The following is a 230,686-nucleotide window of genomic DNA, read 5'->3' as shown; positions in this document are numbered from 1 at the left end:
GCCGGGACCCGTCTGCCGCACATCGCGTTTTCCAGTATGTAACTGAGCTCTTGATTGGCTTTGCCCACAAGTTAATTGACCACGGTGCTGCCGTAATTGCCATTGGGGATCCTACGGCGACAGGTGAAATTCTTGGACCTAAGATGTTTGGCGAGTATGCTGTACCCTACATCAATAAGCTTATTGACGCAGTGCACCAAAAGGGTGTTCCCGTTATCCTCCATGTCTGCGGCAATTTAAATAGCGTAAAACCCCTGATTCCCGGTATTAGGGCCAACGCCATCAGCACCGATGCCATGGTCAACTTAAAACACCTTAAAGCTGAGTTTCCTGAACTTACTACAATGGGAAATATCAGCACCTACCTATTGGAATTAAGCACTGTGGACAAGGTGTCCCTGCAAACCAAAAACCTTATCACCCAAGGCATTAATATCATCGCGCCGGCCTGCGGTCTAAGTACCTCCAGCCCCCTGGCCAATATCCAGGCCATGACCCAAACGGTTAAGGCGCATTCCCCTGGCGAAAGGGTGTGATGGCTATGGCCCTGTTACGTTTCCATCAGGAAAACAAACTCCCTTCTGCGCCTGTTTGCTTTGAGGCGACGGAGAATATTACCGTTCTTGCTGCTGCCAGGGCGGCAGGCGCCCTGGTCGAATCACCGTGCAACGGTACCGGAACCTGCGGCAAATGCAAGGTACGCATTCCCGCCGCCGCCCTTACTGCTATCCGTCTTCCGGCAGGCTGTCATCACAGTCTGACGCCTGCGGAAGTAAAGGAAGGCATTTTTCTTGGCTGCATGACGGAAATTCAGGCTAACACTGCTGCCGATACCGTTATCGATATCGTTCTGCTGGAACGCCAGGACAAAACCGCTGTTCAGATACTCAGTCAGGGTCATCATCTGGACGTAGCTCTTGATCCGGTTATCAGGAAACAGTATATGCCGGCTGTGAATCAAACAGCAGTACTGGCCGGTAAGTCGATACTGGGGACAGAGCCGGGAAATTCCGTGCGCGTAGCCCACGGCCTGGTTGTTGACATTGGCACAACTACGCTGGTAGCCGCGCTGTTTGACCTGACTACCGGCCGGGAGCTGGCTACCGCCTCGGCGCTCAATCCCCAAAGCCTGCACGCTCAGGATGTTTTGTCCCGCATTAAAATGGGCGCAACCGCCGAGGGTTTGTCCACCCTGCATCATGACATTATCGCTGCCATCAATGCCATGCTCGACGGCTTATTGCAAGATACAGGCCTTACTCAACATACCCTCTACGAAGTCGTCTTCAGCGGCAATACCTGCATGCTCCATCTGGCGCTGAAGACCGACCCGGCTTCACTCGGCAAATATCCCTATATTCCCGTGCTGTGGGGCGACAGCTGCCACCAGGCGGCAGGTCTCGGCCTGCATACCGCCCCCTTTGCACAGCTTTATTTACCGCCTGTTATGTCAGCCTATGTCGGAGCAGATATAACTGCCGGGATGTTAGCCGCCGATTTGGCTAACCTTAAAGGCACTACTTTGTTTGTTGATATCGGCACCAACGGCGAAATGGCCTTGGCAGATAACGGACGCCTGTCGGTAACTTCAACGGCTGCCGGGCCGGCCTTTGAGGGTATGAACATTGCCTGCGGCATGAGAGCCGCCCCTGGAGCCATTGAAAAATTCAAAATAGAGCACGACGGTTCGGCAGCCATCAAGACCATCGCCGGTCGCCCGGCTGTCGGCATCTGCGGCAGCGGATTACTGGACATTGTCGGTGAACTTGTCAGAGCCAAGCTAATAAATAAGACCGGAAAATTTGCCGGAGCTGAAAATAACCTGGCCCATCCACTGCAGCGGCAATTGAAAAAAGAAAATGGCAAAACCATTTTCGCTATCTACCCGTCGGTTTATCTGTCGCAAAAGGATATTCGCCAGGTACAGCTTGCCAAAGGCGCTATCCGCGCCGGCATTGAATGCCTGCTCGCTGCCAGCGGACTAAGCGCTGCCCGAGTTGACCGCGTATTTATTGCCGGTTCTTTTGGTTTTCACCTTAACGCCGACAGCCTGATTAACATCGGTATGCTGCCTGAAGCATTTAAGGGTAAAATTGATTTTCTGGGTAACACGGCCAAAACAGGCGGTCAGGCACTGCTATTAAACCGGGATTCCCGCAAAAAAGCGGCCGCCCTGGTGAAACAGGCAAAGGTTTTAGAACTGGCCACCTATAGCGACTTTGATAAAACCTTTGTTAACTGCCTAAATTTCTAAGGAGGTACATTTTATGAGCCAGCCTAACGAGCTTGACCGGCTTAGCTGCGCCGACTGCCGCCAGCTCAACTGCTATCGCCGCGATAAGCGGTTTCCCGAATTTTGTTTAAGTGTAACATCACGCGGCGCTGCCGATATTAACGCCGAAATAGAACAGTCAAAAACCGCCTATACCGAAGCAGGACCTGACCGCCGGATGGCTCTGGCGGCAGCTGAAATTGAGGGCTTGTATTACGGCAAACTTACGCGGGTAGAGGAAATCATCGCTTTCGCCAAAAGAATTGGCGCCAAAAAACTTGGTATCGCCACTTGCATCGGCCTCATGGACGAAACCCGGGTATTCAGCCGGGTACTTGCCGCTAAGGGGCTTGAAAGCTACAGTGTCATCTGCAAGGTTGGTTCGCTTGACAAGACAGAAATCGGTGTACCGCCCGAGTATAAAGTACAGCAAGGCTGCCATGAAGCGCTCTGCAATCCTGTGCTTCAGGCCCGCCTGTTAAACCAAGCCGGAACTGACCTTAACGTGGTCGTCGGCCTGTGTGTCGGCCATGATTCCCTGTTCATCAAACACTCTGCCGCCCCGGTTACCACTCTCATAACCAAAGACCGGGTGTTAGGCCATAATCCGGCGGCAGCCCTCTATACCAGCGGGTTCTATTATAAACGGCTTTTACAGGAAGAAAAGGAGTGATTATTTGTGTTTAAACATCGGCTGCTACTAACCGGTCTCATCGTTTCCCTTGTTTTCAGCCTGCTGGCAGCAGGCTGCGGTCAGCAAAAAACGCAGCAGGCAAACGCGCCTGCCAGTGCACAATCAGCAGTGCCGGCTGATAAAATCAAGTTTAACATTGGTTATTTGCCGGCTGTTGGCCATGTATTATATTTTGTGGCCAAGGAAAAAGGATTTTACGAGCAGGAAGGGCTTGACGTCGAACTCTTCCAGTTTACCAATTCCGGGGAAGGCTTAAACGCCATCAAAGCCGGTAAACTGGACGCCGGTTCTTTCGGCACCTCAGCGCCTCAGGTCTTTATTGCCAAAGGAACACCCTTTGTCAATATTGGCGGTATGCAAAGCGAAGGCCATGCCATTGTAACCAAACCGGAAAATGCAGAACAATATGCTTCTGTGCAGAGTTTTGTCGGCAAAAAGGTAGCCACCGTTCGCCTGGCAACCGGTGATGCTGTCTGGCGGTCAGCTATGTCCCAAGCCGGTATTGACTGGAAAAACCAAGTAACCATCCAGGAACTTGATTCGCCGGCAGCCGTACTTGAGGCCGTAAAAAAAGGCGCGGCAGATGCCGGCCTGGTGTGGGTTCCCTTTTCGGAAATGGCTGAAAAACAAGGACTAAAAATTGTTTCCTGGTCGGCACAGCATATGGACGGACATGTCTGCTGCCGGGTAGTCGCCCTCGAAGACAAACTTAAAACCAATCAAGAGGCTTATATCCGCTACTCCCGCGCCAGCATCCGCGCCTATGACTTCTATCTTAACAACCATGCCGAAACCCTGGATATCATCAGTAAATATGTCAAGTTAGATAAAGAGCTGCTCGAAAAAGCCACCTACAGCGGTCACATCCACAGCATTCCTGATCCTGATAAAAAACGCTTCACTGCTTTCTGGGAAGCCATGAAAACCGCCGGCTATATTCAAAGCGATATTGATATCAGCAAACATGTTAACAGCGACATCTACAAAACGGCACTTGATCAGTTAATACAGCGTGAACCGCAAAACGCCACCTACCAGCAGCTTGCCAAAGACTTTGCGGCAAACAATCTGTAACCGGTTCCCCGCCGACGTTTAAACGGAAGGAGAATGCTTGTGGCTTTATTAAAACTAGACTCTGTGTCGCTTACTTATCCAGGCGATGACCGTCCGGCCATTGCCGATTTGTCACTAGCCATTGAACAGGGTGAATTTCTGGCAGTCGTCGGCCCCAGTGGCTGCGGCAAAAGCTCGACAATCGGGCTTTTGGCCGGGCTGACACCGGCTACAAGCGGCCTGCTTACCCTGAATGACAACCCGATTTTGGCTCCCGGCCCCGATAGGGCGGTAGTATTTCAGGACTATTCTCTGTTCCCCTGGATGACAGCCCTTGATAATATTATCTTTGCCCTCAAAGAATCCTGCCAGGCAACAGGCAAAGCAGCGCGGCAGGAAGCAAAAAAACTGCTCGACATGGTCGGATTAAGCAGCTACATCCACAAATACCCGTCAGAGCTCTCCGGCGGCATGCGTCAGCGGGTAGCCATCGCCAGGGCTTTTGCCCTGGATGCTCCCGTCTATCTGCTGGATGAACCCTTTGGCGCCGTAGATGCCAAAAACCGGGTAAGCTTACAAGATTTGCTGCTCCAGCTTTGGGCGGCAAACGGCACCCAAAAAACCATCTTGCTGGTTACCCACGATATCGACGAAGCGCTATACCTTGCCGACCGGATTGCGGTATTCACTCCCGGGCCCGGCAGAGTGCTGAAAACCGTTGCTGTTCCATTCTCCCGGCCCCGGCGGCGTTTTTTCCTGGTGCAAGACCCCCGTTATGTGGAACTGCGCAATGAGATTCTGTCACTGCTGCAAAAAGAAATCCTCGAAGAGCTTCAGCAAGTGGAAGGAGGCGCCGGCATATGAGCCAAACCAGCCGTGACCGCCTGGCGCTGGGTATTGCCATCCTGTTCCTCTGGCAGTTAAGCACTGCCTGGTTAAAACTGCTTGACCCCCAGCTATTTCCCCAGCCCCTGCAGGTCCTTAGCCTGCTGGTCGAAGATCGCCAGGTATTTTTGCAAAGTCTGGGCAGTTCCCTCAAGCTATTATTTTGGGGTTACTTCCTGGCTGTAATCCTGGCCGTCCCACTGGGACTGATTGTCGGCTGGAACCGGCGGCTGCGCCTGGCTATTGAACCGGTTACCAATGTTCTCGGCCCCATTCCGCCCATTGTCTATATTCCTTATGCCATTGCCATCTTGCCGACATTTACGCAATCCTCCGTCTTTATCATATTTATCGGCGCCTTTTGGCCATTATTTATGAATACAATAGCCGGTGTGGAGGCGCTGGAAAAGGGGATTGTCGATTCGGCCAGGACCATCGGTGTCGGCAGGAAATCCATGCTGATTAACATTCTGCTGCCCGGAGCTATGCCACATATTGTCAGCGGCGGCGTCATCAGTATGGTGTTGGCCTTTATCCTGCTTACGGCCGCCGAAATGATTGGCGCCACCAGCGGCCTAGGCTGGTATGTAAAATACTTTTCCGACTTTGCCGACTACCCCCGGGTAGTCGCCGGCATCATTGTCATCGGCACAGTTGTCCTGTCACTAATGACCTTATACCGGCGTTTTACCGGTTATCTGCTGCGCTGGCGAAAATAAGGCAAAATTACAGGCAAGCTAAAATAAGAGTTACTAAAAAACGGCAGCATATACCTTTACAAGGAATACGCTGCCGTTTTACTTACCTTTTTTCTTGCGTTTAATACAGTCGACAAAAGCCTCCAGTCTGGTAAGAACCCCAACATCGCTGGAGTGTTCATCAACACTTAATGACAGTAACGGCACCTCCAGGTCCTGGGCAATATTTTTGAGTGCGTACTGGGCTACCTGTTCAGGCATACAACCAAAGGGATATATGTGGATAATCCCGTCATAACCATGCCGGGCACACCATAACGCGCTGCCTACCGACTTCAGCCCTTCACCGCCAACATGATGGTTAAGATACGGTTTTGCCTGCTGCCGGTATGCCTTTTCCTCACTATATAACCCCAGGAAGCTCAATAACGTATTGGCATAGACCCATTCACCGGTATTAATAAATTTGTTAACTTCCACCCCTTGTTTAACCAGTACATTTTCCACTTGATGGTTGACATACGGTTCCAGCAGCAAATAGAATTCCCCGACTAAGCCAACCTTCGGCGGCTGGCTGCCGGCAGCTTCTCCCAGCAGTTTTATTGATTCAATAACTTGCTCCCGCTTAATCTTAATATCTCTGAAAGTCCGGCAATCCATAAACTTGCCGGCAGAGCCGGCGGCTATGTCAATGATTCGATCAGGCTCATCCGACCGTGAGCCATAGAAATTTTTGGCACTGTTTATGTCATCAAGTGCTTTCAGCATTTTTATCGTTATAGCCAGTTGTTTTAGTATTGCCAAACGGCCGGCCTGAGGGGCCAGCTGTTGTAAACAGTGATATAACCCGGTAAAAAGATGATCGACATCGATGGTGCAAAACTCCACGGGTTTGAGCTTGGAGAGCTGAAGCTGTTGAATGGCATGATAAAAACCCAGACGGCATTTTCCGGCACCACATACAGTCACGAAGGTGTCGGCCCCCTGGTCAATACTCTCCAAAAAATTACCCATAGTGATCTTGTAGGGCAGACATGCCCCTTCCGGCGAATGCAGCGAACCTAAGTCTACCGTTTTTTTGGAGATTGGCGGAGCTGCAACAACCTCAACACCAAGGTTTGTCAGTAAATGATAGACCGGTAGGCTAAGATAGCCCATGTGGGGATAACTTACCTTCAAGCTTTAACATCCTTTCCACTATATCCCAGAACGCTTCCACTCGCGTAATAAGCCCGGCGCTGCCGGTATGTTCATCAATAGTCAGCAGCAGATAAGGTTTATTGCCTGGCTTAAGAATATGATGCTCCAGATATTCGTTAACAAGCGAATCGGGACCGCAGCCAAAACTTGTCACTAAAATGATACCGGCAATATCGGCTTGCCGGCAGAAATGCCGGACAGCACCGGCAAGTTTTAGCGATAATTGCCAATAGATATCCTGCCGGTACTCTTTAGCTTCTTCGTAAAGTATTTTGTTTGGCAAATCAGCCGGGGTGATAATATCCACTGCCTGGGATTTAAGTTTTCTCTTAATATCACTATTGAAAAAAACATCATTGATTATGTAACTATGGCCAATCACCGCAATTTTAGGCCTGGGCGGCTGGCTGAGCCCGGGCGGGATAGCCTTCTGCCAATTTTTAAGAGTCTTATAATACGCCTGCTGCCCGTCAATAGTAGATACCCCTAACGGCTGGCAGATAGTCTGAATTGCCTGTAAGGTTGTAGCAGCAGACCTATCCTCGATATTGGGACTAATTATCTTTTCCTTAACCAGCCTAAAGGTATTTTGCACAATATCCGGTAAACCGGCCAGCTTGGCGCACAGATGATTATCGGGGTAATACTGGGCGATACGAGGTACGAATATATGACTGCAGGTGTCCAGTAAGGACGCCGTATGGCCTAAGTAAACCTTCAAAGGTATACAGGATTCATCAATGGCCAGCGCCATCCCCCGGTCTATTATTTGTTTATTGGTTTCACCGGAGAGAACTGCCGCTACTCCGATATTCTGAAAAAAATCCAGCCACAAGCTGCCGAACTCATGATAGAGCAATGCTTGAGGAATGCCGACCTTAACCGCCATCTGTCTCACCCTATTATATTTTAATTTGCATTAACAAGGAGGTAGGTGAACTACCTCCTTGCTTCATTATTCTTGCTGATTAGCCAATTTAGTTTCTGAGGTAGAGCTTACACGGCTATTGAGTTGGGCAATATGCCGCTCCATATCCTGGGACATTTGTTCAAACATGGTCTGCGCACCGGAATCGTCAGTAGATGTAGCAAAGGTAGCATACGTGCCTTTAGCGGCTTCCGCAGCAGCCAGAGCCTTCTCCAGATCTTTTTTTACCGTCATAATACCAGCCTCCTCATTGATAGTTAAGGTTCCATTTACTATTGTTTTACAGACCACAGGTAATTATAAGTGGAACTATGTGCCATTGCTGTTCAAAACAAGCGTTAGTTGCCGTCTCCGGGCATATACTTTTTAAAACAGCATAATTAGGAGGGTTATTTTGGTATTCTTATATGCCTTTCTGGCCGTTCTCTGCCTGGGTTCAGCGCCATTGTTCGGCAAATCAGCCCTTCACAATATCAATCCTGTCACCACGCTGGTAATCAGGACTTTCATCGCCACCGGTCTTATCAGTATCTGGCTGCTCCTTACCAAAACCCCTGTCGGGTTTACGGCATTATCATTATCCAGCTGGCTCATGGTCGGGATGGAAGCCGTCTTAGCGGCCGTCCTGGGCGAATTGGCGTATTTTTACGCACTCCAAAAAGGCGATGTTTATGAGATTGCTGTACTCATGTCCTGTGCGCCGCTGGTAACGATGGTCTTGGGCAACGTATTTTTGAGTCAGCCGTTGTCTTTGCGCCAGCTTATCGGAGCGCTTATTGTCACCATCGGTCTGATAATATTGTGCAGCGATTAATCCGGAAAATTAATTGTCACTATTTTTTTTACTATAATTTGACGGGGTTTTGCGATTGATAAACAGCTGTCCTTTAGAATCAATGCCGGCATAGGTTACCTCAGAAATATCGGTGATATCTTGCTTGGCTAATTCCTCCTCCAGCCAGGCTTGTGATCGGTGCTTTTTTCGTAAATTATGCTCAATGACTACCCCGTCCATAATGAATTCCACCGGGAAAACCGGATCAGGCAGGTGAATATTAAAATCACTTTTCGTCACAGGCTGATTGTCAGTCTTTTTTATTACACTTAACTTGCCTGTGGTTTCTAAAATTGCGTATTGTACTTCGGCAGGGTCTAAGACCCCCTGTTCGCGCAATTGTCCATGCAGTTCATCCAGGTCATAGCGCAGGTGCCCCATATTTTCTTCAATAATCTTTCCATTTTCGATTACGATTGTGGGCGAGCCGTCAATTAACTTCCTGAGAGGACGGCTTTTGACGGTAATAAGCGATACGGCATAGGTGAGTGCCACAAATAAAATAAGATCATAATAATGGTTCCACACTTTATCGGCGTCAGCTGCCGCTATGTTGGCAGCAAGCGAGCCGATGGTAATGCCGCTGATGTATTCATAGTATGTCAGTTGTCCGACCTGCGTCTTACCAAGTACCCGGGTTAAAACCAGCAGTCCTAAGAATACCAGTGTCGTCTGCCACGTATCGCGAATAAATTCCTGCCATTCCATGGTGCTGCCTCCTTTACAAACCCATATGTGCTATAGGGTGCGCAAAGGACAAGGAAGATATCCTCCGCTTGTTTATAATGTCCCGGGTAAAATTTTTCAGCCTATTTTACTGAATTAACCTTGCTAAAAGTAACCATACTATGGTAAACGGAGGTACTTCAAATGACAGTTGCTTCTCAAGTCAAACAGACATTAGCTACTTTAAAAGGTACTCAGGGTACATTAAGACTCTATACAGCGCAGACACGGGATGAAGAAACCAAGTTAGTCTACAAGGAAGCCCTGGCAGCTACCGGGATAATTATTAATGACCTTGAAAGAAGATTGCAGACATTAGAGTATCAGGAACCACAATATAAAGGAAATTAGAACTTTGCGTCGTCTAACCACTTGAATTCTACAGTTATTTAACTTCAAATTATAAGTGACGCAAGGTACTAGTCAGGAGATTAAACAATGCAGGCATGGCTACAGATATTACTTAGTTCAGTTTCGTTATTCTTTTTGCTGCTGCTTTTGACCAGGGTGATGGGAAAGAGAAATCTTGCCCGGATAACGCCGTTTCGGTTTGTATGTTACATAGCAGCGGCAGTAATTGCCGCCGCCATATCCTTACAGCTTACCAGGCCTGCCATCGGACTTGTTGCGCTTAGTGTCTGGGTGCTGCTGCCGATAGCTTTGGATTATTTGTCCCTTAAAAGCAAATGGGTTCATGACCTGGTCAATGGAAAGGAAACGGTGTTAGTCAAGCATGGAAAAATTATGGAGGAAAATCTCCTGCAAACAAGGCTAACCGGCGAAGAACTGCTGCGGGAGCTTCGTTCCAAAAATGCTTTTAATCTGGCAGATGTAGAATTTGCGGTAATGGAAGATACCGGTGACATCAGTGTATTTATGAAATCTGACAAAAAGCCTGTAGCGGCGCATGATCTGGGGATAAAAACAGCCCCTCTGGCAGAACCGCAGACAGTCATCCTTGACGGCAACATATTGCCTGAGCCGCTCGCGTCTTTAGGCTTTAACACCGAATGGCTGGGCATCCAACTGGAGACAATAGGGGTATCGCTGGATAATGTTTTTGTCGGACAAGTAGACTCTTCCGGTGATTTGTACCTCGATTTGTTTGATGACTCGGTCCAACTGCCGCAACCCAAAATCAAGGAAATGCTGTATGCAAACTTTGAAAAAGTGCAGGCCGACCTTACAACCTTTTCACTGGAAACCCAGAATGAGGCTGCTAAACAAATGTATGCTGAGCATGCGAAACAGATAAGCCGCCTTATGGCTAAGCTTAAACCATATTTATTGCGTTAGAAGGTGGATTATATTGTCAAGTATCAAACGCAAGAAGCTGACTCCCGCCCAGCAGCAGTACCAGGACTTTGCCCGCGCGCGGGAGCCGCAGCGTCCCCTATTCAAAAACTGCATTCGCGCTTTTATTGTCGGCGGCATTATCTGTACGATAGGCCAGGGAGTACAGTTGTTTTTTATGACCTATTTTAATTTTGATGAAAAGACAGCCGGCGATCCGACGGTGGCTATTATGATTTTGCTTTCCGTGATCCTTACCAGTATCGGAGTATATGATCACATCGCTCAATGGGGCGGTGCCGGGAGCGCAGTGCCGGTTACAGGGTTTGCCAATACTATTACCTCAGCCGCCCTTGACCATAAAAGTGAGGGGTTTGTACTGGGTGTCGGCGGCAACATGTTTAAAATCGCCGGACCGGTTCTGGTATTTGGCGTCTTTTCCGCTTTTGTTGTCGCCATTGTGCGGGTACTCATAACATCGTTAGGTGGAATGTAAATGCTGCAAGGTCATCAAACATGGATTTTTCCGTCTAAACCGGCAATCATTGCTTCGGCGGCTATCGGCGGGCCTTTTGAGGCCCAGGGCAATCTGGCAGGCGATTTCGACCTGCTGCACGGTGATATCTGGCTTGGTCAGGACAGCTATGAGCAAGCCGAAAAACTACTGTTGGAGCAAGCTTGCGAAACGGCAATTAAGAAGGCTGGGCTTAAAAAAGAAGATATCCAGTTTTTTTTCAGCGGCGATCTGATTAACCAGATTATGCCCAGCAGCTTTACCGCCCGAACCCTTGCCGTTCCCTATTTGGGTATTTATGGCGCCTGTTCCAGTTCGATGGAAGGCCTTTCCCTGGCCTCGGCGATTATTGACGGCGGTTTCGCCCAGAATGCACTTGTCGGTACATCCAGCCACAATGCCGCCTCGGAAAAACAATACCGTTATCCTACCGAATATGGTGCACAAAAACCGCCGACTGCCCAGTGGACTGTGACCGGAGCCGGTGCCGCCGTTGTCGCTAAACAAGGGGAAGGCCCGCGAGTTATCGCCTCTACAATTGGGCGGGTAATTGACATGGGGCTTTCCGATCCTTTTAACATGGGTGCCGCCATGGCTCCGGCTGCCGTTGACACCATCCAAGCCCATTTCCGGGATCTGAACATATCCCCCAATCACTATGACCTGATTACCACCGGCGACCTGGGCAAGGTTGGTCACCGGATTGCCGGCGATCTGCTTACCAAACACGGCCTGGATATCCCGGTGGAAAAATTCACCGACTGCGGTCTGTTAATGTACAAAGAAGACCAGCCGGTTATCGCCGGCGGCAGTGGCTGCGCCTGTGTTGCCACAACTACGTTCGGCCACCTTTTAAACCGCATGCGCCGGGGGGAATTGAACCGGATTCTGGTCATCGCCACAGGCGCTTTGCTCTCCCCCATGTCATATCAGCAAAAAGAAAGCATACCCTGTGTTGCCCATGCGGTAGCAATAGAAATGTAACAGGAGGCTTATGTTGGAAAAGTTTATTTTAGCATTTGTCGTTGGTGGAACAATCTGCGTAATTGGACAACTCCTGATGGATGGACTGAAGCTAACGCCGGCGCACACCATGGTTGCGCTGGTAGTGACCGGAGCTGTGTTAGGCGGCTTTGGCGTATATGACGATTTAATTAAATTTGCCGGTGCGGGAGCATCGGTTCCGATAAGCAGTTTTGGCAATCAACTGGTAAAAGGTGCCCTGCAGGAGGCGGAAAAAACCGGTCTTGTCGGCGTGTTGACCGGCATTTTTAAAGTTACCAGCGCCGGCATTTCAGCGGCCATTATTTTCGGGTTCCTGGCAGCCTTACTCTGTAAGCCAAAGGGCTAAGTCAACCATTTATTCGTGCCTGTGGGCTAACCTCCCATTTACAGCAGCCGGGAGTCTTAACACAGGTTAAGCAACAGGTACATGCACTGCTGTAAAAGGAGGTGAAGAAAGATGACAGTAGGTACTCAGATGACTCAGGCCATCGCCACAGTGCAAAATGCCGCAGCTACGATGAAGACATTTTCATTGGAAACGCAAGACCAGCAAGCAAAACAAACCTTTGAGCAACTGGCAACAACACTTGATAATGCCGTTGAAACATTACAGCAAAGACAAAAATATGTTGAAAAGCAGGAACCCCAATACAAACAGCAATAAGCTCAGCCCGGAACATGAACAAGCTGGAACTTTCGTTCCAGCTTTGTTTATATCTTTTATTTAACCCTTGCGCATATGTGATTAATCTATATTTCCGCATTAAGAAACACGACTTGCACCAAGCCTATGGCTATGGTACAAGTCGATGCTGCTCTTATCCTGTTCTTAAAAAATTATGTTTTCTGTTGGGATAAAAAAAAATAAGCATGCTTAAACAGCCTTATTGGCTTATTTATTGTTTGGTAAACATTGCGTCAACATAATTGTGCATATGCCTCATGAATTCGTCCAACACCAGCGGCGACTGTTTGGTTTTCAAGGCGTTAAGAATCCGCAAATGCTCCTGTGCCTTCTCCTCAAAGGTACCCAGTGTTACAATATCTTGGTTCATAACAATCAAAAGCTGGTAAAACAAACCCTCCAGAATCTGCGCACGCCGGCTGCTTTCAGAAGCATTCCACAAATAACGGTGAAAAGATAAATCCAATGTATTCAACAAGGATACACGCTCCTCATCGTTACTACATCGTCCTTCGCCATTTTTCATCTCCCGCGTCAGATTGTACAATTCCTGGTAATCGTTCTCCTGCAGCTTATCTTGGGTGACAAGTACATGCAATATCTGAATTTCAAGCGAGATGCGTACCTCAAATACCTCGAGAACCTCTTTAGGACTCAATTCCAGAACCTGATTACCTCTTCTCGGCGAAAAAGAAATAATCCCCTGTTCGTTCAGAATTCGCATCGCTTCGCGTACAGGGGCGCGGCTGGTGTTTAACTCGCTGGAAATATCCGCCTCAATCAGTTTATCACCGCTTTTCAATGCACCGGACAAAATTTTACTTTTCACATAAGCAACAACTATATCGCTCAGACTTTTTTTCTCGTATGCCGGCATAATTTCCATGCCTTGGATTCACCATCTTTTCAGAAATTTTACATATTGTATTATACCGCACTATGCCCGTTCTGTACAGAGCGGTTCCAGCGGCATTTCCCTATATCGGTAAGAAAAGGCTTCGGAAAGAGACAATAATACCATTGCTTTTTTAACAAGACTGGGCAATCAAGGTCTTATATACCTTAATTGCCCAGTCTTTTCTGTATCTATTCAGCCAACTACAATTTGAACCTGCTTACAGCCCCAGTCAAGGTTTCCGCCATTTGGGCCAAAGCCTCACTGGCGGCAGCGATTTCTTCCATGGAGGCTGCCTGCTCCTCCGTAACCGCTGAAACCGTCTGGGTTTGACTGGCAGTATCTTTGTTTATTTCATCAATTTCTTTTACGGCCGTAACTATATCCTGGCTGCCACCGGCAACACGCTGCACCGTATTGGTAATTTTGCTCACCTGGTCTGATACCTGATCAAACAGTGTCACTATCTCGGCAAAGGCAAGACCTGCATTATTGACAACTTCCGCCCCGATCTTTACCTCACGCGTGCCCTCATCCATGGCCATAACCGCACTGGTAGTCTCACTCTGGATTTCGCCAATTAGTCCGGCAATCTGTTTGGCGGCTTCCTGGGACTGTTCCGCCAGCTTGCGCACTTCTTCGGCCACTACCGCAAAGCCGCGCCCCTGTTCACCGGCACGGGCTGCCTCAATGGCGGCGTTGAGGGCTAAGAGGTTGGTCTGACTGGCAATACCGGCAATGGTATCGACAATCTGGCCGATTTCTTTGGAGCGTTCCCCCAGCTTAACAACAATCTGCGCGGTATGGGTCACTTTGGTCTCAATAGTAACCATTTGCCGCACTGCTGCTTCGACCGCCTCGCCCCCTTCTTGGGCAGCGCCTGCTGCTTTCCCGGAAGTCGCCTCAACTATGCCGACATTGTCGGCAACCTGGTTGATCTCGTTTGCAATGCGATCAACAATAGCTGTAGCTTGGTTAACGGCGCCGGTTTGCCGCTCGGTACCGGCGGCCACCGCCGTAATACTCATGGCCGTTTGGGTTGCGCCTTGCGCCGACTGCTCGGCACTTGCCGTCAGTTCTTCCGACGAAGAGGCCAGCTGCTCTGAAGATTGCATGACCTGCACCATCAGGCTGCGCAAGTTGCCGGACATAGTGGCAAAGGCCGCTGCCAACTGACCGATCTCATCCTTGCCCGCCTGGGTTTCCCCGATGTCGCTAAGATCGCCTGCAGCCACCCGGTTGGCAGTTTCAGACAATTTTCGTATAGGGTTGACAATGCGCCGATTTACAAAATAGGATAACGTGAACACAAACAGGAGAATGGAGACAGTCACCAATATCAGGTTAGAATACATCAGGCTGTTCAAGCCGGCAAAGACTTCCTCCGCCGGGTAAACCAACAGCAGGGTCATTCCGGTATCGCCTACCGGCGAGTATACAATGTAATTATCTTTTACTTGCATGATTCCCGCTTGCTTCGCATGCAGCGCTGCTTCACCCAGCGCCCGCCATTCCTTGTCAGACACCTCTGTGAGCTTTACTGATAAGTCCTGGATCTGCTCGGTTTTACTGCCGGTATAGTTGCCAATAACCATACCGGCCCGGGTAAGCGCGAAGGCATAACCGTTCTGCCCCACACGGATGTCTGCCAGCTGCCGCTTAAAAATGTCCAGAGTGAAATCTGCTTCCGCCACGCCAATGCGCTTACCGTTTTTATCGATTGGATGAACACAGGTTACCCAGATCAGATTAGGGTCGCTTTGGTCCACATACGGTTCTGAGTAATCAACTGTCTTTTGCAAGCCGATACCTAATTTATACCACGCTTTAGCATGATAATCCACTACACTGTATTCCCACGTTAAAACCGGTATACCGTTTTTGTCCTTCATCATGTACGGGTAATGATTTTTCACATCCGGCTGATAGGCGTACGGCTCAAACGCCATGCCGGCACCGGCAAAGGACTTACTTTTCTGCACGCTTTTCTTAATATAACTAAGGACAATCTCTTCCTGGTACTCCGGCATGGTTGTAATCATATTGCCCAGGGTTATAGCTTCGTCGGAAATCTCTTTGATCGGAATATATAGTGATGTTGCTTCTTGCAGAGCCTGAGTCAATAATTTTTCTTCTTGCTGAGTTACCGCATACTCTTTGACCTGCGTTGACGAAATATAGGTCTGAATACCAAAGACCAGTAGCGTAATGCCGGTAATGATAAGGATAAAAAAAGTCCGTATGCTCTTCACAGGCTTCTCTCCTCTAAATTATAAGATTTTCTCAGGGCTTTCACCGCCGGGACAGCACATGATTTTAGCGGCAATCTCTTTGCTCAGAATATACAGCAATGTTTCCATTAGCAAAATAATTTTCCAGATAAGTGACAAATACCCTTTGGACCGGCGATAACACCACTTCTTTTTTAAAAACAAGATGAAATTGCCGCGTGAATGCCTGCTGCTCAAGGTTATATACCTTGATTTGCCCGGTTTTTTCATAGGCAGTTGCCGCAACTTTGGAAACAAAGGATATTCCCATTCCCTGGGACACAGCCGATAAAATGCTCTGGGTGTCATGAAAATAGGCCACAATATTCAGATTCTGGACAGAAATGCCCTGCTTATACAGCAGTTGTTCCATTTCCACACGGGTGCCGGAGCCGTCCCCGCGCATCACAAAAGGCTGTTGCCGTAAAAACGCCGGCAGGTCGCGATACATCGCCCCTTTGTTAACCGGCATCGATTTGGGGATAATCAGCACCAGTCTGTCATGATAGAAAGGAACTGTCAGCAAACAACGGGAATTGACGCTTGTGCCCACTATACCAAAATCATACCGGTATCCCAAAAGCCCTTCCACGACTTGCTGGCTGCCCGCCTGGTGGATATGAAACACGATACGGGGATACTGTTTTTGAAAGGCGGTAATGATTTCCGGCAGCAAAAACTGAGCAGGCACGGTAGAGGCTAAGATGCTGATTTCTCCCATCAATTCCCGGTCAATCCTACTGACACTGCTGATAGCCTCATCGCGCAGGGCAAGGATGCTTTTGGCCCGGTGAAACAACTCTTTGCCTGTCTGGGTTGGATAAACCGCCTTAGTCGAACGTATCAACAGCTGCGCCCCGATCTCATTCTCCAGAGAACTGATATGGGCGCTAATGGTCGGCTGAGACAAATAGATCATGTCGGCGGCCTTGGAAAAGCTGTTGTATTGAACCACTGCGACAAATGCTTCCAATTGTTTCATTTCCATCTTTGCTACCTCCCGTAAACTCTGCTCAAGTGCTGCACAGAACAGCCGCTTCCTCGTTCTGTATTGCTAGACTAAGTAATCGTACTGAACATACTTTCCTGTATGCCACACACTCCGCCGGTATTGCCGCCGACGGAGTGTAAGGACAATCAATTAGATTTTTACTTCAAAGATTGCCGCTTTAACTTTCTATGACCCGCAAAAGGTCATCCATCTTAGGTAAAGTACGCAGGCTTTGCTGCTTCGTCATGGAAAGGCCTCCTTGCACGAGCTGTTATTATTCGCCGATATACCCTTTGCTCAATAAAATGCCCTTGGCCTGTTCCACTTTTGCCTCAGAGATCAGAACTACCGGTCCGGTACAACCCATGCCGCTTTCAGCATAGATGTTTTCCTTCCACAAAGCCTGTACGGCGTCCTCCAAGTCCAAAATTTCGATGCCGTGGATTTCCGCGGTCACCACTTCTTTCGGCGGCGCTGCGGCCTTAGACACTTCTACCGGTTGCTTTTGCACCCGGCAGCCGGCTAACACAGCGTCAAGTCCGGCCTGTTTGGCCGCCTTAAGCTCTGTCGCAAAGACGCGTTGGTAGTCGCCGCCAGCCAGCTCGGCCGCAAATTCAATGGCTCCTTGGACTACAGGAGCACCGGAAGCACGGGACACGATCAGGATTAGCTTATCGAAGTTTTCTCCCATACCCGGCCCGTAGCCGTAACCGACAGATTCATAGTTGCCGCCGGTATGGTATGAGGAAAATAATTTCATAAGAATGTTGCCTGTCAGTGAATCGGTGACCATTACATCACAAGAACCCCTCAAAAGATCGTTGCCCCGCATGATAACACCGCCGTCACTTCTGCCTGAAGTGGCAAACCGGATAGGATAGCCATTGGTCGCCAGCTTCAGCAGCTGTAGTTCCGCCTGACGTGCCCCATCAATATTTAAGAGGCCCACCGTCGGTTCAGCCACACCGCAGGCTTTGGCTGTGGCAATACCATACAGGGCATTGCGCACAAGTCCCTCTACCCGGTCAAGAGCTGTTGTGCCGGTGGTGGTGGCAATATACATCGCCTTCCCCTTGGCTGGTGTAATAACACGACCTACCGTGGAAACCCCGATGGGAAACGGGTAATGCATGGTTACGCCGCCCTGGGCAGCCCCGCTGTCTAACAGGCTTTCCAGTGCTTCATGCCCCTCTTCTTCCGTCGAAATGCTCACTGTTTCCACACCGGGAGCGTTCGCAGGCTTCGTGCCGATGACCTTCACCTGTATTCCCTGCTTGGCTGCCATAGCCGCAGCTTGGTAAAGTTCGTCCTCACCATGCTCACTGCCAAGGGCGGTAAGGGCGATAACGGCCCGGGGAGCCTGAGCACCGTTTTCCAGTGTATCCGCCAGCTTGAGAAAGGTGTCGGCAATGATACGGTTGATCTCTTTATCCGCCATAACGCTACTCCTCCAGCTTTCCGGCAAGGTGCCCGGCAAACTCCCGCAGGGACGCGGCAATCAGCTGCTGCACCCGGGCTTCGGTAATCCCGTCCGCCCGGTTTGTACCGCTATTTTTCTGCAGCACAAAGGAAATACCGTCAAACAGGTTGGTCATGCGTCCTAAGAACAGACTTCCCTTGCCGACGAACATAGCGCGCTCTATCCTTTCCGCCAGCATTTCCTGACGTGCAAAACCAAGATACGGAACACCGGAAGGAATATGACCTTGTGTTGGCGCCCAACCGGTCATGCCGTGCTTTTCTACGAAGGAATTTAACTCCGTTTTCTGGATTTGACCCTTCATAGCAGCCAGCGCACCAATCATTTTGTAGTTGGCTTCCGGCACATTGCCCGCACCGGCAGGTTTAGTGATATCAGGATTCTGCATTTCCACCGAGTATTTGTCCACATCGGTCAGCTTAAGGCCCGCCTTCTCCAAAGCAGCAAAAGTCAATGAAGAAATGACATTTTGCGGTGCTGAGCCGGTTCCCACAGTGTGACGGCCAAGAATATCGGTATTGAGTTCAGGACTGACACCGTCATTCTCCGATATCAGCACCGCGAATCCTGCCACACAATCCTCCAATATGGGCAAGCCTTTTTTCAGATGGTCTTTGCCGTTCATCCCCAGCTTGGCTGTGGAACCACCTGCGGCTACTACCACATGTTTAAAGACTCCTGCCTTAACCAAAGAGGCCGCCTGTACCAGCGCATGGGTAGGACCGGCGCAGAAACCGCGCACATCACTGCCGGTGGCATTGATGAGTCCTGCCATTTCGGCTGCAGCTTTGGCAAAATTGCCGCCGCCACGCTGATTCATGTCACCGCAAGCTTCCTCGGAGCACTCAATTACATATTCTACTTCTTCTTTTTTCACACCGTTCTGGTGGATTAAATGCAGAACAGATACTACACAGGATGCCTTGGAAACCAGGTTTTCAAAAATGACATGAGCTGACAGGGAATCGTCAATATCATGAGCAGCCTTCACGCAGCCGATTGCTTCGCCATGCAGATAAATAGGCTCAGCCCCGGCGTTTTTTACCAACTCGGCAATTTCCGCTGCTCCGGCATACTTGTCCAGGCCGGCAAGCAGCGCGTTGTCCACCAACGGGTGGGCTTCCAGCTTCGCCTTAACAGCCTTGCTGAAATTTTCATTCAGCTTGACCAGGTCAAATACATCACAGATTTTCATCATGCCGATAAATTCATCCTGTGGCATGATTTCCCCGAACGTACCCTGGCGCTTTGCTTCCACGCGCTTGTCATACCAAGGCATAGGCAGCTCTGCCAGTTCATCGGGTGTCATATTACCGATATAAACCTGATTGGGCGGATAAGCTGCACACGCCTCATAGTCACGCAGGCCATGTACGATTTCTTTCAGATAATCGGAATCAGGTTTTACTCTCTTTTCAGTAGTTTGGGTCGTACCATTATGAACAACCATGTCTGGCGTATGTGCCAGAAAGTAGCTCGCCCCTTTGAGTACACTGTACATAGGAAACACCCTTTCGTCTAAAGATTAAACGGGCGCTAAAAGATAAGGCCTACTATGTAATCCTCTCTCTTACCGCCCGCACATTCCTCCTGTCACTCGCGTGAAGTGATAGTGATACGGCTTATCTTAGCAATACATGGAAATAAAACTTATCAATCGGAATTAGCCATCGGATAAAACCCTAGAACTTGCAGTATTGATCGCGAATGGATTTCATTTCATCAACAATGCTGTCGATATCCAGAACCATTTCCATCATACTGATTTGTTCTTCATATACCTGTGGGTCTACCTCGGCCTTCATTTCCGGCTCGCACATATGGTATACTCTCAGTCCCAACTGGACTCCCGCCAAAGGACCTGCAAAAGTGGGGTCGCCGGCTGTTACGGTTTCGGCTGCAAGACCTGCCGCCTCTCCCTCGGCTGCGCCGAGCAGGATTACGATGTTTTCCGCACCGTATTCCTCCGTGAATTCCTTAACCCGCTTTTGGTTTTCCAGGTCCATAGCGCCCGCAGCAGTTCAGACAAAGCATTCTGTTGATGAGAATACTACATCCGCGCCTGCGGTTTGCGCACAAAGTGCAATCGCGGGGCCGGGGATGCCGTCCCTGTCGCCGATAATAATGACTTTTTTGTCTTTCAGCAACATAGCCTGATTCCTCCTAATTTTAATTTTATTTAAACGGTCCCGGCGGTACCGCGACCGCTAAATAGCTTAATCGCTAACTAATTAAATGTATTTTTTAATCATTTGCTCCACATTGTCCGGGGTAGCATCTTCTTTCACCAATTCTTCCACTTTGGCGCCGCCTTTATAGATAGCGATAACCGGCAGGCCCATGATCTTTTGACTGATGGCCAGACGGCGGGCACCTGTGGTATTGAGTTTAGTAAATTTGATTTTGTTTCCGTAGGTTTTTTCAAGAGCTTCAACGTGAGGCAGCAACGCCTGGCAAGGTACACAGCCATCGCCGAAAAAGTCTACCAGTACAGTGCCCTCTGCTTTAAGCACTTCGGTTTCAAATGTCTCTTTGTCAACAACTAACATAACAACACTCTCCCTTTTGTTGTATCGATATGCCGAACAATCGAGCAATCGAATCTTATTGTTCTAAATATTTTTCCGCCATCATAGCGGCTATCGCCCCGTCTGCTGCGGCGGTTACAACCTGGCGCACATCTTTGACCCGGATGTCACCGGCGGCAAATACGCCGGGAACATTGGTTTCCATTCTTTCATTGGTCGGTATGTAACCATCCTTCAGCGTAATAGCTCCCTCGAATATGCTGGATTGAGGCAAAAAGCCGATAAAGCCGAACACCCCAAAGGTGCCATCCTCTGCCGGAGCCTGAATCTCTGTTTCCTCACCGGTTTTCAGATTCTTTATAACCATGGATTCAAGCAAGCCGTCGCCTTTTAATTGGGTGATGACAGTATCCCACATAAAATTGATTTTAGGATTTTTGAGCGCCTTCTCCTGAATGGATTTAGCAGCCCGCAGCTGATCCCGGCGATGGACTATGGTTACTTTGCGACCAAATTTAGTCAGATACATAGCTTCTTCTACGGCAGTATCGCCGCCGCCGACCACATAAATGTCCATGTCTTCAAAGAAGTTGCCGTCACAGGTGGCGCAATAGGAAACGCCTTTACCGATGAGTCCTTTTTCGCCTTCGCAGCCAATGGGGCGAGGATATGCGCCGGTAGCAATAATTACACTGCGGCCATGGTATTCGTTTTTTTTGCCTTTAAGCACTTTGACATCACCGGAAAAGTCGACTGCGGTAATGGTATCCTGAGCGCGTTCTACACCGAACTTTTCGGTTTGGTGGGTCATGCGAGCTACTAAGGATACGCCGGATTCTTCTTCCATGCAACCGGGATAGTTTTCTACCTCGGAGGTGATAACAATCTGCCCGCCGTCTTTATCTTTTTCAATTAGGAGAGTCTTCAGCCGCGCCCGGCCGGCATACAGTCCTGCCGCAAGCCCTGCAGGACCGCCGCCGATAATGATAATGTCATAAATTTGCATGATAGTTCACCCTCTTCTTTAATTTACAGCAGTACCCGCTCCTCACCCTGACGGACGGTAAATTTGTCCCTGTCCATTTTCTCAGCGTTATTAGGGTAATCGACTACAAATTAATACCTATCTGCTTATTGCCACGCCATTGAATGAATTTTTCCAAGTCACCATAAGAAATAGTAACAGTTTCAGTATTTATATTAGGATGAAATTTCAGGCGATTATATCTTTTTAGTTTTGCGTCAAGCACAACAATCACTTGCTGGTTGCCATCGTTCAATAAGCCAAAAGGAGAAACCGCACCTCGCGATAATCCAAGATATTGTTCAAGCCGCTTTTCCGAAGCAAAACTTACCTGCTTTTCAGCCAGATGTTTCGCCAGAAGCTTCAGCTCAATCGTGGTTGAATGATCGGCAATGACAAGAAAATGCTTATCCCCTTTCGGGTTCCGCAGAAAAAGACTCTTGCACACAGCCCCCTCTTCGCCGCCAATATATTGCTCCCATTCTTCTACGGTATATACAGGCGGATGTTGATAAAGCTGGTATGAAATATTCAATTCATTAAATGCCTGAAACACTTTTTGGTCTTGTTCCATTACTGAAACTCCTTTTTAATCCATAATATTATCTTTGTGCTAATCACGACCGGCAATGTATTACAACAGCAACTGTTTTACAATGTCTGGGAGGTCTGAGCCTCCTTAGCATTGCTCACAGACAGTACCGCCAATTTCTCTATATCAGTATTTGCTACTCAAACTGAGTCGGTTCGGTAATGTCCGTAGTCAAGGCATCCAGCGCCTTTTTAACAAGTGTTTTTCTTAAAGCATGTTCCTCGCCCTTATCAAACTTCGGATTGCCCACCGGATAAGGAATTGCAACTGTCGGAACAATCCGGTTGGCACCGACTGATTCGCTAATGGTCGTAATGGTAGCCATATGAACAATCGGAATGCCATATCTTTCGATTTCTTTTACCATCGTTGCACCGCAACGTGTACAGGTGCCTCAGGTGGATGTCAGGATTACACCATCCACTCCGGCAGCTTGTAATTCTGCACCGATTTCCGTGCCAAATTCCACTGATTTGCTTACGGCAGTGCCGGTGCCGGTGGTGGTATAAAACCAGTCGAAAACCTTGCCAATATATCCTTCGGCTTCATATTCTTTTAAAATATCCAAAGGAGCGACGCGGTCTGGAAACTCATTGGCATATACGGGGTCGTAGCCGCCATGGGTTGTATAATAGCAGGGAGCTTCCAGGGCATTACTTGCACTGACATCATACTTGCCCCATTTTTGGGCGCTGGCTGATTGGATTTTGTCCGGATTTCCCGCCGGAACAATACCGCCGGTGGTGCACAAGGCAATGGTGGCCTTGCTTAACTCTTTAATGGCTGCGGCAGGAGCCACTACATCAAAAACCGGCATCGGCATTTCGGTTTCAAACGGCTCACCCTTCAGCCGCGCTAAGAGCATTTCCACCGCCCGCTCAGAACCTCTTTTTTCCACAAAGAGAGTTTTTCTCATACCCCGGGCAATGTAACCTTCTGCTTCCGGTGAACCAATTTCAATCCCCTTTGCCAGCTTATAGGCGAGAGACGCCATTAAGGGCAATGCTTTACGCATGCCGCCGGCGTTATCGCTGGTACTTACCACATAGGCGACGGCTTTGCAGGTATCCACTCCGGGGTTTTCCACATACATGCCGGTGACTACCGGAATGGTCAGCTGCTCGGCAACTGCTTTGGAAATCTCTGCGCAGGCTACGCCGTACCGTCCGGCATTAAAGGCCGGACCGGCGACAAAAACATCCGGCGCAGCTTCTTTGACCATCTGCAAAATAGTTGCCATAGCGGCTTCCTTGCTCTCGTTGAAATAGTTATCACCGCAAATAATGGTGCCGGTAACTGTTCCTTCACCCTTGAGCAAGCCTTCAAAACCCATGGCCGGACCTATTTTGCCTGCTCTAAATTCCGGCGGCATGCCTGCCTGATCCTCACCGCCTACCTGGCCAAAGAATTGGTTTACATAGTAGAGCACTTTGAACTTGTCTGACATAAGATACCCTCCTTTCTCGTTAGTGTTAATATAGTCTGCAGGTTACATTGTGGAAGCCGATTTCTGAAGTGGCGCCAATAACGGCATTTAACTCACACATCAAACTGCCGTCTTCCAGTAAGGAGCCTTCCCACCCACCGGCTAATACGGAAATGGCTGCCTTATTGCCGATAACTTTATCTGCCGGCGGCAATGTAACCACATGACTGACATTTCCTCCGGAAATTACCGCCACTGCCTCTGCTGCCGTGTCAGCCAAAGGTTGTGACATACCGTCTCTGCCTGCACATTCATCAGTGATTAAAACGGTTTTAATACCGGATTTCTCACACTTTTTACAAATCATTAAGAGGTCGGAGTCAGGATTGCCATAGCCTTCTTCTGATACAATCACGGCATCGGCACCCAGCATGGTCGCCAGTTTTACCGTATAATCGGAGGCACGCACCTTCCCGGCCAGGGTCGTGTGTTCAGGTACCATGATGACCCCTAAGAAATTAATTTCCTTGCCATGCTGGGCGTACAGGTCATAGATCACGGAATTATTTTGGTGCTGGTATGTCGTAATCTTATCGCAGGCGGCAACACAGTTGCCGCTGACTACCGCGCCATCCAATTCCTCATTGGGATGAAGCAGGGTCGGCAGGATATTGGCCTGGTTGACACCGTAAATATAGGTGTCGTGTAAGAGTCCCTGGGTAATATTCATTTGCGCGTAAACCACCCTGGGCAAATTAGGATATTTGGCGGTTTCTGCAAAAATACTGCCAAGTTCGAAGGTAAGTATCTCATCCGGGGTTACATTCCCGGCCAGGCCCACAAACTCTGCTGCCCTAAGCCCGGCAACCCTGACGGTTTCTTCATGGATATGAGGCTGCAGGCCTTCTGCCACCTGAATATCCACTGTTAAATTATAGGTTTTGGAAAAGGGCGTCCACCTGGCCCCCTCGCCCCACATATCAATAACACCTTCCTGAAAACCAACAATATCACCCACGGTTACAATTGCGGCACCATATAAAACATGGGTTCTGCCGTCGCCGCACTGCGCCTGCTTGGCCGTAATCCCCGGAAAGCCGTTAATACCGCCTTGCACCTTTACCCTAGGCTCAATTACGTCTTTTACCGGGATGATTCTTACTTTTTCACCTGGCTTGGCTACATCAAGCTTGATATCTTTAATTCTTTCGTCTTGCTTCAGAAAGGCGATCAATCCCTCTTTATCAACGCATAACACTCCGTCTTTTACAGAAGTCTCACTGCCTAACTGAATGTCCTTAATATGAATCCGGCCAATTTCCAATTTCAAAACATTCACCCCTATTCTTATTCCGAAATTCTAACGTCTTTACCATGCCTGCTGCTCCTGCAACTAACTGAAAATACTCAACAAAGGTTGTATAGTTATACTATTGCAAATTTTGTGCCAAATTCATGTATCAAAACTCTTTTTTGAAAAATTTTGCTACATATAAAGAATTTATCCATTTAATGCCTGTATTTAAAGGTAATGCAATCTTTGTACCAAGTACTATGGATGTGTGTTTTGGTTGGTATTTGTGTTTTATGTATGCAAAACTACGAAATTTTGTCCTATTTTAGGACTATTACTAATTTATATCAGTATTTTCAAAACTCATTTTTGGCATATGCATAAAATAACTCGATATACATAACTCAGAAAAATATCATTTTACTTAAACAGCCTTCATTGTATTTTAAAAATACAATAATAAAGTTAACGCAACTTTTGCGCCAACTTTACGCAAGACACTCTTTTTTTTGAAAATAATAATATATATAATAAAAATTGTTAATTTGTGTCTGCATTTTAGGAGTACTCAATTCTGTACCAAATACTCTGGATATGCTTTGGTTGGTGTTTGTGTTTTATGAATTTAAAACTTAAATTTCTGTCCCATCTTGGGACGATGATTGTATAAATTAAGTCCCATTTTGATATTTAATTTAAATATCTCATCTTAGAATAAAAAAAGAACCTGCCTTCATTAGGCAAGCCCTTACTCATACCTTGTAGCGAACTAATAGTCATGCATTGTTCATTCCATTAATTCTGCCTCTATACCCATTTTTTTAATTTTTCGATAAAGGGTGGAACGGCCCATCCCCAAAGACTTTGCTATATTTTCTTTGGCTTGGTTACTTGTGCCAAACTTTTTTAGGGCTTCTATAATAGCATTTTTCTCCATATCCACGATTGATTGAATACTATCCTGCGGTTGAGACAGTTGTGAAGCAGTGCTATGCTCACTGATTCGGTGAGGTTGGAGCAATTGTGAAGCAGGGCCATGCTTACTAATTCGATTCGGCAGATAATTGGCGTCAATGAATGCATTAGGGCAAACATTAGTTGAATACTCAATGGCATTCTCTAATTCCCGAACATTACCCGGCCAGGGGTACTCATGCATTTTCGCCAATGCCTCATGGGTATAACCTTTAACCTGCTTTCCAAAAATCAAATTGAATTTTTGGATGAAACAGTGAATGAGCAGTTCCAAGTCCTCCATTCTTTCCCGCAAAGGCGGAATATGGAAAGGTATAACACTCAAACGATAATATAGATCACTGCGAAATTGGTTAGTGTTTATCATTTCTTCCAAGTTCTTATTAGTGGCAGCAATAACCCGGACATCGACAGGTAATGGCTTAGTCCCCCCTATTCGTTCAATCATCCGTTCCTGCAGCACCCGCAATAGTTTGACTTGCAGTTGCAAGGGCATATCCCCGATCTCATCAAGGAATATGGTTCCGCCATCAGCCAATTCAAACTTTCCTGGCTTCCCGGTACGCCGCGCCCCGGTGAATGCGCCTTCTTCATAGCCAAACAACTCACTTTCAAGCAGGTTCTCCGGAATGGCCCCGCAATTTACGACAATAAAAGGACCTTCCTGCCGCAGGCTTTCATGATGAATGGCATGGGCAAAAAGTTCCTTACCGGTTCCGCTTTCACCTGTTATCAGGACGGTTGAATCGGTTTTCGCCACTGTGCACATTTTCTTTTTAATATCAACAATTTCCGTATTTTGGCTAAGAATGCCGTCAAAGGTATACTTGCGCTCCTCCCGGATAAAACGCCCGGCTAATTTACGCATTTCCTTGATTGAACGAAGGGAAAGAACGAAACCGCTAATATAACCTCCATACTCTATTTCGGTGGCCGTGCTCATAAAGTGTAATGTTTTTTGACCATGTTTATAAAATATATCTTGTTCCATATATGGTTTAATCATTTTCATGAGTACCTGTAGAGAAATCCCTGAAAAAACGTCTTCCAACATCCGTCCATTGATAAGGTTAGCCGGTACCATCAGAAGCTCGGTGGCCGATCGGTTGACATGAGTTATCTTTCCCTGATAATCAACCGCCATAATGCCTTCACGCACAGAATTAATCAAGGTATCGAATTGCTCAGCCGCTTTTTTCGATTGTTCATACAGTACCCGTTCATTAAGTTTTCCAGAAATTAATTCTACCAGGTGCTGTAAGAACAGTTTAAGTTTAACAAAGTCTTTTAACATATTTTCTTTTTGCGTTTCATCGAAAGCATATAATGAGATTGAGCCTAATAATTTATCTCCCAATTTTATCGGGTAGAACAAGCCTGCCAACACCTTACAGGTCTTCAACAACTTACAATTTTGACATAGTTTACAATTTGGCGGATCGATAACAAAAAAGCTTTTTGGTGTGTAGCGCATTTGATAGTTTACTGTCCCTAAATCATAAACAACGCCAATTTGATCTCGATACTTTCCCGTCCCCACTAAGACCTCTAAGTACACATCTACAATAGCAACTTCGTAATTAAGTACAACTGAAAATGCATCTGCCACCTGTTGGATATAATCTTGAATTGCCTTAAGTTTAAGTATGTCCGGGCCATCCTTCTTCAAAACAATACCCCTCCCATGAGCACCAAGAAAATATTTTTATATTTCTGAAAATTATTAACCCTATTATGTCGTTTTTTTATCCGATGGCTAACCCGCTCTAAGACTCCCATCTTCTACAAGTGAGAGTTTACCCCTGCGGCGGGCACAGGCGAGCGGCTAAGCCTCTGGATAAGAGCGACTAACCTTCAGATGGGGTTAAAACCCTACCTAAAGCTAAGTCTGCTTTATCACAATAACTAGCTTGATTTTAACATGAATGGGAGAGTTGTTCAAATATGCATATCTTTTTTGCCGTATGCCACGTACTCCGCCGGCTTGATACCGGCGGAGTACAATGACAATCAATTAGATTTTTACTTTAAAGAGCCCAACTACAATTTGAACCTGCTTACGGCTCCAGTCAATGTTTCCGCCATTTGGGCCAAAGCCTCACTGGCGGCAGCGATTTCTTCCATGGAGGCTGCCTGCTCCTCTGTAACCGCTGAAACCGTCTGGGTTTGACTGGCAGTATCTTTGTTTATTTCATCAATTTCTTTTACGGCGGCAACAATTTCCTGGCTGCCACCGGCAACCCGCTGCACCGTATTGGTAATTTTGCTCACCTGTTCTGATACCTGATCAAACAGTGTCACAATCTCGGCAAAGGCGAGACCTGCGTTATTGACAACTTCCGCCCCGATCTTTACCTCACGCGTGCCCTCATCCATAGCCATAACCGCACTGGTAGTCTCACTCTGGATTTCACCAATTAATCCGGCAATCTGCTTGGCGGCTTCCTGGGACTGTTCCGCCAGCTTGCGCACTTCTTCAGCCACTACCGCAAAGCCGCGACCTTGTTCACCGGCACGGGCTGCCTCAATGGCGGCGTTGAGGGCTAAGAGGTTGGTCTGACTGGCAATACCGGCAATGGTATCGACAATCTGCCCGATTTCTTTGGAGCGTTCCCCCAGCTTAACAACAATCTGCGCGGTATGGGTCACTTTGGTCTCAATAGTAACCATTTGCCGCACTGCTGCTTCGACCGCCTCGCCCCCTTCTTTGGCAGCGCCTGCTGCTTTCCCGGAAGTCGCCTCAACTATGCCGACATTGTCGGCAACCTGGTTGATCTCGTTTGCAATGCGATCAACAATAGCTGTAGCTTGGTTAACGGCGCCGGTTTGCCGCTCGGTACCGGCGGCCACCGCCGTAATACTCATGGCTGTTTGGGTTGCGCCTTGCGCCGACTGCTCGGCACTTGCCGTCAGTTCTTCCGACGAAGAGGCCAGCTGCTCTGAAGATTGCATGACCTGCAGCATCAGGCTGCGCAAGTTGCCGGACATAGTGGCAAAGGCCGCTGCCAACTGACCGATCTCATCCTTGCCCGCCTGAGTTTCCCCGATGTCGCTAAGATCGCCTGCAGCCACCCGGTTGGCGGTTTCAGACAACTTTCGTATCGGGTTGACAATGCGCCGATTTACAAAATAGGATAACGTGAACACAAACAAGAGAATGGAGACAGTCACCAATATCAGGTTAGAATACATCAGACTGTTCAAGCCGGCAAAGACTTCCTCCGCCGGGTAAACCAACAGCAGGGTCATTCCGGTATCGCCTACCGGCGAGTATACAATGTAATTATCTTTTACTTGCATGATTCCCGCTTGCTTCGCTTGCAGCGCTGCTTCACCCAGCGCCCGCCATTCCTTGTCAGACACCTCTGTGAGCTTTACTGATAAGTCTTGGATCTGCTCGGTTTTACTGCCGGTATAGTTGCCAATAACCATACCGGCCCGGGTAAGTGCGAAGGCATAACCGTTCTGCCCCACACGGATGTCTGCCAGCTGCCGCTTAAAAATGTCCAGAGTGAAATCTGCTTCCGCCACACCAATGCGCTTACCGTTTTTTTCGATTGGATGAACACAGGTTACCCATATCAGATTCGAGTCGCTTTGGTCCACATACGGCTCTGAATAATCAATGGCCTTTTGCGAGCCGATACCTAATTTATACCATGCTTTAGCATGATAATCCACTACACTGTATTCCCACGTTAAAACCGGTATACCGTTTTTGTCCTTCATCGTGTACGGGAAATGATTTTTCACATCCGGCTGATAGGCGTACGGTTCAAACGCCACGCCGGCACCGGCAAAGGACTTGCTTTTCTGCACGCTTTTCTTAATATAACTAAGGACAATCTCTTCCTGGTACTCCGGCATGGTCGTAATCATATTGCCCAGGGTTATAGCTTCGTCGGAAATCTCTTTGATCGGAATATATAGTGATGTTGCTTCTTGCAGAGCCTGAGTCAATAATTTTTCTTCTTGCTGAGTTACTGCATACTCTTTGACCTGCGTTGACGAAATATAGGTCTGAACACTGAATACCAGTAGAGTAATGCCGGTAATGATAAGGATAAAAAAAGTCCGTATGCTCTTCACAGGCTTTTCACCTCTAAATTATAAGATTTTCTCCTTTTATTTAGCAATAAGGACGGCTGTATAACAAGCCGTCCTTATTGAGCACAATCGTTATAGGAAGTTCCGCGAAAGGAAGTTCCTCGCTCCGCTCGGAACTAAGCGATTCACACAAGTTCTAGCGTCGCGTTGCTCCTAATAACTTGGTTATCTGCTTATAGCGTCGCGTTGCTCCTAATAACCTGGTTATCTGCTTATCTGCTTATCTACTTATGCTTGGGATGGTAATGGGTATGCAGAAGCTCGTGGGATTTGTGGCTTAACGGTTTACCCAGGAACTCATCATACAGGGCCTTCACCGCCGGATTTTTATGCGACTGTCTGATGGACAGCTCGCGGTCGGCCTGGTATAGACCGGCCATCCGGGCTTCCTTGGTAGCCTGGGTGGTGCCCCAGGGCTGACCGCCGCCGCCGATGCAGCCACCAGGGCAGCACATGATTTCAACAAACTGGTAATCACATTCGCCGGCGCGGATTTTGTCTAAAATAACCCGGGCATTTTTCAGGCCGTTGGCAATGACCACTTTAACCTTTTTGCCGTCCAGGTCAACCTCCGCTTCCTTGACGCCGGTGAGGCCGCGCACGCCTTCGAAATCGACATTGGCCAGTTCCTTGCCTGTGACTACTTCGTAGACGGTACGGAGAGCGGCTTCCATAACACCGCCGGAGGTGCCGAAGATGACAGCGGCGCCGGTAGAGATACCAAGCGGGGCATCAAACTCGGCATTGCTTAATTTGTTAAAGTCAAAACCGGCTTGTTTAATCATCCTGGCCAGCTCACGGGTAGTCAAAACAACATCCACATCACGGTACCCGCTGCTATTTATTTCCGGTCGGGCACTTTCATATTTTTTCGCCGTGCAGGGCATAATGGACACCGATACGATCTTCGCGGCGTCGATACCTGCTTTTTCGGGGTAATAGCTCTTGGCTAAGGCCCCAAACATTTGCTGCGGCGATTTGCAGGTGGAAACATTGTCCAGCAAGTCCGGATAGAAGGTCTCCACAAAGTTGATCCAACCGGGGCTGCAGGAGGTAATGAGCGGCAAGGTACCGCCATGGCTCATTCGCTCCAACAGTTCATTGCCTTCCTCCATGATAGTTACGTCGGCAGCAAAGTCGGTGTCAAACACTTTGTCAAACCCTAGACGGCGCAAGGCGGCTACCAGCTTGCCGGTCGTAATGCTGCCTGGTTCCAAACCGAATTCTTCACCCAAAGCGACACGAACGGCCGGAGCTACCTGCACGATTACATGCTTATCACTGTCGCCAATCGCCTGCCAGACTTTTTCCGTGTCATCCTTTTCATACAAAGCGCCTACCGGGCAGACCGCAATGCATTGTCCACAATATATACAAGTGCTGTCCTGCAGCGGCCGGTCGAAAGCAGTCGTGACTTCGTATTCCACCGAACGATGGGCAGTATTGATGGCGCCGACGGTCTGGACCTCCTGGCACATTTCCACACAACGGCCGCATTTTACACACTTAGCCATGTCCCGGACAATAACCCCGTTGGAATCTTCGATAGGAATTTGTTTTGGCTGGTTGGCAAACAGCGGCTTGCTGACACCAAAATCCCGCGCCAGTTGCTGGAGTTCACAGTTGGTGTTTCTGACACATTGCAAACAATCCTGCGGGTGTTCGGCCAGGATAAGTTCCAGCACATCTTTTCTGGCCTGCCGTACCGCCGGGCTGTTGGTAATAAACTCAGCCCCATCCCAGACTTCATTGCTGCACGCAGTTTTAAGTTTTTTCTGTCCCTTAAGTTCAACTACACAAAGACGGCAGGTAGCGCGTACTTTGAGGTCAGGATGGTAACATAGTACCGGAATGTCAATTCCCGCCATTTTGGCAGCATCCAGAATAAGTGTAGTTTCAGGACACGATACCGGTACCCCGTCAATGGTAATGTTTACGATTTTATTGGGATCTGAAGCATGATGACCCACACTACTCACCTCTTTCCTGTTCAGTAAAACAAACTTGCGCCGGACATTTCTTGTGCAGATGATCTTCAAATTCGGTTTTGAAGAGTTTCCAGCAGGTATTGAGGGCCACAGCTGCCGATTGGCCCAAACCGCAGAAAGAAGCGATGGTCATGGTATCGATTAAGCGCTTGAGAATAACAAGATCGTCCTGCACAGCTTCCCCTGCGGCGATTTTGCAGAGAATGGCATAAATTTGTTTGTTGCCTTCGCGGCAAGGGGTACATTTGCCACAGGATTCATGGATGAAGAATTCGGTTACACCTTTAAGATAATCAATCACGCACACGTCTTCATCCATAACTACAATGGCGCCGGAACCAACACTTAATCCGGCGTTTCTGAGCGCCTTATAGCAATATGGGGTATCAAGCTGGGCTTCACCGCCAATCGGTCCGGACTGACCGCCCAGGTGGAAGAATTTTAGTTTTTTCCCGTTAGGAATGCCGCCGCCCAGCTGAGGATCATAAATGGCATCCCGCAGGCTTACGCCGAACGGAATCTCGTATACACCACGGTTAACAACATTACCGGACAGACAGATGAGCTTGGTGCCGCCGCTGTCTTTGGTGCCGTAGCTTAAATACTTGTCGCCGCCCTCTAATACAATGGTCGGGATATTGGCAATGGACTCCACATTATTTACCAGGGTAGGCAGCAGGAACAGGCCGACTTCCGCCAGATGGGGCGGTTTGATGCGCGGGCGGCCGGCCTTGCCTTCGATGGAGTTTAAGAGGGCGGAGTTTTCGCCGCAGACATAGGCACCGGCGCCGGTCATGATGTGGATGTTGAATTCAAAGCCGCTGCCCAGGATGTTTTTGCCCAGATAGCCGGCTTTGACGGCGTTGTCGATGGCGCTTTGGAATACCTTTTGAATGGCGCGGTATTCACCGCGAATATAAATGTAGCCGTCGTGGGAGTTGAAAACATAACCGGCAATAATCATGCCTTCAATTACCCGTAGCGGGTCCTGGCCTAAGAGGATTTTATCCTTAAAGGTGCCTGGTTCCCCTTCATCGGCATTAATAACAATATATTTGGGAAACTCGGGAATTTCCAGCAGCTGTTCCCATTTGGAACCGGCCGGATAGGCGGCGCCGCCGCGCCCTAAGAGCTTGGCCTTTTTTACTTCGCCGATAATATCTTCCGGTTTCATGGTAAAGGCTTTTTTGAGGCCTTGATAGCCGCCGGCTTTTACATAATCTTCAGTACAATCAGGGCAAATGACACCGCAATTGCCGGAAATCAGTTTATTTATTTTTGACATGCTTTCGCCTCCCGGTAACTTGCCACAATTTCGGCTACCTTGGCTGCGGTCAGATTGCCATAGACTTCTTCGCCGATTTTGGCTACCGGACCAATATCGCAGGCACCCACACAGCTGGTGTGCAGCAGGGTAAATTCATTGTCAGGAGTGGTCTCGCCGAGCTTAATGCCTAATTCTGCTTCAAACATGGCGACAACCGCATCGGCTTTGGTTACATGACAGGGTGTGCTTTTGCAAATTTCAATGACATACCGGCCGCGCGGTTCAATGCTGAACATAGCATAAAAGGTTAATACATCATGAACTTTGCTAATTGGCAAATCTAATTGACAGGCGACAACTTCCGCCCATTCTTCAGCTACATAGTTTTCTCCCGAAGTTGCCTGAACATCAAGCAAAATAGATAACAGCTGCTCCTTAGCCTTTCCGTATTTATTAATAATGGCTAATACTTGCTCGTATCTTTTTATAATTTCTACTGCCTGGTCTTTTGTTACTTTTGAACAACACATGCTTGTCAACTCACCCTTTCTTTGGCATACCAATTTTATCCCAACAATCATATCAAAATAAAGTAGACTTAGCTTCAGGTGGGGTTTTAACCCCATCTGAAGGTTAGTCGCCCTTATCCAGGGACTTAGTCGCTCGCCTGTGCCCGTAGGGGTATACTCCCACCTGGAGAGTTGGGAGTCTTAGAGCGAGTTAGTCATCGGATAAAATGCAAGTTTTCTCCGGTACTCCGTTATCGCTGCATATTACCCAGCGGTATTGCTTCAGCGGCAATCTCTTTGCTCGGAATATACAGTAATGTTGCCAGTAAAATAATTTTCCAGATATGCGACAAAAACCCTTTGAACCGGCGATAACACCACTTCTTTTTTAAAAACAAGATGAAATTGACGCGCGAATGCCTGCTGCCCAAGGTCATATACCTTGATTTGTCCGGTTTTTTCATAGGCAGCTGCCGCAACTTTGGAAACAAAGGATATTCCCATTCCCTGGGACACAGCCGATAAAATGCTCTGGGTGTCATGAAAATAGGCTACAATATTCAGATTCTGGACAGAAATGCCTTGCTTATGCAGCAGTTGTTCCATTTCCACACGGGTGCCGGAGCCGTCCCCGCGCATCACAAAAGGCTGCTGCCGTAAAAACGCCGGCAGGTCGCGATACATTGCCCCTTTGTTAACCGGCATCGATTTGGGGGTAATCAATACCAGTGTGTCATGATAGAAAGGAACTGTCAGCAAACAACGGGAATTGACACTTGTGCCCACTATACCAAAATCATACTTGTAGCCCAAAAGCCCTTCCACGACTTGCTGGCTGTCCGCCTGGTGGATATGAAACACAATTCGGGGATACTGTTTTTGAAAGGCGGTAATGATTTCCGGCAGCAGAAACTGAGCAGGCACGGTAGAGGCTAAGATGCTGATTTCTCCAATCATTTCCCGGTCAATCCTACTGACACTGCTGATAGCCTCATCACGCAGTGCAAGGATGCTTTTGGCCCGGTGAAACAACTCTTTGCCTGTCTGGGTTGGATAAACCGCCTTAGTCGAGCGTATCAACAGCTGTGCCCCGATCTCATTCTCCAGAGAACTGATGTGGGCGCTAATAGTCGGCTGAGACAAATAAATCATGTCAGCTGCCTTGGAAAAGCTGTTGTATTGAACCACTGCGACAAACGCTTCCAATTGTTTCATTTCCATCTTTGCTACCTCCCCGTAAAACTCTGCTCAAGCGCTGCCACAAAGCAGCCGCTTCCTGTTTTGTATTGCTTGACTAAGTAATTATACTGAACATATTTTGCCTGTATGCCACACACTCCGCCGGTATTGCTGCCGGCGGAGTGTAAGGACAATCAATTAGATTTTTACTTCAAAGAGTGTTGGCTCTTCAATCGGGGTAGTTAAGGCATCCAGGGCAACGCCTACGCGATGGCGGCGCAGCTTATGCTGCTCTTCCTTCGGAGTGGACGGATTGCCAAGCGGATACGGAATGGAGATGGTCGGAACCAGACGGTTCACGCCCACGGTTTTCGCTACAGGAATCAGGTTTGCCATCTGAACAATGGTAATCCCTGCCCGTTCGATTTCTCTAGTCATCGTTGCACCGCAACGTGTGCAGGTGCCTCAGGTGGAGGTCAGGATAGCAGCTTGTACGCCATCACTGATTAGCTCCTGTGCGATTTCTCTACCCATCCGGGCGGCTTCAGCTTGCGTGGTGCCGGTACCGACTGTGGAATAAAAAAACTTGTATACGCCGCCGATTTTTCCTTCTTTGGCATACTCCTGCAGTACATCCAGCGGAACAATAACGTCAGGGTCATTGTTGGCGGCAGCAGGGTCAAAGCCGGCATGGATGGTCATAAATTCGCCCTTTTTCAAATCGTCCAGGTTCTCAACGTCATACTTGCCCCACTTGGTAGCAGAAGCGGATTGAATGCGGTCAGGATTACCGACAGGCACAATACCACCGGAGGTAACCAGCGCCACTTTCATGGTTGCCAGCTTCTCAGGCGAAATGGCGGGAGCAATCGGAGCGCGCTCAGATTTGGGAATAGGCAGTTCTGACTGGTACGGCTGGCCATTTACTTTTTTCAACAGCATGTCGATTACCCGGTCAACAGCGGCCACAGGCGGGTTCAACCAAACCTGCTCACGGACGCCGCGGCCAAAATAGCCTTCTTCATCAGCCGAATGCAAGGGTTCTTTAGCCAGCAGTTTTTTGGCAAAGTTAGCCATTGCGGTTACATCTTTTTTCATGGCCGCAGCACTGGCGCCGCCCTTGAAGATGTACATTTCTTTTCTGTACATTTCCACGCCAGGGTTTTCGTCGTTCATCGAAGTAATAGCCGGAACGCCGAATTTTTTCTGTACAGCAGAGCAGATATGACCGCAGGCTGCGCCATAACGTCCGGCGCGGAAGGCAGGACCGGCAAAGAATATATCAAACTCTTTATCTTCCAGGAAACCCAGAATGCGCTTTATTGCTTCTTCGGTGTTGGAACCGATAAAATTGTCACCGCAGATAATGGTATGAGTAACTTCAATGTCAGCACCCAGCGCGGCATTAAGTGCCATAGCAGGTCCTACAACACCTTCGCGGATCTCCGGCTCATGATCGGCAAGCTCCTCGCCGCCAATCTGCCCAAAGAACTGGTTAAGATACAGGATTGTTTTCACACTGTTCCCTCCTTAAAATTCCTTCATGGTCTTGGTGGACCAGCCAGCAACCCGGTCACCGCAGAACATAGCGTTATTTTCCATGATAATAGAGCCGTCAGGTTTCACTGAAGGTCCTAATATCTCGTCATTGCTCCAACCGCCGGAAAGACCGTCCCGTGCAAGGGATTCCAGTTCTCCCAATACTACTTTCATCGGTGGCAGCTTAATCAGGCTGGATACGTTACCGCAGGAAACAATAGCATCAGCTATCTCGTCCATAGACACCAGCGGCTGGCTTGCTCCATCCCGTCCGGTGCACTCATTGGTCAGACCTACGGTCTTAACACCGGCTTTCTCCAGGGCAACAATGCAAGCGGTGAAGTCAGCATCCGGGTTGCCGTAGCCTTCCTCAACCACAATCGCGCTGTCTGCGCCTATGCTTTTTGCCATTTGAGCAACAAACAAGGCAGAGCGTTCCTTCTGATCCAGTGCCACGTTGAGGTTGGACATGATCACTCCCAGGAAGTTCAGGGTCTTGCCATGCTCTTGATACAGTCTTTTGATCATCGGGAAGTTTTGGAAATCATAGGTGGACCATTTCGAGGAGCAAGGCATGAAAGAACCGGAAATCATGGCTCCATCCAGCACTTCGTTAGGATGCATAAAGGTGGGCAGCATATGATTGCAGTCCCAACCGTAGTTGAGGTCGTTGTAGCCCATTTCTTCCATCTGAGACTGTGGCTGCAGTACTAAGACAACACTGGGCAGCTTGTTTAAAGCGCTGTCGCGCTTGGTGATAGCAGGAAGCTCATAGACTTCAGTCTCTACCGGTGCCAAGTCTTTTGTGCATGCACCCAGGTATTCTGCCAGGCGCATACCGGCCCAACGCAGTGCACGGTTTTTCTTTTGCTGCTCTTTATGTTCGAAGGTTTCATCGGTATCGGCTACCAGTACCAGATTTTTCAGCTCTGAGAACAGGGTGTACTTAGCGCCTTCCCCCCCCATGTCAATCAAGCCGTCCTGGAAACCGCCCCAATGCTTGCCCACTACCAGAACACTCATATCCTTGAGAGCGTGGGTGGTGCCGTTGCCGGCTTGTACCAGTTTGCCGGTTACGCCGGGGAACACCGGACCGCCGCCAACACGGTGACGAGGCTCAATTGCTTCTTTTACCGGCACCAGGCGAACTTCGTCGCCAGGCTTTACGATGTGCAGCTCAGCCTCGGTGATGTGGCTGTCTTCCCGCACTACTGCCAGGGCTTCTTCTTTATTGACTGTCAGGATTCCGTCGACGTATTCTGTTTTAGCGCCGAACTGTATGTCCCGAACATGAAAATTCACAATATCCAGTTTCATTTCAACAGTCCTTTCGTATTATAATTCTATCCGAAGATCACTGATAATCTGTTTCACACAAAGAACGATATCGGCAAATTCTTCCGGCTCGACTGTACGCAAATCCAGTTGCAGACAATCGTCCGTTATCCTCGCAATAATAGGAACACAATGTTCCCGCAGTTTGCTTTCCAGCCTGTTGGGTGACAACTCTTCCAGATGAATGGCGACCGCATACGATTCCAGTTCCACTGCCGGCAGGGAACCGCCTCCCACACAGGCTGCGCTTTTCACTACGCTGCAGTTGCAGCCGGTTCTGGCAAGTAAATCTGCCAGCCGCTCCGCCTTTTCCCGGACAGCGGCCGCCGGTTCGGCAATCATCCGCAAGGTCGGGATGGACTGCACGGCTTTGGCCGGGTCGAGATACTGGCGCAAGGTAGCCTCCAGCGCTGTAAGTGTCAGCTTGTCAATGCGCAAGGCCCGCAGCAGATGGTTTTTCTTCATGGCAGTAATGTAGGCTGACTTGCCGACAATAATGCCTGCCTGCGGACCACCCAGCAGCTTGTCGCCGCTGAAGCAGACCAAATCCGCCCCTTGGCTGACACACTGTGCCACCGTTGTCTCGCCGGGTATTCCATATGAAGTCAAATCCACCATCAGACCACTGCCCAAATCATAGATGGACGGCAGTTGATGCTTCCGGGCGATTTGCGCCAATTCCCGCATTTCCACCTCGGCGGTAAAGCCGATAATCTTGTAATTGCTGGTGTGTACCTTAAGCAAAGCGCCGGTTTGTTCGGAAATGGCAGCCTCATAGTCGGCAGGGTGCGTTTTGTTGGTGGTCCCCACCTCCACCAGCTTGCAGCCGCTTGCGGCCATAATGTTGGGGACACGAAAGGAACCGCCGATTTCTACTAACTCCCCCCGCGAGACTACCACCTCACGGCCTTTGGTAATGGAGTCCAGCACAAGATACACGGCTGCCGCGTTGTTATTCACAACCAGGGCGGCTTCGGCACCTGTCAGGCGAATGAGCAAGTCTTCCACATGCTGATACCGTGAGCCCCGGCTGCCGTCAGCCAGATCGTATTCCAGATTGGAATACTTGCAGCCTACACCGACCAGCATGGCTTGGCATTCGTCCGACAGCCTGGCCCGGCCCAGATTGGTGTGGAGAATGACACCGGTGGCATTGATGACACCCCGCAGGTGGGGCTGTGACTGGCGCCCCAGTTCCAACCGGATTCCGGCAAGCAGTTCCTCCTGGTCGCAGCGGTCGGCAGCTCCGGTCAGCAGGCGCTGGCGATAGCAGGCCAGTTCGTCCTGGATGACCGACTTAATCAGGCTGCGCGGCAGGTCGCCGGCTTGGTTTTCAATGACCTGCAACAGGTCATCCATCTTAGGTAAGGTACGCAGGCGCTGCTGCTTCGTCATGGAAGGGCCTCCCTGTACAAGTGGTTGTTACTCGCCGATATAGCCTTTGGCAATCAAGATACTTCTGGCCTGTTCTACTTTTGCTTCTGCCAGCAGAACTACCGGTCCGGTACAACCCATGCCGCTTTCGGCATAGATCTTTTCTTTCCATAAGGCCTGTACGGCATCTTCCAAGTCCAAAATTTCAATGCCGTGAATTTCTGCCGTCACTACTTCTTTCGGCGGCTGCACCACCGCTTCGGTGGCTTCTCCGGCTTGTTTTTGGGCCCGGCAGCCGGCAAAGAGGGCATCCAGCCCGGCTTGTTTGGCTGCTTTGAGTTCTGCCGCAAATACGCTCTTGTAGTCGCCGCGAACCAGTTCGGCGGCAAATTCTATGGCGCCTTTGACTACCGGCGCACCGGACGCACGGGATACGATAAGGATGAGCTTGTCGATGTTTTCGCCCATGCCCGGTCCGTAGCCGTAGCCGACCGATTCGTAGCTGCCGCCGGTGCTGTAGGAGGAGAACATTTTCATTAAGATGTTGCCTGTCAGGGAGTCGGCGACCATAACGTCGCAGGAACCCATGAGGAGGTCGTTGCCCCGCATTACAGCGCCGCCGTCGCTTCGCCCTGAAGCGGCAAACCGGATGGGATAGCCGCTGTTTTGCAGTTTTTGCAGCTGGATTTCCGCCTGGCGCGCTCCGTCAATATTGAGGAGGCCCACTGTCGGTTCAGCCACGCCGCAGGCTTTGGCTGTCGCAATCCCATACAGGGCATTGCGCACAAGTCCTTCTACCCGGTCAAGGGCGCTGGTGCCGGTGGTGGTAGCTATGTACATAGCCTTGCCCTTGGCCGGGGTAATGACACGGCCTACGGTGGAGACACCGATGGGGAAAGGGTAGTGCATGGTTACGCCGCCTTGGGCTTCGCCGCTGTCTAACAGGGTTTCCAGCGCTTTATGGCCTTCTTCTTCTGAAGCAATGAGCACGGTTTCTACGCCAGGGCAGGTAGCCGGCTGGGTACCGATGACTTTAACTTTGATGCCCTGCCTGGCTGCCATCGCAGCCGCCTGGTACAGCTCGGCTTCGCCATGTTCACTGCCCATGGCGGTGAGGGCGATGACGGCCCGCGGCGCCTGGGCGCCGGTTTCCAGGGAGTCGGCAAGCTTGAGGAAGGTGTCGGCAATCATGCGGTTGATTTGTTTATCCGCCATAGCGCTACCCCTCCAACTTTCCGGCCAGATGTCCGGCAAACTCCCGCAGGGATGCGGCGATCAGCTGCTGCACCCGGGCTTCTGTTACGCCGGATTCCTGACTCGCACCGCTGTTTTTCTGCAGTACAAAGGAGATTCCGTCAAACAGGTTGGTCATGCGACCTAAGAACAGGCTGCCTTTGCCGACAAACATGGCCCGCTCAATGGAGCCTGCCAGGATTTCCCGTTGGGCAAAGCCCAGGTACGGAACGCCGGAGGGAATATGCCCTTGGGTAGGGGCCCAGCCGGTCATGCCGTGCTTTTCCACGAAGGCGCCCAGTTCGGTTTTTTGGATTTGGCCTTTCATGGCTGCCAAGGCGCCAATCATTTTGTAGTTGGCTTCAGGCACATTGCCTGCTCCGGCCGGTTTGGTGATGTCAGGGTTTTGCATTTCTACCGAGTATTTATCTACATCGGTCAGCTTTAATCCTGCCTTTTCCAGCGGGGTAAAGGTTAAGGAAGAGATGACGTTTTGCGGCGAGGAGCCGGTGCCTACGGTGTGACGGCCCAGGATGTCGGTGTTGAGTTCCGGGTTGATGCCGTCGTTTTCCGAGATGAGCACGGCAAAGCCGGCCACGCAGTCTTCTAATATGGGCAGTCCTTTTTTCAGGTGGTCTTTACCGTTCATACCCAGTTTGGCGGTGGAGCCGCCTGCGGCTACTACGACGTTTTTGAAGACGCCGGCTTTCACCAGGGAGGCTGCCTGTACCAGGGCATGGGTAGGACCGGCGCAGAAACCGCGCACGTCACTGCCGGTGGCATTGACGAAGCCTGCCATTTCGGCTGCCGCTTTGGCAAAGTTGCCGCCGCCGCGTTGGTTCATATCACCGCAGGCTTCTTCGGAGCACTCGATGACATAGTCGATGGCTGCTTTGTCTACACCGGTCTGGTGAATGAGCTGCAGGAGCGAGGCTACGCAGGAGGCTTTGGAAACCAGGTTTTCAAAGATGACATGAGCTGACAGCGAGTCGTCAATGTCATGGGCGGCTTTGACGCAGCCAACCACTTCGCCGTTCAGATGAATGGCTTCCGCGCCGGCGTTTTTGATTAGGTCGGTGATTTCTCCTGCGGCTGCGGCTTTGTCCAAACCGGTCAGCAGGCTGTTGTCGATCAAAGGATGGGCTTCCAGCTTGGCTTTGATGGATTGGCTAACACTCTCATTGAGCTTGACCAGATCAAAGACGTCGCAGATTTTCATCAGGCCGACGAATTCATCCTGGGGCATGATTTCCCCGAACGCACCCTGACGTTTGGCGCCTTCTGCGCGCTTGTCATGCCAAGGCGCAGGGATGGCAGCCAGTTCGTCCGGTGTCATGTTACCGATATATACCTGATTGGGCGGATACGCTACACACGCTTCATAGTCGCGCATGCCGTTTACGATGTCTTTCAGGTAGTCGGAATCCGGTTTTATTCTCTTTTCGGTAGTCTGGGTCGTGCCATTATGAATTACCATGTCTGGCGTATGTGCCAGAAAATAGCCTGCCCCTTTGAGTACGCTGTACATAGGAAACACCCTTTCGTCTAAAGATTAAACGGGCGCCAAAAGATAAGGCCTACTATGTAAGTAATCCTCTCTTTTACCGCCCGCACCATCCGGCTTCTTTCTCAAGAAAGACTTGGCTTACGCCAAATCCGTCAGGACGACGGTAAAATCCTTAGTCGTTTTTATGTCCCAGAATTTTTTGGTGAATTCTGTAGGACAAATAAAGCAGACTTAACTTCAGACAGGTTTCTTGACCCTGTCAAAAGATCAGTCGCCCAACTTCCTGGACTTAGCTGCTCTTAATTCTCACTTGTAAAAATGGAGAATTAGAGAGGGTTTGTCTCAGGATAAAAACTAGAACTTGCAGTACTGATCGCGAATGGATTTCATTTCATCAACAATGCTGTCAATATCAAGCACCATTTCCATCATACTGATTTGTTCTTCATATACCTGTGGATCTACCTCGGCCTTCACTTCCGGCTCGCATATATGGTATACTTTCAGTCCCAACTGGACTCCCGCCAAAGGACCTGCAAAAGTAGGGTCGCCAGCAGTTACGGTTTCAGCAGCAAGTCCGGCAGACTCGCCCTCGGCTGCGCCGAGCAGGATTACGATGTTTTCTGCACCGTATTCCTCCGTAAATTCTTTAACCCGCTTTTGGTTTTCCAGGTCCATAGCGCCCGCAGCAGTTCAGACAAAGCATTCTGTTGATGAGAATACTACATCCGCACCTGCGGTTTGCGCACACAATGCAATCGCAGGACCCGGGATGCCATCCCTGTCGCCGACAATTATGACTTTTTTGTCTTTCAGCAACATAGCCTGATTCCTCCTAATTTTTTTTTATTTAAACGTCAGCGGCCAGAGCCGCTGCCGTTAAATAGCTAAACAGCTAGAGATTAGAGATATTTTTTAATCATTTGCTCCACGTTGTCCGGGGTAGCGTCTTCTTTTACCAGTTCTTCAACTTTTACGCCGCCTTGGTAGATGGCGATAACCGGCAGGCCCATGATTTTCTGGCCGATAGCTAAGCGGCGGGCACCTGTGGTGTTGAGTTTGGTGAATTTGATTTTATCTCCATAGGTTTTTTCAAAGCCTTCAATGTGGGGCAGCAGGGCCTGGCAAGGCACGCAGCCGTCGCCGTAGAAGTCTACCAGTACGGTTCCCTCGGCTTTCAGTACTTCAGGTTCAAAGGTTTCTTTGTCAACTATTAACATATCAGCACTCTCCTTTTGTGTGTTACCGGATGTCCGGTTTTAGTGTTCCAGGTATTTTTCCGCCATCATGGCGGCTATGGCTCCGTCGGCTGCAGCAGTAACTACCTGACGGATATCTTTGACGCGGATGTCACCGGCGGCAAATACGCCGGGGATGTTGGTTTCCATGCGCTCATTAGTAGGAATGTAGCCGTCTTCCAGATTGATAACGCCTTCGAAAATGCTGGACTGCGGCAGGAAGCCGATGAAGCCGAATACACCAAAGGTGCCGTCTTCTTCAGGGGCGTGAATTTCTGTTTCCTCGCCGGTTTTCAGATTTTTTATGACCATGGATTCGAGCAGGCCGTCACCTTTTAATTTGGTGATAACGGTGTCCCACAGGAAGTTGATTTTAGGGTTTTTGAGGGCTTTTTCCTGAATGGATTTAGCTGCCCGCAATTGATCACGGCGATGGACAATGGTTACTTTACGGCCGAATTTGGTCAGGTACATGGCTTCTTCTACAGCCGTGTCGCCGCCGCCAACTACATAGATGTCCATGTCTTCAAAGAAGTTGCCGTCGCAGGTGGCGCAATAGGAAACACCTTTGCCGATGAGTTCTTTTTCGCCTTCGCAGCCAATGGGGCGAGGGAATGCGCCGGTAGCGATAATGACGCTGCGGGCATGGTATTCGCCTTTTTTGCCTTTCAGCACTTTGACATCACCGGAGAAATCAACGGCGGTAATGGCATCCTGGGCGCGTTCCACACCGAACTTTTCAGTTTGGTGAGTCATGCGGGCTACTAAGGATACGCCGGATTCTTCTTCCATGCAGCCGGGATAGTTTTCTACCTCGGAGGTAATTACGATTTGGCCGCCGTCTTTATCTTTTTCGATCAGGAGTGTCTTCATCCGCGCACGGCCGGCATACAGGCCTGCCGCAAGTCCTGCAGGGCCGCCACCGATGATGATTACGTCATATATTTGCATGTTTCTTCGTCCCCTTACTACTATTTATATTAATACCCGCTCTTCGCCCTGGCGGACGGTGAATTTGTCCCTGTCCATTTTCTCCAGAAGTAAGAGCGCATATTTTCTGCTGGTTCCCAGGCTGTCACGGAAATCGGCGAGCCGGATGGCACCTTCTGTCCGGTTCAGCCGGACGGCCGTTTCCTTGGCCTGTACATACAGTTCTTTGAGTATAATAACCTGTCCGTCTACGGCCAGGAAATCGGATTGCAGCAAAGCTTCCAAAACAGCTTGCCTGTCTTTGTCGCTGCCGGCAAGTTCATTGACGGTAAGCGGCGAGTAACCGGCCTGCCGCACGGCGGCAAGCATTTCATCGCGAATAGCACCCAGTTTTTTGGAAAATACCGGTGTGAAACCGGCCTTATAGAGCATCAAACCGCTTTGCCCAATTGCCTCTGTCTCTTTCATCCAGCCCAGCAGCCATTCAAACTCCCGGGGACGGCTTGTCATTTCTAACCGTGCCTGTAATTCAGCCTTAGCCATTCCGGTCCGCAGAGGATATTGGGTATGATAAGGTTCCAAAATATGAAGCGTTTTTTCCAGCAAAGCCTTGAGCGCTTCAATATGAGCAACCCGGTTCTCAAACAGCAGTATCCGGCCTTCTTCCAGCAGTATCTCAAAGTATTTTTCCGCAGCTTCGATGTTGGCGGCAGAAGCAATAGCCTCTTTATCACCAAACAAATTCTCCCTTGCAAATACTTCCAAGACCTGCTGCGGAGCGCCTTGATCCTTGATTTGCATGATATGCAGCGCCTGTTCATCAGTATAACCTGACCGCTTGGCAGCCGGATCAACTACCCTGCCGCCGCCAATGGTCTGAACCGGCGACAGGCTCCGCAGCACAAACCGATCGGCTTTGCGGGCAATCACGGGGGATTCAGTCAGTAGCTTGGCATAGCATTCCTCGCCGGGATAGATTTCTTTGCAGCCCATGAGAACAACTTTAGTTACTACTTCGGCAGCTCCCAGATAGAGTTTGAGCTGCTCCAGGCGCTTGAGCGGCTGGCTGGCATCGGCAGCAACGGAAAGGTATACGTCCAGGACGCTGGTGGCTTGTACCGAACCCGGCTTGGCAACCACACAGCCCCGGTGGACTTCTTCCACCGATACACCGCTCAGATTAAGAGCGGTTCGCTGTCCGGCGCGAGCAGTGGTCACGGCCTGCTCGTGAATTTGAATCCCTCTTACCTTAACCGGCAGCCCCTCGGGATAAATCGCCAGCTCATCATTTAAGCTAATTGATCCTTCATTCAGCGTACCGGTAACAACAGTTCCGAATCCTTTGATGGAAAATACCCGGTCCACCGGCAGCCGGGAAGGCATGGAAACAGCTTCCCGCCGCACTCCTGCCGCCATATCGTTCAGCAAGGCTAATAACTCAGGGATACCTTGCCCGGTAATCGAATCCACCTGTACCACAGGTGCATGCGCTAATGCGGTAGTCGCCAGATATTCTTTGGTATCCTCCACCACCAGCTCCCGGAAGTCGTCGTCGACCATACTAATTTTTGTGAGGACAACAATGGCTTGTTCGATACCAAGATACTGCAGAATATGAATATGTTCCCGGGTTTGCGGCATAATTCCCTCACTGGCGGCGATGACCACCATAGCGATATCAATGCCGCTCGCACCGGCCAGCATATTCTTAACAAACCGTTCATGACCCGGTACATCAACAAATCCTGCTGTTCTCCCACAAGGCAGACTGCAATAGGCAAAACCCAGATTGATGGTAATGCCCCGCCGTTTTTCCTCTGCCAGCGTATCGGCGTCAAAGCCGGTCAAAGCCTTTACCAATGAAGTTTTTCCGTGATCAATATGACCGGCTGTTCCAATTACAATACTATCCATCTACACCTCAACAAACAGCCCTAGAGTAAACCATGGGCGGAAAAGCCCGGCGCAAATAAGCCGGCTCTTTTCCGCTAATGGTTTCAATTCTAAACCTTCTCTTCTGAAAGAGCTTTGTAGATACAGTAGCACATACCCAGCATAATCAGCATGAACGGGAAAGCTCCCGCGATAGAAGCTGTCTGCAATGATTTAATGGCTGCAATACCACCGACCAGAACCAGCATGATGGTAACAGCACCCAGGGTAATCCCCCAGAAGGAACATAATTTTGAGCTGGGGTTCATTTCCCCGCCGCTTGTCAGCATCCCCAGCACATAAGCTGCAGAGTTGGCCGCACCGGCAAAGGAGGCTACAATCAACACAATGGATAACGGAGCAGTAAGCGCATAAAACGGTAACTGTTTGAGAGTAACAAACAACGAGGTTGTTAAGTCTGCTTTAACCGCTGCCTGAATGGCACCACCTGTCATTCCATCAAGATGGAATGCCGCGCCGCCGTATATTCCCAGCCAGATGAGACAAAAACCGGCCGGAAGCAAGGTTACAGCAAAAACAAATTCACGAATAGTACGACCCTGAGAAACACGGGCGATGAATTGTCCGACAAACGCCGCCCACGCAATATACCAAGCCCGATAGAATACCGGCCAGGCTTCAACCCATTCCTTATTGCCCATCCACAGTGTCTGCCCGATGAAGCTCTGCAGATATTCACCAAGTGTATGGGTAAACAGATCCAATTGGAAAACAGTACCGCCGAACAGGAAGATAAACGCCATGAAAGCAATCGAAAGCCAAATCTTAATATCGGCAACCAATTGCATAGCCTTATGTAATCCAGAGGCAGTAGCAAGGGTAAAAATCACAGTCATTACCGCGATAACGATGGCAATCATCAACGGCGATGACGGAATGCCCCAGATGTATTGCATCCCGCTGGCAATCTGATTAGCACCTAAGCCTAAGCTGGTAGATATGCCAAATATGGTAGCAAATACCGTAATTATATCAATAGTCTTACCGATAGGTCCGTGAATGCGATCACCAAGGATCGGATAGAAAACCGAACTGATCAGGCATGGCAACCCTTTCCGGAACTGGAAGTAAGCAAGCGCCAAACCGCAAATCGCATAAATAATCCAGACATGGATACCAAAATCATTAAATGCAATCCGCATGGCTAAGTACATGGCTGCCGGAGTTCCGCCCTCTCCAACCGGCGGCGACATATAATGCACCATGGGTTCGGCAACCGACCAGAAAACCATGCCAATCCCCATCCCGCTGCCAAAGAGCATGGTAAACCACTGGAAATTGGTAAATTCAGGTTTATCATCATCCTTGCCAAGCTTGATACTGCCATAACTGCTAAAGGCAATACCATACAGGGTAATCATAAACACAAACACCGACAGGAGATACAGCCAACCGAAATTACCGGTTAAAAACGACATCACGGCACCGGTTGCTTTACCCATCTGGACAGGCATAACTATACTAAAAACAACAAATAACAGAGCAATAGCGGCAGAAACGTACAAAACAACGTTTTTTTGTGAGCCTTGGCCATTTGACATAAATATCTTTCCCCTTTCTCAACCCTAGAATTTGCAGTACTGATCGCGAATGGATTTCATTTCGTCCACAATGCTGTCAATGTCCAGCACCATTTCCATCATACTGATTTGTTCTTCATATACTCCAGGGTCTACCTCGGCCTTCACTTCCGGCTCACATATGTGGTATACTCTCAGTCCCAACTGGACTCCCGCCAAAGGACCTGCAAAAGTAGGGTCGCCAGCAGTTACGGTTTCTGCAGCAAGTCCGGCAGACTCGCCCTCGGCTGCGCCGAGCAGGATTACGATGTTTTCTGCACCGTATTCCTCCGTAAATTCTTTAACCCGCTTTTGGTTTTCCAGGTCCATAGCGCCCGCAGCAGTTCAGACAAAGCATTCTGTTGATGAGAATACTACATCCGCGCCTGCGGTTTGCGCACATAACGCAATCGCTGGTCCGGGAATACCGTCCCTGTCGCCGACAATAATGACTTTTCTGTCTTTCAGCAACATTACCTGATTCCTCCTCGTGTAATTTTATTTAAACGGCTGCGACTGGTGCCGCTACCGTTAAATATACTTATTTGCTTCTCCGCTTTTCTGTTTGTTGCTATAACGTTTTTTTTAGTGGCGGAAGCATATGGGAATCGAACCCACCCACGGCTGCTCGGCCGCAACACGGTTTTGAAGACCGGTAGGCACACCAGTACCTCTCTGCTTCCATGTAATGTCGATTGTCGATAAGTCGTTTGTCGACAATCGACATTACTATAATACTATTTAAACAATTTTTTGACAATATTAAAATACATCAAATTTCGCCATTTTATACAGAATCGATATAAAAAAGAAAAGATATCACGTTTTTTCACAGAATAGCTTATTATTTCATTTTTCACAGCAAGGTCAATAAATCTGCGTTGTTCAAATATCCTAAAATAAACACGGCTTGCGTTGCATCTTAGGACGCAACGCAAGCCGTGTTATCTTATACCTGTTCTTCGGAAAAAGCTTTATATGCTGCAATACGTGACCAGCATAACCAGTATCTGCCTCAATATCCTGCATAGGATATTATTTATGTTATGGTTGTATTTGTATTATAATTATTAACCTGAGGTTCAACCCTGTCTTTATCAACTTCCCGGGTAAAAGCCTTTACAAGTGATGCGGCCATTGCAAGCATGACGAACACAAACGGAAAAGCGGCGGCAATGGCGGCAGTCTGAAGCGCTCCTAGACCTCCGGCTATCAGCAGGGCGATTGCCGCGACACTTGAACTCAAGCCCCAAACAATCTTCAGCCCGGCACGAGGGTTTAAATCCCCGCCTGAAGTGAGCATCGCCATAACAAAGGTTGCCGCATTAGCCGAGGTGATAAAGAAAGTTGCTATGACTAATACCGTCATGAAGGTTAATATACTCGCAAGGGGATAATGCTGGAACATGGCAAAAATGGCTGCAGACACGTCTTTTGCCACTGTGGCCGCAATCTCACCATGCTGGACAACATCAACATACAGCGCACTATACCCCATGACTGACAGCCACAGAAAGCTCATAACAGTAGGAGCGACAAGCACGCCTAAGACAAACTCTTTTATCGTCCTGCCCTTTGAAATACGGGCAATAAATGAACCGACAAACGGGCCCCAGGATACCCACCATGCCCAGTAAAAAATGGTCCAGCCGCCTATCCAGCCAGGATTTGTATTGAAGGTATCTGCCCAAAAACTCATTTGAACAATATTCTGCAGGTAAGCCCCGCTGGTTTCGGTAAGCCCGTTTAAAATATACAGGGTTGGTCCGGCGACTACCAGGGTAGCTAAAATTAACACGACCAGTACCATATTCAGATCGCTGAAGAACTTAATGCCGCGTTCAATTCCGCTTACTGCAGCTGCTATATATAAAGCAGTCATCACGATGATAATAATAATAGTAACCATCATACTTGCAGAAATACCATAGGCATAATTTAAACCGGCAGCAATTTGCATAGCCCCTAATCCCAAAGAGGTAGCAACCCCAAAGATGGTTACAAACAGAGCTAAGATGTCGACAAACTTGCCAAGCCACCCCTTAGCACCCTGTTCCCCAATTAACGGATAAAGAGTGGAGCTGACTAATGCGGGCAATCCTTTGCGAAACTGGAAATAAGCCATCGCCATGCCTACAAGGGCAAAAACACTCCAGGGGTGCAAACCCCAATGGAAAAAGGTATAGCGCATAGCAATTTGAGCAGATTGGATACTAGAAGGTTCCCCGTAGGGAGGCTTAGCATAAAATGACATCGGTTCAGCGACTCCCCAAAACACCAGGCCAATACCCATACCGCTGGAAAAAAGCATGGCAAACCAGCTCCAGGTGCTGTACTCCGGCTTATCTCCATCCTTGCCCAGGGTAATATTGCCGAATTTGCTAAACGCTAAGCCCAAAGAGAAGACCAGAATAAAGGTTACTCCCCATAGGTAAGTCCAACCGAAATTGACGGTAATGAAATTTTGTACTGCACTGAAAACTTCCCCCGCCGCTTTCGGCTGAAGCATTGTTAAGCCAACAAACAGAACCATAAGGATTAGTGAAATTGAAAAGATAGGCAGATCAGTGTTACTAAAGAAACTCTTTTCTTTATTCATATTTGCCTCCTATATAATCAAAAATACCGCAATACCACATAAATATGACAGAAAATTATGGAAATTATCATTAAAGGAAAAGCAATCTTTAAATACTGTATAAAGTAAAGTCTAATGCCGTTCTTCTCGGCAATACCGGCGACAATGACATTGGCGGAAGCGCCAATCAGCGTACCATTGCCGCCAAGACAGGCTCCCAGTGCCAGCGACCACCACAGCGGTTCCAGATTCATGCCTGATAACTGCCCCATTTCCTGCAGCATGGGAATCATAGTGGCAACAAAGGGAATGTTGTCAATAAAAGCCGAGGCAATGGCCGATACCCACAGTACCAGCACCGAGGTTTGCAGCAAATCTCCTTTGGTTACACTAAGGCTCCACTGGGCTAATTCACCAATTACACCGGTAGCTTTTAAACCGCCTACCAGAACAAACAGTCCGACGAAGAAAAAGATAGTCGGCCATTCCACTTCTGTTAAGACCTCTTCAGGTGCTGCCCGGCTGACCAGCATGAGCAGGACAGCGCCTGACAGGGCAATGGTCGCCGATTCCAACTGGAGGTATCCGTGCAAAACGAAAGCAACAATGGTGAGCGCCAGCACAGCCAGTGATTTTCTTAATAGCTGCCAGTCCTTAATTTCTTCTTTACAATCAAGCTGCAAGATGGCTTCCCGGTTTTTTTCATCAATATGCAAATCTTTGCGGTAGATGAGCAATAACAAGGCAATGGTTACTGCCAAAACGATAATACTGATGGGAGCCAGGTTAATGATAAACGAATTAAAATCAAGTCCTGCCGCACTACCAATCATGATATTGGGCGGATCGCCGATTAAGGTGGCTGTGCCGCCAATATTGGAAGCAATTATTTCGGAAATTAAGAACGGCACCGGATTAACCTGCAGCATCTTGGTCAGGGTCAGTGTTACCGGCACAATCAGGAGTACGGTGGTAACATTGTCCAGAAAGGCTGATACTATGGCGGTGATGAAGGAAAGCAGCGCCAATAGCCGCAGCGGCTCGCCGCGCGTGATGCTGGCAGACCAAATGGCCAGTGCCTCGAATACGCCTGTCCGGCGAATAATGGTCACCAAAATCATCATTCCGGTTAATAGTCCGATGGTGTTAAAGTCAATGTCATCTTTAAGCGCCGTTTCCTGGGTTAAAAAACCCAGGAGCAGCATGACGATGCCGCCACCCATGGCAACCACCATTCTCGGCAGTTTATCCCAGATAATCAGGACATAGGTGAGCAGGAAAACAATAACAGAACCCCAAAAAGCAGAGTCTTGCAAAGTTAATACGCCTCCCCGGAAAGTCTAGTGACTTCTTTGACTCCCTTTTAGATTTAGATGCAATCCACAAAAAATTTCTCTTTTATCTCTTCCCTTTCCCATTCGGGACGTTCTACGGCAGTTATTTCGATAAGTGATTCAATGTAGAGATCTTTTTCTGTCATTCCGGATTGTGCATATTTATCCTGATGGTTTACAACCAACTCAAATTCTTTTGCCCCGGCTTTACTTGCAGCCAGTGCAGCCTGCTCTTTGGCTTTGGCCATAGCATAAAGCACGGCGGCTGCCAAATTTTCAAACAGCTTGCACTCCCAGGAGGCATGCAGCAAATAGGTCCCGTCCTTTTCTCCGGGCTTAATCAATACTTTGACAGTTTCCATGATCTTACCGGTTGCAGCTCCCACGGCATTGGCTACTTCCGCATGCTCCGGAATAATCAAACCGGTATTCATTTTTTCAGCCATCGCTGGCAGCCAAGCCCGGACCGGAGCTCCGATACCAATAACCGGCATATTGATGGTAAAGGAACAGTCAAAGCTTTGATCTCGCTCAGGTGATAAGGCTTTTTGCATAAAATACATGATATGGGGGGTGCTTTTTATTCTCATGCTTTGCCCTTCACAGCCGATAAGACTCTGCAGACAGGTAATGCACAGATCATTGACTATTTGTTCCGATGCCCGCCTGATAAACTCCTCAGAGCTCTCTTTCGTCCGGGTTGCTAAGATCTCCACCCCAAGTTTAGCGGCTTCCCGATTCCATTGATCATAGATGCCGCTGGCATGCAGAATATCAGTAGGCGTCAACGATACCCTGGCCAGTATGCCTAAGTCAACAAGATGCTGTAAATTCAGCAGGTTAGGGTCAATATCCATCCTTTGGGTTAAATAATGCAAGCTGTGCGGGCCGGCCTGGAGGATTTTCACCACTTCTTTTTCCTGATCGCTCAAGACTTCGGCGGTAAAGCGCTTAAGGAACATGAAACAATCTGTTGCCTGCGCAAACATAAGATCGTAGGTCTTGTCAAAATTTAGTTTCAGTTCATCAATCAAATAAGGATATTGATAGCCAATCACACATAACGGCCATACCCTTTGAGGCCCTACCTGAATTGCACCGTCTCTGCTAACCTGGATATAGCTGTCGCCGCCCAGACCATAGGTATATATTTGCGCGGCCTGCACACGGGTAAGCCAGCCGCCTACGGTTGCCCCTTCCTGGTTAATTTTAGGCACGCCGTTTTGCAAAATTGCAATATCGGTCGTAGTGCCTCCCATGTCGAGCACCAGGGCGTTGTCACACTGGGTAAGAAAAGTTCCGCCGATGATGCTGGAAGCCGGTCCCGAAAGAATGGTCTCAATAGGCTTTTCACGAGCCAGCGCTTCCCCCATCATACACCCGTCTCCCTTAACCACCATGATGGGCGCGTCTATCCCTCTTTCGTCAAGCACCTTTTTTACCGATTCAATCAGTTCGGTAATGATCGGAATTAAACGAGCGTTGAGAGCTGCCGTAACGGTTCTTTCATGGAAACCTAAAGAAGTCGTTAGCTGGTGGGCGCAGACCACCGGCAAATCCAAAATTTCGGTTACCAGCCTCATTACAGCAATTTCATGCTCCGGATTCCTTACGCTAAGATAGCCTGAAATAGCCACAGCATCGACTTTGCCTTTCAGTTCGCAAATAGCCTGGCGGGTTTTCGCCAGATCCAGTTCTGCATTGGGACGCCCTTTGAGGTTGTGGCCTCCCGGTAAAACATAGTAATGTTTTACCGGAAGAGAATCAATTGGATTGCAGCCAATCATCAACAGACCCACTTCGCAACCGCGGCCCTCGACAATGGCATTGGTTGCCAGCGTGGTTGACAGCGAAACCGCACTGATGTTCTTAAAATCCTCAAAGTCCAAATTGGCAATACAATTGCGAATGCCAATAGACAGATCTTCACGGGTCGTCAAGGCTTTGGCTTTTGTTAATATCTGTTTGCTCTTACGCTCCACAACCACGCCATCGGTATACGTTCCCCCAGTATCGATTCCCAATACCAGTGACATATCGGTTCCTCTTTTCTCTAATTGCTTGTGTCAGAACTCCCGCTTCCAGCGGCAGTGTTAATTCAGGCAGAGTGGTAGTCCGCCAAGCCCAAATCCGCAGTGTTCTTATCGTGAGATTTCCCGCCCAGCTTCGTTGGCCCACGGACATAAGGGCAACATCGGTTTCTGCTGTCGCTATCGCTCGGCACAAACCGTGTTTACTTTATCGTCACCTTACATATGTCCGATATGTGCGGCTCCTCCGCCTTGCTGGACGAAAAATCTCGCGCAATTCATCCTACGGCTTTAGACTTGGCAGACTACTAGCAGCTCTGCCTGAACCCCGGGATTAAAGTTTCAGTAAAACAGGTTTGCTAATCGTCTTCACCCGGCATATGTCCGACAGCGTTTTCTACAATATCTCTGATCTTGGCGGCCATATCCTTCGGCAGAGGAATAGGCTCATGGTAATTAATAATATCACGGACTTTCTCATTGGCTACCTGGGTCAGGGGTTTTCCGCCGGCACTTTCCCAAATGCTGCGGGCAGCACGGTTGACCAGACGCGGCATATAGTTCTCCTCTATATGTTCGGCAGTATGGTCTTCATCGGCAAAACTGCCGCCCGGACCAACCTTCTCAATAACCTCCAGCGCCAACGTTTCCTGATCTACCCGTATACCGGCGGTTAATCTTCTAGCCATACCCAGCACTTCATCGGCGATTACAACAAGGTCAAGATTTGAAGTCGTCCCGTATTCCGAGTAACCGGTATCATGATTGAGGTTAGCTCCTGACATATTGGTCATAGCGATGGACAGAGCCGCCTCGATTCCGGCCTGTTCATCAATAATGCACGAGTCTGTGCAGCCTGCCGTACCGAACATCGGAATATTCAGATAATGAGCCACATCAGCTAACCCGGCTAAGAGCAGATGCAGTTCCGGTGCCCCATAGGAAAAGATGGTTGTACCCATATCCAGCACCGTATATACTCCACCCATTATGAACGGGGCTCCTTCACGGGTACACTGACTCAAAACCATACCGCTCAGGCTCTCGCACAATCCCTGAACCATAACCCCTGCCATAGTCGCAGGTGCCGTGCCGCCAGCCATAATGCAGGGAGTATAGATGGTCGGTAAAGCCTTCTTGGCCCCCATGACCAGCTTTTGCGCGGCTTCCTTGCAATGCACACCCGGCGAGATGGGTTCAGCATATAAGCAGATAAAGGGGTTCTTTCTTAATTCCTCCTCGCCGCCGGCAATAATCTCAGCCATTTTAATGACGTCTTCCTGGCCCCATTTGTCATTACAAACAGTAATAATCGGCTTATCGGTATGCAAAATCTGCTGCTCAAACTCATGGCGGTCAGAGACTAGCAGCGGCACGTCCTGGACAATCCCCAGCGACATAGCATAATCAATATTGGGCAGGGCATCAAGAACCTTGGTCGCCCAGCCTACTGACTGTCTGGTTGCACGGTGTCTTTCGTTGGTGAAGGGGTTGCGGGTAAACGGGGTGCAGGGGCCTGAACCAAAGTAGGCATTATTGCCTTCGATGAACAGTTCGCGTGCTCCCGTCCGGCTATTGCAGAGTACTACGTGTTTCTGACAGGTTCTGAGGCACCGCTCGGTAATATGCGCCGGTATCCGGACCCTTTTGCCTTCAACCCAGCAGCCTGCTTTTTTCAATATTTCCAGTGACTCTTTGTCATGAAAATCTGTCCCGGTGCGCCACATGGCTTCTGTTGCGGCCATAACCAATTCGTAGCACTGGTCTTCTGACAATATATTCATCTTGGCACTTGCATGCGCTTTAAAATTAGCTCTAATTGTCAACTTCAAACTCTCCTTTCAACACTCATCAAATTCTTATCTTCTATCCGCTTTGTCTAAGATTGTCTGGATTTTGCCCAGGACTTCTGCAGGAAGTTGTGCCGACTGGTGGGTATTGATTATATTTTGCGTCTTTTCTTTAACCCGCTGTCCTAAGCTCTTTGCCCCATTGGCTTCCCAGTCGGCAATCCTGGTTCGGTTCAGAACCGTAGGCCACCAAAATTCCGAACGGAAATATTTTAACGTATGCTCTTCACCCAGATAATGTCCTCCCGGCTGTACGAAATCAATTACGCCGCGTGCCAGTCGTTCTTCGTTGACCTCGACGCCCTTCATCATTCTGCGCGTCATTCCCATGACTTCGTCGCCCATGACCAGCAGCTCCAAAGAACCTGTCAGGCCATATTCCAACTGACCGCAGCCGTGAATCAGGCTTGTTCCGCTCAAACCGGCATGCAGAATGGAAAATGCCGCTTCCATGCCCATTTGCGCATCACTTGCTTTGGCGTCGGTGGCACCGGCAAAACCAAAGCTGGGAATTCTAAGATAACGCAGAGCATTTGCCATGCCTGTTCCCATCAGGCTGATTTCCGGCGCGCCAAAGGGCAGTATGCCGGTTTCTTGATGCTTGATGGTAAAGAAACCGCCGGCAATCACCGGAGCTCCCTGGCGAACCAATTGGCCCAGCAGTATTCCGACAAGCGCATCGGCTAAGGCTACGACAATGGCTCCGGCCGGAGTAACCGGTGCTGTTTCACCGGCAACAAGCTTGGTTGCATAAATATAGGGAACGCCGTTTCTGGCTGCAAACAAAACCTTGGCAAGCGTTGCCTCAGAGTGTACCAGAGCCCCTTCTGTTTCAATCAGGAAAACTGCAAACGGATTCTTTTGAAATTCCTTGGCATTGCCGGCCACGGCAGCAGCGATATCCAGTATTGCCTGGGCTTGCTCTACGCTTTGGATTGCTTGAATAATTGGTTTGGTCGTATTGGTGACCAGGGCTTCAAAAGCATGAACCTCTGCTGTATTTTCTTTGACGTCTGAAGGCAGACCGTTATTCATAACGAAATCCACATTCTTTAATCCGTCACAAACAATGCCGGTTTTAGCAACATCGGCCTTAACCGGTTTTCTCCGCTCAGCAGTCAGGGGGTCAAGCACATAAGTGTTCCCTTGCCCTGGTCCGTAATAAGCGTTTGTCGTCTCTAGTTTCAAGGCTCTTTTCCCGTTGCGGTCACATATGGTGACCCGGGAAGGCGCAGTTCTTACCGCCCACTCTGCCAGCGCGGAGGGAATTTTGACCCGGCTGCCATCAACCCAGCAACCCGCTTTTTCAAAAATTCCACGGGCTTCTTCATTTTTGATTTCTGCCCCGGTACGCTCTAAAACCTCAAGCGCCGTCATGAAAAGTTCTTCACATTGATCTTCACTCAGCATTTCCCAAACGGTGGTCTGATTGACCGCATAATTTGCCCGCGTATAATGACTTCTTGTCTTCACTTCTCTATCTCTCCCTTCAAACCTACTTAGTTTATGCTAAGAGCCGGTTGCAAAGATCTACTGCAGAAGCCGCATCCGGCGCATATCCGTCCGCACCCGCTTCATCCGCGAAATCCTGGGACAGCGGCGCCCCTCCTACAATTACCTGAATTTGATCTCTGAGGCCCTCTTCTTTCAAAAGTTCGATTGTGTCTTTCATATGCAGCATGGTTGTGGTTAAGAGGGCGCACATTCCCAAAACGTCAGGATTGTGCTTTCTAATCTCTTCCACAAATTTTTCCGGTGAAATATCCATGCCGGCATTAACAACGGTATAACCCCTGCTTTCCAGCATCATGCCCACCAGGTTTTTACCGATATCATGAAGGTCGCCTTTTACCGTACCCAGCAAGACCTTGCCTGCCGAAGGCATGTTTTGATCGGCAATCAAAGGTTTTACCAAATCAATCCCCGCAGTCATGGATCTTGCGGCAACCAGCACTTCCGGCACATACATTTCCCCGTTTTTAAACCGGGAGCCTACCACACTCATACCTGCGATTAACCCCTGATTGATGATATCCAGCGGCGAAACACCCTCATCTATCAGCGCCTGGGTTACCTGTTTAACTTTGGCAACATTGCCGCCGATTACGTATTTTGACAATTCTTCAAAGTTTGCCATTCTTTTATCCCCTTTCGAATTCCATTCTAATCTAACTTTTAAATATAAGTATTTGCTTACTCAAACTGAGTCGGTTCGGTAATGTCCGCAGCCAAGGCATCCAGCGCCTTTTTAACAAGTGTTTTTCTCAGAGCATGTTCCTCGCCCTTATCAAACTTCGGATTGCCCACCGGATAAGGAATTGCAACCGTCGGAACAATCCGGTTGGCGCCGACTGACTCGCTAATGGTCGTAATGGTAGCCATATGAACAATCGGAATGCCATATCTTTCGATTTCTTTTACCATCGTTGCACCGCAACGTGTACAAGTGCCTCAGGTGGATGTCAGGATTACACCATCCACTCCGGCAGCTTGTAATTCTGCACCGATTTCTGTGCCAAATTCCACTGATTTGCTTACAGCAGTGCCGGTGCCGGTGGTGGTATAAAACCAGTCGAAAACCTTGCCAATATACCCCTCTGCCTCAAATTCTTTTAAAATATCCAAAGGAGCGACGCGGTCAGGGAACTCGTTGGCATATACGGGGTCGTAGCCGCCATGGGTTGTATAATAGCAGGGAGCTTCCAGGGCATTACTTGCACTGACATCATACTTGCCCCATTTTTGGGCACTGGCTGATTGGATTTTGTCCGGATTTCCCGCCGGAACAATACCACCGGTGGTGCACAAGGCAATGGTAGCCTTGCTTAACTCTTTAATGGCTGCGGCAGGAGCCACTACATCAAAAACTGGCATCGGCATTTCGGTTTCAAACGGCTCACCTTTCAGCCGCGCTAAGAGCATTTCCACCGCCCGCTCAGAACCTCTTTTTTCCACAAAGAGAGTTTTTCTCATACCCCGGGCAATGTAACCTTCTGCTTCCGGTGAACCAATTTCAATCCCCTTTGCCAGCTTATAGGCGAGAGACGCCATTAAGGGCAATGCTTTACGCATGCCGCCGGCGTTATCGCTGGTACTTACCACATAGGCGACGGCTTTGCAGGTATCCACTCCGGGGTTTTCCACATACATGCCGGTGACTACCGGAATGGTCAGCTGCTCGGCAACTGCTTTGGAAATCTCTGCGCAGGCCACTCCATACCGTCCGGCATTAAAGGCCGGACCGGCAACAAATACATCGGGGGCAGTATCTTTGACCATCTGCAAAATAGTTGCCATAGCTTCATTTTTGTTCTCGTTGAAATAGTTATCACCGCAGATAATGGTGCCGGCAATTGTTCCTTCACCCTTGAGCAAGCCTTCAAAACCCATGGCCGGACCGATTTTGCCTGCTCTAAATTCCGGTGGCATGCCTGCCTGATCCTCACCGCCTACCTGGCCAAAGAATTGGTTTACATAGTAGAGCACTTTGAACTTATCTGACATAAGATACCCTCCTTTCTCGTTAGTGTTAATATAGTCTGCAGGTTACATTGTGGAAGCCGATTTCTGAAGTGGCGCCAATAACGGCATTTAACTCACACATCAAACTGCCGTCTTCCAGTAAGGAGCCTTCCCACCCACCGGCTAATACGGAAATGGCTGCCTTATTGCCGATAACTTTATCTGCCGGCGGCAATGTAACCACATGACTGACATTTCCTCCGGAAATTACCGCCACTGCCTCTGCTGCCGTGTCAGCCAAAGGTTGTGACATACCGTCTCTGCCTGCACATTCATCAGTGATTAAAACGGTTTTAATACCGGATTTCTCACACTTTTTACAAATCATTAAGAGGTCGGAGTCAGGATTGCCATAGCCTTCTTCTGATACAATCACGGCATCGGCACCCAGCATGGTTGCCAGTTTTACCGTATAATCGGAGGCACGCACCTTCCCGGCCAGGGTCGTGTGTTCAGGTACCATAATGACCCCTAAGAAATTAATTTCCTTGCCATGCTGGGCGTACAGGTCATAGATCACGGAATTATTTTGGTGCTGGTATGTCGTAATCTTATCGCAGGCGGCAACACAGTTGCCGCTGACCACCGCGCCATCCAATTCCTCGTTGGGATGAAGCAGGGTCGGCAGGATATTGGCCTGGTTGACACCATAAATATAGGTGTCATGTAAGAGTCCCTGGGTAATATTCATTTGCGCGTAAACCACCCTGGGCAATTTAGGATATTGGGCGGTTTCTGCAAAAATACTGCCCAGTTCAAAGGTAAGTACCTCGTCCGGGGTTATGTCTTTCCCGGCCAGGCCCACAAACTCAGCAGCCCGAAGTCCGGCAACCCTGACAGTTTCTTCATGAATATGAGGCTGCAGGCCTTCTGCCACCCGGATATCCACTGTTAAATTATAGGTTTTGGAAAAGGGCGTCCACCTGGCTCCCTCGCCCCACATATCAATAACACCTTCCTGAAAACCAACAATATCACCCACGGTTACAATTGCGGCACCATATAAAACATGGGTTCTGCCGTCGCCGCACTGCGCCTGCTTGGCCGTAATCCCCGGAAAGCCGTTAATACCGCCTTGCACCTTTACCCTAGGCTCAATTACGTCTTTTACCGGGATGATTCTTACTTTTTCACCTGGCTTGGCTACATCAAGCTTGATATCTTTAATTCTTTCGTCTTGCTTCAGAAAGGCGATCAATCCCTCTTTATCGACGCATAACACTCCGTCTTTTACAGAAGTCTCACTGCCTAACTGAATGTCCTTAATATGAATCCGGCCAATTTCCAACTTCAAAACATTCACCCCTTATTGTTTTTCCAAAGTCACCAAAGGTTGGGCGACTCATCTAATGCCGCTTTCAAGAGTATCAGATCCATCATTTTGTAATCTTCATCATGCGCAGAGTCAGGTTTGCGAAATTCCATATGCCGCTGGTGTTTACTAATGCTGTCCTCAATAATTACGGCAGAGACATCATCCACCTTTGCCAGCTTCTTCCCTAAGATTACAGAACGAAACGGCGAAAACAACATCCGTAAGCTGGCAGCCAGCGGGTGGCTGATTAGTTCATAGCCTTCGTGGACTAAATCCCGTACCGTAATCAAAGTCTCCGCTGCGGAGCCTTCCACAAATACCATATTAGCTTTGCTTGCCGTTACTGCGGGATTGTTAGTGACGATCAGGTAGTTCATAACAGGCACTCCCTCGCTTTCAATAAATTTTAACGCCCGCTGCCGGAGGAGTTTTACCAGGAATTACTATTAAACATATTTAATGCAATTACTGTGCCAAGACCATTTAGGGCAGGTATAACGGTATTTTGTCTTAAAATTATGAATTTTTCGTCTTGTTTTCGGACAAATTTTTCCAGTGCAAAGACTGGAACCTTCCTTTCAGCCTGCTACCATTGCTATATTCAGCCTGTCTTATTTTAGGACGAATTAGGAAAGCTGCTGGTTTTTGCTGCGCATTTGCCCTCGCGATTTGACTGAAAAAGCACCCAGTTTGCTTGCTTTTTCAAAGAAAAGATAACTGTCTCATTTTTGGATATCACTAAAATACATGCTCGCCTGACCCCGATTAACGCCTACACATTGCCCAGTAAATTAAATACATGGGCCAAGCCTCTAACTCCGTCCCGCAAGTAATCACAAAAGGGTACGCCTTTAGCGTCTCTTCCATGTTTCCCGCAGCAGGCCATCCCCGTTCCCCCAATATCTCTATTTTCAGTGCCAGCGACTTACTTCTCCGGGATATGATAGTAGCTACCTGCTTTTTGCAGGTAGCTACTATCATACTTTTAGCCTTCTAATTTACCTGCCCGGTAGGCGGTTAAATAATTGGCACAATAACTATCACGTCCGGCAATGGTCTCAGCGGCGATTATATTGGCCATCATCTGCTTGTCTAAAGGATTTATGATTAAGCCGTCTAAGCCCCGGTCAATCGCCATTACGGCAAACGACTGGTTCAAGAGCTTCCTCAGGGGCAAACCATAAGAAATATTCGACAAGCCGCACATGGTGTGAACCCCTTTATAAGTTGTCATAATCCTTGCAACGGCTTCTAAAAATTCAATGCCAAACTCATCTTTCGTGGACACCGGCTGTACCAGCGGGTCAACATAAATATTGTCAAGAGGGATATTGTTTTTTACTAAACTATTGATAAGCTTATCTGCTACAGCAAGCCTGGCATCTGACGATTCAGGCATCCCTTCGTCACTCATACACAAAGCCACTATCTTGTGCTTGGTGCCGGCAATCAATGGCAAAATGCCGTCATAGCGCTCTTTCTCCAAAGAGATGGAGTTTATCATGGCAACTCCTTTATGGGCGGCCAGCGCTATTTCAATAGCTTTTGGATCCGGGCTGTCGATACAGCAGGGAGCGTCTGCAGCCTCTTGTACAATTTCCACAAGCCATTTTAAATACTCGGCTTCTTTATGCACAAAAATTCCGGCATTAACATCAATATAATTGGCGCCTGCTTCAAACTGATCTACAGCTACTTTTTTAATCGCTGCCGCGTCTTGGGCTTCAATTGCGGCTTTAATAGGTTTACGGCTCGCATTGATCAATTCTCCAACTATGAACATTTTCAATCACTCCTTTATAATATTGACACATACCATTTAATTGCAAGAATTATGCCAGTAAAAAAATGACCTGCCAATTATTTGTATTGACAGGTCATTTTTATGGTATTAGCCGGCAATAAGCTTATCACACAAAGTTACAGCTTCGTCGGCAGTCTCCGCCCAGGCATCGGCACCAATCTCATCAGCAAATGCCTGGCTGGTCGGGCCGCCGCCAATCATGACAGTATATTTTTCACGGACATTCTGGGACCGGAGATAATCAACAATCGCCTTTTGCGCGGCCATAGTAGTGGTTAGGAGAGCCCCGGCGGCGATCATGTCGGCGCCTACTTCTTCAGCTTTGGCCAGGAAACTTTCTGCCGGCTGGTCAATACCGATATCATACACTTTATACCCGGCAGCCGTCATCATGGCGCCAACGATGTTTTTGCCGATATCGTGAATATCGCCGGCGACTTGACCAAGAACAATTTTCCCTTTGGCTTCGCCGCCGGTGGCACCTGATTCGGCAACAACAGGTTCCAGCATATCAAGCCCGGCTTTAAGGGCATCTGCTCCCATCATGACATCAGGCAAAAAGGCTTCCCCGGCTTTCCACCTTATGCCAAGTTCTTCAATTCCCTTGATCAGGCCGTTTTGAATGGCTGCCACCGGATCAAGCTTGTCATCAATAACTTTCTGTACATTTTCAGCTACCATCTCTTCATCACCATCAAGAATAGCCTGCCTTAAATTTTCAAAAATTTCACTCATAATAATATCCCATTCCTTTCGCTGTGCTCACGGCACAAATTAAAGTTTCTATTTTTGTAAATTAAACTTACATCAGCTTTGCAAATACTCGGCTGTCTTTTTCTTCATGAAGTCATTAAGCGCCTGGCTAATCTGGCTGTCAAGCGCCGGTGCCTGGTATTCGTCCAGCATGGTTTTCCATTTGCGCTCCGCCCGCTTGTTGGTGTCAAGCCCTTCTTTCGCCCAGCCGTCATAAGACAGCCGGTCGCTGAGCTGGGTGCGTCTAAGCTCTTTAGCGTGGTTTTGTTTGGTATGTTTCTGGGTAAGGAAATGTCCTCCCGGGCCGACTTTGGCAATAACATCAAAGGCAAACTTATCCTCGGTAAACTCAATGCCTTTCAAATACCTGAGAACCATACCGGCAATTTCGCTGTCGATGATGAATTTTTCATAAGACATGGCCATAAAATACTGCAATATCCCGGCTGTGTGCAGAACGAAGTTAATCCCTGTCGTACTGGCAGCCATCAGTGTCATCATTGACTCGTAACCGGCCTGGGCATCAACAATTTTAGCATCGCTCAAACCGCCGCCGCCCCGGCTAGGAACCCTATAGCATCTTGCCATCTGGGCGCTGGCTGAAGTAAACAGCGCTCCTTCAGGGTTACCGATAGAAAGTGAACCTGTCTGCATATCGGTGATAGCTGAAGTCGAGCCGTAAACGACAGGCGTACCCGGGTTAATGCTCTGGGCCAAGGTGATGCCTGCCAATACTTCGGCATTCTGTAGGGCCAGTGAACCCGCCATAGTCGCCGGGCCTGTTGATCCGGCCATAACCAACGAAGCAATTACCACTGCCTGGCCTGCTTCGGCATAGGCAAACAAAGCCCCCAGCATGCGGTCATCATATTTTAACGGGGTAACTGAATTCACAAGGCATATTAACGCCGGCTTTTCTTTGATTACCTCTCTGCCGCCAAATAACAGGGCTGCCATCTCGATACTGTCACTGGCCTTGTCATAACCGGAAGCACTTCCCATAAAGCATTTATCAGAATGAATTATGGAACTGTACACCATCTTCAAATGTCTGATTTCATCAGGAATTTCGGTAGGCTCGGCGGCATTGCCGCCAGTCATGTGCATAGCCGGACTCATATGGGCCAGCTTTACGAAATTGTCAAAATCATCCAGAAAAGAGCTGCGCTTTGTGCCGTCAGCCTCGTGGATAAACGGCGCGCCGTAGCCGGGCATATAAATAATATTGTCGCCGCCAACCACCAGGTTATTTTCGGGGTTGCGCGCATGCAGGGTAAACTCGGCCGGAGCTTTTGCCACCTGCTCTTCGACAAATTGCCGGCGGAAATATACCCGCTGTCCTTCTACCCGTTGCCCTTTAGCCTGCAAAACATCAAGCGCGGGCTGGTATTCAAACACTACCCCAACCTCACTTAAGATTCTCATACTCTGCTCATGTACCTGATTTACCTGCTCAGGTGTCAATACATTAAATTTTGGTAACATGGTAAGCACCTCTTTACATTTTTTATAAAACCTGCCGGTTTCCCCTATTGGGTTAGAATAATTTTAATAACGGATGCTCTGCAGTGCCTAGCTTTGTGCCGGCAACCTTGGTCGCATAACCCATCATTGCATCAGTTGTGGCAATGCCGCGATATACCCACGGAGCATTCATAATTGGGCCATAAAGCAGGAAATCGGCCCCCTGGGTTATCGGATAGGTAAATACTGCAGTGCCTGCCGCTTCAAAATAAGGCGACCCTTTGGACCGCATTTTTTTCCACAGGTATAACGCATTTGAGGGAGCGCAGCCGCCAGGATATCCCATCTGTTCTTTTACATCATAGATGGCCTTGGTGGTCCAGCTGTTGCTGGCGACATCAAGCACACCGGGATCAACCAGAAACTGTTCAATACCGGCACGTTTAGCGGCGGCAATCAAGCCCTCGTGTTTGTCGTCCCCCTGCAGCAGCTTTAGCCGGCTGCTAGGCTTAAGATGCTTTTTGCTAAAAGCCAGGATTACGGCAGTCTTTATCCCGAATTCCTTAACAACGCTAAGCTCGCCCTCGGTGTAGTTTTCTTCGATGGAATTGTAAATAAGGCGGTTAATAATGGCCGGGTCTTTACCTAACAACTTTAATGCCCCTGTCCGGATTTCCGGACTTACGCTGTCAAGCAGCAACGGGGACGCGGTATGTTTGAGAATGAACTCCACATGGCGGGCCAGGGCCTCGGGAGTATCTCCCAGCACATCGATTATCCGGGGATTGCCGGTCTCGGCACTTAGTTCGGCTTCCTGGTCAAGTAACGCTTTGGCTGCGGCTTCATCAAAGATACCTTTGGCTGAGTCCTGAACAATTTTGTGACCCCGGTAAAAAATACTGCCAATAAGCACGGTGGGAAATTCGCCCGGTTGCCCTCCAATCTTCACCCCATTGATGTCATACACCTGTTGTTCTGCGGTAAACTTGAACAATTGCCTCACGCTCCTAAATAATTTGTAGTATACTTAAATAATCGGTTGACTTAATGTGATGGCTAGCTAAACCCCGAACTGCTGTGTCTAGATAATATCCGGCAAAAAAATCCACCGAAAAACTCTAGACTAGCCATACACCTGTTAATAATGCAATTACCATGCCAAAATGGTGATTATAGCGAAATGTTTTTTTGAAAATATGAGACCCTTGAGAAAAGTCATAATATTTTCGCAGAACTGTGTTTTCTGGTTAATTCTGAATTTTTTATCTAGTGAAAAAATTTTTGTCATTTATTTTGCCAAAAAAGTATGGCGAAAGGGATATATCAACAGTTAGACACTAAGTGAAAAATTTTTTTTCATTGAAAAAATTTTAAACTGCATGTAATGTGGTATATATCCCATATATATCCTGCAGAGCAAAAGGGAGGCACGATATGACCGATAATGCGAAAAAAAGTCTGGAAGAGCTGCGTAGGGAAAACCGCTTATTGCATGAAATTATTGACGCGATATCGGAAGGAGTTTATGCCGCAGACAAAGATGGTACGATCCTGATTTATAACCGTGCTTTTGAGAGGATTGAGGCTACTGAGCGCCAGAGTATGTTAGGCAGAAAAGATACGGAGGTATATTCATTACCGCCGATGTCAAACCTCCAGCGCCGGGCCGTGCTACAAAGCAAAGCTCCATTATTGGGGCAATGTATGACATATCAGTTATATACCGGAAAAAAAGTTGATATTGTTTACAACTCCTATCCCTTTTTGGAAAATGGGGAAATTACGGCAATTTACTCGATTAACCGGGATCTCCCGTCCATAAACGAATTATTAATAAGTGTTGTGAATAGCTTTGACCGCAGCAAATCTAAAAACCGGTTAAACGGTACTAGTTTTACGCTTGACGACATCATTGGTGTCAGTCAAAGCATCAGGCAGTCGGTCAAACAAGCCAGAAAAATAGCGCCAACTCCATCAACGGTGATGATTTATGGGGAAACCGGTACAGGCAAAGAACTTTTCGCCCAGGGCATCCATAATGCAAGCAGCTATAGCGCACGTCCCTTTGTTGCCGTCAACTGCGCGGCTATACCTGAAACCCTGATGGAAAGCCTGCTTCTGGGAACTGTAAAGGGAGCCTTCACCGGTGCTATTGATACGCCGGGCCTGTTTGAACAGGCTGAGAACGGTACATTGTTTCTGGATGAAATCAATTCATTAAGCCTGCCGCTGCAGGCCAAGCTGCTCAGATTATTACAGGATAAGAGGGTGCGGCGCCTCGGCGATAAAAAAGAACGTAAGATCAACTGCCGGATAATCAGCGCAACTAACCAAAGTCTCTATGAAATGGCAAGCAAAGGCTCGTTCCGTGAAGATCTGCTTTACCGTTTAACACCGGTAATTCTGCATATTACTCCCCTGCGGGAACGTCCGGAAGATATACCGGTTCTAGCCCTTGAGTTCATTTCCCGCTTTAATAAGCAGTTGAATTTACATATTAAGACACTGAGCCCGGAGTTGTTAGAGTTATTTTCCCAATACAACTGGCCGGGCAATATCCGCGAACTGGAGCACGCCATCGAAAGTGCTATGAGCATTGTTGAAAATGCGGCTTCAGAATTAATGGTTGAAGATTTGCCTTCCTTTTTGCTTAAACGAATGTTTGGAAATTTTGCAAGCAATGTAAATAATTCCACAGAAGTTGAAAGAACGGCGGCAATACAGCTAACAGAGTACTTGCGCCAGTGCGAAACCGATTTGATCAAAGGGATTCTAAAGTTTAACAATGGCAATGTGAGTGACAGTGCCAAGCAACTGGGCATATCCAGACAAGACCTGCATTACCGGCTGCGCAAGCTGGGAATTAAGTCGGCCACATATAAGCCAAGCCTATAAAGAAAACACGACTTTCACTGAGCCGCTTTTAACTCTTTTCACCTTTCTCCTGAGGCTGCAGGCAGAAGTCGGGAGTTTTAAGCGGCTCAGTGATTAGTTAGCCTTTTTATGCAGTTTTCCCGTTACAACATTTGGCACGATATTTGCATTATTATAATGTGCATTATGCAAAAAATTTGAAACAGGGATGCTCGCTTCCGCCGGTTGAGAACAGGCTGTAGCTGTATAAAAACTCATTAGGAGGTAACTATGATGCAAACGGTAATTTTGGCTTGCCAAACCATGAAAGACGAGTTGGAACTTGTCATGCGGGAGTCGGGAATAGAATATCCGGTAGTATATTTGGAATCAGGCCTGCACAACTCTCCGGAAATGCTGCGCGGGAAAGTTCAAGAGTGTATCGACGCACTGGCGGCCGATATCATTCTTATGTTGTTCGGCTGCTGCGGCAACGGCCTGGTAGGAATAAAATCCGCCAAAGCTACGCTTATCATCCCCCGGATTGACGACTGCATTACCATGCTGCTTGGGTCCACAGAAACCCGCCGAAGCATTCCCGGCGAAACGAGTACCTACTTTTTAACCAAAGGCTGGCTAGACCCTGAGGGCAATATAATGTGGTCTTATACAGAATGGGTCGAGCGTTACGGCGAGCAAAAGGCCCTGCGGTTAGTCAAAAAAATGCTGAATCATTATACCCGGTTTATGATCATCGATACCGGTGCTTATAATCTGGAAGATATACTGCCCAAGATTAAAGACTCCTGTGAAAAATTCGCTATGCGCTATGACATTATGCCGGGTTCGCTGCGATTAATACACCTGCTGCTGACAGGCCCCTGGTCCTCGGAATTTATCGTCCTCAAGCCTGGGCAACAAACCTGCCTAAGCCATTTTTACCCAACATTGGCCCCAACTGCTGCTGATTAGCTGCAGGACTCCTCCGGTCACCGGCAACAACGACTATGCCGGGAGGACATCGCTATTTACATGTATTTGAAATTTTACCGCGAAATGGCTTATACCGGGCAGGAAAAATCTTATGAGATGTTGAAGATTGGAAGCGGGCTGCGTCTATTAATATGGATCTCCGGAATAAAGGAGGTAATATGTTGAAGAAGTATGGCTCAGACATAATTGATCTTAAATCGATTCAGGATTATATCCAACGGGTAGCCGATGCCTTTGCGGCCGTACTTGATTATGAGGTTGCTGTTGTAGGAGAGTACCTGGAGGTCTTAGCAGGGACAGGAAAGTATAAAGATCAAATTGGAACCGTCTATGGTTCAGGCACCATTAATTATCAATTACGCCGCACGCAGAAGAGTTTTTTATTATATGACCCCCTGAAATGCAGGCTATGCCAGAATTGTAGTCTTCGGAAGAACTGCAAGGTATTGGCAGGCTTGTTATACCCGATTAAACTTGGCACTAAATTTGCCGGTTCAATCTCCTTATACGCCTTCGATGACACGCAAAAAGAGAATTTGTTAAAGGACTCTGCCAAGCTTGAAACATTTTTACAGCATTTAGTAGAGCTAATTTCTGGAAAACTCAATGAACGGGCATTATATAAGCAATCAAAGAAAACGGTTGAACAATTCGATACCTTGATTAATTCTATCCGGGAAGGAATTGTGGCGGTCGATTATCATGGAAAAATAACGCATGTCAATCGCTCTGCCACCGATCTTCTTATGGTACCGGCTAATCTGCTCAATGGCTATATGATTGAAGAGGTTTTTGCAGGAATATCTATGGGCAGGCTCCTAAAAATGACTAAGCCCTATATTGAACAAGATATATTTTATAAATATGGCCAGCAAACCTTGCATTTCATGAGTACCATTACGGAAGTAAAGTATGGAGAAGCTATTAACGGCTTTGTTTTTTCCTTTCGCTCCATCGGGGAAATGCGTAAGCTGGCCGGACGTTTTATCCATGCGGAACGCAAGTATACCTTTGACGGCATTCTTGGCCAAAGTGAGGAAATTTCCAGTATTAAAAAGAAAATGTGCAGAGTGGCGGCAACCGATTCAACGGTTCTGATCACCGGTGAAAGCGGCACCGGCAAGGAGCTTTTTGCCCGTGCGATTCATCATGAAAGTTTACGCAAGAAAGGGCCTTTTATTGCTGTAAATTGCGGGGCTATTCCTGAGAACTTACTGGAAAGCGAGTTGTTTGGCTATGAGGAAGGGGCCTTTACCGGGGCACGGCGCAGCGGCAAACCAGGCAAATTTGAATTAGCCAATGGTGGAACCATATTCCTTGATGAGATCGGTGATATGCCCTTGCACTTACAAGTCAAACTCTTGCGGGTATTGCAAGAATATACTATTGAACGGGTAGGCGGGACTAAGCCGCTAGTTATCGATGCCCGGATCATTGCCGCTACCAACAGGAACCTGGAAGAAATGATACAAACTAATCAATTCCGCAGTGATCTATATTATCGTTTGAGTGTTATACCTTTCCGCATTCCTCCTTTGCGAGAAAGAATGGAGGATTTGGAGCTGCTTATTCATTGTTTTATTCAAAAATACAATTTGATTCTGGGAAAAAGAATTAAAGGCTATACCAAGGATGCTCTGGCAAGAATGTTTGAATACTCCTGGCCGGGTAATGTGCGGGAGTTGGAAAATGCCATTGAGTACTCTGCTAATGTTTGCCCAGATTCGTTGATTAATGCAAACTATCTTCCGGATCGAATTATTAAGCATATTACAGCCTTACAACCGTCCCAGCCGCAGGAAAGTGTGCAATCTATCGCAGATTTAGAAAAAAAGGCAATAGTAGAGGCATTAAAAAGATATGGTACAAGTAATCATGCCAAAGAAAATATTGCGAAATATTTAGGTATGAGCCGTTCAACGCTTTATCGGAAAATTAAAGAGATGGGTATAAATATACAGTAGAATTCACCATTTTTTACGAAAACCGCATTAGCGGTTTTTTTTATTGGCATAGTTCTTGCTACTTATTATTTCCATATCGGTAAAGGAGGAATTGATAGTGCTTATAATACGCAAATGTCACTTTATGTGGATTGCATCGAAAAAAGAGCTGTGGTGGTGAAACAAGGCAAAAAGGTGTTTGAGGTATAGTGCACGTTTTAGGAAGGGAAGGGATAATTTGTGGAAAACGAACAAGGATCAAAAAGCAATATTGTTTTGTACGTTTCAGCCGCTATAGCCTTACTGTTTATAGCATTTAGCATATTCATGACCGAGCAAATGGGGAAAGCGGCTAATGCCGTATTAAGCTTTTTAACTACCAATTTTGGCTGGTTATATCTATTGTCAGTAGGAATCTTTATATTGACCTGCCTTGGTGTTGCTTTCAGCCGTTTTGGCAAAATCAAGCTGGGGCAGGATGACGAGAAACCGGAATTTACCGATTTTCAGTGGTTTACTATGCTTTTTGGCGGCGGCATGGGTATCAGCCTGATCTTTTGGTCGATTGCAGAACCCATGGTGCACTATATGTCCCCGCCTGTCGGCCAGGGAGGAACCCCGGAGGCCATGCTTCTGGCCATGCAGTTAGTATTTAATGATTTTGGTCTCCATGTCTGGTTTATTTATACCATTTGCGGTTTGGCGCTGGCCTATTTCCAGTTCCGGAAAGGCCTGCCATGCTTAATCAGTTCGGCTTTTTACCCGCTCTTAGGTGAACGCATTCACGGGCCTATCGGCAAATCCATTGATATTCTGGCAGTATTTGCCACCATATTTGGCGTGGCTACCAGCTTAGGCCTGGGTTCCAGCCAGATTGCCGCCGGTTTGCAGTATGTTTGGGGAATTCCGGCAACACCGGCGATGACTGCTGTCGTCATCGCAATCATGACGGTAATTTTCACGTTAGCCACTGTCTCCGGCTTGCATAAGGCTATGCAGATGGTTGCCGACATCAAGATCTGGCTGTCGATTGCTTCCATGGTATTTATCTTCCTGTTCGGCGGTGCGGTTTTCCAATTGAATCTGTTTACCCATACACTGGGTATGTATATGCAGAACTTTGTCGGCCAGACGCTGTGGATGGCCAACATTGAGTGGACTACCGCGTGGCCGATCTTCTACCGGGCCTGGTATATTGCCTGGGCGGCCTTTGTCGGCCAGTATATTGCCCGGATCTCCAGAGGTCGTACTATTCGCGAATTCATTTTGACCGCAACCTTTCTCCCTGTCGGTTTTAGCTTTGTATGGCTGGCAATATACGGCGGGGCAGCTTTCCAGTTGGATGTATTATCAGGTGGTGCCATTCAGGCAGCTGTTAAAAACGATTATACAACAGCCCTGTATGTAACACTTCAACAATTGCCGTTTTATATGATTACCGCCCCCTTGGCAATGCTCCTGATTATAGCCTCCTTTGCCGGCTCCGCCAATTCGGCTACCTTTGTACTGAGCATGCTGACCTCAGGCGGGGACATGAACCCCAGTAAAAAACTGCGCGGGTTCTGGGGCATTGCCCAGGGTTCTGTCACGATCATGCTGATTCTGGTCGGTGGCACTGCGGCTATAAAGACCCTGCAGACAGCCTCCATCGCCGCGGCTTTTCCGTTCATGCTGATTATGCTGGCTATGTGTTACAGCATATATAAAGCGCTTTCTGAGGAAAAGGTGTAAGGCCAACACGGTGTAAAAGGACAAAGCCAACCACATTTTTAGTGGTCGGCTTTGTCCTTTTTGGGTTATTACTCTTTATTAGTATTGTAATCCCTGTCGTTGAAGTAATTTAGCCAGGAGGATGTCCGGTGCAGATCCCAATTGCAGGGCGGCATGTATTTATCCTTCATCCGTTCTTCTTTACCGTGCCCTTTAAAGCCTTCATACATTGTTACATAAATGCACTTTTGCTTGCCGGGATAGACCTCACACCAGCCGTCGCGGCTGCCGCCGCAGGCTCCATTACGCTGCTGCTTGGGACATTGAGACATTGGGCAGATAAACCCCAGCTCATGCATGGCGCAATCGCCACAGAACCGGCATTGGTTCGTCATTGTTTTGGTAGTGTATTCGGCTATGGTAAACGGTTGTTTCACCCAGGATTTATCGATATATTTCGCAATAGCTTTGTTCATGGGATACAGGGGCGCCTTATGATCAAACGCCGTCTCATGCACCATATCCATCAGCTTCAGTCTTAGCGAGGAATTGCTCGAACCTGTCCGGGTGCGGTCAACAGGCTGACAGGTGTTCAGCTGGGTTGACTCATCCTGTTCAAAGAAATAGAAGCCGCCGTCCTGAGGATGATTAAATTCAGTCCTCGCGATATCCTGCCAGTCAGCGCTTAATTCCTCACCTTTTTCCATAATATACTGTATATCGGCATAGCCCATACCATGGCCGCCGATATTGACGCCATCATATTGTAAGCCCTTTAATACCGCATATTGCTTGGCGGCCCGCAGCAATTGCAGCTCTTTTTTATTGCTTTGCGTAGCTTCTTCCTCCAGCCTGGCCACCAGGGAATCGGTCACCACACAGCCGGGAATCAAATTTTTATTCATCATCTTGGCTACCGGCAGTGACAGTACAAAGATATTGCCGATTAACGGCACCGCCAGGTTGTGCATGTCGACATATTTTTTCAGCTCATCAAATTTTCTGGCATCATAGCCCAATTGAGTAATAATAAACTTTGCGCCATTGGCGATTTTTTTATGAAGTTTATAATATTGTGCCATGGTTTCGGCTTCTGTTGATTTGAAGGGGGAAACAACAGCTCCGGCAAAAAAATGAGTAGGCGGCAGCTTGGTATAGGCACCGGCATTCATTTTAGTAATCATCCGGAGTGCATGCACCGCATCAAAATCGAAAACCGGTTTAGCATTGCCGGCATACCCCTGGATGGGATAGTCGCCGGTCATCACCAACAAATTTTCAATATCAGCCCTGTCCAGGGCATACAGTTCACTTTCCAGGGCATTTCTGTTTTTATCTTTAGTAGTATAATGGACAATTGGCTCAATCCCCAGCCGCTTGGCCTCCACAGCCATAGCATAGGCCGCAATGGCTGACTTCCCCCCAGGGTTGTCCGTAATGGTGACGGCATTAATCCTGGCGTCTTTAGCCGCCAGCTCAGCCATTTTCACAAGATGCTCCTGCGCCTTTTCCCGCGCGCCCCGTCCTGGAACCAATTCCCAGGTTACCGACAGCTGCGCCGAGTCAGCCAACGCTTCACGTAAAGAAGGTTTAGTTGTCATACTTGTCCCTCCGTCATATTTATCTTGCCTCTTGCCGAATGTCAACTACGCCCAGGTACTGATTGTTTTTTGAGGTAAGTATATATATTTTAACGTATTAATCATAACATTTTCATAAAGCTCACAATACTATTATTACAAAATAATAACAAATATAAAAGCGGCAGGACAATTTTCGCGCTTTTTTCTATCTAAATTTTGAGAGGCGTGTCGCAAAGCAATGCGTCTCTTTAGCGTAAAAAAGAGAAAAATCGGCTGGAGCAAGGGAAAAGAAAACTCCAGCCGATTTATGTGTGAACAAGCTTATTATTTACGGATTATCAGGGTATACTCGCCGCCGTTGCTAGTGCATTCCACCTGATAATTTTTGGATTTAGCAAACTTAATAAGGTTCTCTTTAGCAGCAGGTTCGTCGACAATGGCGGTCACCGCCGCCACTTCCGCCAACGCTTTTTGCGTCTCCATCAGCGGCATCGGGCAGCTCAGGCCCCTGAGGTCCAGCTTCTTTTCCATATTATCATCCCTCCACAGTTGTAGTCAGTTTTTCTCTAAAGGCAAAACCGATACCGGCAGTGATGATGATTCCGACCACTATCGCAAGCTGTCCGTTCAAAGCCACGCCTGCCGCACTGCCGGCAATGTTGAAGCTGTGAGCAATACCGGCTCCGGCCAGCATGCCCAGCACGCAAACAAAAGCATCCGTATTGCCTTCACCGGCCATAATAAGCTGTCTTAAAGGGCAGCCGCCGGCCAAAACAGCCGCCAGACCGGTGAGGAACAAGCCAAAGAAGTTCCACAAGTGCATGGTATGCGCAAGCGGCTGACCGGTATAACCCAGCTTGAAAAAGCCGAAATAGTGGTTGCCGGCAAGAGCGGCGAGAAAAATAACAAGGTATATCTTGAGCAGATAGGTATCCCGGACCAAAATATAGTCGCGAATACCGCCGCTCAGGCACATCCGGGACCGCCACGCCAGCGCACCGGCTATTAACCCTGCTATCAGACTGACGATAACCGGGGCATGGAGCGAGCCGGGTCCACTAACACTAAATTTCAAGAATGCCGCATGGGTAGCCACACTTACTAACAGAACAATTGCCACTACAGCCGCCAGATAACCGGTGGAGCTTTTCCCGCCGGTATAAGCGTGGGCCCGGCCCAGGTTATACCCATTCTTCAGAAAAACAATCCCGGCGACAACGCCGGCAGCAAAGCCGGCCAGACCTGTCAGGCCGTTCAGGTCGCCCCCGGCCAGCCGCAGGATACCCCGCAGCGGACAACCCAAAAATACCAGCGCTCCGATCATCATCGTCGCGCCGAGAACAAACCGGATCGCCGGGTTTGAACCGCCGCGCGGCCGGAACTCACCGCGGATTTTTGCCATACTGAAAGAAGCCAGAACAAATCCTAAAATTTCCGGCCTGACGTATTGTAATACCGCTGCCTGGTGAATCCCCAGCGCTCCGGCAATATCCCGCAAATGACAGGCGGCACAAAAGCCATAATTGCCTGGATTGCCTGCTTTCACCAGTAGGACTGCCCCCAGCCCAAACACAATTCCGGTCGCAATAATGAGCATCCAATACATAATAACCCTCCTAAAAATAATATTTAAATATTTATAAGAATGCAAGAAGCTATCAAAAAGAAGCGCACCCTGCCGCGTCATCAGCACCAAGCAGACCTGCCGCGTCTGCCCGGCAGCGGCGGCAATGATAAATCTGCGGCAGATAAGAGGATACGGATTTTCGTATGCAGGCCATTTCCGCTTCTGTGGGAGCCGCAAGCCCTGCAAAAGGAGTATCGTGGACAGGAATCAGGGGTATGCAGTTCATCTTGTCTGCTCCCCAGGCGGACACCTTGGCAGCAATGGAAGAAATATGACCGGTATTAATACCGGGAAGCACCACCGAATTTATCTTGACCATCAGACCTCTTTGCTTCAGGCCAATAATGCCCTCTTCCTGCCGGCCGAGAAGAATTTGGGCGGCTTCAAGGCCCTGATAGGTCCGGTGATTCACAGTAACTGAACCATATATCTGCTGACCGATATAAGGATCAACAGCATTGACCGTTACGGTGACATGGGTTACCCCGGCGGCAACCAGTTCGTCAATATGGCCGGGCAGATTCAGCCCATTGGTAGATACACAGATTAACAGTTCGGGATGAGCGGCATGAACAGCGCGCAGCGTTTCCAGGGTTCGGTCCGGGTCGCAAAGCGGGTCTCCCGGACCGGCAATTCCTACCACGGAGATATTTGTTCTTTGCTGCAGAAATCTGTTCAAAACTATCAGCGCTTCCACCGGTTTAAGAACATGCCGGGTCACTCCCGGGCGGCTTTCGTTAACACAAGCATAAAGTCGGTTGCAAAAGTTGCACTGAATGTTGCAATCAGGCGCTACCGGCAGATGAATCCGCCCCCAGCGAGCACTGGCCTTTCCGTGAAAACAAGGGTGCTGATCAAAAGACCTTCGTTCGCGCATCGGGCGCATGTTGTTCATTCGAATTTCCTCTTTTTCCAAATTTTATAGCATCAACAGGGCAAGACTGCAGACAATCGCCGCAATTGGTACAGTTGATTTCATCAGGCCGGGTACCCATCTCACACACCCGCATACAGGCATCACAGTCATTGCAGGCACTGGTTTTAAAAACACGGAAAATAGCCATACCCTTGAACAGTTCAAGTAAACCGCCGGTGGGACAAACAAAGCGGCACCACAGGTTGGCTACCAGCAAGCCTGCCGCTGCCAGCCCTAAAATAATAAAGGTGCGAACCAGCCAGGCAAAGGAAGCGTGCTCAAAAGAAAGCCGGACTGAATCTAAAACATCGCCGCCTGTCCGGATCGGTATCATCATCCGGGGATTATCCATCCCAAACCAGATAATTGCTACCGCCGCCAGAGCAATGGCCATCCCTGCCGGGGCAAACCGCACAAACCGGTTGCGCTTGCGCAGCTTTAGCAGCGAAAACTTGCCGATAAGCTGATTGACAAACCCGCCGGGGCAGAGCCAGCCGCAGAAAGCCCGTCCGGCAAGCAAAACCGATACCGGCAAGAGCAGCCAAAAGCCCCAAAAATAACTAGTAATCCTGCCCCAGCAGGTAATGACCGGGCAGGTCTCGCAACTCACAAAGGGAATCAGATACGGACAGCGGAAAACACCGTAATAGGCCCATTGCCCCAACACTGCCAGCATCGCCAGCTGAACTCCTGCCCGAAGCTTCGTTAAGGCAATTCCCGCTGATTGTGTCATTGTTTGATTAGACATCTTTTACCCCCAGCTTTTCAATAAGTGTCCGGCCTTTTTCAGAACTGGCGGGAATGAAGCCATGACGCCCGAAAATCGCCTGGGCCTCGTCGGAACAGATAAAATTCACGTAATCATCGGCCAAAACACGGTCCTTGGCATACTTCATCACCCCAATGGTAAAGGTCTGCGGACCAGGTGGAAAAAGCGCTTCCGGAATGGAGATCACTTCCACTTTTCCGGCAAACGCGGTGTGAGTGGTAAGACGGCGTTCCACAATCGAGGCCGCTGCTTCACCTTTTATGATTGACGGCATCATTTTAATGACACAGCTTTCCTTTTCAATCATATTCTTAAGAACGGCCTGGTCAATATTTGCTTTTTTGAGTATGCCCATGACGGCATCTCCGCCCGGTGGCGAGGCGCCAAGCGGCAAAATAACCTTGACTCCCGGCTTGGCAAGATCCTGAACCGATTGGATTCCCGCCGGATTTCCCCGCGGCGTAACCAGGACATATTCGGTAAAACACAGGGGCTTGAAATAAAGCATTTTATTGTCAGACCTCAGCGTCTTAGCCAGTTGCAGCACCCGCCCGGCAAAAACTTCCGTTACCGCTCCGCCGATGAGCGATTTGCCCAGAGCGGCAGCGAAGGCCCCCGTATAATTAATCTTAATACCGTTTCTCTGCTCATACAGGCTATTGGCTTCCCCGAAGGCTTCAGCCAGCCCGCCACAGGACCATACCTGCAGCGAATCAGCCTGGAAACGTCCTGCATACAGCAGGCCGGGCACCGCAGTTGCGGCAGCAAGGGTGGCTATGCCGGCCTTAAGAAACGATCTTCTGTTTATTCCCTCTTTTTTATCGCCCATAATTAGCTCCTTTTACTTAATAACAACCCGTTACCTGACTTCATCCAGCATTGCGAGAATATCTGAATATAACTGCCCGTATTTAGGTATTGCCCGGTCCCTCGGTCTGGGCATATCCACCTGGATTGTCTCCCGGACGCTTGGACATCACGATAATGATACCCCGGAAAACTCAAGTCCCAGTGCCACGTTATCAGCCATGCATCAACGCCTATTTTATCTACTAAAATAAGCTTTTCGTGTGTTATCCTAACATAGATAATTAAAATGCACTAATTGTGTTTTTCAATAAATAAAGCCAATCTCTATTGATAATTTCTATAATACTTAAATACTTAATTTTTCAGCCTGCCTGGCGATTGCCCTCAGCTTCTCTGCGGTTCTTTAACTGCCGGACAGCCACATTGGCATCTGACGCATACAGGTCAGCCCGGATTTCATTGGCAAAAGCCGGGGAAATGGGACCGCCGCCGATAATCACGGTAACTTTATCGCGAATACCGCGTTTCTCCAGGTCTGCGACGACGGTGCGCATCCCCTCCATGGTCGTACTCATCAGCGTAGCCATGGCCACAATGGTGGCGCCTACTTCCTCCGCCTTATCGGCAAAAGCCTGCAAGGGAACATTGCGGCCCAAATCATACACTTCAAAACCGGCAGTCTCCAGCATGATTTTGACCAGATTTTTACCAATATCATGCGTATCCCCTTCTACAACACCAATTACTACTTTTTCAGCGTCTTGGTTATAATTCTGGGGTAAGCAAGGCTTAAGAATATCCAGGCCGGCTATCATGGCGTCCGAACAAAGCAGCACCTCAGGAATAAAATATTCCTGTTCTTCATACTTTTCGCCAACAATACCCATCCCCTTGACCAAGCCTGCCGTAATTGCCTCATAGGCGTCAATGCCAGCGGCAATTGCCGCTTTTGCCGCTTCCTGCGCCCCGTCTTCGTCCATTTCGACGACGGCATTGGCTAAATTGTCCAAAATATTCTGTTTACTCACAACTGCACTCTCCCTGAAAAAATTTATTAAAATTATATATTTTTTCTATTTCATTAAATTAAACTCCTGCTTTTTTAGCAGGAGTTTAATTTAATATAGATAATTGTTTATACATATATTTAATAATTCTTTAACCACTTACCTGGGTGATTAAAGAAGCGGGAGGATATATTCATGAAAACTACCTGGAAGGATCAAATGACCCCCAAAGAACGGATGAAAGCCTTCGCGGCAGGCGAGTCTATTGACCGGATACCCTGTATGCCCTTGGTCACCGATCAAGTCTATAGCCTGGCCGGCGGCCCCATGTCCCAATATTATCATTCGGCAAAACTCATGGCCCAGGCTCAGATTCATGCCTTCGAAACTTACGAAACCGACTCTGTTGGTTCCGGCCCGGGGCTGTTTGGAATAGCCGAGGCCATCGGCACCAAATTAGAATTCCCCGAAAATGGCATTCCCTTTGTTGCAACTCCGGTGCTTGACAATTATCAGGACCTCGACAAAATGGAGTTAATCGATCCCTACCGCTCAGGACGGTTACCGCTCATCCTGGAAGCCCTCAAAATCGTCCAGGATGCCGTAAAAGAACGCGCCGCCGTAGGCTGCTCGGTCGGCGGCCCGCTTACTTCGGCGGCAGCCGTTCGCGGTACTGACAAATTCCTCCGGGATATCTGCCGCAATCCTGCTCAGGTACACCGTTTATTGCAATATGTGACTGACAACACCTTGCTGTTCATTGACGCTCTGTGCGATATGGGCATTAAACCAAGCATCGCCGAACCGACAGCCTCCGGCACATTGATTAGCGCTAAACATTTCCGGGAATTTGCCAAACCCTACCTGAAGCAATACTCTGACCGGATTAGCAAACGGTGGGGCAGCGGCCCTTTTCTCCACATTTGCGGTGATACCATACCAATCCTGGCAGACATGGTTGACACCGGGGCTACCGTACTTAGTTTAGATAACCAGGTAGACCTGGCGGAAGCCAAAAACAAAGCAGGACATAAAGTCTGCCTTGCGGGAAATGTAAAACCTTATACTCTGTGGAAGGGAACTCCCCAGCAAGTAATCGCTGAGGTGAAAGACTGCCTGCGCAAAGCCTGCGACAGTCCCAAAGGATTTATCTTATCCAGCGGCTGCGGTTTGTCGATAGGCACACCGGCACAAAATGTACTTGCTATGATGGATGCCGCCAGGCAATACGGCAAATGGCCGATTGATCCCGAGCGGCTGGTTTAAAACTAACCGGCTAAAGAAAGATAACCCCGCAGCAAATGCCGTCAGGGTTATCTTTTTTATTTTTCTATGTTCAGCTTGTGTCGGTAATCATTTGCGGAATTTTTCATTCTCCGGTATAAAAAGAACACCGGGTTTGCAAACATTCATTATTTTGGCTGAAAAATTCGCAGGTAATAGCTTGTTTAACCGGCAGGGCGGTGTTAAAGACATTATGAAGAAAGTCTGCTGCAGCAAGTATGGCTAAAAAGGAATCGCGCTTGCAGCATCTGGGACCGCTAAAACCGGCAATAGACTGTAGTGCGCAGGCAGTAGCCAAATTGCTTTGGCTCCACGTGGTTTGAGCAAGCGGAGTTGACCCGGTTATCAGACTTACAAATATGCCGACCCCCACCCCGGCGCCGCAAGCCCCGTAAAAGCCGCAAAATCCTCCTAAAACATTGCGGGCCCGCTTTTCAGCTTCGGCAAGCTTAGCCGCCTTTTCTGACGGTTTTTGTTTATGGTTATAATAGGCGGCAAGTAAAACCGCCGGTACTAAAAAATGATGTTCCGGGCCATGCATTTTGATCTGAGGACTATGCATCAAATGTATGGCCATCGCCACAGGATCTGTTGCTTCTGCTGTTAGGCAATAGGTTTTGATCAGCTCATTTGCGGACGCACTATGACAATTATCACAAATAAAATGTCCGGCAGGACAGCTGATATTTGCGGTAAAAGCTTGCCGGCAATAATTACAAAGATGTTCGGCAGCAGTTTCTCTATATGACAAAGCCGCGCCACAAATTAGACAGTCCTTGCTAATATCCATACAAATCCCCCGATTGCATTAATCTCTTCCATGGGTGTAAAACAAAACCTCCTGCCTTATTCATTACAGGATAATAATTAGCATGATTTATTGCTTCAACGAAATCCCTGTGATCTCTGACAGTATCTGCAAAGAAAGTGGCAAACCTGCCCACTCTGTCCTGTTTGTGAGCATCACTGCTGCCAATTATCGGCAGGTTAAGCTCTCTTGCCAGCCTGTAAGACTCTAGGTTATGATCATCAAGTGTACTGCCGTTAAACGCCTCTACTGCCGATAAAAGCCCTGACAATCTTCTTATGTTATTGCCTAATCCCCGATTATTGTTTCTAAATGGATGAGCTGCTATTGCTGCACCATTATTCCTTCTCACCAGAGTCAGCAGTTCCTCTGCACTGGTTTTTTCATTAGGCAGGTCCTGTAAGCCAAAGACTAATATATCCCCTTCATGTGTTAAAATTTCACTGCCTACTATGACAAGAACACCATCTATCATCGCTGAATCGCCAATATCATTTCTAAGCTTATTATTATCATGATTTGTCATACAAATCGCATCAAGTCCTATTTCCTTAGCACGTTTTACGGCTTCAGGCAATGTCATATGACTATCACAGGAATATTTACTATCATGTAAATGACAGTCAATCAGCATACAATCACTCCTATCATAAATACTTTATATCATATTTTCCTGCTATTGTTACATGTATTAATATATTTTATAGTATAAGTATATGTTAATAGTAAATTTCCATAAAGTCCGACCTTATATATTTCTTCTGTATGCACCTATGGTATATTTTACATATTATTAATTTGCTGAAAGGAAATCAAAACTATGAAGCTTGTCGAAATATATAAAGCGATACTCACGCTTCCCCCAGATACTGTAATTGGTGAATTTGCAGGAAGAGACAGCGTAGCCGCCATCCTCAAGGCATTGGAGGATGACACTATCAGCCATATCCTGCCGATAGCTACTTTTGCCCCCACCGAATATGGCGATTTTCGAATATTAGAGTCAAACTTTAATAGGATGAGAAATAGAGTTCAGGAGATATATGGTGATAAGAAAAGTATATTCCCACTCGTTTATTATAACAATTTCGACATGTGGAGTGTAATCAACGGCAGACTCACAGATTATTTACTGAAAAAGTTCGGCTTTTATACGCCCTGTATCGGCTGCCATGCTTATTTTCACCTTGTCAGAATCCCTATTGCTTTAAAATTAGGGAAAAGGATCATTGCCGGCGAAAGAGAAAGTCATGACGGCAGGATAAAAATAAATCAATCGGCAGAAGCGCTTAATTCCTATAAAAAAATAACTTCCCACTTTGATGTGGATTTACTTATGCCAATAAGGAATTGGGATAATGGCGATGATGTTGAACAGCTTATCGGCTGGAACTGGGAGGAAGGAGAGGCACATCAGACTTGTGCTTACAGCGGGAATTACTCCGATATTGACGGTACGGTACTATACGAAAAAGAAAAGATTACTGCCTATCTGAATGAATTTTTATTCCCTGTGTGTATAAGCCTGGGAAACCTGCTTGTAAATAACCCTGATGCATCTAAAAAACAGATGCTGGATGAATTGAAGAGACGAGGTTGCTTACTGTGAAAACTGTGCTTTTATTATTAGACGGTTTGGGAGATCGACCGCACAGGGAATTAAACGGAGAAACACCGCTTGAATATGCTGCTACCCCTAATCTTGACAGGTTGGCAAGCGCGGGGGAAACCGGGATAATGATTCCCTGGAAGCAGGGCGTCCCGCTGGGCACGGAGGTAGCTCATTTTATCCTGTTTGGCTATGATATGCAGGATTTTCCCGGCAGGGGAATAATCAACGCATTATCCCGGGATGTACCGATAGAAAAGGATGCTGTCTACCTATGCACCACCTGGTCCTGGGTGGAAGAGCAGCAGGGCTTGGCTATCAGGCAGCGGTGGACAGAAGGGCTGGCTCCGGCCGAAATAAACGAGCTGCGTCAATGCCTCCCGCAAACAACGATTAACGGCCTGCGCTTTGACTGGGAGCAATCATATGACTGCCACGGAGTATTAAAAATTACCGGTGATTCGGCCAGCAGCCAGATTTCAGACAGTGACCCCTTCTATGATAACAGCTATGTAATGAAGGTTGAGCCGTATGAATCAGATACTATTGCTTCCATACGTACTGCTGATGCTGTTAATATCTATTTAAAAACCGTCTATGAAAGCCTCAAATCGTCCCCTGTAAATGTAAAAAGAAAACAAGCCGGGAAGCCTCTGGCGAACTTCCTGCTTACTAAATGGGCAGGGGAAAAGCCTGATATACCTTCTTTTGAAGAAAAGCACGGCATGAAGTCCTGCATAGTTGGAAACGGTTTGTTGATGTATGGCATTGCCCAATTACACGGGATGGATTTTATCAGATACAAGGATTTTCAAGCCGGAGTTAAGTTAGCTTTAGACAACGAATATGACTTTGTTCATCTTCATAGCAAAAAAACTGATGAAGCTGCTCACACTAAAATCCCGATGAACAAGGTAAAGGTAATTGAGGAGATTGACGCTGCGATTAAAGACCTGGTAAACAGTGCCCTGCATGAGAACATACTTCTTATCGTGACCGGTGATCACACCACTCCCAGCTCAGGCAGTCTTATTCATTCAGGTGAACCGGTTCCGATAATGTTTATCGGGAAAAATGTGCGGGTAGATGATGTAACTGCCTTTGGTGAAAGGAACTGCACAAAAGGCTCCATTAGAATGTACGGCTCTGATTTAATGCAGATGATACTGAACCTGACTGACCGGGCACAATTCTATAATTTCAGAGCAGGTTCAAAGCGTCTTAATCATATCCCGAAGAGCATTAATAAGTTTTAAGCAGACAGGCCGCACCCATTGCCGGGTGCGGCCTGTCTGCTTACAGCAGGTGGCACTAAAATTTTCTTCATGTAATTCTCACTTACCGCAATATGTATTGATCGCCTGCTTGATCCGCTTGAGTCCGTCTGCAAGCATTGCCCTGGGGCAGGCAATATTTATCCGGGCAAACCCTTCGCCACCGGGGCCAAACCAATTTCCTCCGTCTAAAGCAACTTTGGCCTGCGTGAGCAAAAATTGATTTAACTGCTCATCATTCATGCCTAGGCCGCGGCAGTCCAGCCAGACAAGATATGTCCCTTCCGGCTTCATCACTTTAATCTGCTTAATCCTGGTTTCACAATAGTCTACTAAGAACTCCATGTTGCCCTGCAGATAATCCAGAAGTTCTTCAAGCCACGCGCTTCCATACTTGTATGCGCTCTCAGTTGCCAGAGTGCCAAAAACATTGGGCCGTATCAAATGGACTTTTTTCATTTGTGCAGCAAATACTTCACCGAGTTTCGGATTTGGCACAATTACATTTGCCGTTTGTAATCCGGCAAGGTTAAACGTCTTACTGGGCGCAGTACATACAAGGGTATTCTGGGCGAAATCCTCCGAAATGCTTGCGAATGGGATGTGGGTATGACCCCTAAATATCAAGTCGGCATGAATCTCGTCTGAGACGACCAGCACTTTGTGCTCCAGGCATATCTGGCCAAGTTTCGTAAGTTCATCTCTGGTCCAGACAGCACCACCCGGATTGTGGGGATGGCACAGAAGAAGAAGCTTTACATTCGGATCCAGTTTCCTTTTTAGGTCGTCAAAATCCATTGTGTATCTGCCGTTTTCCATCTTTAGCGGGTTATAAACAACTTGGCGCCCGTTATTTTGGGTTGTGTTCATAAACGGATAATAAACAGGCGGCTGGACAACAACTTTATCGCCGGGTGAAGAAAATGCCTGGATAATAAAACTTATTGCCGGAACGACGCCTGGGGCAAAATAAATCCATTCCTTGCGAACTGGCCAGTTGAATCTTTTGAGCATCCATTCGCTGACAGCCGCGAAATATGAATCAGGGCGCTCCGTGTAACCCAGGATTCCATGATCAATTCTTTGTCTGATTGCTTCAAGAACGGGCGCCGGAGCCATAAAATCCATGTCCGCGACCCACATCGGCAGAACATCATCAACCCCAAATGTTGACCTGACATTGTCCCATTTGAGGGAAGCAGTTTTGTAACGGTCGATTATGCAGTCAAATTGTGTTTCCATGACAAATCACCTTTAATAAGTTTTCTATGTGTTATCCTAACACAGATAATTGAAATACAATAATTGTGTTTTCTATAACGGAGATGGCGGCTCTGTTATCAAATCGTCCACTTAAGTATATACTTTTTCATCATTTCAAAAAGCTGCATCACAATAACCAGTATAATTACCATGAAGATAAACCCTACCCAGGTATGATCGTACAGGCCAAATTCCGAGTACTTTTTCACAAAGAACCCCATGCCATACTGAGTGCCGTACATCTCTACATATACCAGCATCAAAAAAGTACCGCGCAGCGAACTGACGAAGCCTGCTAAAATAGAGGGACTGGCCGCCGGCAGAATGACTTTTGTCATCAATTTGATTCCACTGAGCTCTAGCGTGGCCGCTTTGTCCAGATAACGCTTATCAATGGTCATTATACCGGTTATTGTAGCAAAAAGGGTCGTCCAGACAGTGCCATAGGAAATCAGGAATATGGATGCTACCGTGAAATTGGGAGCTAACAACAGCGCGAAGGGAGACAGCAGGATTGACGGTATCACACTGAATGCGTAAATGATCGGATAAAGCGCATCTCTGAGCCATTCGGTTAACCCCAGGATTGTACCCAGGATGAGCGCAATAGCCAAGGATATTAGAATAGATGGGATCATCAGCTTGAAAGATGACACCATGTTGAGCAGCATAACCCCCTGGTTGTTGGAAAAGGCAGCCCAAATCGCCTCCACCTCGGGAAATAGATACGGATTTGCCTGCCCGCTTTTTGTCGCATACACATACAGCAAGACTAATGCCACATAGATGCAGACAGTAAGCCAGTATTTTTTTAAAAAAATCTTGAACTTGTCCATAGCACTCCTTATGGCTGATTAGGAGTTATTTTCCTGGTAAAAAGCCTGCAGCTTTTTATAGAATTCGGGGTCTTCACTTCCATATTGTGCAGTTACTTCATCCAAAGCAGCCTTGTACAAATCTGTATTGATATGGTCAGCAATGTTTATATCCTTGGCTTTTTTGTTCAGGAAACCGGTCTTATCCAGAATCCCCCAGGCACGGATAACTGGGTTTTTGAGAGGATCCGGGCTGACAACATAGTTATCATTAAGCATATAGGCAGCCACATACTCTTTAGAGGTTTTAATGTTCTCAGCCTGCAGGGTAATGGCCTCATTCTTATTAGCCTCATAATAACGCTGGGCGCGAATCAATGCCTTCATAATACCCTTGACGGTATTGGGGTTGTTCTTTACAAATGACGTTGGGGCAACCAGACGGCAGCAGGAATAGTTTTTCATTACATCGCCCTGCCAGGCCACAATATCAATTTCTTTCATATTTTTCACAGCATAATTCTGGCCGGTACCCATGAGGGCATAATCCACCTCGCCACGCACCACAGCGGCCAAAGCATCATTGTAATTTGTATAGGTAACCCATTCCACAGCCTTGAGAGGATCATTATATCCCAAATCCATAACAGCGCCAGTGAATGCGAAATAAGCGGGATTGCAGGCGAACTTCTTGCCGATCAGGTCTTGAACGCCGTTCCATTTAGTACCCTTGCGTGCGACAATAGGCATACTGCCATCCACCATATGTCCGCCAAATATGGTCAAATCTACGCCGGAAGCAATCTGCTGCAAGGGGTTGCTGGTGCCGGCATTGGAAGCAACATCTGCCTTGCCGGTAGCGAGCAGTGCCATAGCGTCAGCGTTAGCTGTGGCAGGAACCATTTCAAGGGTTATACCCTCATCCTTGAAATATCCCTTCTTTTCCGCAATGGTAACCATTACGTTGCCGCTGGTGCCATAGTTCCATCTGACCACACTGGTTTCAGGTGCTGCTTTCGCTGCGTCAGTAGATTTGGGAGTGCTGGCAGGGGTAGAATTGCTGCTGTTTCCACCGCAACCCGCCATGGTAAGCATAACCGTCAGTGCCAAAATCGATAAACCAATTCTTACTTTCATGTGTACTCTCCTTTTAAAATTATTTGAGTAATAATACCGCTTAAGAAATGCGGGATACCACATCCTTATTGATTTGGAAGATCAACGTATTGCGCAGTTCCAGAAGCTCCGGATTGTCAAACTGGTTTTCCCGGGTGGGACGCTGGTCTGCCGGAATGGAGCATTCGTAGATTATGTTGCTGGGAGACTGTCCGAAAACAATGATTCGGTTAGCCAGGAGCAGTGCCTCATCCACATCGTGGGTGACGAAGAACACAGTCTTTTTTGGATTCTCCTGCGACCACAGCTTCAGCACCAAATCCTGCAGCCGCGCACGGGTCACTGCATCTAACGCTCCAAATGGCTCGTCCATTAACAGGATCGGGGGATCAATACCGAACGCCTGGGCAATGGCACATCGCTGTTTCATACCGCCGGACAGCTCTTTTGGCAGCTTACGATATACCGACTCATCCAGACCTACTGCATTTAATGTGTCAAGTGCCAACTGTTTCAGTTTCTTTCTGTCTTGCTGAGGAAAGCGCTGTTTTAAAGCCAGCATGATATTTTCTCCAGCTGTCATCCACGGAAATAGTCCATAGTCCTGAAAAACCATGCCTTTATCCAGACTGGCCCCGCTTACCGGCCGATCATCTAAAAGGATTGTTCCTGCAGTGGCAGTCTCCAAGCCGGCCAGAAGACGCAGGAAGGTACTTTTTCCACAGCCGGACTGCCCCAGCAACGCCACAAAGGTCCCGGCTTGCACATCGATGCTGATGTCTTTCAGAATTAATCTGTTATCGTTTTTATAGGCAAAAGAAAGCCCTTCAATTTTCACATCATGTATCGCACTCACCTCCCTTATGCATGTATATTCAAAATTAACAGACCATTCAACGCGACAGAAGTTCTTTCCACCACAACACCACATTTTCAATATCAATCCCGTACATCATATATTTCTTTTCATCCTAGCCTGCATGGCCCGGCTGCCTGCACTGCAAAATGCCATACACCGTCCGCAGATGGTAGCGCCATAGCTGTCGACATCATGTTCACTGGCCCGCAGCCGCGCATCCCTTTTTTTCCATAAGGCGTTAAACTTTTCCTCAGCAGTCATCGGCACTGTTTTTTCTACATCAACATTGGGATTAAAAGGGGCATTCGGCCACGCCTTGGTCGTCAAGCCTCTGGCAACCCAGTAACAGCGGTCGCCGTCGACAACACCATAGGTCAATGGCCGTCCGCCTATGGTTTTCGTCCATTCTGTCTTTTGAATCGCACCTGCCGGGCAATTTTTGATACAGTCAAAGCACTTGGTACATACCGAACCGGCAAAGGGCGGGTCAGTAATTAAAGCGGCATCGGTAAGAATGACTGTCAACCGCTGCCTTGAGCCAAACTCTGGCGTAAGAAAAAGTCCGCTCCAGCCAATTTCACCCAATCCTGCCGCAACGGCCGCATGCCGGAAGGAAAATGGTCCATAAAACTTTTTCTGCTCCCAATAATGGCTGCCCTTACCCGGTATCGGCAGAGCTTCATAGCCGCCCTTTTCCATATACCGGGTTACACGGTAAGTGAGAGCGTCTAATTCTTTATTCAGGTGGGTAAACCCGAAAATGCTGTAGGAATAATTGGTAACCTCCCTTTTCTGGGCCTCTATGGAACCGTCCGGAATGTGAAGTGCCATGACAATGATGGTTTTTACATTTGGCATAAGATCTTGCGGACGGTGGGGCGGAGTAAAGTACTCATCCAGATCAGCTGCTTTGGCGATCCCCACCAGATCAGCTCCCTGGGCTAAAGCGAACTCCTTTAGTTCCTGAGTAAATTGCTGCATGGATTTCACCTCCTTTAGCTTATATTCTCTATGCATAAACATGATTTTCAATTTTGTAAATTAAAACGCCGTTCCAATCTCCTGAGCATAATGAAGCATTAGGATATTCTTTTGTAAATCAGTAAGTGCTCACAACACATTTGTTGTTATCCGACTAATCTATCCGCCAGTTTCACGGCTTCCACGGCATTTACAGCATATCCGTCAGCACCTATCTTCTCGGCAAAAGCCGCTGAAATGGGGCCGCCGCCGACAATAACCTTTACACCTTCACGCAGGCCTGCTTGCTGCAGCAAGTCAATGACTTTTTTCATATTACCGGTGCTGGTGGACATCAAGGTTGCAAGGGCAACCACACTTGCTCCCGTATTTTTAACACACTCAATAAAAGCTGCAGCCGGAACATCACGGCCTAAGTCGATAATTTCATATCCGGCCGTTTCCAGCATAATTTTCACGATATTCTTCCCAATATCATGGGTGTCACCTTCGACAACGCCGATGACTACCTTGGCCTTTTTCTGAAAATCATGTTTACCCAGATGCGGGCTTAAAACATCCAAACCGTTATACATGGCATCAGAACAAATCAGCAGCTCAGGTATAAAATATTCTTCATTCTCATATAAATCGGCAGCCTTATTCATTCCCTCCACCAAGCCATGCAAAATGCCTTCGGCGGCGGGATAACCGGCCTTTATATAGGCTTGTGCTGTTGGAATGATTTTTTCATCTTCCATTTCCACTACGCATGCCGCTAATAATTTTAATAATTCTTCCTTGCCAGTCATCGCAATCTAGTCCCTTCTTAAGCCAATTTGCCTATTGCTTACAGTCTTGAATCATTTCTATAACACGCTCAGGGCAAACAGGATAACCAACCTCGCGTACAGTATCCATCATCATTTGGATATTTTCCAATGGGGTTTCCACAGGCAGGCTGCACCCTGACATAACCACATAACCCTTAGGAGAGTCATAAGCATCCAAAATCCCCTCCAGGGTTTTAAGGCGGACATCTTGCGGCGTTCCTGAGTACATAATCCCGCCGGGGTCTACATTACCCATAATTTTGGTTTGGGAGCCAATAGCAAGCTTACACTCCTGCAAGCTTGCTACATTATCAATACTCATCCCGCCAATCCCAAGGTCTGCAACATCTTTCCAGATTTTTTTGGTCTGTCCGCAAATATGAATGACAGGGTTAGGCCCATAGCTTTTGATGAATTCTACGAGTTCTTTAAGATATGGCAGCGAAAACTCCCGAAAAACCTTGGGACTGACTACCGTACAAGACGACATGGGCTCTGATATGGTGGGATTCAAGCCAATATCCAGCGCCGCTTGAGCATAAGCTTTACAGGTTTCGAGAGAAACCCGGCACAGCTTATGTACTGCTTGTGGATTTTTGTGGATAAGCTTCAGTGTTTCATTGGTACTGAACAGAAAAAATGCATTAGTAAATGCGCCGACAATACCGGCAGAGCAGGGTACTTCATCCTTGGCCAGCTCCTTTAGATATTTCATTGCTTCCAGTTGCACCGGCAGCCGTCCGTCCTTGTAGGGATCAGCAGGACGAAGCTTATCAATATCCTGTACGCTGACAATTGCCGGTTTTAACAAATCAGCCGTATCATCCTCAGGATAAGAAACAGTTGCTCCCATTGCTTCCGCCCAGGGGAATAAATCAGTAAAAATCCGCAAGCTGTCGCCGCCGAACTTATGATATGCCGCCATTTGCGCCTGGGCAATAGTTTTAGGATTATGCTTGAACTCGGAAATTTTACAACCGTAAATCCTGGCAGTACCATTGGCAATATTGGGGTTACATGGCAATCTGTCTGCCAGAGAGCCCTTGGCGATAGCAGCCGCTCTTTGCGCCGGCGTCATTTGATCTTGCATGTCAATTCAATCCTTTATCAGTTATTGATCGTCCAATGTAAAATCCGGTGTTTGATTGTATCAAAGATGTACATAATTAAAACCAAAACCGCTGATGTAAACAAAAAACCGAGCATTACCACATCAAATTTTGCAAAGTCGGAATAGTATTGGACAAAATGAGCCATACCGGATCTTGCGCCAAACATTTCGGCAACAGCCAGCATCATAAACGATAAGGTTAATGCTATGGAACAGCCCACTAAAATACTGGGAGATGCTGCCGGCAGAATTATCGAAAAAAGCTTCTCGGCTTTAGACATTTCCAAGATTGCCGCGGTTTCCAAATACCGTTTGTCAATACTCATAACAGCACCAATGGTTGTCCCAAAAATAACCCAAAAGGCAGCAAGCCAAATCAAGAAGATGGAAGCTGCCTGGAAAGTTGGCAGTAAATTGATAGCATATGGCGTTAAGAGCGGTACCGGAATAGCGCTGAAGGCATAGATATAAGGTGTCACGTTTTTGCGCAGACCGCTTTTTAAGCCAATAATTGTGCCAAGTGTAATGGCAGTGATAACCGCCAAAACATAAGCAGTAACCAGCAAGAATAAAGAGCTTAACAAACCGGTCATCAGTTGATCTATATATTGTGGAAATAGCTTTATGACTTTAAAGATGCTGGGAAAAAGGAACGCAGATAAAACGCCAAGCACATCGGTCAGCAAGATATAACCAATCAATAAACACATACCTATGGCAATAATGCCGCCATACTCTTTTGCGAATTTAGCCATCAGTTAAAATCCCTCTTTTCAAACATGGCAGATCCGCTGCCACGTTATAATATCTTCACCCAAACTGTAAACTCGTTTCAGCAAGCTGAAACAGCAGAGGTTCAGGCGGGGACTCTGCCCCACCTGAACTAACACCGCCTATAGAGGCGGGAATCTTAATTTGCCGTTCAATAGTAACTATGCGTTATTCTGATTGAATTGAACAAGCTTATCTTTGAAGAACTGGCTGTTCGGATAGTCCTTAATCAAAGATTCTAACGCTTTTTTGTAAATGCTGGTATTGATATGCTCTGCAATTGGAATATTGTTTTCCTTGATATAACCGAATTTGATCATCCTGTCCCACATTTTGATTACACTGTTTTTAAACGGATCAGAGTCATATTTCATATGCTCGCTTTTAACAAAGCTTGTTACAGTGGGTTTATCAAGATCAAGTTTTTTTACAACCAAATCAACTACTTCATCCTTGTTGCCCTGCATGGCTTCTTCAGCCCGCAAATATGCGCGCAGCATACGATACAGCGCTTCTTGATTTTTTTCGTCCTTTATCCAGGCGCTGGTAGCAAGCATGCGGCAGCAGGAATGGTTCGGCCAATATTCATCAGGCCACATCTTGACATCCAAGCCCAAGTCGGCAGCTTGCAATTGATGACCGGTTGCGGTACCGCCAAAGTCAACCTCGCCGGCTGCTATAGCCTGCAAGACCTCTTGATTTTTCTTATATTCAACAAAGGTTACATCATTAAGAAGGCCGGCCTCAGATAATATGCCTCTTATCACGGTATCAGCCGTTCCGCCACGGGTAATACCGATTTTTTTGCCGCGAAAGCTCTCTAGGTTTTTCCATTCCGTTTCACGTTTACCATAGATCGGTGTTTCACCGATAATCATATAGCCGCCGAAAATGGTGAAGTCTTGCCCATTGGCAATTTGAATTAAGGGACCGCCTGTGCCATATGTAGATAATACATCAACCTTGCCGCCGGACAGAGCGGTCAAAGCATCGGTCACGTTGTTGATATATACCATATTGACATCAATGCCTTCTTCCTGTAAGAAGCCGCGCGCCTCAGCCATATACTGGAAAACCTGCCCGGAATTGTTTTGGGCAGCAACGGAAATTTTTAAAACATCTTTGTTTGCTTTACCCTTGGTATCGGCAGTACCACTGGCAGGGGCATTTGTGCCGCATCCCACAAGGGCAAGCATCATAATCAAACAGAGTATAATTACCGGTAAGATTTTTTTCATTATATAGCCTTCTTTCTGTTAAAAATTGTTGTTTTCTCTGCGCTCTTATCAGCAGCCTTTTGCTGCTTCAAGCGGAGTGCTTTTTCATTTATTTCATCATAAATGATTTGGGTAAGGCGGTTGCGCAAATCCAACACCGCCGGATCGGTAAACAGAGTTTCCCGCGTAGGCTTTGTTGCTTCAGTAAATGAATGGGTATAAATGATTTTGCTGGGAGCTTGTCCTAAAACCAGAATGTCTGTTGCTAATAGCAATGCCTCATCAACACTGTGAGTTACAAAAAAAATAGTCTTACGTTTTTCCTTGCCGTTTTGCCACAGTTCTAGAACGGTGTCCTGCAGCAAGGCTTTGGTAACTGCATCCAAAGCCCCAAAAGGCTCATCCATCAAAAGCAGCGGAGCATCAATTGCAAAAGCCCGGGCGGTTGCAAAACGCTGCTTTTGCCCCCCGGAAAGGTTCATTGGGTATTTGTCAAACAGCTCCTCGTCCAAGCCCAGATTGCGCGTCCATTCCAAAGCTACCTCTTTGAGCTTAGGTTTATCCCAGGTCTTATATTTCTGCTTTAATGCAATGCAGATGTTATCACCTGCTGTCATCCAGGGGAATAAGCCATAATCCTGGAACACCATAGTTCTGTCCAGGCTTGGCCCGTCAACAGGCTTGCCGCCAACCATCAGTTGTCCCGGATTTGACTTTTCCAGTCCTGCAATCAATCGCAACAGCGTACTTTTGCCGCAGCCAGACTGCCCTAAAAGACAAACAAAATCACCGGCTTTGGCATTATAGTTCAAGCCACTTAAAACCAACTCTTCACCATAGCCAAATTGTAAATTGTCCATTGATACTTCTAACATTTTGACCTCCACTTCGTTCCCTTGCTTCCAACTTCGTAAAAGTTTAAATATAAACTCAATCTTTTACAGAGCGAATTTGACAAAACTTTCTTGGTGTCATCCTAACATAGATAATTAGAATACACTAATTGCATTTTTCAATTATAAAATTCGACATCAATCGATAAATGCTATAAATATGTGAAAAAGATAACCCTGCAGCCAATGCTGTCAGGGTTATCTTTTTTCACTTAATTTCTCAGATATTTTCCTTAATGTAAAAATATAAACAATATCCGTAGAGTTCAGGAATTATCACAATGCCTGCTCAAGATTACATTATTTATCGAATTCCAGATATACTTTTTTAATAACTTGCTCTAAATCCAAGTCCTTGCTGATTATTTTTAACCTTTGCAGATCTTCAAGGTTATTTTTGAATGATTGTTTCCCCTCCGGAACTGAAGGTATAAACTTGTAGGTTTTTAATATACCTGCATTAAACTCTGGGTTGCCTAAGGCGACTATTTTTTTATCTACTTGCATTTTTGCAACTTCTTCCGGATGGTTTTGTACATATTCGCCTGCTTTTTTTATAACACCCACATATTTTTTAGCTATTTCCGGATGCTGTTTAACAAAGTCAGGTCTTAATACCAGTACGCAGCAATACTCATTCTTATATTCAGGATCTACAGCAGTATCCAATATTAATTTCGCACCTTCATCTGCTACAAATAAACTGGCTGCCGGGTCACTCATGCCGATAACATCCACTTGACCATTTTTAAGAGCTATGGGCAGTTCCGGCTGATTATAAACCACAAACTCCACTTCCATATTCTCAGGCGAAGCACCTATGCCTGCTGCCAATAACGCTCTTTGTGTAATTATCGCTTGCGAGCTTGCCAGTCCCGGCACACCTATTTTTTTGCCCTTGAGCTCCTTGACACTATTGATCGGCGAATCCTTCTTGGTAATTAATTTCAGGCAGCCTGTATGTATGCCCATAGCGATATTTACATCTAAGCCATTATTAATTTGCTGGATCATGGCAGGCAGCATCTCAGAAAATGCATCTGCTTTGCCTGCTACCATCAGGTCAACCGTATTAGTTTCAATTTTGGTAATCTCATACTTGATTCCTGCTTCTTCAAACATTCCTTTGTCAAGAGCGACATGCAACGGCGCATTGCACAAGCCTCCGGAAACAGGTATTTTCACAACATAGTCATCTTTTTTAGCAGCAGCCGTCTCCTTAGCCGTATTACTGCAGCCTGCAAGTGTGGCAGAAATCATCATTAAAACTAAACATAAAGCCACATAACCCTTACACTTTTTCACAATTAATCCCTCCCCTATTTCTTTACTATCCATTAATTACCCCTAATATTTTCCCTCTCAGCTTTAAAAATTTATTTGAGTCACGCACCCTGGGATAGGGTAAGTTAATGTCGATTATTTCATCTATTTTTGCCGGTCTTGGTGTCATTACCACAACCCGGTTACTCATATATATAGCCTCTTCCACATCATGGGTGACCATGATCATGGTTGTTTTTCTTTCCTGCCATATTTTGATAATCTCATCCTGCATTATAACCCTTGTCAGTGCGTCAAGTGCGCCTAACGGCTCATCTAAGAGCAGAACCTTCGGATGATTGATCAGCGCCCTGGCTAGTGCCGCTCTTTGCGCCATCCCCCCTGATAGATGATGGGGATACACTTTTTCAAAACCTTTAAGCCCGACCATGTTGATAAATTCATCTACCTCGTGCTTTTTTTCTTTATATACATTCCTGGCCTTTAGTCCAAAGGCCACATTATCATAAATATTACTCCAGGGAAAAAGCTTGGGGTTTTGAAAAACCAAGCCTCTATCGCAGCCTGGTTCTGTAATTTCCTCTTCGTCCAGGGTTATGATTCCCTCTGTTGCCCGGTCAAGGCCTGTTATCAGTCTTAATAAAGTAGACTTTCCACACCCTGACGGCCCTACCAGGGATATAAATTCACCGGCATTAATACTAAGGTCTAAGCCGTTAATGGCAACAACATTTTCTCCGTCCGGACCTTTGAAGATTTTTTGGGCATTTTTTATCTCTATTTTTCCTACCACTTGATAACTCCTTGCTGCCAGATAAGAAGCTTATCCCTGGTTTTAAACAAAAGTGTCACCACCAGAAAACAGGTTATGCCGATAACGATGAGCCCTGCATATACATTAGCATAGGACATGGTTTCACGCTGCCAGTTTATATACCAGCCTATACCAAATTTGACCCCCACCATCTCAGCGGTCATAAGTGTTAAAAACGCTGAGGTTATGCCGTTAAAAAATCCGATAAACATCGAAGGAAGCGCTCCTGGCACCGCTATTTTCAAAACCTTATATACCGGACTAGCCCCCAGCGTGCTTGAAACCTCAAAATAGGCATTTTCTATGTTAGCAATGCCTGAGCTGGTAAGCACTGCTGTCGGGAACCAGACACTAAGACCAATAATAAACGCACTTGCACTGAAAGATGTCGAGAAAACAACTAAAGCTATCGGAATCCATACAATCGCCGGGATGGGGCCGATTAATTTTATAAAAGGATTAATCCAGTAGCTGGCGCGTTTACTGCACCCTACAGCGATTCCTGTCAAAACTCCGGTTATTCCGCCCCCTAACACGCCTAACCCCAGCAGCCCGAGGGAATGAGCCAAGCACTTTAGCATAAATAATCCATGGGTATAAAATACATGGATTATTTTATCTGGATAAGGAAAATACACGCCGGGAATCAACATGAATTTCAAAGTAATTACATTGTAGATATTGATAAGTAAAATCATGCCGGCGATGAAAGCTGATTTATAGGCATAGGCAACTCTTACTCGCTCGCTATACAGGGACATGATTGCAAATACAGCACATACTGCCGATAATCCGGCTAACGAATAAATAAAGTAAGAAAAATCCTTTGCCAGTATATCGCTGTGCTTTGGTAAAAAAATGTGTAAGCCAAGTGCAAGTAAGGAAGAAACAAGCGGCAATAACACTCGTTTGTCAAAAATTTTTTTTCTTGTAGATTCCACTGCGGAAAACCCCTTAAAAATTTATCGTTTGCCACTAGGCGCCTACTAGAACAGTAAGCGAATTTCCTGAGTGTTATCCTAACATAGATACTTAAAATGCACTAATCGTGTTTTTCAATTGGTAAATCCAACCACTATTGATATGTTCTATAATTCAGCATAAAAATGCAGGAAAAGCTGTTTACGGCAATACTTGAAAATATAAACTCAGGGCAGTAACAAGGGGGCGCTCCGCCCCTGTTACTGCCCTGAACCTGCTTACAACTACTCTATTGAAATAATTAATAGGCCTTGTCAGGATTGTTACATTCTCTGCGCGGCCGACAGCCTATTTTCTTACTCTTTTTCGCCAATACGTCCTTGCCGCGCCAATCGCGCCGGCAAAGCGGGATAACCCGGCAGCAGCCACCGGATGACCAAGCTGCTTGGCCAGCGCCAGCCGCAGCCCCTCCATATCTGCCAAACCGCCTGTCAGCAGTATGGGCGGCGCAGCGTCCACCCTGGCGGCTAACGCAGTTGTGCGGTCGGCCACTAATTGAACAATACCGCCGGCCACTTCTTCACGGCTTTTTCCCGCTGCCAGTTGGGAGACGATTTCCGAATCGGCAAACACGGCGCACATGCTGCTTAACGAACAGCTTTTGCCGGCAGTGAGCAAATCGGCAAATTCCGCCAGATCAATCCCCATCCGGTTTGCCGACATTTCCAGAAACCGGCCGGTGCCTGCGGCGCATTTGGTATTCATTTGAAAAGCCAGAACCTGTCCGGCTTCCACTGCAATCACCTTGGAATCCTGACCGCCAATGTCAATAACGGTGCGCACACCAGGCAGCAGATAGTCCGCTCCCAGGGCATGGCAGGTAATTTCGGTTACCGTCCGGTGGGCAAAGTCAATGCTTACCCGGCCATAACCTGTTGCAATAATCTGTACAGCTTCTTGGACAAACCCTGTCTGAGACAAAAGCTGTGCCAAAACCGCCCGGGCAGTGTCCCGCGGGCTCCAGCCGGTGGGCATAACACAGGAAGCAAGGATGGCGTCCTCCCGGAGGAGAACGCCTTTGCATGCGGCAGAGCCGCAGTCAATACCGATTGATGCTTTTATCATTACCTACAACATCTCCACAAAGGCGCCGGCCCGGGTGGACAGCTGGCCAATATCGGCAGTGCCGTAGTCGGTTTCCAGCTGCAGGTAGGGAATGCCCTTTTTCTGCATGAATTCTTTAACCGAATGCGCCTCCACCGCGTAGGGATGACAGGCTTGCAGCGTCATTTCCACCACGCCGTCGACCTGAAACTGTTCACAGAGACGTTCCAACAGCTCAAACCGGTTTTTGTCAGGTGTCATAATCGCACAGCCGATCTGCAGGTAATGGTCGGCGATGCTGGTCATCGGATCGCCTGCCTCCGGGCATTGCCGGTCCAGTTGCTTGGCACCGGTACAGTTTTCATAAGCAACAACGACAGCACCGGCTTCTTCGATGACTTTAACCACCTTTTCGGTAACACCGCCCATAGGACAGCCGGTAATGAGAATCCGGGGCGCGGTGTCTGCAACCGGGCGTTCCCCGGCGGCATAGGCTGCCTTGATGCTGTCAATGGCGTTCTGGATTTCCGCAACCTTTTCGTCCCAGTCAAATTTAAACTGAGAGCCGAAAAGGATTTGCAGCTGCCTGAGACCGGTAATGGGCGGCGGTGTCATGGTGCTCAGCTCATACAGTTCCTTCAGCAGCCTGCGCTCGACATTCCGCCGGCGAATGGCATCCCGCAAATTGTCATCGGTAATGGTAACACCGAAATCCTTTTCCACCCGTTCCTTCAGCCGCACCAGTTCCGCCCGCCAGAGAGCCTTGGCTTCCGGGGTATCCTGCCGCCGGGGCAGTTCCAGAATATGGACATTTTTGATTTCAGCCAGGAGTTCATACATTTTCACTTTACCGTCACAGGTAGTCTCGCCCACCACCAAATCGGAAAAATACATGTACGGACATTTGTCGGTGATGGCAAATCCGTAGCTGGACTTAATCAGCGGACACAGGTTGCTGGGCAACACCTTCTCAGCCTCGGGAATGGTCTCGTCACTGGTAGAGCACAGACCCACACTGACAAGGCCTCCAGCCATAAAAATCTCCAGCGGGGTATAGGTACAAAACTGGCCTACCACCCCTTTGCCGCTGTCCTTAATTTTCTTCATGGCGAGAAATCCATTCTGTCTTGCTTCGGCAAAGCTTTCAAATATTTCTGGTAACTCGGTCTTTCTCTCAATCATGTACATATCTCTCCCTTCGTTATTAAGCTGTACGCATTTCACTCAGACAGAATCCGGCAGGACTGCTTAACCTGCCCGGGATCGCCGAGGATATGGGTTCGTAAGTACTGGCCAATCATTTCTACGGCGACTACCAGTAGAAATATTGCCATGATGAGTGTTGAAACCTCCTGGTACATGAACAGCTTCATACTGATCATTAATTGTGTGCCGATTCCGCCGGCACCAACAAAACCAAGCACCGTTGCCGAACGCATATTGCATTCCCAACGAAACAAAGTATAGGATAAAAATACCGGGAGGGTAACCGGTAAGCGAACATAAGCCAGTGTCTGCAATTCAGACGCACCGGAAGCCCGCGTCATTTCGACAAGACGCAGATCTACCGACTCAAAAATTTCAGCATACAATTTACCTAAAATACCAATACTGTGCGCCGTCAAGGCCAACACCCCCGGAAAAGGCCCCAGGCCAACGGCAACAACGAACAAAAGCGCCCACATAAGTTCCGGAACACCGCGAAACAGCGCTAATATAGCGCGGGCGGCATGATAACAAAACCAACGCAGCAGCCAAAGCGGCGTACCAATGACCGTACGGGCATATTCCTCACCCCGCGGCCGCATGGCTGCCAGCGCCATGGGAAAAGCCAGCACTATGGCCAGCGCGGTTGCAACTATAGAAATCTCCACGGTTTCAAGCAGCAGCTTGCCGATGGCTGTCAGAAATGCAGCATCGGTTTCCGGCGGCCATAGGCCTGCGACAAAGCGACTCATTGCCTTGATATTGGACGGTTCGGAAAATGCCGTGGGTGAGAATTTGGTATCAAGCCCACTTTGGACTATGGCAGCCATTAATACAAAGGCCAATATAAAATTCATCCAATGCTTGCGCTGCTCATTCATCACATCCGGCTCCTATCCTTTTTCCCTCACCAATAAGCTGGCTATAGGCCTCTGTCGCTTCAAACCCATCCGGCGGCCCGTCATATACGATACGCCCCTGCTGCAGGGTAATCAGCCGCGAGCAGTAGCTTACTGCACTTGACACCTGGTGCAGGTTTAGGATTACAGTCTTACCCTGCTGCTGCATTGTGCGAAATTGTTCCATAATGAGCGTGGCAGTAGCCGGATCTACAGAAGCAATCGGTTCATCTGCCAGTACTAGCGCCGCGTCACTGAATACCGCTCTGGCGATAGCCACCCGCTGCTGCTGGCCGCCGGACAGTTCCTGGCAGGGTGAGTACATTTTTTCGGCAATCCCCAGCTCGGCTAATAGCTCCATTATGGTCCGGCGGTCTTGATCTGCCAGCCAGAATAGACTGCGAGCCGAATTAAGCAGCGACCGCCGCCCCAATTGGCCCAGCATAACATTCCGGGCAACATCAAGACTGGGAACCACATTAAAGTTCTGATAAACAGTAGCGATACGCCGTCGCATATCCAGCAAATCCTTGCGTCTGGCAGCGGCCAGGTTACACCCAAGCACTTCCAGCCTGCCGCCGGTAGGAAAAATAGAACCGGCCAGGAGCCGCATCAATGTTGTTTTACCGGCACCGCTATGGCCTAAAATACCGACAAATTCTCCCGGTCGAATGGAAAAGCTCACCATTTTCAGTCCCTGGCCGCTGGCATATAATTTCTGAAGACCTTGTGCTGCTATCACTTGTACTCCTCTTATTTCCGGAAAAACAGGGGCTGTGCCCCTGTTTTCTCACCCTGTTGTGTTAATAATAATTATTTTTTCGGATTTACCAAACCCAGCCTGTGGGCTTCCCGGTCGGCTTCCACATAGTTTTCCGCAGACACTTTGGCAAAAGCTTTGGCCCGCATAAGGTCAAGCAGTACGGGATCCTTCATGCCAAGGAACGCCTGAACGATTTTACCTTCAAGATCTTTATCCAGTGCATCCCGTACTACCCAGGGATAGCCCTCAACCAGGTGTTTTTCCAACACTTTAATTTTACTTCCGTCGACAGTGCCTTTAGCAATCAGCTTTGCCAGTATTCTGCCTTCAATACCGCCTGCATCCACGGTGCCATTTTGAACAGCCTGTGCCGTTGCGTCATGGCCACCGGAATACACTACATTTTTCAGATCATCCGGCACTTTAATGCCTGCTTTGTCCAACATAAATCGCGGATAAAGCGATCCGGAGGTGGAACTGATATCACCAAACGCAAAAACCTTGCCTTTAATGTCTTTTACTTCTTTTAGCTCGCTGTCGCTGGGAGCAATAATCAGGCTGTAATACTCGGTTGTACCGGTTTCCTGATCAACTTCTGTGACAATGGGATGGATCTTGGCTTTTTGCTTGGCCTGCACATACGTTAATCCGCCAAAGTACGCCAGATCCAGCTTGTCATTGGCCATCGCCTCAACCACGCCGGCATAATCGGTCGCCACAAACAATTCCACAGGCATATTCAGTGTTTCCTGAAGATATTTGCGGAAAGGTTCGTATTGCGCTTTAATTTTATCAGGAGCCTGATTAGGAATAACACCTACCCGCAGAGTTGCCGGCTTGGAGTTTTCATTTGCCGCAGGTTTAGCAACCTCACTCTTGCCGCAGCCTGCGGCCACTACCATCAAAAACATGCATAACATCAGGATAACTAACTTTCTCATTACTGCCACTCCTTAATTTTTGTTTTGATAATTGCTGCATCGAAGATCTAGTCTGCCGTCCGGCTAACTACTTCAATTTTGACTTTGGTACTGCTGAAGTCCGGAATACCACCGACAGCATCGGTAAGCGGGGTATTATTAAGCCTCCGGTCAAGACGACTGATGTTGTTGGCGTTGATTCCCCTGCCGATTGTCATATCAGGCTTTAATTTTTTCTTATCGGCAACTGCGTTGCCGCCGAAAAATACCTGGTTGGCGTTGGTAACGCTAAGGGGAGCCGCTCCCATCATGGTATGTCCATAATGATGGGCAATAGCCAGACACCCTGTCCGGACCAGCTTGGTGACCTTTATTTCACCGGTAATACCTTGAGAGTTGCTGCGGGAAATGAGGCGAACCCTGTTTCCGGTTGACAATTTCTCCCGGACGGCATCCTGCTCGTTCATAAGTATATAGTTCTCGGGAAAGATTTCCATGGCCCATTTATGCCAGACGGTACGGGCCTGGGCATGTACGTTCATTTTATAAGTAACCATATTATAGCCATATTCAGCATCTTCTTCGGCCAGTACCTCACCTGTCGGAGTGGTCGCCACAGTATAAGCGGCTACACCGCTGCAATATTCGCCTGTGAGCGAATTACGCTGCGTTGCCAGTTCCTCGTTGTAAAGAACGACTTTTTTCACACCAAAGCGATGGTTCTCACCGGCAAAAACATCTTCATAGGACTGCTGAAATACACCGCCGCGGGCAAGCAGATAGCAGCATTTTGCCCATTCCTCCGGTTTAAGCAGATGCTTATACCGGGCAGTTGGATAATTGGCCTCCACAAAGGCAATTTCATCCTGGCTGGCTGCAGGCACCTTGGCATTTGCCGCCAAATTGGCAATTCCCCGCAAATAGTAATCCTCGCCGCTATCCAGCCCATAGGCAGCCTGCGCGCCAGGCACTGTGCCGGCGCCAAAGCCCGGCAGACCGGCCGCCTTGGCCAGGTCAATCAAAAAGGCTTCCAGAGAGTAAGCCTGCCCGTCAGCGGTTTTGGCCGTCAACGGCTCAACCGTGGGAACCCGGACGGCAGTAAAGCGGAGAGCCGGGGCATGCGGGGTCAAAAAGCCATAATGCCCCTCAGGATAAGTTAGATCAGGTACGATGTAATCAGCATACAAATTGCTCTCATTGACCGTAACATCAATGGAAACATGCAGGGGAACTTTTTTATGGTCAGCCAGCGTTGCTTCATAACGGTTGCCGCCAGGTATGGAATACACCGGATTGAAGAAATAGGTAAACAGTATCTTGCAAGGATAGGGGTACTGTTCATCAATGCCGCTCATGGCCTCAACGCAGAGCCCGCCGACAGTAAAGGGAAACCAGGGACGTTTGGACGGATAGCCATGCCGCTTAAATTCTGTGGTTTTTTCATAAGCAGCCTGCTCACGCGAGATCATGACCCCGGCAGGCTTACGCTTACCCGGGAAATCCGTCAAATCATAAAGGCCCTTGTTCCAGGCAGCCGCTCCGCCGCCGCCCTTCAAATAGCCGCCCTTGCGATCCACACTGCCCACAAGTGCGTTCAGTACCGCAACAGCATAGGCAGCATGAGTACCGCCCAGATAGTTGCCCACGCCGTGGTATTGGGTAACAGCAGCGCGCGTTCCATGGGAAGTAAATTCTTTGGCAATATCAATGATTTGGCTGACAGGCACTCCCGCTAAGCCAGCGTACTCCTCCAGGCTATGAAGCTGCGCGGCTTCGGCAAGCAGGCGGAAGGAAGTCTTAACTTTGATGGATGCCCCCGCCGCAGTGACCACTTCACCGGCAAAGTCCAGGAGAGCAGTGCCCGCCTTGTCGAAAGGCACCGGTCTGTTGCCGTCAACCAGCACCATAAAAGCATTCGCCTGATCTTGCGGAACACCGGGGTCGATGTCGGCAGCCCGCAATAGTTTGCGGTGATTGGAATGGCTGGGGTCAGTTATGACCAAATGGGTTGCGTTGGAGTGACAGGCATAACCCTGCGCGGCGGCGGAATTGGCATTAGGTGAAAGCAAAAACCCGCGGTTATAGCGTTCATTTTCTATTATCCAGCGAATCATGCCCATCGCCAGCGCACCGTCCTGCCCGGGCTTAATCGCTATCCAATTTTTTGCATGAACAGAAGCATTGGTGGCCCGGGGATCGACAACTACGAAACTGAGCTCTCCTTCGGAGTTTCGTCTCGCAACCATTGCGCCATAGGTATTGACTCCCGGCTGAGTTGCTTCGTAGATATTCGCACCTAACACCAGCATGAATTCAGCATTCAGCGGGTCGGCCTTAAACTCAACCTCTTTTTTTTCTGTCAGCGCCCAATTCCCCATGCGAAATCCAATACCGCAAATATCGGTATGGCCGACCCGGTTAATGGAACCAAAGGCGTCACGCACAAACCGGTCGGCAAATTCTTTGCGGCCGGTTTGGTCCCGGCCGGATAGGAAAATAAAACCGTTCCGGACAGAGCCTAATTCCGGCGCATCGGGATTGATCGGCTGATCACTGTCCAGCGAAGCCAGACCGGGGTACTCGGTCATATCGCCAAGCCTGGCAAACAGCTTCCCGCCTTTGGCAACCTCGTCAATCAACTGTTCCCATTCAATGGGTTCAAACTTACCGGACCCTCTTTTGCCGGAGCGCTTTAACGGCTTCAGCAGCCGATAGGGATTGTAAAGATAGTTGGCGCCTTCCTCGGCTTTGCCGCAGATGGTTCCCGTCGCGGCCAGAGATTCAGCCACCGGGGTATTATAGTCAATCGGCTGAAACTGAGTGTTATAAGGGTGATAGGGATTACCGGCATGTTTGACAAGCTTGCCGCCTTGAACTATGGCGCGTACGCCGCAGCGGGCATTGCAGCCCAGACATACAGAGTGAACAATATTACGATTTTTACTTTTTACGGTTGGTGCGATTTTCTTGAACCGCCGCGGACTTGACACCCCGGTCGCCTCAGCTGCTCCGGCGCCTGCCAGCGGGATACCTGCGGCGGCAATGGCCGCTGCCGATAATTTTAGAAACTCCCGCCGCTTTACTTTTTCATGTATTAATTGAGTCCAGTCTTTTTCCATAGCTCCTCCTTATCGCAGCGGAATATATTTTGTATTTGTTTCAATTGATTGTTCCGCACGGGAAGAACTCAGCGCGGGATGCTGAAGATATTTTGCAAATTCACCGTTGGCCTGCCGGCTGTTGCCAAAAATCCGGGCCCGTGCCGGACAAGCCTCGACACAGGCAGGCTGCAATTCTGTTTCCAGCCGGTCTGCACAATAATCGCATTTGTCCGATTTGCCGGCAAAACGCGGATCAGCAATCCGGGCATGGAAGGGACAGGCATTACCGCAGGCATTATTACAGGCCTTCACGCCCCGGCATAAAGTCCAGTCGGTCACCACGATGCCGTTGTCCAGCTTGCTGATGGCTTTATACGGGCAAGCGGTGAGACACCGTGGACTCTCACACTGGTTACAGCCCACAGGTTTGAATACCTGCCTGGCAACTGCTCCTTTTTTTTCTTCCCGGATCAGAACCCGGGTCAGGAATTGGCTGGGCGCAATATCATTCTGGGCTTTGCAGGCTAGAACACAGGTCTGACAACCCATGCAGCGGTTCTGATCAACAATCATTTGATACCGGACTGTGCTTTCTTGTCCGGCCATTGCCTTGATTGGCAGCATAGCGGCAGTTACCGCCATAATGCCTTGCTTCAATAAGTTTCTGCGACTTTGCAATACTTACCCTCCTTGTTAATATAGCGGAAGAACCCGTTTCTCCTGATAGACAATACTGTTTTCAGCCATCACCCGGAGCAGCCTATCCTCCAGTTGCGGCTCTGCACACCAAGCCAGGCCGCAGCCGCCACTGATTTCCCGGGGAATAGGTATTAAGCGTCCTTGCCCGGCTGCGCAGGCAGCCTCCATTGCCATCGCGGCCGTGGTGGTGGGAAAGGTAATCACTAATTTGGGCTGTTTCTTTCTCTCCATTTATCCCTGCTCCTCCTCTGCGGCAATCGCCGCAATCGCCCGAATTCCTCTTTGGATTTCTTCTTCCGTATTGAACGAGGAGAAGCTAAACCGCACCGCACCTTGGCTCCGGGTTCCTAACGCCAAATGCGCCAGCGGGGCGCAATGGGCACCGCTCCGTACACAAATATCGTAAAGGGTTGCCAGACGGTCCCCTACCTCGCCTGAATCCAGGGAACCGATATTCAGCGTTACAAGGGGAGCGTGTGGCCTGGCCGGATCTCCGTAAATGCGAACCCCGGGAATTGCGGCAATCCCCTGGCGAAAGAGTGTTGCCAGCTCCAGCTCCCTGTCGCGGATAGTATCCATACCTGTTGCCTGAATGTACTCAACACCGGCCAGCAAGCCGGCGATGCCATGGGCGTTGGCCGTACCGGCTTCCAGGGCCTCTGGCAGATCTGCCGGATGGGTTTCACTATAGCTGTGAAGTCCGCTGCCGCCTACTTTAAGCGGCTGCACGGCAAGCCCTTGCCGGATGCAAAGCCCGCCGGTCCCCTGCGGTCCCAACAGTCCTTTGTGACCGGTAAAGCAGAGAACATCAATCCCCAATTTGTCCATGTCAAGGGGAAATACACCGGCGGTTTGCGCTGCATCCACAATCAGCAGCAGGCCGTTTTCCCGGCAGAAATCGGCCAGGAACGCCAAATCGGTAAGCGTACCGGTCAGGTTGGAGGCGTGGGTACAGACTACCGCTTTGCTATTGGGACGCAGCAAACGGCGAAACCCGTCGCAATCCAGATTCCCTTGTTGGTCAATGTCAACAATCGATAACCCCATCCCCTGGGAGCGGAGTTTATATAACGGCCGCAGCACAGAATTATGCTCCAGGGCAGTGGTAATAACATGGTCTTCCCGGGTCAGCAGACCGGCAATGGCAATATTCAGACTGTCTGTCGCATTGGCGGTAAAAACCGTCCGGTCAGCAGCAGACCCCAATAACCCGGCTACGGCTTTGCGAGCCTGAAACAGGCAGCGGGATGCCGCCAGAGCAGCAGGATGCCCTCCCCTCCCGGCCCCGCCAAAAGTATTTATGGCCGCCAGCACCGCCTGTCCCACCGCCGGCGGCTTGGGCAGGCTGGTTGCTGCATTGTCAAAATAAATCATAGCCATCAAGGGCGCAGGATGCGTCCGGCCTCACGCATCTCTTCCACAATACGGTACATATTGGTTACTTCCCCTACCCCGAGCTGCTTTGCAATCCCCAGGTGATTTAGGCAGGTGCCGCAGGTCAGGACGGCAGCCCCGGCCTTTTCCAAAGCAAGTAAATCTTCCAGGGAGCTTGAACTATGTACTGCCAGTTTTGCACCCGTGTTATAGAGCAGGATAGTATCAGGCAGTGTATCCAACTGGGTAAGAGCAAAAATAAATCCCTTCATTAAGATACGCCCCAGCTCGTCGTCGCCGTTTCCCATGGTATCGGCAGACAGGACGACAACTGTTTTACCGGCCACTGCCGCACTGCGGGCGGCAGAACTATCCGGCTGGGCTGCAGTTTTTATCAGCGAAATATGAAAAATACCCTCTTGCTGCACTACGTCAAATTGACAGCCTGTTGCCTCAGCTAACCGGCGGATATTTTGGACAGCTATCTCATTATCCACCAGCACCACCAGTTGGCCGCTCTCGATGGCATCAAGACCTTTTTTGGTTTTGATAACAGGTAGTGGACAGGCATCCCCGATTGCATTAATCTGTCGCATTGCTTATCTCCTTTTTCTTTTGCTTCAAATTATAAATTAGCTGCTGCTGCCTGCAGGCAGAGAACCAACAGCCATTTTTTTCACAGCTTGGCTGCTATTTATTGATGAAAGATGAGTTTTTACTGTGTTATCCTAACACAGATAAGTAAAATGCTCTAATCGTGTTTTTCAATCACCAAACCCAATACCTATTGATAATTTCTATAATCATAATACATACCTGTGTGAAACACTTTCTCTAACACCCCGGCTGCCGCCTTTGGTCTTCTTGCACTGCTTTATTGAAATAATCTATAAAAATCGACACTCTCATTTCATTCATTGTAAGACAGTCTCTCCCCCCACCCGGATATGCAGTCAGGCCTGTGGTATCTGGACCGGCAGTGGCTGCGGCAAGCCTAATCGCGCCTGCACTATCGATACTTATAAAAAAAATTAATTTAACTAATCTATTTTTTCTATTTCAATAATCAAACTCCTGCTAAAATAAAGTTTAAATTATTGGTAAATAGCTCCAAAAAAAGATAACCCTGGCAGCAATGCCCCAGGGTTATCTTTTCATTTGCGCTACTGTTACATCAGCGGGTCCATTTTTAAGGCCGGGTGCTGCCGCTCTTCCAGGAAAGGCAATATCTCCTCTTCGGTTATGCCCACCGTCTCATCGGCAATTTTATCAACAAAGTCGGCTCCCAAGCCGAGTTGAACAGCCCGTTCGGCCAGTTCGTCTTTTAAATACTCTTTTAATTCTTTCGGCATCCAGACAATCCTGCCCAAACCACCGTCTGCCGGAATAAACTTAGAGCTTACAACATAACGGCGGCCAATCCCCATAAAACCGGGTGTCTGCACCCCGCCGCCGCAAGTGCCGGCCAGGGTGGAGAAGGACATACCGCAAGGCGTATCGCCGGAGTGTTCACGGGTAGTAATCATAACGCCGTTGGTCAGCGGCAATACCGCCATGATAGCCTCAAAGCAGCCGCAGGAAGTCATCGGTTTGTCCATCAAGGTATATAGATTGACCTCTTCCAGAGTGCGGTTGGACGAAGTGTAGAGGAAATCGTTCAGATTCTTCCACATACCCTTTGCTTCGTCAAGACACTCGCCTTTGGTGATCGGCTGATTAGGTCCGGTGGGTGTAATTTCATTGGAGGCTTTCGCATCAAGCCAGCTTACTGCGCCGCACAAGCCAACCCGTTCCGGCGAAACAATACAGACATGGTTAGGGGCAAAGGACTGGCACAAGGTACAAGAGTAGAAGGTATCGACCGATTCGTCGGTAAGACCTTTCAGCCTGGCATCACGCGCCTGGTATTTTTCACGGGCAATCTTAATTTTTTCATCAATAACCTGGGCATCGGTAATAAGTGTTACCTGCACCCTGTCGACAATGGCCGGATAGTCGGATTTGAACTTGGCAATTAAGAGTTCGCCGAAATGGCGGATCTTAAATCCGGCCTCTTTAGCTCCTTTGCTAATTCTGAGCCAGCACAAGTCACGCTGGGCAACATGCCATAACCCTTCGCCATAATTAATAAAGTAATGGATACGGCGCTCCAGCACGCCTTCAAAGTCTTCCTGCATTTTACGTCCATAAATATCAACGATAATCCCCATCGGGAATACACTACCTTCAGGCATTTCATCAATTTCCGGTCCGACAACTTCAATTTTGCCATCTTCCACATGGTCGGCGTCAGCCATGCGAACAAGCTCAAAGCCGGGTGAGCGACCGCCGCCAAACTCCACCCAGGCTTCTTTCTTACGGATGGTTTCACCCTCAAATGCCGGCCCGACAGTAATCGGAACCGGGATATCCACAATTTTAAGTTTTATGTTGCGAAGCTCCAAAGCCAGTTTGACAATTTTATCATAATCAGGCTGAGGTTCTAAGAGTCCCGGGATTTGCAGTTCCGGCGGCAGTGCCTGGTCGGTAACAATGGGGAAACCCATAAATAGCGCGCCGGCGCCAATTGCCACAGTAACGGCATCCAGCTCGCCCAAGGCAATAACAAAAGCGGGAACACGGTTCTTTTGATATTCCAGCATCCGCTCACGCTCACCTTTGGGAACACCGCCAAAGGCCAAACCGGCACGGGCAGCAAAGTTAACGGCATGCACAATCTGCGTAAATTTCCCTAACGGAAGTGTCAGATAATCCAAACCTACTTTGATATTTTCCGCAATACATTGTTCAATGATATCATTAACCAGCATAACCAGAATGCCTTTAGACTGCAGGTCCTTTACCAGCGCGGCACCCGCTTTGGCATCTTTGGCCTTGCCGGTAATGACGGCAACACCGGGAATAGTGCCATCCACCAGCGGCACGCCGCATTTACGCAAAATACGGTCAGGCAAAAAGCCGGTATATGGGGCTTCATCCGGTTGATCATTGCCGACATAACGTAATGCCTCGATAATTTCACCGGCATACAGGGTGGCTTCACCGGATAGTAAGGCATTGCCCAATTCCGGCTCCGGCCGCAGGTTATTTGCTTTAATCCTCTGTAAAACAGGAACAATCTCACCTAATGTTGTTATGTCTTCGCCGCTTAAGGCGGTAACAATCGGCAGCTTATATGCCGTATCAGGATACTTCACCGGTGCTTCTGCACCATGTTTTTCAATGGCTTCCGTAAGGAGTTTTTCCGCAAGACCTACAGCTGTTGATGCCCCCTGATAAGCCAATTCACAAATTTGTTTAGACATTAGCAAGCCTCCTTCAGGAGTATGTTATTCTTTTTACATACTTACTATTCTAGCTGCCTCTATCTAATCCTGCAAAAATTAGAAATTAATAGAAAAATCTGCCTACCCATTGAAAGCCAAGGGCTGACAAGGGATTAGGCAGATTCCTATTTTTTTAATGGTTATGCATATTATGCTGCATGGGCGGCGCTCCGTCAGGATTCCAGCCCATAACAGTCGGATCGACCATACCAAATATCATGGCAATGTGAGCAACTACCAAAAATACTGTAAGCAAAATAAAGTGCAGTTTCAGTTTTTCGCTCTCGGTTTTGCCCTTGAAAATAACGCCAAGCTCTAAGAGCGCAATCCCCATAAGCGGAACGACACCGCTCAGATACGCGCCAACTGCCAGGATATCGGCCGGACCCCGCCAGGGCATTCCCGGCACTGCCGTAATCATCAGGTTAAGAAAAATCCCCAGGAAATAGAAGCCAAGCACAATCCCAATGTACTTATTGATGGTGCGCAGCACACCGCCCGCCTTACCCCGATTGAATACCACAAAAAACTCAGTAGCTACCAGCGCTTCGGCCAGCGCAACCGGAATCACCATATAGATAATGAGATTCCATGGCTGATTCACAGCCAACAGTTCCATATAATGGGTCATATTCATAAGTTCATTCTCCTCCTCCCGCAACCGGGTTGTTAACTACGCTAATTGTAGCAGGAGATTGTGAAGAACTTGTGAAGGCCCTCTGGAAAACGCATGATTTTTTATTAAATCTGATAATCTGCACCTGCTTCACCAACTGCCGCTACAACCGGAATACCCCGGTATCTGGTAAATTCAAGCCACTTAGCAGTAAAGCTTGACGCCGCCTTCGTCTGCCAGCTAACTATGGTCTCAAGCTCACTGTAAAACTGAGTAAAATCTTCCTCAGTTGCCAGCTTAAGGCCGGCTCCTCTAGCTTCAATTACCGGCATACCACTATAGGTGTACTCAGCCAGGGGTATCACTCCTGCCATTCTGGCTTTCCTCACTTTGGCGGCTACTTTTGTCTGAATATCGATTATGTCGAAATCGGCAGGATATTCATAGGTTTTTCCGGTTATCGCAACTACATCACCGGCAGCAAAGGTATGGGGCCTGGCATCAAACCTTCTTACAGCCCCTTCGGCAAGTACATAGATATAGTCATCAAAACAATTTACCACCAGTTCCAATCCGTTTGCCGTAAATTTGCTCACAGTCTGCCACTGGGTCACAAGGCCTGAGACAATCCCGCCGCCACTTACATCATAGCCGTCAACAATAACGAATCGGCCTGTCAATTGATTGTTCTTAAATTCATCAAAACAGAGCTGCTTTTTGGTCCTGATAATGACTTCGGCTACGTCATTGGTTTTAACTTGTCCGGCATCTTCTATTGTCGCCAGCGTAGTGGCATCAATGACCTTGACGATCGAGTATATCTCACACTCCAGTTCCTGGGTCGCCAGTTTGAGCTTATAGTCTGCAGCTTTCACCAAAGGCTTTTTCCCCATCCAAAAGATGTTGGCTTTGAATGTGTCGGAAACTAGCGGTGCCTGGTCAGGATGAACAATAAATTCGCCCCGCTGGTTAAAAAACTCATCTTCAACCGTTATGCCCACCGACATTCCGGCATAGACGCTGTCAGTTTTATCCTTGTCAGTCCAGTACTCGATTGTCTTAACTTTTGTCAGCTTATTAGCGGGCGATAGTAAAACTTCATCGCCGACATGCAGCGTCCCTGATTCGATCCGACCGGCAATAATGCGCCGGTTATCAAATTTATAGACATCCTGAATGGGGAACCGCAGCGCTTTTGTCTCCAGCCCTTTGTCTTTTTCAAACAAGTCAATTGCCGTAAGGATCGGCTCGCCTTTATACCAGGGCATTTTTTCTGAACGGGTAATCATATTCTCGCCAAAAAAGGCTGAAATCGGGATGTATTTTAAAGGAAACACGTGGAGATTGTGCAAAAACTCGTTTATTTCCTGCTTAATCTCATTAAATTTGGCTTCTGAATAATCAATTAAATCCATCTTATTAATAAGTACATAGGCTTTTTGTATCCCCAGCAATGACAATATATAGCCATGCCGTTTGGATTGTTCCTGAATCCCTTCATTAGCGTCAATAATTAAAAGCGCAGCCTCGGCACTGGCAGCTCCGGAAATCATGTTTTTTAGAAACTCCTTATGTCCGGGGGCATCAATAATTACATAATCTCTTTTTTCGGTACGAAATTGCAGTTGGGTAGTGTCGATGGTAATGCCTTGCTTCTGCTCTTCCTCAAAAGCATCCAGCAGATAAGCATATTCAAAGGGTTTACCCTTTTCTTTGGCAATTCGCTTTACCCGGTCGATGGCACCTTCGGGCAAAGATTTGGTGTCATACAGCAGCCTGCCAATCACTGTGGATTTGCCATGATCGACATGCCCGACAACAACTATATTAAGTACTTCTCTCTCAATGTCCATGTAGCGGCCTCCCCGTCTCCCGATGTATTCTGCTTATTACATATATCCATCTTTGCGTAGTTTTTGCATGGCGTATGAATCCTCCTGATCCTGGGCGCGCCCGGCCCGTTCACCTTGTTTGGTGTTTTTAAGCTCCTCGATAATTTCCGCAACCGTAGTTGCATTAGAGTCAATCTGCCCGGTGCAGGGAGCACAGCCAAGACTGCGGTATCTTTTGCCGTTTTTGGCAAAATAGAGATCCACAAGCGGGATCTTCTCTCTGGCGATATATGACCAGATATCAATTTCATTCCAATGCAAAATCGGATGTACCCGGATGTGATTCCCTTTGGGGAAATCGGTCTTAAATTGGTTCCAGAGTTCAGGCGGCTGGTTGGTGTAATCCCACTCCGAATCTTTATTTCTTTCACTGAAAACCCGTTCTTTGGAGCGTGAGCCTTCTTCATCACGGCGTATCCCCAATATCAGTCCTTCAAACTCATATTTGGTGACCACTTGCTGCAGTCCGTCGGTTTTTAAGGCCCTGCAGCACACCAGACGTCCTTTATCCGGTCCCATCCCTGCCTGCAAAGCCTCTTCATTGCTGTGAACAATTAGTTCAATATTGTATTGTTTGGCTATTTGGTCTCTGAACTCAATCATCTCAGGGATTTTATAGGCAGTATCGACATGGATGAACGGGAACGGACAATGTCCGAAAAAAGCTTTTTTGGCCAGCCACAATAAAACAGTGGAGTCTTTACCAATTGACCATAGCATACCTAGCTTACCGAACTTCTTATATGCCTCTCTCAGTATGAATATACTTTGCGCTTCCAAACGATCTAAATGATCCATAATAGCGACTCCTCCTTAGTATGCATTGGCTTGTTTCTTATCTACAGTGATGGTTTTTTCCCGGCCGTTTGGCTCTGTGACAATCCAGTGCAGCAGATTTCCCTCCTGCCGGGTGTGGAGCAGGCTGCCCCGCCCCCCCATGTCGGCCCCGAGATAGTATGTAATGGCATTGCAGCTGCATTCTTTGAGACAGGAAGTACATCCCCAACAATCTTTAGGCTCCCTGATATCTGTCCGACCAGAGTCTGTCGCCCGGAGCAAACTCCCGGGACATACCTCCCGGCATTTGCCACACCCGCTGCACTTATGGCTGTCAATCCTGATGCTCATAAATTTCATCCCTCTTTACCAAGTCTCTGAACACAAGCCTGATCTCGCCGTTACTTAGTCTGGAATTAACATATTTCAACCAGTTATTATCATTTTTTTCCGGATAGTCGGCATTTTCCTGAAAGGCATGCCAGCGGGTCTCCTGCCTGGCTTCCAGATGCCGGATAAGGACCTTGCAGACAAACAGCCTGTCAATAACCTCCTGGATGCTTAGCAGCTGGTACATGTCGCTGGCTCTTAACTGGCCGCACATTTCCAGCAGCTCTTCAATGCGCTGTTTGGCCACCTGTAGTTTCTGGTAATTAAAGATGTAGCCTGATGAAATGCCTCCTGCATAATCATCCATGGTTTTCTGCATGGCTTCTTCGATGCTTTCGGCAGTATGAAGTGCCGGCTCTGCCTGCAGCAGTTGTTGCAATGCCGCAATTTTATTGTCTATTTCGTTTTGTCCGGGCCACCGGTTATGTTTATCCCGGATATATTCTAAGCTTGCCAAAGCAGCAATTTCGCCCTCGGCAAAACAGCCTGTCACATACTTTTGCGGGCAGCCGCCGGCTACGTCGCCGGCTGCGTAGAGTCCGTTAATGGTGGTTGCCCGTTTGGTGTCCACCCAGTACCCGCTGGCCGTATGTCCACCCACAATGTAAGGCTCGGTTCCCTCAATCTCTACATTTTCTGAAGCAGGTCCCTGCCGCTCAAGCCATCGCAGCGTCTGGGACGGAGCCATATTCAGATAGGCTTTATATAATTCGTCCTCCTGTTTCGGAGAAATGGCTTTCGTTTGCAAAAAGCAGGGCCCTCTGCCGTTTCTATTTTCCATGACGGTAGAATACAGGCGGTTGGCAGTGCTCATATTGCCATATTGCTGTTCATATTCTTCCCCTTGGCTGTTTACCTGCGGTGCGCCAACACCCTGGGCAATCGTGCCGGTGGGGGCGATGGTGTCCTTACACCGCAAAGCAATAAAACGCATTTCAAAGGTGGTCATTTCCGCACCTGCCCTGATTCCCATGGCATAACCTGCGCCGGTATTAAATGGACTGTACCACATTTTATGCCGGGAAAAACCGGGATTATTAGGCCGATAAAGCCCGGCGGCTCCGCCGGTGGCACAGATTACAGCCTTTGCCGAGATAACGTAAAAAGTGGGAGAATCCAGGGAAAACCCGTACGCGCCTGCTACTGCGCCATCCTTGATAATGTAATCAACAATATTAATCCGGTTTATTACGGTAACGCGCGGACTGTTCAGCACGGCTTCCGCCAGCAGCGGTTTTATATTCTCACCATTGATTTTGATATTTCTGGTTCCCCGGGCAGCATACTCGCCGTGCTCATCTTTTTGTATCACCAGCCCAAGACCTTCCATTTTACGGGTGACTTGATTAAACCGCTCTGCCGCCGTATAGACAAGATCTTCTCTGACCACACCGGCAGCATCATTTTTGACATAATTAAGGTAGGTTTCCGGTGTTTGACCTTTGACAATATAAGCGTTCAGGGCATTAACACCGGCTGCCAGACAACCGCTGCGCTTGATATTGGCCTTTTCGGCAATAATGACTTTTGCCGCAGCCTTCCCGGCAATAGTTATGGCAGCAAAACAGCCTGCCGTCCCGCCGCCAATAATGAGAATATCTGTTTCCAGACGTTTTTCCGCTACATTCATACCTTCACACTGCTTTCCCATTCGCTGAATTCATCTCCCCCAAATCAATGCCGGAAGAACGGTTGACATTAGATAACATAATCTTCAGGGATAAATATTCGAAGATCTTTAGGTTTGACAAATACTTGCTCACCTAACTTTATATTGAGTTCCCGGAATCGTTCTTTACTTAATTCTACTTCCACGAAATCGCCGGTATCTTCCCTTTTTAATTCCAGATGGACAGTCGGCCCTACGGCCCGAATATACAGAATACGTGCCGGAATAAACTCCTGCCCCTTGCCTTCCCGTTCCACTTCAATGTTATAAGGACGCACAAAGCTTACGGCCTGTGTATCCAGCGTATCAATATGATCAGGTGCTGCCAGTTCAATTGAGCCAAGACTGATCCGGCCTCGATGAATGCGCCCGCGGAATAAATTTACGTTTCCTAAAAAGTCGTATACAAACGGACTGTTCGGGTGTTCATACACTTCCTCAGGTGTCCCCAGTTGTTCAATCCGGCCATTGTTAAGGATTACGATGCGGTCTGCTACATCCAGCGCCTCTTCCTGATCATGGGTAACAAACACACTGGTAACATGAAGTTCGTCATGCAATTGTCTAAGCCAGCGCCGTAATTCTTTCCGCACTTTGGCATCCAAAGCGCCAAACGGTTCATCTAAAAGCAGCACCTGCGGTTCAACGGCAAGCGCTCTGGCCAGTGCCACCCGCTGCCGCTGCCCGCCGGACAACTGGGTTGGGTAACGGTGAGCCATACCCTCGAGCTTAACCAGACTCAATAGTTTTTGTACCTTTGCCTGAATCTCGGTTTTTGCAGGACGCAATTTGCTTGGGCGGACATGTAAGCCAAAAGCAATATTATCAAAAACAGTCATATGGCGGAATAATGCATAATGCTGAAAAACAAACCCTACCTGCCGTTGTTGGACATTTCTTTGGGCGGTATCTTCACCATTGAAGAGGATTGAACCCTGATCGGCCAGCTCTAAACCGGCGATGATTCGCAGCAACGTCGTTTTGCCTGAACCGGACGGCCCTAAAAGGGCCACAAGTTCGCCTGTTGGAATTGTCAGATTGATATCTTTCAAGGCTGTAAACGAACCAAACTGCTTATGTATATTAATGATCTCAATACTCATTACTTTACCTCCCCGTACACACTACTCAGCTAACTCCTGGCTTTGCTGCTGCACTTCCCATTCGGCAATGTTTTTTACAACTAAGGTTATGATGGCCAGCAGCGTCATCAGGGAAGCCACGGCAAATGCCGCAACAAACTGGTATTCATTATATAAAATTTCAACATGCAGCGGCATGGTGTTGGTAAGGCCGCGAATATGTCCTGAAACAACCGATACCGCACCGAATTCACCCACTGCCCTCGCACTTGTAAGAATAACGCCGTAAATCAGCCCCCATTTGATATTGGGTAAGGTAACATGCCAAAAAGTTTTCCAGCCGTTCGCGCCTAAAGTTAATGCCGCCTCTTCCTCGGCTGTTCCCTGAGCCTGCATCAGTGGTATTAGTTCGCGGGCAATAAAAGGGAAAGTAACAAAAACTGTGGCCAAAACAATCCCCGGCACAGCAAAAATAATCTTGATATCGTGGGCAGCCAGCCACGGGCCGAAGATACCCGGTTTGCCAAACAAGAATACAAAAATCAGTCCGGCAATAACCGGCGAAACAGCAAACGGCAGGTCAATCAGTGTGATTAGAAAGTTTCTGCCTCTGAACTCAAATTTGGCTATTGCCCAGGCCGCCGTCAGCCCAAACAGTGTATTAAGCGGTACAGCAATGCTTACTGTCAGCAGCGTAAGCTTAATAGCAGCCAACGCATCCGGTTCTGTAATGGCTTTAACATACAATGCCAAGCCTTGTTCAAATGCTTTTACAAATACGGCAATGACAGGAACAATCAGCATTAACCCCAGAAATGCGAGGGCAAGGGCAATAAGCAGCCAGCGAACCAATGGCAGTTCGGTTGTTGAGCCGGGAGTTTGCCGTATAGTTTTTGACCGCAGTGCTATATTACTGGCCATAAGGTGTCGCGCCTCCTTCTATCCGATGGCCAACTCGCTCTAAGACTCCCGCTTCTATAAGCGTGATTTATACCCCTACGGGCACAGGCGAGCGAGTAAGCCCCTGGATAATTCCGACTAGGATTCAGCTGGAGTAAAACTCCACCTGAATCAAGTCTACATTTATAATCAGCCATGCCGTCTCCCCTGCCACCACTGCAAAAGGTTAATTACGAACAGCAGGATAAATGAAACAAACAGCATAACCGCCGCTATGGCACTGGCACCGCTGTAGTCATATTGCTCAAGCTTAGTCATAATCAGCAGCGGCGTAATCTCGGTTTTCATCGGCATATTGCCTGAGATAAACACAACTGATCCATATTCCCCCAAAGCCCGGGCAAACGCCAGCGCAAACCCGGTCAAGAGGGCTGGGAATATCTCCGGCAAGATAATCCTGGTAAAAGTTTGCAGGCGACCAGCCCCCAAGCTGGCCGCCGCTTCTTCTACTTCTTTGTCTAATGTTTGCAGGACAGGTTGAACCATGCGCACCACAAACGGCAATCCAATAAAGGTAAGGGCTATGACAACCCCCAGAGGCGAGTAGGCGCCTTTGATGCCAAGTAAGGCCAAATGGCTGCCAATCCAGCCGTTTGGAGCATACAGCGTGGTTAATGTAATACCGGCAACGGCGGTAGGAAGAGCAAATGGCAGGTCAACAAGTCCATCGATAATTCGTTTGCCGGGAAACGAATAGCGTACCAGTACCCAGGCTACCAATAAGCCAAATATGGCGTTTATGGAGGCGGCAATCAGGGATGCGCCAAAACTGAGTTTATAGGATGCCACCAGTCTCGGAGCTGTGACTATTTCCCAAAACTCTGCCCACCCTATTCCAGCTGCCGTAAGAATAATGGTAGATAACGGAATCAATACTAGGAGCCCAATATATAACATGGTAAAGCCCATAGTGAGTCCAAAACCCGGCAGGATGCTATGTTTCGTTATAGTAAGGGATTTAAGACTCATGATTATTCCCCACTTCGTTATTGTTTGGCTTTTGGTTCATAAATTTGATCAAAAATGCCGCCATCTTTAAAGTGCTTGTTATGAGCCTCTGTCCAGCCACCAAGTTCAGCTATCGTAAACAGGCTGAGCTTAGGGAACTGGTTAGCATATTTGGCAGCAACAGCCTCTGCCCGCGGTCGGTAGTAATGTTTAGCAGCAAGCTCCTGTCCCTGGTCGGTATAGAGATATTGGAGATACGCCTCAGCTATCTGCCGGGTTCCCTTTTTATCGACTACTTTATCGACCACTGCGACAGGCGGTTCAGCCAGAATACTTAAGGAAGGCGCTATGATTTCAAATTTGTCTTTACCTAATTCCTTTTCTGCCAGTAAGGCTTCATTTTCCCATGCCAGCAGGACATCACCTATGCCGCGTTCCACAAAAGTGGTGGTTGAGCCCCGGGCTCCGGTATCAAGCACCGGTACATTTTGATATAGTTTGGTTAAAAATTCTTTGGCCTTAGTTTCATCATTATTATTTTGCTTCAACGAGTATCCCCAGGCTGCCAGATGGTTCCAGCGGGCTCCGCCGGAGGTTTTCGGGTTGGGAGTAATAACGGCTATCCCTGGTTTAACCAAATCATCCCAGTCTTTGATATTCTTGGGATTTCCCTTGCGCACCAAAAAGACGATGGTGGATGTATAAGGAGTAGAGTTCTGTGCCAGGCGTTTTTGCCAATCGGCTGAAATAATTCCGGTTTGCGCTACCGCATCGATGTCTGGCGCTAAAGCTAATGTCACAACATCGGCTTCAATACCTTCACGCACCGCACGCGCCTGAGCGCCCGAACCACCATGAGACTGCTGAATGGTAACAGTTTGGCCGGTTTTGGCTTTCCATTGGCTGGCGAAGGATTCATTAAAATCCTTGTATAATTCGCGGGTTGGGTCATAAGAAACGTTGAGCAGCGTAACCGGCTGAGCAGCCGGCTTCCCTTTATCGGCTGCGGCCTCTTGCTTGCCGCAGCCTGCCAGGCTGGCTACCATAAGCGACAAAGCAGCAATGAGAAGATAGATTTTCACAGATTTTGGCCTTGGTTTTGCACCTAATTGAAACATGACAATCTCCCCTTATAAATTATTATTTCAGCCCAGTAGTCTGCCAAGTCTAAAGCTATAGGATGAATTGCGCGAGATTTTTTGTCCAGCAAGGCGGAGGAACCGCGCATATCGGACATATGTAAGGTGACGACAACGAAGTTGGGCGGAAAATCTCGCGACAAGAACACCATAGATTTAGGCTTGGTGGACTACCAGTATTACCTGAACATATAACCGCGGAAAATAAAAATGGCTAACTACTTGTTAGTAGTTAGCCTCCAGTTTTCTGGTGAGCCGTTCATATTTAATTTTTTCATCATTATAGCTGGTGCAGCCTGTATAGTCAAGAACTTTTTTCAAAGTCTGTGAGTTGGCCTGTCAGAAAGCCAGGGAGCGGTGCGAACAATACTGTTATGCCTTTTCAGCATCAGGCCGCAAAGCAGCTCCAGTTCTTGCATAAGCTCCTCCCCCGCAATCCCTTCCTGGGGTAATCGTAACGCATCACAAATTTTCCTGATTCGATCGCAGATTTCATCTTCGGTCATTCTTCCTCCTCCTCGCTAGTTTGTGGGAAAATTAATCCAGCTGTGCAGGAAATATCTTCCCTGATCACTAACTTAAGAGTAATACGGAGCTGTGACAAAACTATGACAAAACTTAGAAAACCAATAAGACCAGTGAGCCGTCGATGTGAAAGCATAAAGAATAGAGGGAATTTTTTTGAAGGCGAGGTGGTACTGTGGAAAGAGTCGAACCTATCCAGCCGATAAGGCGGGTGTTACCTATCCGGAAAGCCCTGCCCGATTATTTTGACTTGGAAATGCAGCATCAAAGCAGGCAAAAACGGCAGGTAAAAACAAAAAAGTCCCTGAAAAACAACTCCAAGCCGGAATCTAACCAGCAGCAGCCTGCCAATGAAGCCGGCATCGGCCATCGCGTCGATTATAAAGCTTAGGTACTAGCAGTTATTGACAACTGGCAAAACAGACTTTATACTAATCCTGAAACGGAATACTAAAACTGATTCAGTATGTGGATTTTTCTAGAGAACTTCTCTATTTTCGCCACACAAATGCCTTATTGGCTATTTGTGTGGCTTTTTTGCATACAAAAAAGGAGGCTTTGTTATGAAATTCTGGCATTATGCTCTCATTGTTTTCCTGGGAGGCTGCTGTTATGGGATATTATCGACCTTTGTTAAGCTGGCCTATGCTACAGGGTTCACCGTGAATGCAGTAACCGGGGGACAGTATTTTTTCGGGACGGTGCTGGCGTGGCTGGTTGTTTTATTTACGAAAAAGCAAAAGTTAACAGGCAAGCAAACGGTAAAGCTGCTGTTATCAGGAATTCCCTCCGGCTTAACAGGCATATTTTATTTCCAGTCTCTGCAAACCCTGGATGCCTCGCTGGCTATTATTTTTTTGTTTCAATTTGTGTGGATCGGTACATTGTTTGAGTGGGTGTTGCAGAAAAAACGGCCAGCACTCATAAAGCTCATTTCCATTGCAATCCTGCTGATTGGTTCTGTTTTAGCCGCCAATATTCTGTTTCAGGAACGCGCGGCTCTCTCCTGGCAAGGCACCCTATGGGGCATGTTGGCCGCATTAACCTTTGCCGCGTTCATTTTCCTGAGCGGCTCTGTTGAAAAGAAAACTCCCCCGATGTTAAAAAGCGCGCTGCTTGCTACAGGGGCTGCCATAACTGTCTTTATCGTATTTCCCCCAACATTTTTGTTTGATGTTACGGTGTTAACAGGCTTGATTCCTTATGGATTGTTACTTGGCGTGTTTGGGGTTGTTCTGCCGCCGCTGTTGTTCTCTATTGGCATGCCCCATGTTGGCTCAGGACTCGGTACCATCCTGACGGCCTCTGAACTGCCTGTGGCCGTTATGATGTCTTCGCTCGTGCTGGCAGAACAGGTAAGCTGGCCGCAGTGGCTGGGAGTTGCCATCATATTAGGAGGAATTGCCAGCAGCAATCTCCGCCGCGCGAATGCAAAGCAGAGTTAAAGTCACCAGGTAGAAAGCCATGGTTAACGTTATTGCCAAATCACAATGGACAAGATGAATTGCAGAGAATATAATGAAAATATCAATAATTGCAGGATGATGATATATTATTGACATGATTTAATAAAACCGTTTTCTGGAGAGGAGATATACATTATGACAAATGTAACCAAGTTTCCCTTGCTGTTTGTCGGGCATGGATCGCCGCTAAATGCGATTGAAGACAATAAATATACAAAAGGCTGGCAGGAAATCGCCGGTAAAATACCGAGACCATCAGCAATTTTGTCAATCTCCGCCCATTGGTATACGCAAGGCAGTAAAGTTAATGACGCGGAAAAGCCAAGAACCGTATATGATATGTACGGCTTTCCTGACGAATTATATAAAGTTTCGTATAATGTTCCGGGTGCACCGGAACTGGCGAAGATTACGAAACAATTAATCCAAGGTAAAGTTGAGTTTGACAATAGCTGGGGAATTGATCATGGTACCTGGTCAGTACTTTGTAAAATGTATCCGGAGGCGGATATTCCCGTTTATCAGCTAAGCATAGACGGCAATGCAAGTGCGGAAGTTCATTTTCAGATTGGCCGGAACTTACGGGATCTGAGAGAAAAAGGGGTATTACTCTTCGCCAGCGGCAATGTTGTGCATAATCTTTCTAAAGTGGACTGGAAAATGGATGGCGGGTACTCCTGGGCAGTCGAATTTGATGGATATATCAGGGATAAAATACTTGCCAGAGAATATCAGGACGTAATTAATTATACATCTGCCGGTAAATCAGCCGAACTGGCGTTTTACTACCCCGATCACTTTTACCCGTTGCTTTATGTGTTGGGCGCGTCGGAAGCCACGGACAGGCTCTCCATTTACAACGAGTCCTGTACTTTGGGAGGTTTATCAATGACCAGTTATTTATTTGAATAATTGTGATTTCTGTTGAAAAGGCTTCCGATTGCTCGGAAGCCTTGATTCATTAATGACCCACGTAGGAATCGAACCTACTAATTGAGAGTCAATTTTTAGTGTCATTCTTCGTTTTCAAAACCTCATGACTGCTTGATAATACTGGATTTCATTACAGACCGTCACAGAGCTTTTTCGCCGCGTAGTTGTACGGTTGGTAGTACAACTACGATTAATTGAAGGCGACCTGCTGTATCCAAATAACAAAAACGCGCCCTAAAGGTACGTTTTGTTATCCCAACCAGAGATGGTTGAACTGTTACTTAAAATCAAGGCGTATTGGGTCCCAGTGCACTGTGATAATACTTAATTACATCTTTACGCGTTATAATCCCCATAAATTTTTCCCGGTCATCAACTACCGGAACAAAATTTTGATCCATAACGCGCAGAAGTAATTCATCCATGGTAGTATCAATCTTAATCGCAGGATTCCAACCGCTTCGAATTATATCCAGAATCGAATACTCTTCCTGTAATTTCATGGTATACACACCACTATCCACTAGATGCCATAAGAAATTGCCTTCACTGACGGTTCCGATATAAGTTCCATCCTTTGATATAACAGGTATGGCCGTATAGCCATGAAACCTCATTTTTTCCAGTCCTTGCCGCAGGGAACAGTGATCGTAAAGAAATGCAACCATGGCTTTCGGTGTTAATAAGAAGAGAATGTTTTTTCCTTTATCCACGTAAACACTACACTCCATTTATTCTCTATCATTTCGATTAATTTTAACGAGAATGGGATACTTGCCAGGCATCAAGTGCCAAATTCAATTCCAGCACATTGACACGGGGTTCGCCCAAAATGCCCCATTGCCTTCCTTCCACATGCTGCTTCACCAGTTGTCGCACCACATCAGGACTTAGCCCACGCTCCCTGGCAACCCGCTGCGCCTGGGCATAAGCAGCATCAGGTGTGATGTGGGGATCAAGGCCGCTCCCCGAGGCCAGCACTAAGTCAGAAGGTACCGCAGTCCCTGCAGGCAAGTCGTTTTCTTCCCGTACTTTTTGCACATTACCCTTCACCGTATCCGCCAGTTTCTGATTGGTTGGCCCCAGGTTGGAACCGGAGGAACTGGCCCCGTCATAGCCATCCTTGCCAGCCGCCGATGGCCGGCTATGGAAATAGCCGGGACTGGTAAAAATTTGACCAATTAATCTGGAACCGATCGGTACTCCGTCACGAACGATCATCGACCCGTTAGCTTGATCAGGAAAAACTACCTGTGACAAGCCCGTCATCACTAGAGGATAAACAAAACCGGTTATCATGGTTAGCGCGACAAAGAGGACTGCCGCACTGATAATTTGTCGAAACATTTTTGTTCACCACCCTTTCCTTTCATTCTGGAACCATTCTCTTTACCTTGCCGTCATTGCTAAACCAGTCCAAGTGCTACAATAATCAAGTCGATCAGCTTAATCCCAATAAAGGGAGCCAAGATTCCTCCTACACCATAAATCAGCAGGTTACGTCTGAGCAGGATTTCGGCTCCTACCGGCCGGTATTGTACTCCCCGCAAAGCCAGCGGGATCAAGGTGATGATAACTAAGGCGTTAAAGATAACGGCACTTAGAATTGCACTTTCCGGAGTAGACAGGGCCATGACATTGAAGACGTTTAGCACCGGAAACGCTCCGGTAAACATAGCCGGAATGATCGCAAAATATTTGGCGATATCATTGGCCACACTGAATGTGGTCAGGGAGCCACGGGTAATTAAAAGCTGCTTGCCGATTTCCACCACTTCAATCAGCTTGGTGGGATTACTATCAAGATCAACCATATTACCAGCTTCTTTGGCGGCCTGCGTGCCGCTGTTCATGGCTACCCCCACATCAGCCTGGGCCAATGCCGGTGCATCGTTGGTGCCGTCACCGGTCATGGCAACCAGCATCCCCTGTTCTTGATACTGGCGTATTAACCGTAATTTATCTTCCGGCGTTGCTTCAGCCAGGAAATCATCCACTCCGGCCTCGGCAGCAATCGCGGCAGCAGTCAGCGGATTATCACCGGTAATCATGATGGTTTTGATTCCCATCTGCCTGAGATCGCGAAATCGTTCCTTAATACCGCCTTTCACAATATCTTTCAGGTGAATGGCACCAAGCACGTGTGCGCCTTCCGCCACGACAAGAGGTGTCCCGCCGCTCTTGGCAATTGTCTCACAAGCTTTTTCAACCGCATCAGGGAATGCTCCCTCCTGCCCTTGCGTATATTTTTTGATGGCATCCACCGCACCTTTGCGGATTTCCCGGCCAGTTACGTTCACACCGCTCATCCGGGTCTGCGCCGTGAAGGGAACAAACTCGGCTTCCATCGCCGTTAAGTTCCGTTCCCGCAGATTGTACTTTTCTTTAGCCAAGATAACGATGCTCCGGCCTTCCGGTGTTTCATCAGCCAACGAGGCCAGTTGCGCCGCATCGGCCAGTTGTTCCGGACTAATGCCGGGAACCGGGATAAACTCAGTCGCCATCCGGTTACCAAGCGTAATGGTGCCGGTTTTATCCAGCAGCAGTGCATCCACATCACCTGCTGCCTCTACAGCCCGACCGGACATGGCCAGCACGTTCCGTTTTAGCAGCCGGTCCATACCGGCAATGCCAATGGCCGAAAGCAACCCACCAATGGTTGTGGGAATCAAGCAGACCAGCAAGGCAATTAAGACTGCCACCGGTATATTGATCTCGGAATATATGCCAAAGGGTGCCAGCGTAGCTACGGCAAACAGAAAGATAATGGTCAAGCCAATCAGCAAAATTGTCAGGGCAATCTCGTTAGGTGTTTTTTGCCGTTTCGCCCCTTCTACCAGGGAAATCATCCTATCAAGAAATGTTTCGCCGGGATTGGCCGTAATCTGGATTTTAATCCAGTCAGACAACACCCGGGTTCCGCCAGTGACCGAAGATTTATCGCCGCCTGATTCACGAATGACCGGCGCCGATTCTCCAGTTACAGCGCTTTCATCGACCGATGCCATCCCTTCGATGATTTCGCCGTCGCCGGGAATGAAATCCCCGGCTTCCACAAGCACAATGTCCCCCTTACGCAGTTCGACCGCATCTACCAAGATCTTCTCGCTGCCGTTGACTTTCTTGGCCTTCGTCCGGCGACGGCTGCTGCGCAAGGCATTAGCCTGCGCCTTTCCCCGTCCTTCGGCAACCGCTTCGGCGAAATTAGCAAACAAAACTGTAAACCATAACCACAGTGTGATTTGCAAGGTAAAGAAGGTCGACTGACCGTCTCCCTGCATAAAATCACGTACCGTAAACCATGTGGTGATAATCGCCCCGATATACACGATCAGCATGACCGGATTCCGCATTTGTGTGCGCGGGCTTAACTTACGAAATGCATCGCGCACTGCAGTTCCTAAGATTTCTTTATTAAAGCTGCCTCGAGTAGTATTCATTCCCATTCGCTCCTTTTAAAACGTAGTCCCTTGCAGCATCAGCAACTGTTCGACGATCGGTCCCAACGTCAGCATTGGTAAGAATGTTAAGGCACCGATGATCAGGACAATACCAGCTAAGAGCATCACAAACAGCCAACCGGTTGTCGAGAATGTGCCGGGTCCGGGAGGGGAAACCTTCTTTTCCGCCATGCCGCCGGCAATCGCCAGAATGGACAGAATGACACTAAAACGACCAATCAGCATTCCCATTGCCAGCATTACATTATAAAAAGGGGTGTTCGCACTTAAGCCGCCAAAGGCACTGCCGTTATTACCTACGGCAGAAGCGAACGCATACATGACCTCACTCAGGCCATGCGGCCCGGGATTAAAAACAGAGGATGTGCCGGGTCCCGTGACTGCGGCAATAGCACTGCTGGTCAGGATTGTAACCGAGGGGAATAATATCCCCAGTGTTGCCATTTTGGTCTCCCGGGCTTCAATTTTTTTCCCGAGATATTCCGGCGTTCTGCCAACCATCAGCCCTACAATAAATACCGTCAAAATAACAAACAGCATCATCCCGTAAAACCCGGCGCCAACCCCGCCGATAATGACTTCTCCCAGCTGCATCTGCAATAAAGGAAAGAGGCCGCCCAGCGGTGTAAAGCTGTCATGCATAGCATTCACCGCACCGCAGGAAGCCGCTGTCGTGACCGTAGCGAACAAGGCTGAACCGGCGATACCAAACCGTACTTCCTTGCCTTCCATAGCCGTAGGACCGTCCACACCCCAACCGGCCAAGTTCGGATTTCCATGCAACTCACTGAGGTAAGTCCCTGTCAGCATCAGAACAAACAACAACGCCATTGTCGCCAATACAGCGTATCCCTGCCGCCGGTCCCGGGCCATCCGTCCGAAAGCCAGCACCAGCGCTGTGGGAATGAGAAAAATACTGACCGCTTGCAAAAAGCTAGTCAACGGTGTAGGGTTTTCAAAGGGATGGGCCGAGTTGGCGTTAAAGAAACCGCCGCCATTCGTTCCTAACATTTTAATGGCTTCCTGGGAAGCCACCGGCCCCATTGCCAGGATTTGTTCCGCGCCCTCCAGCGTTTGTACTGTCAGGTAAGCGGATAAATTCTGTATCGCCCCTTGCTGCACCAACAGTAAGGTAAACACAATCGCTAAAGGTAACAACACGCGGAGTGTACCCCGCACCAGATCGACCCAGAAATTGCCGATAGTTGAAACCGACTTACGGGTTAATCCCCGGATCAAGGCCACCGCTACTGCCAACCCCACGGCTGCTGAAACAAAGTTCTGCACAGTTAGCGCCGTCATCTGGGTGAAATAGCTCATGGTCGATTCCCCGCCGTAGGATTGCCAGTTCGTATTGGTCATAAAGCTGACCGCTGTATTGAACGCCAAATGCCAGGGAGAGACGCCGCTGAGATCGGCTGGATTCCAAATGAGTGCACCTTGCAGAATTTGAATGAGAAAAACAACGGTTGCACCTAACACGTTAAACAGCAGTAGTGCTCCGGCATACTGTCGCCAATTCATCTCCTGTTCCGGCTTGATCCCTGCCAATCGGTAGAGCAGCCGCTCCAACGGCTGAAGCACTGGATCAAGGAATGTCTTTTCTATCGTAAACACTTTAGCCATATACTTGCTCAAAGGCCAAGCCAGCAGCAGTACCACAATGAGAAACAGCCCAAACATTATCATATCTGTCATCATGTTAAAATTCCTCCGGTTTCCATAAAGCGTAAAGTAAGTACACCAGTAACAAGACAGCCCCAATTCCTGCCAACCATAAGTCAGCCATAGTTTCCCTCCTACCGCCTTTGAACTTCAAATTTATTGTACCTCCGGTGGAGATAAAGATGCTGATAAAAGATTAGCTTAAGGCATAAAAAATATGTAAAGATTTCGCTCCCTCTGCCCTTTACGGCAAAAAAGAAACAGACCGCTTGTCATAAGCAGTCTGTTTCTTTTTAAATGACAGGCGTCTAACGTCCCATCAGCCGATAGCCAACGCCCGATTCGGTGACAATATAACGGGGCTGAGCCGGGTCCTGCTCAATCTTGCGTCGCAGCTGGCCAATGTAGATGCGAATATAGTGGGTATCCTCCCCGCAAGCATTGCCCCACCCCGCCTTTAACAATTGCTTGTGCGTCAACACCCGCCCAGCATGGAGCATCATGAATTTGATCAATTCATACTCCGTTGGCGTCAGTTTGATCTCCCGTTCATCCACAGTGACCCGCCGTTGCAGCAGATCGACAGCCAAACCACCGCAGCGCCGGATCGGTTCGTTGTCACTGCTTCCTACCCGGCGCAGGCAGACCCGTATACGTGCCATAAGCTCACCTATCCCGAATGGCTTGGTAATATAGTCATCTGCACCGGCGTCCAGCGCAGCAATCTTTTCCTCTTCCTGCTCACGGGCTGTCAAAATAATCATGGGTACCGCTGACCACTCGCGAATCTGCTGAATAACCTGTTTGCCGTCCATATCCGGCAATCCCAGGTCCACAATGACCAGATCAGGTTTAAAGGCCGCCGCCTGCTGAATGCCTTCCAGCCCATTTGCCGTCTCGCATAATTGATAACCATGCGCAAGCAGAGAAACATGGAGTAATTTTCGCATTTGCGGCTCATCATCAACCACCAAAATTCGGAGTCCCTTTTCTGTCATCCCACTCACTCTCCTTAATCACACTCCGACTACCATTAGCAGGTACAGGTACAGCAAAAACAAAAATTGCTCCTCCACCCGGGTTATTCTTAGCCCAAATTCGCCCCTGATGAGCTTCTATGATACTTTTGCAAATGGATAAACCCAAGCCTGTGCCGGCAACCTGTACGGCCTGCTGCGATGCCCGGTAAAATTTATCAAATATTTTAGCTAAATCCTGCAGGGAAATGCCACAGCCATTATCTTCTACGGAAACAAAAATTTCCGACCCGCTTTGCTCAGCGGCAATGGTGAGTTCTGTGCCAGGAGGCGAGTATTTAATGGCGTTATCCAGTAAATTCACTACAACATGCTCCAGTAAGACGCAATCGGCCCGAAGCAGCGGCAAATCAGGAGCGATCCGGGTCCTGAGGATATGATTGTGCGTTGTTTCACCCATGCGGCGAATTGCTGTGCCCACAATATCTTCTACATCACACCAGTCTATCTTTAATTGCAGCATCCCGCTTTCCAGCCGAGCAGTGTTCAGTAAATTTGCCACTACGCGCTCCATGCGGGTAGCACTACTTTTCACCGTTTCCAGCAGTTCCTGGCGGATTTCAGCGCTATATTGCGTCGAGCTATCCAGTAAAGTGGCAATAGCCGCGCTAATTTCAGCCAGCGGCGTCCTTAGTTCGTGAGAGACTGAATTAAATAATGCCGTGCGCAACTGATCAGACTCTTTTAATAATGCCGCCTGCCGGGCAGCCTCCGTTAGCTTACCCCGTTCCACGGCAATGGCTGCCAAGCCTGCCCAGGCATAAATTAGCTGCCGCTCTTCCTGCGTCATTTTCTGCTGCCCCAATTCGATACCAAATACCCCTACCGTCCGTCGGTCAACAGTCAGCGGCACGAATAAAAATTCAGCACCAGGCAGCGTCTCCGTAGATCGTCCTGCTACCTGCCCATTAACCCAAACCCAATTCGCCACTGCATGTTCTGCGGCAGGCAATTCCGCTTGGCCTCCTCTGCCCTCCGGCATATTAGCCTCATATTGTGCTTCTACCTTCAAACTTCCCTGTTCTTCCGGCAAGAGCAGTACCGTATTTCGTCCAAGCGCTACACCTGTGTGTCTGACAAAGGTCCAGGCAATCTGGTTTACATCAATAATCGCCGCAATCTGGCTGCTAAAATCATATAAGGTACGGACACTGGTTTCCCGCTGCCTTGTTAAACGCACTTCTTTTTTTAGCATTTCCGTCCGACCGCCAACTACAAAGGAAATGACCAGGAAAATAGTAAAACTCCATAAATAGCGAATATCACTCACATTAAATGTTAACAGAGGCGGAGTAAATAAAAAGTCAAACGCCAGGACACTGGCCAGCGCTGTAATATAGGACGGCCAACGGCCCCAGCGAACAGCGGTAAATAAAATCGGCAATAAATACAACAGGGCAATATTGACCTGCTCTAATTGTTCTCTGCCCACCCAGCTAATAGCCGTAACCACTGACGTCATCACCAGCCCTCCGGTAATCGGCAACCAGGCGATTGCCGGCACGTCATTCCGGGCGGTGCTGATAGCAGAATGCGTTTCCGCCTCTGCTTTACTTTGAATGACATACACGTTAATGCCCTCACTCTTTCGAAGCAACTTGTCCACCAGTGACCCATGCCAAAATTCCCGCAGACGGCTATGGCGCGGTTTGCCGATCACAACAGCCGTTACATTTTCGTTACGGGCAACGTTCATCATTTCCTCAACAATGTCGTTGCCAGCCACCGTAACAATTTTGCCACCCAATTCCTCTGCCAGGTTCAAATTGCGCCACACCCGGTCCCGTTCCTTTTCCCCCATGGGAAAGCGGCGGGATGGGGTGTCGACATAGACAGCCAGAAAATCCGCCCGTAATCCTTTTGCCAAACGCTGAGCAGCCCGGATAAGCTGGGCCGAAAAAGGGCTGGCACTGACACAAACCATTACCCGGCCGGCTGCCGGCCATGGCCCGTCGATATGATTTTTCCGCATGTATTCTGCCATATCCTGATCGACCCGGGAGGCGGTAAAGCGCAGGGCAAGCTCCCGCAAGGCATTAATATTTCCCGGACGGAAAAAACTTTTTAACGCCTGCTGCGCCTGACCGGAAATATAGACCTTGCCGTCCTTTAACCGTTTAATCAGATCTTCCGGCGGTATATCAATCAACTGGATATTGTCGGCCTGCTCCACAAACGAGTCCGGTACTGTTTCCCGGACAATGATACCAGTAATCTGGGCAACCACATCGTTAAGGCTTTCGATATGTTGAATATTCAGCGTTGTATAAACATCGATTCCGGCATTTAATAACTCCTCTACATCCTGAAAGCGCCGGACGTGCCGGGAGCCCTTCACGTTGGTATGTGCTAGTTCATCCACCAATACCAGTTCCGGCTTTTGCTCCAGAATCGCGTCAATCCCCATTTCCGTCAGCTTCTTGCCTCGGTATTCTAATACGGTAGGAGCAATGCGTGGTAAGCCTATCACTAATTTCTCCGTCTCTGCCCGGCCATGCGTTTCCACCCAGCCAATTGCCACCCGCACACCTTCTGCCAACCGGTCATGCGCGGCTTCCAGCATGGTATATGTTTTACCAACACCGGCAGCCGCTCCCAAAAAAATCGTTAACTTCCCCTGATGCTCTTTATGAATTCGTTGCAGCAACTCTTCAGGGTCAGGCCGGCGTTCCTCCTCTTTTTTCATGCGCTATATCAACTCCTTATTAAGCAAACGTTTATCTTATTCTAAGTATTGAGGCAATGGGTCCACACTAGTAAGAAACAGCATCCGATTTTAAAAAGTAATGTCAAGTAGTTTTTATTACGTCTACAACTATTGTTTTCTGCTTGAATACCATTTCACCTACATGTCTTCAACAAATCATTTTAGCAAGCATTTATCTGTACTACGAATCATAAAACCATATTTTATAAGAAGTACCGTGCCTTCAGCGGACACGGTACTCTAACCCATCTATTTCTGCAAGTGAAAGGAAAGCGTAGCAACTCTTCCAGCGGCAAATACAACTGTTCCGCCATATCTAAATAATGCCTTTTTATTTTTTTAAGGATAATCATCATGGCAGTTGCAGCCATTAGCAAAAGCGCGCAGCACCAACGCCATTATCATCCACTCCAACTCCCGGCGGGCCAGTGATTACCGCCTGCTATGCTTCCTGTATTTTACGAATAAGTTGCCGTGACTAAGCTGAGACGTGGGTTTTATCGATTGTATAATTCCTGATATCTCTTCTTATTCCAAAGCACTTCACGGATAAACTCTCTGGTTTCCGGAAACGGAATTTGCTCTATATCACGAAATTCCATATTCCACCCATATTGTTCCATCCATTCTTTTACGTTACCTCTACCAGCATTATAAGCAGCCAATATCAGCACTTCATTCCCATTAAATTCATACTTTAGTGATGCCAGATACCACGTACCGAACCGAATATTAACTTCCGGCGATGCTAAATCCTGCAGCTGAAAACCAGGATCTTCGCTCTGCACGGCAATCCACTGTGCGGTTTCAGGCATTAACTGCATTAAGCCTACTGCCCCTACAGGCGACTTGGCTTCTAACACAAACTTACTTTCTGCCTTGATGACTCCGGTTACCAGCCACGGGTCCAGCTCATGTTTTGCGGCATATTGACATACGAGTTCATTATAGAGAAAAGGATAGGCATATTTTTTTTGAAACCAATCGCTAGTATATATACAACTTGCCCCGACTACAAGAAACACCCCGACTACCAGGACTTTCATCCAGGTATAATTCACTATAGGATCACTCCGTTGTTAAGATTTCTAAATAACCCTAAGCTCCTAGCATATCTGTGAAAAGACTGTCAAATAGCGAACTCCCCCGCATCAAACAATCGTTTACAGGATCTCAAAGCAACAAGTTTGAATAACGCTACTATTTTACCCTTAAATGCTGTAAAGATGTCGTTAAGAAATAACTCATTCATGTAAAAAAAATGTAAAGATTTTGTTCAAATTCATGTTAATTAAAAAGCATCACCTCCTGTTTGTAAAAAACAGGAGGTGATGCTTTGAATATTAATAATCCAGCCCCAAAACTTCGTTGATTTCCCCTAACAGCAGGCGTCCATCAACCGAACGGGCATTATCGGCCCGCATTTCAACAACAGGCCGCTCTTCGTCAAACTCATCTTGGATTTCGCCGACGATTTCTTTTAAAATATCTTCGGAGAAGCGCGGTCGAGTAGAAGCGCGCCTCGCGGCACGCCCCCCTCACAGAACCGGACGTGCCCTATTAAGGCATCCGGCTCTTCATAGCAGCATTTACTTACGTTTAGCCATAGATATTTACATAGATCCTCGCTTTAGCTAGCGGGAATCTATCTTTGAGTTTTGCAAATCCTTCCCAGGTCAAGCTCTTCTTTTGGCTTCTTCGATTAAGTACTTCAAACAATTTACGCCGTATATAGTATCCAAATGTATTGATAGCGCTGCTGTTGTCGGTTACTCCATAGTAGCGGAAGTGACCAACCAGCTTGATGTTTATCTGCTTAATCAATTTTCCTATCTCTGTATGCATATTTTGATAGAGCCATCCAGCGAAATGTTTTAGCTTTGCTCTCAATTTCTTCCGGCTGGTTTTCCTTTTGACGCGGAATTTTCCCTTCTTGCTCTTGCTACAGTAGTGCGTGAACCCAAGAAAGTCGAATGTCTCCGGTTTGCTGGCCCCTTGGTTATTCCGTCTTTCCTCAGCAAAGCGCCCGAATTCGATAGTCTTTGTTTTCTCCTCTGCTATTTCTAGGTTGAATTTCCTCAATCGTTCTATCAACTTACCGTAGAAATCTTCGGCATCTTCTTGGTATTGAAAGAAGCATACAAAGTCGTCACAGTACCGAATTAAATAGGCCTCGCCTCTGCATTCCCGCTTTATCTTTACCATAAACCACAGGTCGAGCACATAGTGCAGGTATATGTTCGCCAGGGTTGGGGATATGATTCCCCCTTGCGGCGTTCCGGTGTCCGCCTCTTCTAGTTTCCCCTGTTCCATGACACCTGCTTTAAGAAATCGTACTATCAGTCTCAATAGATTCGGGTCTTGGATTCGTTCTTGTAGAAACTTCACCATCCACCCGTGTTCTACGTTGTCAAAGAATCCTTTAATGTCCGCATCCACTACATAGCTGACCTTCTTGCTTTCGAGAATCTTGGTGATTTCCTTCAGCGCTTCATGGCAATTTCTCTCTGGTCTGAAACCGTAGGAGCAGTCCAGAAATTCCGGTTCGTAGATGGCTGTCAGGACTTCATTAAGTACTTTCTGCACCAGTTTGTCCTCATAGGCAGGTATCCCTAGTGGGCGTTTCTTCTTATCCGTTTTGGGGATGTAGACTCTCTTTACTGGCTGCGGCTTGTACGCTTGCCGCTTCATTCTTTCCAGGAGATTCTTGATGTTTTCCTGTAGCTTTTCACCGTATTCTTCTTTGGTTACACCATCAACGCCTACTGCCTTGTCTGCTGACAGAATACTATGGGCCGCGTTCAGGCTTTCCTCGTCAATAGCATGGATAAGGGTTTGCAACTTGACTCTCGGTCTTTGTTTGGCTAATTCAGCTATCCTTGTCAGCTTTGTTTCCAATGGGTTCTCTGCCTCCAGTGCAGCATTGTTTCTTTTTCCAAGGCCACTACTATGTTACGTCCTTCCCTCCGCTGGCATTACCCGGCTTCTTCGGTACTACGACGTAATCCGACTCCCTGTCGCTTATTTGGCTTCCTCATCTTCGACTTGTCCGCCATACTCCTTTGAGAGCGGCAGGGTCTCCCAAGTTCACACGGAGTAACAGTGTGTAGCATGCCAAGACCTACGATCCCGGGCTGCCGCGATTAGCTCGCCTGTATCGCTAACTGCGGTGTTGTCTTCTGCTCGTCCCATGCATCGACCTTGACCATTGATGATTTCGGGATTCTACATCTTCAGCTTGTGCTTTCGGCCTACTACCTTTCCTGCCTACGCTTAGACCTGGCGTTACCGCTTCAGTCCCAAGGCTGGATACTGGGTGGTTGGCTAGACCTTCCCAGACGGGATTTCCACCCGCTTTACTCCGTGCGCTTCTTGGCGCACGGGACGCTCATTTTGCTTCTCGCGTACCAAGACTATACCCATTGCCATACCTGCCGCCAATAAAACCAAAACAGGCCAAACACGTCTGCTTACATTTCCCCTGTGGTTTGGCGCAGTTACTATAAACAAAAGACTTCCGAATCCTCGGAAGCCTTGAATTCATTGGTGACCCACGTAGGAATCGAACCTACAACCTACTGATTAAGAGTCAGTTGCTCTGCCAGTTGAGCTAGTGAGTCATGTTATGGCTGGGGCGCTAGGACTCGAACCTAGGAATGCGGGAGTCAGAGTCCCGTGCCTTACCAACTTGGCGACGCCCCAAAAACTTTAGTTCATGTTTTTTGTCACAAAAACTATTATATATATTTTCTATTATTTTGTCAAATTTATTCTATACCGTATGGTATGCTGGAATTTCCTTATCTACCGCTTTTACATTAGAGTTTACAATCCACTTCCCGCAGTGCTTACAGCGAACTGTCGCTTCAGGTAATGCCCAAGCCAGTATTCTTCCGCATGTTTCACACGTAAAAGCAACTAATAACGGCTGCGTTTGATTATTCGTAGTGACACCCCTCTCTTTATTTATTACCTCTTATTTCCATAAAAGTTTTTATATTCCTGCAAACCATGTAAAATAAATTCATTCCTGGAATCAGCAAGCAGGCTTGCGGGAACAAAACCTTTACCTAAAACAGTTGCCAACAGGAATAATTATGCAACAAGCACGGAATTTCCGCTGCAGGAAATCCCGTGCTTGTTACTTGTTTGCCCCTGGCTTTTACAGGTTGCCATTAATATCTAAAACAGCATTCATACTACCGGTACGATATCCGGCCAAATCCAGTGTAACATAAGTAAACCCTAATTTCCGGAGCTCTTTAGTAATCAGATCTGCTGTATCTGCTTGAGCCAATACCGGGATATCTGCCTGAGCTACCTCAATACGGGCCAGATTATCATGGTGTCTAACCCTGATCTGACCCTGGCAAAATTGCTTAATAAACCCCTCGGCAAGCTCAATTTGCTTCAGCCTCCCGGCTGTAACCGGCAAGCCGTAAGCTACCCGCGAAGACAGACAGGCTGCACTGGGCTTGTTCCAGGTAGGCACACCCCACTCCTTAGATAGAGTGCGTATTTCCGCCTTAGTCAGTCCGGCTTCCAGCAAGGGGCTGCGAACTCCTGTCAACTCGTCAATAGCCCTCATACCCGGACGGTAATCCGACTTATCATCCGCATTCGAGCCTTCCAGTACCCAAGCTATCTGCTCAGCATCTGCCCATTGTCTTAGCGCGTCAAAACGTTCTTTTTTGCAGAAGTAGCAGCGATCCGGCGTATTGGCGACAAACTCTTCGCTGGCAAGTTCGCTGATGTGTAAAAGGACATGCCTGATACCAATTTTTTGCGCAATGGCAATAGCCTCCTGCCGTTCCGACTCAGGCAGCGTTTCTGAATAGGCAGTGACAGCGACAGCCTGATCACCCAACGCCCGCTGGGCCGCTGCCGCCAAAAAACTGCTGTCAACCCCTCCGGAGAAAGCCACTGCTACTGCTCCCATTTCCCTCAGTAATTGTGTCAGCTTTTCTAATTTCTCAGTGATTTGCATGCTAGCTCCTCCTGCATCTTGATGTCTTAAATAATATAATCCTGATTGATGTCCTGGACCAGTTCGAATTCCTGAAAAACTTTCTGCCGGTAAGTGATCAGACCGGCATCCCCCCGATCACAGGGTCTTGGCAACTGTATATCAATCATCTGTTTGATCCGTCCGGGGTTAGGTGACATAATAGCAACCCGCTGCGCCAAATACACCGCCTCGTCAATATCATGGGTAACAAATATAATCGTCGGCTGCTTTTCCTGCCAAATTCTTAGTACTTCATCCTGCAGCCGGTAGCGGGTAAACGCATCTAAGGCAGCAAAAGGCTCATCCATAAACAGAATGTCAGGTTCGACTGCCAACGCTCTGGCAATAGCTACGCGCTGCTTCATCCCGCCCGAAAGCTGTCTGGGAAAACTTCCGGCAAATTCGGTCAAGCCCACCAGTTCCAAGTACGCTTCCGCCCTTTCCCGGGCGGCTGCGCCCTTTATCCCCTTGGCCTCAAGACCAAAGATAACATTACCCAATACATTCCGCCAGGGAAACAGGCCATAGTCCTGAAATATGGTGATATGTTTGGGATTTGGGCGGGTGACAGGCAATCCGTCAATGGTTAGTGTTCCGCCTGTCGGCTGTTCAAATCCGGCCATCAAATTCATCAGTGTTGTCTTGCCGCAGCCGCTTGGGCCGAGCAGGCACAGAAACTCGCCAGACTCAATCTGTAGATTGATATCCACAAGAACATCAAGCTGTTTGCCCTTAACTCCCGGAAAACTTTTGTATATATTGTTTATCTCTATTTTTGCCAAATTACCACCTCATAGTTTAACCCATTCCCCATTTACGGTTAATTCCTTTTTCCGCCCAGTCCATCACCGTGTTTACGGCAAGCCCCAGCAGGCCGACAACCAGCATGCCGCCCATAATCCAGTCTGTCCGCAAGAAGTTGCGGGAATCTACAATTAAATAACCAAGACCGGATTGCGCTCCCAGCATTTCGCCGGCCACCAAATGAATCCAGGCTATGCCTATTGCAAGATTAAGACCAATCATAATGTACGGAAAGGCGGCCGGAATAACGATTTTAGCAAACAGCATACCTTTGCCTACACCAAAGTTTTGCGCAACTTTCAAGTAAACGGGATCGATTTTTCTAACAGCACTAATTGTGGATAACAATATCGGGAAAAAGGCCGACAGGAAAATGATAAATATCGCCGGAGCATTCCCCACACCAAACCACAGCACCGCCAGCGGAAACCAGGCAATCGGCGAAATGGGCCGCAATATCTGGAGCAGCGGTCCCACTGCCGCCAGCGAATAGGTATGCCATCCCAGGACCAGCCCTAAGGGAACAGCGGCAATGAGCGCCAGGCTGTAGGAGATGGCAAAACGGACAAGGCTTACTTCAATGTGCTCCCATAACAAACCGGTTTCCGCCAATTCTCCTAAGCCTGCAAGCACCGCAGACGGCCCCGGCAGCTGCTCGGGAGTATAAAACCCGGCTGCCGCCTGCCACACTCCCAGAAAGGCGATAATCGCCAGCCAGGGTAAAATAATCTTAGTTGTTAACTGTTTTTTCTGCATAACCGGCTTACACCCCAAAGGCTTTTTTAGCAAACCGGTCGTCGATATATTGAGCCAGGTCTATTTTATCTTTAGTGATCCCAAATTGGAGGAGATACTCCTCTGTTGCGGCAAAATCCCTGATATCAGGCACAAGATTATTGAAAGTGATCCTGCCTTTAGGATTTGTCAGTACATGTTCCACGACTTCCTGCTTTTGTCCCAGATATTTAAGTGACAATTTCGCTGCTTCTTGCGGATTGTTGTCAATAAAGGCAGCCGCTTTAGCCAAGCCTCCCACCAGTTCCTCAACAGCCTCTGGCTGCTTTTGTACTACTTCTTCCTGCATATTAAGCACGCAGCAGATATGATCATGCCAGATATCTTTGCTTAAGACCAGTACTTTGCCTACCTTTTGCATCTCAGCCTGCCCGCCAAATGGTTCAGCTACAATGAACGCATCTATTTTGCCTGTTGAGAGTGCATTAACCATCTCCGGCGGCGACATATCTATAAACTTTACTTCAGAATTAGGATTAATGCCTTTTTCGGTCAGCACTTTGTGGATAAGTACATTATGGGTGGAAAACCGGCTGGGAATCGCAATAGTCTTGCCGCGCAAATCTTCAATTTTGTTAAGCTCCGGAATATTTTTAGCCGTCAGCACCGAGCCGTTGCGATGCCCTAAAAATACAGCCTTAACCGGCACGCCTTTTTGTTTTAAGCTCATACCGATCGGCGTCAGTGCAAACGCTCCTTGAATGGCATTGCCCTTAAGCGCCTCGGCTAATTCTGCCCAACCGGAAAATTTAACAGGTTCAAGCGTAAATTGCCGGAACTCCATCTGCCCATGGGCAATCATGGTGAGATGGTCGGTGATGGGCAAATAGCCAATTTTTATTGTCGGTTTATTCTTGCCTTGATTGGAGGCTCTGCCTGTTTCGGTGGTGCTGCCACATCCGGCCAGGGTTAATCCGCCGACAAGGCCCACTGTCATAAATACACTTTTCTTAATAAACTCTCTTCGATTCATACTCTACCTCCTGCTCTATTTTGATTCGATAACTCCCATCGTTATAAGCGGAGCCTCTCTATTACTTGCTGTTCCAAGCTGCATGATTTCTTCTTTGCTCAAAATCTGCGGAAATTCTCTGGCCTAAGGCCGTCGGCTCAGGTACAACCACCATGACAGAACCCAGCAGTTCCTGGGTGCCATGAGCAAAGAAGCCGGCCACTTTATCAGAACCCAGTACAGGTGCCGGAATACAGTGATAGGAATTAAGACCCATCAGCCTAAAGCTCAGCGCCGCGCCGACACCTTTTTCATTTGACCATTCAGGACTGGCAAAGGCAAACGGCATCTGTGTCAAAGGCTGACCGCATTTATCGGCCAATGCCCGGAATAGGCCGGATGCCCGTGCATTATCCAGACATTCTCCCATATGCCACACCGGCGGCAGCTTTCTGGCTCCCAGCACTTCCTTAAGGCCGGGACCTGCCTTCGTCAGCGCTTTTTGCGTACAATAGCCAAGTTTTAAGAGCGGGAAAGAGGCACAACCGTTAGTAAGAACAAGAATATCATTGGCAAGCAAGGTATCGGCTACCTGGACAACGGCTTGTTCATAAACAACCTTGGGGTTATTGCAGCCGACAAGGTTAACAATGCCCTTTATTTTGCCGGCTTTAATTAAGGCTGCCAGTTCATCCAGGCTGCCAAAAGCCTGGGTAATATTCTCCACCGAGAAACCAACCTCGGCCTCCAGGCTAACCTCCGGGATATATACATTGCCTTGCTGCCGTGCAGGATAATTGGTTATTGCCAGTTTGACAATGTCTTTGGCTTTGTCCAGTATCTGCTCCATATTGGCATGATGGTGATCAAAAGCAATATGGATAGCACCAGGCAGACGGCAGGAATCACTGGTAGTGATCACCTTGGTGTGGAAGCAGGCGGCCACATCCATAATGCCTGGGAAAATATCCTGCAAATCGGCTACCCAGGCATCCAGTGCCCCTGTTCCCATAATCAACTCAGCTCCCAGCGCGTTGCTTAAGGGATGAACCTCGCCATAGCGATATAACGAAGACAAGCCTGAACAGCAAATACCATACAAACGAATGCCTGCAGCTCCTTGCGCCTTGGCTAACTCGATAAGTTCCGGCTCCCTGCTGGCCTGTACTAACGCCGAAGGCATAACCGGTGAATGTCCATGCAGCGCAATATTGACATATTCTGCTTTAATAGAAGCAAAATTAGTTTCGATATAACTGCGTTTGGGCGGCCCATACAGACAGTCGGCAGCAATCGACGATCCCAGTACACTGTTCCAGGAGAATGCCAAGCCGCAGCGCAAGAGCTGTTTCATGAGATTTTCCCAGTCGCCGTCGGTCCCTGTTCCGGTACGGTGCAGGGCTTCAAAGACTTCGTGATAGGAACCCAGGGGGATAATATCAAGCTCAGACCAGGTTTCCACCCGTTCGGGAGGTGCCATGGCAGCAATTGTCCGGTGTGTGGCCGGCACGGCACGGGACATATCTTCCAGCAGCAGGTCGGCAAGCTGCTCAGCCAATTGCGCCACCGTTTTATCTTCCCGATAAATGCCAAAGGCTTTAGCGGTGGCCACAATTTTTTCCTGTCCTAAGAGCGGTAAGGGCAATTCGCCGCTGGCCGCCTTTTTAAGAGTCAGCAGTACTTCCCGCCCCCGGGAACCATGAGAAGCTACCCCGGCGGCCACCCAGCGAAGAATATTACGGGCAACGATGACATGGGCGTCGGCGCCACAGACGCCTTTAGGGCTTTTCTCAGTAATCTTACATGGCCCCATATTACAAATCCGGCAGCAGGTTCCAGCCAATCCGAAAGCACAATGTGGTTTTTGCGCATCAAAGCGGTCAAAGGCAGTAGCTATCCCGGCTTTATCCAGGTGGGTAAGCATCTGTCTGACACCGGGGTCAGGTGTTTGTTTAATCACTTGCTCTTTAGACGGAAAGGTTTTCCGGTGCTCATTAATGGCTTCAAAGTTCATGGTTGCCTCCTATAAGGTGTGATAAAGCAGACGGTTAGCTTCAGGTGGGAGCTTCGCCCCATCGGAAGGTTAGTCTCAGGCTTAGAAACGGTGCGGGCATTTCAGGCAAAAAAATAAAAGGCCAAAGAATCACCCGTATTAGGGCAATTCCCAAGCCTTTAGTCTGTCTAATCAGCTGAGGTATATATAATCTATATAGTAGTATAAAACGAGAATAGCATAGCAGTTCGTCTATTGTCAACAAGTAATTATCGTTAAAATATAAAAATGCTCTTGATTTTCATATTGTCAGGCAGCGTATTAGTGTCGCCGCCGTTTAGCCAGGCAACGGGCATATTGTCGGTACTGAAATCAAGTTCATAGCGAATCTTGCTATCCCGCGCAATGGCGTACAATGTATCGGTATACTGGATCGAGCCGAGGGTGCCGGTTTGCCGCAATTCTCCCAAGGTGGTTCCTACCCCGATACCCTGAGTGGTCTTGTAACGATCATCAAAAACACGAATGGCTGTGATAACTTTATCCTCGGTTTGTTTGTTAAGAGCAAAATAAACGGTTAGTGCCGGTACTTTTTCCTGCCCGTCATAGGCCCTTAATACCGGATAAGCCCGTCCGGCAAAAAACTCTTCTCCCGCACTGACGGCCTGCTTGCCAAACTGCTGGTAGAGATGGTCAACCGATGTCCCCACACCAATGGCTCCGGCATAACCGGTAGCTAATGTGAATTGACCTGCCGGCTGGCTGACGGTGGCAGACGGCCTGTTAAAAGCAGGAGGTTGAGTATGTTTCGGAATTGTTCTGACGACCTGCTGCTTGGTTTCATTGTCACCAGGCATTTTTTCATTTGCTTTGGGAACCGAGTCCACCTTCTCTAAGGCGTCTTTGAGTTCAGTAATACCGGCAGCTACCAGCGCAGTAAGCACGCGGCGGTCATTCCTGGCCCTGGCCATATTGACAACATTATCGCCGTTACTGTCATTGACAGTGACATTAGCGCCATTTTGCAGCAGAGCAGTTACCACTTTGGCATGACTGTTCCAAACTGCTTTCATCAGCGCGGTCTGGCCATCCTTGTCACGCACATTTATATCCGCGCCTTTATCCAGCAATTGCCGCACCACCGCGGTCTGGCCATAAGCCGCCGCTGCGTGCAATGGTGTAAATCCGTCATTTTTCCGGTAAGCGTCGGGAGACATACCGGCCTCAATAAACAAAGCCGTAACCTCTTTATTGCCTCTGCCGGCATACTTGACAAAATTATCGGCAGTAAAACTTATGCTCATACGGGCAAGGCGGTTTTCCGGCAATTGAGCAGCTTCCAGCTTGACCTGGCTGTCTACAATGCCATAATAGGCCCCTAACCCAACAATAGCAGGCAAAAGAATTAAGGCAAAATACACAAGGTGCTTAGGCTCAATTCGCTTAGCCACCCCATCCAGTGTTGTCTTAGCGCTTGCATAAGCTCCGGAGAAATCAGGTTTTGCAACTGCCGGCGGCTTTATCGTTTTTAGTTGTCCTATGAATGCTTTTATTTTAGCTGTGAAGTTTGCCCACATAATCTAATAACACTCCGTAGGTAAAATTAACTAACACCAGTACTATATTCGTCGAAAAAGGTCATTTTCCCTTTTATTAGCTAATTAATGAGGAAAAACTTAATGATTTGTTAATAGAAAGGAGAGAGCTACTTTATCAAAACCAGGAGAAGAAGAGCAGCAGCAGCGCTTCTTCAAACCATTATATTGACACGCTTACTCTTTTTCTTGTGAGCTGCCTGTTTCCTTTCGGCGTTTTCCTCAATTTGTGCTTTGGCTTCCGCATTTTTTCGGCGCACAGCCACTTCCGCCGCAGCAATCCCGTATTGCACCGATTCCCGGAGGTCACGGTCAACCTCAGAAATATAGGTTTTATCCTCCTGGCTGCCGCCACTAAAGGCACCGATACAAGCTTGTCCCGGATGACCGGCCTTACCGGCAGCAGACAAGAGCTTACTCAGGCTTCTATTTACTAACAGACGCTCATGCTTGGCCAGCGCCCGTTCCCTGGCCCGCTCCTTTTTAGCAATAGCAGCCTCCCGCTCCAGTCTTTTCTCCTCCAGCTTTTTAGATATTTCATCATACAGTTTCTGGGCAATCTCTTGATCGACGGCAACCAATTCTCGGAGCTGTTGTTTTATATTTCCCGGCTGCTGCCGGTCACCATCTTTGTTACCGGTATCGCTCTGCTGCAGTTTCTGGAGAAGATTCGCACGCTGCTCCTGTAAAGCCGCCATATTATTTTTTGGCATAAAGGTAGCCAGCAAACTGTTTAAGCCGGCTTGATCGATAGCCATATTTCCCACTCCATCCGTACTTCTTACTACTTATTATATCGACAATTTACTGAGAAAATTAAGTAGTACTGCCAATATCCTACTCCGCTCCGTAATCGAGTAAGAGGCTACGCATTAGTTGAGTAGCCGACTTCTCACACCACCGTACGTACGGATCCGTATACGGCGGTTCAATAGCTTAAGTGCAATACCTCGTATCTTTTGGCTATATCATCATAGCCGATGGATGCGAGGTATTCGTTCGTTAATGACCTGCATAAAATCCAGCTACCTGCAATACGCCAATATCCTAGTCGGGAATAAGACCATTCTCTAGCCTTCTGCTTTGGTATACCGTGGAGCATGAGGTTCTTAAATTTTGCGGAGGGTTTCTTCCACTGTTTCCAAAAGATTTGCCTTATTCTTCGGCGTATCCATTCGTTAAGAGATTTTATCTTGGAACTCATTTCAGCTATTGCATAATAGCCTAACCATCCGGTTGTATATTTCCTGATATTGTTTAGAATTGCCGGGATAGGCTTGGCTTGCTTTCTGCTTGTTAATTGCCTGATTTTGTTCTTGAATTTCTCCATCGACTTGGCATGTGGCCGTATACCCATTCTTTTCCCTGTCTTAAATAGGGAAAAACCTAGGAATTTAAGTTTTAATGGGCTCCCCGCCTTGCTCTTTTCCTGGTTTACCTTAAGTTTTAATTTGTTCTCAAGATATTTCGTGCTGCTGGTCATTACCCGCTCGGCCGCTCTTTGACTTTTGACGTAAATATTGCAGTCGTCCGCATACCTTACAAACTTATGACCTCTGCTTTCCAGCATTCGGTCGAAAGCCGTAAGGTATATGTTGCTGAGAAGTGGTGAAAGGTTGCCTCCTTGTGGCGTTCCCTCCGTTGTCGGACTGACTAAGCCGTTTGCCATAACGCCGCTCTTTAAGAACTTACGTATCAGCTTGATGACGTGCTCATCCTTAATTACTTCTCTTATCCTATCTATGAGAATGTCATGATTGACTGTATCAAAATATTTAGCGAGGTCTATGTCTACGACTCTGATATAACCCTGCTTATAATATTCTTCGGCCTTCTTCATGGCTTGATGGGCGCTGCGCCCCGGTCGGAAACCGTAGCTGTTTTCGGAGAAATGGGGCTCAAACATGGGTTGCATTACCTGTACTACGGCTTGTTGTACCATACGGTCTATGACCGTTGGTACTCCAAGGTTTCTCTTTCCCCCGTCTGGCTTTGGTATTTCTACTCGTCTGACCGGTTTGGGGTTGTACCATCCGGCACGAATACTTGCCAACAGTTCCTCTTTATGGTCCTTTAGATAGGGCAGCATTTCTTCTACTGCCATTCCGTCAACTCCCGGAGCGCCGCCGTTTCGCTTTACTCGTAGGTAGGCTGCATTGAGGTTGTCCCTGTGTAATATGGCTTCGAGCAAACGACTTGCACCGTCTTTCTCTGCGGTTTCAGGCGTAACAATGCTCCGCGCTCCGCTATTACTCTCTGTTTCCAACATACCCTCACACCGGTAGCCGACTTTCGTCGTTTTCTGCTCTCTTTGCATTGCTTCACCGTCCTCTCGTTCAAAGACTACTATTGTTCGGTCCTTCCCGGAAAAAAAATCCGGTACTATGACCTCTGCTGACTTCTTGCAATTTAGCCATACATCACTGCATGGGTTCTCCGGGTGTCATGGGGTTGCCTATGTCTTTCGGAGCCTTGCGAGACCTCCCCCGTTAAGAGCGATAACCTTCCCCTCATATATCTGCTACATTTACACCACAGGGTTCGGGCAGTATTGGACTTTGTTTTAGTTAGCAAACTCGTCCTCCCTGCATATGCCTTATATGTAGTTTCTATTCGTCAGACCAAGGGTTTGCATTAGGCTTACTTCAGATTCCGCCTCACGGCGGACACCCTTGCCCTCTGCTAACAGTTCCTACTGCCAAGCCTGTAGTGGACTTTCACCACCAAGTTATCACCCATTCGAGGCAAACTAACACAAACCTCCGAAGCTCATTTTCAAGCTTCGGAGGTTTACTCAGCTATTTCACACTGATGCTTCAAGCTGAGCCTGCCACATGGCGTAATACTTGCCACGCTGCTGCAGCAATTCTTGATGAGTGCCCTGTTCGGCAATTTTCCCTTGGGCAAGAACCAGAATCTGATCGGCGTTTTGGATTTTATTGTGCTGAGTGAATCTTTCCTTTCTTCCAGCCCAGTTTCGCCACAATCCATTCCACAACCACAAACAATACGGGAATAAGGAAAATACCGAGAGCGGTGGCAACCGTCATGCCGCCGACTACCGCAGTTCCCATCGCCTGTCTGGCCCCCGCTCCGGCTCCGCTGGCAACAGCCAGTGGCAGGCAGCCGATAATAAAGGCAAATGAAGTCATTAGTATCGGCCGGAGACGTAAAGCGGCAGCTTCAACAGCAGCGGCGACCGGATCCATTCCTTTATCCACCCTGACTTTGGCAAACTCAACAATGAGAATTGCATTTTTAGCGGCTAAACCGATCAGCATGATTACCCCGATCTGCATATAAACACTGTTTTGCAGATTCATCACATACTGGGATAATAACGCTCCAAAAATACCGGTTGGCACCGAAAGCATGACGGCATACGGAACACTCCAGCTCTCATACAGCGCCGCCAGGCACAAAAAGACAAAGATCAACGCCAGCGCCAGAATCTGCATGGTTGTGCTGCCGGCCTTCTTTTCTTCCCGGCTTTGTCCTGACCACTCAACGTTGTAGCCGGACGGCAGTATTTCCTTAGCCAGTCTTTCCATGGCCGCAATGGCCTGCCCGGAGCTGTAGCCTTCCGCCACCGAGCCGTTAACTTGAATGCTGCGGGCGCCGTTAAAGCGCGATATATTTGATGTTCCCGTCGTCAGCTTAGGTTTTAGCAATGTATCCAGCGGAACCATCGATCCGTTTGAGGAACGTACATAGATAAATCGGGTCATATCCGCATCACCGCGAAATACCCGGTCAGCCTGCATAACAACTTTGTAGGTCCGTCCAAACATGTTGAAGTCGTTTACCTGATAACCGCCAAAGTTTACCTGTAAAGCCGTAAAAACATCGTCTAAGGCAATCCCCAGATTTTTTACTTTTTTCCGGTCAATTTCAAATTCGTATCCGGGAGAATCGCTTTTGTAGGTGGAGTATACCGCAGTCACTTCCGGCTGCTGATTGGCAGCCTGCACAAACTTTTTCGTAATATCATCCAATTCTTCTTTGCTGTGTCCGGTCAGATCCTGAAGCACCATGGTAAATCCGCCGACCATACCCAGCCCCGGCAATGCAGGTATGTTAAAAGCCATAACAGAAGCTTCAGGATACTGCCCTGATTTTTGCATAACGTCACCAATCAGGGCATCAATCTGCGTGGCCGGATCTTTCCGTTTATCCCACGGATCAAGACTTGCAAAGATTGTAGCAGCGTTGGACTTAGCCGCATTAGACAGAATATCAAAACCGCCAATTCCCATCATCAGATTGATTCCCGGCTGTTGGCCGGTTTCCGCCAATAGCCGGTCAATGACTTCCTGCGTCCGGTTCAAGCTTGCACCTTCCGGCAAGTTGACGGAAATCGCAAAATAGCCCTGGTCTTCATCCGGGATAAAGGTTGTCGGCACGATCTTATACAGATACGCCGTTCCCACCAGGATTACCATCAAAAAAATACAACAATACTTTGCCTTTTTGATTAACAATTTCACCGTTTCACTGTAAGCGTTTGTCGTCCGGTCAAACCAGTCGTTAAACCGGGTAAAAAATTTGTTCAGCAAACCGCCTTGCGTCTGTTCTTCATGGGGCTTCAACAGCATAGCACACAAAGCCGGAGTCAGGGATAAGGCGACAACGGCCGACAGCGCCATTGACACGGCAATCGTCAGGGCGAACTGACGGTAAAGAACGCCGACCATACCGCCGATAAAGGCAACCGGAATAAATACAGCCGCAAGCACAAAGGCAATGGCAATGACCGGCCCCGATACCTCCTCCATCGCTTTTCTCGTGGCTTCCACCGGCGTCATTTTGCTGTGGCGGATATGGTGCTCAACTGCTTCAATAACAACAATCGCATCGTCGACCACCAGGCCGATCGCCAGCACCATGGCAAACAGCGTCAGCGTATTAATGGAAAAGCCAAGCATAATAAAAGCGCCGAAGGTCCCGATCAGCGATACCGGAACCGCCAGCAGTGGAATCAGCGTCGCCCGCCAGCTTTGCAGAAAAATAAATACAATGATCATGACCAGGACCAGCGCTTCGGTAAACGTTTTGATTACTTCCGTTATCGACGCTGAAATATAGTCCGTATTATCGAAAACATTGGTATAGTGCATATCGGGCGGAAAAGATTCCGCAGCAGCAGCCACCGCTTTTTTCACGCCCGCAATGGTATTCATTGCATTGGCGTCATTGGTCAGCTGAATGCCGATGGCAACCGCATTTTTCCCGTCCTGCTTACTGCTGTAATTCATTTCCTTGCCGCCATTTTCAACCCGGGCAATATCTTTAAGATAAATAAAGGAACCATTAGGCTGCGCCTTTACAATGATATTCTCAAAATCGGCAATACTGGACAACCGGCCCTGCACCTTGCCGGTATACTGAAACTCCTGCCTGTCCGGCACCGGCATGCCGCCGATCGTTCCGGCCGGCGCCTGCACATTCTGCTCTTTAATAGCGGCAGCCACGTCAGCCACCGTTAATCCCAATTCCGCCAGACGGTCGGGATTAATCCATATCCGCCGGGAGAATTCCGTCCCAAAAACGGTAACATCTCCCACACCGTTCACCCGTTTAAGCATATCCAGCAGATACACTTTTACATAATTGGTTAAAAACATACTGTCATAGGTGCCCTTGGGCGAATAAAAGCTGAGTAGCATCGCCATATCTGAGGAAGCTTTCTTGGTTGTGATACCATATGCGGTTACCTCAGACGGCAAAGTCGCATTGGCCTGCGCCACACTGTTTTGCACCTTAACAGCGGCAATATCACCGTCCACCCCCAAATCAAAGACGACCTCCAGACTATAAGCACCTGAATCATCGGCATTTGAACTCATATAGTTCATGCCCTGTACACCATTCACTTGTTCCTCGATTACCTGGGCTACCGTTTGATTGACAACTTCAGCATTCGCTCCGATATAGGCCGCCGATACAGATACCGTCGGCGGCTGGATCTGCGGATACTGGGCGATGGGAAGCTGCAATCCGGCAATTGTCCCCGCTAATACAATCATAATGGAGAGAACAATGGCAAAAACCGGATGGTCTATGAAAAATTTAGCCACAATGAATCAGCCTCCTGTCAGTTAAACGACAACCCCAATTCTTCCGGAGCAACAACAGTCACAGCAAGCGCTGCTCCTTCCTGTGCTTTCGTCAGTCCTTCTACAATCACTACGTCGTTGTTGGTTAAGCCTTCTTTAATCAGCCAAAAGCTGCCTACTTTTTCTCCGAGAATCACAGACCGTACCTCGGCCTGGTTTTCCGCATTGACCACCATAACCAGCGATTTATCCAAAACCTGCTGTACAGCCCGCTGTGGGACCAAAACCGCATCCTTAATCAGCGCGCCGTCAATTTTAACTCTGGTAAACATTCCGGGGATCAGAATTCCGTCCGGATTGGCAATAGACGCTTTTACCGTCAGAGTGCCGCTATTATTGGCCAGTCCTCTATCGACCTGTGTAACTTTGCCTCTGAGCGGATATACGCTTCCGTTGCTTAAGGTAATCATCACATCCTCGCCCCAGCCGGCAAGATTTTGTTGTGAAGCCTGACGCAGGTCAAGGTATTCATTCTCACTAATGTTAAATTGCACAAATACCGAATCAAGAGCACCCACCGACACTAGTGTGGTACTCCCTGCCTGAGCATAGGTTCCAACACTGACGTCATTTACATCAAGACGTCCGTCCACCGGCGAAACAACCAATGTACTGTTTAAATCATCCTGCGCCTTTCTGACTAATGCGCGATAGGAAGCCACCAGCGCCTCATTCTGACGTTCGGTCGCTTTCTGCGTGGTCAGCCGCTGCTCTGGAATCGCGCTGGCATTCAGCAGGCTTTGATAGCGTTCCGTATCGGTCCGCGAATTTTCCCAGTTAGCCACGGCTTGCGCCAACTGTGCTTCAGCGGAAAGAAGCGTACTTTCATATTGAATAGGATCAATACGGAATAACGGCTGCCCCCGTTTTACGATATCGCCGCCGGAAACCATCTTTTCCACAATATTGCCTGATACACGGGCCTGTACCCGCACCTCATTTTTTCCTTGTATCTGGCCTGCATATTCATTCGCCCGCGTTATGTCCTGCTGGATAACCTTAACAGCCTTAACCGGCACTGCTCCCTTTTGCGGTACCGCCGTCTGCTTACCGCCACACCCTGCAATGAGCAGGATAATCGCCATAACACTCAGTCCCGCATAATAGTTCTTCATTATTTTTGCTAAAAACAATGCTTACAGCCTCCTCCAAAAATATTGCAATATTGCTTGCTGTTCCGCCAATTTATCTCAAGCATGTTTGCTTAGCTTAAATTGAATCGGCTAAAAATTAAATCAATTCTCCGTCCCCGGTTATTTATTGGGAATTCTTCGAATTGATGGTTTTTCGTAAACGCATACATGAATTGATTGTGCATCTCTAACCAACTCAATCCTTCCGAGCTCCCTGCATTCCCAGTTCCAGGACTGAATAACGTCAAGTGCAAGCGCATTAATTTTTTCCCGTGGCAGCGCCGGATCAGCCGCTACCGGAACACCGTGAATGATAATATTCATATTATGTAAAACCCCTTTTCGCTTCTGCTAAAATGGTCTAAAGCATAACTGTTTCAATCAAAAATTAATTCAAGGCAGCGTTTCCTTAATTTGACTATTTCCAGGTACTAAATTATAATAATCTATACAGTAACTGTATAGTCAAGAGGAGAAATCGAATTATGGCCGACTTAAGTGAAATGAATGATTTTTTGCAAAAACAGTTTACTACAGGGCAGTTTGCCGCTATGTACGGCATTAACAAACGCACCCTGATGTACTATGACAGCATTGATTTATTTAAGCCGGCTGTGGTAAAAGCGAACGGCTACCGCTATTATACCTTTCAGCAAACCGACGTCTTTGAAACCATCCAGATTTTACGTAAGCTTCGTGTGCCATTGGAAGAAATCAAAACGCAATTGGCAAGCTACACTTCACAAAACCTACTGAAATTGCTCCACAACCAAAGCAACATGCTTGAGCTGGAAATCGCCGAATTAATGTGGCTGCAAAGAGTTGTACAGAATAAAATCGGCAACATGAAAACCAGCCTGCAGATTGATTTTGATAAAATTGAAATTGTTGAAGCAAATGCGCAGGCGCTGCTGGTCAGCAAATCCCTTTCCGAGATGACGCTTGAAAAGGGAATAAAAACCATGTTGAACTTTATGCAGGAATGCTATCATACCCAAAGCTACAGCGGCTATCCCCACGGTTTTATGATGGACGCCGAAAAGCTGCAGCAGGGAAATTTTAATCATTTTACCAACTGCTTTTACCCTGTTGACGAAAAAACACCCCCATCGATGAAACAGGACTATAAGCCGGCAGGTCATTACCTTGTGGGCTATTATAAGGGCTATTGGCCGCAGATAAACCAGGCTTTTCAAAAATTTGTGGACTATGCCGATAAGCATAAGCTTATCTTTGTCGGGCACACCTATGTGGAAAGTCTCCTGGATGATACGGCGGCCACCGAAAATCCCGGGTACTGTGAAACCCGGATTTCAATACAACTGAAATAACGATATCTTTTAATCGATAATTATTTTTTTTAATATGTATTTATAGCTGATATTACATATATTAGAAACAAATTCCACACAATACTCGCTATATAAATCTTGGCCTTTATCAGCAAAAATACAGCAAGACCTCCGGGAAATGTCAAAATTCCCGGAGGTCTTAGTACTTTGCAGGATCTGTTCCTCCTGTGGCTGGGCGTTAAAGCAGCAGCGCTACGGATGCGCTATGTGCTTAAAGTGGTTGGTTGACCGGCGGTGCGGAGAGCGGCAAATTCTTTTTTCACCATGATGGCGGTCCATAATACAATCACCGCATCGATGGCCAGCGAGCCGATATAAATTCCTGCAACCCCCATTATCTGCGGCAGAATCCACATGACCGGTATATAGAAAATCAGTTGCCGGGCAATCCCGATCATGGCCGCCGGTTTCCCTTTGTCAATGGACGGGAAAAAGGTCATCGCCATAAAGATGGCCGACAATAAGGGTAGTAATACCATATAGATCCGGAAATACATCAGTTCCGTACCGGTAAAGGCCTGGTCGGGCAGCATCAGGCTCAGTACCCAGGCCGGCGCCGCCATCGAGATAAGCCAGAAGGGCAGGGTCAGCACCAGGGATGCAACCGTAAATATTTTATACGCGCTTATGACCCGCTCATATTGTCCGGCGCCGTAATTTATGCCGGTAACCGGCTGCAGTGCCCGCATTAAACCAAGGATAGGGGGCAGTGCGAAAATAAATATACGGTAAACCACGCCATAAAAGGCAATATCCAGCACCGTGCCGTAGCGGGCCAGGGCGTTAAACACCACAACCCCCTGCACCAGGCTCATTGCCACCATAATGAACGAAGACATGCCCAGGCTGAATATGGACTTGACCGTATTTGTATCCCAGTTAAAGGTGAAAACCCTGGTCCTGAAGGACGCGAACCCCCGTCCGAAATAAAACCAGCCCAGCAGCGTGTACACCAGCATACCGGCGTTGGTCGCCCAGGCCGAACCTTCCACTCCCAGGCCGAGGACAGCGACTAAGAGGTAGTTCGCCAGAACATCGGCTAAGAGACCGATCCCCATCATCACCGCCGCCGCCTTCATTTTGCCCTCGGCCCGGACGATCATATTTGCCGCCAGTCCGTAGATCCAAAAGAACGCACCAATCACTGTAATCCGGAAATAGATATCGCCAAGAACCAGTACTTCGCCGGTTCCACCCATCATTTTCACCAGTTGTGCAGAAAAGGCCAATCCCAATACCATATATACCACCGTTACCAGCACGGAAAGATAGTTGACCGTCCCCAGCAGGTGCTCCTGGGTGGTTTTGTCCTGGCGGCCGATGGCAATGCTCAGTACGGCGCCGGCACCAACACCAACCAGGGAACCTATCCCGACGCTGATCTGCGTCAACGGATAGGCTACGGAAACTCCCGCCAGCGCGGTTTCGCCCACAAAGCGGCCGACAAAAATTGCGGAAATGACGGTATTCAAGCCATAAAGAATCATGGCCGTAATTGCCGGCCAGGATAAATCGGACATCACCTGCCAGAGATTTCCGTTTAAAATAAAATGTTTCTGTTTTTCTTTGCCGGGTTCCATTGTCTGACTCATAAGAATCACCTTACTTTACAATAAATTTACCGGTTGCTGTCCGTCCACATTCAGGTTCCTGTCCGGCTCCACCTTATACCAGGCAGCGTACATCGCAGGCAGCACCAACAGCGTCAAGACCGTGGCGCCGAACAGGCCGCCGGCAATCGCTACCGCCATCGGCCCCCAGAATATATTGGACATCAGAGGCAGCATGCCTAAGATAGCAGCCGCGGCAGTAAGCATGATTGGCCGGAAACGAGTAACCGCCGCATTAATAATCGCTTCCCAGGCGGATTCGCCGGCGGTAAGATGCTGTTCAATCTGGTCAATGAGAATGACCGAGTTGCGCATAATAATACCGGCTAACGCCAGAATGCCAAGCTGTACGACAAACCCCATCGGTCGTCCGGTTACCAGCAGGGTGACACTGACACCGATCAGGCCCAGCGGCGCAGTCAGGAGAGTCAGCACCATCTTGGGAATATTCTGGAGTTGCAGCATCAGCAACGTAATGATAGCGATAAACATCAGCGGTATGGGCTGAGCAATCCAGCCGCTGGCTTTTTGACTGCTTTCCAGTCCGCCGCCGATATCCACGCTGTAGCCGGGTGGCAAAGCTGCCCGGAAATCCTCCAGGTCCTGATATACGGTCTTGGTGGCATCATTCGGCAAGACACCGCCAACCGTGTTGGCCTGGACGGTAATGGTCGGTTTCAAATCCCGCCGCCAGATCAGCCCCTCTTCTGCCGCGTAGCGGACGGTGGCAATCTGATCCAGGGGAATAAACCGGCCGCCGGTGTTGATGTTCAAATCTTTGATTTGGGTAAGATCGCTGCGGTTTTGCGGGTCCAGCCGGAAGACAATGGCTATGGTCCTGTCTTTTTCACGGAACTCACTGACTGTTGTGCCGGACAGCATAGCTTGCAGATTGGCGGCCAAAGTCCGGCTATCAATGCCTAAAAGCCGCGCCTTATCCTGGTCTACCTCGATCCTAAGTACCTTGCTGGTTTCATTCCAGTCCAGGTTTACGTCGGTAATAAGCGGATGGGTTGATAAACGCGCCATCACCCGCCCGGCAATTTGCTTGACCTGATCATGGTCATAGCCGCTGACGCGCAGCATTACCGGATACGGATGGGATGGACCGGTTTTTAAGAATTTAACATTTCCCCGTACCTGCGGAAACTCAGTTTCCAGCAAAGTCCGCGCCTGTTGAGCCAGCTTGTCACGTTCATGCACATCCTTAGCCACCAGCACAAAGTGAGCAAAATTGGCATTAGGAAACACCGCGTCAGCTGTCAGCACAAAGCGTGGCGCGCCTTTACCCACATAGTAGGAATAGCTCGCCAGTTCAGCGTCGACGGTAAACCGTTCAATAAAGCGGGCGGCTGCCTGTTCGGTGGCCGCCAGGGAAGCATCCTGCGGCAGCCGCATGTCAACAATGATTTCCGGCCGGGTGGATTCGGGGAAAAACTCCCGTTTTACCAGCCCCATCAGAAAAATAGAACCGATAAAAGCGAGCACTGTGGCGATCAGAACCTGCTTACGGTGTACGAGACAACCAACCAGAAGCTTTTTAAACAAGCGGTAAAAGCGCGTGTCATAAATATCCTTTTTGTCCACACCGGCGGACGGAGTTACTTTCACCAGATGATAGCCTAAAAGCGGGGTGACCAGAACCGAGACCACCCAGGAAATCAAGAGGGAAATGGTAATAACTGAGAAGATACTGCCGACAAATTCTGATGCCGAGCCTTTGGAAAGTCCGATGGGGATAAAACCGGCGCAGGTAATCAGGGTGCCGGTAAGCATGGGAAAAGATGTGGCCCGGTAGGCGTAACAGGCGGCCTCAAAGCGGTTCCAGCCCTGCTGCAGCTTAACTGTCATCATTTCTATGGCAATAATGGCATCGTCAACCAGGAGACCCAGGGAAATAATCAACGCCCCTAGGGAAATCTTCTGCAGATCAACTCCATACAGTTTCATCATGACAAAGGCGCCGGCAATTACCAGGGGAATACACAGCGCCACGACAATGCCGGAACGAACACCAAGACTTAAGAAACTGACGATAAGGACAATCGTCACCGCTTCGGCCAGCGACCGGAGAAAATCGTTGATGGATTGCCGGACCACGGTCGGCTGGTTGGCAACGCTATTGAGCTCAAGTCCCAGCGGCAGCTCTTGTTTCACCCGGTCCAGCGTCTGCTCCAGATTAGCTCCGAGCTTCAAAATATTGCCGCCCGGATTCATCGACAAGGCCACACCGACAGCCGGCCGGCCGTTATAAAACATTTTCGGATCCGGCGGGTCGCTGTAACCGCGCTCAATCCGGGCAATATCACCCAGACGCAGGCTGTGCCCCCCGGCCCGGAGCGGCAGGGATTTGAGATCGTCAAGCTGCTCAAACATGCCGGTAACCCGGAAATATACACGATCGGCAGCCGTTTCGATCAAACCGGACGGGGCCATGGAGTTTTGTCCCTGAATGGCGCTGGTAATGTCGGCCGGCGTCAGGCCCAGTTCGGCCAGCTTGCCGGTGTCCAGTGTAACGAAAATCTTTTCGGTCTGCACACCGACCAGTTCTACCTTTTTGACGTCGGGAACCGCCACAAAATTCTGCCTGATGCGCATGGCATACCGGCGCATATCTTCATAACTGTAGCCGTCGCCGGTAAGGGCGTAAATGCAGCCAAACACGTCGTCAAACCGGTCGTTAAAATAAGGCCCGTCCACCCCCTGCGGCAAGGTGGCTTTGATGTCATTGACCATATTGCGGACTTCCAGCCAAAGGGGCCGGACTTCCTTCGCCGTTACGGCATCATCCTTCAGCGCCACGTAGATGACCGCCTGACCGGGTATGGAATAGCTCCGCACATAGTCCAGCCCGGGCGTGTCCTGAAGTTTTCTCTCGATTTTATCGGTTACCTGCTCTTCGACCTGACGGGCAGTCGCCCCGGGCCAGTTGACCGACACCACCATCTGGCGGACGGTAAAGTCGGGATCTTCCATGCGCCCCAGATTTTGATAAGAAACAATGCCGGCCAGGAACATCAGCAGGACAAAGTAGTAAACCAGTTGTTTATGGTTGAGCGCCCATTCGGTCAGGTTAAAGTTTTTCATGGCAGTTCACCGTCGATACTATTAATCATCTGGCCTTCCTGCAGCTTATGCACGCCGGCGGTAACAATCGTTTCACCCGGCTCCAGGCCGGTCAGCACCTCAATGGTATTGTTGGCCATGGTACCGATGGTAATAGGGCGGAGACTGACGCTATGATCCCGGACCACCCAAACGGCCGGGAAACTGCCGGTCTGATATACAGCGCTTACCGGGACCGCCACCGCGGTCATTGGCGGAAGGTTTGGCGTTACCTGCACCGAGGCAGTCATGCCCAGTTTGACCTGTGGCGACGGATTGACGAGGGTGATACGTATTTTATAGGTCCGGGTAATTTGGTCGGCCATCGGTGCAATTTCCCGGATATTGCCGTCGACAGCGACGCCGGGCAGCGCCCAGAAGGTCACCCGGCACCGCTTGACCTGGCGAAGTTCCTCCAGACGATTTTCCGGAACGCTGATTTCAACTTCCCGCGCACCGTCCCGCACGATGGTCAGCACCGTTTGGCCGGCACTGACCACCTGACCGGTTTCGGCGTTAACGGCCGCAACTACCCCGGGCTGATCGGCCAGCAGGCGGGTATATTCCAGTTGGTTGGAGCCCTGTTCATACTGGGCCGCTGCCTGACGAACCGCCGCCTGGGCGGTATCATAGGCGTTCTGGTATTGATCCAGCTGGGCCCGGCTGACAGCAGCCCCGGCAAATAACTGCCGGTAGCGGTTCAAGTTGTTTTTAGCCAGTTGCAATTGCGCCTGGGCGGCAGCTAACTGGGCACCATAACCGGCAGTTGCCTGCGTGAGATCCTGGGAATCAAGCTCGAAAAGCACCTCGCCCGCTTGCACGGCTGCCCCCAGATCCACGCAGCGTTTGACGATTTTGCCGCCAACCCGGAAAGCCAACTGGCTTTCATACCGGCCGCGCACTTCACCGGCATAGGTAAATGCCTGGGACGACATCCCGGCAGTTCCGACTGTCGCGGTACGCACCAGCGGGATTTTACCGGCAGCCTGCTGGGCTGTCTGCTGGCTTTCCCGCCAAAACAGGCTGCCGGCGACGCAAATAACAAGGGCGACGGCCAGAACATAATACTTCCTGTTTGCTTGCAGTCTTTTAAACAGCATATGGATCTACTCCTTGTAACGGTGATATAGTTGTCTAATAAAAATTATAGGCGACCTCTTGCCGGGATTTTCCGTCATTCTTTCTTTCCCTGCATAAAGTCAATTGAAATTAATAATTATTATCAATGCTTAATTAATTTTACTTTAAAAAACAGCCAAAATTCTACCGCAAAAAGGATTTTTTATATTCTGATAAGGATTTTACCTGTGTACATTTTCCACTACTAACAGCTACAGCTATAAAAGTTCAAAAATGAAACCAGGCACAGCAGCATTTTATACTGTGCCCGGCGTCAATCCTTTTAACGGGAAGTTACCCAGTAATTACGTATTGCTTACAGCCTGCCTTCCACACCGAAAACAATTTGCCGGGAGGCCATGGGCAAACCACCAACAGCATTCCATCCTGTCATATAAGCCGTTTCATAAGCACGGTTTGTCAGGTTATATACTTTGGCATACACCTTAACATCCGGGGTCACTTGATAACTTGCCGCCAAGTCGGTTACCCAATACTGCCGGGAGGTAAAAGCTTCCAGGCTGCGACCGGTGGCCCCGCGCAACGCAGCGCTGACATTCCAGGCATTGTTGTGATAATGGATTCCCAGGCGGTACGCATGGGGATTGCTGTTGGTAATGTCCGATTGATAACCGGTGCCATTCGTAGGATCACCGTCATCTTCCTTTACCTGCAGATAAGAGTAACCGGCGGTCAGGTTCCAGTGCTCAGCAAACGGCTGTGTCACCATAAGGTCAAAACCCTTTTTTTTCTGTTGCGCGATGTTAAAAACTTCCCGGGTATAAGTATAGTTCACAGGGTCGATATCGTAATAATCTTTAAACGCATCTTTTAACTGTGTGCTGAATAAACTGGCCTGAATGGCTGTGCCGCCGGGCAGCTTGGTGTTTATGCCCAGCGTTGCAGTCTGGCCTCTCTCCGGCCTGAGATTGGGATTTTTCCGGTAATACGTCCCCTCCGGCATAAATAAGTCAACTGCGTTGGGACCCCGGTACACCTGACCCCAGGACAAATAGGCGTTGGTAGTATCATTTATTTTCCGGTTTAAGCTCAGCCGAGCGGTTGATTTATCAGCATATTCATTGGGATCGTCATAGCGCATACCGGCAGTGAATGTCCAACGGGAATCCAGTGTCCAGCGGTCTTCCAAAAACAGCCCCAGATTGCGAAGGTTCCGGCCGGTGTAGGTGTTGGAGGGATCAATCGTCTCTCCCAGGTAGGATATATAATCAATACGCGTACTGCGCCAGTCAAAACCGCCGAGCAGGGTATGACGGTCGCTCAAGCGCCGGGTCTGATTCCACTCAATGCCGTCGGCCTCCAGTTCATAACGGGAGCTGTTGATATTATATTTATAGCGATGCCAGAAGCCATTGTAATGATTGCGGTAGATTTGCAGGTTATTCGTTATATTTTCTCCCTGCTGCCAACGATAAGCCAGGGACAGATTATTCTGAATGGTATGCCGGGAGGCGTCCGGGCAGTAGAAAGCAAATCCCGGTTTGGCTACCGGATAACCGGAATCTTCACTCAAATGATCAAAGTAAAAGGTCAATGTCCGGTCGTTGCCGAGGTCCTTGTCTATTCGCAACGAAGCAGTTTCCCGGGTAAAATCACTGTTAGGCATAGTGACGACTTTGCCGGTGGCCGGATCTTTATATTCATAATAATCCTGTGTTTGCCGTTCAGCCGTTACCATATAACCGGTATCACCGCTTTTACCGCTGGTTTGCAGGCTGTACCGCCTTGCCCCCCAACTACCGAATTCGGTTAAAGCGGTGGTACGGTTTTCCGTCCCCTTGCGGGTAATGATATTAATTACACCGCCCACCCCTGAACTGCCGTACAGCGACGAGGCGGCCCCTCGCACCACTTCAATTTTTTCCACGTTATTCAGATCAGGCAGCATACCCAGACTGTAACCGGTCTGCGCGTTATCCACCTGCTGTTCCCAGTTAATCCGCCGGCCGTCCACCAAAATAACCACCCGCTTATCCCCATTGAGTGTGACGTACGAGTTATCCGCCGAGTTGCCGCCACCTTCCACGTCCACCTGGACGCCGGCCTGGTTCAGGGCCTCTTTGACCGTGGTGATATTTTTTTGTTCCATCTCCTCACGGCTTACTACCGTAATATTGGCTGCGGTTTCTGTGCGTTTGGTCGGCATGCGGTTGGCTGTCACCACATATTCGTCCAGGCTAAACTCAGCCGCTTCCGCTTCCTCCGCTGCAGCCCGTTCCGGCCCGCCAAAGATCAGCGTTCCTCCCAGAACCAGGCACAATAATTGCTTTTGTCGTTTGCTCATTTTTCCCCTGCTCATCGTCTTTCCCCCTCTATAATCACGAACCCTTGCTAATCTTCCAGCTGCCGGCCTTTATGCGCCGCTGCCAGAAATCATAATACTGACCTTTTGCCTCAATAAGCTCCTCATGTCCACCGCTTTGCACAATCCTGCCTTCATCAATCACCAGGATTTGATCGGCATCTTTTATCGTCGCCAGACGATGGGCAATTACCACCAGGGTTTTATCCTTGACAAGCGCACTGATAGCCTGCTGAATAAGCCGCTCATTTTCCGGGTCCATACTGGCCGTGGCCTCGTCCAGCAGGATAATTGGCGCGTCCTTAAGAATGGCCCGGGCAATGGAAAGCCGCTGCTTTTCACCACCCGACAGCGAGGAACCGCCCTCACCCACAACGGTGTCATAGCCGTGTTCGAGCTCCATGATAAAATCATGGCAGCACGCCTTTTTGCAGGCGATTACCACTTCTTCCCGCGTGGCGTCCGGCCGGCCGAAACGAATATTATTCAGAATGGTATCGTTAAATAAATAGACATGCTGAAATACCATGCTAATATGCTTTAACAGGCTGTCGCAGGTCATTTCCCTTACATTCACGCCACCGATTTTCACGGCGCCGGCCTGCACATCCCAAAACCGGGCAATCAGACTGGCAATCGTAGTTTTGCCGCTGCCAGACCGGCCGACCAGGGCAGTCATGCTGCGCTCCGGCACAGTAAAGCTCACCTGCTTGAGGATTTGTTCCCGGTCATAAGCAAAGGTGACGTCATCAAATTCGATAGTAAACTGCGATAACATGATATCTTTGCCCTTTTCATCAATAATGGCCTCATTTTGAATCGCCTCATACCGGTTGAGAGCAGCTTCGATAATCCGCACCTTGACACTCAGGATCCCCAGCGCCTTGAAGGGAAGATAAAATTGAAAAATAAAGATTAGCAGCATAAGTGCCAGCGATAAATCCATCGTCTGTGCAAAGGCAAAATAGGCCGACGCCAATACGGTGAAACCGATTCCCAGCGTAAAGCAATGATCAAAATACAAACTGGGGGGAATGAATTTTTCTTCAAACTGAATCATGGCATCCCGGTATGCTTTAAATTCCCGCTTTATCTTTTCAGCCCGGTCACCGGTCAGGTTAAAGGCTTTAATCACCGCGATTCCTTTTATATATTCAAGGACGGCACCCACGAGCCGCGACTGGGTTTCCTGCCTGACAACTGCTTGCCGCTTGACCACGGTTTGTATTTTGTTCAATGCCGCCACCGCCAGCAGCAGGGTAACAAGCGAAATCAGACCGATCCGGTAATCCAGAACAGTTAGCAGGCCGACACCAATCAGTGTGTTCAAATACCCTCTAATGATGTGTGACAGCGTTGCCATGGAATGTTCTTCGACAAATACCAGATCAGAGGTAACCACCGCGGTAATATTGCCGATATTGCCTGCGGAGAAATATCCCATGGGCAGCCGTTTTAGCCGGTCGCCGATTCGCATTCTCTCTCTGGCAAAGATTTCATAGCCGGCCCCGCTTTGCCAGCCGTCCACCAGCCGCTTAGCCAAGGCCCTTAACACCACACTGGCCGTAACGGCAATACCGACAAGCCAGGCATCCTCAATGACGACACTGCCGGCTACGATTTTGACAAGGATCCACAAAACGGCAATAATGGGAACCTGCGCAAAGATGGCTTCCATGATGCTGAACACAAACGCCAGCTTAATTTTTCCTGCATTTTCCCCGGCCAGAACCAAGAGCCGGTTAATAATCCTAAACATATTGGTCTCCCCTAACTCCCCAATGCAGGGCCTGTTGATGAGCATCCCAGAGCGTCTGATAGGTGCCGCAATCTGCCAGCAAGGCGGCATGGCTGCCCTGCATCAGCAGTTTGCCTTTCTCCATCACCACAATGCTGTCGGCCTCCACAATGGTCGACAGCCGGTGGGCGATGACAATCAGGGTTTTCCCGGCAATCAGCTGATTTAACGCCGTCTGGATCTTATCCTCATTTTCCGGATCGGTGAACGCGGTCGCTTCATCCAAAATTATAATTGGCGCGTTTTTTAAGAGTGCTCTGGCAATAGTAATCCGTTGCCTTTCGCCGCCGGAGAGTTTGTTCCCGTCCTCGCCGGCATTGGTGTCATAGCCCTGCTCCAGCTTCATAATAAAATCGTGGCATCCGGCCAGCCTGGCCGCGGCGATGACCTCGCCGTCGCTGGCGCCGGGCTTGCCGATGCGGATATTCTCCCGGATGGAGCTCTTAAAGAGAAAGGTATCCTGCGCGACATAACTGATCAGGCTCATTAATGTTTCCAGGGACATGGCCCTGATGTCGACGCCGCCGATGGTGATTCGACCGTCTTTTACATCCCAGAAATGCACCAAAAGCTTGGCCAAAGTGCTTTTACCGCTGCCAGAGGCCCCAACGATGGCAGTGACTGAATTCGCCCCGGCACAGAAGGACACCCGGCAAACCACGTCCTTATGCTCATAGGCAAAGCTAACCTCATGAAATTCCACATCATAGGTTTCCGGCTCAAGTCCCTGCTCGGCAACAGTCAGTTCCCGGCCGGCAAAAGTTTGTTCAAGCTGGCCGATTTTATGCTTAAGCACCGGAATCGTGGGGAAAAATTCCACCAGCCTGACCAGCGGCTGCCCCAGGCTCATGGATAATAGCAAAGCAAAAACGAAGGTCGGCAGCGTCAGCGTTCCCTGGATATAAAACACAGTGCCCACCGGCAATAAAAACAGGATGGTGCAGGGCAGAACCGAACCGTAAATGGCCATATAGGTCCAGGATTCATTGCACCAGGCCAACGAATATTTTTTATAATTTTCAACTGCTGCGGTATAATTTTCGTACGAACTGGTTGTCCGGTTGAAAACCTTAATCACTTCCATACCGGAAATATATTCTACGATCGTGGCATTCATTTTCCGCGCCGCCGCATAATAGGGAGCCATTTTTTTTAGGCCGGTGCGCATCAGCAATACCACGGCAATCATGCCGATACCGAAGGCTGCCAGGGAAAGCAGCGCCAGTCGCCAGTCCACAATAAACAAAATGCCGTAAACCATAACCGGCGCGAGAATATAGGGAATGCCCTCCGGCAGCATATGGGCCAGCAGCAGTTCCACGCTTTCAATGTCGTCAACAAGATTTTTCTTATAGCTGCCCACACCTTTAGCCTGGATATCTCCCAGAGGCAGCCGGGTCAGCTTGTCGGCAAACCGGCTCCTCATCCCCATCAGCGTGTCAAACGCCGCCTGATGAGATGCGGCCAGCCCTTTGTAGAACAGCAGCGACTGGAGTAATAAAACAGCGGTAACGCCGCCGCTCGCGAGCAGTAAATACCCCGGAGTAATACCGGATCGCTCTGCAAACCGGGTAATCACATCATAAGTGATTACATACGGCGCTATGCCGGCCATGACACTGCCAAGAATCAAAAAAAATGCCCAATATGTTTTTTTTCTGTGTTCCCGGGCATACTGTAAAATTTTCTTAATGTCGCGCATTTATCACTCACCTCTTTGTAAACCGTTTTATCATAGATAATGATTATCATAATCATTATCAAGAATAGAATATCGTAATTTATCGCTTCCTTCTACGTAAAACAGGATAAGTACTACGTAAAAAAGGATTATAGGAACAAAAAAGCCTGTGCTTCCCTGTTCCTATAATCCTTTTGACACCGGTATTCTGTTGGGCAGACAGTAACATTTTCGCCCGGCTGTGAGCGTAATTCTTTATAACTGTTTCAGGTATTCGGATGGGTTAACGCCATATTTCTGCCTAAACTTTTCGGCAAAACGGCCGATGTCACTATAGCCAACCATCAAAGCCGCTTCGGTGATGCTCAGCTTTTTTTCCCGCATTAACAGTCGTGCGGTTTCCAGTCTTTTATCAATGATATAGGCATGAACCGGCAGCCCGAATAATTGTTTAAAGCCGGTTTTCAGCTTGTACTCATTGAGGCAAATCAGTCTTGCCAGTTTGCCGATAGTCAGCGGCGCGGCTATATTGTCGTCAAGAATCCTTCTGGCTTTCTGCAGGGCCTCTATATCATAAGCAGACAATCCGGTCACAGGATACGGCTCCAGCGCCGCACACAGGGTTTCATCCAGACATATGGCGGTAAGCTCCAGGATTTTCCCTTCAAGATAGATTTTTTTTACATGATCGCGATAGCGGCAGTTCATAATCTCGCTGAGAATCAATCTGACGGCAGGTGAAATTGTTCTGTTATAAAACCCGTCCCTGATACCAGTGTGAGCCAGTTCCCCGCCCCGCTGCTCCAGAAAATCGGTTATCACTTCTGAAGCTATATCAATATTAAGTCCCACAACCCGCTGCCCGGGCGAATGATAACTGCTAACGCCGGTTCCCCGGTCCTGGCTGAACATATAGCTTGCCCCGCCGGCGACCTCATACTCCTCTTTATTCCCTACCCGGCACAGGAAGCCGTCCCCCAGGCAAAACGCAAGCTTGCACAGGGAGTGATCGTGCCTGCCGCCCATGGTCATCTTTCGATAAAACGTCATATCGCTTATTGTGATGGCCATGGAGGGCCTGACAACAATCCGGCGGCAATAACCCTTGCCGATTGCCGCCGGTATTTCCAGTTCGCTTTGAAACGAACCAGTTCGGAAGATACGCTCGAGTCCGGCACAAACAGAGCAATTTTCATCTTGCGGATTAAATATCTGGTATTTGGACACAGCACCTTCCATCATAGCATCACCCCCGGATTATTGATGGTGCAAAATGTTATTGATAATCATTTTCATTTACTCGGCACTTATTATACCGGATATTGACCCTATTGGCAAGGCCTTCCATATATAAATCTAAAAACGCTATTGACCCGCAGATCAATAGCGTTTCTACTGTTCATAATATATTACTTTACCGGCGCAATGGCGATCTGGGCCGTCATATTCCAGCGCAGACGGTCATCCCAGCGGTCCGGGTCAATGGTCACCGTATAAGTAATATCCCCCCGCTTTTTCTCCCCATAGGGGCGGATAAACTTGACCCGGCCGGGAATCTCCAGGTCGGATATGCCGTCAAAGGTCAATACCGCCACATCGCCGGGCCGCACTTTGGCAATCATCAGTTCGGTCAGATCATCGCTGCGTATTTCCCAGGCCGTCTCATCGGCAATCCGCACCAGCACCGTCCCGCCGGCGGCATGTTCCCCTACTTTTACATCCAGATAGGCCACCGTACCGTCGATCGGCGCCCTGAGTTCAGTTTTATCCAGCAGGCTTTCGGCTTCCACCAGCAAATTCTCCTGGGTCTTTAAATCAGCCTCTGCCTGGGCCAAAGCCGCCCGGCTGCGCTCGGCGGCGGTCCGGGCCTGATCAAGCTGCTGCCGGGAGGTGGCTCCGGCCTGATCCAGATGCAGTTGACGGGCAAGCTCCCGTTCGGTGTCCGCCACATTCACCCGGGCCTGTTCCACGGCGGCAGCAGCCCGGCTTACATCGGCGCCGGCGCTGCCCACCCTGGCCTGATAATCCCGGCGCACCAGGCCGATTAGCGGCTGTCCGGCCTTAACCCGCTCCCCTTCTTTGACCAGCACCTCACCGATGGTGCCGTCCACCGGCATCACCATCTGCGCATAACGTACCGGGAAAACAATGCCTTCGGCCAATACCCGCGCATCAGCTTTAACCGGCGGCAATTCCTGCTTTGCCGCCTGCCGTCCCTGGCTTAGCCACCATATGCCTGCCATCATCACTGCCAGAAGCAGAATTGCCGGCAGCCGGCGGCCTGTAAGCAAACCATTGACAGCCGTCCGGAATATCCCAGTCCCTTTTCTGTCCTGCTGCAAATTATTCATAATTCAGCACCTCCCGTACGCTCATCCTGGTTGCGTTCCAGGCCGGCAGCAGGCTGGCCAGCAGCGACAGCGTGACCGACACGCCCAGCCAGATGCCTACACCCGCGAAACTAAAATAAAATTCCATTGGATTATGCAAAAACAACAGACCAACCTGATAGTCCAGCAAGGCTGCCACCGGCACAGCCAGCACGGCTCCTGCCAGCCAGCTTATAAGGCCAATGCACAGGGCTTCCACTACAAATACCTGGCCGATCTCCCGGCTGGAGGCGCCGATAGCCCGCATTACACCGATTTCCCGCGTCCGTTCCAGCACATTGATGCTCATGGTGCCGGTAAGACCTAAAGCCCCCACCACCGCCAGCAGCACAGCCATAACCAGCAGGAACGCAATCAGAATATTGAAACGTCCTTCTGTACGCTGCTTGTTTTCCCAGGTAACATCAACGCGCTTGACCTTCAGACTGTTTTTCTTACTATGCTGATCCAGAGCCCGACCCAGCAGTTTTTGTTCCTGCCGGTCACCGGACCAGGCGGTAATCCGGACCGAGTGGGCGCGGTCGGATGCCTGCAGCGCTTTGGTCAGCCATTCACCCGGTGCGTACACATAGGGTCCTGACAATATGCCTTGGGTAATGCCTACCACAGTGAACCGCAGTTTGTGATCCCCCACTTTTAAAATTGCCGGTGCGCCGACAGCCAATTGCGGATTGTCTTTTATCACTTCAGTATTGACTACCAGCGCACTTTCATCCCCTGGCACAAGCCAGCGGCCGGTAACCATTGTGGGCTGAATGGTCTCCGCACCACGGGGCGGTCCATATACAGTGACCTCCGTACTGGCTTCATTCTCAGCCTCTTTCCTTGCATCCCGCAATATCCTGCCGGAGGTTAGTTCCCAGACTTCCGCTGTTTTTACCCCAGGCACCTGCATTACAGCCTGTTCAATCCGGTTTGTCCGGTAGCTTTCGGTAAATACCACCATGAGATCATAACGGTAATATTGCAAAGCCTGCTCCAGGGTGGCATATAAAGACGCCCGTACGGAAAATACAGACATAAACACGATACCGGCCGTCGTCAGCGTGAGCAGCGTGAGTGCCAGCCGCCCTTTGCGCCGGAAAGTATTTCTCAGGGAAAGTACCACCGGCCGCGGCAGAGCTTGCATTCGTGCCAGAGCGGCGTCCAGCCAGCGGTCTACCCGGCCTTGAGCCGCCACAGAGCTGATGCCGTAATCATTGATCGCCTCCCGCACAGTGATGCCCGAGCCCTGCCAGATGGGCCAGAAGGCTGCTGCCAGCGGCACCAGTACAGCTACCGCCGCTTCCAGCAGGAGTACCTTGAGCGGCAAAGCCACGCCGCCGGAATCAAAATTAAACACCCCGGCAATAAACCCGGTTACCGCGCTGGCCGCCAGCGCCCCCAGCGGCGCGGCCACCGCCAAAGCCAAAAGGCCGTAAACCGCCACCAGCGTCAGATACATCCTGAGGATCTGATCCCGCCTTGCCCCAAGGGCTTTCATAATGCCCACCTGCCGCACCTGCTGCGTCAAAATGGCGGAAATGGTATTAATCAACAAAAAAATGCTCATGAACAGGGATAAAACCCCCAGCACTGCCAGAAGCAGGAGCAGAGCATTAACTGTTCCCTGCATCAGATGCTCGCCGGGTTTGTTCACCTGAAAGCCTGATACGGTTGTGTCCCCCTGCTCCAGCTTGGTGAAAGCCCGCCGGCCCACCGCCTCAATCGGCGCCGTCGCTTTGCCCTGCAGCACCCAGGGTTCAACCACCAAGTTCACCTGGTTAAGCTGCCGGTCTTCATCCAGCTTCTCCAGCGTGTCCATATTGATGTAGCCGTAGGAACGGCCGCTGAAGAGGCTGGGAATCTGGCCGGCATCATATACGATGCCGCTTACCTTGAGTGACCGCTTATTGCCGGCAGCTGTTTCCACCAAAATGCGCTCCCCGGGCGTCACCCCCAGCTCAGCCAGCGAAGACCGCTCCAGAAGGACATCGCCGTCTCCCGGCGGCCAGGCGCCAGTTTGCGGGCGTACCACACTTACCTCTTGCTTAATATAGTCAGGAATGGCGGTCAGCCACATTTGCCGCCATTCGCCGCCGGCGGTAAACACCCGCAAATCCGCATTGAACCGGCCGTCGGCTTCTTTGACGCCCCGCAGGCTGCGGATGCTGTCGATTAGCTCCTCGTCAAAAGGGTCGGCATACAAACTAACGCTGGCCGGCGACGCCGAACTCCAGCTGTTCGCCATATCCCGCTGGAACATCAGGTAGGAACTGGCCACCATGCCGACAGCAAACACGCCCACGGCGATAGACAGCACTACCAGCAGGGTCCGCAGCTTATTGCCCGCCAGATCCGCCCATACCTTACGCCATCTTGGCGATAGCAACCGGTAGCTGATCATAGGTCACGCACTCCGGTGCGACCATCTGGCACAATCCCGCCTTCAGCCACCGTCACGATGCGGCTGCTCTGACGCGCCAGGTCCTGGTCATGGGTGACCATAACGATGGTCTTGCCTGCCCGGGTCAGTTCATTAAACAGTTCAATAACCGCTGCCGCCGTCCGGCTGTCCAGATTGCCGGTCGGCTCATCCGCTACCAGCAGCGGAGGATCATTGGCCAGTGACCTGGCAATAGCCACCCGTTGCTGCTGTCCTCCCGACAGGCTGGCCGGCAGTTTACCGGCTTGTTGCCCGACACCGACCATTTCCAGCAGCTCAAGCGCCCGCCGGGGACGCTCCGCCTTGTCATAGACATGGCAGAAATCCATGGGCAGCATTACGTTCTCCAGCGCCGTTAGGGTTGGCAGGAGCTGAAAGAACTGAAACACCACCCCCAGCGTCCGGCCCCGCCACACGGCAATCTGGTTCTCCGTCAGCGTATGCACCGGCGTACCGGCCACCCATACTTCCCCGCCGGTGGGCCGGTCAATGCCAGTAATCATATTAATTAATGTAGATTTGCCGCTGCCCGATTTTCCCACCACAGCGGCAAACTCGCCCTGCTCCACCGTTAGATCCACCCCTTTTAAGGCTGCAAACTCACCGGCGCCGGTCGTATACACTTTCCGTACCGCCATCAGTTCCACTGCGGCCATGTCCTCCCGGGCCGGCGGCAAGCCTGCTGCGGTCAGCCCGGCAAACCTTTTTTCCCGCATAAGCGCCTCCCGTCTAGGCGCCGGCCGCGGCGCCAATGCCCTGTGGTTTGGATTCTGCCGCTATTTTCCAGCTGCGGGCCGTCAAGCGTTTCTCCCAGAGCTTGCCATACTGGCCGCCCTGCTGCAATAGTTCAGCATGCGTGCCCTGCTGAATAAGCCGTCCGCCGTCAATAACCAGAATTTGATCGGCATTGCGGATGGTCGAGAGCCGGTGCGCAATCACAACCAGGGTTTTATCCCGAACCAGTTCGCTAATCGCCATTTGGATATGCTGTTCATTGTCCGGATCGACACTGGCCGTCGCTTCGTCCAACAGAATAATGGGCGCGTCTTTGAGAATCGCCCTGGCGATGGAAATTCGCTGTTTTTCACCGCCGGACAAGGTGGAGCCGCTCTCTCCCACCACGGTATCGTACCCCTGCTCCAGGGCTGTGATAAAATCATGGCACCGGGCTTTTTTGGCCGCGGCCACAACTTCCTCATAGGTGGCGTCCGGCTTGCCGAATTTGATGTTGTTCAAAATCGTGTCATTAAACAGATAGACGTTTTGAAAAACCATACTGACATTTTTCAACAGGCTGTCACAGGTCAGTGTCTTGACATCGACGCCGCCTACCAGCACTTCGCCCTGCTGGACATCCCAAAACCTTACAATCAGATTGGCAATAGTGGTTTTGCCTGAGCCTGATGCACCCACCAGGGCTGTCATGCTTTTTTCCGGCACCTTGAAACTGATATTTTTCAGGGTTTCGCTTTCTTCGTACGCAAAAGTAACATCTTTAAATTCAATGTCGAACCGGTCCAGCTTGATATCCTGCCCGTCTTCGTCAATAATTTTCACCTGTTTCAGCGCCTCATAGCGGTTCAGCCCGGCTTCCATGACCCGGATCTGAGCAGTCAGGCCGGCCAGCGCCTGGGGGGAAAGATAAATATAAAAGGCCGATATCAGCAGCATCAGCATCACCGGCATGGTCATGCTGCCGGTAAAACAAAAATAGGTTGTCAAAAAAACAATCAGGGCGGTACCGGTTGCAAAGCAAGCCTGATAGCGAAAGCTTGGCGGCGTAAACTTTTCTTCATAGTCAATGGAGTGATCGCGAGTGCTTTCAATCGTATCCTTAACCGCTTGCGCCTTATCACCCGCCAGATTGAGCGACTTGATAACCGCTATTCCCTGGACATATTCAATCACGGTGGCTGTCAGCCTGGCCTGTTGGTCTTGTTTAATTCTGGACTGCTCTTTGCCGACGGTTTGCAGCCGGTTGAGCGCCAGCAGGGCCAGCACACACACAGTCACAGATACCAGGGCAACGCGCCAGTCAACGCCAAACAGCATCAGGCTGCTAAGCAAAATGCCCATATAGCCGTTGACTACCTTATCCATCGCCCCCATGCCATGCTCTTCGATAAACAGCAGGTCAACAGAAATAGCCGAGGTGACGTTGCCCAGATTTCCTTCCGTAAAATAGCTCATGGGAAAGCGTTTGAACCGGTCGCCGCTGTTAATTCTCTCCCGGGCACAGATTTCATACCCCGTGCCGCTCTGCAGGGCGACAAACAAACGTCTTAACACGCACCGTACGATGACGGCAACCAGCATAACACCGCCGCTCAGCCAGGCGTCCCCGGCCGTCAGGGTCCCTGCCACAATTTTGGTAAAAATATACAGAGCGGCCAGGATTGGTATGTAGGAAAGCATGTTCTCAAAAAAGCTCAGGACAAACGCCAGCTTGATCCGTCCGGCGAATTCACCTGCCAGGTTAAGCATTCTTTTAATAAACCCCAGCATGTTATCGACTCCTTTCCCTACCGGCAATATCCCAGTCTATTGCGTCCTGATGCGCCTGCCACATGGTCTGGTAAACCGGGGATGCCGCCAGCAGTTCCTGATGTGTTCCCTGAGCCGCTATCCTGCCGTCGGCCAGCAAAATGATGTTATTGGCGTCCACGATAGTCGACAGCCGGTGCGCAATTACAATCAGCGTCTTGCCTTGGATCAGACTGTTTAAGGCCGCCTGAATCTTGTCCTCATTCTCCGGGTCGGTAAACGAGGTGGCTTCATCCAGCACCACAATGGGCGCGTTTTTTAAGAGGGCCCGGGCAATGGCAATCCGCTGGCGCTGTCCGCCGGATAATTTATCACCGGCACCGCCAACCACTGTATGGTAGCCGAGGTCGGTTGCCAGAATAAAGTCATGGCACTGGGCAATTTTGGCCATAGCGATGACTTCACTGTCAGTGGCACTGGGGCGGCCCATCCGGATGTTTTCCATAATCGTCGTATCGAACAGAAAAATATCCTGGGATACATAACTGATGGCATTCATAAGGGTAGCAAAGGGCAGATCCCTGATATTCACATTTCCGATTTTAACGGCACCGTGTTTGATGTCCCAGAACCGGACCAAAAGCTTGGCCAGCGTCGATTTGCCGGCCCCGGATTCCCCGACCAGCGCCGTCACCGTATTTTCTTTGGCGACAAAAGACACCTCATGCAGCACTTCTTTATCATCATAGGCGAAGGTCACCCGGTCGAACGTAACATTGTAATTTTGCGGCGCGGCCTGGCTTACACCGCTCACCAGCTCCTCCTCGGTAAATAGCTGTTCAATTTTTTGCGCCTGCTGCCTGAGGCGGGGGAAGATCGGCAGAAACTCCACCAGCCGCATCAGTGGCAGCCCCATGCTCATGGCCAGCAGAATGACCAGGACAAACGTCCCCAGCGAGAGCGACCCGCCTAAGTAAAATAAGGTCCCTACCGGCAGAAGGAACAGTAATGTCGAAGGCAGGATGATGCTGTAAACCGTCATATAATTCCAGGATACTTTAAACCAGTGAAGCGTGTACTTTTTATAGTTACTCACGGAAGTAATATATTTCTTAAACGAGGTGGTCGTCTGATTGAAAACCTTGATGACTTCCATTCCGGCAATATATTCGATAATATTTTCATTCATTTCTTTGGAGGCCTGATAGTAGGGTCCCATCCGTTTCATGCCGTCTTTGACCATCATATACACCGCAATCAGGCCGATCGGCAGTACCGCCAGTGCTAAGAGCGCCATCCGCCAGTCAAGAATAAAGAGGGTTGCGGTGATAATGATCAAAGTGAGTAGGTTGGATATCCCCTCAGGCATGGCATGCGCCAAAATAATCTCCATATCCTCGATATTCTCGACGAAATTTTTTTTCAGGCTGCCTGTGCTATGCCGCTGGATAGCTCCCATGGGCATCTTCAGCAGTTTATCGGCTACTTTCTTGCGCATCCCCATCAACGTGTTGTACGCCAAACGATGCGAGACAGACAACCCCCGGCCATGCAGATAAGTTTTTAAAACCAGGCTGACCAAAATCAGTCCTGCCATCCCCCCCAGATAACCTACTGTAAGCCGGTCTTCACCGCTGAACCGCATAATAATATGATAGATAAAAAAATAGGGAACAACCGCCATAATAACACTTGTCGTAAGAAAAGTGATGGCCCTGATCATCTCTGCTTTAAATTCCTGGGCATAGGCGTACACATTCATAATCTCGCGCATGTTTGCACCTCATATAATGGAAAACCATAGCGGTTTCATTATCCTTTCTGAATTTTTTCCGTCAAACTCAGCAGATGCTGCAGATTGAGTTTCTGCCTGCTGCATCTGCTGCTCCCAATCCGGTCAGAGTCCGGCGGCACTCATGAAAAATGCAGGGCAGCCGGTTTAGCCTGTGCTCTGAGGGCCGTAAATTCTTTTTTCACCATGACCATCGTCCATAAAACAATTACTACGTCAATTGCCAAAGAGCCGGTATAAACACCGGCAACTCCCATGAATTTCGGCAAAATCAGCATAACCGGTATATAAAAAATCAACTGCCTGGCTATGCCGATTACAGCGGCCGGTTTCCCTTTGCCAATCGCCGGGAAAAATGTCATCGCCATGAAAATGGAGGACAGGAGCGGTAACACCGCCATATAAATCCAGAAATACAGCAGTTGATTGCCGGTAAACACTTGCCCTGTCAGCATAAAACCCAGAACAAACTCCGGCGCAAGCATAGAAATGCCCCAAAAAGGCAATGTCAGTGCTACAGAAGCAACAGTAAATATTTTATAGGCACTGATAACACGCTCATACTGACCGGCACCATAGTTTATCCCGACAACCGGCTGCAACGCCCGCATTAAGCCAACAACCGGCATTAACAAAAAGGTAAACAGGCGGTAAACTACACCGTAAAAAGCAATGTCCAGGACCGTCCCGTACTGGGCAAGAGCGTTAAATACGACCACTCCCTGCACCAGGCTCATCAAAATCAGGATAAACGAAGACATGCCCAGACTAAGAATAGTCTTTAGTGTATTCCGGTCCCAATAAAGCGAGAAGGTTTTGGTTTTAAACGAGGAGAAATCCCGGCCAAAATAAAGCCAGCCCAGGATGGTATAAACCAACATGCCGAAATTGGTTGCCCAGGCCGAACCTTCCACCCCTAGATTGAAAACGACAACAAGCAGATAATTGGCTGCCACATCGGCGACCAAACCAAGTCCCATCATCACTGCCGCCGACTTCATTTTCCCTTCCGCTCTGACAATCATATTAGCAGCCAGGCCGTAAATCCAAAAAAAGCCCCCAAACAGGGTTATGCGAAAATACACATCGCCCAGCCGTAATACCTCGTCTTTGCCGCCCATAAGCTGAACCAGCTGTGTGGAAAATAACAGCCCCAATATTATATATAGAGCAGTTACGATCAGGGAAAGGCAGTTGACATTGCCAAGCAGCCGTTCCTGGGTTGTTTTGTCCTGGCTGCCGATGGCAATGCTCAGCACTGAACCGGCGCCGACACCGACCAGTGAACCGACACCGATACTAATCTGGGTTAAAGGAAAAACCACCGAAACTCCTGCCAAAGCGGTTTCTCCCACATACCGGCCGACAAAGACGGCCGAAACGACAATACTTAGCCCATAAAGCACCATGGCAATGATAGCCGGCCAGGATAACTGAACCATCACCTTCCACAGATTTTCATGCAAGATAAATATTTTCTGTTTTTCTTTTTCATTGACGTTTGCGTGATTCAATCAACAGCCTCCTAGCGTACAGAATCTCACTTACCCGGCGTACCGGCCGAGCAAGTGAGAAACTCTATTTCCAATCCACTCCACTACAGCCGGCCTTCCTCACCTGCGATACTTTGTCAGACAGGTATAGGCCGGATGTTAAATCTAAAACCATCGGTATTATATATGTCTTTCAAGCCCAAACGCTATATATCTGGCCGGCATAGGGTACGCGCCCGGCAATTTGATATCACGATAAGAACCTCTTACATCATAAGCCTTATTGGCTAGGTTATATACCTTAAGATAAGCGCGGGTGTCACGATCCATCTGGTAATTGGCATTCAAGTCCACTACCCAATAATCCTCGGAAGCAAAGGCCTGTAGGTCGCGGCCAGTGGCCCCCCGCAGGGTTACACCGGCATTCCATTTATCCTGGTTATAGCCAACCTGCAGACGGTAACCCTGTGGCTGGGCATTGTCGGGATCTTCGTGGTAATCAATTTCATCCTTTTCTTTAATTTTTATCTTGACATAGGAATAGCCGACAGACACATTCCACTGCGGCGACAGCTCATGAACCAACGAGATTTCCCCGCCGTGCCGCTTCTCATTGGCAACATTTTCTGTTGTCCACGGAGCGTACAGATTATTCGCATCAGGACTCCAGCGAATAGCGTCTTTAATACGGCTGCTGAAAACACTGGCTTGTATCTTGGTATCGTCAGACAGTTGGGTATTGACGCCGACCGTCACCGTATCCCCGGTTTCCGGACGCAACTCAGGATTGCCGACACTGCCCCCGCCTCCGCCGTATAATTCATTTGCCAGCGGGGTTCTAAACACTTGCCCCCAGGAAAGATAGGCATTACTGTTCTTGTCCAGTTCCCTGTTCAAGCTAAAACGGCTGGTGGCCTTGCCGCCAAAGGTGTTCGTCTTGTCATAGCGCACGCCTGAGGAAAAGATCCAGCGATCATCTAATTTCCAGCGGTCTTCGAGATAAACTGCGCGATTGGACAAGGTATTATCAATGTCGTAGGCAAGCCATTTAACATGAGACCTGCGCCAATCGGCACCGCTAACCAGGGTATGCTTATCATTCAACCGCCGGGTCTGCTGCCATTCTCCGCCGAAAACCTTATCAGTTATATATCTTTCTTTCTCAGCTACGGGATACATTGCATAGCCCCAGTCATACCAGTGATAAGAAGAATCGTTCCGGTATATTCTAAACATATTATCCGTGCTTGCACCCTGCGGCCAATTATAGGTCAAGGCCACATTATTCACCTTGGTTTTCTTATAGGTCTCAGGCATATAATAGGGCATCCCGGGGGGTTGATGATAAGAACCGTCCCGGCTGTCGTCATGGTCAAAAGCCAGAGACAGAGAGCGCCCGCCGCTTAGCTCTTTATCCAGACGCAGGCTTAGTGCGTCCTCATCGATGCTGCTGTTTGGCATCCGCTTGATTTCACCTGTTTTGTAATCTTTGTACTCAAAATAGTCTTGGTCTTTATGTTCGTAAGCAATTCGATAACCAAATCCGTCAACTTTATTTTCCGTAGTGAAACCATAGCGGCGCAGTCCCCAATTCCCAAATTCCGAGTAAACGGTGGTATCTTCTTGGGTTGCCTGGCGGGTGATAATATTAATAACACCTCCGGCCGCATCACTGCCATAAAGGGCGGAAGCCGGTCCACGGACAATTTCGATGCGTTCAATATTCTTAACACTGGGTAAAAGGTTCATATTGATGGTCCCAAATTGAGTTCCGTTCATAAAAGTATTAGCGTTGATTCTGCGGCCGTCAATCAAAATTAATACCCGGTGATCACCATTAATAAGCGGAGAACTCTCAGGAATTCTTTCCGAGTTCGATTCCAGTACGATATTGGTTTGCCCCAGAATCTCCGGTACATTTGTATAGTTTCCTTTTTCAATGTCATCCCGGGTAACAACCGTGACATTTGCCGCTGTCTCCGATAGTTTCGTCGGCATTCGGCTGGCCGTTACTACTACCTCTTCCAGGGCAAACAGCTCCTCAGGCTCTTCCGCCAGAGCAACGGTCGAAAATCCCCAAATCAGGGTGCTGCTTAACAGTGAGCAAACTATTTTTTTTCGTTGTTTTTTCATCCATATACACTCCTTCTGACGACTTCGCTACCTACCGTTCAAATTGATATTGATTATCATAATCATAACAACAAAATCATAATACCTTATTTTGGGGCTTGCTTCCACGCAAAAAAGGATAATTTTATGCCAAAAAGGATTTTAGGAACAGCGAAAGTCTCTGCTTTCCTGTTCCTAAAATCCAAGCCTGTGTTTACTTCTGGCGTCTAATCAGCAACCTCGCACTAAGCTAAAACCTGTTGCTTTTCTAAATTACTGCCTTTGCCAATGCCTGATCAATATCTTCAATGAGATCGGCAATATTTTCAATGCCCACCGAAAGCCGGATAAATTCGGGTGTAACACCGGCGGCAAGCTGTTCAGCAGCTGCCAGCTGCTGATGGGTGGTGCTGGCGGGATGTATCGCCAGCGTTTTGGAATCTCCCAAATTAGCCAGATGCGAAATCAACTGCAAAGAGTTGATAAAATTCTTGCCGGCCTCCAGACCGCCTTTTATTCCGAAGCCGATGATTGCCCCGCAACCCTGGGGAAGATATTTCTCAGCCCGTTTTCTTTCCGGACTGTCATCAAGCCCCGGATAGTTTACCCACTCAACTGCCGGATGCTTTGCCAGGTGTTTGGCGATTGCGAGCGCATTTTCGGCATGCCGCGGCATTCTGAGATGCAGGGTTTCAATCCCCATAAGAATGAGAAAAGAATTGAACGGTGAAATTGCCGGACCGAGATCACGCAGCAAAGTGGCGCGGGCCTTTAAGATATAGGCAATATTGCCTGCAGAACGAAAATCTTCTATAAAATTCAAGCCGTGATAACTCGGATCGGGATTGGCGATAAGCGGAAATTTGCCATTTTCCCAATTGAATTTGCCGGAATCAACAATAATTCCGCCGAGACTTGTCCCATGGCCGCCAAGAAACTTGCCGGCCGAATACACGATAATGTCGGCTCCATACGCAAAGGGTTTCAGCAGATAGGGTGCTACTGAGTTATCCAGAATGAAAGGAATATCGTTGGCATGGGCAATTTCCGCAACTGCCGCTATATCTGTCACATCAAGCTTCGGATTGCCGATGGATTCGGCATAGATTGCCTTTGTTCTGGCGGTAACGGCTTGCTGTAAGCCCTCCAGATCGTTGGACCGGACAAAATTAACCTTAATGCCAAAGCGTCTGAATACGTGATTAAAAAGATTATGGGTTCCCCCATAAAGATTATCGGTGGCAATAATCTCATCACCTGCCTGCGCGATGGTAAGCAGCGCAATGGCAATTGCGCTCATACCGCTGGCCACGGCCAGTGCTCCGACTCCCCCTTCCATGGCGGCAACCCGTTTTTCCAGAACATCGGTTGTCGGATTCATCAGGCGGGTGTAAATATTACCGGGTTCTTTCAATGCGAAAAGATTTGCCGCATGGTCGGCATTATTAAATAAGTAAGATGTTGTTTGAAATATCGGCACCGCACGTGAACCCGTCACAGGGTCGGCTTCCTGACCGGCATGTACGGCAAGGGATTCCTCCCGTAGTTTGGAATCAATTTTACTCATAATTAATCCTTCCTTTCCTGTTGCCTTAAGGCAATAGTAAGCTTACTGAAAATGCTTGGCACTACAACCGGTTTAGGCCCCCCTTTCATCATAGTCAGTTTGTAGAATCTCCCTGATCAGTTCTGCAAGGTACTCTTCGCCCAGCTTCTGCACAAAGAAATGATTGCCGTCAAATTCCTTGAGTGCAAAATTACCGTCTGTCGCCTCACGCCAATGCTGCATTAAGGCAGCATTGGCTTCGTGGTCATGTTTACCCGCATGAGCGACGACCGGTATCTTGTTCAGCTTCTGGCCCCGGTAGCGGTAGCTCTCATGAAGTTTATAATCACTCCTGATCATGGGCAATAAGAAGCCGAGAATTTCCTTGTTTTCCAGAATCTCCTGCGGCGTTCCGTTTAATCGCTTCAGTTCCCGGATAAGCGCTTCATCGTTCATATAGCTCTTAAATATTGAGGGGTCCGGCCGGTGGGGCGCATGCCGGCCGGCGACAATCAGCTTTTCAGGATGGAGACCGTAACGGCTTTGCAGTTGCCAGGCCACTTCAAAGGCGATTACCGCACCGAGGCTGTGTCCGAAAAAGTAAAAGGGATGGCTATCGACGGCCGGCAGCAGGCCGGTCAGCAACTGCTCTGTTAACTGGTCGAAATTTTCCAGGCAGGCTTCGGCGCTCCGTATCCCCCGGCCGGGAAGCTCGACAGGGATGAATTCCACCGGCCGGCTGGCAGCAGCCCATTGTTTAAAGATGACGGAACTGCCGCCCGCATAATGGAAGCAAAAAACCTGTTTGTGTTTTCTGCCATCCCGGTTATGGGCAAAAGGAAACCATTTGTTGGTACTCTGCATAGATCAAACCTCTCCATTCTGGCCCGGGCTGCCCGGACCGGTAACAGTAAATTCCTGATCCCAGTCTTCCCCGGCTATCAGCCGGTCGATCAGATTCCGGTAAGCCGCAAACATGGCTTCCACCACGTTAGCGGCAAATACCTCCTCGACAACATCCCAGATCAAAACCAGCGAACCGTCGCGTTCGTAAGCCTGGTGATCAATGGCAACCTGCGGCGTCTGACTGATGGCATACACTTCCTGCAGCGCCGGTGGGAAAATCGCTGTCGTGTCGCCGGCAGCTTCGCCAAACAGCAAACTGGTAAAAACAACCGGCATCACCGCCTTGCCCGGCGAATCTTTGGCAAGCCGGCGTAAAAGGTCGAGTCCGTTGTAGGTGCGGTATTCAACTGCCTGCCACAATTGCTCCTGGACGCTTTTGGTTTCCCGGACAAAAGAACTGCCGGAAAAAAAGGAAATCAGGGCGATATTGGTAAAATCACCGAGAATGTGCGGCACATCCTCATGCAGCGGCAGACGGTTGAACAGCGTGAGATTGAGGGTAAGGTCCTGCCGGCTGCTCCAGCGGGAGAGAACTTTCATATAAGCCGTGCAAATAACGGCCGAAGGTGTGAAACGATATTTTTTTATCCGCTCCCGCAACCGGTGTGCGTCGGCTGCCGACAGCACAAACTGCAGCCGGCGGAAATGGGGTTTGATTATTTCACTGAAGTTTTTTATGAACGGCAGTGCCGGTGCCGGCGGCAAATGTTTGATTTTCTCTTCCCAGTAACGGGCCGCCGCCTGATGGTAGCTTTTGTCCTCCAGCCAGCCTGCTGCCTGGCTGATATATTCCCGGAAGGTAAAACCCGGGGCAAGAACGGGATGGCCGTAATAAGCCCGGAAAATTTCCCGGAACAACAGCTGCGCACTCCAGCCGTCCACAATCAGGCAGTCAAAACTGAAGTGAAGCCGCGACAGGTTATTGCCCAACTGGCTGATCTGAATATGAAACATCGGCCATTTGCCAAGTTCATAAGTATGGTGCGACCATTGACTCCTAATGGCACTGAGCTGCTGCCGGTCGTCAATTTGCTGTACCGGAACGCTGAAGCGGGGCTGTTCCGCTAGTACCTGCTGGGTGCCGTTGGCGTAAATGACGGTTCGCAGCATTTCCTGCTTGCCGATAACTTCATTTACGGCGTTTTCCAGCTTCACCGGATCAATGTCCGGGCACTCGAACTCTGCATAATAATGGGCGCTGGTATTCCCCAGTTCATAATCCGGCGAACGCCCCAGAACATATGCCAACTGAAGAGGAGTCAGACTGAAAGCCTGCCTGCTCGGCCGGCAATCCGGATTGCTTTGGGCCGTAAACTCCCGGAGATACCGGATCAGGCTTGCCTTATTGGCCTTCAGTTCGGCCTGGATTTCCTGCGTCATGGCAGCAGCGGGGGCTTTGAACTTCAGCCGGTCGTCCTCAAGCCATAATTGAATCTCCTGCGTGCGGCATTTTTCGGTTAAACGTTCCATGTCTTTAAAAATCGCGGTGAAGTCTTCCGGCAATTCCGGTTTTTCCACTTTGTAATTGATTTTCCCGGCCGCCAGGGAATGCAAGTAACAATGCCGGGCTGTTACATCAAACAAGGAGCGATATTGCTCAAATGCATATGCGTCAAGCCGGCAGCAGCCTATATCAAAAAGTCCGGCATAAGTTTCAAGCCGTTGGCAGAGTAAGCCGGTTTCAATGAAGCAAAATTTGAGCGCGTCTTTTTCATACACCGGATAAACGGCGGCCAGGTCGCCAACGAAATGCAGGATAAACGCCGGATTCTTCAGACTGTCGCTGGTTGCAGGATCGGCAGACAGCGGTATTGTCTGTCGGTGCAGTTGCACCAGGGAATGATCGGCGACATCCAGATAATAACTGCCTGCCTCCATTCCGGCAATGCCGCCGGCAAATACCGACAGGTAAATCTGGACGGGATAGCTGTCGCTGGCAGAAGGCTGCTGCAGGCACAATGCCAAAAATTGCTGGAAAGAAGCGGTGTCGAGCGGCCCTGGCAGAAATTCATGACTGTTTTGGCGCTGAAGGTGCTGTTCCTGTTTAAAGCCGGATTCAGCAAAACTGAGTGGTATCCGTTTGTTGTCAGCCAGGTCGGTTCGCCGTAAGCTTGCCGTTTGCCGGCAAGCTTGAAGCGGTTCCAGCTTGCTGAGATATTGCAGCTGCTCCTCGGAAAACAGACAAAACCGCGGGTCGGTCAGAAGCCGGCCTGCCTGGTTTTCGCCGGAGCCGATATGCCGCTGCCGATAAAAATCAAGCAGTTCGGCCACCGACTGGTAGCCCACCATTTCTCCGACAGAAGGCCTTTCGCCAAAAGCGGCTTCCAGGCGATTGGCCAGCCGGATCATGTCAATAGACGAAACGCCCAGGTCGCCTAAATTATCACTTGGCTGCAAATCCGCCAGGTTTAGCGTCTCCCGGACTGTCTGCAGCACCGGCTGCTGCGCCGGTACGCCGCAACTCGCGGGAGCAGGGGCCTCTGAAGGCAGAGCGGCGAAATGCTCCAGCAGCTTTTTCCTGTCAATTTTGCCGTTGGAAGTAACGGGAAAGTCGTTGACAGCAATGATTCTTTCCGGAATGCAATAGCCGGGCAGATAGGCGTTAAGACGTTTTTTCAGGTCCGGTTCGGTGAAGCACTCCGGGTTGACTTTAACGTAGGCAATCAGCTTTTTGCTCTCCATCCGGTCGCCGACAGGCAGAATAATACTCTCTCCCGTTAGTCCGCACTTGGCGAAAGCCGCCTGAATATCGCCTGTCTCAATCCGGTGGCCGTTAATCTTGAGCTGACTGTCCTTGCGGCCGAGAAACTCAATGATGCCATTTTGCCGATAACGGCCGTAATCACCGGTGTCATACAGTCTTTGCTGTAATGCCGCGTGCTGAAAGAAGGCCCGTGAGGTGAGTTCCGGCTCATTCAGATAGCCGTCAGCCAATCCCTTGCCGGCAATGTGCAGTTTTCCCTGCACCCAGTCAGGGCAGGGCCGGCCAAATTCGTCCAGAATGTAAAATGACTGGTTGGCCAGCGGATAGCCGTAAGGTATGGAGTTCCAGTCCGGTTCAAGGCCTTCAACATCATAATAGTTGGACCAGATGGCGGCTTCAGTCGCTCCGCCCATGCCGGTCAGTTTCGCATGCGGCAATGCCTGCCGGATTTTACTGAACAGTCCAAGGGGTATCCAGTCGCCGGACAGGATAATCTGTCTGATGCCGGTATCCTGGCCGCCGCTGCCAAGCAGGAAGTCGGTATATATATCCATCAGGGCCGGCACCGAATTCCACAGACTGATACTATGCGCCAGTGAAAGCTGCCGCCAGCTCTTGGGGTCCAGCCGCTCGGCCTCTGTGGGCAAAACCAGCGTCCCGCCTGCTGTCAGCAAGCCGAAAATATCATAGACGGAAAGATCGAAGCTCAGGGCCGACACACCCAGAATGCTGTCGGCCGCGGTCACCTCAAAGCGACGGTTTACCTCTAAAATGGTATTCATGGCCGCCTGATGTGAAATAGCGACGCCTTTGGGCGTTCCGGTTGACCCCGAAGTATAAATTACGTAGGCCAGATCCGCCGGCTTGATTGCCACCGCCTGCCATATGCCTCGTTTTTCTTCCCAGTGGGCCGGGATGACCTGTTTTATGACTGCGTCCCCCAAAGCCAGCCTGTCGTCCACAAACAGTATGGTTGCCTGCGCCTGCCGGAGAATGTCCAGCGTCCGGGCGGGCGACTGATCGCAGGCCATAGGAATATAAGCGGCGCCGGTCTGAACGATGCCGAGCACAACCGCAATCTGCTCGCAGGATTTTTTCATCTGCAACGCGACCCTGTCACCTGGTTTAATTCCCTGTTCCTGCAGCAATTCGGCGACCTGATCGGCCCGGTTAATTAACTCCCGGTAAGTGTACAACCGGTCGTCGGACACAACAGCGGCTTTTTCGGGTGCGCTGGCGGCGTGACGTCGGATACCCTCATGCAGCAGCCTGTTTTTGATTTCCCGGCCGGTGTTATTGGCCTGCTGCTGAACCTGCCGCTGGCGTTCAGGACGCAGGTCGCTTATGGTTTCCGACCAAAAGGTTTCCTCCTCTGCCGCCCGCTCGACAAGCCCGGTATAGGCTTCGAACATGGCGTCAAGCACTTCCGGCAAAAATACGGCCTCCAGCGCATCCCAGGAGAGAGCGACGCCCCCCTGCTCAGGGTACACCTGATGATCCAGCCAGACCTGGGGGGTGGATGACATTGTCCAGCCGATATTGTCCAAAAAGCTTGCCGGACCGGCAGCATCAGGCAGTTCCTGCATGCCGAGAGCGCTTGTGAATACTACGGGATACATCCGTCCTCGGGAATTTTCCCGGTGATTCAGTTCTTTCACAAACTGGATGGCCGAATAATGACTGTGCTCCATATCGGCCAGCATTTGCGCCTGGATAGCAGCCGCATTCCGCGAGGCAGCAACCTGTTCACGGCGGATTTCAACCAGCATCAGTTGCGTAAAATCACCGATAATCTGATCAATCTGGGGATGAACCCTTTCCCGGTCAAATACGGTCAGCATCACGGCAAAGCGGCTGCCTGCCCCCCAGGCGGCAAGCACTTCCGCATACAGGCTGAGCAGGGCTGCCGAAGGTGTCAGATTTTGGCGGGCTGCCGCCTGTACAAAAGCCTGCCACTTAGTGCGGTCGATCCGTTTTTGCCGCCGAACAAATTTACCGGCTGCCGGCTTACCGGCCGGCAGATTGACAGGCAACTGAGGTGGTGCCGGAAAATTCCCGACCCTGTCCTGCCAGTATTTTTTCGCCAGTTCATACTGCCGGGTTTGCCGGCGCCCGGCCGTATAACCCAGGTAATCCCGGTAGGAAACTTCCAGTACAGGCAACTGTTCGCCCGCATACAGGCAGGTTAAGTCTTTCCAGAAAATATACAGACTCAAGGCATCGGCAATCAGAAAATCAATACCGAAGTGAATACGCCACCGGCCTGTGTCCATTTCGGTAAGACGGACATCAAACATAGGTCTGCCGAGAGGAATAACCTGGGTGGACATTTCCTGCCTCACCAGCTTAAGATGAGCCGCCAGGTCCTGAACTGCTTCCTGGCGGTAAATGGTTAGCGGCAAAGAACCAACAGGCAGGATTGTCTGAGTCCCTTCCGGGGAAATGACGGCGCGCAGCATTTCATGCCGCTGCACTAATGCCCGCAGCGCCTGTCCGAACCGTTCCGGCTCCAGACTGTCCATATCGATCTCAAAACTCGCGTAGCAACCGACTCCGCCCCAGTCCATCTCGGGGTTTCTGCCCGCCCAGTAGGCGTATTGAACCTCATTGAGAAGGAATGGCTCGTACCGTTTCTCCGGGCAGGCAAGAAAAGATATGGCTGCTTCCTCGTCAGTTGCCGGTTTGGTTGTTTTTTCATAAATAATTTCTGCCCATTTGTTTACCGTGCAGTTGCTTAAAAACAAGCCCGGCTGCAGCGAAACCGCCAGTTCACTTCGCCATAGCGCGGCCAGTCTGGTGGCGACAATGGAGTTCAGACCGTATAAGAGCAGGTTTTGGTTGTCATCCAGTTCTTCTGCCGCGATTTTCAGTTCCCGGATCAAAGCCTGGCGGACATAGTGCTTTACTTCAGCCGGCTGGGCAAACGGTTGCCCGGCCCGATAACTGCCGGGCAAAGCTGTCCCGCCGGCTGAAGCCGGGCGGTCAGGGCTATCAAAGCAACCTGGTTCATTGTTTATGGGCACAAGCCCAAAATGTTTTTCAGTAAACCGGTAGTTCGGTACGGCGACTTTTTTGCAGCCGGAATCCGCATAGTATTGCTGCCAATTAATGCCGGCGCCGCGGTTATAGAGGTAAAAAAGGCTTCTTGCCAACTGCTCCCCGGTCCGCATGTCCGGATAATTGGTAACGATACAATCCGCCCCGTCGCCGCAAATGCATTCCACCATAGCCGTCAGCACAGGGGCAGGGCCTATTTCCAGAAAAACATATTCCCCGGGATTTTCAATCGACCGGATGCTGTCATAAAATCTGACTTCCGCCGGAATGTGCCGACTCCAGTATTGCCAGGAACCTATTTCCTCACCGGCCGGACCGCCGGTCACATTGGAAAGCAGCTTTTTCACCGGGGCAGAATATTTCACCTCCTGCGCAACAGCCTCGAAACGGGCAAGCATGGGTGCCATGAGCGGGGAATGAAAAGCGTGCGACACCTGTAAGGGAACTGTCTTGATGCCTTGTCCTGCCAATGCATCGCAGACCTCGTTCACTTCCCGTTCATCCCCGGAAATGACTGTTTGTCCGGGAGTGTTGGTCGCAGCAATGGTAACGCATTGTTTTTCTGCCAGCAGGCTGCTTACCGTCTCCCTGCCGGCCAGTACCGCTGCCATCCGGCCGCATCTTGGCAGGGAATACATGAGTTCACCCCTGGCCGTAATCAGCTTAACGGCATCAGCAAGAGTAAACACACCGGCCAGGCATGCCGCCGTATATTCACCGACACTGTGTCCGGCCATTAATACCGGTTCCACGCCGTATTCCTGCCACAACCGCGCCAGGGCATACTCAACGGCAAACAGTGCCGGCTGCGTATACCGCGTTTCGTGCAGGCAACTGCCGCCGGAAAAAATAATTTTTCTCAGATCTTGGCCGGTAATTGCCTGATAATAGGTATTGCACTCGTCCAGGCAGGAACGGAAGATGCGATTTTCCCGGTAAAAATCGGCAAACATTGCCGGATATTGCGAACCTTGCCCGGTGAACAAAAAGACGACTTTTTTCGCCGTGCTGCCGCGGCTAACGGCAGCGGAGGTCCGGCCGGCAAGGGCCTGTTTGATATTTTCTTTCAGTTCGCCGGCAGACCGGGCCCAGATGACCATTCTCACCGGCAAATCGGCCTTGATGCTATTTAAGCTGTAGGATAAATTCGCCAAGCCGGTCTCGTCCTGCGGCTGTGCCTTTTCCAGATGGGAGAGAAAGGCCTCAAGCTGCCTGCAGAGTCCCTGTTCGGTAACCGAACTGAATTTGAAAGGAAACGGCCTGTCTGCATCACAATTGCGGCTGCTTTTTCCTTGGGGCAAAGCTGTACCGCAGTACTGCTCAACAACCACATGCGCATTGGTGCCGCTGAGACCAAAGGAACTGACACCGGCAATGCGTGGTTTGTCCGGACCGGTTTCCCAGGTGAGCGTCCGTGCCGGCACTTTTATCGGAACCTCTTCCCACTCAATATGCGGCGAAGGCGTTTCAAAATGAAGGTTTCCCGGTATAACGCCATTCTCGACTGCGAGAATGGTCTTGATAAGTCCGGCAATGCCGGCCGCCGCTTCCAGATGACCGATATTGGTTTTCACGGTTCCCAGATAAACCGGTGCCGTTCTGTCCTTGAGAACATTAGCCAGAGCTGCCACTTCGATCGGATCACCCAGTTCCGTGCCGGTACCGTGGGCCTCGATATAGCCTATATCATGACAATCAAGCCGGCAGCGCCGCCACACATCGTTAATCAGTTTTTCCTGCGCCGGTCCGTAAGGAGCGGTCAGCCCGGAGCTCGGCCCGTCCTGATTTACACCGCTGCCTCTGATGATGGCGTGTATCCGGTCACCGTCTCGCAAAGCGGCAGCCAGTTTCTTCAGGATTACCACACCGCCGCCTTCACCGCGTACCGTGCCGTTGGCTTTGGCATCAAAGCTGCGGATTACGCAGTCGGGAGACAAAATATTGAGCGTGGCCAGCAGTTCGGTGGTTGCCGGTGAATACATCAGGTTTACGCCGCCGGCGATCGCCATATCGCAGTCACCGGCCATGAGTCCCTTCAAGGCCTGATCTACAGCAACCAGCGAGGAGGAGCAGGCGGTGTCCAACGTAATGCCGGGTCCCTGGAAACCGAAAAAATACGCGGCCCGGCCTGACAAAAACGAAAAACCGCTACCGGTGATATCGTCTGGTTCAAGGATCAAATTGTTTTTTTGGTCAAGGTGCAGGGCATAAAGGTAGTCCGGCAAACTGACCCCGGCATAAACACCGGTTTTAGAGCCTTTCAGCCTGTCCGGGGCATAACCCGAATTTTCCAACGCCTCCCAGCATATTTTTAAAAAGAGCCGCTGCTGGGGATCGGTCCGTTCCGCTTCTTTCGGTGAAAACCGGAACAGCCGGTGGTCAAAGGCTTCAATATCCTCCAGTAAGAAACCGGCTTGCTCTAGGTAAGGGCTGCCCGGGTTGTTACTGCGGTACGGTTCCCATCTTCCGGCCGGAACACTTCCAATCAGATCCCGCTGCTCTACCAGCGCCTGCCAGAATTCTGCCGGATTGGTGATGCCACCCGGAAAACGGCAGGCCATGCCAATGACGGCAATGGGTTCATGTTGGCTGTCACGCAGCCAATGCAACTCTTGTTTTAATTGTTTTATTTCAATCAGTGCTTTTTTAATAATATCGCTTTTAACCAGCGCCGTTGTTTCAGTGTGCATTATCCTCCCCTCCCACTTCCTTTGCCAGAAGTGACAAAAGTTCTTCTTCCGAATAATGGTCGTATTCTGCTTCCGGAAAAACAGCGCTATCCCCGACACCGGCTTGCCGGACCGGCCAAGACTGATTTACGCTGCCATTCTTAAGCGAAAACAGATGGTCGCTCATTTGCTGCACTGTATTGTAGTTAAACAGCGCAACGGATGGTATGGAGAAACCCATTGCCTGCTCCAGTGAACTGCGAACCGACAGGGTCATCATGGAATTGAGGCCAAGTTCCGTAAACGGCAGACTGCGATCGATTTCGCCTGCCGGTACGGCAAGCTGCCGGGCGACAAGTCCGGTAATATAGTCAGCCAGCTCTTCCCGGCTGGTAATAGGTTGCGCACCTGGGGCTCTTTCCGAATTTTCCAGGGAAGAGATGCCCACGATTTTATCCCACTCACGGTTTAAGTACATGGCCTTGGCTTTGTTACGCTGGATTTTGCCGCTGGTGGTACGGGGAACATGCATCGGCGGAATAAAAATTATACTCTCCGCGAGAATGCCGTGAACCTTTAGTATATCGGCCCTGATTTTTTTCGCCCATTGATCGCATTGCGGCTTTCTGACTGCCGGCCGGTTAACCTCCTGGATCAATATCAGTTGTTCCTCGCCGGCCTGAACGACCGAAAAAGCGGCGGTGCCATCCGGACGGAGATCGGGATGGGCGGTAAAGGCGGTTCGTTCAATGTCCTGCGGATAATAATTCATACCCCGGATAATAATCAGATCTTTGATCCGGCCGGTAATATACAGTTCACCGTTGGTATCCAGAAAACCGAGATCGCCTGTTCTGAGAAAAAACCGGCCGGTCTTTTCATCAACCGGGAAAGTGGCGTTGGTTTCCTCCACCCGGTTCCAGTAACCCCGGGTCACCGATTCTCCGGCAAAACAGATTTCACCGATGACCTGGTTGCCGAGTTCGGCCCCGCTTTCCGGATTTCTGACCGACACTTGGTGTCCGTCAATAACGAAGCCGTTGCCGACCAAATAAATTGAGCCGGCTGCAGCTTCATCCGCCTGTTGCTGCGTGTAATCAAGATAACCCCGGTCCAACACGGAAACCAGGCCGTTCTGCAAATCATTTCTAGCTAGCTTCAGCCAGCCGGTTCTTTGTCCCGGCCGATAGGCTGATACTACCAGTGAAGCCTCTGCCAGCCCGTATCCCGGCGACAGTGTATATTCCCGGAACCCGAAAGGACGCGCCGCCTGATTAAACTTGAGCATGGTATTTAAGTTAACCGGTTCAGCACCGCAAACCGCTCTTGTCAGTGATTGCAGGGAAATATCTTTCGCCTCGTCAGGAGGCAATTTGGCCAGTTTGGCGGCAGCCAGTTCATAGGCGAAATTAGGTGCCGCCGTATGCGTCGCCTGATAGACGGAAATTGCCCGGAGCCAGTTCAGCGGCTGCTGCATAAAGTCGGCCGGATTCATTAAAATGACTCGGTTGCCCGAATAAATCCCCTGGAGAATTCCCAGGATTAAGCCCATATCATGATAAAAGGGCAGCCAGCTTACCATAACACTATTTTCGTTGATCCTAAACTTGTCAGCCAGTTGCTTAAGGTTATTCAGCAATGAGGCGTGAGTCACCATAACCCCTTTAGGATCACCGGTAGAACCGGATGTGTACTGCAAAAACGCAAGTTCATTAAAGCCCGGACTGGTGCCGGCAACAATACCCGCCTGTTCCGCATAAAGCGGCAGGGCCGCTAATACCCCGGAAGGCTTCAGTATGTCCGGGAAAGTATCAAGACCGGCTTTGTCAGTAAGAATACAACAGGCCTGACAATTGGCGGCGATGTTCTCCCATTTGACCAGGGATTTATTCCGCCCCGGCATATTGACAGGAACAGGAATTGCCCCGCTATGGTTGCAGGCCAGGAGCGCCACGATAAAATCGATTCCCGGCTGAAACATCAGCAGGCAGCGTTCCCCGGCAATTTGCGCCGGCAGCCGGGAGGAGAGAGCCGCTACTCTTGCCCATAATTCCGCATAAGTGATTGCCGTTAGCCGGAAAACTGCGTCCAGCATGCCATAGGCATTTTTATCCGGAGTGTGCCGCGCCCTGAATTCCAGAATCTCAGCGACAGAGCCGGCATATTCTTGTATCTTCCTGGTTTTGTCGTCTGTCATATCCTTCTCCCTTTCTTAAGTATGACACTGCCTGTCCAATAGAAAATTAAAGCGTGAGCATTTGCGCACAGGTAAGATCCAGTTTGGCGAGTGTTTCGTCAATTTCTTCATTCGAAAACTTTATTTCCGCCATTACTTTCTCAACTTGCTCTTTCGTAAGGGTACCCCTTCTTATTTGCGCCGAGAACTCCTTTTGAATATAATCCGGTATATTTTTTTGCTGGCAAAGGTGCACTAACGTGCAAACCAGCTGGCAGCCGGATACGAGATAGTTTTTGCTGAACCGTTTTATCGGTTCCCAATCAAGCTCTTGCCGGATTGTAGCAAGCATATGAACCGGATCATACGGAAAATGCTGATAATAGTACAGGATTTTCGTTCGCGGCAGTTCAAAGCAAGCAGCTAGCTCCGGATCATTTTTTTGCAAAGTATACTGATAGGCATCCTGCATTTTTTCATCCAGTGTTCTCTTGATCATTTGCTGATATTGAGCCAGCCCCGGATCGGCTTCCACAATGGCCGCTTCCCCAAGCTCCGTTACCTGGTCAGGGTTATAACCGGAAAAAATATAGGCCGCATCAAATTTTTCCGCATAAATGTCAACCTGGCGTTTCAGATAATTTCCGCAGTACAGGCATATCTGGCTGTAATCGTCGTGCCGGAGATGTTTTTCCGTTATAATATATCGGTAGAATTTACGCAATTGACGCATATCGGGCTGAAGAATGATATAGGGAATTCCCAGTTTGTCGCATACTTTTCGGGCATTGTCAAAGGAGTCCGGATATTCAAAGCCGTTATCAACGGACATGGCCATTAGATTCAGCTTATATTCATTTTTAAGTTTTAGAGCCAGATAAGTGCTGTCTTTACCGCCGCTCATCATAATAAAACCGTCATAGCGGTGTTTACCTTTGGCCGCGTGGATAAGCTCAAGGAATTTCTGCTCCTTTTCCTCCCAGGACATCCGGTTATAGCGGGATGGGTTTATTTTGCAGTGATTGCATACGCCGTCATCACCAATTAGTGTTCCTTTACTCCGCGCCTCCACGGCCAGACATCTTACGCAGCGTTTCGCCTTAAGGTTATTGATAAAAATCACTCCTTTACCGATAAACTTCATTTTCCCGCCAGTGCCGGCCGTTTTGCCGGCGCTGGCGGGAAAGAATCCGTCGGGGTTACTTTACCAGCGGTAACGCGATTAGCCGGGCAAGATCAGTGGCATATGGCTCTTCCTCAACACAACTAAAATGGTTGCCGCCGATATCGGTGACTGTTAAGTCTCCCAGGCAGATTTCGCGCCAGAACTCCAGTGTCATTTCATGGGCACCCGGCATAAACCCGGATGACCCGGTGGCCCGCAAATAGCGGATATCGCCCATGTAGGGCCGGGGTTTAAAATAGCTGCCAAGAAAACTTTGCCGATAGGCCGCAAATAAGCCTTCTGCCATGTCAACCGGCATTTGTTCGCCGGTAAACCGGGCCATGGCGTTGACATAGGCGGTAAAACGCTCCCGCTTACTAAAGCTTGCCATTTTTCGGAATATGTCGCCCACTTTCGTCAACCCATTATCACCCGCAATGGCGCACGCCGCCCCGGCCGGAACATAGTTGCCGGTGCGCTCGATAATGCTTTTAAAACCAAGAATAAACTCATCCTGAGTAGCTTCACCGAAACCGGCCTGCGCCAGGCTGATGTGCAGATTAGGAACAAACAAAGCCTCAATAACCAAATCGTCCTGAACATCGAACAGCACAGGATGGCTGTCAACCAAAACCATATCGGTCAGCTGTATCCCGCTTTCCAGCAAACGCCTGGCAACCTCAACGGCAAATAAACCTCCCAGACAATAACCGACAAGCTGCATTTTTTTATGCCCAGTTTTCAGTAATTCTCCGGCATAATCATCTGCCACCGTTTCGACAAGCCGGTCTGGCGCAAGCGCACAATATTTTTGAGCATCTTTAACCGTAATGCCGAGGACCGGCCCGATGGTCTGGCGATCGAAATGGCCTAAAAGCAAACGGAAGCAATTCATTGTGCCTAAAGCAGCATGAAAAACGACTCTTAAGGGACCGGTGTCACCGCCGCCGTAGGATGTAAGCACGGCATTGCCCGCCACCTGATCCGGCAATTCGGGAGAAGCCAAAATGGCATGCTCTGCTTTTTCCCCGGTTTGAGACTGAATGAATTCCGCCAGTTCGGCTACGGTTGGGTAATTAAGCATTTGGCGCAGCAACGCATCAAAGGGTATGTCACTTTCGGGGCTCTCACCGGCAAGGATTTCACGTATTTTCCCGGCAACTTGCGCCATAATAAGAGAATCGGCGCCTTGTTCGTAAAAGTTTTGTTTCCGGCCGATAGCGGGAATCCCCAATGCCTCGGACCAAAGCCGGGACAATTTTAGTTCCAGGTCATCCGCAGCTGTTTCACCGGCCTGTGCAGCAATTACTTCTGTTATCGGCTTAGGCCGCCATTTTGCCAGCACCCGCCTGTCCACTTTACCGTTGCCGGTCAGCGGCAAAGCGTCAACAACCTGTAAATGGGTAGGAAGCATATGCGCCGGTAACTGCCGGGCGATATAATCGACTAATTCCGCCGCCTGTAATGGCACCCGGTCCTGTTTCATGCGTTTGGCAAACAAATGCAGGCCCAACGCTGAAAGTTTATGCTCTGCCGCCGGCAAGGACAAAATTGGCTCATCCCCGGATTCTTTCAATACCTGCAGCCATTCGTTTTTATTCAGATAAGAGTGTTCTAACCGCAGCCGGTCAGCAGGCTGGGTCATCATAAATGCCTGTGAAGCCAATATCCAGGCGTGTTCTTCTGTCGGTTCGGTAAATACAAGCCAGCCGCCCGGACAAATGAGGTCTTTCAGACTGCCCATGGTAAACGGAATATCACGGGCATTTTCCAACACCCCGGCTGCCAGCACAATATCAAAACTGTTCGGTGCCAGCCCCTGTTCCCGGTAATCTTTGTCAACATCAAAGACACCAAACCGTACTCCCGCAATTCTTTCGAAGCGTGCTTTTGCTCTGGGAATAAACGAGGCGGTAACATCGGTAAATAGATATTCCACATTCATCCCTTCCATACGGCTCAGCACTTTGGCCGAAGTTGCTCCCGTACCGGCCCCGACTTCCAGGATACGCAGCGTTTTTCCCGGCTGGCTTGCGGCAATGCGTTCCAAAAGCGTGCAGATGCAATGATTCAGGTAGTTGACCATGATGTTTCCGGAATACAGCGCTTCCACATAGTCCAGCCTGCCCTGAGGATAAAGCAGGGCAACCGGATCCTGCCGCCCGCTCAACAGTTCCAAAAGATTTTCCGCATTACTGCGCAAATAGGCTGCAAAGCCCGGTGAGCCAAGCTCCTTAACCCAGGCTGTTTCCGCTTCTTCCCAATACTGGTTTACGCTTTCGGCGGCCGGCCTCTGGGGGCAGCTAAAATGTCCGGCTGCCGGCTCCAGCAGATAACCCCTTTCCGTCAGTTTGGCCAGCCAGCGCCGTACCAGCCAATGGTATTTAGGCTGGATGCCTTCATTTTTCAAAATATCCTCAACCGAATACTTTTCCGGCCCGGCAAATAATCCTAAACGAATCAGGGCGCACAGCATAGAGTGCAGAATCGCTCTATCCAGCTTTGCATAGGCCGCTTCGACAACATCCTTGGTTAGTTCAGCCGTCAAAAAACCGGCCTGTTCACTGATTCCACTTATCAAACCGGCGAACTGTTCCTGATCTTTTGCAATCTCCCGTCCTGACCGGAAGGCAGTCTCAACCACCCCTAATAACGCCCTGTCCTGATTTGAGCCGTCAACAACAACACCGGCCGCAGCAACCGCAGGGTGCTTTTGCAGCACGGCCTCTATTTCCCCGAGTTCAATCCGGTGCCCTTTGATTTTTACCTGCGTATCCTCGCGGCCGAGAAATTCTATTTCACCACCGGGAGTATAGCGGCCCGTATCACCGGTGCGGTAAAGCCACTGTCCATCGACAGGATGGGGGAAGAATTTTTCCCGGGTTGCTTTTTCATCCCCATAATACCCTTCGGCCAGACCTGCACCGGTGATATAAAGTTCCCCGGTCACCCATACGGGACAATCCCGCAGCGTTGTGTCCAAAACACGGAATCCTTGATTGGCCAGCGGGCGTCCATACGGTATGCTGTTCCAGTTTGGCTGCAATCCCTGGTAAGGATGATAAATTGACCAGATAGCCGCTTCGGTGGCGCCGCCAAGGCTGACCACCTGTACAGACGGTACGCGTTTGATAAGCATATCCGGCAGATTCAACGGAATCCAGTCGCCGGAAAGCATAGCCAGGCGAAACTTTTCCAGATTGATTTGCGGGGCAGAATGCAGATAGGAGACCAGCATCTGCATCAGGGCCGGTACAGAGTTCCAGATAGTCACTTCATGTTCAGCCATCAGTTCCGCCCAGTGAGATGGGTCGGTCTGACGGTCGGCGGACGGGTAAACCAGGGTTCCTCCTGCCGCCAGAATGCCGAAAATATCATAAACCGATAAATCAAATCCCAGTTGGGCAAGGCCGATAATCCGGTCGTCCCGGCTGACGGCAAAACGTTTGTTAATATCTTTTATGGTATTGACCGCTGCACGGTGTGTAATTACAACCCCTTTGGGCTGTCCGGTCGAGCCCGAAGTATGAATGATGTACGCCGGTGTATCGGGATCACCCTCTGCTGTTAAGATATTTTCCGGGTGCGGCATTAACTTGTCCACTTTAATTACCGCAATGTGTTCCGGCAGATTCAGCCGCGTTCCCGAGCAGGTCAACACATAACGGACTGCGGTTTTCTCCAGTATCGCCATCCGGCGCAAATCCGGCTGAATTGTGTCGATCGGAACATATACCGCTCCAGCCGCCAAGGCTCCCAGCACCGCTGCCACCTGCTGCACAGACTTATCCATAATGATTGCGACTTTATCCTGATTTCTGCAGCCTAATTCTTTTAGTCTTGCGGCCACTGCCGAAGCGCGTAGCAAAAGTTCTTCGTATGTCACCCGGTTCTCACCGTCAATAACAGCAGGTCGGTCCGGCGCAGCAGCGGCCTGTTCCAGAATTTCACTATGCAGCAAACCAGCTGCCAGCGGAGTTTGGGTGGCGTTACTGTCTTCCCGCTCACATAGCTGCCATGCCGGCAAAAACACGTTCTCAGCCGCATCCCAGGCCTGCTCGGTTCCTGCCAGGGAAAACAACAGGGATTCAAAGGCGGCGAACATATCGTCAACCATGCCGTCGGGGAAAACACCTTCTCTGATATCCCAGTTAACCCTAAGGCCGAATGGCCCGTCCATCGCCTGGCAATCGATAAAGACCTGCGGCGTTTGACTGATTCCCTGCCCTTCAACCTTACCCTGCGGCTGATTCATTGCTGCCGCCTCCAGCAGGCCGATAGCACTGGTAAAAACCAGCGGCATTAGAGCAGCTTCCCGTCCCCGCTTACGCGCTATTTCCCGTAACACTTCCACGCCGGAGAATAAGCGGTGATCAAGGTCGGCAAACAATTGCTTATTCATTTGCCGGGCCCGCTCGCAGAAAGATTGGCCGGCGTACCAGTCCACAGCCAGCAAACTAACCGCGGTAAAATCGCCAACAATGTCATTAACCTGCGGATGCAAAGGCATGCGATTCAAAACGGTAAGGTTGAGGCAAAACTTTTTGTTGCGGCTCCAGCGCTCAATAACGGCGGCATAGGCCGCCATTACCGCCGCCGTGGGCGTCACGCCCCGTTTTTGGGCCTGCTGCTTGAATCCATTCCACAAGGAAGTATCCATCTGCAGGTAACGGCGCCGGAAATGCGCCTTACCGGTGCTATTGGGTCTGGCTAGCGGCAGATCCGGAGCCGGCGGCAGCTCATCAAGCCTTTGTAACCAGTAATCTTTAGCCCTGCTGTACGCCATAGTTTCTTTCACGCCGCGTTCGGCCAGCAGATAGTCACGAAAACTGAGCGTAAGCTCCGGCAGTCTGCACGCGGGATCAGCGTAAAGGGCTTCAAATTCCGAGATAAGCAGCCAAATACTAGTCCAATCGGCGATAAGCAATTCAATAGAAAAATGTAAGACAGCCCCCACTGGCGTCTTAGTCACGCCAATACCGAATAAAGGCCATCCGGCGGTATCATAAATCCGCTGTCCCATTTCTTCACGGATCTCGGCAAGTTTGTCCGCTACCTTGACGTTGTCCCAGGCACTGACGTCGGTATAGGCGACGGTAAGTCCGGGTACTTGTTCCCGCACCTGCTGATAACCACTCGGATCAATTGCCGCCCGCAGCATGTCGTGGCGTAATATGAGCTGATTCCAAACCTTCTGGACCCGGACAGGATCAAGCTCGGGATAATTCAGTTCAAGATAAATATGGCAAGCCACGCCGCCATAGCCAAATGCCTCATGGCGCCCCAGCAGATAGGCAGACTGGACATCGGACAACGGAAAAGGATTAAAGCGGGACGCGGGATCAGGCGTAACTTTAACAGCCACCGCATCTGTTGCCAATAGATGCAGAATATCTGCTTTATGATTTTTCAATGCTAAAAGTTCGTTGTCATCGAGTGCACCCTGCGGTGCCCGGTAGCGAAGCTTTCCATTTTCCGCCCATAGCGATACGCCGCTCTGGCGAAGGCGTATCAATAACTGATTAGCCGCAACATTGACCTTACTATTTTGCAACATGAATGTATCCCCTCATTTTTCCTCATATTGATTTTCCGGCTTCCCGGCAGCGTCAGTCATAACCGTACCGTGTAACAGATTTGGATCAAGGCTCTGTTTTAAACCCGCAAGTCCCAGTTCCAGCAGTTTTGTTTCGGTCGCTGGCTGGGCAATAAGCCATTTGTCCCCTTGGGTAAGAAGCCGAAACTGCTGCACATCATTGTGGGCAACGCCCATTTTGATCCAGGTAATACCGCGCGCGCCGTTAGGATGTTCAACCTTTTCCGGACGCTGGCAACTGTCATAGCCGGAAACGACAAAGGGCAGGCCGGAAGGTTCCGGCGAAAAAAAACTATACCGGACTTTTACTCCGTCAGGCCGGACCCGCCAGCCGTTGATGATCCGGGAAGTCGATAAACCCGCTTTGTTTAAGGATAGTTTTAACGCCTTAAAGCTGCGGCTGTCTCTGATTACCTCTTTAGCTGCCTCTTCAGCCGCATTTGCCGGTACAAGCGCCAAATCACAAAGGCCCTCGGCAGAACCAAACCAACGATACCAGCGCTTTCCTGCTTCCCGGCCAAAGATAAGGCCAAAAGGGGAACCCAGAAGCCACCATGATTCCGGTATCTGGAAGAACTCAATAAATGGACCTTCCTCAAACCAGATGAAAGCATTATGGGCGCGTTCCGGCGCACTGCCCCATTCGACGGAAAAACCAAGTTTCTTGCAGTTCTGAACTGCCTCGGAAATATTGGCTACCTTACACATAATGTGACTGCATACAAGCATCTTCTTGCTCCATTTCCTGTATTTTTTTACATATTTCACACAGCCAAACTGAGCACAGCTACCCATTCACGGCAACTTTTTCCGCCTCGGTTTGCAGGATACTCACCGGCAGCGGCTGGTGGCTACCTCCCGGACGCAGCACGGGATATCCCAGCGTTTCCGTTAGTTCCTGCCACTGACTGGAATATAAAAGCGCCTGCTGGGATTTCATCGCTGTATCAAAATTTTCCAGAATCATTTCGCGCATGGATGACAAATCACGGGCAATAGCCCCAGGCCACTGCTTTGTGAGAATTTCTTTATAGCTGGCAGACGACGACGGTCCCAGCGTTTCGGTACTGTTTTCCAGCAGATGCTCCGGATAAGCGCCTGCTAAATCGCCAAACGTACCCAGATTTTTGGTGATATGCAGCCGGGGCCGCCAGATGACGTCACCATGGGTATCAGTAAGGGACAAACTGCCGCCCGCCGTGCCGATGGTAACCTGGTGAAGCAAGTGAAGATAGTTGTCCGGATCGTTGGGGTCGACTTCATTGTGCACCCGCAAAACAGCCGGAGTTTTACCAAGTGTTCCGGTCAAAACCTGGAACGGACCTCCTTCCCGGCTCACCGTCCCTGTCCGCCAGGGGCGAATGGACGGCAAAGCTTCTGCCAAAATATGTACCATCGGATAGGAAACCTGCGAAGCAAATGCCGCATCGATATACAAGGCATTTTGCCGGTTCAGTAAAGTCCGGGTACAGGCAATAAACCGCCTGACAGCAGGTAATTGAACATAAAGGTCGCCGGTTTGAAACAAAACCCCGTTTTGCCGGGCCACTCTTAAACAAGCCGCCATATCTTTGTGATGTACAGGCTGTTCCTGGATAACGTGAATTCCCCGTGCGAGAAGTTCTTGCGACAAATCCGTGCCCTTGCCGCCCAAGACTCCCGAGCGGAGCACGACACAGGCCAGATCAATGTTATCCGGCAGCTGGCCGGCCTCGGTATATAAATTTATGCCGTAATACTTTGCACACTGCGCCGACCGCTCGCTTCCCCGTGCCAGTAAGCCGTCAATGATAAACTCTTCTGGCAGCAGATTTAAGGCTTCAAGATAAAACTGGCCGAAAGTGGAGCCGCATACGATCGCTCGCAATTGTTTGCCCGGCGTTTTTCTTCTCATAGTTCCCCCTCCGTCACCGGCAGCAATTGTTCAACCGAAGATTCGAAAACTCGCAGACAACTGATAACCTTGCTTTTATTTAACCGCTCAATTACCTTGTCCGGTACGGGGAGCTCAGCAAGCGGACGAATTCCGGCAGGTATTTCTCCCTCCAGTACGGCTATCGCTGCCGCAGCAGCAACTGAGCCGGTCAACAGGGAAGGCCTGTCTGCCTGTAAAACCAGTGTACGTGTTATGCCGGTTCCGTTTTTCCGGCCACTAAGCTCAATAATAAAGAGTGCATATTGCCGGCGTCCGGCGGCATCAAGCTCGGCAGCCGTGCAAAGACGCTTTATCGCATCGTGCCGGTTAGTCGAAAACCGGAAGCGTACTTCGTCCAAAACCGGCGGGACATGCTGCCCGTCAATGCCGATATACCATTCACCGTCACGCAGGGCTAAAGCGTTTGCGACAAATTCTGCTTCGGCATCGAAATACGGATACAAAGTCACTTCCCGTGGAAAAAAAGGCAGGCGGGTTCCCGTCCTACGGTTTAAAGCAGCTAAGCGGCAAGCGCTATCTTTCCAGCCCGCCAGCGGTTGGTTGTCTTTATCCACAACACCGGTAAGATAATCTTCAGCCGCCGCAGCCGTAAATTTGTCCAAAGCTCCGGTATAATAACGCAGGGATTCAACCTGATCGAAAGCCTGTGCCAATTGTCGCGGCAACAAGCCCGACAATCCCGGCGTGGCACCGGCGGCATACAACACGACTGTATTGTTTGGCGTTGTTTTGCGCAACACTGCCATTTCTTTGTCCATGCCGGCGTCAACATGATGGCACCCTCTGGCCAGACACATCCTGGCCACACGGGCTGCCGTCCGCCAGGAAGGTCCGCTGCAATTAACAATCAGGCTGCACCCGTCCAAAAACAAATCCATACTCTGGTCATCCTCAACATCCACTTCAAACCATTCGGCCCGCGGAAATTCACCGCTGAACCGGTTTCTTGCCATCGTAGAATTCCTACCGCCAATCCGCAGCGGCTGTCCACCCCATTCTTGCAGCATGCGGGCTGTCTGCAGCCCGACAGCCCCATAACCGCCGATGATACCGATCATAGGATCATATTTCCCCCTCTTCCATAAACACCATATCTTGCTTCATTTCGGTTAATTTGTTCTCCAAAATGGCAGCCACCTGCCATAATGACGGTGATTCAAACATCTGTCTTAAAGACAGTTCAAGGCCGAATTTTTCCTTCACTTCCGCCAAAAAACGCGTGGCCAGGAGGCTGTCCCCGCCGCTAGTAAAAAAACCCTGATTACGGCCAATCGAACTAATCTTTAGCAGCTTATGCCACATGCCGGCAATTTCCTGTTCCATCCCTGCCTGCGGCTGTTCGTCGTCATCTGCCACAGCGCCGGCACCAAACACGGCGGCAACGGCTTTGCGGTCTACTTTGCCGTTGGCGCTCAAGGGCAGCCATGGCAATACCTCCACTCTTTCCGGCAGCATATGCACCGGCAAATACTTGGCGGCAAATTCCAGGATGCGGGCCGGTTCCAGGTTCTGTCTGGCTGCCGGGCATTCTGCCTCAATGAATTCAGAAAAAGAATTTTTCAGCGAAACAACATTTGCTTTGCCAAAACCGGCTTTGCTCAGCAGATTTAGCCACTGCAGCGCAGGCAGCATTGGACTATAGGCTTGACGGCGTTCATGGTCAAAAGCTGCAAATCCTCTGTCAAGCACCGCCGCCGTTACGGCGGCAAGCGGCGTCAACTCGCAATGTTCCAAAGCAAATATTTTTCCGCCGCCCCGCACCAGCAAAGCGGCAACGGCAACGCCCTGGCAGGGATCATGGTAACGATGCAGCGAGTTTATGGCCAAAACCGCGTCAAAAGAATAGCGGAACTGTTCCGGTACAAAGTTTTCCGGCAGTATATGGCAACCAACAGAATGGCGCAGCACCGACAGACGCTGCTCAGCGGCAGCCACCATGGACGGGGCCGGATCAAACAGAGTAAGCCGGATATCTTCCGGCGCAAGCATCGCCAGCAGCCGGGCCGCCAACAAACCGCTCCGTCCGCCAAGCAGCGCAACGTCAACCGGTTTGCCAATTGATTTCGTCATTTTTTTTAGCCTGCCGGCAATTAGACGGATACCTAAATTTGTCCCATAGTCCCGGGAAGACAGATTTTCAGGCGAGAGTAACTCATCATCGAGCAAAATTTCAGCCGCGAGGTCTCCGCTCAGAATGCTGCGGTAATCATCCCGCCGCTGAAATAAACGTTGTTCAATGGCAGCTGTCAGCGAACCGTCCTCCATCACGCTGCTGCACGTAGCCGCCGGCTGTTTAATCGCTCCGGCATAAGCAAGAACTTCGCCGAATCTGTCTCCAGCCCGCAAAACGCCGTTATTTACTTTAATCACATTGCGTTGTTCAAGCCATTTGAGCCACATTTGCACTAACGGTTGATACTCCGGCACTAGTCGCAGTTCATGTCCGATTTTTAGGCTCGTAGCATCCCGCAGCTCAGCCAGACCTAAGATTTCCGCAATCAGCGCCTCGGCAATTTTTGCCTGCAATTCACGGGATATCTGGCGATAAGAATGGGCGGCGCAGCTCCGGGGTTCAGGCAAATCAGCCTGAACCGGCAATGGTGCAGAGCCAGCAACGACAACGGCACCAAGCTGTTTTGCGCCAGAACTGGCGACTATGGCCGCAACTGCTTGACCTACCCCCGGGTATTGCCGTAAAACGGCTTCTACTTCTCCCAGTTCAATGCGATATCCCCTCAGCTTTATCTGGTGGTCAGCTCTGCCAAGAAACTCAATCACTCCGTCAGACCAGTAGCGTCCCAGATCGCCGGTTCGATACCAGCGGCAGTCCCCGGCGTCAATAAAACTGGCCGCTGTCAATACAGGATTGCCGCGATAGCCTTGGGCAACTCCCGCACCGCCGATCCATAGCTCACCGGCTACCATGTCCGGGCAATCGCGGCCAAGTCTGTCCACAATGCGGAAATACTGGTTGCGTAATGGTTTTCCATAAGGGATGGAGTTCCATGACGAATCAACATAATTAATTTCAAAGTAATTGGACCAAATTGAAGCCTCCGTGGCTCCCCCGAGAGCAACCAAACGGCATTCCCGGTTTTTCGCCCTTAAGCGGTCATGCAAATCCAGCCCAACCCAGTCACCGGAAACGAGAACAAGCCGCAACGAAGCCAATACAGCATCATTATCGACTGCAGTCAGCAACATATCAAAAAGCGCCGGTACAGAATTCCACACCGTTACTTGCAGCGTACGGATCAGTTCCAGCCAGGCGGGCGCTTCCCGTGTGTTGCCTTCATCAAGTAAGACAATGCCGCCTCCGGCCGATAACAGACCGAATATATCATAAACAGACAAATCAAAATCAAGTGCCGAAACAGTAAGAACCCGGTCGGTTTCCGTTAAGGAAAATCGGGTATTGATATCTGCAATGGTATTATAGGCGGCACGGTGGGTAATCTCCACTCCTTTGGGATCACCGGTCGACCCTGAGGTGAATATCACGTAGGCTAGGGAATCACTGCTGACAGCAACCGGCAGCGGCAGCGGTAACGTCTGTTCCGCCTCTTCTATCAAAATTACTTTTATCGCTTCCGCAAGTAATAAAAGTGAATTTCCAGCCTGATCTGTTATCAGGTGGCGGATCCCCCCAAGCCGGCAGATCCGCTCCCGGCGTGACGGCGGCTGGTTAATACCGATAGGAACGTAGACGGCTCCCGCGGCCAGCACGGCAAGGACGGCAAGCACCTGATTAGGACCGCGCGACAGGGTTATGGCGACAGCGTCTCCTGTTTTTACACCTTTTTGAAGAAGAAGCGCTGCCAGCCGCAACACTTTGTCGGCCAGTTCGCCGTAAGTCAGGATGTGCTGCTCTTTGTTTTCAACCCATAGTAAAGCTGCTTTCCCGGGGTTCTCGCTGGCATGGTGAAAAAAATCCTGATATAGCAACCTTTCAGCAACTGGAACCAGCGTGGCATTTACCGCTTCCCGTACCAGCCGCTGCGGCGAGGGAAGTAAATCTGGAATGCACTGCTCCCATGAGCTTTCTGCCGCCCAGTTCAGCAGGAAAATATAAGCAGCCAGCATGGCATCATCCAGGTTCCTGGAAAGTTCTGCCGGCATATCCAGGATGATCTGGATTCCGCCCTCACGCTCAGCCACATAACACTGCAGGCGTGCATTCGGTAAAAATGACAACGTTTTTCGCTCATCGTCGCCGGCAGCCTGTAAGCCGATTCCACTCGTATTTTGCTGTGTTCCGCTATATTCCGGAAGCAATACCGGCAAGCCATTGGCAAAAACAGCAACAGCTTCGCTTTCAGCCGGCTCTTCAGCATTACTGCCACAACCAGATTCAACCGCAGTACAGTCCCGCTTCATCGAATCCGCCAGTTGAACTTCCATTCGCCGGCAGCTTTCCAGCCATGATTTATCCCGGCTAGGTCTGAAGATAAAAGGAATTGCCGGTCGGGGAGATACACTGTAATCAGGAGAACCATTGAAATGAACATAGCCAACAGGGCCATTCAGAAGTACAGTGTTTACTGCTGCTCCGGCGCTCCATCTGCTTAGCACTTCATCAAAGGCTGCCAATAATACCGTCAATGGTGAAATATTATGCGCCAGAGCGACTCTCTTAAGCTTTTCCCATTCATTTTTGCCAATTCCATCCTCCCTTCGGACAGATAAAAGGTCACTGTTTGCCGTACTATCGGACGATAACGGCATGAGCGGCGGCGGTGGAAAAAATCTGAACTGACTATCATTTCTTTCAATCTCAATTTGCGACACTACTAATCACCTCTCCTTATCAAAACGACAACAGGGAAACCCACACATCTTAATCTCCTGCCTGTTTATTTCCTGAAACTTATTAGCGGGGCTTTTTACCCTACTTTACATTGATAATGATTATCATAATCAATGTAAATGATACCTTATTTTCCCATTGTATTTCCACGCAAAAAAGGAAAAGTATATGCCAAAAAGTATTTTAGCAGAAGATTTTTTTACATTTTCAAAGCAGACAGGACATCAAATAAAAAACGCTATTTGCCTAATACAAGACAAATAGCGTTTAATTTCAATTTTTTCCCTGACGGTTTATAATCTTTTTGCGCAGGCCGACGGATTAATACCATACTTTTTCCTAAACTTTTCTGCAAAGTGACTGGCATCATTATATCCGGCTATTAAAACCGCTTCAGAAACTTTTAATTTTTTATCCTCCATGAGCAAACGTACCAATTCTAATCTTTTATCAATAATATAGGCATGAACCGGCATGCCGAATAACTCCTTAAAGCCTGTTTTCAACTTAAATTCATTAAGACACACCAATTTTGCCAGCTTGCCGATGGTTGGCGGTGAAGCAAGATTTTTATCAATCAGCCGTCTGGCTTCATGCAGTGATTTTACGTCTGATGACGAAAGTTTTGTCCGCGAATGCAAGGCTCCGGTTTCAAAAATTGTTTCATCCAGATAAACAGCAATCAGTTCCAGTATTTTTCCTTCAAGATATATTCGCTTCACATGCTCCTGATAACGGCAATTGATCATCTCATTGAGTATCAGCCTGACATTTGAGGAATTTTTTCGTTTATAGGCACTGGTGCCGCTATGAAATATACTGGTGCGGGTGGGTTCTTTACCCATATGCTGAATAAAATTTGTGATGATTTCAGAGTCCAATTGTATACTCAATCCTAAAAACTGCCCCGGGTTATAGATGCATAAATGGTTGTCCTGGCTGCAATTCATTATATAGTTTTCCCCACCTGCTACCACATATTCCTGTTGTTTCCCTTCCAACAGCCACTGTATGGAATCTCCCAGACAAAAAACAAGCCAATTCTGGGGATTATTCTGCCTGCCTCGCATTATTATTTTTTCATATAAGGTCCCATTGTATATAAACATCTCCAACGAGGGTTTTACAATAATTCTGCGACAATATCCCTTGCCAAACTTCTCCGGTATTTCCATTTCCTGCTGAAAGAAATCAGTTTTATAAATCTGGTTAAGCCCGGCACATATCAGGCACTCCTCATTTTTAGGATTAACTACCTTAAATTTTGGCATGGCATTTTTGATCATCATATCGCCCCTTGATATTAATAAATAATATTAAAAATTATACTGACACACAATCACCGCCTAATTTATTGATAATCATTTTCATTTAGCTTATTATAACGAATCCTTTTATGATTGTCAACTCCTTCCATTTTATACACTTTTCCTTTTACCAAATAAAGAAACTACTGTATGTCTGCAACCCGGACATACAGTAGTCCTTTGAATAAATGAACTATCTCATAATAGGAAATTCGATAATTTGTCGGTCAAACTGATATAAAAAAGCTGTAAATAAGATAAAAAGAACAGCAAATAATATTTCCGGAAATGAAATATATAATTTTCTCAAAGAAGTTCTCTTATTTTCTCCATCAATTCCTCTAGTCAAAGCCGCTGTTGCCAATTCATCAGATATCTTGACACTCCTGAGAAGGAGAGGAATCATAATGTATTCTGTTGTCTTAACAGGCTGCAGTATAACTCTTTTAAAAGACAAATCAATGTTGCGCATTTTCATAGTATCTCGGATATAACCTAATTCTTCTGTTACAGTAGGTAAAAATCTAAATAAGACAGCCAATGATAAAATCATTGATTTAGGAATTTTCATCTGCTCCAAAGCTACTATTAACTCATTAACTCTTACTGTAGAAAAAAGCCAATAACTGAGCATAACCATTGGAATAAACTTTAACATAGTGTAAGTAATGGCACTTAACAAAACTGTTAGAGATTCTATACTAATTAAATTAATAACATAATTAAATACCACAATAATAATATAAGCCACAATAAATTTAATACTTTTTTTAGCCATGCAAGAAAATAAAAATATAACAAAAACCATTAACAAAGAAATTAGAATAGTTAACTCCTGTGCTGTACAAAAAAGCATTGTGCTAAAAGCCAATGTAATAATAATTTTTACTCTGGGGTCTATATCTTTAAGACCATTTTTTTTATCTAGCTTAAACACATTATTCGTATTAGTTGGACTGGTCAAACTAACCGAACCTGCATTTGATGACATTTCCACATGCACCTTTTTCACCTCTCATTTCTAAGAATAACGCCAGCTTTCACAAAATGTTTTTTCAACATCTTTTTACCCAACATAGCTCCCAGCAATGCTCCCAGCAATGATACAGCTAATATTCCCACCAATATTGGTCCATTTAATATCTCTGTAAAGGCATTAACATAGCTGGCATTATAACCACTGGCAACAGAAGCAGTGCGCCAAGATTCTGTAAAAAAGACAATGGGAGCAAAGGATCCAAGCGCATAACCGCAGATTAAAACAGCATAACTTATGGTAACTCTGTGGAAATCTTTATATGATCCCCCAACAATTAATTCTCCCAGGAGTGTTGCTGAAATAACAGCCACAACAAAGGTCCAAGAACCGCTTAAGAGAAATAAGATAACTGCCTGTAAAACACCACTGACAACAAGTGTTCCTTTTTTGGCAACCTTTATCATCAAAAGTATAAAAACAACCCCTAAGGGTATTGCCGCGATTGCCGGAGCAAAAATACCAGTTACAGGAAATATACCAACAACTACAGTGAGTAATATAAAAATCACTGTAAACACGGCATTAAGAACACCTAACGTAATAAAATCTTTTACCTGCAGCTTATTGCTTGCTTGTATAGTCATTTTTATCCTTTCCCCCTAATAATAAAATTAAAAGAACCTGTTCTACCGATAAGGAACTTTATACCAAGCAGCATACATAACAGGCAGTATTAACAAAGTAAGTATTGTTGCCCCAAAAAGCCCCCCTGCTATAGCTACTGCCATAGGACCCCAGAAATCATTGGAAACTAATGGTATCATCGCCAAAATTGTCGCTGCCGCAGTGAGCATAATTGGCCTGAAACGGGAAACAGCGGCATTAACAATAGCATCCCAAGGATGTTCGCCAGCTTCTGTATGTTTTTCAATTTGATCAATGAGAATCACAGAATTCCGCATGATTATTCCCGATAAGGCCAAAATAGCAAGCTGCACAACAAATCCCATTGGTCTACCGGTCAATAGCAAAATAATACTAACCCCAATCAGGCCCATTGGTGCAGTAAGTAAAGTCAGCAGCATTTTAGGAATATTTTGTATCTGTAACATTAACAAAGTAATAATCGCTAAAATCATGACAGGCACAAGCTGCATTACCCAGCCATTTGCTTTCAAACTCATTTCCAAAGAGCCGCCAATGTCGATACTATAACCACTAGGCAACTCTGCCCGCAGCTCGGCCAAACTGTCATAAACTGCCTGAGTAGCATCATTACTAAGTATGCCTTCAATTGTATTTGCTTGCACAGTAATTGTTGGCTGTAAATCACGCCGCCAAATTAATCCTTCCTCAGCGGCATAGCTAATATTAGCAATCTGCGCTAATGGCACATAACCATTACCTGCTGGAACATTTATATCCTTAAACAAGCTCAGGTTATTACGACTTTTCTGGTCAAGTCTAAAAACAATACCGATAGTCCTGTCTTTTTCTCTAAATTCAGCAATAGCAGCACCTGATAACAGCCCTTGAAGATTAGCAGCAAGCGTTTGATTATCAACGCCTAACATTCTTGCTTTATCTTGGTCAACCTCAAGTTTTAAAATCTGACTTTTTTCACTCCAATCAAGATTAACATCTGTTATGATTGGATTATGATTCATTTTACCTACAACTTGTTCAGCTATTTTACGTACCTGATCATGATCTTTACCTGTCACTCGCAAATTAACCGGATATGGATAAGACGGACCTGTTTTTAAAAATTTTACATTACCACGTACTTCTGGAAATTCAGTACTTAATAATTCTCTGGCCTTTTTAGCCAACTTATCCCTAATAGCTACATCTTTAGCAACAATAACAAATTGAACTAAATTTGTATTAGGAAATTCTGCATCACCTGTTAAAATAAATCTTGGTGCTCCTTTGCCAACATAATAAGAATAGTTTGTCAGCTCAGCATCCATAGTTAACTTCTCAATAAAACGTTTAGCCTCTCGTTCAGTAGCTTTCACAGAAGCCCCTTGTGGTAAACGCATATCGATAACAATTTCCGGTCGCGAAGATTCAGGAAAGAATTCTTGTTTAACAATACCCATTAAAAAAATCGAACCAATAAACGCAGCTAAAGTACCGATTAATACTTTTTTGCGATGAGATAAACACCAAATTAAAATGATTCTAAACTTATTGTAAAAGCGGGTATTATAAATATCATTTTTTATTAAACTCGCATCAGAAGAACTTTTCAACAAACTATAACCTAACAACGGTGTTACCAACACCGAGACAATCCAGGAAAGCAAAAGGGCTATCGTAATTACCCAAAAAATACTGCCGATAAATTCAGAAGCCGTTCCCTCGGAAAAGCCCATAGGAATAAAACCGGCGCAGGTAATTAATGTCCCGGTAAGCATGGGGAAAGAAGTAACCCTATAAGCATAACAAGCAGCTTCAAAACGTTCCATTCCCTCTTGCAACTTAACTTTCATCATCTCAATGGCAATAATAGCATCATCAACCAGTAAACCTAAAGAGATAATCAATGCTCCTAAAGAAATTTTATGAAGATCTATTCCCAGCAGTTTCATAACTAAAAAAACACCACAAATAACCAAAGGAATACCTAAAGCCACTACCAGTCCAGAGCGTACCCCCAAACTAAAAAAGCAAACAAACAAGACAATTAGAATAGCTTCCGCCAAAGACCTGACAAAATCATTAATTGATTGCTGCACAACTTCCGGTTGATTAGCTACAATATCCAGCTCCATACCTGCAGGCAGTTGCTCTTTGATTTTTGAAAGAGCATTATCTAAATTCTTACCCAGTTTAATAATGTTTCCGCCTGTATCCATTGACAAAGCCAAACCAATTGCCGGTTGACCATTAAAAAACATTTTAGGGTCAGCCGGGTCACTATAATCGCGATTAATTTTAGCAATATCAGCTAAACGTAAACTTTGCCCGTTAGCATGAATAGGCATATTTTTTAAATCTTCAAGATTATCAAATCTACCACTTATTCGTAAATGCAAATTACTTGTCTCAGTTTCGATCATACCTGAAGAACTCATAACATTGTGATTATACACAGCATTCATCATATCGGAAGGAGCAAGACCCAACTGTGCTAATTTGGCATTTTCCATTTCAATATATATTTTTTCAGTCTGAACGCCTTGCAGCTCAATTTTTTTGACACTGGGAATGTTAACCAGCAAACGTCGAATCCGCTCAGCCTCTTCTCTCAGTTCCTCATAACTATAATCAGGCCCTGTCAAAGCATAAATGCAGCCAAAAACATCATCAAACCGGTCATTACAAAAAGGTCCATTTACGCCTGCCGGCAATGTATATTTAATTTCCTCAACCATATTGCGCACTTCAAACCACGTTTGCCGGACCTGACTGCCTTTAACCTCATCTTCTTTTAAAGCAACATAAATAATGCACTGCCCTGGTGTTGAATAACTCATTATATAATCAAGCCCTGGTGTATCCTGCAATCTTCTTTCCAATTTATCGGTAACTTGCTCTTCCATTTGACGGGCAGTAGCTCCAGGCCAGCTGGCAGACACTACCATCAAACGTAAAGTAAAGTCAGGATCCTCCATCCGCCCTAAATCCTGATAAGAAGATATTCCGGCAATAAAAATGATAATAATAAAATAGTAAACTACTTGCTTGTGTTTAAGAGCCCATTCTGTTAAATTTATTTTTCCCATATCAATTACTACCAATAACTTTAATTTGTTGTTTTTCCTGCAATTTATGAACTCCCGCTGTCACGATAACTTCTCCGGCTTGGAGACCTGACAGTATTTGCACCAGATCATTATCCTGCAGGCCGACTTCAACAACCCGTAAAGTAACCACATTATCCTTAACGACCCAGACACAAGGTTGATGCTCTGTTTGATACAAAGCTGTCAGGGGAATAGTATTTACTACAGAATGCTCACCATTTTTCATCATAACCGAAGCAGTCATGCCCAAACTTACTGCAGGCGGCGGATTAACTAAGGAAATTCGGACTTTATAAGTACGGGTAAGGGCATTAGCCATCGGAGCAATTTCCCTGACCCGGCCTTCCACACTTACCCCGGGAAGAGCCCAAAATAGTACTTCACATTCAGGAGCTTCTTTTACTTCTGGCAAACGATTCTCCGGCACATGAATCTCAATCTCCCGTTCACCATCATATACAAGCGTCAGCACCATTTCACCGGCGCTGACAACTTGCCCGGTTTCTGCGCCAATGTGAGCTACCACTCCAGCTTGTTCCACAACCAACCGGGTATAACCCAGTTGGTTGGAACCTTGTTCATATTGCGCTGTCGCTTGACGGCTGGCAGCGCCGGCCACCTCATAGGCATTTTGATAATAATCAAGCTCCGCTTTGCTGATAGCATCCTGGGCATATAATTGTTTATAACGGGCTAAATTACTTTCTGCAAGTTTTTGCTGCGCTTGAGCAGCAGCTAGCTGCGCAGCATTGTTATTGATCACTTCTTGAACATCCTTAGGATCGATACTCATTAAAACATCTCCCGCTTGTACAGCCATGCCCTCATCCACAAAACGGTTACTGATTTTACCTCCCACTTGAAAAGCCAACTGGCTTTCGTAACGACCACGCACTTCACCGGCATAAGTATAAGCGGCAGCTTTGTCCGCGCTGCCTACAATTTTTGTCCGCACCAACGGAATATTGGCAGCAGCCGGCTTGCCTTGCTCCTTCCCCAAGAAACTGCCGACAACCAAACAAACTGTTACGATAGCTATTAGTCCGTAAAACAATTTTCTCCGTTTCAGCTCCAGAAAACTTTTTACTTGCATTTTTCTTCCTTCTTCCCAATAACCATATATGACGTGCTAAAATTTTTGCAGGCGGGTGTCACCGCGCCACCCGCCTGCGCCTGCCAATTCTTTAACACGGAGTATATAGCAAGCAACAAAAATCATAACAATAAAATTACAGACGCGTTTCCACACCAAATACGAATTGGCGGGAAGACATTGGCTGACTGCCAACAGTATCCCATAAATAGGTCGTTTCATAAGCACGATTGGTTAAATTGAAGACCTTGGCATAAGCCTTGATATCTTCATTCACTTGATAGCTGGCACTGATATCAAGGACCCAATATCTTTTGGATGAATAAGCTTCCTGGCTGCGGCCTGTAGCGCCGCGGCCCATAATATTAACATTCCAAGCATCCTGGTGATAATTAAACCCTGCTTGATAATAATTGGGATTGCTGTTGGCAATATCATATTGTTCTCCCAAGCCATTCTGCCGGTCTTGTTTTACTCTCAAATAAGAATATCCTAATACCATATCCCATGCATCGGAAAGAGGATGGTTGATCCGCAAATCCAAACCGCGCTTGTTTTGTTTGGGAATATTATTCAGATAGGAAGTTGTCTCACCAGTAATCAGATCATTAGGATACTCCCACACAAGTGCATTTTCCACGTCAGTTTTAAACAAACTGGCCTGTATTTTTGTGCCTCCGGGCAACACGGTATTATACCCTAAGGTAAACGTATCGCCGGTTTCGGGTTTAAGATTCGGATTGGGAAGATACATAGGGTCCCAGCCCCTAAAGAAAGTAATTGCATTAGGAGCCCGAAAAAATTGCCCCCAGGAAAGAAAAGCATTGCTTCTGTTATTTATTTCTTTATTAAGACTGAATCTGACTGTATTTTCACTGTCATATTTATTAGCGTCATCATGACGAAAGCCGCCGGTTAACGTCCAGGTAGGCGCAAAATTCCAATGATCTTCTAAATAGACCCCCAGAGTTCGCAATTTATTTTCAGGATATGGAGCCGAACGGTCATCAATCTCAGACATTTTCCAGTCAAAGCCCCCAACTATCCTGTTATTTTTGCCCAACGGTCTGGATTGGTTCCATTCAACACCATATTCTTTATCCGTATATCTGCTTATTGACATATAATCACCCATATACCAGCCCATATACCAATTCAGTCTATAATTATTACGGTAAATTTGAAAATTATTGGTGATATCTTCTCCTTGCTTCCAACGATAAGCTAACGCTACATTATCTTGATTGATGTCTCGAAATGCTGCAGCATCGTGTCTATCATACGGATAACCAAACGCACTATATCCGATCGTACCAGGCTTTGCGATGGGACTTCCGGCTTTTTCATCCAGATGATCATAATAAAAGGTCAGTGTTCTCTCTTTACCCAAATCATGATCAATGCGAACAGACGCATTATTTCTTTCAAATTTACTATTCGGCATTTTTACAACATCGCCGGTTTGATGTTCCTTGTATTCATAATGGTCTTGCGTCCAGCGGCCAGCAGTTATCATATAACTGGTTTTGCCGTCTTTACCGGTACTGCCGCCTGTCGTTATTCCATATTTTCTTGAATTCCAGCTGCCAAATTCCGAATAAGCGGTTGTCTTATTTTCCGCACCTTTGCGCGTAATAATATTAATCACACCGCCGACAGCAGCGCCTCCATACATTGAGGATGCAGCGCCTCTAACGATTTCAATTTTCTCGATACTATCCACACTGGGCAGCATCCCCAAATTATACCCCAGATTATTCTGTTCCAATCTCTGCTCCACATTTATTTTCCGGCCATTTACTAACACAATAATTCTGTTATCGCCATTTAAAATAATACCGCCGGTATCACCAACACTGCCGCCTTCATAATATACTTCCACACCGGCATCAATAAGTGCTTCAGCAACACTTTTTATACTTTTTTGTTCAATCACCGCCTGATCGATTACGGTAACATGCGCTGCCGTCTCACTGATTTTAGTAGGCATTCTACTGGCTGTTACTACATATTCCTCCATACTAAATTCTTGCATACTTGCCTGAGCCTCTATTGCCTGCTCATCTTGAGCCCCGTTAACAACAGCTTCCTCAGCAGCAGCAGCTCCAGCACAACCTAAAAATAAGGAACTGCTTAGTAATAAGTGCAATAATTTTTTCCCGGTGATTTTTGGTTTTCTCATTTTTTCTCTCTCCCCGTTGTGCGCACATTGTACGCTTCATAATTCATACCTGACTGATTTTCCAACTGCCGGCCTGCATTCTTCGCTGCCAGAAATCTTTATACTGTCCATCCACCTCAATAAGCTTTTCATGCACACCCTGTTGAACAATCCTCCCTTTGTCCAAGACCAAAATTTGATCAGCTTCCTTAATAGTAGATAAACGATGGGCAATAACCACTAAGGTTTTATTTCTGACAAGCTCACTAATAGCAGCTTGAATCTGCTTTTCATTATCCGGGTCTAAACTAGCTGTTGCTTCATCTAAAAGAATAATCGGCGCATCCTTTAAAATAGCTCTGGCAATAGATATACGCTGCTTCTCGCCGCCAGATAAAGAGGAGCCTCCTTCACCAACAATAGTGTCATAGCCATTAGGTAATTCCATAATGAAATCATGACAGCAAGCCTTTTTACAAACCTCCATAATTTCGCTAAGCGTTGCCTCAGGCTTGGCTAATCTTAAATTATTCAAAATAGTATCATTAAACAAATACACATCTTGAAAAACCATGCTAATATTCTTAAGCAAACTATCGAAAGTCATTTCTTTACTATCAACACCGCCTATTTTAATGGCTCCGCCTTGAATATCCCAAAACCGGGCAATCAAATTAGCAATAGTCGTTTTGCCGCTGCCGGATTTACCAACTAGAGCAGTCATACTATTCTCCGGCACAACAAAACTAACATTGTGTATTACTTGTTCTTGTTCATAAGCAAAAGAAACATTGTTAAATTCAATGTCAAATTTATTTACAACAATATCTTTACCATCTTTATCAACATTTTCTATATTACAAATTGAATCAAAACGGTCCAAAGCATTTTTCATAATATTAATCATGACACTAAGTACATTTATAGTTTTAAAGGGCAGATATATTTGAAATGCAAAAATCATCATCACCAGCAGCATGGATAATTCCATTGTCTTATTAAAATAAAAATAGGCTGAGGCAAATACAGTAAGAGTGGTACCAAGTGCTAAAGCCCGGTCAAAATTTATACTTGGCGGAATAAACTCTTCTTCAAAGTTAATATTTACATCACGATGGTTTTTAAACTCTTGATAGATTCTCTCTGTTCTTTCCTCCGTCATATTGAAGGATTTAATTACTGAAATACCCTTTACATATTCTAGAACAGCGCTAATAAGTCTGGACTGACTTTCCTGCCTATCGTCAGCACGAACTACAATAACTTTTTCAACCTGTTTTAAGGCCAAAGAGGCTAATATAAAAGTAAACAGCGAAATAAAGCCAATCCGATAATCAAACCTAAACAGCAAAATTACGCTGACTGCAATCCCGAGATAACAGGAAACAACCTTGGACAGCACCGACATGGAATGTTCTTCAATAAAAACCAAATCAGAAGTAACCACTGCCGTAATTTTACCTATGTTGCCATTAGAAAAATATCCCATTGGCAGCCTTTTCAAACGGTCACCCAGCTTTAATCTTTCCCTGGCAAAAATCTCATAACCGGTACTGCTTTGTAAGCCATCTATCCATCTTTTTAATAAAGCTCTTACAATAATACTAAGTACAATAACCAAAGCTACCAGTTGGGCATCTCGAACCGTAATGTCATTGGCGGATATTTTAATCAAAACAACTAACACGGTCAAAATCGGAACTTGACCCAAAAAGGCTTCAAAAGTACTAAGAAAAAATGCAAACTTTATCCGCTGGGAATATTCACCGGCCAGCGTCAACAGCCTGTTGATGATCTTAAACATGTTCCACCTCCTTAACCTTGATTCCCCACTGCAAGGTTTCCATGTGAGAATTCCATAAATGTTGGTATGCGTCTGAGGACTGCAGCAATTGTGAGTGGGTTCCCTCACCAATTAAAACACCTTTATCCAGTACAATAATCTTATTGGCATCGGCAATAGTGGAAAGCCTATGAGCAATAACAATTACTGTCTTGCCAATGATCAATTTATTTAAAGCTGCTTGAATTTTATCTTCATTTTCAGGATCGGTAAAAGCAGTCGCTTCATCTAAAACAATAATCGGCGCATTCTTCAAAATTGCTCTGGCAATACTAATTCTTTGTTTTTCTCCTCCGGAAAATTTATTGCCGTCCTCACCGGCAATAGTTTCATAACCTCTGTCCAATTCAGTTATAAAATCATGACACATAGCAGCTTTAGCACACGCAATGATTTCCTCATCAGTTGCACCAGGTCTGCCAATTCGAATATTTTCCATAACCGTAGTATTAAATAGGTAAACATCCTGCGAAACATAACTGACAATATCCATCAATTCTTCGAAAGAAAAATCTTGTATATTAGCGCCGCCTATCGTTATCTCCCCTGCTTTTACATCCCAAAAATGCACCAATAATTTAGCTAACGTGCTTTTGCCACTGCCTGAAGCGCCAACAATGGCAGTAACAGTATTTTCCTTAGCTGTAAAAGAAATATTTTTGATAACATTTTGCTCTTCATAGCCAAAATAAACATTACGAAATTCTACGTCATAATGAGCAGGATTTATATTTTTATTTAAAGTAACTAACTCCTGACCACTAAATGTTTTCTCCAACTGCTCTATTTTGTGCTTTAACACAGGAATAGTAGGCATAAAGTCAACCAACCTAAGTAACGGCTGACCCAGCCCCATAGACAGAAGCAAAGAAAAAGCCAATACCGGCAAAGTCAATGTACCATTAAGATAAAATAGTGTACCTACAGGCAATAGAAATAATATCGTACACGGAAGTATAGAACTATAAATAGCCATATAAGTCCACGATTCTTTAAACCAATCCAACGTATACTTTTTGTAATTTTCAATAGACATCACATAGTTTTCATAAGAACTTGAGGTTCTATTAAAAATTTTTATAACTTCCATACCGGAAACATACTCAACTATAGTTGCATTCATTTTACGAGCCGAATCATAATAATACCCCATCTTTTTTAAACTGCTCCTCATCATGATAAAAATCGGTATCATGCCAACAAATACCGATGCAAGCGAAAGAAATCCCAGGCGCCAATCTAATAAAAACAAAACAACATAAACGATAATAGGTGTTATTACAAACGGAATACCCTCTGGGATCATATGAGCCAATAAGGTTTCGGTACTTTCAATATCATCAACAAAATTTTTCTTATAACTCCCTACTCCTCTTGCTTTTATATCTCCCATCGGTAATTTTGACATCTTTTCGGCAAATTTAATTCTCAATTCCATCAAAGTATCATAAGCTGCTTGGTGTGATGCCGTTAAGCCTTTATAAAATAAAAAAGATTGCAATAATAAACCAATAAATATTCCGGCCGATATAAGGAATAAATAATTTAGAGTAACCGTATTTGATTCAATAAATCGAAGCATCATATCATAAGTAAAAAGATAGGGAACAATCCCAGAAAAAGCACTGAGAAAAATTAAAAAGATTGCCAAATATGTCTTTTTTCTATGTTCTTTGGCATAAGAACATATCTTTATAAAACCACTCATAATGTAACCTCCAAATACAGTTGCATTTTATAGTTGATACTGATTGTCATACTCATTTGTAATTGAGTATAACTGATTTGCATTATATTAGCTAAGACAAACAGGATAACGTTTATGGTAAAAAGTATAAGGCACAAGGAATGCATCATTCCTTGTGCCTGGGCTGACTTATCCATATGAAAGCAAGGCTACAGCTTCTTGCTGTATTGCGACGGATTAACACCATATTTTCCCCGAAATCTTTCCGCGAAATAACTTAAATCATTGTAGCCAACCAGTGGCGCCGCTTCTGTAACCAGGAGTTGTTTTTCTTCTATCAGCAGACGGGCAAGTTCCATCCGTTTGTCGATAATATAAGCATGAACCGGCAAGCCGAACAATTCCTTAAAGCCGGTTTTCAGCTTATATTCGTTCAGGCAGATCATTTTTGCCAGTTTTCCCAGCGTCGGCGGGGTCGCAAGATTTTCGTCCAGAATCTTCCTGGCTTTATATAATGCCTCCCGGTCATAGGCGGAAAATTTACCCGCCGAGGCCCTGGCACCGTCTTCAAAAACAGTTTCATCCAGATAGACGGCAACCAGCTCCAGTATTTTTCCTTCCAGATAGATTTTTTTCAGTTGTTCCCGGTAGCGACAATTGATCATGTCGTTGAGAATCAGGCGAATGCCCGGGGAAATTTTGCCATTACACAAAAAATTGCGGCCGGCAAACAAATTTTTGCCGGCATGGTCTTTGCCTCTGTGCTGCATAAAACTGGCAATAATGTCCAGATCAAACTCCACATAAATCCCCCAAAAGCGTGAACCCGGATAATGGTTACTGATACTGATGCCCTGGTTGCGGTTGAATATACAGCTTTCCCCACAGGCAATCCCATATTCCCGCTTCGGATTCCCCTCCACCCGCCAGAGAAATCCCTCTCCCAGGCAAAAGGCCAGACTGTACAGGGAGCTTCCCTGTTTTTCTCCCATTGTTATTCTTTTATGAAAAGTCATATCACTGACAGACAGCCGCAGGGAGGGTTTGACAACAATCCGCCGGAAATAGCCTTCACCAACTGTTTCCGGTATTTTCATTTCCGTTTGAAACGAACTGGTCCTGTAAATATGATCAAAGACGGCGCATACCGGGCAGGCCTCATCCTGCGGATTAAATATCTGATTTTTTGACACGGCATTTTTTATCATGTCTATCGCCCCTTGGTATCGGTGTATATCAATGGAGGATATACGCCAAACTTGTCCGGTTGCAGCGCGCGGCGCTCCTAACCTGTAAAACAATTCATTAACTCTTAATGAAATTGATAATTATTTTCATTTATTATTATAGCGAATCCTGTTACGATTGGCAACCCTTTCCATTTAAGAGCTTTTTGCATCCAAGCGCACCCCTAGCATGGCTACTATTATCGGGAAAATTATTTTAGGAACAGAGAAGTCTTTCATTCCTGTTCCTAAAACTTTTTGGCATAGCGCTATCTTTTTTTATAATTACTCTATCTGCTGCATTACATATAGATTTTACCCGAATACATTCACACAATACCGGCTTTACTAAAATGCTTTCTCAAAAGCCGCTTGCCCAGCAAGGCTCCCAGCAAAGCTCCCGCTATGGACACTGCCAGTATCCCCGCGAATACAGGGCCGTTTAACAGTTCAATAATTTTATTGATATAAACCTCGTCATAGCCCCGGCTGGTTGCCATTGCCCGGTACGCATCGGCAAAAAATACCAGCGGGGCAAAAGAACCAATGGCATAGCCGCCAATTAAAACGGCATAGCTAATCGCAATTCTTTTCAGGTTCTTATATGCCCCCCGGATGACCAGCTCTCCCAGCAGGGCGGATATGACGATGGCCGTGATCAATGGCCAGGAAATTCCCATAAACAAAGATACCGTCCCTTGCAGAATACCGCTGAGTAAAAGCGTACCGGTTTTGGCGACTTTGACCATCAGCAGCATAAACACCGTCCCCAAAGGTATCGCTGCGGCTGCCGGTACAAAAATACTGGCAAGGGGAATTATCCCCAAAACCATGGCAAAAATGAGCATAATGACCATAAACACCGCATTAAGCACACCCAGAATAATCAGATCTTTGACCTGCAGTTTATTGTTTTGATTCATAATAGTTTCCCTCACTCTCCGGCTTCTTTAAGACGTATTACGTACTGCCCGGCATGTTCACTAATACCTTGTCAGCGCTAAAACGATAGACCGTCAGTATTCACTGGATTAGGGCTGATAAGGTACTAAGCTGCTGATAGCAAGCTGAGCGGTCATATTCCAGCGCAGGCGCTCGTCCCAGCGGTCAGGGTCAATGGTCACCGTGTAGGTAATATCCCCCCGTTTTTTCTCACCATAGGGCCGGATAAACCTGACCCGGCCGGGGATCTCCAGGTCCGGTATACCGTCAAAGGTCAGCAGTACAGGGTCACCGGGCCGTACCCTGGCAATCATTAATTCGGTCAAATCATCGCTCCTCACTTCCCAGGCCGTCTCGTCGGCAATCCGCACCAGCACCGTCCCGCCGGCAGCATGTTCCCCTATTTTTACATCCAGATAGGCCACCGTGCCGTCGATCGGCGCCCTGAGTTCAGTCTTATCCAACAGACTTTCAGCTTCCACCAGCAAACTCTCCTGGGTCTTTAAATCAGCCTCTGCCTGAGCCAGAGCCGCCCGGCTGCGCTCGGCGGCGGTCCGGGCCTGGTCAAGCTGCTGCCGGGAAGTGGCGCCGGCCTGGTCCAGATGCAGTTGACGGGCAAGCTCCCGCTCGGTGTCCGCCACATTCACCCGGGCTTGTTCCACGACCGCGGCAGCCCGGCTTACATCGGCGCCGGCGCTGCCTACCCGGGCCTGATAATCCCTGCGCACCAGGCCGATTAGCGGCTGGCCGGCCTTAACCCGCTCTCCTTCCTTGACCAGCACTTCACCGATGGTGCCGTCCACCGGCATCACCATCTGCGCATAGCGGACCGGAAAGATAATGCCTTCAGCCAATACTCGTTCATCGGCCTTGACCGGCGGCAGTTCCGCCTGCTTATTCTGCCGCCCTTGAATCAGCCACCATATGCCGGTTAGGCTCACTGCCAGCAACAACAGTGCCAACAGCCGGCGTCCTCGGAAAAATCGGCCGGTTACAAAACCGGCCTCCCAGTTTATTCCTGCTTTTTCTCCTGTTTGCTTGTTACTATTCATAGTTGAGCACCTCCCGCACGCTCATCCGCGCCGCGTTCCAGGCCGGCAGCAGACTGGCCAGCAGCGACAGCAGACTCGATACACCCAGCCAAATGCCCACGCCGGAAAAACTAAAATGAAAATCCAGTGGATAATGAAAAAGCAACAGACCGACCTGGTATTCAAGCAGTGCGGCCATAGGTACGGCCAGCACCACTCCGGCCAGCCAACTAATCAGGCCAATGCATAGGGCTTCCATCACAAATACCTGGCCAATATCCAGACTGGAGGCGCCAATGGCCCGCATCACACCAATTTCCCGCGTCCGTTCCAGCACATTGAGACCCAGAGCACCAGCCAGTCCTAATGCGCCCACAACGGCCAACAGTACGACCATAATCAAAAGAAAGGTAATCAAAATATCATTCCCTTTTTGAATACGCTGCTTAGTTTCCGCAACAGTAGTCACCCGTTTAACCCTCAGCCCCTGACGCTTCAGATGTTCATCCACAGCACGCCCCAGGATTTTCTGCGCCTGGGGTGCGCTGTCTGCGGCCACAATTTGTACCGAGCGGGCCCGGCCGGCCTCCTGTATCGCCCCGCTTAACCAATCATATGGGGCATACACGCAGGTCTTTTCCCATACACCCTGTGCAATACCCACCACAGTAAACCGCAGTTTATGTTCACCTATTTTTACGACAACCGGTGCACCGACCGTCAGGTGCGGATTGTCGTTCACTGTTGTGGTGTCCACCACTAGCGCGCTTTCATCTCCCGGAACCAGCCACCGGCCGGCGAGCATTACCGGCCGGATAAGCTCTGTACCGACCGGCGGCGCTAAGACAGTTACTTCGCTGCTGGCCGCATTTTCCGATTCCTTCCGTTCATCCCGCAATATCCTTCCCGGAGTAAACCCCCAGACTTCCACTGCTTTTACACCCGGTACCCGCATTACTTCCTGAGTTATGCGTCCAGTCCGGTAACTCTCTGTAAATTGAAGCATAACATCGTAGCGATAATACTCCAGGGTATTCTCCAGATTCGCAGAGAGAGACGCCCGCACGGAAAATACCGCCATAAACGCCGTACCGGCTATGGTCAGTGTCAACAGCGTCAGCATCAAACGGCCCCGCCGCCGAAAGGTGTTTCGTAAAGACAGCACTACCGGACGCGGCAGTTCTTTCAACTTTGCCAGCACTATGTCCAGATAGCGGTCAAAGCGCCCACCGGCAGCCACGCTGTGAATACCGTAATCGCTGATCGCTTCCCGCACGGTGAGTCCCGTCCCCCGCCAGACCGGCCACAAAGCCGCTGCCAGCGGTATGCCAACAGCTACCGCCGCCTCCAGCAGGAGTACCCGGGGCGGCAGTTCCAAACCGCCGGAGTCAAAATTAAACAAACCGGCCATAAAACCAGTCAGTGCGCCGGCCGCCAATGCTCCCAGCGGGGCGGCCACCACCAGGGCCAGGATCCCGTACGCCCCCACAAGTGTCAGATACATTCTTAACAATTGTCCCCGCTGCGCTCCAATGGCCTTCATAATTCCCAGTTGCCGCACCTGCTGCGTCAAAATGGCCGTAACAGTATTGATAAGCAAAAAAGTACTCAACAGCAGCGATAAAACTCCCATTACCGCCAGCAGCAGAAGGATAGCGCTGATTGACCCCTGCATAAGATGTTCGCCGGGTTTGTTCACTTGAAACCAGGTTATTGTCGTATCCCCTTGTTCCAGTTTGCTAAAAGCCCGCCGGCCTACCGCCTCAATAGGGGCCGTCTCTTTCCCCTGCAGCACCCAGGGTTCGACCACCAGGTTCACCTGGTTGAGGCGCCGCTCTTCATCCAGCTTCTCCAGGGTATCCATGTCGATGTATCCGTAGGAACGGCCGCTGAACAGACTGGGAATCTGGCAGGGGTCATATACGACTCCGGTTACTTTGAGCAGCCGTTTATTCCCGGCGGCGGTTTCCACCAGAATGCGGCTCCCCTCGCTCACGCCCAGTTCCTTTATCGACGAACGCTCCAGGAGGACATCACCGTCCCCCGGCGGCCAGGACCCTGATTGAGACCGTACTACATTCACCTTTTGTTTGCTATAGTCCGGAATGGCGGTTAACCACATGTACCGCCACTCGCCATTGGCGGTACGCACCCTTACGTCCGCGTTGAACCGGCCGTCGGCTTCCCTGACGCCCCGCAGGCTGCGGATGCTGTCAATGAGTTCCTCATCAAAGGGATCGGCATACAAGCCGACATCGGCCGGTGAAGCCGCCCCCCAGCTGCCTGCCAGATCCCGCTGAAACATCAGGTAGGAACTGTACACCATCCCGACGGCGAATACACCGACCGTGATGGATAATACTACCAGCAAGCTCCGCAGTTTGTTGCCTGCCAAATCCACCCATACCTTGCACCAGCGCGGTGATAACAACCGGTACCTAAGCATCTCCGCCACGCTCCGTTGCGGCCGGCCGGATCCCGCCCTCAGCCACCGTGACGATACGGCTGCTTTGACAGGCAAGATCCTGATCATGGGTAACCATGATGATGGTTTTGCCGGCCTGGGTCAGTTCCCGGAAAAGATCAATGACCGCCACGGCCGTCCGGTTATCAAGATTGCCGGTTGGTTCGTCCGCCACTACCAGCGGCGGATCATTGGCCAGCGCCCGGGCAATAGCCACCCGCTGCTGCTGGCCGCCCGACAAATTGGCCGGCAGCTTGCCGGCTTGCTGTCCGACACCGACCAATTCCAGCAATGCGAGCGCCCGCTCGGGCCGTGCGGCCTTGTCATAGACCTGGCAAAAATCCATGGGCAGCATGACATTCTCCAGCGTCGTCAAGGTGGGCAACAGTTGAAAGAACTGAAATACCACCCCCAGCGTTCGACCCCGCCACACAGCAATCTGGTTTTCCGTCAAGGTGTGCACCGGCGTTCCAGCCACCCATACTTCCCCGGCGGTGGGGCGGTCAATGCCGGTGATCATATTAATCAACGTGGACTTGCCGCTGCCCGATTTGCCCACCACGGCCACAAATTCTCCCCGGTCCACCTGCAGATTGATGCCTTGCAAGGCTGCAAATTGGCCGGCGCCAGTCGTATACACTTTGCGCACTGCGGTCAGTTCCACGGCCGCCGCATCCGGCCGGGGAGGCGGCAAAGCCACTGCTGTGAGGCCTGATAACCATTTTTTCAATACCGCTCACCCCTGTTCACTAGTGCCTGGGGAAAAACCCCCGCACAGCGAGGGTCTTCTTAAACTACAGCCGGCCTTCCACACCAAATACAAATTGGCGGGACGCCATCGGCTGTGTTCCAACCGTATCAAACAGATACATCGTTTCATAGGCCCGGTTGGTCAGATTATATACTTTGGCATATACCTTGACATCGGGGTTCATTTGATAACTGGCCGCAACATCGGTTACCCAGTACTGCCTGGAGGTAAAGGCGTCCAGGCTGCGACCGGTGGCGCCGCGCAGCGAAGCGCTGACATTCCAGGCATTGTTGTGGTACAGGACCCCCAGCCGATACGCATTGGGGTTGCTGTTGGCAATATCCGGCCGGTACCCGCTGCCGCTCTTATCGTTTTTTTCCGACCGGAGATAAGCGTAACCGGCAGTCAGGTCCCAATGCTCGGCCAGCGGCTGAGTTACACTAATATCCAGGCCGCGTCTTTTCTGTTCCGCTATATTAATCATCTGGGCGTAACCGTCTGTATACATGTGACTATAGTCCCAGTCAAAGGCATTTTTTAAATAAGTGCTGAACAGACTGGCCTGGATGGTTGTGCCGCCGGGCAGCTTAGTGTTCAGGCCCAAAGTGGTGGTATGGCCATCCTCTGGCTTGAGATTGGGGTTGCGCCGGTAATTCACATCATCCGGTCTGAATAAATCGGTCGCATTGGGGCCCCTGTACACCTGGCCCCAGGATAGATAGACATTGCTGGCTTCATTGATTTTCCGGTTGAGACTAAAGCGGGCGGTGGACTTGCTCTTATATTCACTGGGATCGTCATGCCGCACACCGGAGGTGAGCGTCCAATTGGGATCCCAGCTCCAACGGTCTTCTATGAAATAGCCCAGATTGCGCATTTTATTATTGACATAGTCCATATTCCGGTTATCGACATAGGTATTGCGCCAGTCAAAACCGCCCAGCAGCGTATGCTGGTCGCTCAAACGCCGGGTCTGATTCCACTCCACACCGTCCTCCTCGTCGATATAAGTGGACAGGGAACCGGCTTTAATATTCGCCCAGCGCAGCTTGTAATGATTGCGGTAAAGCTGCAGGTTATTGGTTACATTCTCCCCCTGCTGCCAGCGGTAAGCCAAGGACACATTATTCTGGGTGATCTGACGGTTGGAATCCGGCCGGAAAAATTCGGTGAAGTATGGCCCCTGAGAACTCAGTCCCGGTCTTGTTATCGGCGAGCCGGCATCCTCTCGCAAATGGTCAAAATAAAGGGTCAAGGTCCGGTTGTCGCCAAAGTCCTTATCAAGGCGGATCGAGGCATTCTCTCTGCTGAAATCGCTGTTAGGCATAGTGACAACCCGGCCGGTGAACGGGTCTTTGTATTCGTAATGATCCTGCGTCCACCGTCCGGCCGTTACCATATAACTGATATCACCGCTCGTGCCGCCGGTTTGCAGATTGTAGCGCTTGGAACCCCAACTGCCGAATTCAGTTGAAGCCGTTGTCCGGTTTTCCGCCCCTTTGCGTGTAATGATATTGATAACACCGCCAACCCCGGAACTGCCGTAGAGAGATGAGGCCGCGCCCCGCACCACTTCAATCTTCTCCACGCTGGCCAGATCAGGCAGGGTACCCAGGCTGTACCCGACAGATAATTGATCCATCCGCTGTTCCTGATTAATCCTGCGGCCGTCCACCAGGACAACCACCCGGCTGTCGCCGTTGAGGGTTACGGAAGAGCTTTCTCCCACACTGCCGCCCTCCACAGTCACGTTAACACCGGCCTGAGTCAGGGCCTCGGCGACGCTGGTAATATTCTTTTTTTCAATCTCCTCCCGGCTGACCACCGTTACATTGGCGGCAGTTTCCGATAACTTAGTCGGCATACGGCTGGCCGTCACCACATATTCCTCCAGGCTGAATTCCGCCTCTGCCATTTCCTCCGCGATTGCCTGTGCCGGCACCCCCAGCAGCAGTGCCCCGCTCAGCATTATGTGCAGTAGCTGTTTTTGCCTCTTCCTCTTGCCCATACTTTCCTACTCCCCCTCTATGAATGTAAAGCCTTACTAATTTTCCAGCTCCCCGCATGCAGGCGGCGCTGCCAAAAATCGTAATATTGGCCTTCTTCCGCAATAAGATCCTGATGAACGCCTCTCTGGATAATTTTTCCGTCATCAATTACCAGTATCTGGTCAGCCTCCCTGATGGTGGACAACCGGTGGGCAATAACCACCAGCGTCTTGTCCTTAACCAGCGCATTAATGGCTTCCTGGATATGCTTTTCATTATCCGGATCCACACTGGCTGTGGCCTCATCCAGCAGGATAACCGGCGCATCCTTCAGGATGGCCCTGGCAATGGAAATGCGCTGCTTTTCCCCGCCGGACAGGGAGGAACCGCCTTCTCCCACCAGGGTATCATAGCCATGTTCCAGTTCCATGATAAAATCATGGCAGCCGGCTTTGCGGCAGGCTGCTGTTACTTCTTCCAGTGTAGCGTCGGGTTTGCCGAATCTGATGTTATTCAGTATCGTATCGTGAAACAGATATACTTGTTGAAATACCATACTGATATTTTTGAGCAAACTGTCGCAGGTCATTTCCTTGACATTCACGCCGCCGATTTTGACTTCACCCTCCTGGACATCCCAAAACCGGGCCATCAAATTGACAATAGTCGTTTTGCCGCAGCCTGATTTACCGACAAGGGCCGTCATACTGCGCTCCGGAATGTGGAAATTGACATTATGCAGCACTTTTTCCCGCTCATAGGCAAAGGACACGTTATTAAATTCAATATCAAAATGCGCCAGTTTTATATCCTTGCCGGCCTCATCCATAATGGCAATTTGCTTGATGGCATCATACCGGTTAAGGGCAACCTCCATCATCCGCATAATAACGCTCAGTACCCCCAGCATTTTAAAAGGAAGATAAGTTTGAAACACAAAAATCAGCATCATCAACAGCAAAGGCAATTCCATGGTCTGCTTAAGGGTAAAGTAACAGACCGCCAGCACGGTAAAACCCGTTCCCCAGGCGAAGCAGCTGTCATACTGCAGACTGGGCGGAATAAATTCTTCTTCAAACCGGATGGACATATCCCGGTGCTTTTGAAACTCCCGGTTTATTTTCTCCCCCCGTTGACCGGTCATATTAAAGGCTTTTATTACAGAAATCCCCTTCACATATTCCAGCACGGCGCCAATCAGCCGGGATTGGCCTTCCTGTTTGAGCACGGTCTGCCGTTTTGCCACCCGGTGAACCCGCTCCAGGGCAATAAAGGCCACCAGCAGGGTAACGGCGGAAATCAGACCGATTCTGTAATCCAAAACAGTCATTATGATGCAGCCGATCGGCGCACTTAAATAAATGGAAATTACGCGGGCCAGCATCGACATGGAGTGTTCTTCGATAAAAACCAGATCCGAGGTAATCACCGCCGTAATATTGCCAATATTGCCCTCGGAAAAATACCCCATCGGCAGTCTTTTTAAATGATCGCCCAGCCTGATTCTTTCTTCGGCGAAAACTTCGTACCCGGCACTGCTCTGCAAACCGTCAACCAGGCGTTTGGCCAAGGCCCTCAGCACCACGCTGGCGGCGACAACAGCGCCCGCAATCCAGGCGTCACGGCTTTCAAGCGTGCCGACCACCAGTTTAATAAGGATAAATAACACCGCGAGAATAGGGACCTGTGTAAAGATGGCCTCAAAGATGCTGACAACAAAGGCTAGTTTTATTCTCCCGGCATATTTGCCGGAGAGTCGTAATATCCTGCCGATAATCCTAAGCATTTTGCCCCTCCTTGACCTGAATTCCCCAGTCCAGCGTTTGCCGGTGAGAATCCCATAGCGACTGGTATTTTCCTGATCTCTCCAGCAGTTCGGTATGAGTACCTTGCATAAGCAGACGCCCTTTATCCATCAGCAGGATCGTATCGGCCTCCACAATCGTGGAAAGCCGGTGAGCTATAACAATCACGGTTTTACCGATAATCAGCTGATTTAACGCTGCCTGGATTTTATCCTCATTTTCCGGATCGGTAAAGGCAGTGGCCTCATCCAAAATGATAATAGGAGCATTTTTCAGGATTGCCCTGGCAATGGTAAGACGTTGTTTTTCCCCGCCGGAAAGCTTATCTCCCGCCTCACCGGCATTGGTGTCATACCCTTTTTCCATTTTCATAATAAATTCATGACACATTGCCAGCTTCGCCGCCGTCATCACCTCGTCGTCACTGGCGCCAGGTCTGCCGACGCGAATATTCTCCCTCAGCGAATCCTTAAACAAAAAGGTGTCCTGCGAGACATAGCTGATTAGATTCATCAGCCGTTCAAAAGACATGTCGTTAATATTGACGCCGCCGATCGTAATCCGGCCGGCTTTAACATCCCAAAAATGCACCAGCAATTTGGCCAGGGTGCTTTTGCCGCTCCCTGACGCGCCGACAATGGCCGTAACATTGTTTTCTTTAGCGCAGAAGGAAACCTGCTCAATGACTTCTTTTTGATCATAGGCAAAGGTAACATCCTGAAATTCCACGTCATAATTTTCCGGGACAATTCCCTGATCAATAAACGTCAATTCTTCACCGGTAAAGGTTTTTTCCAGTTGGCCTATTTTATGTTTAAGAATAGGAATCGTAGGGAAAAATTCCACCAGCCGGATAAACGGCTGCCCCAGGCTCATAGATAACAGCAAGGCAAAGACAAAGGTGTACAGGGTTAAGGTTCCATCAAGATAAAATATTGTGCCTACAGGCAGCAAAAACAGTATGGTACAGGGAAGAACCGCGCCGTAAATCGCCATATACGTCCACGATTCACGGAACCACACCAATGTATACTTTTTATAATCCTCCACCGACGACACATAGTTTTCGTAAGAACTTGTCGTCCGGTTAAAGATTTTAATGACTTCCATGCCTGAAATATATTCGATTATAGTCGCGTTCATTTTTCTCGCAGCGCTATAATAGCGTTCCATTTTTTTCGTTTCACTCTTCGCCATGATAATAACAGCTACGAGGCCAACGGCCATTGCGGCAATCGAAAGCAGGGCCAGACGCCAGTCCAGAATAAAAAAGATAAGATACATGGCAACCGGCGTGAGAACATAAGGTATACCTTCCGGCAACATATGGGCAAGGAGCAGTTCCACGCTTTCAATGTCATCGACAAAGTTTTTCTTATAACTTCCCGTCCCGTTCGCCTGGATATCCCCCAACGACAATTTGGTCAGCTTATCGGCAAATTGTATGCGCATTCCCATCAAAGTGTCATAAGCCGCCTCATGCGATAAGGCCAAGCCCTTGTAATGCAGAAATGACTGTAATAACAAACAGGCGACAACGGCACCGCTCATAAAGAGTACATACTTTGTCGTGGCGGTATGTGTCTCCACAAAGCGTAAAATAATATCATACACAATAAAATACGGGCAGATTCCCGCAATAACACTGCCCAAAATAAGCAGCAACGCGAAATATATCTTACGGCGATGTTCCCTGGCATAAAATAAAACTTTTTTAAATCCATCCATGTTCCATCCTCCAATTCATCCCCGCCAATGCCTGGTTAGTCCAGCTGCTTTCAAATGATATTTATTCTCATTACCGGTAACAAAGAAATCATACTGCATATTGCGGTCTTGCTTCTAGGTCAAACAGGATAAATTTCATGGTGAAAAGTATTTAAGGCACAAAGAATGCATCATTCTTTGTGCCTTAAACCAGCTCTATTTAAAAACAAAGCTACCGGGTTTTACTGTATTGTGACGGATTAACGCCATATTTTCCCCGGAATTTTTCCGCAAAATAACTTAAATCATTATAGCCAACCAGTGAAGCCGCTTCCGTAACCCTGAGTTTTTTTTCTTCCAGCAGCAGACGTGCAAGTTCCAGCCGCCTGTCAATAATATAGGTATGAACCGGCATTCCGAATAATTTCTTAAAGCCGGTTTTCAGTTTATATTCATTCAGGCAGATCAATTTTGCCAGTTTTCCCAGCGTAGGCGGGGCCACAAGATTTTCATCCAGAAGCTTCCTGGCTGTATATAATGCCTCCCGGTCATAGGCGGAAACATCGCCTGTCAAGGTGCCGGCACTGTCTTCAAAAACAGTTTCATCCAGATAGACGGCCACCAGCTCCAGTATTTTTCCTTCAAGATAGATTTTTTTCAATTGTTCCTGATAACGGCAATTGATCATTTCGTTGAGAATCAGGCGAATACCCGGGGAAGTTTTGCCATTACATAAGAAATTACAGCCGGAAAACAGGCTTTGACACGCATGTTCCTTGCCCCTGTGCTGCATAAAACTAGCAATAATACCCAGATCAAACTCCACACTAATCCCCCAAAAGCGCGAACCCGGATGATAGCTGCTGACACTGATGTCTTGGTTGCGGTTGAACATACAGCTTTCCCCGCAGCCAATCCCATATTCCTGCTTTGGCTTCCCCTCTACCTGCCAGCAAAACTCCTCTCCCAGGCAAAAGGCCAGACTGTACAGGGAGCTTCTCTGTTTTTCCCCCATTGTTATCTTTTCATAAAAAGTCATATCACTGACAGATAGCCGCAGGGAGGGTTTGACAACAATCCGCCGGAAATAGCCTGCACCAATTGTTTCCGGTACTCTCATTTCCGTTTGAAACGAACTGGTTCGGTAAATATGATCAAGGCCGGCACATACCGGGCAAGTCCCGTCCTGCGGATTAAATATCTGATTGTTTGACACGGCATTTTTTATCATATCGATCCCCCCTTGGTAGCGGTAAGTCCATCAAATGGAAGATATATGCCAAACTTGTCCGGTTGTGGCGCTGTCATTCTTAATCCGTAAAGCAAAAAAGTTTTTTCAGTTCTGCCAGACTGCTGCTATTAAGGAAAAAATCGGCACCGACTCTGCCATCCGCCAGATTGACGATCCGGGTACAGGTATGCACGATAAATTCATAATCATGCGTGATGACAAACACCGTTTTTCCCTGGGATGCAACCTGTTGCAGCAGGGAGGCCACCCGCCGCATATTTTCCGCATCCAGACCACTGGTGGGCTCATCAAAAATCAATATGTCCGCCCCCTTGACGATGGCCACGGCAATGGTCACCCGCTGCTTTTGGCCGCCGGAAAGGGAGGCGGGGTGACGGTCCTTAAAGGTGGACAACCCGAGTGTTTCCATTGTTTCCGTCACTAGTTCCGCCAAATTCGGCAAACGCTCATTGCCCAGCCCCAGTTCCTCCTCGACGCTTTCAGTAAATAACTGATAGTCGGCATCCTGCATAACAAAGTAGGATTTTTTCAGGCGCTCGCCGGCTTTTGCCGGCCTGGAGCCAATGCATATTTTCCCCTGTCGCTCGCTTACCAGTCCGCAGAGAATTTTCGCAAAGGTACTTTTGCCGGCGCCGTTTAAGCCGGTAATGCCAATAATTTCTCCCTGTCCGGCCATAAGGCACAAGCCGTCAAGAATCCGGGGGCCCCCCTCATACCAAAACGCTGCATCCTCCAGTTGCAAACAAGCCGGCGGAACAGCTGAATCTTTGCCGCTGCACTGCAAAGACAGTTTTTCTGGAAAAATACATCTCAGTCCTTTATCAATCCGCTCATTATCAGACATAGCCATAAAACTCTGCCGGTCATACTCGGCAGCAACTGTCCCGCCCTCCATATAAACTACTTTGTCAACAAGGTCTTTCAGGTAATACAGGCGGTGTTCGGCAATAATGACCGTATGGCCCGCACTCTTCAGCAAGGCCAGGACCTGCCTGAGTTCTTCCGTGGCTTGGTGATCCAGATTGGCCGAAGGTTCGTCCAGCACATACACCGTGGGACCTGCCGCATGAACGGAAGCGATGGCAATTTTCTGTTTTTCGCCGCTGGACAGCTTAAACAGACTTCTTTCCAGCAGCGGCTCAAGTTTCATGGCCGTTACCGTATGTGTAAGACGCCGGAGCATTTCCACTCTGGGCACGCCCATATTTTCGCAGGAAAAGGCAATCTCCGAGGTGGTGTCCACGGTAAAAAACTGCGAACGCGGGTCCTGAAATACCGAGCCGACCAGCCGGGCAAGCTGGTGCAGCTTCATATCCCGGATACTTTTTCCGTCAATAAACGCCTCCCCGTGCAAAGTTCCTTCATAAAAATGTGGAATCAGGCCGTTCAACAGCCTGGTAACGGTGGTCTTACCGCAGCCGCTGCGACCGCACAGCAGGACGAATTCCCCCGGTTTGATCTGCAAATTAATACCTGAAACACTTTCAGCCCGGTCCTCCTGATAGCTGAAATGCACATTCTTTAGCTCAATCACGCGCCCAGCCCCCCTAACGTCAGACCGGGAAACACATTTTTGTCAAGATACCAGAGACTTACGACCAGAAGAATAAAGCCGGCGGCAATCATCCCGTCGGACGGTAAAATCCGCACCTCGCGCAGAGAGGTTCTTCTGTTCTCACTGTCAATGCCCCGCGTCAGCGCCGCAGCCGACAGCTCATCGGCCACTTTAACGCTCCGCATTAAGAGGGGCACCAGAATGTACTCCATGGTTCTGACCGGATTGAGCAGTATCCCCCGGCACGACAACTCGATATTGCGCATTTTCATAGTATCGCTGATGTACCCCAATTCCTCTTTTACCGTGGGCAAAAACCGCAAAAGCACCGCCAGCGGTATAATAACCGGCTTTGGCAGCCGCATTTGTTCCAAAGCGGCCATAAATTCATTGACCTTAATGGTGGACGCCAGCCAGCTTCCCAGCATAATGACGGGAATAAACTTCATAAAACTGTAAACAATGATTCCCAGCACAACCCGGAAACTTTCCGCAGCAACCAAGGCGGTAACAACATCCAGTATGGAACAGAAAGCATATGCCAGCAGGAATTTTACCCCGATTCTCTGCCGGCCGGAAAATAAAATCAGCACAAACGCCGCCAGACAAAATGCATGCATGGTAATTTTCTGGGCGGTAAGAAAAACCATAGTGCTAAACACCAGGGACATAAGAATTTTTATCCTGGGATCTGCGTCCTGTAAACCTTTTCTTCTCTCATCCGGGAAAAAGCAGCGGCCTTGAACTGTGTCAAAACTGCCGGACGCTTCCTGCCGGATAACTGTTTCTAACTGCTGCACCTCTTACACCTCACAACTTTTTACATTAATTCTGCTTCCAGCCAAGCAATGAATAGCTTCATAACCCTCCGTACCCTGTCATACAATTCCGGCCTTTTCAAAGTGTTTTTTCAAAATCCGCCGACCCAGGAAAGCTCCCAGCAAGGCACACGTTATGGATACTGCCAATACACCCGCAAGCACCGGTCCGTTTAACAGTTCAATAAGCTTATCAATATATGCCGCCTCATATCCCCGGTTTACCGCCATGACCTTGTAGGAATCAGCAAAAAACATCAGCGGCACAAACGAACCCAGGGAGTAGCCGCAAATCAGAACCGCGTAACCCACTGCAATTCGCCTAAAGCTCTTGTATGAGCCGCCAA

At 48.7% G+C, this 230,686-nt stretch carries 176 protein-coding genes and 3 tRNA genes (2 of these 179 cut by a window edge); 24 read left to right on the top strand and 155 right to left on the bottom strand.

From position 1 onward, the window contains the following. The 6 genes in view from SPSPH_RS04710 to SPSPH_RS04685 are tightly spaced (at most 39 nt apart) and all read left to right on the top strand, a layout consistent with a single transcriptional unit that may run on beyond the window. On the top strand, positions 1 to 536 hold the 3' portion of the coding sequence (locus SPSPH_RS04710) for a uroporphyrinogen decarboxylase family protein (RefSeq protein WP_075753708.1). Its footprint begins 505 nt before the window's first position; 536 of the gene's 1,041 nt are visible here — the last part of the coding sequence; the start codon falls outside the window, past its left edge; its stop codon occupies positions 534 to 536. Between the two features lie 5 nt (positions 537 to 541). Then, a complete protein-coding gene (locus tag SPSPH_RS04705; protein ID WP_075755959.1) occupies positions 542 to 2,254 on the top strand; it encodes an ASKHA domain-containing protein in 1,713 nt (570 codons plus the stop codon). 13 nt (positions 2,255 to 2,267) lie between these two features. Further along, positions 2,268 to 2,945, top strand: a complete 678-nt coding sequence (locus tag SPSPH_RS04700) for a DUF1847 domain-containing protein (RefSeq protein ID WP_075753706.1) — start codon at positions 2,268 to 2,270, stop codon at positions 2,943 to 2,945. A gap of 6 nt (positions 2,946 to 2,951) precedes the next feature. After that, on the top strand, positions 2,952 to 4,040 hold the full coding sequence (locus SPSPH_RS04695) for an ABC transporter substrate-binding protein (protein WP_083945403.1): 1,089 nt from the start codon (positions 2,952 to 2,954) through the stop codon (positions 4,038 to 4,040). A 39-nt stretch (positions 4,041 to 4,079) separates the two neighbouring features. After that, positions 4,080 to 4,883, top strand: coding sequence for an ABC transporter ATP-binding protein (locus tag SPSPH_RS04690; RefSeq protein WP_075753704.1), 804 nt, complete (start codon positions 4,080 to 4,082; stop codon positions 4,881 to 4,883). Beyond that, positions 4,880 to 5,623, top strand: a complete 744-nt coding sequence (locus SPSPH_RS04685) for an ABC transporter permease (RefSeq protein ID WP_075753702.1) — start codon at positions 4,880 to 4,882, stop codon at positions 5,621 to 5,623. Before SPSPH_RS04690 ends, SPSPH_RS04685 begins: the two co-directional genes overlap by 4 nt. Before the next feature lie 78 nt (positions 5,624 to 5,701). Here SPSPH_RS04685 and SPSPH_RS04680 read toward each other — a convergent pair whose 3' ends face one another. From SPSPH_RS04680 to SPSPH_RS04670, 3 genes are all read right to left on the bottom strand, one after another. After that, positions 5,702 to 6,781: a hypothetical protein gene (locus SPSPH_RS04680; RefSeq protein ID WP_075753700.1), complete on the bottom strand. Its 1,080-nt coding sequence runs from the start codon at positions 6,779 to 6,781 to the stop codon at positions 5,702 to 5,704. Then, entirely contained in the window at positions 6,747 to 7,691 is a 945-nt protein-coding gene (locus SPSPH_RS04675; RefSeq protein WP_075753698.1) for an acyl-CoA dehydratase activase-related protein, read from the bottom strand. Before SPSPH_RS04675 ends, SPSPH_RS04680 begins: the two co-directional genes overlap by 35 nt. Before the next feature lie 66 nt (positions 7,692 to 7,757). Beyond that, positions 7,758 to 7,964, bottom strand: a complete 207-nt coding sequence (locus SPSPH_RS04670) for a DUF1657 domain-containing protein (protein WP_075753696.1) — start codon at positions 7,962 to 7,964, stop codon at positions 7,758 to 7,760. A gap of 160 nt (positions 7,965 to 8,124) precedes the next feature. Here SPSPH_RS04670 and SPSPH_RS04665 point away from each other — a divergent pair, with 160 nt between their 5' ends. Beyond that, positions 8,125 to 8,544: an EamA family transporter gene (locus SPSPH_RS04665; protein WP_075753694.1), complete on the top strand. Its 420-nt coding sequence runs from the start codon at positions 8,125 to 8,127 to the stop codon at positions 8,542 to 8,544. A gap of 9 nt (positions 8,545 to 8,553) precedes the next feature. On the opposite strand, the gene SPSPH_RS04660 is transcribed toward SPSPH_RS04665, so the two are convergent. Next, a complete protein-coding gene (locus SPSPH_RS04660; protein WP_075753692.1) occupies positions 8,554 to 9,273 on the bottom strand; it encodes a DUF421 domain-containing protein in 720 nt (239 codons plus the stop codon). Positions 9,274 to 9,435: 162 nt separating this feature from the next. Here SPSPH_RS04660 and SPSPH_RS04655 point away from each other — a divergent pair, with 162 nt between their 5' ends. The 6 genes from SPSPH_RS04655 (at position 9,436) to SPSPH_RS04630 (ending at position 12,767) form a co-directional block, all read left to right on the top strand. After that, complete coding sequence (locus tag SPSPH_RS04655; RefSeq protein WP_075753690.1) at positions 9,436 to 9,642, top strand: DUF1657 domain-containing protein; 207 nt, start codon at positions 9,436 to 9,438, stop codon at positions 9,640 to 9,642. Positions 9,643 to 9,729: 87 nt separating this feature from the next. Continuing rightward, positions 9,730 to 10,587, top strand: a complete 858-nt coding sequence (locus SPSPH_RS04650; protein ID WP_075753688.1) for a DUF421 domain-containing protein — start codon at positions 9,730 to 9,732, stop codon at positions 10,585 to 10,587. Between the two features lie 13 nt (positions 10,588 to 10,600). Continuing rightward, on the top strand, positions 10,601 to 11,080 hold the full coding sequence (gene spoVAC, locus SPSPH_RS04645) for a stage V sporulation protein AC (RefSeq protein ID WP_075753686.1): 480 nt from the start codon (positions 10,601 to 10,603) through the stop codon (positions 11,078 to 11,080). Continuing rightward, on the top strand, positions 11,081 to 12,082 hold the full coding sequence (spoVAD, locus tag SPSPH_RS04640) for a stage V sporulation protein AD (protein WP_075753684.1): 1,002 nt from the start codon (positions 11,081 to 11,083) through the stop codon (positions 12,080 to 12,082). A 10-nt stretch (positions 12,083 to 12,092) separates the two neighbouring features. Beyond that, a complete protein-coding gene (gene spoVAE / locus SPSPH_RS04635) occupies positions 12,093 to 12,449 on the top strand; it encodes a stage V sporulation protein AE (RefSeq protein WP_198930888.1) in 357 nt (118 codons plus the stop codon). A gap of 111 nt (positions 12,450 to 12,560) precedes the next feature. After that, positions 12,561 to 12,767, top strand: a complete 207-nt coding sequence (locus SPSPH_RS04630; protein WP_075753680.1) for a DUF1657 domain-containing protein — start codon at positions 12,561 to 12,563, stop codon at positions 12,765 to 12,767. A 232-nt stretch (positions 12,768 to 12,999) separates the two neighbouring features. Here SPSPH_RS04630 and SPSPH_RS04625 read toward each other — a convergent pair whose 3' ends face one another. The 42 genes from SPSPH_RS04625 to mtgA form a co-directional block, all read right to left on the bottom strand. After that, entirely contained in the window at positions 13,000 to 13,674 is a 675-nt protein-coding gene (locus tag SPSPH_RS04625) for a GntR family transcriptional regulator (RefSeq protein ID WP_075753678.1), read from the bottom strand. A 212-nt stretch (positions 13,675 to 13,886) separates the two neighbouring features. Further along, positions 13,887 to 15,935 carry a methyl-accepting chemotaxis protein gene (locus SPSPH_RS04620; RefSeq protein WP_075753676.1) on the bottom strand — a complete coding sequence of 683 codons (2,049 nt, stop codon included), beginning with the start codon at positions 15,933 to 15,935 and terminating at the stop codon, positions 13,887 to 13,889. Positions 15,936 to 15,999: 64 nt separating this feature from the next. Next, complete coding sequence (locus SPSPH_RS04615) at positions 16,000 to 16,941, bottom strand: selenium metabolism-associated LysR family transcriptional regulator (RefSeq protein ID WP_075753674.1); 942 nt, start codon at positions 16,939 to 16,941, stop codon at positions 16,000 to 16,002. Positions 16,942 to 17,218: 277 nt separating this feature from the next. Further along, on the bottom strand, positions 17,219 to 18,382 hold the full coding sequence (gene grdD, locus SPSPH_RS04610; RefSeq protein WP_075753672.1) for a glycine/sarcosine/betaine reductase complex component C subunit alpha: 1,164 nt from the start codon (positions 18,380 to 18,382) through the stop codon (positions 17,219 to 17,221). Between the two features lie 4 nt (positions 18,383 to 18,386). Next, positions 18,387 to 19,925 (bottom strand): glycine/sarcosine/betaine reductase complex component C subunit beta, encoded by a 1,539-nt coding sequence (gene grdC, locus SPSPH_RS04605; RefSeq protein ID WP_075753670.1) that lies wholly within the window; start codon positions 19,923 to 19,925, stop codon positions 18,387 to 18,389. Positions 19,926 to 20,106: 181 nt separating this feature from the next. Beyond that, a complete protein-coding gene (grdA, locus tag SPSPH_RS04600; protein ID WP_083945402.1) occupies positions 20,107 to 20,574 on the bottom strand; it encodes a glycine/sarcosine/betaine reductase complex selenoprotein A in 468 nt (155 codons plus the stop codon). An 81-nt stretch (positions 20,575 to 20,655) separates the two neighbouring features. Then, positions 20,656 to 20,973 (bottom strand): thioredoxin TrxA, encoded by a 318-nt coding sequence (trxA, locus tag SPSPH_RS04595; protein ID WP_075753664.1) that lies wholly within the window; start codon positions 20,971 to 20,973, stop codon positions 20,656 to 20,658. A gap of 55 nt (positions 20,974 to 21,028) precedes the next feature. Beyond that, positions 21,029 to 21,958 carry a thioredoxin-disulfide reductase gene (trxB, locus tag SPSPH_RS04590; RefSeq protein ID WP_198930887.1) on the bottom strand — a complete coding sequence of 310 codons (930 nt, stop codon included), beginning with the start codon at positions 21,956 to 21,958 and terminating at the stop codon, positions 21,029 to 21,031. A gap of 103 nt (positions 21,959 to 22,061) precedes the next feature. After that, the gene (locus SPSPH_RS04585; RefSeq protein ID WP_075753660.1) at positions 22,062 to 22,550 is read right to left on the bottom strand and encodes a prolyl-tRNA synthetase associated domain-containing protein; all 489 of its coding nucleotides are present in this window, start codon (positions 22,548 to 22,550) and stop codon (positions 22,062 to 22,064) included. A 154-nt stretch (positions 22,551 to 22,704) separates the two neighbouring features. Next, positions 22,705 to 24,015: a glycine/betaine/sarcosine/D-proline family reductase selenoprotein B gene (locus tag SPSPH_RS04580; protein WP_083945401.1), complete on the bottom strand. Its 1,311-nt coding sequence runs from the start codon at positions 24,013 to 24,015 to the stop codon at positions 22,705 to 22,707. A 25-nt stretch (positions 24,016 to 24,040) separates the two neighbouring features. Continuing rightward, positions 24,041 to 25,333: a glycine/sarcosine/betaine reductase component B subunit gene (locus SPSPH_RS04575; protein ID WP_244915961.1), complete on the bottom strand. Its 1,293-nt coding sequence runs from the start codon at positions 25,331 to 25,333 to the stop codon at positions 24,041 to 24,043. A gap of 742 nt (positions 25,334 to 26,075) precedes the next feature. Then, complete coding sequence (locus SPSPH_RS04570; RefSeq protein WP_083945400.1) at positions 26,076 to 27,932, bottom strand: sigma-54 interaction domain-containing protein; 1,857 nt, start codon at positions 27,930 to 27,932, stop codon at positions 26,076 to 26,078. Positions 27,933 to 28,303: 371 nt separating this feature from the next. Then, the gene (locus SPSPH_RS04565; protein WP_075753652.1) at positions 28,304 to 30,352 is read right to left on the bottom strand and encodes a methyl-accepting chemotaxis protein; all 2,049 of its coding nucleotides are present in this window, start codon (positions 30,350 to 30,352) and stop codon (positions 28,304 to 28,306) included. Between the two features lie 242 nt (positions 30,353 to 30,594). Beyond that, a complete protein-coding gene (locus SPSPH_RS04560) occupies positions 30,595 to 32,340 on the bottom strand; it encodes an NADH-dependent [FeFe] hydrogenase, group A6 (RefSeq protein ID WP_233138660.1) in 1,746 nt (581 codons plus the stop codon). A 1-nt stretch (position 32,341) separates the two neighbouring features. Continuing rightward, positions 32,342 to 33,643 (bottom strand): complex I 51 kDa subunit family protein, encoded by a 1,302-nt coding sequence (locus SPSPH_RS04555; RefSeq protein ID WP_109298137.1) that lies wholly within the window; start codon positions 33,641 to 33,643, stop codon positions 32,342 to 32,344. Next, positions 33,631 to 34,155, bottom strand: coding sequence for a complex I 24 kDa subunit family protein (locus SPSPH_RS04550; protein WP_075753650.1), 525 nt, complete (start codon positions 34,153 to 34,155; stop codon positions 33,631 to 33,633). The genes SPSPH_RS04555 and SPSPH_RS04550 overlap by 13 nt, the downstream gene beginning before the upstream one ends. Before the next feature lie 261 nt (positions 34,156 to 34,416). Then, the gene (locus SPSPH_RS04545) at positions 34,417 to 35,355 is read right to left on the bottom strand and encodes a selenium metabolism-associated LysR family transcriptional regulator (protein WP_075753648.1); all 939 of its coding nucleotides are present in this window, start codon (positions 35,353 to 35,355) and stop codon (positions 34,417 to 34,419) included. 156 nt (positions 35,356 to 35,511) lie between these two features. Next, positions 35,512 to 36,831 (bottom strand): betaine reductase selenoprotein B, encoded by a 1,320-nt coding sequence (gene grdH / locus SPSPH_RS04540; RefSeq protein WP_083945399.1) that lies wholly within the window; start codon positions 36,829 to 36,831, stop codon positions 35,512 to 35,514. A gap of 12 nt (positions 36,832 to 36,843) precedes the next feature. Further along, positions 36,844 to 38,169, bottom strand: a complete 1,326-nt coding sequence (locus SPSPH_RS04535; protein ID WP_075753642.1) for a glycine/sarcosine/betaine reductase component B subunit — start codon at positions 38,167 to 38,169, stop codon at positions 36,844 to 36,846. A gap of 18 nt (positions 38,170 to 38,187) precedes the next feature. Next, positions 38,188 to 39,582 carry an L-seryl-tRNA(Sec) selenium transferase gene (gene selA, locus SPSPH_RS04530; RefSeq protein ID WP_075753640.1) on the bottom strand — a complete coding sequence of 465 codons (1,395 nt, stop codon included), beginning with the start codon at positions 39,580 to 39,582 and terminating at the stop codon, positions 38,188 to 38,190. Between the two features lie 27 nt (positions 39,583 to 39,609). Further along, a complete protein-coding gene (gene grdD / locus SPSPH_RS04525; protein ID WP_075753638.1) occupies positions 39,610 to 40,776 on the bottom strand; it encodes a glycine/sarcosine/betaine reductase complex component C subunit alpha in 1,167 nt (388 codons plus the stop codon). 4 nt (positions 40,777 to 40,780) lie between these two features. Further along, entirely contained in the window at positions 40,781 to 42,322 is a 1,542-nt protein-coding gene (grdC, locus tag SPSPH_RS04520; RefSeq protein ID WP_075753636.1) for a glycine/sarcosine/betaine reductase complex component C subunit beta, read from the bottom strand. Positions 42,323 to 42,655: 333 nt separating this feature from the next. Beyond that, a complete protein-coding gene (grdA, locus tag SPSPH_RS04515; protein WP_083945398.1) occupies positions 42,656 to 43,123 on the bottom strand; it encodes a glycine/sarcosine/betaine reductase complex selenoprotein A in 468 nt (155 codons plus the stop codon). A gap of 80 nt (positions 43,124 to 43,203) precedes the next feature. Continuing rightward, positions 43,204 to 43,521 carry a thioredoxin TrxA gene (gene trxA / locus SPSPH_RS04510; protein ID WP_075753630.1) on the bottom strand — a complete coding sequence of 106 codons (318 nt, stop codon included), beginning with the start codon at positions 43,519 to 43,521 and terminating at the stop codon, positions 43,204 to 43,206. Between the two features lie 39 nt (positions 43,522 to 43,560). Then, the gene (trxB, locus tag SPSPH_RS04505) at positions 43,561 to 44,490 is read right to left on the bottom strand and encodes a thioredoxin-disulfide reductase (RefSeq protein WP_075753628.1); all 930 of its coding nucleotides are present in this window, start codon (positions 44,488 to 44,490) and stop codon (positions 43,561 to 43,563) included. A 24-nt stretch (positions 44,491 to 44,514) separates the two neighbouring features. Next, positions 44,515 to 46,383, bottom strand: a complete 1,869-nt coding sequence (gene selB, locus SPSPH_RS04500; protein ID WP_075753626.1) for a selenocysteine-specific translation elongation factor — start codon at positions 46,381 to 46,383, stop codon at positions 44,515 to 44,517. An 89-nt stretch (positions 46,384 to 46,472) separates the two neighbouring features. Further along, the gene (locus SPSPH_RS04495) at positions 46,473 to 47,963 is read right to left on the bottom strand and encodes a glycine betaine uptake BCCT transporter (protein WP_075753624.1); all 1,491 of its coding nucleotides are present in this window, start codon (positions 47,961 to 47,963) and stop codon (positions 46,473 to 46,475) included. Positions 47,964 to 47,987: 24 nt separating this feature from the next. Continuing rightward, complete coding sequence (grdA, locus tag SPSPH_RS04490; protein ID WP_083945397.1) at positions 47,988 to 48,455, bottom strand: glycine/sarcosine/betaine reductase complex selenoprotein A; 468 nt, start codon at positions 48,453 to 48,455, stop codon at positions 47,988 to 47,990. Between the two features lie 115 nt (positions 48,456 to 48,570). Next, positions 48,571 to 48,664: transfer RNA gene (locus SPSPH_RS04485), tRNA-Sec, on the bottom strand. A 356-nt stretch (positions 48,665 to 49,020) separates the two neighbouring features. After that, positions 49,021 to 50,580, bottom strand: coding sequence for a glycine betaine uptake BCCT transporter (locus SPSPH_RS04480; RefSeq protein ID WP_075753618.1), 1,560 nt, complete (start codon positions 50,578 to 50,580; stop codon positions 49,021 to 49,023). Between the two features lie 17 nt (positions 50,581 to 50,597). Then, positions 50,598 to 51,875, bottom strand: coding sequence for an SLC13 family permease (locus SPSPH_RS04475; protein ID WP_075753616.1), 1,278 nt, complete (start codon positions 51,873 to 51,875; stop codon positions 50,598 to 50,600). Positions 51,876 to 51,928: 53 nt separating this feature from the next. Beyond that, the gene (locus SPSPH_RS04470) at positions 51,929 to 53,929 is read right to left on the bottom strand and encodes a hydantoinase/oxoprolinase family protein (RefSeq protein ID WP_075753614.1); all 2,001 of its coding nucleotides are present in this window, start codon (positions 53,927 to 53,929) and stop codon (positions 51,929 to 51,931) included. 353 nt (positions 53,930 to 54,282) lie between these two features. Then, on the bottom strand, positions 54,283 to 55,749 hold the full coding sequence (locus tag SPSPH_RS04465; protein ID WP_083945396.1) for a trimethylamine methyltransferase family protein: 1,467 nt from the start codon (positions 55,747 to 55,749) through the stop codon (positions 54,283 to 54,285). A gap of 33 nt (positions 55,750 to 55,782) precedes the next feature. Further along, a complete protein-coding gene (locus SPSPH_RS04460) occupies positions 55,783 to 57,246 on the bottom strand; it encodes a trimethylamine methyltransferase family protein (RefSeq protein ID WP_075753612.1) in 1,464 nt (487 codons plus the stop codon). A gap of 31 nt (positions 57,247 to 57,277) precedes the next feature. Continuing rightward, positions 57,278 to 57,910 carry a cobalamin B12-binding domain-containing protein gene (locus tag SPSPH_RS04455; RefSeq protein ID WP_075753610.1) on the bottom strand — a complete coding sequence of 211 codons (633 nt, stop codon included), beginning with the start codon at positions 57,908 to 57,910 and terminating at the stop codon, positions 57,278 to 57,280. A 56-nt stretch (positions 57,911 to 57,966) separates the two neighbouring features. Beyond that, entirely contained in the window at positions 57,967 to 59,277 is a 1,311-nt protein-coding gene (locus SPSPH_RS04450) for a glycine/betaine/sarcosine/D-proline family reductase selenoprotein B (RefSeq protein WP_083945395.1), read from the bottom strand. Between the two features lie 25 nt (positions 59,278 to 59,302). Next, positions 59,303 to 60,598, bottom strand: a complete 1,296-nt coding sequence (locus SPSPH_RS04445; RefSeq protein ID WP_244915962.1) for a glycine/sarcosine/betaine reductase component B subunit — start codon at positions 60,596 to 60,598, stop codon at positions 59,303 to 59,305. A gap of 20 nt (positions 60,599 to 60,618) precedes the next feature. Then, positions 60,619 to 60,987, bottom strand: coding sequence for a GrdX family protein (locus tag SPSPH_RS04440; protein WP_075753602.1), 369 nt, complete (start codon positions 60,985 to 60,987; stop codon positions 60,619 to 60,621). Between the two features lie 608 nt (positions 60,988 to 61,595). After that, positions 61,596 to 62,393: a methyltetrahydrofolate cobalamin methyltransferase gene (locus SPSPH_RS04435; RefSeq protein WP_075753598.1), complete on the bottom strand. Its 798-nt coding sequence runs from the start codon at positions 62,391 to 62,393 to the stop codon at positions 61,596 to 61,598. Between the two features lie 108 nt (positions 62,394 to 62,501). Continuing rightward, positions 62,502 to 63,149: a glycine betaine-specific corrinoid protein MtgC gene (gene mtgC, locus SPSPH_RS04430; RefSeq protein WP_075753596.1), complete on the bottom strand. Its 648-nt coding sequence runs from the start codon at positions 63,147 to 63,149 to the stop codon at positions 62,502 to 62,504. Positions 63,150 to 63,221: 72 nt separating this feature from the next. Then, the gene (gene mtgB, locus SPSPH_RS04425) at positions 63,222 to 64,661 is read right to left on the bottom strand and encodes a glycine betaine--corrinoid protein methyltransferase (RefSeq protein ID WP_109298138.1); all 1,440 of its coding nucleotides are present in this window, start codon (positions 64,659 to 64,661) and stop codon (positions 63,222 to 63,224) included. A 43-nt stretch (positions 64,662 to 64,704) separates the two neighbouring features. Continuing rightward, the gene (gene mtgA / locus SPSPH_RS04420) at positions 64,705 to 65,625 is read right to left on the bottom strand and encodes a [methyl-Co(III) glycine betaine-specific corrinoid protein]--tetrahydrofolate methyltransferase MtgA (protein WP_075753592.1); all 921 of its coding nucleotides are present in this window, start codon (positions 65,623 to 65,625) and stop codon (positions 64,705 to 64,707) included. A 440-nt stretch (positions 65,626 to 66,065) separates the two neighbouring features. Between mtgA and SPSPH_RS04415 the strand changes: the two genes are divergently transcribed. The 4 genes from SPSPH_RS04415 to SPSPH_RS04400 all read left to right on the top strand — a co-directional run bounded on the left by SPSPH_RS04415 (position 66,066) and on the right by SPSPH_RS04400 (position 72,151). Next, positions 66,066 to 67,526 (top strand): sigma-54 interaction domain-containing protein, encoded by a 1,461-nt coding sequence (locus SPSPH_RS04415; protein ID WP_075753590.1) that lies wholly within the window; start codon positions 66,066 to 66,068, stop codon positions 67,524 to 67,526. Between the two features lie 249 nt (positions 67,527 to 67,775). Continuing rightward, positions 67,776 to 68,456, top strand: coding sequence for a DUF1638 domain-containing protein (locus SPSPH_RS04410; RefSeq protein ID WP_198930886.1), 681 nt, complete (start codon positions 67,776 to 67,778; stop codon positions 68,454 to 68,456). A gap of 179 nt (positions 68,457 to 68,635) precedes the next feature. Continuing rightward, positions 68,636 to 70,441 carry a sigma-54 interaction domain-containing protein gene (locus SPSPH_RS04405; RefSeq protein ID WP_075753586.1) on the top strand — a complete coding sequence of 602 codons (1,806 nt, stop codon included), beginning with the start codon at positions 68,636 to 68,638 and terminating at the stop codon, positions 70,439 to 70,441. 219 nt (positions 70,442 to 70,660) lie between these two features. Then, positions 70,661 to 72,151 (top strand): glycine betaine uptake BCCT transporter, encoded by a 1,491-nt coding sequence (locus SPSPH_RS04400; RefSeq protein WP_075753584.1) that lies wholly within the window; start codon positions 70,661 to 70,663, stop codon positions 72,149 to 72,151. 68 nt (positions 72,152 to 72,219) lie between these two features. Here the strand turns inward: SPSPH_RS04400 and SPSPH_RS04395 are convergent, their stop codons facing one another. The 7 genes from SPSPH_RS04395 to SPSPH_RS04365 all read right to left on the bottom strand — a co-directional run bounded on the left by SPSPH_RS04395 (position 72,220) and on the right by SPSPH_RS04365 (position 78,863). Further along, positions 72,220 to 73,731, bottom strand: a complete 1,512-nt coding sequence (locus tag SPSPH_RS04395) for a methylenetetrahydrofolate reductase C-terminal domain-containing protein (protein WP_075753582.1) — start codon at positions 73,729 to 73,731, stop codon at positions 72,220 to 72,222. Between the two features lie 306 nt (positions 73,732 to 74,037). Next, positions 74,038 to 74,244, bottom strand: coding sequence for a sulfurtransferase TusA family protein (locus SPSPH_RS04390; protein WP_075753580.1), 207 nt, complete (start codon positions 74,242 to 74,244; stop codon positions 74,038 to 74,040). 4 nt (positions 74,245 to 74,248) lie between these two features. Continuing rightward, complete coding sequence (yedE, locus tag SPSPH_RS04385) at positions 74,249 to 75,319, bottom strand: YedE family putative selenium transporter (protein ID WP_075753578.1); 1,071 nt, start codon at positions 75,317 to 75,319, stop codon at positions 74,249 to 74,251. A gap of 52 nt (positions 75,320 to 75,371) precedes the next feature. Then, a complete protein-coding gene (locus SPSPH_RS04380; protein ID WP_233138658.1) occupies positions 75,372 to 76,235 on the bottom strand; it encodes a radical SAM protein in 864 nt (287 codons plus the stop codon). Then, entirely contained in the window at positions 76,195 to 77,004 is an 810-nt protein-coding gene (locus SPSPH_RS04375; protein ID WP_075753576.1) for a 4Fe-4S binding protein, read from the bottom strand. Before SPSPH_RS04375 ends, SPSPH_RS04380 begins: the two co-directional genes overlap by 41 nt. Then, a complete protein-coding gene (locus SPSPH_RS04370; RefSeq protein ID WP_075753574.1) occupies positions 76,997 to 77,854 on the bottom strand; it encodes a substrate-binding domain-containing protein in 858 nt (285 codons plus the stop codon). Before SPSPH_RS04370 ends, SPSPH_RS04375 begins: the two co-directional genes overlap by 8 nt. A gap of 343 nt (positions 77,855 to 78,197) precedes the next feature. Next, positions 78,198 to 78,863 carry a corrinoid protein gene (locus SPSPH_RS04365; protein WP_075753572.1) on the bottom strand — a complete coding sequence of 222 codons (666 nt, stop codon included), beginning with the start codon at positions 78,861 to 78,863 and terminating at the stop codon, positions 78,198 to 78,200. A gap of 174 nt (positions 78,864 to 79,037) precedes the next feature. Here SPSPH_RS04365 and SPSPH_RS04360 point away from each other — a divergent pair, with 174 nt between their 5' ends. Next, positions 79,038 to 80,108, top strand: coding sequence for a uroporphyrinogen decarboxylase family protein (locus SPSPH_RS04360; RefSeq protein WP_075753570.1), 1,071 nt, complete (start codon positions 79,038 to 79,040; stop codon positions 80,106 to 80,108). A 103-nt stretch (positions 80,109 to 80,211) separates the two neighbouring features. Here SPSPH_RS04360 and SPSPH_RS04355 read toward each other — a convergent pair whose 3' ends face one another. Together SPSPH_RS04355 and SPSPH_RS04350 are read right to left on the bottom strand one after the other, a co-directional pair. Continuing rightward, positions 80,212 to 80,916 (bottom strand): DUF5714 domain-containing protein, encoded by a 705-nt coding sequence (locus tag SPSPH_RS04355; RefSeq protein WP_075753568.1) that lies wholly within the window; start codon positions 80,914 to 80,916, stop codon positions 80,212 to 80,214. Continuing rightward, complete coding sequence (locus SPSPH_RS04350; protein ID WP_075753566.1) at positions 80,906 to 81,568, bottom strand: PHP-associated domain-containing protein; 663 nt, start codon at positions 81,566 to 81,568, stop codon at positions 80,906 to 80,908. Before SPSPH_RS04350 ends, SPSPH_RS04355 begins: the two co-directional genes overlap by 11 nt. A 186-nt stretch (positions 81,569 to 81,754) precedes the next feature. Between SPSPH_RS04350 and SPSPH_RS04345 the strand changes: the two genes are divergently transcribed. Next, a complete protein-coding gene (locus SPSPH_RS04345) occupies positions 81,755 to 82,543 on the top strand; it encodes a hypothetical protein (protein WP_075753564.1) in 789 nt (262 codons plus the stop codon). Continuing rightward, positions 82,540 to 83,799, top strand: a complete 1,260-nt coding sequence (locus tag SPSPH_RS04340) for an alkaline phosphatase family protein (protein ID WP_075753562.1) — start codon at positions 82,540 to 82,542, stop codon at positions 83,797 to 83,799. Before SPSPH_RS04345 ends, SPSPH_RS04340 begins: the two co-directional genes overlap by 4 nt. A gap of 78 nt (positions 83,800 to 83,877) precedes the next feature. On the opposite strand, the gene SPSPH_RS04335 is transcribed toward SPSPH_RS04340, so the two are convergent. The 34 genes from SPSPH_RS04335 to SPSPH_RS04170 all read right to left on the bottom strand — a co-directional run bounded on the left by SPSPH_RS04335 (position 83,878) and on the right by SPSPH_RS04170 (position 120,045). Then, positions 83,878 to 85,059, bottom strand: a complete 1,182-nt coding sequence (locus SPSPH_RS04335; protein ID WP_075753560.1) for a MalY/PatB family protein — start codon at positions 85,057 to 85,059, stop codon at positions 83,878 to 83,880. 98 nt (positions 85,060 to 85,157) lie between these two features. After that, complete coding sequence (locus SPSPH_RS04330) at positions 85,158 to 85,916, bottom strand: ABC transporter permease (RefSeq protein WP_075753558.1); 759 nt, start codon at positions 85,914 to 85,916, stop codon at positions 85,158 to 85,160. A gap of 18 nt (positions 85,917 to 85,934) precedes the next feature. Next, complete coding sequence (locus SPSPH_RS04325; RefSeq protein ID WP_075753556.1) at positions 85,935 to 87,032, bottom strand: ABC transporter substrate-binding protein; 1,098 nt, start codon at positions 87,030 to 87,032, stop codon at positions 85,935 to 85,937. A gap of 40 nt (positions 87,033 to 87,072) precedes the next feature. Beyond that, positions 87,073 to 87,849 carry an ABC transporter ATP-binding protein gene (locus tag SPSPH_RS04320; protein WP_198930885.1) on the bottom strand — a complete coding sequence of 259 codons (777 nt, stop codon included), beginning with the start codon at positions 87,847 to 87,849 and terminating at the stop codon, positions 87,073 to 87,075. A gap of 114 nt (positions 87,850 to 87,963) precedes the next feature. After that, complete coding sequence (locus SPSPH_RS04315) at positions 87,964 to 88,851, bottom strand: hypothetical protein (RefSeq protein WP_075753554.1); 888 nt, start codon at positions 88,849 to 88,851, stop codon at positions 87,964 to 87,966. Between the two features lie 146 nt (positions 88,852 to 88,997). Then, a complete protein-coding gene (locus tag SPSPH_RS04310; protein WP_075753552.1) occupies positions 88,998 to 89,642 on the bottom strand; it encodes a corrinoid protein in 645 nt (214 codons plus the stop codon). A 31-nt stretch (positions 89,643 to 89,673) separates the two neighbouring features. Beyond that, on the bottom strand, positions 89,674 to 90,753 hold the full coding sequence (locus SPSPH_RS04305; protein ID WP_075753550.1) for a uroporphyrinogen decarboxylase family protein: 1,080 nt from the start codon (positions 90,751 to 90,753) through the stop codon (positions 89,674 to 89,676). Between the two features lie 17 nt (positions 90,754 to 90,770). Continuing rightward, positions 90,771 to 91,529, bottom strand: a complete 759-nt coding sequence (locus SPSPH_RS04300) for an ABC transporter permease (protein WP_075753548.1) — start codon at positions 91,527 to 91,529, stop codon at positions 90,771 to 90,773. Between the two features lie 177 nt (positions 91,530 to 91,706). After that, complete coding sequence (locus SPSPH_RS04295) at positions 91,707 to 92,783, bottom strand: ABC transporter substrate-binding protein (protein WP_075753546.1); 1,077 nt, start codon at positions 92,781 to 92,783, stop codon at positions 91,707 to 91,709. Continuing rightward, complete coding sequence (locus tag SPSPH_RS04290) at positions 92,783 to 93,637, bottom strand: ABC transporter ATP-binding protein (RefSeq protein ID WP_075753544.1); 855 nt, start codon at positions 93,635 to 93,637, stop codon at positions 92,783 to 92,785. The genes SPSPH_RS04295 and SPSPH_RS04290 overlap by 1 nt, the downstream gene beginning before the upstream one ends. 318 nt (positions 93,638 to 93,955) lie before the next feature. Then, on the bottom strand, positions 93,956 to 94,960 hold the full coding sequence (locus SPSPH_RS04285) for an ABC transporter substrate-binding protein (RefSeq protein ID WP_158027044.1): 1,005 nt from the start codon (positions 94,958 to 94,960) through the stop codon (positions 93,956 to 93,958). 25 nt (positions 94,961 to 94,985) lie between these two features. Continuing rightward, positions 94,986 to 95,732, bottom strand: a complete 747-nt coding sequence (locus SPSPH_RS04280) for an ABC transporter ATP-binding protein (RefSeq protein ID WP_075753540.1) — start codon at positions 95,730 to 95,732, stop codon at positions 94,986 to 94,988. After that, complete coding sequence (locus SPSPH_RS04275; RefSeq protein WP_109298139.1) at positions 95,726 to 96,694, bottom strand: ABC transporter permease; 969 nt, start codon at positions 96,692 to 96,694, stop codon at positions 95,726 to 95,728. The genes SPSPH_RS04280 and SPSPH_RS04275 overlap by 7 nt, the downstream gene beginning before the upstream one ends. Positions 96,695 to 97,022: 328 nt before the next feature. Next, on the bottom strand, positions 97,023 to 97,799 hold the full coding sequence (locus tag SPSPH_RS04270; protein ID WP_075753538.1) for an acyl-CoA dehydratase activase: 777 nt from the start codon (positions 97,797 to 97,799) through the stop codon (positions 97,023 to 97,025). 3 nt (positions 97,800 to 97,802) lie between these two features. Beyond that, on the bottom strand, positions 97,803 to 98,960 hold the full coding sequence (locus SPSPH_RS04265; protein WP_075753536.1) for a double-cubane-cluster-containing anaerobic reductase: 1,158 nt from the start codon (positions 98,958 to 98,960) through the stop codon (positions 97,803 to 97,805). Positions 98,961 to 98,998: 38 nt separating this feature from the next. After that, a complete protein-coding gene (gene phnE, locus SPSPH_RS04260) occupies positions 98,999 to 99,865 on the bottom strand; it encodes a phosphonate ABC transporter, permease protein PhnE (protein WP_075753534.1) in 867 nt (288 codons plus the stop codon). Then, the gene (locus tag SPSPH_RS04255; RefSeq protein ID WP_083945393.1) at positions 99,858 to 100,625 is read right to left on the bottom strand and encodes a phosphonate ABC transporter ATP-binding protein; all 768 of its coding nucleotides are present in this window, start codon (positions 100,623 to 100,625) and stop codon (positions 99,858 to 99,860) included. Before SPSPH_RS04255 ends, phnE begins: the two co-directional genes overlap by 8 nt. Positions 100,626 to 100,696: 71 nt before the next feature. After that, complete coding sequence (gene phnD, locus SPSPH_RS04250; RefSeq protein ID WP_075753530.1) at positions 100,697 to 101,587, bottom strand: phosphate/phosphite/phosphonate ABC transporter substrate-binding protein; 891 nt, start codon at positions 101,585 to 101,587, stop codon at positions 100,697 to 100,699. A 47-nt stretch (positions 101,588 to 101,634) separates the two neighbouring features. Continuing rightward, a complete protein-coding gene (locus SPSPH_RS04245) occupies positions 101,635 to 104,685 on the bottom strand; it encodes a molybdopterin-dependent oxidoreductase (RefSeq protein ID WP_075753528.1) in 3,051 nt (1,016 codons plus the stop codon). Positions 104,686 to 104,694: 9 nt separating this feature from the next. Next, the gene (locus SPSPH_RS04240; protein WP_075753526.1) at positions 104,695 to 105,345 is read right to left on the bottom strand and encodes a 4Fe-4S dicluster domain-containing protein; all 651 of its coding nucleotides are present in this window, start codon (positions 105,343 to 105,345) and stop codon (positions 104,695 to 104,697) included. 15 nt (positions 105,346 to 105,360) lie between these two features. After that, positions 105,361 to 105,597, bottom strand: a complete 237-nt coding sequence (locus SPSPH_RS04235; protein ID WP_075753524.1) for a DUF3343 domain-containing protein — start codon at positions 105,595 to 105,597, stop codon at positions 105,361 to 105,363. Then, positions 105,598 to 106,746 carry an aminotransferase class V-fold PLP-dependent enzyme gene (locus SPSPH_RS04230; protein WP_233138878.1) on the bottom strand — a complete coding sequence of 383 codons (1,149 nt, stop codon included), beginning with the start codon at positions 106,744 to 106,746 and terminating at the stop codon, positions 105,598 to 105,600. It abuts the gene before it with no gap. Beyond that, complete coding sequence (gene yedF / locus SPSPH_RS04225) at positions 106,746 to 107,336, bottom strand: sulfurtransferase-like selenium metabolism protein YedF (protein ID WP_075753522.1); 591 nt, start codon at positions 107,334 to 107,336, stop codon at positions 106,746 to 106,748. The genes SPSPH_RS04230 and yedF overlap by 1 nt, the downstream gene beginning before the upstream one ends. Before the next feature lie 573 nt (positions 107,337 to 107,909). Then, positions 107,910 to 110,045, bottom strand: a complete 2,136-nt coding sequence (gene acsB, locus SPSPH_RS04220; RefSeq protein WP_075753520.1) for an acetyl-CoA decarbonylase/synthase complex subunit alpha/beta — start codon at positions 110,043 to 110,045, stop codon at positions 107,910 to 107,912. Between the two features lie 154 nt (positions 110,046 to 110,199). Next, positions 110,200 to 110,703, bottom strand: coding sequence for a DUF6803 family protein (locus tag SPSPH_RS04215; RefSeq protein WP_075753518.1), 504 nt, complete (start codon positions 110,701 to 110,703; stop codon positions 110,200 to 110,202). A gap of 104 nt (positions 110,704 to 110,807) precedes the next feature. Continuing rightward, on the bottom strand, positions 110,808 to 112,535 hold the full coding sequence (locus tag SPSPH_RS04210; RefSeq protein ID WP_075753516.1) for a sulfate adenylyltransferase subunit 1: 1,728 nt from the start codon (positions 112,533 to 112,535) through the stop codon (positions 110,808 to 110,810). A 36-nt stretch (positions 112,536 to 112,571) separates the two neighbouring features. Next, positions 112,572 to 113,372, bottom strand: coding sequence for a sulfate adenylyltransferase subunit CysD (cysD, locus tag SPSPH_RS04205; RefSeq protein WP_075753514.1), 801 nt, complete (start codon positions 113,370 to 113,372; stop codon positions 112,572 to 112,574). A gap of 15 nt (positions 113,373 to 113,387) precedes the next feature. Further along, positions 113,388 to 113,702 carry a 4Fe-4S dicluster domain-containing protein gene (locus SPSPH_RS04200; RefSeq protein WP_075753512.1) on the bottom strand — a complete coding sequence of 105 codons (315 nt, stop codon included), beginning with the start codon at positions 113,700 to 113,702 and terminating at the stop codon, positions 113,388 to 113,390. Next, on the bottom strand, positions 113,686 to 115,371 hold the full coding sequence (locus tag SPSPH_RS04195) for an adenylyl-sulfate reductase subunit alpha (protein ID WP_075755949.1): 1,686 nt from the start codon (positions 115,369 to 115,371) through the stop codon (positions 113,686 to 113,688). The genes SPSPH_RS04200 and SPSPH_RS04195 overlap by 17 nt, the downstream gene beginning before the upstream one ends. 68 nt (positions 115,372 to 115,439) lie before the next feature. Continuing rightward, on the bottom strand, positions 115,440 to 116,513 hold the full coding sequence (locus tag SPSPH_RS04190; protein ID WP_075753510.1) for a sulfate/molybdate ABC transporter ATP-binding protein: 1,074 nt from the start codon (positions 116,511 to 116,513) through the stop codon (positions 115,440 to 115,442). Positions 116,514 to 116,534: 21 nt separating this feature from the next. Continuing rightward, on the bottom strand, positions 116,535 to 117,413 hold the full coding sequence (gene cysW, locus SPSPH_RS04185; RefSeq protein ID WP_181382913.1) for a sulfate ABC transporter permease subunit CysW: 879 nt from the start codon (positions 117,411 to 117,413) through the stop codon (positions 116,535 to 116,537). Positions 117,414 to 117,581: 168 nt separating this feature from the next. After that, complete coding sequence (gene cysT / locus SPSPH_RS04180; protein WP_075753508.1) at positions 117,582 to 118,421, bottom strand: sulfate ABC transporter permease subunit CysT; 840 nt, start codon at positions 118,419 to 118,421, stop codon at positions 117,582 to 117,584. Between the two features lie 17 nt (positions 118,422 to 118,438). After that, entirely contained in the window at positions 118,439 to 119,518 is a 1,080-nt protein-coding gene (locus SPSPH_RS04175; protein ID WP_075753506.1) for a sulfate ABC transporter substrate-binding protein, read from the bottom strand. Between the two features lie 338 nt (positions 119,519 to 119,856). Beyond that, positions 119,857 to 120,045 carry a hypothetical protein gene (locus SPSPH_RS04170; RefSeq protein ID WP_075753504.1) on the bottom strand — a complete coding sequence of 63 codons (189 nt, stop codon included), beginning with the start codon at positions 120,043 to 120,045 and terminating at the stop codon, positions 119,857 to 119,859. A gap of 194 nt (positions 120,046 to 120,239) precedes the next feature. Between SPSPH_RS04170 and SPSPH_RS04165 the strand changes: the two genes are divergently transcribed. The 3 genes from SPSPH_RS04165 (at position 120,240) to ygiD (ending at position 122,442) form a co-directional block, all read left to right on the top strand. Beyond that, positions 120,240 to 120,455 (top strand): hypothetical protein, encoded by a 216-nt coding sequence (locus SPSPH_RS04165; RefSeq protein ID WP_075753502.1) that lies wholly within the window; start codon positions 120,240 to 120,242, stop codon positions 120,453 to 120,455. A gap of 172 nt (positions 120,456 to 120,627) precedes the next feature. After that, on the top strand, positions 120,628 to 121,509 hold the full coding sequence (locus SPSPH_RS04160; protein ID WP_075753500.1) for an EamA family transporter: 882 nt from the start codon (positions 120,628 to 120,630) through the stop codon (positions 121,507 to 121,509). Between the two features lie 156 nt (positions 121,510 to 121,665). Next, positions 121,666 to 122,442: a 4,5-DOPA dioxygenase extradiol gene (gene ygiD / locus SPSPH_RS04155; RefSeq protein WP_075753497.1), complete on the top strand. Its 777-nt coding sequence runs from the start codon at positions 121,666 to 121,668 to the stop codon at positions 122,440 to 122,442. 308 nt (positions 122,443 to 122,750) lie between these two features. Here ygiD and SPSPH_RS04150 read toward each other — a convergent pair whose 3' ends face one another. The 22 genes from SPSPH_RS04150 to SPSPH_RS04050 form a co-directional block, all read right to left on the bottom strand. Next, positions 122,751 to 123,176, bottom strand: a complete 426-nt coding sequence (locus SPSPH_RS04150) for a CBS domain-containing protein (protein ID WP_198930884.1) — start codon at positions 123,174 to 123,176, stop codon at positions 122,751 to 122,753. A gap of 43 nt (positions 123,177 to 123,219) precedes the next feature. Beyond that, positions 123,220 to 123,810, bottom strand: coding sequence for a potassium-transporting ATPase subunit KdpC (gene kdpC, locus SPSPH_RS04145; protein ID WP_075753493.1), 591 nt, complete (start codon positions 123,808 to 123,810; stop codon positions 123,220 to 123,222). A gap of 59 nt (positions 123,811 to 123,869) precedes the next feature. Then, on the bottom strand, positions 123,870 to 125,909 hold the full coding sequence (kdpB, locus tag SPSPH_RS04140; RefSeq protein ID WP_422396981.1) for a potassium-transporting ATPase subunit KdpB: 2,040 nt from the start codon (positions 125,907 to 125,909) through the stop codon (positions 123,870 to 123,872). 9 nt (positions 125,910 to 125,918) lie between these two features. Next, complete coding sequence (gene kdpA / locus SPSPH_RS04135; protein ID WP_075753489.1) at positions 125,919 to 127,625, bottom strand: potassium-transporting ATPase subunit KdpA; 1,707 nt, start codon at positions 127,623 to 127,625, stop codon at positions 125,919 to 125,921. A 1-nt stretch (position 127,626) separates the two neighbouring features. Next, the gene (gene kdpF, locus SPSPH_RS23500; RefSeq protein WP_075753487.1) at positions 127,627 to 127,713 is read right to left on the bottom strand and encodes a K(+)-transporting ATPase subunit F; all 87 of its coding nucleotides are present in this window, start codon (positions 127,711 to 127,713) and stop codon (positions 127,627 to 127,629) included. Positions 127,714 to 127,897: 184 nt separating this feature from the next. Beyond that, the gene (locus SPSPH_RS04130) at positions 127,898 to 128,587 is read right to left on the bottom strand and encodes a response regulator (RefSeq protein ID WP_075753485.1); all 690 of its coding nucleotides are present in this window, start codon (positions 128,585 to 128,587) and stop codon (positions 127,898 to 127,900) included. Further along, a complete protein-coding gene (locus SPSPH_RS04125; RefSeq protein WP_075753483.1) occupies positions 128,553 to 131,312 on the bottom strand; it encodes a sensor histidine kinase in 2,760 nt (919 codons plus the stop codon). The genes SPSPH_RS04130 and SPSPH_RS04125 overlap by 35 nt, the downstream gene beginning before the upstream one ends. Before the next feature lie 518 nt (positions 131,313 to 131,830). Then, on the bottom strand, positions 131,831 to 132,394 hold the full coding sequence (locus SPSPH_RS04120) for a lytic transglycosylase domain-containing protein (RefSeq protein ID WP_331250318.1): 564 nt from the start codon (positions 132,392 to 132,394) through the stop codon (positions 131,831 to 131,833). Positions 132,395 to 132,932: 538 nt separating this feature from the next. Next, positions 132,933 to 134,231, bottom strand: coding sequence for a group II intron reverse transcriptase/maturase (gene ltrA, locus SPSPH_RS04115; RefSeq protein ID WP_075753482.1), 1,299 nt, complete (start codon positions 134,229 to 134,231; stop codon positions 132,933 to 132,935). A gap of 646 nt (positions 134,232 to 134,877) precedes the next feature. Next, a tRNA-Lys gene (locus tag SPSPH_RS04110) sits at positions 134,878 to 134,953 on the bottom strand. Positions 134,954 to 134,959: 6 nt separating this feature from the next. Then, a tRNA-Gln gene (locus tag SPSPH_RS04105) sits at positions 134,960 to 135,035 on the bottom strand. 460 nt (positions 135,036 to 135,495) lie between these two features. Continuing rightward, positions 135,496 to 136,320: an ATP-dependent sacrificial sulfur transferase LarE gene (gene larE / locus SPSPH_RS04100; RefSeq protein ID WP_075753481.1), complete on the bottom strand. Its 825-nt coding sequence runs from the start codon at positions 136,318 to 136,320 to the stop codon at positions 135,496 to 135,498. A 26-nt stretch (positions 136,321 to 136,346) separates the two neighbouring features. Beyond that, positions 136,347 to 137,123, bottom strand: a complete 777-nt coding sequence (locus SPSPH_RS04095; protein ID WP_075753479.1) for an ABC transporter ATP-binding protein — start codon at positions 137,121 to 137,123, stop codon at positions 136,347 to 136,349. 16 nt (positions 137,124 to 137,139) lie between these two features. After that, positions 137,140 to 137,901: an ABC transporter permease gene (locus SPSPH_RS04090; protein ID WP_075753477.1), complete on the bottom strand. Its 762-nt coding sequence runs from the start codon at positions 137,899 to 137,901 to the stop codon at positions 137,140 to 137,142. A 7-nt stretch (positions 137,902 to 137,908) separates the two neighbouring features. Beyond that, positions 137,909 to 138,913, bottom strand: coding sequence for an ABC transporter substrate-binding protein (locus SPSPH_RS04085; protein ID WP_075753475.1), 1,005 nt, complete (start codon positions 138,911 to 138,913; stop codon positions 137,909 to 137,911). A gap of 61 nt (positions 138,914 to 138,974) precedes the next feature. Further along, complete coding sequence (gene cooS / locus SPSPH_RS04080) at positions 138,975 to 140,906, bottom strand: anaerobic carbon-monoxide dehydrogenase catalytic subunit (RefSeq protein ID WP_075753473.1); 1,932 nt, start codon at positions 140,904 to 140,906, stop codon at positions 138,975 to 138,977. A gap of 254 nt (positions 140,907 to 141,160) precedes the next feature. Further along, a complete protein-coding gene (locus SPSPH_RS04075) occupies positions 141,161 to 142,462 on the bottom strand; it encodes an ankyrin repeat domain-containing protein (protein WP_075753471.1) in 1,302 nt (433 codons plus the stop codon). Positions 142,463 to 142,635: 173 nt separating this feature from the next. Next, the gene (locus SPSPH_RS04070) at positions 142,636 to 143,238 is read right to left on the bottom strand and encodes a hypothetical protein (protein WP_075753469.1); all 603 of its coding nucleotides are present in this window, start codon (positions 143,236 to 143,238) and stop codon (positions 142,636 to 142,638) included. Between the two features lie 170 nt (positions 143,239 to 143,408). After that, positions 143,409 to 144,797 carry a group II intron reverse transcriptase/maturase gene (gene ltrA / locus SPSPH_RS04065; protein WP_075752891.1) on the bottom strand — a complete coding sequence of 463 codons (1,389 nt, stop codon included), beginning with the start codon at positions 144,795 to 144,797 and terminating at the stop codon, positions 143,409 to 143,411. A 619-nt stretch (positions 144,798 to 145,416) separates the two neighbouring features. Further along, the gene (locus SPSPH_RS04060; RefSeq protein WP_075753465.1) at positions 145,417 to 148,557 is read right to left on the bottom strand and encodes an efflux RND transporter permease subunit; all 3,141 of its coding nucleotides are present in this window, start codon (positions 148,555 to 148,557) and stop codon (positions 145,417 to 145,419) included. 17 nt (positions 148,558 to 148,574) lie between these two features. Next, the gene (locus SPSPH_RS04055; RefSeq protein ID WP_083945392.1) at positions 148,575 to 149,729 is read right to left on the bottom strand and encodes an efflux RND transporter periplasmic adaptor subunit; all 1,155 of its coding nucleotides are present in this window, start codon (positions 149,727 to 149,729) and stop codon (positions 148,575 to 148,577) included. A gap of 120 nt (positions 149,730 to 149,849) precedes the next feature. Then, entirely contained in the window at positions 149,850 to 150,053 is a 204-nt protein-coding gene (locus tag SPSPH_RS04050; protein WP_075753463.1) for a hypothetical protein, read from the bottom strand. A gap of 161 nt (positions 150,054 to 150,214) precedes the next feature. Here SPSPH_RS04050 and SPSPH_RS04045 point away from each other — a divergent pair, with 161 nt between their 5' ends. Next, entirely contained in the window at positions 150,215 to 151,060 is an 846-nt protein-coding gene (locus tag SPSPH_RS04045) for a MerR family transcriptional regulator (protein WP_233138653.1), read from the top strand. Between the two features lie 224 nt (positions 151,061 to 151,284). Here the strand turns inward: SPSPH_RS04045 and SPSPH_RS04040 are convergent, their stop codons facing one another. The 44 genes from SPSPH_RS04040 to SPSPH_RS03825 form a co-directional block, all read right to left on the bottom strand. Next, positions 151,285 to 152,673, bottom strand: a complete 1,389-nt coding sequence (locus tag SPSPH_RS04040; RefSeq protein WP_075753461.1) for an MATE family efflux transporter — start codon at positions 152,671 to 152,673, stop codon at positions 151,285 to 151,287. A 15-nt stretch (positions 152,674 to 152,688) separates the two neighbouring features. After that, positions 152,689 to 155,778 (bottom strand): efflux RND transporter permease subunit, encoded by a 3,090-nt coding sequence (locus tag SPSPH_RS04035; RefSeq protein WP_075753459.1) that lies wholly within the window; start codon positions 155,776 to 155,778, stop codon positions 152,689 to 152,691. Next, the gene (locus tag SPSPH_RS04030) at positions 155,775 to 156,896 is read right to left on the bottom strand and encodes an efflux RND transporter periplasmic adaptor subunit (protein WP_075753457.1); all 1,122 of its coding nucleotides are present in this window, start codon (positions 156,894 to 156,896) and stop codon (positions 155,775 to 155,777) included. Before SPSPH_RS04030 ends, SPSPH_RS04035 begins: the two co-directional genes overlap by 4 nt. A 335-nt stretch (positions 156,897 to 157,231) precedes the next feature. After that, the gene (locus tag SPSPH_RS04025; RefSeq protein WP_083945391.1) at positions 157,232 to 159,235 is read right to left on the bottom strand and encodes a TonB-dependent receptor plug domain-containing protein; all 2,004 of its coding nucleotides are present in this window, start codon (positions 159,233 to 159,235) and stop codon (positions 157,232 to 157,234) included. Between the two features lie 19 nt (positions 159,236 to 159,254). Next, positions 159,255 to 160,997 carry an ABC transporter ATP-binding protein gene (locus SPSPH_RS04020; RefSeq protein WP_075753455.1) on the bottom strand — a complete coding sequence of 581 codons (1,743 nt, stop codon included), beginning with the start codon at positions 160,995 to 160,997 and terminating at the stop codon, positions 159,255 to 159,257. Further along, on the bottom strand, positions 160,990 to 162,738 hold the full coding sequence (locus SPSPH_RS04015) for an ABC transporter ATP-binding protein (protein WP_075753453.1): 1,749 nt from the start codon (positions 162,736 to 162,738) through the stop codon (positions 160,990 to 160,992). The genes SPSPH_RS04020 and SPSPH_RS04015 overlap by 8 nt, the downstream gene beginning before the upstream one ends. A 234-nt stretch (positions 162,739 to 162,972) precedes the next feature. Beyond that, positions 162,973 to 163,959 (bottom strand): helix-turn-helix transcriptional regulator, encoded by a 987-nt coding sequence (locus SPSPH_RS04010; RefSeq protein ID WP_075753451.1) that lies wholly within the window; start codon positions 163,957 to 163,959, stop codon positions 162,973 to 162,975. Between the two features lie 167 nt (positions 163,960 to 164,126). Continuing rightward, a complete protein-coding gene (locus SPSPH_RS04005; protein ID WP_083945390.1) occupies positions 164,127 to 165,068 on the bottom strand; it encodes an efflux RND transporter periplasmic adaptor subunit in 942 nt (313 codons plus the stop codon). Continuing rightward, a complete protein-coding gene (locus tag SPSPH_RS04000) occupies positions 165,061 to 167,493 on the bottom strand; it encodes an ABC transporter permease (RefSeq protein WP_075753449.1) in 2,433 nt (810 codons plus the stop codon). The genes SPSPH_RS04005 and SPSPH_RS04000 overlap by 8 nt, the downstream gene beginning before the upstream one ends. Next, positions 167,490 to 168,248 (bottom strand): ABC transporter ATP-binding protein, encoded by a 759-nt coding sequence (locus tag SPSPH_RS03995; RefSeq protein WP_083945389.1) that lies wholly within the window; start codon positions 168,246 to 168,248, stop codon positions 167,490 to 167,492. The genes SPSPH_RS04000 and SPSPH_RS03995 overlap by 4 nt, the downstream gene beginning before the upstream one ends. 13 nt (positions 168,249 to 168,261) lie before the next feature. Then, a complete protein-coding gene (locus tag SPSPH_RS03990; protein WP_075753447.1) occupies positions 168,262 to 170,037 on the bottom strand; it encodes an ABC transporter ATP-binding protein in 1,776 nt (591 codons plus the stop codon). 1 nt (position 170,038) lies between these two features. Then, positions 170,039 to 171,790, bottom strand: coding sequence for an ABC transporter ATP-binding protein (locus SPSPH_RS03985; RefSeq protein WP_083945388.1), 1,752 nt, complete (start codon positions 171,788 to 171,790; stop codon positions 170,039 to 170,041). A 140-nt stretch (positions 171,791 to 171,930) separates the two neighbouring features. Then, complete coding sequence (locus SPSPH_RS03980) at positions 171,931 to 173,322, bottom strand: MATE family efflux transporter (RefSeq protein WP_075753445.1); 1,392 nt, start codon at positions 173,320 to 173,322, stop codon at positions 171,931 to 171,933. Positions 173,323 to 173,481: 159 nt separating this feature from the next. Further along, complete coding sequence (locus SPSPH_RS03975; protein WP_083945387.1) at positions 173,482 to 175,434, bottom strand: TonB-dependent receptor plug domain-containing protein; 1,953 nt, start codon at positions 175,432 to 175,434, stop codon at positions 173,482 to 173,484. Positions 175,435 to 175,681: 247 nt separating this feature from the next. Further along, the gene (locus SPSPH_RS03970; RefSeq protein ID WP_075753443.1) at positions 175,682 to 176,980 is read right to left on the bottom strand and encodes an O-acetylhomoserine aminocarboxypropyltransferase/cysteine synthase family protein; all 1,299 of its coding nucleotides are present in this window, start codon (positions 176,978 to 176,980) and stop codon (positions 175,682 to 175,684) included. Between the two features lie 72 nt (positions 176,981 to 177,052). Then, positions 177,053 to 177,823, bottom strand: coding sequence for a thioesterase II family protein (locus SPSPH_RS03965; protein ID WP_075753441.1), 771 nt, complete (start codon positions 177,821 to 177,823; stop codon positions 177,053 to 177,055). 3 nt (positions 177,824 to 177,826) lie between these two features. Next, complete coding sequence (locus SPSPH_RS03960) at positions 177,827 to 186,316, bottom strand: hybrid non-ribosomal peptide synthetase/type I polyketide synthase (RefSeq protein WP_075753439.1); 8,490 nt, start codon at positions 186,314 to 186,316, stop codon at positions 177,827 to 177,829. Beyond that, positions 186,306 to 188,492, bottom strand: a complete 2,187-nt coding sequence (locus tag SPSPH_RS03955) for an AMP-binding protein (RefSeq protein ID WP_075753437.1) — start codon at positions 188,490 to 188,492, stop codon at positions 186,306 to 186,308. Before SPSPH_RS03955 ends, SPSPH_RS03960 begins: the two co-directional genes overlap by 11 nt. 46 nt (positions 188,493 to 188,538) lie before the next feature. Then, a complete protein-coding gene (locus SPSPH_RS03950) occupies positions 188,539 to 189,615 on the bottom strand; it encodes a hypothetical protein (protein ID WP_075753435.1) in 1,077 nt (358 codons plus the stop codon). 55 nt (positions 189,616 to 189,670) lie between these two features. Continuing rightward, the gene (locus tag SPSPH_RS03945; RefSeq protein WP_075753433.1) at positions 189,671 to 195,193 is read right to left on the bottom strand and encodes a non-ribosomal peptide synthetase; all 5,523 of its coding nucleotides are present in this window, start codon (positions 195,191 to 195,193) and stop codon (positions 189,671 to 189,673) included. A 12-nt stretch (positions 195,194 to 195,205) separates the two neighbouring features. Continuing rightward, positions 195,206 to 195,961 (bottom strand): VOC family protein, encoded by a 756-nt coding sequence (locus tag SPSPH_RS03940; protein WP_075755939.1) that lies wholly within the window; start codon positions 195,959 to 195,961, stop codon positions 195,206 to 195,208. A 58-nt stretch (positions 195,962 to 196,019) separates the two neighbouring features. Then, entirely contained in the window at positions 196,020 to 197,126 is a 1,107-nt protein-coding gene (locus SPSPH_RS03935; RefSeq protein ID WP_083945385.1) for a Gfo/Idh/MocA family oxidoreductase, read from the bottom strand. Next, on the bottom strand, positions 197,123 to 198,226 hold the full coding sequence (locus SPSPH_RS03930; protein ID WP_075753431.1) for a saccharopine dehydrogenase NADP-binding domain-containing protein: 1,104 nt from the start codon (positions 198,224 to 198,226) through the stop codon (positions 197,123 to 197,125). The genes SPSPH_RS03935 and SPSPH_RS03930 overlap by 4 nt, the downstream gene beginning before the upstream one ends. A 4-nt stretch (positions 198,227 to 198,230) precedes the next feature. Beyond that, positions 198,231 to 201,956, bottom strand: coding sequence for an amino acid adenylation domain-containing protein (locus tag SPSPH_RS03925; RefSeq protein ID WP_233138650.1), 3,726 nt, complete (start codon positions 201,954 to 201,956; stop codon positions 198,231 to 198,233). A 312-nt stretch (positions 201,957 to 202,268) separates the two neighbouring features. Continuing rightward, positions 202,269 to 203,264, bottom strand: coding sequence for a helix-turn-helix domain-containing protein (locus SPSPH_RS03920; protein ID WP_198930882.1), 996 nt, complete (start codon positions 203,262 to 203,264; stop codon positions 202,269 to 202,271). Between the two features lie 211 nt (positions 203,265 to 203,475). Then, positions 203,476 to 204,273, bottom strand: coding sequence for an energy-coupling factor transporter transmembrane component T (locus tag SPSPH_RS03915; RefSeq protein ID WP_146196579.1), 798 nt, complete (start codon positions 204,271 to 204,273; stop codon positions 203,476 to 203,478). Positions 204,274 to 204,290: 17 nt separating this feature from the next. Beyond that, positions 204,291 to 204,905 (bottom strand): MptD family putative ECF transporter S component, encoded by a 615-nt coding sequence (locus SPSPH_RS03910; protein ID WP_075753425.1) that lies wholly within the window; start codon positions 204,903 to 204,905, stop codon positions 204,291 to 204,293. 42 nt (positions 204,906 to 204,947) lie between these two features. Further along, positions 204,948 to 207,995, bottom strand: coding sequence for an efflux RND transporter permease subunit (locus SPSPH_RS03905; RefSeq protein WP_075753423.1), 3,048 nt, complete (start codon positions 207,993 to 207,995; stop codon positions 204,948 to 204,950). 1 nt (position 207,996) lies between these two features. Beyond that, positions 207,997 to 209,109 carry an efflux RND transporter periplasmic adaptor subunit gene (locus SPSPH_RS03900; RefSeq protein WP_075753421.1) on the bottom strand — a complete coding sequence of 371 codons (1,113 nt, stop codon included), beginning with the start codon at positions 209,107 to 209,109 and terminating at the stop codon, positions 207,997 to 207,999. A 136-nt stretch (positions 209,110 to 209,245) separates the two neighbouring features. Then, the gene (locus SPSPH_RS03895; protein WP_075753419.1) at positions 209,246 to 211,291 is read right to left on the bottom strand and encodes a TonB-dependent receptor plug domain-containing protein; all 2,046 of its coding nucleotides are present in this window, start codon (positions 211,289 to 211,291) and stop codon (positions 209,246 to 209,248) included. Between the two features lie 43 nt (positions 211,292 to 211,334). Then, positions 211,335 to 213,074, bottom strand: coding sequence for an ABC transporter ATP-binding protein (locus SPSPH_RS03890; protein WP_075753417.1), 1,740 nt, complete (start codon positions 213,072 to 213,074; stop codon positions 211,335 to 211,337). Then, positions 213,067 to 214,821 carry an ABC transporter ATP-binding protein gene (locus tag SPSPH_RS03885; protein ID WP_075753415.1) on the bottom strand — a complete coding sequence of 585 codons (1,755 nt, stop codon included), beginning with the start codon at positions 214,819 to 214,821 and terminating at the stop codon, positions 213,067 to 213,069. Before SPSPH_RS03885 ends, SPSPH_RS03890 begins: the two co-directional genes overlap by 8 nt. Before the next feature lie 188 nt (positions 214,822 to 215,009). Further along, positions 215,010 to 216,008 carry a helix-turn-helix transcriptional regulator gene (locus SPSPH_RS03880; RefSeq protein WP_075753413.1) on the bottom strand — a complete coding sequence of 333 codons (999 nt, stop codon included), beginning with the start codon at positions 216,006 to 216,008 and terminating at the stop codon, positions 215,010 to 215,012. Between the two features lie 347 nt (positions 216,009 to 216,355). Next, positions 216,356 to 216,949 (bottom strand): MptD family putative ECF transporter S component, encoded by a 594-nt coding sequence (locus tag SPSPH_RS03875; protein ID WP_075753411.1) that lies wholly within the window; start codon positions 216,947 to 216,949, stop codon positions 216,356 to 216,358. A gap of 108 nt (positions 216,950 to 217,057) precedes the next feature. Continuing rightward, complete coding sequence (locus SPSPH_RS03870) at positions 217,058 to 218,020, bottom strand: efflux RND transporter periplasmic adaptor subunit (RefSeq protein WP_083945384.1); 963 nt, start codon at positions 218,018 to 218,020, stop codon at positions 217,058 to 217,060. After that, positions 218,013 to 220,445 carry an ABC transporter permease gene (locus tag SPSPH_RS03865; protein WP_075753409.1) on the bottom strand — a complete coding sequence of 811 codons (2,433 nt, stop codon included), beginning with the start codon at positions 220,443 to 220,445 and terminating at the stop codon, positions 218,013 to 218,015. The genes SPSPH_RS03870 and SPSPH_RS03865 overlap by 8 nt, the downstream gene beginning before the upstream one ends. Then, the gene (locus tag SPSPH_RS03860; RefSeq protein ID WP_109298209.1) at positions 220,438 to 221,193 is read right to left on the bottom strand and encodes an ABC transporter ATP-binding protein; all 756 of its coding nucleotides are present in this window, start codon (positions 221,191 to 221,193) and stop codon (positions 220,438 to 220,440) included. The genes SPSPH_RS03865 and SPSPH_RS03860 overlap by 8 nt, the downstream gene beginning before the upstream one ends. 64 nt (positions 221,194 to 221,257) lie before the next feature. Continuing rightward, positions 221,258 to 223,222: a TonB-dependent receptor plug domain-containing protein gene (locus SPSPH_RS03855; protein ID WP_083945383.1), complete on the bottom strand. Its 1,965-nt coding sequence runs from the start codon at positions 223,220 to 223,222 to the stop codon at positions 221,258 to 221,260. Between the two features lie 17 nt (positions 223,223 to 223,239). Further along, positions 223,240 to 224,988 carry an ABC transporter ATP-binding protein gene (locus SPSPH_RS03850; protein WP_075753407.1) on the bottom strand — a complete coding sequence of 583 codons (1,749 nt, stop codon included), beginning with the start codon at positions 224,986 to 224,988 and terminating at the stop codon, positions 223,240 to 223,242. Further along, positions 224,981 to 226,735 carry an ABC transporter ATP-binding protein gene (locus SPSPH_RS03845; protein WP_075753405.1) on the bottom strand — a complete coding sequence of 585 codons (1,755 nt, stop codon included), beginning with the start codon at positions 226,733 to 226,735 and terminating at the stop codon, positions 224,981 to 224,983. The genes SPSPH_RS03850 and SPSPH_RS03845 overlap by 8 nt, the downstream gene beginning before the upstream one ends. Positions 226,736 to 226,946: 211 nt before the next feature. Next, entirely contained in the window at positions 226,947 to 227,945 is a 999-nt protein-coding gene (locus SPSPH_RS03840) for a helix-turn-helix transcriptional regulator (protein WP_075753403.1), read from the bottom strand. A gap of 79 nt (positions 227,946 to 228,024) precedes the next feature. Then, entirely contained in the window at positions 228,025 to 229,500 is a 1,476-nt protein-coding gene (locus SPSPH_RS03835) for an ABC transporter ATP-binding protein (RefSeq protein ID WP_075753401.1), read from the bottom strand. Continuing rightward, complete coding sequence (locus SPSPH_RS03830; protein ID WP_075753399.1) at positions 229,497 to 230,321, bottom strand: energy-coupling factor transporter transmembrane component T; 825 nt, start codon at positions 230,319 to 230,321, stop codon at positions 229,497 to 229,499. Before SPSPH_RS03830 ends, SPSPH_RS03835 begins: the two co-directional genes overlap by 4 nt. 78 nt (positions 230,322 to 230,399) lie before the next feature. Further along, on the bottom strand, positions 230,400 to 230,686 hold the 3' end of the coding sequence (locus SPSPH_RS03825) for an MptD family putative ECF transporter S component (protein WP_075753397.1). The gene runs 313 nt beyond the window's last position; only the last 287 of its 600 coding nucleotides appear in the window; its start codon lies beyond the right edge, outside the window; it ends in the stop codon at positions 230,400 to 230,402.

Source organism: Sporomusa sphaeroides DSM 2875 (assembly GCF_001941975.2).
GTDB classification, from domain to species: Bacteria; Bacillota; Negativicutes; order Sporomusales; family Sporomusaceae; genus Sporomusa; species Sporomusa sphaeroides.
Note: the sequence above shows the minus strand (reverse complement) of the source record. Positions and strands in the feature narration are given on the sequence as shown.

Bases quoted from the DNA above. Each gene is read 5' to 3' on its own strand.
- SPSPH_RS04470 (WP_075753614.1), bottom strand. From the start codon at position 53,929: ATGTCACTGGTATTGGGAATCGATACTGGGGGAACGTATACCGATGGC.
- selB (WP_075753626.1), bottom strand. From the start codon at position 46,383: ATGGATAGTATTGTAATTGGAACAGCCGGTCATATTGATCACGGAAAA.
- SPSPH_RS03890 (WP_075753417.1), bottom strand. From the start codon at position 213,074: ATGTTTAAGATCATCAACAGGCTGTTGACGCTGGCCGGTGAATATTCC.
- SPSPH_RS03940 (WP_075755939.1), bottom strand. From the start codon at position 195,961: ATGCTTGTATGCAGTCACATTATGTGTAAGGTAGCCAATATTTCCGAG.
- cysW (WP_181382913.1), bottom strand. From the start codon at position 117,413: ATGGCCAGTAATATAGCACTGCGGTCAAAAACTATACGGCAAACTCCC.
- SPSPH_RS04375 (WP_075753576.1), bottom strand. From the start codon at position 77,004: ATGTCTAATCAAACAATGACACAATCAGCGGGAATTGCCTTAACGAAG.
- SPSPH_RS04020 (WP_075753455.1), bottom strand. From the start codon at position 160,997: ATGTTTAGGATTATTAACCGGCTCTTGGTTCTGGCCGGGGAAAATGCA.
- SPSPH_RS04585 (WP_075753660.1), bottom strand. From the start codon at position 22,550: ATGGAACAAGACCAAAAAGTGTTTCAGGCATTTAATGAATTGAATATT.
- SPSPH_RS03855 (WP_083945383.1), bottom strand. From the start codon at position 223,222: ATGGGCAAGAGGAAGAGGCAAAAACAGCTACTGCACATAATGCTGAGC.
- SPSPH_RS04415 (WP_075753590.1), top strand. From the start codon at position 66,066: ATGACCGATAATGCGAAAAAAAGTCTGGAAGAGCTGCGTAGGGAAAAC.
- SPSPH_RS04655 (WP_075753690.1), top strand. From the start codon at position 9,436: ATGACAGTTGCTTCTCAAGTCAAACAGACATTAGCTACTTTAAAAGGT.
- SPSPH_RS03985 (WP_083945388.1), bottom strand. From the start codon at position 171,790: ATGCGCGAGATTATGAATGTGTACGCCTATGCCCAGGAATTTAAAGCA.
- grdD (WP_075753638.1), bottom strand. From the start codon at position 40,776: ATGGCGGATAAACAAATCAACCGCATGATTGCCGACACCTTCCTCAAG.
- SPSPH_RS03880 (WP_075753413.1), bottom strand. From the start codon at position 216,008: ATGATAAAAAATGCCGTGTCAAAAAATCAGATATTTAATCCGCAGGAT.
- SPSPH_RS04650 (WP_075753688.1), top strand. From the start codon at position 9,730: ATGCAGGCATGGCTACAGATATTACTTAGTTCAGTTTCGTTATTCTTT.
- SPSPH_RS04245 (WP_075753528.1), bottom strand. From the start codon at position 104,685: ATGGAAAAAGACTGGACTCAATTAATACATGAAAAAGTAAAGCGGCGG.
- SPSPH_RS03905 (WP_075753423.1), bottom strand. From the start codon at position 207,995: ATGGGAAAAATAAATTTAACAGAATGGGCTCTTAAACACAAGCAAGTA.
- cooS (WP_075753473.1), bottom strand. From the start codon at position 140,906: ATGAACTTTGAAGCCATTAATGAGCACCGGAAAACCTTTCCGTCTAAA.
- SPSPH_RS04350 (WP_075753566.1), bottom strand. From the start codon at position 81,568: ATGCTGATTGACTGTCATTTACATGATAGTAAATATTCCTGTGATAGT.
- SPSPH_RS04480 (WP_075753618.1), bottom strand. From the start codon at position 50,580: ATGAATAAAGAAAAGAGTTTCTTTAGTAACACTGATCTGCCTATCTTT.
- SPSPH_RS04345 (WP_075753564.1), top strand. From the start codon at position 81,755: ATGAAGCTTGTCGAAATATATAAAGCGATACTCACGCTTCCCCCAGAT.
- SPSPH_RS04700 (WP_075753706.1), top strand. From the start codon at position 2,268: ATGAGCCAGCCTAACGAGCTTGACCGGCTTAGCTGCGCCGACTGCCGC.
- SPSPH_RS04215 (WP_075753518.1), bottom strand. From the start codon at position 110,703: ATGAATATGACCCATTATATGGAACTGTTGGCTGTGAATCAGCCATGG.
- ltrA (WP_075752891.1), bottom strand. From the start codon at position 144,797: ATGCAAAGAGAGCAGAAAACGACGAAAGTCGGCTACCGGTGTGAGGGT.
- SPSPH_RS04190 (WP_075753510.1), bottom strand. From the start codon at position 116,513: ATGAGTATTGAGATCATTAATATACATAAGCAGTTTGGTTCGTTTACA.
- SPSPH_RS04455 (WP_075753610.1), bottom strand. From the start codon at position 57,910: ATGGCAAACTTTGAAGAATTGTCAAAATACGTAATCGGCGGCAATGTT.
- ygiD (WP_075753497.1), top strand. From the start codon at position 121,666: ATGACAAATGTAACCAAGTTTCCCTTGCTGTTTGTCGGGCATGGATCG.
- yedF (WP_075753522.1), bottom strand. From the start codon at position 107,336: ATGCGACAGATTAATGCAATCGGGGATGCCTGTCCACTACCTGTTATC.
- SPSPH_RS04615 (WP_075753674.1), bottom strand. From the start codon at position 16,941: ATGGAAATGAAACAATTGGAAGCATTTGTCGCAGTGGTTCAATACAAC.
- SPSPH_RS04360 (WP_075753570.1), top strand. From the start codon at position 79,038: ATGAAAACTACCTGGAAGGATCAAATGACCCCCAAAGAACGGATGAAA.
- grdC (WP_075753636.1), bottom strand. From the start codon at position 42,322: ATGTACAGCGTACTCAAAGGGGCAGGCTATTTTCTGGCACATACGCCA.
- SPSPH_RS04085 (WP_075753475.1), bottom strand. From the start codon at position 138,913: ATGAATCGAAGAGAGTTTATTAAGAAAAGTGTATTTATGACAGTGGGC.
- kdpA (WP_075753489.1), bottom strand. From the start codon at position 127,625: ATGATGACAGATATGATAATGTTTGGGCTGTTTCTCATTGTGGTACTG.
- SPSPH_RS04270 (WP_075753538.1), bottom strand. From the start codon at position 97,799: ATGATAAAAGCATCAATCGGTATTGACTGCGGCTCTGCCGCATGCAAA.
- SPSPH_RS03850 (WP_075753407.1), bottom strand. From the start codon at position 224,988: ATGCTTAGGATTATCGGCAGGATATTACGACTCTCCGGCAAATATGCC.
- selA (WP_075753640.1), bottom strand. From the start codon at position 39,582: ATGACGAAGCAGCAGCGCCTGCGTACCTTACCTAAGATGGATGACCTG.
- SPSPH_RS04325 (WP_075753556.1), bottom strand. From the start codon at position 87,032: ATGAAAGTAAGAATTGGTTTATCGATTTTGGCACTGACGGTTATGCTT.
- SPSPH_RS03995 (WP_083945389.1), bottom strand. From the start codon at position 168,248: ATGCGGGAAAAAAGGTTTGCCGGGCTGACCGCAGCAGGCTTGCCGCCG.
- SPSPH_RS04705 (WP_075755959.1), top strand. From the start codon at position 542: ATGGCCCTGTTACGTTTCCATCAGGAAAACAAACTCCCTTCTGCGCCT.
- SPSPH_RS03970 (WP_075753443.1), bottom strand. From the start codon at position 176,980: ATGAGTAAAATTGATTCCAAACTACGGGAGGAATCCCTTGCCGTACAT.
- SPSPH_RS03990 (WP_075753447.1), bottom strand. From the start codon at position 170,037: ATGCTGGGGTTTATTAAAAGAATGCTTAACCTGGCAGGTGAATTCGCC.
- SPSPH_RS04130 (WP_075753485.1), bottom strand. From the start codon at position 128,587: ATGACAGAAAAGGGACTCCGAATTTTGGTGGTTGATGATGAGCCGCAA.
- SPSPH_RS04195 (WP_075755949.1), bottom strand. From the start codon at position 115,371: ATGAATGTAGCGGAAAAACGTCTGGAAACAGATATTCTCATTATTGGC.
- SPSPH_RS04300 (WP_075753548.1), bottom strand. From the start codon at position 91,529: ATGGCTAAATTCGCAAAAGAGTATGGCGGCATTATTGCCATAGGTATG.
- SPSPH_RS04330 (WP_075753558.1), bottom strand. From the start codon at position 85,916: ATGGACAAGTTCAAGATTTTTTTAAAAAAATACTGGCTTACTGTCTGC.
- SPSPH_RS04625 (WP_075753678.1), bottom strand. From the start codon at position 13,674: ATGGAAATTATGCCGGCATACGAGAAAAAAAGTCTGAGCGATATAGTT.
- SPSPH_RS04685 (WP_075753702.1), top strand. From the start codon at position 4,880: ATGAGCCAAACCAGCCGTGACCGCCTGGCGCTGGGTATTGCCATCCTG.
- SPSPH_RS03935 (WP_083945385.1), bottom strand. From the start codon at position 197,126: ATGAGAAGAAAAACGCCGGGCAAACAATTGCGAGCGATCGTATGCGGC.
- SPSPH_RS03900 (WP_075753421.1), bottom strand. From the start codon at position 209,109: ATGCAAGTAAAAAGTTTTCTGGAGCTGAAACGGAGAAAATTGTTTTAC.
- SPSPH_RS04005 (WP_083945390.1), bottom strand. From the start codon at position 165,068: ATGAATAATTTGCAGCAGGACAGAAAAGGGACTGGGATATTCCGGACG.
- SPSPH_RS03865 (WP_075753409.1), bottom strand. From the start codon at position 220,445: ATGCTTAGGTACCGGTTGTTATCACCGCGCTGGTGCAAGGTATGGGTG.
- SPSPH_RS04015 (WP_075753453.1), bottom strand. From the start codon at position 162,738: ATGCGCGACATTAAGAAAATTTTACAGTATGCCCGGGAACACAGAAAA.
- SPSPH_RS04175 (WP_075753506.1), bottom strand. From the start codon at position 119,518: ATGTTTCAATTAGGTGCAAAACCAAGGCCAAAATCTGTGAAAATCTAT.
- SPSPH_RS04310 (WP_075753552.1), bottom strand. From the start codon at position 89,642: ATGACTGGCAAGGAAGAATTATTAAAATTATTAGCGGCATGCGTAGTG.
- SPSPH_RS04395 (WP_075753582.1), bottom strand. From the start codon at position 73,731: ATGACAACTAAACCTTCTTTACGTGAAGCGTTGGCTGACTCGGCGCAG.
- phnD (WP_075753530.1), bottom strand. From the start codon at position 101,587: ATGAGAAAGTTAGTTATCCTGATGTTATGCATGTTTTTGATGGTAGTG.
- SPSPH_RS04290 (WP_075753544.1), bottom strand. From the start codon at position 93,637: ATGTTAGAAGTATCAATGGACAATTTACAATTTGGCTATGGTGAAGAG.
- SPSPH_RS04355 (WP_075753568.1), bottom strand. From the start codon at position 80,916: ATGGATATTAGCAAGGACTGTCTAATTTGTGGCGCGGCTTTGTCATAT.
- SPSPH_RS04235 (WP_075753524.1), bottom strand. From the start codon at position 105,597: ATGGAGAGAAAGAAACAGCCCAAATTAGTGATTACCTTTCCCACCACC.
- spoVAD (WP_075753684.1), top strand. From the start codon at position 11,081: ATGCTGCAAGGTCATCAAACATGGATTTTTCCGTCTAAACCGGCAATC.
- phnE (WP_075753534.1), bottom strand. From the start codon at position 99,865: ATGAATGAGCAGCGCAAGCATTGGATGAATTTTATATTGGCCTTTGTA.
- SPSPH_RS04040 (WP_075753461.1), bottom strand. From the start codon at position 152,673: ATGAGTCAGACAATGGAACCCGGCAAAGAAAAACAGAAACATTTTATT.
- SPSPH_RS04030 (WP_075753457.1), bottom strand. From the start codon at position 156,896: ATGCTGTTTAAAAGACTGCAAGCAAACAGGAAGTATTATGTTCTGGCC.
- SPSPH_RS03875 (WP_075753411.1), bottom strand. From the start codon at position 216,949: ATGAATCAAAACAATAAACTGCAGGTCAAAGATCTGATTATTCTGGGT.
- SPSPH_RS04000 (WP_075753449.1), bottom strand. From the start codon at position 167,493: ATGATCAGCTACCGGTTGCTATCGCCAAGATGGCGTAAGGTATGGGCG.
- SPSPH_RS04545 (WP_075753648.1), bottom strand. From the start codon at position 35,355: ATGGAAATGAAACAATTGGAAGCGTTTGTCGCAGTGGTTCAATACAAC.
- SPSPH_RS04435 (WP_075753598.1), bottom strand. From the start codon at position 62,393: ATGTTCATAGTTGGAGAATTGATCAATGCGAGCCGTAAACCTATTAAA.
- SPSPH_RS04265 (WP_075753536.1), bottom strand. From the start codon at position 98,960: ATGATTGAGAGAAAGACCGAGTTACCAGAAATATTTGAAAGCTTTGCC.
- kdpB (WP_422396981.1), bottom strand. From the start codon at position 125,909: ATGGGAATGAATACTACTCGAGGCAGCTTTAATAAAGAAATCTTAGGA.
- SPSPH_RS03955 (WP_075753437.1), bottom strand. From the start codon at position 188,492: ATGACAGACGACAAAACCAGGAAGATACAAGAATATGCCGGCTCTGTC.
- SPSPH_RS04035 (WP_075753459.1), bottom strand. From the start codon at position 155,778: ATGAAAAACTTTAACCTGACCGAATGGGCGCTCAACCATAAACAACTG.
- spoVAE (WP_198930888.1), top strand. From the start codon at position 12,093: ATGTTGGAAAAGTTTATTTTAGCATTTGTCGTTGGTGGAACAATCTGC.
- SPSPH_RS04380 (WP_233138658.1), bottom strand. From the start codon at position 76,235: ATGAACAACATGCGCCCGATGCGCGAACGAAGGTCTTTTGATCAGCAC.
- SPSPH_RS04390 (WP_075753580.1), bottom strand. From the start codon at position 74,244: ATGGAAAAGAAGCTGGACCTCAGGGGCCTGAGCTGCCCGATGCCGCTG.
- SPSPH_RS04555 (WP_109298137.1), bottom strand. From the start codon at position 33,643: ATGTCAAAAATAAATAAACTGATTTCCGGCAATTGCGGTGTCATTTGC.
- SPSPH_RS04210 (WP_075753516.1), bottom strand. From the start codon at position 112,535: ATGGACATTGAGAGAGAAGTACTTAATATAGTTGTTGTCGGGCATGTC.
- SPSPH_RS03915 (WP_146196579.1), bottom strand. From the start codon at position 204,273: ATGTCATCAAATGCAGGTTCGGTTAGTTTGACCAGTCCAACTAATACG.
- acsB (WP_075753520.1), bottom strand. From the start codon at position 110,045: ATGTCTAAACAAATTTGTGAATTGGCTTATCAGGGGGCATCAACAGCT.
- SPSPH_RS04405 (WP_075753586.1), top strand. From the start codon at position 68,636: ATGTTGAAGAAGTATGGCTCAGACATAATTGATCTTAAATCGATTCAG.
- SPSPH_RS04075 (WP_075753471.1), bottom strand. From the start codon at position 142,462: ATGTGGGCAAACTTCACAGCTAAAATAAAAGCATTCATAGGACAACTA.
- SPSPH_RS03945 (WP_075753433.1), bottom strand. From the start codon at position 195,193: ATGTTGCAAAATAGTAAGGTCAATGTTGCGGCTAATCAGTTATTGATA.
- grdC (WP_075753670.1), bottom strand. From the start codon at position 19,925: ATGTACAGTGTACTCAAAGGGGCGAGCTACTTTCTGGCACATACGCCA.
- SPSPH_RS04125 (WP_075753483.1), bottom strand. From the start codon at position 131,312: ATGAAAAAAGAGGAGGAACGCCGGCCTGACCCTGAAGAGTTGCTGCAA.
- SPSPH_RS03975 (WP_083945387.1), bottom strand. From the start codon at position 175,434: ATGAAAAAACAACGAAAAAAAATAGTTTGCTCACTGTTAAGCAGCACC.
- SPSPH_RS04200 (WP_075753512.1), bottom strand. From the start codon at position 113,702: ATGAGCATCAGGATTGACAGCCATAAGTGCAGCGGGTGTGGCAAATGC.
- SPSPH_RS03930 (WP_075753431.1), bottom strand. From the start codon at position 198,226: ATGATCGGTATCATCGGCGGTTATGGGGCTGTCGGGCTGCAGACAGCC.
- SPSPH_RS03950 (WP_075753435.1), bottom strand. From the start codon at position 189,615: ATGAAGTTTATCGGTAAAGGAGTGATTTTTATCAATAACCTTAAGGCG.
- cysT (WP_075753508.1), bottom strand. From the start codon at position 118,421: ATGAGTCTTAAATCCCTTACTATAACGAAACATAGCATCCTGCCGGGT.
- SPSPH_RS04160 (WP_075753500.1), top strand. From the start codon at position 120,628: ATGAAATTCTGGCATTATGCTCTCATTGTTTTCCTGGGAGGCTGCTGT.
- mtgC (WP_075753596.1), bottom strand. From the start codon at position 63,149: ATGAGTGAAATTTTTGAAAATTTAAGGCAGGCTATTCTTGATGGTGAT.
- SPSPH_RS03895 (WP_075753419.1), bottom strand. From the start codon at position 211,291: ATGAGAAAACCAAAAATCACCGGGAAAAAATTATTGCACTTATTACTA.
- SPSPH_RS04025 (WP_083945391.1), bottom strand. From the start codon at position 159,235: ATGAGCAGGGGAAAAATGAGCAAACGACAAAAGCAATTATTGTGCCTG.
- SPSPH_RS04370 (WP_075753574.1), bottom strand. From the start codon at position 77,854: ATGGGCGATAAAAAAGAGGGAATAAACAGAAGATCGTTTCTTAAGGCC.
- trxB (WP_198930887.1), bottom strand. From the start codon at position 21,958: ATGCAAATTTATGACATTATCATTATCGGCGGCGGTCCTGCAGGGCTT.
- SPSPH_RS04550 (WP_075753650.1), bottom strand. From the start codon at position 34,155: ATGTGTTGTTCAAAAGTAACAAAAGACCAGGCAGTAGAAATTATAAAA.
- kdpC (WP_075753493.1), bottom strand. From the start codon at position 123,810: ATGTTTCGACAAATTATCAGTGCGGCAGTCCTCTTTGTCGCGCTAACC.
- larE (WP_075753481.1), bottom strand. From the start codon at position 136,320: ATGCAAATCACTGAGAAATTAGAAAAGCTGACACAATTACTGAGGGAA.
- SPSPH_RS04090 (WP_075753477.1), bottom strand. From the start codon at position 137,901: ATGCAGAAAAAACAGTTAACAACTAAGATTATTTTACCCTGGCTGGCG.
- SPSPH_RS03920 (WP_198930882.1), bottom strand. From the start codon at position 203,264: ATGATGATCAAAAATGCCATGCCAAAATTTAAGGTAGTTAATCCTAAA.
- SPSPH_RS04660 (WP_075753692.1), bottom strand. From the start codon at position 9,273: ATGGAATGGCAGGAATTTATTCGCGATACGTGGCAGACGACACTGGTA.
- trxA (WP_075753630.1), bottom strand. From the start codon at position 43,521: ATGTTAATAGTTGACAAAGAAACCTTTGAACCTGAAGTACTGAAAGCC.
- SPSPH_RS04010 (WP_075753451.1), bottom strand. From the start codon at position 163,959: ATGATGGAAGGTGCTGTGTCCAAATACCAGATATTTAATCCGCAAGAT.
- SPSPH_RS04170 (WP_075753504.1), bottom strand. From the start codon at position 120,045: ATGACCGAAGATGAAATCTGCGATCGAATCAGGAAAATTTGTGATGCG.
- kdpF (WP_075753487.1), bottom strand. From the start codon at position 127,713: ATGGCTGACTTATGGTTGGCAGGAATTGGGGCTGTCTTGTTACTGGTG.
- trxA (WP_075753664.1), bottom strand. From the start codon at position 20,973: ATGTTAGTTGTTGACAAAGAGACATTTGAAACCGAAGTGCTTAAAGCA.
- SPSPH_RS03960 (WP_075753439.1), bottom strand. From the start codon at position 186,316: ATGCACACTGAAACAACGGCGCTGGTTAAAAGCGATATTATTAAAAAA.
- SPSPH_RS04315 (WP_075753554.1), bottom strand. From the start codon at position 88,851: ATGCAGCAATTTACTCAGGAACTAAAGGAGTTCGCTTTAGCCCAGGGA.
- SPSPH_RS04410 (WP_198930886.1), top strand. From the start codon at position 67,776: ATGATGCAAACGGTAATTTTGGCTTGCCAAACCATGAAAGACGAGTTG.
- SPSPH_RS04670 (WP_075753696.1), bottom strand. From the start codon at position 7,964: ATGACGGTAAAAAAAGATCTGGAGAAGGCTCTGGCTGCTGCGGAAGCC.
- SPSPH_RS04535 (WP_075753642.1), bottom strand. From the start codon at position 38,169: ATGAAACTGGATATTGTGAATTTTCATGTTCGGGACATACAGTTCGGC.
- yedE (WP_075753578.1), bottom strand. From the start codon at position 75,319: ATGTATTGGATGCTCATTATTGCGACCGGAATTGTGTTTGGGCTGGGG.
- SPSPH_RS03845 (WP_075753405.1), bottom strand. From the start codon at position 226,735: ATGGATGGATTTAAAAAAGTTTTATTTTATGCCAGGGAACATCGCCGT.
- trxB (WP_075753628.1), bottom strand. From the start codon at position 44,490: ATGCAAATATATGACGTAATCATCATCGGTGGCGGCCCTGCAGGACTT.
- SPSPH_RS04440 (WP_075753602.1), bottom strand. From the start codon at position 60,987: ATGAACTACCTGATCGTCACTAACAATCCCGCAGTAACGGCAAGCAAA.
- SPSPH_RS04230 (WP_233138878.1), bottom strand. From the start codon at position 106,746: ATGGCTATGATTTATTTTGACAATGCAGCAACCAGCCTGCCCAAGCCG.
- SPSPH_RS04305 (WP_075753550.1), bottom strand. From the start codon at position 90,753: ATGCAAGATCAAATGACGCCGGCGCAAAGAGCGGCTGCTATCGCCAAG.
- SPSPH_RS04630 (WP_075753680.1), top strand. From the start codon at position 12,561: ATGACAGTAGGTACTCAGATGACTCAGGCCATCGCCACAGTGCAAAAT.
- SPSPH_RS04495 (WP_075753624.1), bottom strand. From the start codon at position 47,963: ATGTCAAATGGCCAAGGCTCACAAAAAAACGTTGTTTTGTACGTTTCT.
- SPSPH_RS04335 (WP_075753560.1), bottom strand. From the start codon at position 85,059: ATGGAAACACAATTTGACTGCATAATCGACCGTTACAAAACTGCTTCC.
- SPSPH_RS03910 (WP_075753425.1), bottom strand. From the start codon at position 204,905: ATGACTATACAAGCAAGCAATAAGCTGCAGGTAAAAGATTTTATTACG.
- SPSPH_RS03870 (WP_083945384.1), bottom strand. From the start codon at position 218,020: ATGAATAGTAACAAGCAAACAGGAGAAAAAGCAGGAATAAACTGGGAG.
- grdD (WP_075753672.1), bottom strand. From the start codon at position 18,382: ATGGCGGATAAAGAGATCAACCGTATCATTGCCGACACCTTTCTCAAG.
- SPSPH_RS04295 (WP_075753546.1), bottom strand. From the start codon at position 92,783: ATGAAAAAAATCTTACCGGTAATTATACTCTGTTTGATTATGATGCTT.
- SPSPH_RS03965 (WP_075753441.1), bottom strand. From the start codon at position 177,823: ATGCAGAGTACCAACAAATGGTTTCCTTTTGCCCATAACCGGGATGGC.
- SPSPH_RS04070 (WP_075753469.1), bottom strand. From the start codon at position 143,238: ATGGCTATCGATCAAGCCGGCTTAAACAGTTTGCTGGCTACCTTTATG.
- cysD (WP_075753514.1), bottom strand. From the start codon at position 113,372: ATGGATCATTTAGATCGTTTGGAAGCGCAAAGTATATTCATACTGAGA.
- SPSPH_RS04675 (WP_075753698.1), bottom strand. From the start codon at position 7,691: ATGGCGGTTAAGGTCGGCATTCCTCAAGCATTGCTCTATCATGAGTTC.
- SPSPH_RS04045 (WP_233138653.1), top strand. From the start codon at position 150,215: ATGGCCGACTTAAGTGAAATGAATGATTTTTTGCAAAAACAGTTTACT.
- SPSPH_RS03840 (WP_075753403.1), bottom strand. From the start codon at position 227,945: ATGATAAAAAATGCCGTGTCAAACAATCAGATATTTAATCCGCAGGAC.
- SPSPH_RS03885 (WP_075753415.1), bottom strand. From the start codon at position 214,821: ATGAGTGGTTTTATAAAGATATGTTCTTATGCCAAAGAACATAGAAAA.
- SPSPH_RS04050 (WP_075753463.1), bottom strand. From the start codon at position 150,053: ATGAATATTATCATTCACGGTGTTCCGGTAGCGGCTGATCCGGCGCTG.